This is a genomic window from Clostridium budayi, from assembly GCF_055396605.1.
In genome coordinates, this window is record NZ_AP042456.1 from 1912129 (window position 1) to 2142814 (window position 230686).

A 230686-nucleotide genomic window follows, 5' to 3' on the forward strand; every position below is an offset into this window, starting at 1 on the left:
AGATTACTTTTTCACTTGGAATCTTTAAATTAAGTTTTAGTGATGAATTATCTAACTTTTCTTTTTCTTCTACAATAGTTTGCTTAATTAAAGCCACTACATCAATATTATTTAAATCAAGCTTTATACTTCCACTATTTACTTTACTTACTTCAAATAAATCTTCTATTAACTTCTTAAATTCATATGATTTTTTCTCTAATTTTTCTATATACTTTATTCTTTCTTCATGACTTAAATTATCATCTTTTAATTTTTCTATATAACTTGATATATTATCTACTGGAGTGTTTAGGTCTTTAGATATATTATTTAAAAGTTCACCTTTCATATTTTGATTTTTAATTTCTTCTTCAATAGATTTTATAAAACTTGACTTCATACATAAAACATCCTCTTTTAAAGAATCTAGCCATAAAAAGTCTTCTTCTATCTTATAATCTAAATCTCCTTTAGTAATCATACTTGCGCTATCTAAAATTAATTTATATTCTTTATTGAACTTCTTTATATTACTTCTTATCAAAACATAAAGGAATACTGTATATAATAAAGCTCCAATTATTCCAAAGAACCAAAATATACTTAATAAGGATATTATAATTAAATTTATAATTAATAAAATAATAACTCCTTTTTTATCGAATTTTCTTAAATTTATTTTTTCTATAAATTTATTTATTGCAATTCTTATAAGTGTATCATTATTATTTTCTTCTCTTTTAATACTTTTAACTAAAACTACATTATAAAATAGTGTAATATAAGCTACTAAAAAAATTAATATATTTGAAATAATTGTAATTATTACACTTACTTCATAGTCTCCTACTCTAAGATAGAGTCCACCTGATACAAGTCCACTTATTGTTTCTATTGCAATCCATGCTGAATATATACACATTATTATATTAAAAATTATTAAAACTGCTTTAATATCTAATGGAGCCTTTATTAATCTCTTCATCACAAATAAGTCTTTTTCTTTTCTATATGGAATAACTACTCCAAGTAAACTTACTAATATTATTCCTAATGCTATATATCTATAAACCATCTCTTCATATTTATAATTTAATTTGCTATATAAATAAGTTTGATTAAATCCACTAGTTACAATGTTTTCTATTCCATATATGAATGTCATATTTTTTATCGGTTCATATTTATAACCTAATTCTTCACTTTCTAAATTACCAATTACATCTGTGTCCATATATGATCCACTTGTTTCATTACCACTTTTAAATTCTACATTTGCTTCTCCATTTTCATCATATGTTACTTTAATTAATAAATCATATTCTTTAATTGCTTCACTCTCCATTAAAGCTTCATAAACAATACCTTCATTATTAAATGTATTAATTTCCTTATTGTTTTTTTCATCTAAATTATTAAACGTATTAATTTTTTTATTATTTTTTTCATCTAATACAAAATAATCTGCTCTAGGATCTTGTTTTATATTTAACTCTTCATTATTATTAATTTTTTCATAAAGTCTTTGATTACCTATTCTTATATCATTTAAAATAATGTCATCGTATAATATACTTAAATTATTTTTTAAAGTATTTTTTCTTATATTTTTATAACTTAATATTGTACCAATTGAAATTATAAATATTAAAGAAAATACTATTATTGTTATTTTACTAACTTTAAATGTTTTCAATTTTGTATCCAACACCCCATACCACCTTTAAATATCTTGGATTTTTTGAATCAATTTCTATCTTTTCTCTTATATTTCTTATGTGTACCATTACAGTGTCTGTGTTAATTGCACACTCATTCCAAACCTTTTCGTATATTTCTTCTGCTGAAAATACTCTTCCTTTATTCTTCATTAAAAGATACATAATTTTAAATTCAATTGGAGTTGTCTTTATTACATTGTCGTCTAATATTACTTCTCTTCTATTAACGTCAATTGTTAACCCTCCAACTGAAATAGTGTTTTTATTTTCTTCTTTTTCATCTAAAAATTTTAAGTATTTTGAATATCTTCTTAATTGAGAATTAACTCTAGCTATTAGTTCTAGAGAGTTAAATGGCTTAGTTATATAATCATCTGCTCCAATATTAAGTCCAAGTATTTTATCCATATCTTCTGATTTTGCAGATAACATTATAACTGGAAAGTCGTATTTTTCTCTGATCTTCATTGTAAATTCTATTCCATCCATTTTAGGCATCATTATATCAGCTATAACTAAATGTATTTCTTCTCTATTAATAACTTCTAGTCCATCAATTCCATTAAATGCCCTAAATATTTTATAACCTTGGTTTCGTAAATATATCTCTATAGCATCCCCTATTTCTTTTTCATCTTCAACAATTAAAATATTATATGATTTCATTATTATGTCCCCTCCTAAATTCTTAAAAACCCCTAATTTTCTCCATATTTTTTCATTTTTATAATACCATAGACATTACTATATTTACCAATATATATTTTTTATAGCTCCCCTCCTTTTTGACTTCTTGTAATAATTGTAATTTTACAATCTAAAGATATGTTCTATATAAATCTAAAGAAATTCTAAAGAAATATAAAAATAAAAAAGAGAAAGTAGATTTTATTATCTACTTTCTCTTACCATTAATTATTATCTTTTAAAAACTTATTTAATATATCTTTTTTTACAACTAATTCACTAAGATTAATGTTCTTAGGATTAGTCGTAAGAGTATATTCCTTAAGCCATATGTTGCCACCAATAATTGATGATTCTATAATATCTTCTCCTGGATTTTCTTCATAAACTTCTTCAATATCTTTTTCAGAAGTTAAAATAGCTATACGTCTGCATGGTTCATCTGATTCAGAAAATATATTAAAAAAACTATTATAATTTTCAAAAGAGCTTACAGATGTAACAACCTTTAAGTATAAGCCATACTCTTTTGCAGCTTCTTCTGCATTTACGTAATTTTCATTCATAAGTATATACCTCTTCAATTTCTTTATATAATTATTTATATATCTTTTTCATATGTTAGTCAATTAATGAAATATATTCTTCATATCCTTCTTTTTTCATATCTTCTATTGGAATGAATTTTAAAGAAGCTGAATTTATACAATATCTAAGTCCACCTTTATCTAAAGGCCCATCATTAAAAACATGACCTAAATGCGAATCAGAATTTTTACTTCTAACTTCAATTCTTTCCATATTAAAACTTGTATCTCTTTTTTCTTTTATAACACTTCTATTTATAGGTTTTGAAAAAGCTGGCCATCCACAACCAGATTCAAATTTATCTGTTGATAAAAACAGCGGTTCTCCACTTGTTATATCAACATAAATTCCTCTTTTGAAATTATCATAATACTCATTATCATAAGGTTTTTCTGTTAAAGAATTTTGTGTTACATGATATTGAAGTGATGTTAATTTTTCTTTTAATTCTTCTTCTGTCATCTTTTCATATTTTTTCATCTTAAAGTTCACCTACCTATATTTCTTTATATAGTTTTTGCATTTTTAAATATATATATCCGAAAATTCTATTTTCATTCTATCTAATTGACTATAGTCAATATTTTTACTTCCTACTTTGTTTAATTTGCTTTTATTATCACTTATTATATCAGGTAACTTTATAATAGCTTCAGTTCCGACTCCAAGTTCACTATTTATAATTAAATCACCATTATGCATCTTAGATAAAGCTTTTGCTATATAAAGTCCTATTCCACAACCTTCACTTATTTTGGTCATTCTATTATTAATAAACTTAAATCTATTAAATACATTATTAAGATTATCCTTTGATATACCAATTCCAGTATCATTAACCTTAATCTCTATCATTCCGTCTTTAGATGTAATAAGTACATCTATTTTCCCATTTTCTTTATTAAATTTTATAGAATTTGAAAGTATGTTTAATATTATTCTCTCTAGGTGTTCTGGATCAAAATAAACTAATCTTTCTTCAAATTCTGTATCAAATATTATTTCTATAGATTTTTCATTAGCAAATTTTCCAACTCTAAAACATAATTCTTCAACAAAACTTACTATTTCTAAGTTAATTGGATTATACCTAAATAACTTTTCTTCAATTTTCATACTATCAATTAAGTTATTAGTTAATTTTATCATTCTAAATATATTCTGATTACATGATTCTATATAATTTAGGAATTTATCTTTATTTTCTATTTTTTCATTATAAACACTTAACTCAAGTACTTTAAGAGCTGATAATATTAAGTTAATTGGTGTATTAAACTCATGAGAAATATTTGCAAAAAATTCTCTTCTAAGCTTATCTAATTCCTTTTCTTCATTGATTTTATTAGTTATATCGTTAATTATTATAATTCTTCTTAAAATTTTTCCTTTTACATCTTTAAATGGGTTACTTCTAAACCAAACCCATCTTACCTCATTATCTTTTCTTATAATTCTAGCAATTTTATCTAGGGGTTCATTAAAATCAATATTATCAAATAAACTTCTATCCTCTGGATGTATACACTCTTCAGCAATAAGATAACTCTCTTTTCTATAAAGCTCTTTAGCATTTATTCCATAAATCTTTTCAAAAGCATCATTTGCAAATAAAGTTTTCTTTCCCTCTCTTATTATTACAGCATCATCTAAATGATTTAGTAAATTCAAGAATATATTCTCATTACTTCGTAGTCTGTCTTCTACCGCTCTTTTATATGAGATATCTCTAGTCATTCCGATTACTCCAATAACATTATCATTTTGATCTATGTATGGCATCTTCATAGTTTCTTCTACATAATAACTATTCTCTTTAAGTTTAATTTCATCAACATAAACTAACTTACCATTATTGGATATTACCTCTAAGTCAGTTTTCCTAAATTTTTTAGCAGTTTCTTTTTCATACAGATCTTCATCTTTTTTCCCTATAATATCTTCTCTTTTCATTTTTAAGTTTTCATAAAATTTTTTATTACAATTTAAATAAGTACCCTCTATATCTTTGAAAAATACATAATCTGGCATTGAATCTATAAAGGTATTTAATAATCTTTCTTGATCATTAAGTTCTTTTTTAAGCCGCAAGTTTTCTTTTATAAAGTTATTTTTAAGCCAAATAACAACATAATTATCGCTTGTCCATTTTAATTCTATAGTATCTTCATCTAAACTTTTATTTTTTTCTACTACCTTAACGATTTTATTATAAATATTATTAAATTTACTGACTCCTAATATTACTTCTGAAAATTTTTTATTTGTTACATCTTTATTTCTATAGTTACTTTCTTCGACAATTAAATCTTTAACTATTCCATCACTATATTTATTTACTTTGCAATAAAAATAAGTGTCTGATACTGTATTTAATATCTTACTACTCTTATCCCCCATAAATCTTCTCCTTTTATTAAAAAAATCCCATTTATCCCTTGTTATTCTATATTACAACTAATTATATTATTAAATTAAATCTAATACAACATATTTTTACAGTTTTTTTATTATATGCTAAAAAGCACTACCTTTTAATTCGGTAGTGCTCCATAGTCATTATATTGAAACCATAGATTTCTCAGTTGACTACAAAAGTAGTTTATCCAGTATGTTTTCTTTTATACCTTTTATTTAACTGTTCCTCTTTCTATTAAGTAAGGATTTAATTTTATAACTTCATTTTCAATCTTTTCTTTATTTATAAGTTTTAATAGTAAGTTTATTGATTCTTCCCCTATTTTAGATATTGGTTGTGCAACTGTTGTAAGCTCTGGCTCTATGAATGAACAAATATTTATATTATCAAACCCTAAAATACTTATATCATCTGGAATTTTATATCCATTTCTAAGTAAATATTTCATACCCCCAATTGCCATAATATCACTACCATAAAATATTGCATCAATTTTTATATTTTTATCCATTAGTTTCTTAGTTGCATTAAAACCACCTTCTAATGAATATTCTTCTTCTATCTTTAGCTCTTTATTATATATATTAAGATTATTAACCTTTTCTATATAACTATTTAATCTTATATTTGAAGGTTCAACCCCATTATTTCCACCAACAAAAGCTATTTTCCTTTTATTTTTTTTGTAAAGAAAATCTATTCCAAGATCTATTCCTTCTTTATTATCACAAAAGACACCATTTATTTTGTCCATTCCCTTAATAAACCTATCTACTACTACAAAAGGTACTCCATTACTTTCTAATATTTTAAGTCCTTCATTATTTTCTGATACAGAAGCTATTATAACTCCATCTATAGATTTACTAATTAAAAGATTTATATGATTTATTTCCTTCTTACTACTATTAAATGTATTACAAAGTACCATACTATATCCACTTTTTTCAGCTATTTTTTCTATTACTTTTGCCATCTCACTAAAAAAAGGATTTTGAATATCTGGAACTATAACACCTATACTATATGATTTTTTTGTTATTAAACTTTTAGCTAAAAAATTCGGAACGTAATTTAGCTCTTTTGCCTTTTTTAATATCTTTTCTTTAGTTTCTTTTGATATATTATTATCTTTATTATTTAATACCATAGATACAGTCGTTTTAGAAACATTTACTTCTTTTGCTATATCTAATAAAGTTGTCTTTCTCATATCCCACCTCTTAATAAATACATATAATTTAAATTATACCATATATAAAAATTGGAGCATTTTCCATACTTAATTATCTATTAGAAAATGCTCCTTAAATTTCAATATTTAAAATTAGTTTGTATACACTTTAAGATCTGCAGCTATATTTTTATCTACTTTTTCTCCATTATATATCTTAGCTGCAAGTTCAACTCCAAGAGCTCCTATTTCATCTGGTTGTTGTGCTATTGTAGCTTCCATATCTTTTGAATCTATTGCATTTTTCGCATCATCATTACCATCAAAACCAATTACCATAGTATTAAGTTTAGCAGCTTTTATTGCTTTGGCAGCACCAAGTGCCATTTCATCATTATGTGCAAATACTACTTGTATATTTGGATCTCTTTGAATTATATTTTCCATTACTTGAAGACCTTTTTGTCTATCAAAGTCTGCTGCTTGGATTGATATAAATTTAGCTTTCTTTTCTTTATCTAAAACATTGTGGAAACCTTGTCCTCTATCTCTTGTTGCAGAAGCACCTGGTATTCCTTGTATTTCAACTATATTTATCTTATCTTTATCTTTAAACTTATCAAGTACATACTTTCCTGCCATTTCGCCACCTTTAACATTATCAGATGCAATATGACTTAAAACTTTTCCTCCATTAGCTTGTCTATCTAAAGTTATTACTGGTACATTTGCTTTATTTGCTACTTCTATTGTTTTTACTACAGCATCACTATCCGTTGGATTAATAAGAAGTGCTGTTACACCTAGTTGTATTAAATCCTCAACGTTTGATCTTTCTTTTGCAGGATCATTTGTGGAATCTAATACTATTAATTCAAAGCCTAACTTTTTAGCTTCAGACTCAGCACCCTCTTTCATTGATACAAAGAAAGGATTGTTAAGTGTTGATACAACCATTCCTATCTTTTTAGGATTATCTTTTTTAAAACAACCTGTTAAGGAGCCCATAAAGAAAACACTAATTAATAAGAGTGCAATTAATCTCTTTTTTCTTTTCATTATTTTTTCCTCCTTAATTTATTTATTTCTGCTTTTTTTATCTAATAATACTGCAATTAATATAACTAAACCTTTTACTATTGATTGATAAAATGGTGATACATTCATTAAATTTAGACCATTATTTAATACTCCAATTATTAGAGCACCAACTATTGTTCCTGAAATTTTACCTTCTCCACCAGCTAGTGAAGTTCCACCAATTACAACTGCTGCGATTGCATCAAGTTCAAATCCTGTTCCTGCATTTGGAGAAGCTGATCCTATTCTACTTGTTATTATTACACCAGCTATTGCAGATACAAAACCTGAAACTACATAAGTCATCATCTTTATTTTGTCAGTATTGATACCTGATAATTTTGCTGATTCCTCATTTCCACCTAGCGCATATAAGTATCTTCCGAATTTAGTTTGGGATAAAACAAATATTCCAATGGCTGCTATAATAATTGTTATGATAACTGGTACTGGTATAAACCAAAGCTTAGCATTACCTATTTTAGAAAATGCCTCTGATAATTTTGATATTGGTGTACCATCTGTATATACTAAAGTTACACCTCTAAAAATTGTCATTGTTGCAAGAGTTGCTATAAATGCTTGAAGTTTACCTTTTGCTATTAGAATACCATTTATGAATCCTATAATAATACCACATATTGCTGCACCTATAATTGCTAAAGTAATACTTCCTGTTGATTTTACAATTGATGCTGATAAAGCTCCACTAATTGCAAGAGTTGATCCTACTGATAAATCTATTCCACCTGTTAATATAACAAAAGTCATACCAACTGATATAATTGCATTAACTGAAACTTGGGTAAATACATTAGTTATATTTGCTACACTTAAAAACTTTGGTGTAACAAAACTTATTATTACACATAATAATACTAAACCTATTAAAGATTTATATTTGTCTAAGTATTCTTTATAATTTTCTTTCATCATTAAAACTCCTTCCAAGTTAAAAAATATATGTTTTTATTTTATTCCTACTGCTAATTTCATTATTTTTTCTTGAGTTGCTTCATCTCTACTTAATTCTCCAGTTATTTTCCCTTCACTCATTACAAGGATTCTATCGCTAATTCCAAGTACTTCTGGCATATCTGAAGAAATCATTATTATTGCTTTTCCACTTTCTTTAAGCTCATTTAATAATTCATATATTTCTTTTTTAGCTCCAACATCTATTCCTCTTGTTGGTTCATCAATGATTAGAACTTCTGGTTTTGTTAAAAGCCACTTAGCTAAAATTACTTTTTGTTGATTACCACCACTTAAATTTTTTATATATTGACTTGGACTTGGTGTCTTAATTCTAATTTTATTTATATAATCGTTTACATCAGATGCCTCTTTTTTCTTATCAAGTTTAAATATTTTATTTTCATAACTATTAAGATTTGAAATTGTCATATTATCAGAAACTGATTGTCCAAGTACACAACCTTCTTTTTTTCTGTCCTCTGATAAATAACATATACCGTTTTTAATAGCTTCTCTTATACTTCCTCCATGAAGCTCTTTTCCATTTATAAGTACTGTTCCTGATGTTTTTTTGTATGCTCCAAATATAGTTTTTGCAAGTTCTGATCTTCCAGATCCCATAAGACCTGCAATTCCAAGTATTTCTCCTTCTCTTACCTCAAAATTTGCATTCTTAACTCCTGCTTTAGAACTTAAATCTTTAACATCTAAAATTATGTTTCCTTTTTTCACTTCTCTATATGGGAATTGGTCTTCTATTTTTCTTCCAACCATCATTGTAATTAACTTATCATTATCAATATCAGCTATTTTAGCATTACCTGCATATTTACCATCTCTTAAAACTTCTACTCTATCACATATTGCAAATATTTCTTCCATTCTATGAGATATGTAAATAATAGCTAGTCCCTTTTGTTTTAAGTTTTCTATTACTTTAAAAAGACTTTTTGTTTCTACTTCTGTAAGTGCAGTTGTTGGCTCGTCCATTATAATTACAGCAGCATTTTTTGTAAGTGCTTTTGCAATTTCAACCATTTGTTTTTCACCTACATTTAAATTTCCTGCAAGTTCATTCGGATCAACATCACATCCTATTTGCTCTAAAAACATTTTGCTTCTTTCAATCATAAGCTTTTTATTTATCTTTCCGAATTTGTTAACCTTTTCATTTCCTAGAAAAATATTTTGAGCAACTGTTAGATTATTAATAATACTAAGTTCTTGATGTATTATTATAACTCCAAGTTCCTCAGCTGATTTTATACCATGAATATTCGCCTCTTCTCCTTGAAGATATATCTTCCCTTCATCTTTTGTATAAACTCCACTTAATATTTTCATAAGAGTAGATTTACCTGCTCCATTTTCTCCCATTAAAGCAGTAACTTCTCCTCCATAGGCTGTAATGTTTACATTATCTAGCGCCTTAACACCAGGGAATGATTTACTCACTCCCTCCATTTTAAGCATTGGTTTTTTTAAGTCCATAATTGATTCCTCCTCTTAAAATACAACTCCTGACTTTAAAATAATATTTGCATAAGGAGTTTGTTCTCCAGTTCTTATTACAGCTCTACATTCCTTTAGGTCTTCTTTTAGCTGCTCATGACTTACAAAATTTATTCTTACATCACCAATTTCTTTTTCTATTTCTTCATAAAGCTTTTTACTAACTTCTGCAGTTTCAACTGCAAGTGTAACTTCTTCAATTTCAAGTTCTAATAAAACTGCTTTTAGTGTATCCATAAATGTTGGTAAGTTTTTTACTATTGCAAGATCTATTCTTTTTACATCTTTAGGTATAGGTAACCCGCAATCACCTATAGCTAAAGTATCTGTATGTCCCATTTCTGATATTACTGAACTTATTTGACTGTTTAATAATTTTGTTTTTCTCATATTTTTATTCTTCCTCTCCGTAAATTTCAATAACTTCTTCTAAAGTTGCAATTGAAGGTTGCGCTCCTTTTCTTTGAACTGTTATTGATGAAACTTTATTTCCGAATTTAACTGCTTTCATAATATTTTCAAAGCTTAAATTATTAACATCTAATTTTGAACTTAAGCCTCCAATAAAGCTGTCCCCTGCTGCTGTAGTATCTATTGCATTAACTTTATAAGCATTAACTATTCCTTCATTTTCTTTACTAATAACAGCTGCTCCTTTATGTCCTAAAGTTATAATTACAAATTTAACACCTTTATCAAAGAATTTTGATGCTGCCTTTTTAGCATCTTCTAAACTATTAACTTCAATTCCAGTTAAAAGTTCTGCTTCTGTTTCATTTGGAATTATTATATCTGTATATTTTAGTAATTCATTGCTTATTTCTTTAGCAGGTGCTGGATTTAATATAGTTACTTTATTATTTCCTTTAGCAAATTTAAATGCTTCAATTGTAACATCTTCAGGTGTTTCAAATTGAGATATTATAATATCACTTTGTTTAATTACATCTTCACTCTTTTTAATTTCCTCTTTTGTTAATGTCATATTAGAACCTGATATAACAGTTATTGAATTATTACCTCTTTCATTTACTGTTATCATTGCCATTCCTGTTGGTTCTTTTTCATCAACAAAGATTAATTCTGTATTTATTCCTTCTTTATCTAAAAGCCCTTTTAATATTGCTCCATTATCATCTTTACCTATTTTACCTATCATAGATACTGTGTTTCCACATCTTTTAGCTGCTACCCCTTGGTTTGCACCTTTTCCTCCAGCTATCTTTTCAAAGGATTTTGAAAGTATAGTTTCACCTTCCTTTGGCATCTCTTTAACTTTTATAACTAAGTCCATATTTATACTTCCAAGTACACAAATCTTATTCATATTACCCATCCTTTCTTTACTTTACCGTTTTACTAAACCGATTAACTATATAATAATACATATGTAAACCTTTTACAAGACTTTTTTGATTATATTATAATTTTTTAAACAAATTTGCTTATAATTTATTGTATTTTTTCTATTTTTGTATAATAATTGTATATCACTATATAAAAAATGTTGTCTAAACCTTTCTTAAAAGACTTAGACAACATTTCTTTAAGCTAAATATTTTCTCTTAATTTATATACAAGTGGGGCTAAAACTATAGCTATTATTATTCCAAATACTACTTGCATTAAATCACCTGGTATATGTGCAAGTGAATATATAATACTTCCATTTAATCCTTTTGAAGCCTTAACTATTAGTCCACCCATAATAGCGTTTGCTATAAAATATCCTAAAAGATCAACTATTCCTCCTACTATAAATCCCATTAAATATACCTTTAAGCTTTTTTCTTTTGCTTTATATATAACAAGCGCCGCAGAGTATGCCATTAGCCCCTTAATTATAAAGGTAAAAGGTGCCCACGCTAAATATCCTCCAAGTCCATCAACTAATGCCATACCTATTCCTGATGCTACAAAAGAATATTTCCTTCCTAAAAGTATAGCAGATAAAAACACCATACAATCCCCAATTTGCATAAAGCCATTTAATGTAGGTATTTTAATTATACTTCCTGAAATAAAAGTCAGTGCAATCATAAGCCCAGTTAATGATAGCATTTTCACTTTATCGTCATTTAAAATTTTCTCCTTTTTCATAAGTCATTCCTCCTGTAAGTGTATGTATATATATTACATTGAATCTATGAATTAAGTAATAAATAACTTATAACCTTCTATTAACTAATAAAAAAGTACTTTTCAATTAATAATTTCAAAAATATTTACCCTATATTTAAATAAACATAATAATCAATAAAAGATTTATTAGATTATTATTCATAAATTATGTATAATTTTATATGTAAATTAATGGGTAACTATAATCTTAGAAAATTTAAGGGGGGGGTAAACTAATATGTTTAAATTTGATCATTTTATAATTAATGTGGATAAATATTACCAAAAAGATAAAGATATTATTAATAAAATAATTGCTGCTGGATTCCCATATAAGCCTAGCTGGGGAAAAGGGACTCGAGGATTCAAAGCTTCTAACTTATGGATTGGAAATGAATACTTTGAAATGATAAATATCTTAAAGCCTGATGGTGGAGGTTGGAAAGCTGATTGGGTAAATTTATATAATAAAGGCCATAGAGGATTAATTTGTATTATGTTAGATGTTCCTAATATAGATGAACTTTATAATTCACTAAATAAAAGTAATATTAATATTACAAGACCTGAATATTTAAAATTCAAGTGGTTTTTTAACATATTTACAAGGACCATGCCTTGGAAAAATAGCTACATAAATTTTTTTGAAGGAATTCCATTACAAATTGGATTTCAGCAAATGAAAGATGAAAAGTCTCGTAAATTTATGGAGGAATATATGGTACCTAATAGTAGGAATAATGATATTATAGGCATAAATAAAATTATAGTAAGAGGTCCACTTACTAACAATGATAAAAATCTTATCTGTAATATATTTAATAAGTATATTACACAAACAGAACCTTTAACTATAAATTTAAATAAAGAACAAATTATAATCTTTGAAAATAGTACTGACTATACAGTTGAGATGTTTACTAAGTGTAATAATAAAATTTTTAGTGGTAAAAGTATATCTATAGAAAATATATGTATCAGAAATATACTTTCATAATTTATTATTTTTAGATTAATTATTCATAAAATCATAACCACCCGTCCAACGGGTGGTTTGCTCTGGGGCTATAAGCCCAAGTGTTACCGGCTAGCGTCTAAAGGCGCTAGCTTTCATTTTGTTCAAGCTACTTGCCTTTGCCGCTTTTGCTACCCCTAAAGGGGTGACGTATTACTTTTTTAACCCTTAAAAGGGTCTTCATACTCTCTTACACTTAACTTATCTATCGCTATATCATGTTTTTCTTGCTCTTGAATATATTTCTTTATTGTTGCTTCATTTAATCCAACCGTACTTACATAGTATCCTTCTGCCCAGAAATGTCTATTTCCAAACTTATACTTTAAATTTGCATGCTTATCAAACAACATTAGTGCGCTTTTACCTTTTAAATATCCCATAAAACTTGAAACACTTATCTTTGGAGGGATGCTCACAAGTATATGTACATGTTCCGGCATTAAATGTCCTTCTATTATTTCTACTCCTTTGTATGCACACAGTTATTTTATTATATCTCTAATACTTGCCTTGTATTGATTATATATAACTTTTTTTCTATACTTTGGAGTGAACACAATGTGATATTTACACATCCATTTTGTGTGAGATAAACTATTAGTTTTATTAGCCATTAAAATCACCTTTCCTTTCATTATATCGTAGCCTGAACAACTACATTATATCGGAAAGGTGATTTTTTTGTATAACAAACCGCTTCCGCACCCGCATAGCAGGTGGTTTAATGTTTCGTACGCTATTGCGCACTCAACAGGCTTAAAGCCAATAATTAAAAAGGACAAGTTAATACTTGTCCTTTAATGTATGCTGGATTATAAATCTTTTATATTATATATATTATAAAAGTTTAATTATATTATATACATTAAGTAATGTTATTAATATTACTGCTACATTAAAAATTCTTACTATAATATTTTCAGACAACTTTTTATTAAGTTTATATCCTAATAAACCTCCTAATACTCCCCCTATAAGCATAACTGGTAATGCACTTAAATTATAAATACCAAAACCTGTTGTACATGCTACAGATAAAATTTTAGCTCCTTGAGAAAACATTATAATTATTATAGAATTCCTTGTAGCTTCTTTTGCATTCATTCCAAAAAATATAGTAAGAGCCGCAACGTTTATAGGACCTCCACCAATCCCTAAAAATGCAGATATTGAACCTAATAAAATTCCCATTAAAATTATAAGAAGAATACTATTTAAACTATATTTTTTAAATCTATCTCTATATTCCATGTAAAAGAATGCAAATAATAAAATTGCTATAATCATTGCACTTTGCAAAATATTAATGTTATTAATATTACTACTGTGCTCAACTAATAATCTTAAAATCTTTTGTCCTATAACTCCGCCAATCACTGAACCTATTGCCATTAAAGAAATACTCTTTTTATCTATTTTATCTCTTTTTAGAAGTTGTTTTATTATTGAAACAACAGCCATAACAAATATAGTTGCTGAAGATAATAAATTCACTGTTGGAAGAGAAAAAGTATTCATAGAATCTAATACAGGTTTTATTACAACGCCTCCACCAAGTCCTGCTGTAGCACCAATTGTCGTAGCTATTATTGCTACTAAAAAATATATTATTTCTAACATATTTATATTAACTCCTTAAGGCTTAACATAAGAATATCCTTCATTTTGTTTTTCTATAAGCTCCATTACTCCTGCTGGTACTACAGTTACAAAATCGCACATTTCATTTTTATCCAAATTCATTTTTTTCATTGTATTATTACAAGCTGCAAATTTAACTCCTTTTCTTGATAATTCTTCTAAATCATCATATATACTTAATTCTTTTGAGATTTTCTTCTCTAAGTTTACTATTGCTTCACCATGTACAAGCATTTCAATTACTATCTCTGGATCTAACTTAAGCAGGTTATGTATGTTTCCAATAGCCATATTCCACCTATCCTTTTCATTTACATGTAATATTACTTTCATAATATCTCCTCCTTTTATACATCCATTTTAATTCATTAAGATGTTACTGTTATTTCTAAAATATAAATTTTAATTTAAGTTCTATATTAATTAATTATAGTTACTATAGAAATTTATTATTTGTATCTATTTTGTAATTTCTATTTTTTACAAGCACTATATAATATAACTATAACCCATAATTTTACATATTTTAAAGGAGGGATTTTTATTAAAAGATTAAATAAAATTATATTGCTAATATCATTTTTTATATTTATCTTTATAGGTCTTATTAGTTGTCAAAATAAAGAGACTAAAAGTACAGATTTTACTCTCGATAACTTTATAGATGAAATGAACTCAAAAGGTTATGACTTAAAAGTTAAAGATGTAGAAAAAGACGTTTTATCAGGAACAAGAAAAAGAACTTATAACGATAAGCTAATATTTGATGTTTACTTATACGAAAATAACAAATCTATGGAAAGTGATTCAAAAAATCTATCTAATGATGGCTCTAAATATGAAAATGGTAAAACATCAGTTGTAGTTGATTGGTCTAACACCCCACACTTTTATAAAAAAGGCAATATTATAGTTCAATATATTGGAGAAGATGAAAAAATAATTTCAGACCTTCAAAGTATATTAGGAGAACAATTTGCAGGTCATTAATAAATTATAACTTTATATAAAACAAAAATAAACTTTAGAAATTCTAAAGCTTATTTTTTAAACTTAACTTATATTTTCATTATTTTAAATATGATTGTAGTACATTTTTAACCTTTGGTGTAACTGCATGAGAGCCACCTTTATCTTTTACATCTTCTAAAATCATAGATATTGCAATCTTTGAGTTTCCTGTATCTACAGCTACAAACCATCCATTTTCTGTACCATTTTTGTCATCTTGACTTTGTTTTATTTCAGCAGTTCCTGTTTTACCTGCAATACTTAATCCATTTATTCTAGCATCATTTGCAGTTCCACCACTCTCTTCTATAGGTGCTTTAAAAGCTTTAATAAGATCATTTAAATATTTTTTATCAATAGCTGATTCTTTCCATACTTTTTCTTTATTATTAATGCTAGTAACTAATCTTGGTTGCATTATATTACCATTATTACCTAGAGCACTATATGCTAATGCCATATTTAAAGGTGTCACTAATATTTGACCTTGTCCGTAACCTGAATCTGCAAGGGCAATCTCATCTTTAATTGTTCCATCATTTGAAACTTTAGAATCCTCCATTGGATATTCAAATTCTAATTTCTCAGAAATTCCAAATCTTTTAGCTCCATCTATAAAGTTTTGCGCTCCTATATCTACAGCAGTTTGTGCAAAGTAAATGTTATCTGAATATTTAACAGCATCAATTAAATTTACAGGTCCTTTTGTAGCACTAACTCTAGTAACTTTATAATCTCCCCATGTACTATCTTTTTGCCATGCAGTACCTTTTATGTCTTTAGCATCATTTACTTTTATCTTTCCATCTCTAAGTCCATTTGCAGCTGTTATTAACTTAAATGTAGAACCTGGAGAATATACTTTATTAAATCTATTAATCTCTGATGCATTTTTTGTATCTTCTAAATATTTCTTTTGAGTTTTCGTCATATATGTTGTAAACATATTAGAATCATAAGAAGGTGAACTTACCATTGCAAGAACTTCCCCAGTCTTTGGATTTACAGCAGTTGAAGCTCCTTTTTCACCATTCATTTCATCATATACTTTCTTTTGAAGTTTTGAATCTATAGAAAGCTTTATATCTTGTCCATTTTTAGCTTCTTCTTTTGCTACAGAAATTTTTTCATTTCCTCTTTCTATATATATTTCTCCTCCATTTGTTTTTCTTAAAGTATCTTCATAAACTTGTTCTAACCCACTTTTTCCTATTACACTATTTGAAGTATATCCTTTATCCTTCATATTTTCTAATTCTTCAGCAGTAATATATCCAATATATCCAACTAGTCTGCCAAAAGCTTCTCCGCCACTATATACTCTTGAATTTGTGCTTCTTATTAGTATTCCCTCTTCTTCTCTATTTTCTAATTTTTTAAGCTTACTTTCTGATGGAAGTATTTTTACTATTTCTACAAAATGTTCAGGATTACTATTTGCATCTAATTTCTTATTTATAGTTTCTTCACTTATATCAAGTACATCTGCCATTTCTTTTATTCTTTTTTCTTTATCTTCCTTATTAAATACCGCTGGATGAATTCCAACTATATTAAGCTTCCCATCTTCTGCTAAAACCTTCCCATCTTTATCTAATATTTTTCCACGTTTACCACTAAAAGTTTTAACTCTAACTTTATCTCCTTCAACCATATTAGGTAAAATTAAATTATCATTCCAATTAACCTTGTATTCTTTATCTTCTTTAACCATTTCTGCCTTAAAGTCTTTAAGTTCAACTTTTCCAGCTACTGTGTTCATTGATAATGTAAAAGGAATTACTAAAGCATTATCTCCTTTTTCACTTTCTCCATCCGTTATTTCCATATTACTTGCTCCAATAGCACCATATATATTACTAAATCTATTTACAAATTCCTCTTCTGTTATTTTACCCTTTGATTCTGCACTTAATATTTCATACATTCCTTTGTAATCTTTTTCTATCCACTTTTGTTTGTAGTTATCAAATGCTTCTTTAGCTTTATTAGTTCCAGAACATCCAACTATAAATAAAGAAATTCCAAGAACCATACTCAATGATATAATCATCTTTTTATAATTTTTCAAAACCCCACCCCCAAATTTTAACAATCAAGTAAATTATATCATATTAAGTACTATGTTAATATAAAACATTGTATTTTTTTGCATTTTAGGGGGTTTAATTGTATTAATCGTCACTACATACACACATATTATTCATTATTTCAATTATTTCTTCTTTTGAAAGTGATTTATAATATTTGTCATAATGATCTTCTGAGCAAAAAGTACCTATCTTATTTTCATATCCATCTCCTTTTATTTCTTTTCCACAGTAAAAGCATTTTTTCATTAGTAATCACTCCTTAAAATTATTCTATAACTTTATTATACTACTAAAAAACTAGGAGCATTTTCTAATTTTGAAAATGCTCCTAATAATTTAATTCTATTTATCTTCTAAAATTTTATTTATAATTTCTATTCTTTCTTCTCCTAAGACGTTTGCTATTTTGCTTTCTACTTTTCCATTTTTATAAAATCTTTCTTCATTAGCCTCAACTATTCTAATTACTTTACCCTTTAATTTTTCATACTCCATGATATCATCTAAATATTCATCAATTTGGTCCTTTAAACATTTAGCTAATTCCTTTGGGTTTTTGTAAGTTACTCTCATCTTTATTCTCCTTCGTAAAAAAATCTTCTATAGTTTGTATTATATAATTTAATTAAGTTAACTGCAATAAAATTTACTTCTATTATTTATATAAAATATGTCCTTTATTTTACTTAAATTTTTATAGAAACTTATCATTACTTACTACTAAATTAAATATAATATTCATAATTTACTTCAATCTCATCATTAATAAATAATTCTTCACATTCTTTTGATGTTTCTTTTATTACTTCTTGATAAAACTCAAACTGACTACTACCATCTCTAGTAAGTGTTGCATCTATTTTTCCATCTCTTATCATAAGTAATTCTTTACAATAACTTCCAATGATTGCATCATGAGTTACTATTAGTATAGTTATATTATCTTCTTTATTTAGCTTACTTAAAAGTCTTAAAAGTTCATTAGAGTTTTTTGTATCTAAGGCACCAGTTGGTTCATCCGCAACTATCATTTGTGGATTACTTATTAAAGCTCTACAAACAGCAGCTCTTTGCTTTTGACCACCTGAACATTCTGATGGATATTTATCTAAAATTTCTTCTATATCCATTTTTCTAACTACATCACTAAGTCTTCTGTCGCATTCTTCCTTTTCTAAACCACCTAATATAACAGAAGACAGTATATTATCTCTTATAGTTAAAGTATCTAAAAGATTAAAGTCTTGGAATATAAACCCTATGTTTTCTCTTCTAAATTCACTTAATTCAGTATCATTCATTCCTATAACATTCTTGCCATTAATTAATACTTTACCTCTAGTTGGTACATCTAATGTCGCTAAAATATTAATTAATGTAGATTTACCGGCTCCTGAAGGCCCCATTATACCTATAAAATCGCCCTTGCATACTTTAAGTGAAACTTTATTTAATGCACTAAAAGAATTCTCTCCAACACCATATATTTTCTCTATTTCCTTAGCTACTAATATTTCATTACTCATAATAATTCTCCCCCATTTAGTTAAATACACTATTAATTATTTTTTCTCTATTTTTAATTGATGAAACTACCCCAGCAATAAGTAAAGGTATTAATACTATAAGTAGAATACCTATTGCAAATTTTACTGTATAAGCACCCACACATACATATATTATTAAATTTCCTAAAAGTAAGCTAACTGGTAATGATAGCCCTACTACATAAAATAATATATACTCTTTTTTTAATATATCAATAACTTGATCTTTACTATATCCTAGAACTTTAAGCTGATTATACATGTACATTTTCTCTTCTGTCTCAACAATTAATTTATAAAATAATGATAATGCAATAATTAAAGATGTTCCTAATATACAAAATAGTAAATTCCCTCTCATACCATCATACTCGTGATATTCTACAATTGAGTTTGCATAATAATTTAAACAAATTGTTAGTCCAAGGAAATATATTAATGAATCTTTAATCATCTTTTCAAAGTTACTAATATATATTCTCCTTAAACCTTTATACATAAATTCTTTATTCTTTAATTTCTTAATTAAATTTGGAATAAAATATTTTATTATTCCATATACACCTGTAACTCCTAATACAAACCAAGCATAAGCAGCTCCCTCTGCTCCCTTAAAGCTTGGAAATGTAAGACTATATGCTATAGGTATTAAGTATATTATTAAAAATAATATACCTGGCACTTTAACAGTTCTACTATCATATAATCCTTTAGTTTTTTCTACTTTCATTAAGTCAATAATTTCTTTTCTATATGCATATCCAAAATTTAATGCCACAATTAAACCATATTGTATGGCTACATAAATGGCTACAATAGCAAGTCCTTCACTATCAAAAGTAAATAACGCCCCTTCTACACCTACCATTTTATACATAATTGTATTAAAGATTGGTGTTAAAATTAATCCTGATAAAAGACCAATAGATGCTCCAATTATATATGTTCTACCATTTATATAAAGTAAATATCTTGATACATCTACTAATGATGCTCCATTTGTAATTATAAATGCTAATTCTTTTCCTTTTCTTTTTATATGATTTTTATTACATATTATTGCAAAAAGAGTAGCTACAAAAACTAATATGATTAAGTTTTGTTTTTGTAATAATGGAATAGGATAAACAACCTGGCTTGTAACTCCATAATAATTTTGTGGTGCTCCTACAACCACATCCCCTTTTGTAGAATAAATTACACTGTTGTAAGCAAGATTAATAGCATTGAACATAAAAGCTGTTGTCATAGCAATAGATAATATATAAAATATACTATTTTTAAAATCTGCCCTAAACGTTTTCTTAGCAAAATTGTAAATTCCCATACTTTTCCCCCATTTCATTAAACTTATAATATTGCTTTATGCAATTAAAATAAACTCATCTGTGTTTGATTATAGTTTTCTTTATAATCTGAAATTATATTTTCCATTTTATAAAGTATTCCATATTTTTCGCATTCTCTTTTAAACACTTTATAGAGTTCTTTTGCATTTTTTGAGCTATATTCATAACGGCTCCCAAAAGTATCAATATATTTGCCTACAAGTTTCTCCGTCTTAAAAACTTCTGTTAATTTTTTATAATAATAGTCTCTTTGATTTCCTCTAAGCGTTACCCCAAAGCCAAAGGAATATATGAATTTCGCTCCACATTCATAGGCTTTTTTAACAATATTTATTATATTTTCTTCATTATCATTTATAAAAGGTAATATTGGCATTAATAGTATTCCTGTATATATACCATTATCACTTAATTCCTTTATTGCCTTAAATCTTTCTGAAGACACTGAAACATTCGGTTCAATTTTTCTGCATAATGTATCATCAAATGTTGTTATAGTTATTTTTATTAATACTGGTGAATGTTCACTAATCTTCTTTAGCACATCTATATCTCTTGTTATAAGAGAACTTTTAGTTGCAATTGCAACTCCAAAATTATATAAATTAATTTGCTCTAATGCTTTTCTAGTTAGATATAACTCTTTTTCAAAAGGATTATATGGATCACTCATAGAACCTGTCATTATTACTCCTTTTTTCTTCTTAATCTTTAAATCTTTGGTTATTATATCTATTGCATTTTCTTTTGCACGCACTTTATCAAAGTTATCTATGTTATAACACTCACTTCTAGAATCACAATATATACATCCATGTGGGCATCCTTTATAAATATTCATATTATAATTAACTCCAAACCAAGAGCTATTTTTTACATATCCAGAAACTATTGTTTTAGCTTTAATATATTCCACTAAATCACCCACTTATTTTTTTAATTTTTCATAATTATACTCTAATCTTTATAAACTATAATATAAAAATGGTATTTCTATTTCTTCTTTTGAGGCACCACCGTGAACTCCTTTGCATACAATTTCAAATACATCTTTTTCATACCACCATATATTATTCTTCTCTTTAGGAAGTAATAATAAATTCCCACATCTTTCTTTTAATCTATAACTGTCTTCCTTAAAGAATCCATATTGAATTAATTCTTCATATGTTAAAACTTCTACTTCATCTTTTAACTTATCTTCTATTAAAGCCTTACATTCATTTAATGATTCTTCCTTAACTTTTAAAAATAAATCTCTACAGTATCCACCTGGTAAATTACGTCCCTTAGAATTTTTTACTAGAAAATCATCTATATTAGGAATTATCTTGTTTAAATATCTCTTATTATTTAAATCTGTTTCTATCTGTCCATGATCTGCTGATATTAGAATTGATACTTTTTCACAGTCTTTTACTTCAAAATAAAACTTATCTAAAGCTTTTAAAAATTTTATCATTTGCTCATGAAATTCTTTAGATTCACATCCATTCTTATGAGCAATACTATCTATTTCAGGAAGATATACATAAATATATTCTTTTTTCTTATCTTGTTTTATATTAATAGATAGATTTTTAAATAAGTCTTTATAACTTTCATATCCAATAATGTCCGAAAATCTCCCCATAGTTTTAGTATAAATACTATCATTTATATAGGATGGTTGATATATTTTACTTTCTATTTTATTTTCTTTTAATATTTTAAATATACTATCTTGTGGAAGAAATTCTTTTATATCTATATTGTAATTTTCTAAAGTTCCTATCTCCTTATCTCTTGTCCTATTAAATAAAAACGCTGTAACAATATCATCTACCTGTTTATCATAATAAAACCATTCATATAATCCATGTTCATCTACCCTTTTATCAGAAAGCGCTGTTGTTACATGGGCAGTAGTTGTAGATGGAAATTGCGACGTAATTTTTGATACTACTCCCTTTTCTTCTATTTCCTTTAAGAATTTTGAATGTCCTTTATACTTTTCATAAAAACACCATCCAAAAGCATCAACTAAAAAAAATACAACCTTATTGTTTTCAAAGCTTTTTTTATTTAATACATCTATTGGAAGTTTTCTTTCAGATTTAATATTAAATAATTCTTTTATAGTTCCATTTATGTTTGAAAAGCAATAACTATCATATAAAGGAATAATAAAATCTTTATATTTACTTTTATTAACACAATCTATAGATTTATTATTTATCATAAATTCTCCTTAAACCACTTTTATTTTAAGCAATGCATATACTCTTTAGCATCTTTTCCTTCAACTAAATAAGATTGTCCTTTTGAACAGAATATTGATACGGAAGTATATTCTTTATCAGCATCTTTGTTATATCCTTTGCTTTCTATTACTTCATCTTCATTATGACAAAAATCATATCCTTCAAAGATTAAATTAAGATTTCCTTTACCCTTTGTAAATCCAACGAATTCTAACGGATAATTCATAAATGTCTTAACAGGTCCTCTTCCCGTTATTATTATTTTATCCCCATAATTTTTAGGTTCATTAAATTCTCCGCTCATCTTCTGAATATCTGATACAACTCTTCCTATAAGCTCCATAGGAACTGTAATTTTAAATTTATAATATGGTTCTAATAGTTTACTTTTAGCACTTTCAAGTCCTTGTCTTAATGCCCTTTTAGTAGCTTCTCTAAAATCACCACCACTTGTATGCTTATTATGTGCCCTTCCTGTAAGTAAAGTTATTTTTAAGTCTGTAATTGGACTTCCAGTAAGTATACCTTTATGTTCTTTTTCAAATATATGAGTTTTGATTAAATTTTGATTACCTACAGTTAAATCATCTGCATGACACTTATTATAAAAAGTTATACCACTATTCCTTTCTCCTTCTTCAATTTTTAAATGAACTTCACTATAATGCCCTAAAGGTTCAAAGTGTCCATATCCAACCGTTTCTCCTATTATAGTTTCCTTATAAAGAATTTCTGGTTCACCAAAATCTACTTTTAAAGAAAATCTATCTAATATTACTTCTTTTAAAACTTCAAGCTGAATATTTCCCATTATACTTATCTGTAATTCTGAAAGTTCTTCATTCCAATTAACATTTAAGCTATCATCTTCACTTTCTAATATTTTAAAGTAACCTAAAACCTCTTTAGAATTAATTTTTTCATCATATATTACTTTAGATATAAGGGCAGGTTTTAAGTCATTAATCATATAATCTTCTGTATTTATACCCATCCCCTCTTTAAGAGATGTAATTCCTAATACTCCAAACACTTCTCCAGCTTTTAATGTATTACTAGGTTCAAATTTACTTCCATTATAAATTCTTATTCCATTAACCTTTTCTTTTATTTCCTCTGAATCTTTTATATATATAATTTCATCTTTAGTATTTAAAGTACCACTAAGAGCCTTTATAAAGGTAACTCTATTGCCTTTATCATCATGTCTTACTTTAAATACTCTTCCCTTAAACTCTGAGTTTTCATCATAATCAGTTATAGTAAGCTCACTAAATATTTCTAAAAATTCTTTAATCCCTTCATCTAAAAGTGCGGAGCCTTTACACCCTATAAATATTTTATTTTCTTTTATAAGTTTTTTAAGCGTATTTTTCCATAACTCTTTATTATATCCTTCTTCAAAATATGTATTTAAAAGATCTTCATCCTTTTCTGCTATAGCTTCAATCTCTTCATAACTTAAATTATTTAAATCAGAAACCATTAAAATTTCTGTATTTAAATCATTTTCAATTTCTTTTATAACTTCATCTAAGCTTACTAATAATAAATCTACTTTATTTATAAATATAAATGTTGGAACATTATGTTTCCTTAAAATATTCCAAATTGTTTCTGTATGTCCTTCTACTCCATCTCGACCACTTATAATTAAAATTGCATAGTCTAATATTCCTACTCCTCTTTCCATTTCCTTAGAAAAATCTATATGCCCTGGAGTATCCACTAAAAAATATGTATCTTCTTTATAATCAAATTTAGCTATATCTGAAAATACAGTAATTCCCCTTTTTTTCTCTATATCATGACTATCTAAAAAGGAATCCTTATAGTCAACTCTTCCTCTTTTTCTAATAGTATTTGTGTGGTAAAGTAATTGCTCTGAAAATGTAGTTTTACCCCCATCTACATGAGCAAAAATTCCGATTGTTTTATTCATATAAATTCACCTTTGTCTCTCTGTCCTTTGTATTAATTAATACTATTATATCATTATTTTAAATTTAATCTTTTAGGGATATTTAATGGATTAAAACTAACGTTTACAGGTAACATTTTAGAACCAACTAAAACAGTATATATTTTTCCTTCGTTATTTTCAAAGTGTGATATATATACTTTGTTTTCTTCAGAATATTTTATATCTACGAAATGAAGATTTAAAGAACTGTATTTATTATGTACATAAAATGATGAAACCATTTTTCCTATATTTTTTGGTATAACTCCTGTTATCCAAAATATTAAAATAACTAAACTAAATACAATAACCTTCTTTTTTCTTTTTCCCATAGCCCCAGATACTCCTTCTTATTTATCAATAAAATTTTAACATTATAGTAAATCAATGTAAATATATGTTATAATTTTTTTATTTTTTATAAGAAAGGAGACTTTATATGCAAAATTTAATTATAAAGAAATTTGATGATTTTAAAATACATTATGATGAACCTATTATAGAAAATGTTATAAAGTGTTTAGATATGATTAGATTAAGTTTAATTTTATATTGACACTTTTAGTAATAAATATGATATAATTTAATAATATTTTATAAATTAATATAATTTGGAGTATATATTTATGTGTAAAGGAAATGTATATAAAGTAATTAAATTAGTTCCTTATAATACTAAATGGAATGAAAAATATTTAAAAGAGAAAGAATTGTTATTGAACGTATTAAACAAAGAAGTTATAAATATTTATCATATTGGTAATACTGCTATTCCTAATATATATTCAAAGCCTATAATAGATATCTTAATTGAAGTAAAAGATATTAAAAATATAGATAATTATATTAAGCCATTAGAATATTTAGGTTATATATTAAAAGATGAATTTAATGTACAAAATAAGAGATTCTTTATAAAGGGTTTGAGAGTTAGATCACATCATATTCATATTTTTGAAACTGGAGATATCGAGATAGAAAGACATATTAATTTTAGAGATTATATGATAACTCATCCTGATGAAGCAAAAAAATATGAAGCTTTAAAGAAAACTTTAGCTATTAAATTCAAATACGATATTGAAAGTTATTGTAGTATTAGAGATTCTTATATAGACGAAATAACTGAAAAAGCCACTTTATGGGCTCAGATAACAAATAATAGATCTTTATAAATTTTATAATAATGCTTCTTTAACAATTTACTTTACTTAAAAATAGTGCAGAAAATTAATTTTCTGCACTATTTTTAAGTAAATACATTCTTTATATACATAAAAAGTATTACTATTCTTCAATATCCCAATCTATTTTGCATGTTCCACTATGCTTTCCTTCTATTTGTAGTTTATACTTTCCATCTTCTTTTATTTCTATTGTTTTAGAATCTTTTTCTTTATCATTCTTAATATTGTAAAGTTCATTTCCATTAGCATCTAAAAATTTAATAGACAAATCCCCTTTTTCTGTTGTAATTTCAGTATTTAATGTTATTTTTTGACCTTCTTTTAGTTTTAATTTTCTATACTTATATCCATCAAAACTACCATGTGATAAAGAAATACTATTTGGCATATTAACTTCTGTTGATTTAATAGTTTTAGCACTACCTCTACTACAACTAACTAAAATAAAGCTTAATATAATTACACTAGTTAGTGAAATTATTTTCTTAATTTTCATTCTATCCCCCCTACACAATCAATACCCATCTTATTCCATTATAAATTAACATGAATATTTTTACAATTATAAGTTCTATCACATATCTATAACTTCTTATATTGTTCTCCCTTCTAATTTCTAGCTCTATATCTTTATTTATTATTCTTTATCACACACTAATGTTATTTTATATAAATTCATATATAATAAAAAAAGACTATAAAATAGTATATAATACCGTTTTATAGTCATTTATCAGTTTAATTTAATCACCTTTGCAAACAGTCTTAGATTCAATTGAATCTACCTCTGCATAGTAATCACATCTGTTACAATCGTATGCTGTTATAATTCTTCTTGTATAAATATAGTCCATTCCTTTTCTTCCATGTTTACATACTATAGCTTTTGAATAATTCCACTCTCCAGTATGAGCTACCCTAGCAAATATTTTGCTTCTGCAGTTCAAGTTAATATTTTCGATTCAATTCCTTCTTGCTTTAACTTATTGCTTAAATTCTTATTATGGCTACTATATGAATTTTCACAATCACATATACCAATATCATCACATTGTGTTGCAATATACCATTGTACCCCTTCATTACTATTAACTTCTTCCTTAGCAACTGAATTTGTTAATGGAATTATAATTGTCACTAACAATATAACTACCATAATATTTACTATTTTTTTCAATAAAATCACCCCTACTACATATCAGCATTTATAACCTAATCTGTAAATATAAGTAATTATATTTTAATGTTATGAAATTTTGTTTTTATTTAACTCTACTGAAATAAAGAAACCAAATTTTAAACTAACGAATTTATAATAAATTTTGATTAAAAAATCTACACAATTATAAATTCATCACTTCTCTACAATCACTTTAATGTCTCTTACTATATCATCTATGGACTTATTAGAAGTATCAATTTTTATTGTATTCATTTTATTGTACATATCATATTTATCTAAACTTCTTCTTATATTGTCTTCATCTCTAATTCCTAGCTCCACATCTTTATTTATTCTTTTAATTAGTTCTTCCTTATTGCACATTAATGTTATTTTATACACATCTACATCAATAAGATTAATTTTATTTAATATCTCATTCATTATTTCATCTGTATGTATAACCCAGTTAAATACAACATACTTAGAATTGCTGTTAATTAAAAAATTATTTATTATATATGTTATATTACTCAAAACCATTTTTTTATTTTCTTCATCTACTACAAATGGATTCATCATCCAAACATTATCTCCATCTAACCAAAAACAATTTTCTAAATTTTTATATAAACATTTACTAATAGTTGTTTTTCCAACTCCCATTACACCGTTTATAATTATTAATTTCTTTCTCATATACTCTCCCACTCTTTACTTAATTAAATGAACATTTTTAAAGTCGGGGCTTAAATAATATTTAACCTCGACTTTTTCATATTTTAATATTGATTTTTAATAAAGTTCTTTTAAAAACTATTATATTTTATAATATAATTTATAGTTATTTTTTCCCTTTCCCTTAACATCATATAATATTTTGTCACATCTTTTTACTATTTTGTTCATTTTAGTTCTAATTCTCTCACCTTCTATAATTGTAATTCCGCCAATAGATAATGTTATCTCATGTCCTTTAATTATATGGTTTATTCTAAGCTTTTTTGACTTACAAAATATCTTCCTTAATATATTTTCTCCTTCTTTAAGGCTACTATGATTGTACAATATAAAAAATTCATCACCACCATACCTAAATATTTTCCCATTTATTCCTATAACAAATTTAATCATTGTACTTATCTCTATTAAAGCCCTATCTCCAATTAGATGACCAAATTTATCATTTATTCCTTTAAAATCATCCACATCTATCATTGCTAAAGTAGTATATTTTTTTATTAAACATTTATTTGAATCAAGCACCTCATTTAAGTAACGTCTATTGTATACATTTGTTAATGGATCTAAATTGCTTTTAAGCTGAAACTCTTCTAAAGTGTCCTTTAAACTCTTATTGTTTTTTATTTGCTCTTTAGCCTCTTTTTTTATTTCTATAATTTCTTTTAAATTTCTAAGGTCAATTATAATTTCTTTTTTTATATCCTGCTTATTAGTTTTTATTGCAATTAAAATTAAACTTATGCAAAGTTGTCTTGGTATTTTATCTTCATATCCCCAAGCAACAATCTCTTCTAATACATCTAACGCTGCTCTAAAAAGTTCCAATTTAGCTGCATCCCTACATATATTTAGTAATAGATCTACTGCCCTATCTTCATTTCCTATTTTTTTATATATTAAGGCTTTATCTTTCATCATTTCATAATAAAGTATTTTATTATTTTTTAAATATCCTTCTGTATCTATTATATCTATATACTTTATTGCTTCTTCATAATTTCCAATAGACTCATTCCTATATTTTAATATTCTATATTTTAAATTATTTAAAAAGCACATATTATCATTATTAATATAATTATCATACCTTTTAGAAAACTTTTCTTTATACTTATCTCCATCATTAACATTATGTAATGTATAGTTTAATATTGATAAATGTGCTATAACATCCATATATAATCTTGTATTTTTCATAGAGTCTAAATAATTGAAATTTAATCTAGTAGTTAAAAAAAAGGCCTGTTCGTATATTCTCTCTACTATAAACAACTTTATTAAATAAAGCATTACCTCAATTGTTGCTTCTTCATTTTCATCTATTTCTGCATATTCTAAAGCGCTATAAAAATAATTTTTTGCATCTATAAATTTATTTTTTTTATACTCGCATAATCCTATATCTGCATAAAGACTTGGTATAAACATTCCCTCTTGTTTCATTTCCTCTATTGCTGCAAATGCATAATTCTCACATTTATCTAATTCATTTAAAGTTAAGTAGCATTTACTTTTTATCATATTTTCATATTTTTTCTCTAAATTTATTTTTCTAGAATTTATATCTTCTAAAATATCTGTAGGCGTTTCAAAACATCTATTTAATATCCTTTTTATTTCATCTTCTCGCATTTAAACACCCCCGTAGTACAATATGTAAGCCTCTTTTAACTAATTATACCACTTATGATACATTTTTCTATTAAGTAAAAAAGAAGTCATTGTAACAATTAAGTTAAAATAACTTCTAATTAAACTTTATCCTCTATTTCTTCTGTTTCTACTAACATTATTATTTCCTAAATTATTTGAATTAGGATTCATATTTTGCATTAACATTTCCATAAAGTTATTCATATCATCTTGATTCATATTGTTCATCGCATTCATAACATTATTCATATTGTTCATTTGACCTCCGCCATTTCTAGGCATTTGGTTCATGAACATATTCATTAATGGATTATTTTGTTGCATTCCTCCCATTTGATTCATCATATTCATGGGATTCATTCCCCCCATTTGATTCATCATATTCATAGGATTCATTCCGCCTCCACCCATCATAGGGTTCATACCTCTCATCATAGGATTCATTCCGCCCATGAGCATATTTAATAGAGGATTTCCACCAAAGCCACCACCTTGGCCCCCCATTCCACCTAATAACATATTTAATAGTGGATTCATTCCGTTCATAATATATTTTCCTTTATATATTAATATCACTATAATATATTAAATTATGTGACATTTTGATACAATTTATGATAAACTTATTTTTATTTGTAATCTAAAAAGGAGATGCACTTAAGGCATCTCCTATATTTATAAATATTAATACTATTAAGCTAATTCTAATGCTATTTTCATCATACTTGTAAAAGCAGTTTGTCTTTCTTCTGCTGTTGTTACTTGTCCTGTAAATGGGCAGTCTGATATAGTTAAAATACATAATGCATTAACTCCAGCTCTTGCAGCATTCATATAAAGTCCAGCTGATTCCATTTCAACAGCTAAAACCCCCATCTTTTGCCATTTTCTTAATCCTTCAAGTCCTTCTTCTCCGTAAAAAACATCACTTGATAATATATTTCCAACATGAGTTTCAATGTTTAATTCTTTTGCCGCATTTACAGCTTTATCTAATAATTCATAACTTGCGATTGGTGAATATGTTCCTGGTAAGTTATATTGACTTGCATAATTTGAATCTGTACAAGCTCCCATTCCAATTACAACATCATAAGGTTTTAAATTTTCACTAATTGCTCCTGCTGAACCAATTCTTATAAGATTTTTAACTCCATAGAAATGAATTAATTCATATGAATATATTCCTATTGATGGAATCCCCATTCCACTTCCTTGTACTGATATTTTTTTTCCTTTATATGTTCCTGTATATCCATACATTCCTCTAACTGTGTTATATTGAACAGGGTTTTCTAAAAATGTTTCTGCTATATATTTAGCTCTTAGCGGATCCCCTGGCAAAAGCACTGTTTCTGCTATTTCTCCTAATTTTGCGTTATTATGTGGTGTTGGTACTGAATTTGCCATATATTTATTCCTCCTTAAGTCTTTCTCATAATATTATTATAGCATAACAACATGTCCATGTAAACCTTTGCTATGTTATGTCGAATTATAGAAAAAGCCCCCCCTATAGGGAGCCCTTTAATTTTCTTCTAACTCTAATTTTTCTACTTCTTCAAATGCCTGTTCTTTAGAATTTACTACTTCTAAATCTACATCCTCTAATTTAAGTATCTTTGTTTTCTTTTTAAATTTATATCCAAATAATAATATAAGGAATAATGGAATTCCAATATATGCTGATATTATACTCATCCAATCTATTCCATCACTATTTATATAAGCAAACCCTTGACCTACAATTACAACTGCGCATAATACTAATGCTATAATAGGTCCTAATGGGAACATTTTAGATTTATAAGGTAATTTACTTAAATCTTTACCTTGATGAATATAGGCTTTTCTAAATCTATAGTGACAAACTGCTATTCCAAGCCAAGCTATAAATCCTGCAAGTCCAGATGCTGCTACAAGCCATACATAAACACTACTTTCAGCAAATATACCTGTTAAAAAACAAGCTGATGCTATTACTGTAGTTAAAATTATTGCATTAACTGGAACACCTCTTTTATTTGTTTTTCCAAATATCTTTGGTGCCATTCCTTCCTTTGCCATAGAATATAACATTCTGCTTGATGCATACATACCTGAGTTACCAGCTGATAGTACTGATGTTAATATAACAGCATTCATAAGTGATGCAGCGCCTGCAATACCAGCTCTTTCAAATACCATTGTAAATGGACTAGTATTAACGCCTGCAAGTCCTGAAGGAATTATTAACCCAATAACGATTATAGTTCCAATATAGAAAAGCAATATTCTCCAAAATACTGTATGAACTGCTTTTGGAATTGTTTTTTCAGGATTTTCTGATTCACCAGCTGCAATTCCTATAAGTTCTGTTCCTTGGAATGAGAATCCTGCAATTAAAAATATTGCAAATATTGATTTAGCGCCACCAACAAATGGACCACCATTTGCATAAATATTTTTAAAGCCAATAGCAGCATCTCCACCCATAATTCCTAAAATTATAAGGACACCAACAATCATAAATATAATTACCGTAACAACTTTAATTCCTGCAAACCAAAATTCTGATTCTCCATATGCTTTTGCAGATAAAAGATTTAATCCAACTATTATAACTAAAAATATTACGCTCCATACAAAAGCTGGAACATTTGGAAACCAAAATTTCATAATTAAAGAACCTGCAACCATTTCTGTAGCAATTGTTATTGCCCAGTTATACCAATAGTTCCATCCTAATGCAAATCCTAAAGCTGGATCAATAAATTTTGTTGCATATACTCCAAATGATCCTGATATAGGCATAAATGTTGCCATTTCTCCAAGACTTGTTATTAAAAAATAAACCATTATACCTATTATTCCATAAGCTACTATTGAACCTCCAATACCAGCTTGATGAATACTATCTCCCATTGCAAGGAAAATACCAGTACCAATGGATCCACCCATTGCAATCATATTAAGATGCCTTGCCTTAAGCCCCCTTGAAAGCTCGTTATTTTCTTCTTTTGCCATAACTTTTTCCTCCTTAGTTTAAGAAAAAATAAAACCCTGAGGAAATTATCACTCAGGGAAATATTAAAATGTACTTAAACTAAGGTACATAAAAATTACTTACTTCGAATGATAGCCCTCCACAAAAAAGCTTTGTGACAATCTTACACATATTATATGTAAAACCAGCAATATAACCTTAAAGCATTAGTTATACACTTCGGCAAATTTTCCTTTCATATTAAATCATTGTGCTTACCTCATTAATATTACTCTTAAAATTTGCACCTCTACCTCAAATGTTTTATTTTCTTTTTATTTATTATCTTACGATTTTAAAATATATGCAATACATTTACATATTTATTATTATTTTATTTACATTTTAAGTTCTTTAAAACCCTTAAAAAGACTTTAACAAGACTTGGATCAAACTTCTTTCCAGCCTCTTTTTTAATTGCTTCTATTGCTTCCTCTTCACTAAGTTTCTTACCCTTGCCATTAATCATATAATCATATGCATTTAATAAGTAAACTACTCTTGCACAAAATGGTATATTATTTCCTGCTAGTCCTAATGGATATCCTTTTCCATCCCATCTTTCATGATGTGTTAATACTGCACTTGCAATATGACTTAAATCTTTATCAGATTGCAATATTCTATATCCTTTTTCCGTATGAAGCTTTATAAGTTCAATTTCTTCTTTTGTTAAGTTATTTCCTTTTTCAAGTATATCATATGGTATACCAACTTTTCCTATGTCATGAAGTTTAACTACACGCCTTAAATTATCCATCTCATTTTTGCTAAGATTCATCTCTTCACCAATTTTATTAGCAAGTTTCATCATTCTTTTTATTCTTTTTTTAGTTTCAGAAGTATTATAAATGTTCCGTCTAATAGAATTTATTGTAGCTTTTCTTAAGGTTGCATCATTTAGTAGCTTATTTTTATATACTTCTTTTTCAGCTTCAACTATTAACTCATCAATGCTCTTTCCTTTTCCACTAGAAACTCCAAGAGAAATACTAAGAGGTACTGGTTTATAGTTTGCAAGTAAACATTCATAAGATATATTCTCTGAAATTTCAACAGCGTTATCTTTATCTATACCTTTAAGAATAATAACTATTTCATCTCCACCCCATCTAACTACTTCACCTTTATCTTTTACTACTTTCTTTATTACTTTAGCAATTTCTACTATAAATCTATCACCTTCTAAATGACCTAATGAATCATTAACGATTTTTAGTCCATTAATATCCCCCATTATTATACTAATTATATCTTCTTTATTTTTATTATATTCTTTACTTATCTTATCAAAATATGTTCTATTATATAAACCTGTAAGTTTATCTCTATAACTTAAATAGGTCAATTTATCTTCAAGCTTTTTTCTCTCAGTAATATCTCTTGAAGTACCAACTACTCCTATTATCTCATTTTGTTCCCCAAATATTGGAGCTTTTATATCTTCTAAAAATACTTTACCATTTTTATATTTATGGATACTTTCAACCTTGATACACTTACCTGTTTCCATTACCTCTTTATCTTTAGAGACAAAACTTTCTGCTTCATCTTTTGAAAGTGCTAATACTTCATTGCCCTTTCCAATTATCTCCTCTCTTTTTACATCAAATAATTTTTCAAAAGCTAAGTTACATCCTAAATAATTGCTATTTACATCCTTAAAGAAAATTGCCTCTGGTATAGCATCAATTATTGAATTTAGCATATTTTTTTGTTTAATTATTTCTTTCTTTGCTCCTACCCTCCATGTAACATCAATTAATGTTACTATTTCTGATATTTCACTTCCATAATCATTAACATTTACAACATGCACTTCTACTATCTTATCATAAACACTATATTCCTTAATAATTTTACTTCCTAAATTTATATTTCTATTAAATTTAATATTTTCATTTAAATATATTTTATCTAATAAATGTTCTATATGTTTTTTTAATATATCTTCCTTACTAAGATGCAACATTTCGCAAAATTTTGTATTTACCATTTCTACTTCGCTATATTTATTTGCTATAAGAATTGCAAAAGGTATATTTTCTAAAAGTATATCAATTAAATTCAAAAATACCACTCCATTTATAAAAATCTTAATGCCCAGACTTACTATTAATATGTAACATTTAGAATAATTTTATTTACTATAAAATTAAAGAGACTATAAAAAGCCTCTTTTAAAATAAAAATCTATCTTCTAGCTATTAAAAACTTTGTTTTAATACCTTGTTTTGTAAACATATCTTCGTGCTCTGTTGTTACATTATACTTAAAATCACTTGAATGAAGATCGTATGTTATATACTCTATATTGAATCCACTTTCTTTAAAATACTCAATTGATTCTTCAAAAAGTTCATCATCATCTGTTTTAAACCATATTTCACCGTTATCATTTAAGAATTTCTTATAGTTTTCTAATTGTCTTGTATGAGTAAGTCTTCTCTTCTTATGTCTTTCTTTTGGCCATGGATTACAGAAATTTATATATATTCTATCTATAACATCTTCTTCACTTAGCATCTCATCTATTATTGCTATTTCTTGTGCCATAAGTTTTACATTATCTATAACTTCATTCTTATCTTCAAAAGCTTTTTCTATATTTCTTTTAGCTAAAACTAAAACTTCATCTTTTATATCTATTGCTATATAATTTATGTCTTTGTTTTCTGATGCATGTACTGCCATGAATGTACCTTTTCCACATCCAAGCTCTAAATAAATAGGATTATTTTTTCTTGCAAAAGTTTCTCTCCATTTTCCTTTATAATCACTAGGCTTAATTACAAAAAAATCACAACCTTCTAATTCTGGTCTAGCCCAAGGCTTTTTTCTCATTCTCATATGTTACGTTCACTCCATCTTTATAAGTTTCATTCCTATTATACATATTTTGAATATTATTAACAACAGAAATGATTACTTTCCATTTATAAGTGACTTTAGATCTTTCAAGTGATTGTGATGTTTAGTATGTTTTGCATGTGGGAAAGCTTTTAATATTCTATTGCTTTCTTTTCCTTCTTTCTTAAGATTATTAAGTTTTAATAATAACTTTTCTAATCTATCATTATTTTGTCCTTTTCTCTTTTCAAGCTCTTGCTTTAATTTTCTTACGCCAGTTTCACCAAAGGACTCAACCTTTATATTTAACTCTTTAAGTTCATCTTTTATATTACTTAAACTTTCTAAATGTTCTCTTAAATGTATTAGATGCGCCACTGTAAATATTGTATCTACTATAAATATTGTTGTTATTATAGCTGATAGTGGATATAAAATTTTATGTGGAATAGAAACTACTGTATTTTTACATAAAGGTTCTAACACATAAACTATAACTACTGCAAGTATACCAAACATTGTAGAATTTAAAAGGCACACTCTTCCATTTATATTAAACTTATGTTCCGAATAATCCCACCACTTCATATTAAATAATTTTTCAAGTACATACGAAGTAATATATTCTAATATTGATGCAAGTATCATTCCTCCAAAAAATACTTCTACTATATTTCCTTTCATACCACTTAGACATTCAGTAACAATTATGCCTCCAAATCCATATATGGGACAAACAGGACCATATAAAAATCCTCTATATGTAAATTTTTTATCTATAATATAACAGTATATCGTTTCGCTAACCCATCCTAAAAAGCTGTAAATAGTAAAATATATTATTAATTCTCTCAAAAAAATCACCTCCAAATATATAATTATTATATACCTAGATTGGTGATTTTTTTATAAGAATTTTGTTAATTTTGTTTTCTACTTAAATAATCAGCTATACTTTCTTTAAATTTCTTAAACTGTTCTCCTCCATACATTTTAGATTTCATGTCCGGAAATGCTCTCATAATTCTATTTTGAACAGTTGATACACCTTTCTTTCTTTTAAACATACTAAATGTATCTTCAAATTTAGCTTTAAAACCTTTTAAGTCTCCAGTACTTTTTAATTTATTAAAAACTTTGTTAAATTCTATATCATTAAATTTATCCATAGACATATTGAAATTTTTAAGTTCAATATTGATTTGAGATATCTTTTTTAGCATATCATTCATATCTACTAATGAAATAACGGTTAATATAGAATCTAATATAAATATAGCTACTATTATAGTAGAAGCAATTAATATTTGATTATAAGTTAATAAAGATACTTTTGATACTACAAAAGGATTTAATATGTCTATTAAAAATAATGATAAAAATCCAAATATAACGGAATTCAAAACACAAATTCTGCCTTTATAGTTTAATTTATAATTTGAATAATCCCACCACTTCAAATCAAATGCCTTTTCTAAAATTACAGCAGTTACATATTCAAGCGTTGTAGTTAAAATAACAGCCATTATGAATAATAATATACTATTATCTTTAAATCTATCTAATAACCCTATTACAAAAAGGGCTCCAAATCCATAAACTGGACATACTGGACCATTTAAAAAACCTCTATTAACCCATACCTTATCTATCGCAGCACAGTATATACATTCACATATCCAACCTAGTACGCTATAGATAGTAAAATATAAAATTAAAACTGTCATACTCACTCTCCCTTTAAACTATATTTATAAGATAATCATAGATTAATAATACACGTTTCTTCTAGTAATTTCAAACAAAAGAAAAAGGAGTAACTTAGTTACTCCTTTAATTTTCTTCTTCATATATACACATTCCTAATGCTCCTGGCCCAGTATGTATGCCCATTGCAGCCCCTATCTCCTCTAGGGAAATTTCTGTTATATTATTATAATTCTTAACATTTTTTAAGAATTCTAAAGCCTCTTTATCACAATCAGCACTTAAAATCCACACTCTACATTTTCCTTTTTCTAAATATTCTTCTAATATATCCCTCATTTTACTTAATGCTTTTTTTCTTCCTCTAGTCTTAGCATAAGTATATAAAACACCATCATCATTTGAAGAAACTATTGGTTTTAAGTGTAACATTTCGCCTATAGTTCCAGACACTCTTCCAATTCTTCCTCCTTTTTTTAAGAACTCTAATGTTTCAAAAGTTATAAAGCCATGAGTTCTTTCTCTTATATCTTCAAGAGAATTTAAAATTTCATCTAAATCCTTTTTTTCTTCTATCATTTTTGAAACTTCAAGAACAATGGCACCTTGTGGGAATCCTAAAGTCCTTGTATCAAAAAAATGAATATTTAAATCCTTTTTATAATCCTCACATAATAATCTTAAACTATTATATGTTCCTGATAATTTACTAGAAACAGTTACTACTATTGCATCTGTATATCCTTCTTCTATAACTTTTTCTATAACATCTTTAGTATATTTTAAATCTGGAAGTGATGTTGTAGGAATTTCCTCCCTTATCGTTTTATACAATTCTTTAGGAGTTAATGTTACCTTGTCCAAAAATTCCTTATCTTTATATATAATTCTAAGTGGTAACATTTTAATGTTATGTTCCTTTATTGTTGATAAATTTAAATCACAGCTACTATCAGTTATTAACGCAATTTTTCTCAATTCCCATTCCTCCTCTGTTGTTATTAACAATATTATCACATTGTTCATTTTTTAGCAACATTTTCTGCATAATTTTATTCTTTTTTGTTTAATTTTGTATTATTTTTCTTATAAAAATAGAGTTTGACTTAAGTTTTCTTAAATCAAACTCTGTTTTTATTTCTATTTTATAAATTTTTTTAAGCATTTTTTAAGTGAATCTGATATAGGAAAACTTCCATCTGACTCTAATATATTAGAATTATATATGTATACTCCATTATTAGAAACTATACTTAATTTATTATTATAACTATAGCCTCCATCTATAATTACATTTCCTGTTGAGTATATAAATACATTGCCTAAAAAATCAATGCTCCCACTTATTTTTAAATCCCCATTGCTCAATATTACATAATTATCATCATCTAGTTTTATTATAGCTCCTGGTGAATTTCTAAGCATATTCTTATTTATTTCATCTAACCTTCTAACCTTACTCATTTTGTAATCGAATAAAATTACATTACCTTTATAACTATAATTTCTAAGCATAACAAATTCATATTCTAAATTATTTAAATTTAAATTATTTTTTCCAAATGCTAAATTTAATCCTGTGCTTCTTTTTCCACCTTTATTTTCATTTCTAATATTATAAGTATTAACTTGATAGTCTCTATAGTACCAATCTCTATTATTAATTAATACATCTTCAAATTGTTTATCTGCCGTAATATAGTTTGATTTTAAAACTCCATCTATATTAAAGCTTGAATTGCTTAAATCAACATATGAACTTCTAATTTTTAATTTATTACTGTTTAATATAGTAATACCACTACAAGATTTTAAAAACAAGTCTATATCTTCATACCCACTTAAATTTTTATCATGTTTTAATAAAACTTTTCTTGTTTCTTCTTTTTTATTGTTTTCTCTAGTAGCTATAGAATCAATAGTATAAGTGCCATTATCATTTTTTATATTTATTTTGCATGATATATTTTCTAAATAATTTTCATTTAATACATAATTAGAATTTATAAAATTATTACTTTTAAATTTTTTATCTATATATTCTTTTGGTACTTCTACTTCTTCATTCTTATTTATATTTTCATAATTTTTATCATCTATTAAATAATATTCTCCTATTGAAAGGCCAGATAAAGCAGCTGTTTCTAAAATTTCATTTTCTGTGGTGTTTTTATTTAATTTTGACTTATTTGCTACATATGAATATACTGCTATTCCAGTTATTATAAGAGCAGTTAATGTTAATAAAACTACTACTAAAACAGAACCTTTTTTCTTTTTCACACTCTCACCTACCACATTATCATATATTATTTTATTAAAAATTTAGATATACATTTTTTTGTAGCATTATCAACACTATATTGCCCATTAAGCTCAAGAGGTGAATTAATTTCTATATCCTCTCCACATGCAATGCTTGTATTCATAAGTGATTTTGCTGAACCATTAAAAATAAGATCTTTACTTGAATATATAAACATACTAATACCATTGCTTAACCCACTGTTAATAGTTAGCTCTCCATTTATTAATATTACATACTTATTATTTGGTAATTTAACTACAACACCAATTGAATTACTTATTTCTTCATCTGTTATATACTCATAATTATTATAAAGTTCGAATAGATCATTAGTCTCTAAAAGAAAAGCTGATCCATTTGCTTTTCCTGATAAATATCCAATTATAGCTGATAAATTATGACTAAAGAATATATCTTCATAATAATCTCCTTCTAAAAATGCTAATGGTAACCTTTTAGGATTGCTGTTTCCTTTATTATTATTTTTCCCAATAACATCTATAGAATTGCCATATTTTGAAGTTATAACACTTTTCAATTGACTTTCCGCATCTTGTCCATTATCTACTAACCCATCAACAAAATATGAAGAATTTATTAGCCTAAATGAGGAATTCACTTCAATATTTCCTCCGCCTAATAATGTTAATCCTGAAATACTATTAAAGAAATCATCAAGACTTGGTTCTTTATTATTATCATCTTCATTTTTGTCATCACTATTTATTACTAGATCATCACTTTTTTCACTTAGCAAAAATTCATAGCTTCTTTTAGTATTATTTTTACTAAAGTTTATATCAAAAAGAAAACCACCATTGAATTTTTTAACATCAAAATCACTCACATTAGCTGTGATTTCCTCAAAAGAAGATATTTTATTTAAAGTTATAATATTGTCTTCCTCATCTAAATTTTCTTTATATGTATCTACAAAATATAACTCTTTTTCTTTATTATTTTTATTAGTAAAAGATATTAATAAACTTACCTTCTCACTTTCTTCATTCTCTTTTTTAGGTGTAATTTCTAAGTATGCTTTTTCTGATTTTAAGTCTTTATTTATTGCAAAAGATGAAATTTTAATTTTTTTATCTAAAATAATAGTATTATTATTATTTTTTATTTTATTTTTTATCTTTTCTTTAGAATTACTAAAATCATTTTGTATATCTGTTCTATTTCTTGTAATACTACTTCTCTTAGCATAATTAACATATATACCTAAAATTGCTGTTAAAAGTACAGTCATTATAGCTATAACAGCTATTAATTCAATTAAAGTAAAACCCTTCTTCTTCATTTTGTAGATTCGCCCTTTTCTTCTAAATTTATAGGTCTTATTACCATCTCTTCACTTAAACTATACATACTCTTATTTGCAGGTTCTATATAAAGACCTTCTCCATTTCCTTTAACCTTTCCATTTACATAATAATAGTATTGAGTATTTTTTAAAGTTATAGAAGTTAATACTACAGAATATAATCCTTTATCAATTTTTTTAGAGCTTATGTATATTTTATATTTTATAGGATTTTCTTTATCATTTTCTGATATATACGTATTATCATTTATTGGTTTTATTTTGTTATCTCTAATATCTTCTATAAGCATTTTTTGAAGAGAATCTAGATTTTTCCCTTCTAATATTACAGTTTTATCTTTTAAAAACTTATTAAAAAACTCATTATCCTCTTTAAATAATATATCTCTTATACCTTGTGAAACTGATGTATTTTCCATACTTGTATTTGTATTTATTTCTCCCTTATTAGCGTTAGCTATTAACTGAGTCACTACAACAAATAATATAGAAAATATTGCAAGAGCAGCAACTATTTCTACTAATGTAATACCTTTTTTATTTGAAGTAATTTTCTTTTCCAAATTTACCTTTGTTAAAATCATACTTCTCTTGCTCCTTATAATTTAAATTATAATAACTAGCATTTATAACTGCTCTAAGGTTATCTTTATTATTAGAATCATATAATCCATCATTTATATTTACTTCAGATACACTTATTTTTCTTGGCATATCCTCTATTCTCTTTATAAAATTAACTATTCCTTTAAAATCTCCATTTACTGTAATCGTAATATCATTTTTTAAAATATCATCTTCTCTATCAGCTTTTATATCATTTTTTTCACTATCATCTTGTTTTAATAAATCATCATCTTTAGAGTTATTATTCTCTGAATTATTTTTATCTTCTTTTATAGTTTCAGAATTATTTTGAAAGTCAACATTTGCTAATTTAACTGCGGACAAATTACTAACGTTTATTAAGTCTTTTATTACATCAGCTTGCTTTTCTGTCTTTGGAAATTTTTTTATAGCCTTACTATAGTCATCTGATATAATTTTTAAATCTTCATTTAGCCTAACCATTTGTTCAAGTTTTTTATCAATCTCTTCTTTGTCATTTTTATATTTAGTTATTTGCTTTTGTAAGGATAACTGTTCATTATTTAGAGGTCTAACTATTCCTTCTTGAATTATTATAAAAGTAAAAATTAATATACTAATAAATAATAGTATTTTTTCTTTTTTCTTTAACTTTTTTAAGTATACTAAAGCTTTATTTTCTTTCTTAATTTTTCTCATTTTCCCTTTCTCCCTCTATTTCAATAGTAAATTGGACTGCATTTTTAGTATCTATTTTACTATTATTATTTTTATTATCCTTACTCTTATCATTTTTATCTTTAGAATCTTTTTGATTCTGATTTATATTTTGATTTATATTTAAATTTCCATTTATAATTTTAGTATCTCCCATATTTGACAAACTTGCAGTTTTATATTTACTACTCATTTGTAAATTTGCTAAAAATATTGCTACTTCAGAATTAGTTTTAGAAATTCCTTGTAAAGTTATTTTTCCACTATCAAACTTCATTGAATTTATAGATATTCCACTTGGAACATAGTTTCCAATATCCTTTATGTCTTTCCATACTTCACCCTTTTTATTAATTTCATTTATTTTATTAACAAATGTCTTCTCTCTTTGAAGTTCATTATATGTATCTATATATTCTTGATGATCCATCTTATAGCCCTTAACACTACTACTTAGCTTTGAACTTTCATCTTTAAGCGAAATATTTCCTGCATATATTACCCCTGCATTTAATAATAATAATAAAGCTAAAATACAATAAATAATTGCATATATAATTGTGCCATCCTTCTTTTTTTCCTTCTCTATACTTTTAGGGTTAAGATTTAATCTTTTTCTCATATTAACTTCTCCTTAAAAATAAGCCATAAAGCGGTAAAAACTTTCCGAAATTTTTATTTTTATTTCTTACCTTAAGACCTAGTTCTTTAACATCCTTTAATAAAACACTATTTGTATCAAAATAGTTTTCTATATAATTTGATGCAGTTCTGCTAACACTTAAGTTAGATATTATATACATATTACTAACTTTTTCATTTCCTTTAGTTGTGTTATAAAATTTTATTGTTTTTTCTACAATTGAAAATAGCTTATCTATTGATTCTTTTAATCTTGGATATTGTTTAAATAAATTTTCAATATTAGTTCCTTCTAAATTTAAATCTCTAAGTAGTTTCTCGCGGTTTCTATTTTCCATATACTGACTGTTTTCTTCAAGCTTACTTCTTTCAAACTCTCTAATTATGTTTTGAAATCCAAAAGGAATACTTCTCTCTATATTCATAACTCCATCATAAGATATTGAAATATTACTAAATGTATATCCTAAATAAAATATTGCAATAGCTTTATTTTTATATTGTAAGTTACTTTTTAGTAATACTTTATTTATTGTGTTAGTTAAAACATCTATCACATCTAATTTTTTACCTAATGATTTGCTAAGCTCTACATATGAATCTATTTTCTTTTTCATGCAAGCAACAACTATAACGTTTAATTTCACATTTTTCTTATTTTCCTTATTTTTAGATACAACTTCATAATCTATGTAATACTCTTCTTCGTTTGGTATTATCTCTTTTATTTCAAATTCCATAGCTTCTCTTAAAGCTTCGTCATTCATACTTGGTATTTCTATACATCTAACTACAATATCACTTCCAAATGCTACAAATGATATTTTCTTTTCATCTATATCATTTTCTAAAAAATATTTAAGTAATATTTCTGATAATCTAGGAACATCAAGTATAAGCCCCCCATCACATAATCCTTCTGGAATTGCAATTGTATCACTAAATAATATATTTCTACTGTTACCTACTAAAACATCTATAAAATCGTCTTTTATTTCAAGAACAATGCTATTATCTCTTCCAAAACTAATCACATTTTCCCCTCCTTAAAATAAACCTATATACCAATTAAGTGCCTGACAACCAAAAAACACTGATACTAATGTCCCAAGAGATATAAATGGTACAAAGGGAATATAAGTTTTTCTTTTTCCTAAAATTAATAATATTATCGCAACTATTCCACCTAATATAATTGAGAAGAATATTGAAAGTCCAATAAGCATTGGGTTTATATATAATGAAATCATTAAATATACTTCTAAATCCCCACTTCCAAATCCCTCAAATCTTTTTGCAATTAAATATATAAGACCAATTATTATAAGTGGGATTAATATACTAATTAAAATTGTTTTTAGATCTTTTCCATATACCATCTCTATAGTTAAAAATATTATCCCAACTATAAAACCAGTTAATGATATACTAAAATATACTTCTTGTGTCTTTATATCTATAATTGATGCTATAAGAAGGATTGAAAATAGAACTATATATTTTATAAAATTTAAAGTTAAACCGAATTTCATATAAATCAGTACATATATTATCCCATTTAATATTTCAATTAATGGATACATTATACTTATTTTACTAGAGCAATTTTTACATTTTCCTCTTAAAATAAGATAACTTATTACTGGAATTAGCTCTAATGGTTTTAATTTTTTATTGCAATTTGTACAATGTGAAGGAGGAAATGCTATATTCTCTCCCCTTGGAATTCTATATATACAAACATTAAAAAAACTTCCAAATATAAGTCCAATTATAAAAACTGATAAAATTATCAAACTATTCATCTATAAATCCTCCAAAACTCCCATCTGGATCTACTTTTATTTCTTCTGTTTTCGCATTTATAATATGTTTAAGCCATCCAAGTTCTCCTACTCTATAAAGTAATTTATCTTTTTCTTTTACCTTAATAGTTATAAGATCATTATCATTTAACTTTTTCATTACGTAGCTTAATTTCATAAAATCAAATTCTGGCTTTCCATTTGGATTTTCTGGATTAATATCTGTATTTTCTTTTGTAGGAACTAATATTCCATCATTATAAGCCTGTTCTGCTGTTGTATATATTGTTTTTGCCTCTGTTTTTATTGCAACTTGTCTTGATTTATGTACATAAGATATAACCATTGGAACTGTAATTGATGCTAATATAGCTATTATTGCAACTACTGCAATTAGTTCAATTAAAGTAAATCCTTTCTTACTTTTATTCATTAAATTCACCTACTAATTAAAATACTATTACATAAGGATACTTTTTAAAAGGCTGTCCTAAGACAGCCTTTATTTTTATTATTTAGTAGCTTGTGCTATTCCTGTATAAACACCATTATTATCAACTTGGATATTTGCTTCATTAGCTTTGATTATTTGTTTTAAATCTCCTAATGTTCCAGTTGTACCTACAGTACCTAACTTACTAACATCGGAATTACTTAATAAATCTTCAGTTTCAAGTTTATCTACAGCAGTTTTAACTTGAATTTTATCAAACTTATCTTTTGCAACTGTTTGTCCTGTTGCTGCCTCTAATTTACCATCATTGTATGCAGCTTCTGCAGCATTATATATTGTGCTAGCTTCTGTTTGCACTGCAACTCTCTTAGATTTATCTACGTATTTTATTACTCTTGGAACTGCAACTGCAGCTAATATTGCAAGTATTGCAACTACTGCGATTAGTTCAATTAGAGTAAATCCTTTTTTCTTTTTCTTCATGACTTTATTTTTGTTCATTAAAAAGTCCTCCTTTGTAATATTTTTATATTTAAACCCAAAGCTTGGGTATAATATCGTTTTATTGTACAGCTTGATACATTGAGAACATTGGAAGTACCAATGATAAAACTACAAATCCAACTACAAATGCCAATATAATTATCATTACAGGCTCAATTAAATTTGTAATTTTCTCTAATGCAAAATTTGCTTCAGAATCATAAAAGCTTGATGCTTTTTTTAATGTTTTATCAACACTACCAGACTCTTCACCAACTTTAATAGACTGAACTAACATTTTAGGAAATATATCAAGTGTAGCTAATGCATCACCTATTGTTGAACCATTATCTATTAAATCTCTACATCTTAATAATTTATTTTTAGCGTATTCATTTTCTACTACGTTTGCTGAGATTTCCATACAATCTATAACACTTATACCACCTGCAAATAATATAGAAAACGTTCTTGCAAATCTTGCAGTCATTATTTGTCTTGATACAGTTCCTAATACTTTTACTTTTAACTTTAGCTTGTCCTTAATATATATGTAAGATTTATTTTTATCTAAAATAAATCTTTTTATTAAAAAAATTCCAAGTATAAGTATTAATATTAATAGCATTTCATTTTTTATAAAGTTACTTAAAGCTATTACTATTCTTGTTGGTATAGGAAGCTTTTGATTCGCTGATAATAAATTCTCTACAAATATAGGAACTACATATGCTACAAGTACTGCTACTACTAATATAGAGAAAGTTATTAAAAATTTTGGATATATTAATGCATTTTTTATTTTTCTCTCCTGCTTATATTGTTTATCATAGTAATCGGCTAAATCTTTCATTATTTCATCTAACCTACCTGTTGCTTCTCCTACTTTTATCATATCTATAAAAAGCTTCGGAATATCTTTAAACTTAGAAAATGCGTCTGATAACATTTTTCCTTTTTCAACTTCTTTAAAAACATTTTCTAATATATTTTCAAGTTTTTTGTTTTCAACCTGATTTTTTACAATGCTTATACTTTCTAAAATATTAATTCCTGATGAAAAAGAAAAATATAATTCTCTACATAGTATTGATAAATCTTTTTGTGATACTTTATAAAACATATTTAGATTTAAGTTTATTGAAGATTCATCATTTTCATAAGAAATTAAAAAATATCCTTTACTTTTTAACTTTCTTCTAAGTTCTTCTTCATTATCTATATTTAGTTTTCCTTTTAGCTTCTTTCCATCCATATTTTTAGCTTCATATTTATATAAAGGCATTTATTATGTCTCCTTTATTCATTAATTACTGTTATTCTCATAAGTTCATTTATTGATGTTTTCCCATCTAAAACTAAATTTCTACCTGATTCAAATAAAGTTCTCATACCTTCTTTAATTGCTTGTTTCTTTATTTCTGATATATTTTCTCTCTTATAAATCATCTCTTTTATTTTTTGACTTATAACCATTATTTCAAATATTCCAGTTCTACCTTTATATCCACTTTCTGCACATTTTGAGCAGCCAACTGCTTTATATAGTTTTACTTCTTCTTTATTACTAACTCCAAGCAATTCTTTTTCATAACTACTTGCTATATATTCTTCTTTACAGTTATCACATAATTTTCTTGAAAGTCTTTGTGCAACTACTCCTGTTAAAGAAGAACATATTAAATATGGAGGTATTTCCATATCTAAAAGTCTTATTATAGTGGAAGCTGCATCATTAGTATGAAGAGTACTAAGAACTGTATGTCCTGTAATTGCGGATCTCATAGCCATAGTTGCAGTTTCTTCATCTCTTATTTCTCCAACCATAATAATATCTGGGTCTTGTCTTAATATAGCTCTTAATCCACTTGAAAAATCAAGACCTGCTTTAGTATTTACATTAACTTGTACTATTCCTTCAACACTATATTCAACAGGATCTTCTAATGTAACTATATTATTTTCTTCATTTTTTAAATCTTTCAATAAGGAATATAATGTTGATGTTTTACCACTTCCGGTTGGACCTGTAACTAATAACATTCCATATGGTTTTTTCGTTATATCATCTAATATATTTATATCTCTATCTGTAAGCCCTAAATTTACTTTTGAAAGATCAAATGCTGTCTTATCTAGGATTCTTATTACCAAATTTTCACCATTTATTGAAGGCAATATTGAAACTCTTAAATCGATTTCTTTTCCATCAATTTCAGATAAAATCTTACCATCTTGGGGTATTCTTCTTTCTGAAATATCCATACCACTTAATAGTTTAATTCTCGTAACCATTGAATTTAAAGGTTCTTTAGGAGCTTCAAATTGCTTTTTAAGTCTTCCATCTATTCTATATCTTATTACTATATTATTTTTCTGTGGCTCTATATGTATATCACTAACTTTATTTCTAACTGCATTTTCAATTATTCTATCTATAAGCTTTACTGCTGGAGATGAATTTTCTTCCTTTATTTCATCCTCAGCACTCTTATTTTCATTAATTTTTTCTTCTTCATTAAGTCTTGCCGCAGCTTTTTCCATAAAATCTCTAGAATAATATTTTGCAATAGCATTTCTTATTTCTTCTTCTGATGCTATACCAATTTCAACTTTATAACCTGAAGATAAGGCAACATCCTCTTCTGCAAATACATTTAAAGGATCTGACATTGCTATTACTAAATTTCCATTATTAAATTTTACTGGTATTAGATTATATTTCTTTGCAAGTCCTTCTGATATAGTTGTAACTGCAGCCATATTAACATCTGTAGATTCTAAATCTATTCTAGGTATACCAAGTTGAAGTTCTAAAAGATTTATTAAACTCTCTTCTGTTATAAGCCCTTGTTCTACAAATATTCTTCCAAGCCTTTTTGAAGTAGATTTTTGTATTTTTATAGCTTCATCTACTTGTTTTTGTGTAATATAACCAAGTTCAACTAAAAGATCTCCTAATCTTTTTTTATTTTTCACAAAATCACCTAAATTTTATATATTTCATCATAATTATACAATATTTTTCTTGTTTTTAGTATATCTTTAATTACATTTGATTTTAAATCCATTATTTTTACATTTTATTCATTTTTCTCAATTGTATTAGCCAAATAAAAATCCACCTTCTTAAAGCTTTTGGTGTTTCCTAAGCCCCATAAGGGCACCTCACTTAAAATAAAGTATTAATACTTTATTATCTAAACACAATTTCATAACAAGTGGTTTTCTAAATACAAAAAAATAGTATAAACTTTAAGCTTATACTATTTCTTAAACATTAAACTATTAGTATGCTAAAATTTCAACACCTGTATCAGTTACTAATACAGTGTATTCCCATTGTGCTGAAAGTGAACCATCTTCTGTTAACGCAGTCCAATCATTATCTGCATCAACAAAAACATGATAATCACCTTGGTTTAACATAGGTTCAATAGTAAATACCATACCTGGTACTAAAACCATACCTTCTCCTCTTGTTCCTATATGAGCAACAAATGGATCTTCATGGAATCTAATTCCAACACCATGTCCTCCAAAATCTCTAACAACTGAATATCCGTTCTTTTCAGCATGTTCTTGTACAGCTGCTCCAATATCACCTAAGAATCCCCAAGGTTTTACTGCCTCTAATCCTTTATCTAAACATTCTTTAGCTACTTTAACTAAATTATGTGCTTCTTCTGAAACATTACCTATTTCAAACATTCTTGAGGCATCTGAAAAATAACCCTCTTTTATTGTAGATACATCTACATTTATAATATCACCATTTTTTAATATTATATTTTTATCAGGTATTCCATGACATACTTCATCATTAATTGATGTACATACACTCTTTGGGAATCCTTCATAATTTAACGGTGCAGGAATTGCTCCATGTTCTACAGTATAATTATATACTAATGTATTTATTTCTTCTGTGCTCATACCTTCTTTAATTTTTTCTTTAACTAAATCAAGAACACCATTATTTATTTTAGCACTATTTTTAATACCTTCTATTTGTTCAGCATTTTTAACTAGTGATCTTGGTGGCATCATTAAACCTTTTCTCTTTAACGCTTCATATTTTTCGTCAAACTCAGCGTGACATTTTTTATATTTCTTTCCGCTGCCGCACCAACAAGTATCATTTCTATTTATTTTCATTCTTTCTCCTCTTTCCTATAATAAATAAACTTATATACTATATTATATCCATTAGTATGAACTTTTTCAAAAAAGTAATGAAATTTAATTGATTAATCTATATTTCCTCCTTATAATTACAAATATAGAACAAATTATACAATGTAAGTTTAATTTATTTTTATGACTAGCCTTACTAATTATATACTAGGGGTAATAGCTAAAAACATATTAAATTTTTCACTAAAATAAGGCTTACACACTTTGTAAGCCTTTTCTTTTTTAATATATTAATAAATATTTGTTATTCTAATTCATTACTATATTTTTGATTAAACACCTTCTCTTTATCTATTCCTAATTCGTTGCAAGCATCTTCAAAACTGCATCCATTCTCATCCATATATTTTGCTACATAGTTATCCACATTTGGCATTGAATAATAAGTCATTTTTCTCTCCTCCTTCAAATTAAATAAATAAAATTTTCTCTCATAAAAAGATTATATTCATCGTGTAAACATTTAATTATATTATATAGTAATTTTTTAGAAAATTCACTATATTTTCTATATTTTTAAAATTTAGTAAATGTTTTTTATTTTAACAATTTATTTTATTCAGATAATAAATCATTGATTCTTTTTTTTATTTAGTATATTATTAGTTTATTACTTAGTCGTCAAACTAATTTTGGGAGGTTTATTTTATGAAGAAAAATTCAAAAAAAATATTGACTATAGTGATATGTATTGTATTGGCTGCTGTAGCTTATATAACATATTCAAATATAGAAAGTAAAAATAATAAAAAAGCAAATGAAGATGTTTATGAAACTTCAAAAGTAAAATCAGGTGAAATCAAAGTGACTGTATCTTCTTCTGGTATAGTTGTTCCTAAAAATTTAAGAAATCCTAATTATAATGACTTACAATTCCAATTAACTGTAGATGAAATGGATATTGTTAACCTAAAAAAAGATCAAACTGTTAACATTGAAATTAATGCATTCCCTGATAAAGTATTTAAAGGAACAATTAAAAATATCGCAGAAACTGGTACAACAGTAAATGGTGTTACAACATACCCTGTACTAGTAACTTTTGATAAAAAAATTGAAGGCTTAAAAAGTGGTATGACTGGTACATCTACTATAACTACTGAAAAGAAAAATAATATTTTATATGTACCTATCGATGCAATAAACCAAAAAGAAGATGGTGAAAACTATGTAATTGACCCTTCAAACGGTGAAGAAAAAACTGTTAAGACAGGAATTCATAATGATGACTCAATTCAAATCACAGAAGGTCTTAAAGAAGGTGATGAAGTAAGACTTCCTACTTTAGTTAAAAAGTCACCAAATGGTTTTCCTCCTATGATGGGAAAATAAATTTAATATTTTGGGAGGAAATTTATGATGAGTAATTTTGTTATTGATGTAGAAAATGCTTGTAAAAGCTACGTTATGGGTGATGAAACTCTTAAGGTTTTAAATAATATAACTCTTAAAGTTCCAAAAGGTCAATTTGTTGCAATTATAGGTCCATCTGGTTCTGGTAAATCAACATTTATGAATTTTATTGGATGTTTAGATAAAGTTGATAGTGGAACTTATATTTTAGATGGAATGGATGTTAGAGATTTAAATGATAATGAACTATCTGAAATACGTAACAAAAAAATTGGTTTTATATTTCAGCAGTTTAACCTACTAAGTAAATTATCTGCTCTTGAAAATGTAGAACTACCCCTTATATATAGAGGAATATCTTCTTCTGAAAGAAGAAAACGTGCAATAGAAGCATTAAAAAAAGTTGGACTTGAAAATAGAAAAAATCATCTTCCAACTCAATTATCAGGTGGACAACAACAAAGGGTTGCAATTGCTCGTGCAATAGTAACTGATCCTGAAATTTTACTTTGTGATGAACCAACAGGTGCATTAGATACTAAAACAAGCAAAGAAATAATGGAGCTTATAAAAGATTTAAATAAAGAAGGTAGAACTATTGTTATGATAACTCATGACCTTAACGTCGCTTCTCAAGCTAAAAGACAAATCAGGATAAAAGATGGAACGTTATATGAAGGAGATGATATATAAATGGGTATAATACAAAGCTTTAAATTAGCATTTAAGCAATTACTCTCTAACAAAATGCGTTCAATTTTAACAATGCTTGGAATAATAATTGGGGTGCTTTCAGTTACTTTATTAGTTTCAGTGGCAAACTCTATGACTGAGAGTGTAAATTCTCAAATGACTGACCTTGGTTCTAATATAATTAGTGTAATGGTAACTTCTAAAGACCTAAATAAACAACTATCTTATACTGATGCAAAAAAATTTAAAGATATTGATAATATAGAAAAAATATCTGCTGATGTATCTGGAAATGTGGATTTAAAATATAGTGATAAAGATAAAATATCTCCTATAGTTGGAACAGATAATAATTTTATTGATCTTGAAAATAAAAAATTATCAGAAGGTAGATTTATTTTACCTATAGATATTAAATATAATAATAAAGTAGTTGTACTTGGTAATCAGATTGCAAAAGATATTTTTGGATTTGAAAATCCACTTCATAAATATGTAAAATTAAACGGTGTTAAATATAAAGTTGTTGGTATATTAGATAAGGATACTTCAGCATTAAATTCAACTAACGATAAAATTTATGCACCAATAACTTCTGTTCAAAGATTAATTAAAAATATATCTGTATCAAACCTTTATCTTAAAGTAACTGATACAGATTCTATTGATAATACAATGTCTATTATAGAAAAGAAACTTGATAAAATCTTTGATGAAGACGAAAATTCTTATATGCTAATAAATCAACAACAAATATTAGATACAATATCAAATATGCAAGGAACTATGAAAACAACAGTTGGTGTAATTGCTGGTATTTCTTTACTAGTTGGTGGTATAGGTATTATGAATATAATGCTTGTCTCTGTAACTGAAAGAACTAGAGAAATAGGTATTAGGAAGGCATTAGGTGCAAAGAGACGTGATATACTAATGCAATTTTTAATTGAATCTATAGTTATCAGTTTAATCGGAGGAATAATTGGAGCTATTTTAGGTATAATTGGGTCGCAAGCATTTAATAGTGTTCTTGGAGTTACATCCGGTATTTCTTGGGGCATAGTTATTTTTGGTCTAGTATTTTCAATATTTATTGGAGTTATATTTGGACTTATGCCTGCAAACAAAGCCTCTAAGCTTCTTCCTATTGATGCTTTAAGAACTGAATAATACTGTATTTAATAAAAAGAACAGCCAATAGGCTGCTCTTTTTTTATTACATTTTAATTTTAGATACTTGTTTAAACATATTTATTTCTTTTTCTGATTCAACTTCTTCTAAAGATTCATTCCAATCTTTATCAAATTTAATTTTAAAAAGTTCTATATGTTCTCTTTCTTTAACAGGTGCCATTGCAACATATTCAGAGCCACATATTAAAACTTGGTCTAATACAACATAGTCTACTTTACTTCCATCAGCTTCTCTAAATGATACTACTTTTTCATCTGCCAATTTAATCACTCCTTTACTTATAAATTTATTATGCTTTTAATTACTAAAATTTATCCTAAATTTATATAAGTTATAAGGAATACTTAAATAATTTATTTTTTATATCTTTTTGCGTATCCACATCTTTTACATAAATCTTCTACTGCACATCTTCTTGAAAATCCATCATAAATATTTTTAGCTCTATCACCATCTAATATTTCACCTAAAGAATTTTCAAAAATATTTCCAAGATTAATGTTACCTTCACTATCTAAACAGCAAGGCACAACTGTACCATCTACTAATACTCCAATTTGATCTCTAAGCCCATAACAAAAAATTTCTGTGTCTTCGTTATCTTTATCAATATTTGGCCATTCAAATTTTTCAGCCATATTTAAATAAATATTTTTTCTAATCTTTATACCATTGCTTTCTAATAATTTTTCTTTAAGACTAAATGGAATTTTAAGTCCTTCTTCTAACATAGTAATAATATCTCTATTTAATTCATTACAAGCTTTTAGTTCCTTACTATCCATATTCCAAAGTCTCATTGAACAAATTATATTACTATTTTCATTTGCATCTAATATAAAATCACATATATTAGATACATACTCTTCTAGTTTAACTTCACTATCATTAGCTTCAAAGCTATGAAGTGATATATTAACTTGTCTTAAAGCTTTCGCTTTTATAAGAATATCTCTAACTTTATTTATTAATGTTCCATTTGTAGTTATGTTAACTTTTAAGCCATTTTCATAGGCAATATCTAAAAATTTTTCAAGATTTTTATTTAAAAACGGTTCTCCCATTAAATGTAGATATATATAATCTGTATATGGTTTTATAGATTCTATAACTTTTTTAAAGGATTCCTCATCCATAAATTGTAGCTTTCTCTTAGTCTTTGGACAGAAATTACAACTTAAATTACAAATATTTGTTATTTCTATGTATACTTTTTTGAATCTTTTCATTAATATCCTCCTTTAAAACACTCAAAGTTTATTATATTTTATTTTCATTATTTTTTATAGGTCTTTCTTGAAATTATTATAAAAATATGAAGTAACATTATAATATAAAATCTATTAATAATCCCATACTATAAATGTAATAAACTTTTAGGAGGTATTCTGAATGAAAAGCGAAAATAGAAGAGTCTACTCAAAAGAAAATTATTTAGCTAATGGTCATAAAACTCAAAATCAATGGTCTAGAAACAGATTTACTACTACAACAAAAGAACCTGGAATTAACGAAAGCGGAATTGAAGCTAAAAAGAGAGGTTTCTAATTTAATAATTTAATAATTTAATAAACATTATCACTTTAAAACCCTATGAATATTATAATCATAGGGTTTTATAAATTTTTAAGGGTGATTTAATGACAGCTTTTATTTTATATACTTTAGCCATTTTTTTATTTATTATTTCATTTTTTAAAGATAAAAATAAAACAAAAAAGGCTTTAAAAATTTCGCTTAAATCTTTTGAGAATATAATGCCTCAATTTTTAAGTATAATATTTATTGTTTCATTAATTTTAGCAATTGTAAATCCAGATACAATATCAAATTTAATTGGTGATTCTTCTGGTTTTTTAGGTGTAATATTATCATCAGTAATTGGTTCTATTACTATAATGCCAACATTTGTTGCTTTTTCAACTTGTAATACCCTTCTTCAAAACGGAGCTGGCTTTGCTCAAGTTGGAGCATTAGTTTCAACTCTTACATTAGTTGGAATAATGACATTTTCTTTAGAAAGTAAATATATCGGAAAGCGAGCTGCTTTTCTTAGAAATTTTATTGCTTTCTTATTCTCATTTGTTGTAGCTTTTATTTTTGGGAAGGTGATGCTTTTATGAATATTGTTTTAAAAATAGCTAAACGTTATTATCTATTTCTTATTTGTATTGTACTTACTTCTATTCTATATTTTATTAGTTCTGATCTTGCATCGTACACATTTCTAGGTGCAAAATCTAGCTTTTTAGAAATGCTTAAAGTACTTCCTCCAATTATGCTTTTACTTGGTCTTATGGATGTTTGGATCTCTAGAGAATATTTTATAAAATATATGGGAAAAGATTCTGGTATTTTAGGTATAATTATATCAATAATAATCGGCTCTTTAGGTGCAGGACCTATGTATGCAGCTTTTCCTTTCACATCTGTATTACTAAAAAAAGGAGCATCTATTTTTAATATAATTATTTTTATGAACGCTTGGTGCGTTACCAAAATCTCTACACTACTTTTTGAAATATCATCCCTTGGATTTAAATTTACACTAGTTAGACTCTTAATAGACATTCCTGGAATTATTTTAATGGCTTATTTAGTATCCATTTTTATGAAAAATCATGAAATTTCAAAATAGAAATAATCTCATATATAAAGAGGTATAATAAATTTATTAAGACTACTTAGGAGGTTATATTATGGAATATAAAAATATAATTGATTTTAAAAATTGGGTAGTAATTGGAGATGTTACTAATTCTCTTAAATATGCTAATAAAATTCTAAATAAGTTTAAAAGTAAGAATTATAATGTATGTGGTGTTCATCCAAATGGCGGAGATCATGTATATAAAACTTTAAATGAAGTACCATATAAAATCGACGCGATAGATTTATGTATCAATCCAAAACTAGGATTAGAATTTATAAAAGAAGCTAATACCTTAGGTATAAAAAATATATTAATTCAACCTGGTGCTGAAAGTTACGATATATTAAATTACTGCAAGGAAAATAATATTAATGCAATAGAAGGTTGTGCATTAGTTAAATTAGGATAATTGAAACTATAATAAAAAGTCAGGTAAATTAAAAACATTTACCTGACTTTTTATTGTATTTATAATATGATCTCTCTTTCTTTTTCGCCTTTTTTAAACTTTATCTCTCCGAAAGATATACTTTGAGTTGGGCAAACATTTGCACATAAATGACATCCAACACATTTATCTTTATTTAAAATAGGTTTTCTTTCTTCATTATCCCATTCTATTGCTTGATGTGCTCCATCATAACATGATATATAACATCTACCACAACCTACACAAGTTTCATAATCAAATTTTGGATACACTATATATCCTCTATCTAAATCTTCTGCTGGAATAATATTTTTAACTGCAAGTCCAACCATATCTTCTAACTTATCAAAGCCTCTTTCATCCATAAAATGTGAAAGACCGCTAATCATATCTTCAACTATTCTATATCCATATTGCATTATACCTGTTGTAACTTGAAGATTACTTGCTCCTAGTAATATAAATTCTAAAGCATCTTCCCAAGTTTCTATTCCTCCAATACCGCTTATAGGAATACCTTTTAGCTTTTCATTTTTTGAAAGTTCATATATAAATCTAAGGGCTATTGGCTTAACAGCTTTTCCTGAATACCCAGAAACTGAAGATTTACCATTTATAATAGGTAGTGCTGTCATTGTATCAAAGTCAATATTAGTAATACTCTTAATTGTATTTATAGTAGCTATAGCATCTGCTCCACCTTCAATTGAAGCAATTGCAGGTACTGACATATCACCTATATTTGGTGTCATCTTTGCAAGTATTGGAAGGTGTGTTCCTCTTCTTACTGCCATGCAGTATTTTTTAACTAGTTCAGGATTTTGACCTACATCTGAACCCATATCATGACTTGTCATTTGAGGACATGAAAAATTACATTCAATCATATCTGAACCAGCTTCTGTAACAAGCTTTGCAAGATCTTCCCATTCCTTTTCATTTTGTCCCATTATTGATGCTACTACAACTTTGTTTGGATAATTTTCTTTAAGTCTTCTAAGGTCATTTAAGTTTTCTTCTAAAGAATGCTCTGCAATTTGCTCCATATTTTTAAATCCAACAAATGATGTTCCTTCTTTTCTTAGATTAGTAAACCTAGGTGATACTTCATTTGGTTTAAAGAATCCAATTGTTTTAAATACAACACCACCCCAGCCTACATCAAAGCATTTAGCACACATTTCATAACAATTTCCAACTGGAGATGATGATAAGAAAAATGGATTTTCACATTTTACTCCACAGAATTCTATTGATAAATCTTTCTTCTTCATTATCTAGCACCCTCCATCTTCTCTAAATATTTATCTATTGCAATTGCAGCTTCTTTTCCTGTCTTTAAAGCATAAACTACTGTCTTATCACCTTCCACAATATCTCCTGCTGCAAATATATAATCAATATTTGTTTTATAATTATCTGTAATAATAATTCCTTTTTCATTAACTTTTATATCTGCTATATTATCTACATTCTCAGGATCTTGACCTATTGCAAATATAACATTATCAGCTGGAAGTTCTATTTCAGAATCATCAAACATTCCTACTGCTTTGAACCTTGTAACAAAGCTATTTTCTCCAATTATCTTTAAAGGTTTAAAGCCTGTAAATATAGGTATATTTAACTTTTGAACTTCTTCAATACTTGCTCTATCTGCTGGCATATTTTCTATTTTTCTTCTATAAACAATTTTTACATCTGAAGCACCTAAATTCTTAGCAGTTGTTGCACAATCTATTGCAACATCTCCACCACCAATTACTATTATCTTATCTCCAATCATTGCCTTTTTGTTTGTATTAACTTCTGAAAGGAAATCTACTCCATTTAATACTCCATTAAGGTCTTCTCCTTCAATTTCTACTTTCTTGCTCTTTTGCATTCCAGTTGAAATTAATATTGCCTTAAAACCTTCGTTTTTTAGATCATCTATACTTTTATCTCTAGGCACTTTACAACTAGTTATAAAGTCTACCCCTAACCTTTTTATGTATCCTATTTCATTTTCTACTACGTTTTCTGGTAACCTTTCATCTGGTATACCGTATGTTAACCATCCACCTAATTTAGGAGTTTCTTCAAATACAGTAACTTTATATCCTCTCTTTGCAAGTTCAGTTGCTGCTGAAAGTCCACTTGGACCTGATCCTATAATTGCTACTTTTTCTTTTGTAGCTTCAGGTATTTCTAAAACTTCAAGTCCTAAAACTTTTTCATAATCAGTTAAATATCTTTGTAATTTTGCTATTTCTATAGGTCTGTCTATTCCAGTTCTACTACATGCACCTTCACAATATTTAGATGTCGGACATACTCTAGCACAAACTCCTCCAAGTATGTTATTTTCTCTTATAGTTTCTACTGCTCCTTTTAGATTTCTAAAGCGAAGTGAACGAATAAACTTTGCAGGATCTGTCCCTACAGGACAAGCTTTTGAACATGGGGCATCATGACATAATAGACATCTTGCTGATTCCTCCATAGCAAAAAATGGTGGAAATGCCTCTTCTCTAAATTCTTTTAGTATTTTCTCATCTCTTCCCAAAATAACTCCTCCTATCAAAATTTTTATTGATTACGTTTACATTATAACAATATAACTTGAAATTTGTCCAACCTATCCATCTGCTGTATATTAGCAAATTTCCCTTAATTTATTAATAACTACTAGTTCTGTTAATCTTTTAACAGTTTATTTCCTATTATCTCCTTTTATCTATCTAACTTTAAAATTATATTTAAAAGCAACCTAAAATATACATTATAGGTTGCTTTTAAGAGCTCTATTTTTATTATCATAATTTCTCTTTAAACTTATTATACCATCTCTCTACAGATGCCCTTTCTCCAATATTTATTCTCTTATATATTATATTAAGCGGCAAAACCTTCTTTTCATTCACTTTCAAAAATATCACTTTGCCATCGTTTTCTTCCCAATCTCCACCAATATTTTTACTTATGACTTCCCCAAGATAACCCCCAAAAGTCATTGATAAATCAAGTAATCTATCATCATCCACTTCTTCAGCTTCATTTGCCCTATGAAATACTTCTAAAATTTCATCTACTATGCCTAAACTCTCTTCTGTAAAATCTAGATTTATTCCTAAGTTCTTTTTTGAAAAAATAACAGCTCTAAGGGATGCTTCTTTAAAAATTCTCTCTAACCTATCCATTAGAATCACACCTGCCTTTGTATAAGCTTAAAGGGGATACCTTAAAAGCTCTATATTTCCTTTTAAGATTTCCCCTTTAATATATTGTATTCTATTTACCTTTATAGGTGATTGTTTATTAAATTTTATAACTTATTTAGGTAGTTTTATTATAAATTCACTTCCATTATTAATTTTACTTTTTACTATTATAGTACCACTATGCTTTTCAACTATTGTTTTAGCTATTGTAAGTCCAACACCTATACCACCAGACTTTCTATCTCTTGATTTATCTACTCTATAAAATCTTTCAAAAATATACTTTATATCACCTTTATCAATTCCTATACCAGTATCCCTTATTGATATATAATTATATTCTTTATCATCAAAGGTATTTATATATATTTTGTCACCTTCATTTGAATATTTAATACTATTAGATAAAATATTTATTATAGCCTGACTTATTTTATCCTTGTCGCAATATATTGTTATGGAGTTTAAATTAAGGATAAGTTCTATCTTCTTATCTAATAATTGTTTTTCAAAATTAATTATTAAAGTATTTATAAGCTCTTTAATATTTACACTCTCTTTATTTATTAAGAAATTATCCTCTTCATAGGTTGATAACTTTTCTAAAGATCCAACTAATCTAGTAAGTCTTTCTATTTCATCGTATATACTTTTAAGTCTCTCCTCGGTTGGCTCCCATATACCATCTATTAAAGCTTCAACTTGCACACTTATAGTTGTAAGAGGTGTTCTAAGTTCATGGGATATATCTCGAGTTAATATTTTTCTTAAGTTTTCTTGTTCTTCTAAATTATTAGCTAACTTATTTACAGAATTAATCATATTATTAATTTCTTCTATTTTACTTTTAACATTAACTTTATTAGAATAATCACCATCTGCTATTAAATTTGTTGCATTTACAACATTTAAAACTGGTTTACTAATTGAATGAGATATAGTAATACCAAGTATTGCAGATAAAGCTACTGCAAAAACTCCAACTGCTATTAAAACATTATTTAACGTACTAAAAAATATTAAATCTGAATCATTATAATAAAAAGGACCTATATATTCTATTTCTACACTACCTACATTTTCTCCATTTGATTTTAAATTAAACTTTTCAATAGTAGTATTTGTTCCATTTAAAGTAGGATTTATTTTATTTATATTAGCCTTCATCTTTTTAAGTATTGATTCACAAAGCAAATTATTTTTTTCCCTAGCATTCCATACTACTTTACCATTTTCATCTTTTATATTAAGTATTAATCCTTTTTCTATTGCTTCAGTTCCTATTAAATCTATATTATCTATATCAAACTTTTTATTTTTATAAGTGTTATCTATGCTTTTAACTACATCTTCTTTCCTTTGTTCTATTCCTTCTTCAATATACTTATTAAAATTTTTCTTAATAGATATATTAGCTACGGTACCTATTGATAATACTATAATTAATGAAAATAAAATAAATATAAAGGTTAATCTATGTTTAAGTTTATTCAAAATTTCTATTCACCACCAAATTTATACCCTACACCATGTACTGTAAGTACATACTTTGGATCTTTACTATTATCTTCTATTTTGCTTCTTATATTTTTTATATGAGAATCTATTATTCTATCATATACATAATTATCTTCTTTCATAGTTTTATCCATAAGCTCTTCTCTTGTAAATACAACATTTGGATTTTTAGATAGTTCTAGCAATATTTTAAATTCAGACGGCGTAAGTGTTACTTTTTCATCCTTTTTAAAAACTTCATAACTTGCAGTATCAATTACTAAATCCCCATAATTAAAATACAATCTCTTTTTCTCATTACTACATATTCTCTTTAAGACTGCATTAATTTTTGATACTAAAATTTTAGGACTAAAAGGCTTTGTTACATAATCATCTGCTCCTATATTAAATCCATTTAAGGCATCTTCTTCTTGTATTTTAGCTGTTAACATAATAATTGGAACATTTGATTTTTCCCTTAAAGTTTTACATATATCTTCTCCACTTATATCAGGCAACATTAAATCTAATATAATTAAATCTATATTATTATTTTCATATTCTTTAATTGCATCTTTTCCGTTAAATGCAGTAATTACATTATATCCGCTCTTTTCTAAATATACTTTTATAACTTCTACAATTTTGTATTCATCATCAATAACTAATATATTTTTCTTCAAAGTAAAATCATCTCCTAACCATTTATACATAAAAAAGATTAGCTAAATTATAATTTACTAATCTTTTCTACGTTAAATTTATTTCTCTATAACTCTATTTATGTTATTGTCTAAAATATCTTCTGATATAAGACCAGTGTGGTCATTAATAATATTTCCTTCCTTATCTATAAAAATAGTTCTTGGAAGGGCGTTTACTCCATAAGCATCTGCTGCACTTAAATCTTTATCAAACAATATATTCATATTATAACCTGTTGACTCTATATAATCTAATGCTTTAGCTTCTGTTTCTCTAACTCCATCAGTAATATTAACCATAAGTATCTCTACATCTTTATCTTTATATTTTTTTGTAGCTTCATTAAAATACGGCATTTCAAGTTTGCATGGTGGACACCAGCTAGCCCAAAAGTTAATAACTACGCTTTTCTTACCTTTATAGTCAGAAAGTTTAACTGCTTTTCCTTCTTTATTATAAACTTTAAAATCTCTAAAAGCTATGTTTTCGTTAGGGTTGCTTTTTGAATTATAAATATTATTAAGTTTCGTTTCATTAGATTCATCATTAGTTTCACTATAAACATTTGCTTTTTCAGCATACTTATTACTTAAATATTTATAAGAAATTCCACCTACTACTAACAATACAACGATTGCTACAAGTGAAATTATTAAATTCTTTTTACCGTTCATATATCTTCTCCTCCTAAAAATTAAAATGTTAATATAGATAAAACTAAGTTTAAGTATCCTGTTGCCATCATTATTCCTACAACAATTAAAATTATTCCTGATATTTTATTTATTATATTGTAATTTCTCTTTATGAAATTAAATGCATTTTTTAGAGAATCTATAAGTATTGCAGACATAATAAATGGAATTCCAAGTCCTAAACTATATATTAAAAGCATCATAACTCCTTCTATAGATCCACCTGAATTTGCTGCAATCATTAAAGCTGATCCTAAAAATGGCCCAACACATGGAGTCCATCCAATTCCAAATATCATTCCAAATAAAGTGGCTGATACTATTCCGCTTTTATTTTTAATAGAATCATTATTTATTTTAAAAGTTCTTTGTAATATTCCTATCTTTAAAATTCCAATATAATTAAGTCCAAGTATAATTAAAATAGCTCCTGAAATTATATTAAAAATCTTTATATTTTCTTTAAGCAAGTGTCCAAATGTACCAATTGCACCACCTAACATAGTAAATATGAAGGAAAATCCTATAACAAAAAATATTGAATTTATAAATGCCTTGCTTTTATTATTCCCTTCATCACTTCCCATAAAATACGATATATAAATAGGTATCATTGGTAATATGCAAGGTGAAATAAAAGTTATTATCCCTTCTAAAAACAATATTAAATAATTCATTTTATCCTCTCCTTTCTATAATGCACATTTAAGACGTTCATATATTTCTTCACTTAATGCCTCTTCATCTATATCTTCTTTATTTTCAACTGCTCTTATAATTCCTACTAAATCATTATTAAGTAATATTCCATAATTTATATCTTTAACTATTATATTATTTAAAGTAATCTTTCTATCATTAACATTAATTGTTTCATTACTTTCAGGATTAATTATTTTAAGATCACTTTCTTTTTCTACCCCATCTATTTGCAAAGTAATACTTTTCGTGTCTTCAATTATATTTATCATTGGGTAAAGACGACCTTCTTTATAATTAGCTTTTATAGTTATACTATCTTGCTTTTCATTCTTTTTTTCTAAATTTCCTGTTTTCATATAAGATTTAAAAGCAATTCCACCTATAACTAAAAATATAATAACTAAAATAATTAACACACTTTTTTTCTTTGTACTCAAATTTTATCCTCCATTTAAATATTAAATTTCCTATCTATTAATATACTTAAAATATTTGTTGATTTTATGAAGAACTATATTTAAATTTATATAATAAAAAAGGTAATCACTTTTTTGTGATTACCTTTTTTATTATGTATTAATTTTTATAGTTCTAATTTTTCTATAATTTCTAATCCATTCTCTTTAGCAAAGTTAACTCCCATTTCAAAATCCCCAAGTTCACATGGATTATGAGCATCAACTCCAACTATTCTCTTTACATTATATTCTTTTGATAATTCCCAAAATTCTTTAATTGGATAAGCGAATCTTTCTCCACCATTATACTTAACCTTAGGTTTTCTCATTCCATTTACATTAATTTCTATTGGCATACCTACTTCTTCTGCTGCTTTTAAAATTTTTCTTGATGCCTTTATTGCATTTTCATCAAAATCTTTATATCCAAGCCCAAAAAGATCTGGATGAGCAATATAATTAAATAGACCACTCTTTATAGATTTTACTACATAATCTGAGTATACATCTAACATATCTTCTGTAAGTCCATGTCCTACATAATGCCATTCTCCTTTATATGGGAAAAAATGTACTCCTAATATTAAATAATCAAATTTATACTTTTCTCTAAGCTCTTTATAAAACCATAATAAATCTTCGAAATATTCACATTCAAGGCCTTTTTTTATACTTATTTTTTCTTTATGTCTTTCTATTGCCTCTTCAATTTCTTTAATATAATTTGGAATATCATCTACAGACATTCTGTGGTGATTATCAATATCTTTACCTGGATGAGGTAAATGATCTGATATTCCGATTTCTGAAAAACCGTTTTTTATTGCTTCTTCTACATAATCTAAAGCTGTTCCTGTTGCATGATTGCATCTGTAATTATGGGTATGATAATTCGTCTTCATTTGTTTCCTCCTACTTTGATCTATTTTTATTAGATCATTATAGTAAAACCGCACACTAATTAATCAGTGTGCGGTCTTTTATAACTAAGCTTAATTATATCATAAATTCTATTTTAATTCTAGGTTACGTAATTTTTATAGAGTTTTAATTAAAGTTTATCTATAAATTCTGCATATTGAGGGGTTGCTATTGCAAATCCTCCAGCAACTTCTTGTAATTGTCCTGTAATATATGAAGAATCATCACTTGCAAAAATTGAACAGCTATATTTTGAGTTAATGAATTTATTGCAGCTTTAGATGTACAATAAGCTATTCTTGATAAATCTGGAATAACTGATCCTATACTTGAAATATTAATAATACTTTCGCCTCCATTTTCTATCATATGAGGTATTGCAGCTTTACAAGATAATGGTATTGTCCATATTTCTATATTAAAAACCAACATTCAAATATAATTTTATATAAAACAAAAAGAGGTATTTTTAAAAACACCTCTTTTTTATGTATTATATTATTTAAAGAATTCTTGTGTTGCGTATACTCTATTACCAGACTTGTACACTCCTACTCCAATTGATTTGAAGTTAGAAGATAATATATTTGCTCTATGTCCTGGTGAGTTCATCCAGTTAGTCATGAATTGATCTGCTAATGCATTTGCATCAGAAACTCCACCTATATAAGCTATATTTTCTCCCCAAGCCATGTAATTTACTCCATCAGCTTTCATTTTAGCTGTTATAAGGTTACCTTGTGGATCTTTATGGTCAAAGTAATTTCTAACCCCCATATCTTGTGATTTTATTCTAGCATATTTTTGCATAGTGTTATTGTAAGATAATTGTGGAAGTCCAGCTTTTGATCTTTCTGCATTAACTCTTTCAAAGATTCTTGATTCTACTTGTGCCATAAAATTAGTACTTTCTTTTTCGCTTGTACTAGTTGTATCCTTCTTTGCTTGAGTATTTTCATTTACTGAAGGTTTACTTTGTTCCTTGTTATTTTCTTTACTTTCTACTTTAGCATTGTTCTTATTAGAATCTTTTGCTTGTTCTTTTTGACTAGCTTGTCCCTTATCATTTTGTGTTGGTGTACTGTTATTATTAACTACCTTACCAATACTGTTTTTAGATTGAGTATCTTCTGCTACTTTCTTATCATTAGATACTACTTGTTGCTTATTTTGATTATCTTTAGCTTCATTACCTTTATTCTCTAAATTATTTGTTTGTGATCCTTTAGAGTCCCCTTGATTCATAACTACTTCTGCTTTTTTGTTTTCGCTAACGTTTGCTTTATTAGAAAAACAATTAAAAAGTGTAGTTCCTCCAAGTAATGTAGTTGATAATAACATAGCAATTAGTTTTAATTTCATCTGTACCACTCCTTTTTATTTTTTCGAACTATTTACATAGTCCAATATCTTATTAGTTAAAGTACTTTTTACTCCCTCTAATGCTACCAAGTACATTTATAACATATTTTATACATATAATGTGTAGTAGATAGTTTCTATATATTGATATATAATACTTTGTGACCAAATTAATCTTATTATGGAAACCTAATCTTTAATTATTTTTACGCTATAACTTACTTCAAGGCATGTCCCAACAAATTCCTTAGAATAAATTACTAAGTAAGATTTTTAATATTTTTTCTAAAATAACTATAAATTTTGAACATAATTTTAAAGTTTAATTGAAATTTTTTAGTATTTTGTGGTAAACTATTTTCTAATAGATTTAAGGAGTGATAATTTTTTGAATATTTTTTATGGTTCATACGGATTTGATATATTATCAATATTTTTGCTTATAGTAAGTATGTTTTTAAACTTAAATAAATATACTAATTTAATTGGTACACTATTAATTCTTTTTGTTATATATAGAGCATTCTCTAAAAATATATACAAAAGAAGTTTAGAGTTAAATAAATTTATAAACTTAGCTAATAAACTATTAAGTAAATTCGGAAAAAGACTTCCTGAAAATTTACCTAGGACAAGTTTAGATCATATTCCTTATGTATTTAACAATATAAAGTATAGAATAACTCAAAAATTTAAATATAAAATAGTTAAATGTCCTAAATGTAATCAAAAGTTAAGATTACCTAGGGGTAAGGGGAATATAATTGTAACTTGTAAGCGTTGCTCACATGAGTTTCGTATAAAAACATAATACTTCCTAAAACATTAGTATATAAGATAAATAATAAGGATATCGGTAACCGATATCCTTTATTTTATTGAAAAACTCCAAGAATTTATATACATATTTGTATATTTTTTCAATAAAGAGTATACTATATAGTAAGTAGTAAGTGATAAGTAGTAAGTAATATTTATGGAGGTATATTTATGAAAATAAAAAATATAGAATTATCAACTACAGAACAATTTATTATTTTAGATCTTATAGGAAAGAATTTAATTAAAAATAATAAGGTTAAGGTAGGAAATAGCAAAATTTATTCAATTGCTTCAATTTTTATCGATCTATATTTTAAAGATAAAATTGCATTTAATGAAGATCAACAGGTTATTATTAATAATTCTAAATTAACAGGGATAGAATATAATGATATTGTTTTAAAAACTATTACTTCTAAAAAAACAATGAGTATAAAAGAATGGATGGAGTACTTCTATTCACATTCTAAATTACGTGATAGTATATACAATGCTATAGTCCAAAGCATTATTAAAAAAGATGCTTTAGAAGTTATAAGTAGTCCTTCTTTATTAAATTCTTCTAAGAAAAATTATATTGATTCTAAAAATATTGGTGATTTTCTAGTTCAAAAAATACGAGCTGAATTATTAGAAGATGGAAATATAGATGATAATACTTTATCTCTTATTATTTTATTAGATGAAAATAAAATGCTAATGTCTTATTTTTCAGAATATGAGTATAAGGATATAAAAGCTAAAATAGAAAAAATATATGAAGATAAAGCTACTGATAAATTTAAAATAATAAAAAAAGCTATTACAAATATTGAAGCATTTTCAGCATTAACATTAATTACAGATATAATTGCAGGATTGTTATAAAAATGTCTAGACCTAGAAGTATAGAGAAAATACAAAATTCTGATTTTATAACTATAAGTGAATTAGTTCAATTATCTGGTATGAGATATAGCACATTAAAATATTATACAGAAGAAAATCTATTACCTTTTGAGCAGTTAGAAAGCAGATTAGTAAGAAGATACCCAAGAATAGAAGCTCTTAAACGTATTGATGAAATAAAAAAATTAAAATCTAGTGGCTTAACTATAGAAGAGATTAAAATTAAATTATTAAAAGACTGCTGATATTTTGTCAGCAGTCTTAATTAATTTTTCCCTAAACTTAATAACTTTGCTTTAGTGTAATTATATTTTTCTCTTGATACATCAAATACTACTCCAGTATTTAAAAATGCAGTATTTTCAACAACTAATGTTGGATCCCCTTCATTTAATCCTAAAATTTTTGCCTCATTTTCATTTAACTTTTCACAGTATACAACTTTATCTGCAAAGCCTATATTTAATTTTAATGCTTTTTCAATATATTCGTATATTGAATCATCACATATTTCTTTATTTAAATAGGGAATTATTTCTTTATTATAATAAGACTCTTCATAAGCATATGGCTCAGAATTTAAATATCTTATACGTCTTATATGATACACTTCAGTCCCCTTTTTACATTTCATCTTTTCTGATAATTCTTCATCAGCTTCTATAACAGTTAACTCTAATAATTCACTAGTTAAAACGTCTTTAGCAAATTCCTTAGTTAATCCTTTCATACCATTTAAAGGTATACATCCTTCCTTTGAAAATTCCCTTAAAAATATTCCACTTCCTTGAACTTGATATATATATCCCTTATCAACTAATATTTCTATTGCTTTTCTTATTGTGTTTCTACTTACATCAAATTTTCTCATAAGCTCTTCTTCTGTTGGTAATTTACTACTATAAGGATACTTTCCTTGCAATATTTCTTTTTCTAGTTCATCACAGACTAGTTTATATTTGACCGCCATATTTCTACTCCATCTTTCTTTAATTATTTAATTTTATCTATATAAAATTTGAATCTATGTTTTAATATTTAAGATTTTAAGTATAACTTATATAATATTAAAAGCCTCTTTACATAAGTATATTTTATATAACACTTAGTGTAAAGAAGCTTATTTAAGTTACTTTATTAATCTAATATAAATTATTAATTAGTTGCTTCATTTACTTTGTTCTCTTCATTATAAGATACTCTATCTTGTAACTTAACAAATGGAAGATAAACAAATATTGACATAGCAAGTATTGCTATTTGAAGCACTGCTCCTTGCCATCCTGATAATAAGAAACCTGATATTATAGGTGGTGTTGTCCATGGAACTTGTACCGCTAAGAAAGGCTCTACAAATCCTAAAGTTATTGAGAAATAAGTCATTAATACTGCTAATATTGGAACTATAATAAATGGTACAATCATAAGTGGATTAAATACAATTGGAAGTCCAAATACTACTGGTTCATTTATATTAAATATACCTGGTATAAGAGCCATTTTAGATAACTCTTTAACTTGTCTTGATTTTGCAACTATTAAAGCTGCAATTAATAATCCTAAAGTTATACCTGCTCCTCCAAATTTTCCGTATATGTCTACCATTTGTACTGTAACAACCTTTGCATTTTCACCTACAACTAGAGATTGTCCAGCATCTACAACAGCTTGATTAGATAATGCATTAGCTGTTAATATAGGTGCCATTATTCCCATTACTATATTAGGTCCGTGTAATCCAAACCACCAGAATATTGATATTAAAGCCATAATTACTATTATTCCTACCAATGAATCTGAAAGGTTTTGCATTGGAATTTGTAATATTTGATATATGATCTCAGTTATTGAAACACCCTTAATCTTATCGCATACTATATAAACTATCATTGATAATGTTGCTATTATAAATCCTGGTATAAGTGCTGAGAAAGCATTTGATACACCTGGTGGAACACTCTCTGGCATCTTTATTCTTAAATTCTTTCTTATACATAAAGAATAAATTGCACCAACTGAAAGTCCTACTAATATAGCAGTTATCATACCTTGTCCAGCTGTCCAAACCTTAGGTATAACTCCATTAATAACTTCTCCTGATTCACTTATAACAAATGAATTACTTACTATTAAAAATGAAATAATACCTAATATTCCAGCTGGAACTGCATCTATATCATAAGATTTTGCATAAGAATATGCTATACCAAATACACCAACTAAAGCTATAATGTCAAAAGTTGCTCCTGTTACTTGGTTAAGTGGTTCAGTCCATCCTGCACCAAATATCCCTTCCATAAATCCATTCCAATTTGGAATTGGGAAATTCCCAATTAACATAAATACTGATCCTATAAGTGTTAACGGCATAGTTAACACAAATCCATCTTTAAGTGCACTTACTACTTTAGAATTTGCAAATTTCATAAATGCTGGTATCATTTTATTAAAAAATTTCTCTATTTGCCCCATAACTCTAACTCCCTTACTTTTAAATTTTTATAATTCTTCCCCTCTTGTTTTTATAACATTCTTATACCAATGGAAAGACAGTTTCTTTTTTCTTTCTAAGTTATTTTTGTGGTCAACGTATATAAATCCATATTGCTTTTTATATCCATTAAGCCAACTTAATAAGTCTATTACAGACCAAGCATAATATCCCTTTAAATTTATCCCTTCCTCAATTGCTCTCTTAACTGCTTTTAAATGCTCTTCAATATATTTAATTCTTGGGATATCTACTATTTCATCTTCAATTATTGGATCCTCATCTCCAAGTCCATTTTCAGTAATGTATAACTTAACATCACCATATCTATCTTTTAACATTCTAAGACCTTCTAAAAATCCTTCAGGAGATATTTCCCATCCCCATTTTGTATAAACCTTATCTTCCATCATTACTGTTTTGTATACTCCATCAAATGAAGGATTACCAGGCTTTCCTGTTGATTTATCTCTATCTGCTTCATTAATTTCTACTTTTTCATAATTTTTAGTAACCCTTTGAGGTTGATAATAATTAAGTCCTAAAAAGTCGTTATAATCTGCTACTTCTTTTAATAAATCTAATTCTTCCCTTGTCCAATTTGGTGCTAATCCTTTTTCTTCTAAAATATCTACTACATATTTAGGATACTCTCCCTTTAAAATTGGATCATAATACCAGAATGTTTCATAATAATTTGCATGTTCTGTTGCCTTTAAGTTTTCTATATTATCATCAATACTAAAAGCTGGACTAAATACATGAGTTATACCTATTTCACCATATTGCTTTAATTTCTTATATTCTTTTATAGCTTTTGCATGAGCTACAAATACATTATGAGTAGCTTCAAAGTATTTCTTTTGATCATTTATAATACCTGGTGGATGTGCCCCTGCAATGTATCCTAACTTACAAAATACTATTGTTTCATTAAAAGTAATCCAATGCTTAACTCTATCACCAAAAGCTTCAAAGCAAGTTTTTGCATACTTAACAAAAGCTTCTACTGTCCTCTTGCTTGTCCAACCACCATCTGCTTCTAATGTTTGTGGTAAATCCCAATGGTATAAAGTTACGAAAGGAACTATTCCATATTTTAAACATTCATCTATTAAATTGTTATAAAACTCTAACCCTTTTTTATTTATTTCTCCATCTCCATCTGGAATTATTCTAGCCCAAGATATTGAAAATCTATATGATTCAAGACCCATCTCTGCCATAAGCTTTACATCTTCTTTATATCTATTGTAGTGATCTACTGCAATATCTCCATTTGTACCTTCAAATGTCTTTCCTGGTATCTTTGAAAAAACATCCCAGTTAGTTATTCCCTTACCGTCTTTATCCCATGCACCTTCAACCTGATATGAAGCTGATGCTGCTCCAAACAAAAAATCTTTTGGAAATCTCATACTCATCTCCCCTTCTTATTTTTGATTTATAACTATATATTAAATTCATAGGTACCAATTCATTGGTATGAATTTATTATATATTACCATTTGCTCTTTGTAAATGATTTCTTTTAAAAAAATTTAATATTTTTTAAAATTTCTTTTTTACTATGCATTACTTTCTACAAAATTTTACATAAAAATAAGACAAGCTATTTTAGCTTGTCTTATTTTTTATAAATTGTATTTGTATTTTTTTCTCTTCTCTGTTTCATCAACAAGTAATGCTGCAACAGCTGAACCTGTAACATTAGTTGTTGTTCTCATCATATCAATTATAGAATCTACCGCAATAACCATAGCCATACCTTCTATAGGTAATCCAAGTGTTGCAAGTACAACAGTTGTTGACATTGTAGCTGCACCTGGAACCCCTGCTATCCCTATTGATGAAATAATTGTTGTTAAAATTATTAGTATATATGAATACATAGTAAGTTCTATATTAAATACATTTGCTACAAATATTGCAACTATTGCAGGATAAAGGCCTCCACATCCATTCATTCCAATAGTTGAACCAAGTGGTGCAACAAAGCTTGCAATATTTTCAGAAACTCCAACTCTATTTACTAATGATTCAATAGTAACTGGTAATGTTCCATAGCTACTTTGACTTGTAAAGGCCACTGTTTGAGCTGGGAATATTCCTTTAAAGAATTTAAAAGGATTTTTCTTTGCAACAAAAGTTATAAGTGGTGTATAAACTAATATAAATTGAAGTATTGCTGCAATATATACTGCTACTATAACCCATATTAAAGACTTTATAGTGTCAATTCCATTACTAGCTGCTGCTGTAGTAATTAAAGCAAATACTCCATATGGTATTAATCTTAATACCATTTTTGTAAGTCTTAAAACTATTTCATAAGCTGATAATATAAACTCCTTAAATGGTTTTGCTTTTTCAGGATTTAAGTTATCTTCAATAACTAGTGCTACTGCAATAAATAAAGAGAATATAACAACTGGTATTATTCTATTATCTACTATAGCTCCTATTGGGTTTGATGGTAGCATATCCATTAAAACTTTTGAAAACGTAGGAATTTCTCTTGCCTGAAAGCTTTCTACTCCAACAAAAGCTAGTCCCTGACCTAATTTAAATAAGTTAGCTATAATAATTCCTATAGTTGCAGCTACTCCTGTAGTACCTAGTAATATAGCAAATGTTTTTATTCCAATTGATTTTAAAGTGTCTATATTTTTAAGTCTTACAATACTTGTTATTAATGAAACCATAACAAGTGGAACTACAATCATCTTAATTAAAGACATATAGCCTTTTCCTACTAAATCCATATAAAGAATATCTTCTTTAAATATAACTCCAAGTATTAAACCTAAAGATAATGCAGTTAACGTTGCAAATGAAAATTTATCTGTTTTCTTTCTAACTTTATATATAGCATAAATTGATAATATTGATAAAACTATTGATATTATTAATTTTATATTTATTTCCATGATAATTACTCCTTTTTTTCTAAATTAGTTAATTAATTTATATAATAAGCTGGCCAGCTAAAAATTATATGTATAAATCAAAAAAACCTCCTGCCTCTATGTATTCAATTAATACACAGAGGCAGAAGGTTATACTTCCACGGTTCCACTCTGGTTAGATAATAAATTATCCATCTCTTTTTCAGGTACAAACATACCCTAACTCTATAATGGGAGTTCCCATAAAAACCTACTTTTATTTCGGCCTTTCTGCTCCAAGGGGCACTTCAACAATACTTATTATAGGTTATCTCAGCAAACTAACCTTTCTCTGTAGTAACTTATATTATTTACTTTCCCTTTTCAACGCATTTAAAAAATTCGTATTTAATTGTTTATTATGATATATTATTTTATTTTACTAGTCAAGAAAAAGTTACACATTTTATAAAAATATTTTTATAATTTTTTCACCTTTTCTAAAATTACTACACTATTTATATTATTTCCAAGATGTTAAAATTTAATTAATCGTTTACAATTTTTAAATTTTTCAAAAGGAGATTTATACTATGCGTTCAAAAAAATTAAAGCTTATAATTACTGTAGGTTTAGCCTGTTCTTTAAGTATCGGTTTAATTTCTTGCTCAAATAGTTCTACTACAATAGGTAGAGATTCTAAAGCTACTTACAAAATAACAGAGGAAGCTGGAGAAGCAGTAGAAATTACTATGGCAAATCAACCAACAGCACCTCACTTTTTCCCAAATGAGTTACTAGAATGGGATGCTAAATCTGATAAAGATATAGAATTTAATAAAAGCGTTGTTCCATTAGCTAAAAGAGTTGATAAAGAAAAGTTATCACCTGTAAATGAAACTCAAAATAAAGATGTAAATGTTGTGGCTCTTTCAATTATGAATTCAAGTACAAGTGGAAATCCTTCCCAAGGATCAAATAAATTTGGTGCAAACACATTCTCTTACTGGCAATACATAGACAAGCTTGTTTATTGGGGTGGATCATCTGGAGAAGGTATAATTGTTCCACCAAGTGCCGATGTTACAGATTCTGCTCACAAAAATGGAGTACCTGTTTTAGGAACAGTTTTCTTCCCAACAACTGAACACGGTGGAAAAGCTGAATGGGTTGGTCAATTCCTAACAAAGGATAAGGATGGTAACTTCCCTATGGTAGGTAAACAAAGATCTTAAAACTGGAAAATCATCTACTGCTAAAATGGAATGGCCAGACAATAGCATTCCAAGAGCAAACTTTAAAGTTTCAAAAACATTAATTGCTCCAGGTGAACAAGTCAAATTTACAGATTTAAGTTCACAAGTTACTGAAAGTGTAGAATGGACATTTGAAGGTGCAAAAACTGAAACTAGTACTGAAAAAGAACCTAGTGTAGTTTATGAAAAAGAAGGAACTTATACAGTTACTTTAAAAGCTAAAAGTGCTACTGGAGAAGATGTTAAAACTATGGAAAAATTAATTACTGTAAGCAAAAAAGCTTCAAAAGATCTTACTAATCTTTCAAAAGGTAAAAAGACTGAAGCCTCAAGTTTTGTTAATCCAAATGAAGCACCTGAATTTGCTGTAGATGGTAAAAATGATACTAAATGGTGTGCTGTAGGTACTCCTCCACATAATATTACAATAGATCTTGGAAAAGCTGTTACAGTAAGTGAAGTTCGTATGGCTCATGCTGAAGCTGGTAATGAAAGCCCTGATATGAATACATCTGATTATACAATTGAAGTAAGTGAAGATGGTAAAAACTTTACTGAAGTTGCCTCTGTTAAGAAAAACTCTGCAAAAGAGACAATAGATACTTTTAAAGCAATTAAAGCAAGATATGTTAGAATAAACGTTACAAAACCAACTCAAGGTTCAGATTCTGCTGTAAGAATTTACGGTATAGATGTTTTAGGAATAAATGATACTATGTAATTTTAAAAAAAGGCTAAGATCAAATCTTAGCCTTTTTCTTATTCGTATTTTAATGCATCAATTGGATTTAATTTAGCAGCTCTAGACGATGGATATAATCCAGCTAATATAGTTATTATAATAGCAAATATAATTGTTATTACACTTATTTTTAAAGGTGATGCAAATACATTATTTAAAAATGTTACATCAGTTACTCCTTTAGATTTTAATACATTAATTGCAATTATTTTAATAATTTCTAAGTTAAATAGTGAGAATAATGTTCCAAGTATTCCTCCAATAAACCCTATTGTTCCAGACTCTACTAAGAAAATAAGCTTTATGTCACCTTTTGAAGCACCTACAGCCTTCATAACACCTATTGATCTAGTTCTTTCATATATTGACATAACCATAGTATTTATTACACCTAATGCTGCAACAAATAAAACTATAATTCCAACAATAGCAAGTATAGCTTTAACAACTATAAATACTGATTTTATTTTTTCTGCAACATCAACCATTGAAAATGTTGAATATTTCAAATCATTTTGTATATATTCATTTATAGGCTTTACATCACTAGCATCTTTAACTGTCACATTAACTGTTGATGGTCCTATTTCTTTATATGTATACTTATCATTTCTTTTCATAAATTCATTTATTTTATCTGCTATACTTATTGTTGTTATAATAGCATCTGAATGATTTACCTTATCATTAATTACACCAACTACCTTTGCTTTTATTTTAAGAGGTTTTTCTTTTATTGTTGCAAAACTTCTATCTGCTCTGATTTCTATATCTTTATTTATTATATCCTTTGCATTATTAATTCCTATTTTTTTAGCAAAACTCTCTGTTATCATACATTCATTTGACTCATTATTTTTGATTAATGATCCAGCTACTAAATATTTTATATCTGTATTATTATTTTTCTTTATTGCAGCTTCAACATCTGCATTAGAATATATATTATAATTTGCATCTATTCCCTCTACTGATGTAATTTTAGAATCTTTCTTTCCAAACTTTACGCTAGTTGCATCTGCTCGAAATATTGATACTATATCTGATATATTTCCTTTTTCTTTTATTTTATCTATAACTTGATTTGTTATTTTTTTATATTTAACATCAGAAACTGCATTTTCATTATTATCACTCTTACTATCATTCATATCTTTATTGTATTCAGTAGGTATTATAGATATAGTCTTAACATTACTAAACTCTCCAAGAGAATCTGTTATAAGGTTTTCTATGCCTTTTCCTAAACTAACCATTGTTATTATTAACATAACCCCAATTGCAACAGCAAAAGCAGTTAAAAATGTTCTAAATTTTCTTCTTCCAAGATTAGAAAAAGCCATTTTTATATAATCTTTAATTTTCATTTTTTATTATCTCCTCTATTTTTCCATCTTTTATCTTAACTACAGTTTTAACTTCTTTTGCCTGGTTTTCATTATGAGTAACCATAATTATAGTATAGCCTTTGTTATTTAACTCTTTTAATAAATCCATTATTTGTTTACCTGATTTTGAATCTAAATTACCAGTTGGCTCATCTGCAAATATTATATGAGGGTTATTTACAATTGCTCTTGCAATGGCTACCCTCTGTCTTTGTCCCCCTGACATTTCTGTTGGCTTATTTTTAATCTTTTCTAAAAGTCCAACCTTAGTTAGTGCTTCTATTGCCATCTCTTTTCTTTTTTTTCCTGAAACACCTGCAAATATTAAAGGCATCATTACATTTTCTAGTGCAGTTTTAGTAGATTCTAAATTAAAATTTTGAAATACAAATCCTGTTCTTGTACTTCTATACTTGGCAAGTTCTTTTTCCTTAAAACTACTTATATCCTTACCTTCTATTAAAACTTCACCAAAGGTTGGTTTATCAAGTCCTCCAATAATATGCATAAGAGTTGATTTACCTGATCCTGAAGGTCCTGTTATTGCAAGGAAATCTCCTTCTTCAACCTTTAGATTTATATTGTCTAAAGCTTTAAAATTCTCTTTCCCCATTTTATAATCTTTACTAATATTTTTTAACTCTATCATTATTAGCCCCCTTTTTATTATGAAATTTTTTCTATATATACATAATAAATGATTATTATACTCTTTATGTTATTTTTGAATAAATGTTTTATTATAAATTAATATTTGTTCACATTATTAACTTTTAAGTTAAATTTTTTTTGAAATTTTAATTCATTTAACAATACTCTTATTAATTTAACTATCAATTCACTAATTCATTTTAATATTTATATTTAAATAAACTAATTTTTTTATATAAATATGGATAAGCTAATATAGAAAAATGCTTTATATAACTAGGAGGTATATTTATATGGATAACAATAAGAACAGATTAAAAGATAGACCTAAATCTAATGCTGAACTTAGAAAAATGTATTCTGAATCTGGATCAGAAATAGGAATTGAACATGGGAAAAAAATAGGTTCTCATGCAAACGGTAAAAAATATACTAAAAGATCTAAACTATCTCATAATAAATAATAAAAAAGTCCCAAAGAGAGACTTTAAGTTCTCTTTGGGATTTTTTCTTTATAATTATCTAAAATTTTAAGTTGACTCAATGCTTCTACTGTCAAAATAACCATGCAAGGAATTATAAAATATCTATATCTCGTTTGAACTTCAACGAGTAAATGTACTAAAATATATCCAATAAATATTATTATAAATAAATAATAATTATTAAATGGAACTCTTCTAAATATGGTAAATATTAATGATAAACTCATTAATATTATTATTGCCATAAATTCAATCTTTTCAATTCTTAAAAGTATATTTCTAAATCCACCTGATACATTTTCATAATTTAATGAAAATCCAATACTTCCCCAGTCGTTTCCAGACCACATATACTTAAATTTTTTATCAAAAAGTTCTAACATAGCATCTTTATCTTTAATTCTTTCTAAAATTAATTTCTTTTCATATTCATCTCTTTCATTTCCTAATGGATATCTATTTACTAAATCCCCATCTTCTGAATTCCATAATCCACCGTGTTTTGGATTTAAGCCTACAACAAATTTCCAATAAGGTTCTCTATTACCTATATTATAATCTGTATAACCTTTTGCTTTAAACACTGCTGATACAGATGTCATAGTAAGCAAATATACTAATAATATTAATACTGGTCTTAAAATATTTTTAGTTAAAAATATCTTTGGCTTTTTAATATTGCTGAAATCTTTAAATATAAAAAATAAAAATAATGCAATTATTACAATTATCCCCTCTGGTCTAATTATATTTCCAAGAGCCATTAATACTCCACTAATAACTAACCATAAAATATTATTTTCTCTAGCTATTAATATATACAATCCTATATATATCAATAAGGTAGCTAAGTGCTGATTAGTTAAAACTGAAGTCATTGCTATACTAGTTAAATAAAAAGCATATATTAAAGACGGTATTCTAGAATATTTGTTATTTTTTAATTTGTCACATATTAAATAAATAACAACAGGTATGAAAGCTGAAATAAATGCATTTGTTATTTTTAATACTAATATAGAATCACCAAATATCCTTAAAATAATTGATTGAAATGCTGAAAATCCTAATTGATAAACCCACACTTCAAAATAGCCACTATTCCTTACTAATTCAGTATTTCCTTTTAATATATTTTGTGCACCTTCATACATTTGAGTAAAATCTGAAACTGGTACACTATTAATATTTAATACCCAAATTAGTCTTATAATAAAACTTACAGCAAAAAGTCCTATTATAAAATATTTTTTACTCTTTATTTTATAAAGTAAAAATCCTATTAATATGCATACTATAAAATATACTATTACATATATTTTCTCACTTTGTATAACCTTTGTTTTATGTACATCATTAAAATTTAAATACACCATTAATCCTAAAATTATGGATGTTATAATTAAAACTACTAAACGCGATGTATTTTCAAAAAATTTTCCTATCATCTTTTTACCTTTTACTAATTATTATATTGATCTTTAAATTTTAAATTTAAATTCATTCTATCTTCCCCTATTATAGTATCTCTAAATACATTTGTTGCATTTTCCTTATATTCATTTGGATCCATCATTGCAGGAGTAAAATGTGTTAATAATAATTTTTCTACCTCTCCATTTTTTGCAAGTGTTGCAGCTTCTCTAAAGGTCATATGCTTATTCTTTATAGCTTTTTCTATATCTTCATCATTTCCATATGTACCTTCACAAATAAATAAGCTACTTTTCTTTATAAATTCTATCATACTATCTAATGGTCTTGTATCTGTTATAAGACTTATTTTTATTCCATCTCTCTCTTTGCCAAGAACCATATCTTCTGTATATTCTCTTCCTTCATATTCTACACTTTTATTTTTTTGAAGTTTACTCCATAAAACCTTTGGTACATTATTTTCTGTTGCTTTATCTACTGAAAATTTTCTACCTCTTTTTATATATAAACTATAACCTATACAAGGTGCAGAATGATCACATTCTAAAGTTTCTAATACTAAACTTCCCTCTTCTTCTGTAGCCTTAAAACCTTCTTTTTCTATATTAAATTGTACTTTTCTTATATCTTCTATAATCTTTACTTCATAAGGAAGATATTTTGTTATAACCATAAGACCTTCAACTGCCTCTTTTATTCCTTTAGGACCTATAATAGTTAAACTCTCAGTTCTTCCACTATTCCCAATAGTACCAAGTAGCCCTGGAAGTCCTATTATATGATCCCCATGAATATGTGTTATACATATAATATCTATACTCTTAAATCCAGAAGATATCATTCTCATAGATACTTGAGTTCCTTCACCACAATCTATAAGTATTTTTCTTCCCTTTATATTAATTAAAGTTGCAGAAAGATTTCTAAAAGGCATTGGCATTCCGCCACCACAACCTAGTAAACATACATCTATCATAAAGTCACCGCCAATCTCTTATATTTTAACATTTTATTCTAGAAAAAATTCCTTAATTTTTTCTAAAATAAAAAAATGATATGAATACTACAATAAACATATCATTTTATATAATCTAACTTTAATAACTATCTCTATAAAGTTCAATAGCCCCTGTTGTTTTAAGCTTTTTATCTATAGCCTCATTAAATATTTCTTTTATTACTTCTGTATAAATTAAATCTAACATAAATATTTGTGATAATTTAGATGAAATTGAACCAGTTTCAAATATTGTTTCAGTAGAAACATAAGTAAGTTTAATATCTGCTAATTCTTTTAATTTATTATCTGTATTTTCTGTTAAAGATATAACTTTAACTTTATTTTGTTTTGCTTGCTCTACTGTTTTTAATATTTCTTTAGTTGATCCAGAGTGAGATATTGCTATTAGTAAATCTCCTCTTTCCATAATTGATGACATCATTATCATAGTATGACTATCTGTTAAAGGACAAGTGTTAAGTCCTATTCTCATAAACTTATAATTACTATCAACTGCTGTTATTCCTGAATAACCAATTCCAACAAAATATATTTTTTTTGCATTTAATATAAATTCTTTACATTGCAATATAGAATCTTCGTCTATATTGTTTACAGTACTTGTTAATACGTTAATTGTTGAACTTAAAAGTTTATTTGCTGTTTCTTTTGTTCTTTCATGCCTACTTACATGAGAACTTATTACACTTTTTTGTTTCTTTATAGACAATTCTTTTGCTAATGTAACCTTAAAATCTTGAAATCCATTAAATCCAGCCTTCTTACTAAACCTTGTTATAGTAGCTTCACCAATGCCTGATTCTTTTGCAATTTCAGATATTGATTTATATATAAAATTATCTAAATCTAATTTAATATACTCTATTAATAGCTTATCAGATTTAGTAACTTTAAAACTCGGTTTTTCTAAGTCACTTAATATCCCCATAAATACACCCTCTATAATTTTCTATTTTATACATAGTATATCATTTTAATACTTGATTTCAAAATTCTCTTTCTTTAAGAAATTATATAATGCACCTATCATTCCTGCTGTATTTTTTAGTTTTGCAAATTGTATATTTGTATCTAAATATAATTTATCTATCATATATTTTTTTAAAGACTTTTCCAATAAGGGTCTAAATATATCTTCTCTCTCCATAATTCCTCCACCTAAAACTACTGTTTCAGGATTAAACAAGTAAGATATATTTGTAATTCCTATAGATAAAATATCAGTTAAATTTTCTACTTCTTCTCTGCAAATTTCATCCCCATTTTCGTATCCATTTAATACATATCTTCCATCTATATCTTTAGGTAAAATACCCTTTCTTTCTGCTACTTTCTTTACTAAAGCTGTTGTAGATGCTATATCTTGAAATTTTTCTCCATTTACTATCATATATCCTATTTCCCCAGCTGAATTACTAAATCCATGTACTATATTTTTATCTAATATAATTGCTCCACCAATTCCTGTCCCTATTGTAAGGCATGCCATAGATTTAACTTCTTTTCCACTACCTTCCCATAGTTCCCCTAATGCTGCACAGTTAACATCATTTTCTACTTCACATCTAATATTAAATTCTTCTTCTAATATTTCTTTAATTTTAGTTCCTTTATAATTTGGTATTGCTTTTCCTGAATATATTATTTCTCCTTTTATAGGACATACCATTCCTGCTGTTGAAATACATATTCCGCTTAACTTATATTCATTTAAAAATTCCCTAACAATATTTTTTACTTTCTCTATTATATATGGGCCACCCTTATATGCTTCTGTATCTATTGAATCATTTTTTATAATTAATCCCTCTTCATTTATTAACCCATATTTTATTGATGTTCCACCTATATCTATACATGCAAATATTCTCATTTTACCTCCAAAACCTTTGTAAATATTTTTTCTAATTAAAATACAGACTTAATATATTAATACCCCATAGTAATTTAAGTTTACTATAGGGCATTTTATAAAATTTATATTATCTTAGGTTATTTAAAATATAGTTTCTTGAGTATCTTTATTAAATATATGAATCTTATCTAAATCCATAGTAAATTCTACACTTCCTGTAGTATTTATATTGTCTGCAGTTGCTGTCTTTATAACAATTGCCCTACCATTATCTCCTTTTACATGTAAGAAAGTTTCTGCACCTAAGTTTTCTGAAACTTCTATTTCAGATTTAAATATAGACTTAGAATTTTGCAGGTCAGCTTTCTTGCAACTAATATTTTCTGGTCTTATGCCAACTATTATATCTTTATTTAGTAAATTATATTTTCTTACAATCTTTTCTCTATCTTTAGAAAGTTCTACTTTTCCATTTAGCATTTTTAAATATACTTTTCCTTCATTTTCATAAATAGTTCCATTTAACATATTCATTTGTGGACTTCCAATAAATCCTGCAACAAATAGATTTTTAGGATTATCATAAATTTCTTTAGGAGAATCTATTTGTTGAACTATACCATCTTTCATAACAACAATTCTAGTTCCAAGAGTCATAGCCTCTGTTTGGTCATGGGTTACATATATGAATGTTGTTTTTAATTCATTATATAATTTTGCTATTTCAGTTCTCATTTGAACCCTTAATTTAGCATCTAAGTTTGAAAGAGGCTCATCCATTAAGAATACCTTAGGTTCTCTAACTATAGCTCTTCCCATAGCAACTCTCTGTCTTTGACCTCCTGATAAAGCTTTTGGTTTTCTATCTAGTAAATGTTCTATATCAAGTATTCTAGCTGCTTCATGTACCTTTTTATCTATTTCTTCCTTTGGTGTTTTTCTAAGTTTTAATGCAAAAGACATATTTTCAAAAACTGTCATATGAGGATATAGTGCATAATTTTGAAATACCATAGCTATATCTCTTTCTTTTGGTGCTACATCATTCATAAGTTTATTATCTATATAAAGTTCTCCGTCTGATATTTCTTCAAGCCCTGCAATCATTCTAAGTGTTGTTGATTTACCGCATCCTGATGGTCCAACAAAAACAATAAACTCTCTATCTTTAATTTCTAAGTTAAAATTATCAACTGCTTTAAAGCCATTTTCATATACTTTTTTTATACCTTTTAAAACTAACCCTGACATAAACCTCTCCTCCTAAATTTTCAAATTATATTGTTATCGACCATTTATAAATTCTGTCATACAAACCATATGATATTGACTCATGTCCCCATTCTGGGAATATTATAATATTCTTACTTGAATTTATTTTGTTATATGCCGCAAATTGGGTTGATGGTGGACATATATCATCCATAAGCCCAGTTAGCATAGTTACTTCCGCCTTTATTCTATGAGCTAAATTTTGAATATCTATATATGCTAATGTATTAAATACATAATCTTCCGTTTCATGAGCTGGATCTATAAATTTAAAATATCTTTTTAATTCATCATAAGCATCTCCACCTAAATCCATTTCCCATACTCTTTTGAAATCACATAAAAATGGATAAAAAGCAAATACTTTTTTTATTCTTGGCTCTAGTGCTGCACAAGCAAGAGCTAATGCTCCTCCTTGTGATCCTCCCATAGTTCCAACCCTATTTTCATCTATAAAATCTAAATTCATAATTATTTTTGCTAAAAGGACAGTATCTAAAAATATATCTTTATACAATAATTTATCTCTACCTTCCTGTAATCCTCTTACGATATGTCCCTTAACAGTTATTCCTAAAGTTCCACCTACATCTTGAGATAATCCAGCTTGACCCCTACAATCTAATGCTGCTATACACATTCCATTAGCAGCATAGACTAACTTTGATGCCCAATCAAAACTACCTCCTTGGTATCCATGAAATTCTAATAAAGCTGGTATTTTACCCTTTATTTTATTTGGCTTTATAAATTTAGCATGAATTCTAGCTCCGTTTGTTCCAGTAAAATATAAATGATAACATTTAGCAAATGGACATTTAAATTCTGACTCTATAATCTCTAAATTAAGTTCTATGTCTTCTAAACTTTTTATATTTTCATCCCAAAATTCATCTAAATCTTTTGGCCTTGGACTTATCCCATTATATTCATATAATTTTTCTAAAGGCATATCTATCATTGGCATAATAGTTTCCTCCAATTTTAAACTCTTATTTGTTATTTTATATTTAACCTTTTACAGCTCCTATTGTTATACCTTGAGTAAATGATTTTTGGAATATTATAAATATTATAATCATAGGTATTGATGCTAAAGCGGCACCTGACATCATAAGTCCATAATCAGTAGCAAATTCAAGTTGCATTGTTGCAACTCCTAAAGGAAGAGTTTGCATTTCCTTACTTCTTATTAAAATTAATTGCATAAAATAATCATTCCATGAAGTTATAAATGTGAATATGGCAAGTGCTCCAACTCCTGGTTTAACTATAGGTAAAACTATATTTTTAAATATTCCAATTTCAGAACATCCATCAATTCTTGAAGCTTCTATAAGCTCTGTTGGTATAGTTTCACTAAATTGTTTCATTAAGAATATACCAAAAGGCCATCCTACAGCTGGTAGTATTAATGATTTATAACTGTCTATCCAATCTAAGCTTGTTAATATATTAAATAATGGTACCATTATTACTTGCTTTGGTAGAGCCATTGCAATTATAAGTAGCCAAAATATCAATTTCCTACCTGGAAATCTCTTCTTAGCTAAAACATATCCTGCAAGAGCAGATGTTAAACATACTAACACAGTTGTTGAAATTGCAATAAAGAAGCTATTAAATGTCCATCTAACTAAAGGTTGTTGTGCTAAACTAGTCCAATTTTGCATTGTAGGGTTTTCTGGGAACCATTGAGGAGGCATTGCAATTGCAGCACCTTGATCTTTAAATGCTCCTGTTATAATCCAGTAAAATGGGAAAATAAATATTACAGTAAATAAACATAGTATGAAAAAAGCTGTTATATTTTTAGGTGTCCACCTATCTCTCCAATCATATAATTCTTCTTTTTCTTTCTTCTTTTTTCTAAACATACTCTTTATACCTCCTACTAATACTCTACATCTGAACCAAGGTATTTATATTGAATAATTGATATTGCCATAACTATAACTGCAAGTACTACACCCATTGATGATGCAAGTCCATATTGACCAAGTGTAAATGACTTCTCATAAACTTGATACATTATTGTTGTTGTTGAATAATTAGGGCCTCCTGCTGTTAATAATTGAATTAATGAAAAACATTGGAATGAATTTATAGTTGTTATAATAACGATATATAATGTTGTTGGTTTTAAAAGAGGCCATGTTATATTTTTAAATACTTGGGATTTACTTGCTCCATCAATTTCTGCCGCTTCTAAATAATCTTTAGGTATGTTTCCAAGGGATGCCATATATAAAACTATAGGCTGTCCAACTGATAATGTAACTAAAACCATAAGTATTGCCCATTTTGCAATACCAGGATCTCCAAGCCATACTTGTGGATCTACTCCAAACCAGCCTAAAATATAATTTAATATTCCATAATTAGGATGGAATATCCATCCCCAAACAACTGTTATACTTACTACAGATGCTATTGCTGGTAGATAAAATACACCTCTAAAAAATGATCTTACTTTTGAACACTTTTTATAAATAACTAAAGAAACAAATAAAGAGAATATAACTACTACTGGTACATTTCCTATAACTAGCACCAAAGTATTCCATAGAGATTTTCTAAATATTTCATCTTGAAATATATTTACATAGTTTTGAATTCCTATAAATGTAGCACTTTTAGGATTATAATCAAAAAAGCTCATCACTATACCACCAATCATAGGTAGTATTACAAAGCTTAGAAAAAATATTGCAGCTGGTAATAAGAAAAGATATGATGCTATCCATTCTTTTTTTGCTAATTTACTATGCTTTTTCTTTTCTTTAATAACATTAGTCGCCACTTACAAAACCCTCCTCTTATTTACTTAATCATAAGGGAGTGTTTTTTAAGCACTCCCTATTATGATTTAAAAATATTTTTATTTTTTATTAAGCGTTTCATTTGCCTTTTTATTAAAATCTTTCATTGCATCTTCTACAGATTTTTGTCCTAGTGTGATTTCTTGAAGTGCTGGGAACCAATGAGTTCTCATTTCAGCGAATCCGTTTACAGTATTATAATACTTAGCTGTATAAGCTCCCATAGCTTCAGCAAATTTCATTTCTTCATCATCATATAAATTTTTAACAGAATTTCTAACTGAGAATGTTCCTGTAGCTTTTAAATTCTTTTCTTGCCAATCTTTATCATTACATAAGAAATCAATAAATTTCTTTGAAGCTTCTATTTTATCTTCATTACCGTTATCAAATACACATAATCCACCTATAAGAGATTCTAAAGCAAGTTTTCCTTTTGGTGCTGGTATTGGTAATAAGACATCTTCAAATGCTTCTGATTTCTTTGATTGATTACTCTTAACTAGACCAGTTGAATAAAGTATTGTAATTGCAGCTTTTTGTTGTAAGTATAAATCAATTGAATCATTTGATGCTAAAGCTTCTGAACCTTTAGCTATTAATCCTTCATCAATAGCTTTTTTAACCCATTCCATTGCCTTTATAGCTTCTGGACTATCAAAATTGTATGAGCTTTGATCATCATTCATAACACTACCACCAAAAATATTTGCAACAAATGCTCTAGTTCCTTGGTCTCCTGCTGTACTCTTACTAAAGAATGTTAATGGAATAACATCAGGTTTTGCTTTTTTAATAGCTCTTAATGCTTCTTCAAATTCTTCTATAGTCCATAACCTATCTTTTTTATCAAGAGGAAGTTTATCTAAAACTCCTGCTTCTTCAAGCATATCTTTATTTGCAGCCATCATGAAGTTTGTTGTGTTAAATGGATACATATAATATGTGTCATCTAATTTACATCCTTGTAAAATAGCATCTGATACATCTCCATTTAAATCCTTTATCATATCATCTACTGGTGCTAATGCTCCTATTCTTGCATAATCAATTATTCTTCCTGGAGCATCATATAATACGTCTGGAGCTGATTTTGAAGCAATAGCTGCATTTATTTTTTCACCACCACCATTAAAAGATAACATTTCAACATTAACTTTTATGTCTGGATTTTTTTCCATAAATGCTTTTGCAATTTCCTCCTCATACTTTCCTACAACTCCATCTTTTGTTTCAAAGTTTGGGAAAGCCCACCAAGTTATTTCAGTTTTTTCTCCACTTGCCGAACTCTTTCCACTATCTCCACTACCTCCACATCCTGCAAAAATTGATAAGCTAAGAGTTGTTAATAATACTGTTGATAGCAATTTGAATTTTTTCACACCAAATCCCCCTTATTTACTTTTAATTTAAATATTTATATTTTGTAATTGTTTACTTAGAAAATAAAACTAAACTTAAATAATTTTTATTATAGAATTATATTTTTTATTATAAAAATTATTTTTCATGAGTATTTTAACATCTTATTACTTAATTTACAATATTTTACTTAAAAGATTTAAAAAAATTATAATAGTGTAAATTTTAAAACTTACACTATTATTTAATTTGAAGGAGTTTAAGTTATTTAAAATATTTTTTATTTATCTCTTTTGCCTTTTCTATCATCTCTTTAGTTGGTTCTTTAAGAGGCTTTCTACAATAACCAGCATCAACCCCTTGTTCTTCTAAAACTAATTTAATAGTTTGATATATTCCATTGTTTAATATGTCTGTAATTAAGTCGTTAGTAGTATGCTGAATATCTAAAGCTGTTTTTATATCACCATTTTGTGCAGACTCTAATATTTTTCTTGCTCTTATTCCGTTTATATTAAATGTTGATCCTATAGCACCATCTATTCCAAGCACAGCTGCTGGTAATAGCATTTCATCAAACCCTGCAAAGATTAATTTATCCTTAAATCTTTTTCTAATACGCTCTAATAAATAGAAATCTGCTGCTGTAAATTTAACACCTATAATTTTTTCATTTTTAAATAACTCTGCAAATTGTTCTAATGACATATTTACACCAGTTAAAAATGGTATTGAATATATAATAAGTTTATTATCTACTGAATTTACTATCGTTTCGTAATAATTTTTAATTTCTTCAAAATCAAATTTATAATAAAATGGAGTAACTGCTGATATTGCATTATACCCTAAATCAGTTACATATTTTGCAAGCTCTACAGCTTCTTTTAAATTAACTGATCCAACTTGTGCTATTAATTTCACTTTTCCCTTAGCTTCATCTATAGCTATGTCAAAAATTTTCTTTTTCTCGTCAGTTGAAAGCATAAAGTTTTCACCAGTGCTTCCTCCAACATATAATCCATCAACTTTACATTTATCTATATTGTGTCTTATTATTTCTCTTAGTCCCTTTTCGTTTATATTACCTTCCTTATCAAAAGAAACTAATAATGCTGAATAAATCCCTCTCATATTATCCATAATAAATTCTCCTAATTTTAAATTATTTTATTGCCTTTACAAATCTTTCTGTTATTTGTTGTGGTCTTGTTATAGCACCACCTATAACAACAGAATAAGCTCCAATATCAAATGCTTCTTTAAGTTCTTCTGGAGTATATATTCTTCCTTCACAAATTACTGGTATACTGCAGTCTTTAACTAATTCTTCTAGAAGTTTAAAATCTACCTTATCACTTTGCGTTGAATAGCTTGTATACCCAGAAAGTGTTGTAGATATACAATCAAATCCCATCTCTTGAGCTTTAATTCCTTCTTCATAAGTAGATACATCAGCCATAGCTAAACGTTTACTTTTATGAATTAATTCTAATAAGTCTTTAATTTTTTCATTATTAGGTCTTGTCCTATTAGTTGCATCTAAAGCTATCATTTCGCATCCAGTTTCTATTAATTCTTTAATTTCCTTTTCTGTTGGAGTTATAAAAACTTCTGAATCTTTATAATTGCACTTTATTATTCCAATTACCGGTAGATTAGTTACTCTTTTTATTTCAATAATATCATCTACTCCTTGAGCCCTTATAGCAACTGCACCACCTTCTTTAGCTGCTTTTGCCATTCTACCCATAATAAATGCACTATGAAGAGGCTCATCCTCTAATGCTTGGCAGGATACAATCAAATTATTTTTTATTACATCTAACACAAACACTCACCACCTTGAAAATTATTTTCCTTATATTCCCATCTTAATACAATTTAATTATAAAATCAATAGTTTTTTGAAAATATTTTTCTTAATTTAGGAAAATAATTTTCATTAGGTGTTTATTTACTATCTACCATACATTTAATTTGTGCTTTATATATACTTAAATATTTTTAAATATCTACCTTTTAATTAAAATGTAAAATATAATATTTTATATATTTTTTCTCTAAGCTCTATTTTCTTTGCAAAATATTCTTTTGCATACTCTTTAGCATCAAATTTATCGTTCTTCTCTTCACCATTTCTTATAGCCCAATTACCTACAGTTTCTTTTAATCCATCTTTAACACTTTTTGATAAATAGTATGTGCCAAGCTTTATATTTGTATCGTTATCTGCAATATCCTTATCTTTAAAATTATTATCACCAATTTCTTTAGCTAAATTTTCTCCAGTTTTTGCTGTTAATTTCATAAGTCCACATGCTTTTCCTTCTTTATATTCAACTGGTTCAAATCCAGTTTCAAAATTTATAAAAGCAGATATAAGTTCTGGTTTAACGTCATACTCTTTTGAATACTTTTCTATAATACTTTTATCCTTCATAGGAAATAAGGTTTCTTTAGCTATAAAACCTACTCCAACTAAAATCACTAATCCTACAATTAAAATACTTATTAATTTTCTCATATTGTTTCCTCCTAAGTTTTAATTTAATCTAATTGTAAATTAGTTTTATAAAACTTCATATTTATGTTGCTTACATGTTTCTTACACTTTTGAAAGAAATTTATTTTAATATTATTATTAAATCTAAATTTATTTAAGATTATTTTGTAAATTCTGTTTTCTTTCTTATATTTAATGAATTTTCTTGTATTTTAATAAGGTATTTTGTCACACAATAAATTTAACCTACATAGTATAAAATTGTAGATAAACATCATTGAAAGGATGAAAATTTAAGATGCGTGATTATGATAATTTAGCAGATGACTATAGATGTAATAAAATTAAAAATTTACGTTATGCAGAAGCATTCATTTTACCTCAAGTATATGAAAATTTATTTAGATTAGATACAGCCTTTAAAAAAGGCACTATCTTTAAGGACCTTTATCGTCCTTATCGTGGAAAATAAAATTATATGGAGGTAAATATTGTATGTCTAAAGAAGAATTATTAGAAAAAATTATGCAAAATCAATTTTATGCTGTTGAACTAAACCTTTTTCTTGATAATTTCCCTGAAAACAGAAAAGCTACAGAAGATTTCGAAGCAGTATCTAGCAATTTAAATTGCTTAATGTGTAAGTATGAAAATCTTTATGGACCACTTACTAATTTTGGTTCAGCTTTTGTAACTAACCCTAAAGCTTGGACTGATAGTCCATGGCCTTGGGAAAATCGTTAAAGGAGGAGTTATTAATTTATGTGGTATTATGTAAAAACACTGGAATATCCAATAAATCTAAAATCTAAAGATCTTCAAATGGCTAAATTCCTTATATCTCAATATGGTGGACCAGATGGTGAATTAAGCGCCGCTTTAAGATATTTAAATCAACGTTTCACAATGCCAACAGGTAAAGCAAAGGCATTATTAACTGATATAGGAACTGAAGAAATGGCTCACGTTGAAATGATAGGAACTATGGTATATCAGCTAATGGAAAATGCTTCAGTTGATGAGATTAAAGCAGCTGGTCTTGGAGGTCATTATACTGATCATGGAAAAGCTTTATTCTATACAGATGCAACTGGTAACCCATGGACAGCAACTTACATTCAGGCTAAAGACGATGTCATTGCGGATCTTCATGAAGATATGGCGGCAGAAGAAAAAGCTAGGGCAACTTATGAATGGTTAATAAACTTAACAGATGACCATGAAATTAAAGAAATATTAAAATTCTTAAGACAAAGAGAAGTTGTACATTTCCAAAGATTTGGAGAAGCTTTAGTAAATGTTCAAGAAAATATGGATAAAATTAAAATTGATTAATTTATAGTGAGTTTATTAAAGAACGCTATTAATCTAAAAACTAGATTAATAGCGTTTTTTAGCATTTAAATATAATTCTACTTTTCACATGTAATTATTAACTTATTTGACTTTTCTTTATTAAATTCACTTCCATCATAGTCTCCATAAGTTTTAATTTTTCTAAATCCAATAACTGATAAAAATTCAACTATATCATCACTAAGTATAGGAACTAATAACTCTTCATTTAAAAATTCCTTACCTTCTATAAGTAACTTACTTATACAGTTTATATAATCTCCTTCTCTTTCTAGTTCTGTAGTTAAACTAATCTTTTCTTTTTCTTTAATAATTGCCTCTAATAATTCAACATTTTCATTTATAATTTTATCAAAATTTAATGTTTCAAGTATAAACACACCATCTTCTTTTAATGTTTTATATAAATGCTTAAGTGCAGTTTTTGTATCTCTTCCACTTTGAAGGTATGCTATTTCATCATGTAAGTAATAAATTCCATCATAATTATTTAAATTATCATTCTTACCTAATTCTAATGGAGTTATATCTCTAAACTTTAATTCTAATCCATCTTGATTATTAGCTTTTTCTTTAGCAACTCTTACAAAATTTTTATCTATATCTATTGCTTGGACCTCATGCCCTTCCATAGTTAGATTAATAGCTAATTCTCCTGTCTTGCAAGCTGCATCTAATAATTTTTTCTTAAATTTAAAATTCTTCTTAAGAAAGTCTAAGGCCTTCTTATTCATAGGACGTATATCATCATAATATTTTGAATATTCCTTATAAAACATTTAATCACCTTCTAAAATCTTTCTATATTTATAGTACTAAAATATTCCTTATAAAAATTTGATTTAAATCACATTAAGTTTTAATATAGAAGCTTTTATGTTAACTTTATAAGGCCATTATTACTATTGTTCATATATTCTTATAAGTAATTTTGCCCATCAGGAATTAATCTTAATTTCATTTTAATTCTAAGTTAAAATTTCATATTAATTACAAACTGAATAATATTTAAGCAAATAATTAATAATAAAAATAGAATTGTTTAAGAAAGGATTATATATATGAGAGCGTTTTTATCTGAATTTAAAGCCTTTGCTTTAAAGGGAAATATATTCGATTTAGCAATCGGGGTTATTATTGGAGGAGCTTTTAATAAAATAGTTTCTTCACTAGTAAATGATATTATTATGCCTATAATAGGAGTATTAACAGGTGGAATAAACTTTAGAGATTACAAAATCTTTTTAACTAACCCACTATACGGAACTCAAGCCTTAACATTAAATATAGGAATGTTTTTTCAAAATATAATAGATTTTTTAATTATTGCTCTCTCTATATTTTTAGCTATAAAACTAGTAGCTAAATTAGAAAGAAAAAAAGCTTTAAAAGATAAAATTGAAGAAGAAAAGGAAGATGCAAAAGAGGATTTAACAATTAGTTTATTAACAGAAATTAGAGATTTACTTAAGAATCATTAAATAAAAAAATAACTCAAGAAACTAAATTTATTTCTTGAGTTATTTTTTTATTTGTTTTCTTCCATTATCTTTTTCAATTTATTTTGTACTAGCCATAATTTCTTTTGTTTTCTATTAAATGCAACTAGTCTACTTTTATTTCCTTTATTTTCATCAATAAGTCTTATGTATTCTTCATCTGCAATCTTTAATGCATCTTGAATTACTGAAAGTTCATCTTTACTAAACATGTACTATCTTCCTCCATTTAGGTTATATGTTAATTTACTTTTATAATTATAACATATTTAATTCCTAATATGGATATAAAACATATATGAAAAAAGGAACGTTTTATTCCGTTCCTTTTCATATTATAGTAAGCTTTCTACATGTCCTTTTACTTTAACTTTTCTATATATATCTTTTATTTTTCCTTCTTCATCAATTATAAATGTACTTCTTTCAATCCCAAATACTTTTTTACCAAACATATTCTTTTCTTTAAGTACATCATATAATTTACAAACCTCTTCATTTTCATCTGATAACAATACAAATGGTAAATCATATTTTGTAATGAACTTATCATGTGACTTTAATGAATCTCTGCTTACACCTAATATTATTGTATTATTATCTAAAAACTTTTGATGATAGTTTTTAAAATCTTGTGCTTCAAGTGAGCAGCCTGGAGTATTGTCTTTTGGGTAAAAATATAATATTACCTTTTTTCCTCTATAATCACTTAATTTATGTTCTTTATTATCTGACCCCATTAAAGTAAAGTCTGGAGCTACCATTCCTATTTCTAATTCTCTGTTTTCCACAATATCACCTTCTATAACATTTAATTAATAATAATTATTATATAATAAAAGATTGTAATTTTCAAGTTTTTGTTAATTAGAATTAAGTTTTATTTTAAGCCTCTTTTATAAATTCTTCTGTTGTACGAATTTTACCTATTCTAGAGAATATATATTTTATAGTAGCATCATGAGCTTCTTTACTACCTGTTTTCATAGCATCTTCTATAAATATTTGATTATATCCACGTTCATATGCTTGACGTGCAGTACTTTCAACTCCTATATTAGTAGCAATTCCACATAGTACTATTGTATCTATTCCTCTTCTACGTAATTCTAAATCTAAATCTGTTCCAAAGAATGCTCCCCATTGACGTTTTTTTACAGTATAATCATCATTTTTTACATCTAATTCTTTGCAAAAATTTGCCCAGTTTTTTTCTGGTATAGAAACATTATTATTTTCATTATCTGTGTCTGGATTTAACATATCTTTTCCATCATGAAAATCTACATGTACAAAAGCTATAAATCCATCATTTTCTCTAAATTTATCTACAAGTTTTTTTGCTTTATTAACTACTTCTTCTCCATTATGCATTTTAACTATTCCTTCTTGTAAATCAATAATTACAAGAGCTGTTTTATTAAAATTTATATCTAAACTTTTCATCTTTAGTCCTCCTTTTACTTAAAAGATAAAATCTTAAGTGTTATTATATACTAAAATTCTTTCTTTTAAGATAAACTTTCTATTAATAATTCTTGTCTAAAGACTTTTTAAATTTACTTTTTAACGCAAATATCATCATAGCTGATGCCACAAGTATCCCAGCTGAAATCCCTAATATTAATAGTAGAACTATAGAAATACTATTACGTTTAATTATATAAATTACACTTAATAATAAACAAATTAAAGAAAGTACTGCTATTATTTTTGTACTCTTATAAGTGTCTCTATACTTTTCTGCATCCTCTTTTTTATTTGTATATATTGGTTTAGTTCCTACATCAGCTTTAAAGAAATGAAACATATTTTGATTTGAACAAATATATTCCCAGCCTCCAGCTCTAAATATTTCAATATATTCATCTAAAACTTCTTTATTCTTAGAAAAATTCCTATAATCCATTGAATATATTTGTTCTTTCTTCTCACCCTTAACTAATTCATAACTAAGTATATTTGCCTTTTTAAGAATCCACCCTTCCTTAGATAATTTTCTAAACTTTTCTAAAGCTCTTTTTTCATCAAATGCATATCCTAAATTTGAAACCCTTTTTTTATCTTTACCCATATTAATCTCCTACCCTTTAATAATATTTAATACTTCTTCCCCATACTCAACCATCTTTTTTCTTCTTTCGATATCGTGAATTATGATCTCTTTTCCTCTTTCAGTTAATTTGTAACATTTTCTTCTGTCTGTACTGTCTTCTATTAATTCTATTAGATTATTTTTTTGAAGCTTATTAAGTATTGTATATAAGCTTGCTGGACCTATCTCTACAGTTTCATTAGATTTTTCACTAACTTCTTGCATTATTGCATAGCCATGCTTTGGAACTGCTAGAGCTAATAGAATATAATAAGTTGAATCAGTTAAAATATTTTCATCTAAAGCTTTCTTTCTACCCATACTACCTCCTCAAACTATATCATTTAAAGATATATCGTTTAATGATATAGTATCCCATATTTCATATATTGTCAATATTTAACTGGAATTTTTTATAAAAAAATAATAAGAACCATTCCCTTAAAAGTTTTCTTAAGGTATGGTTCTTAATTATACTTTATTTATTATTTTTAAATCCTATATACTTCCTAAACAAGTGTATATAATTCTTTATTGCTAGGTAAAATCTCGTCTATATTTCTATCTGCTATAATATGAAGTTCATGAAGAGCTCTTGTACATGCTGTATAAAATAAATTATTATAGCTTTCTCCTAAATAATTTTCTCCATCCGCTACTATTACTGCATCAAATTCTAATCCCTTTGATAAATATGAAGGAATTATATTAATACCTTTTTTAAACTCATCTTTATCATCTTCAATTAAATTCACGTCATTATTTAATTCTTTAAGTCTTCTATATAACTCATTAGAAACTTCTCTATTTTTGCATATAATAGCTATTGATTCATATTTCTTATTAGTCATTTCATCAATTAATTCTGAAACCTTTTTTTCTAACCCATTATTTATAATATATACTTTAGGGTTTTCTCCTCTTCTTTCAATAGCCTCAATAGGTTCATGAGTATCTAAAAGTTCTTTTGTAAAATTAGTTATATTAAATGTTGATCTATAGCTTTTTGTTAAAATAGCAGTTTTTACATCATTAAATATATTTGTAATTCCTTCTTTATCTTTTACATTAGAATTTTTATCAATTCTTTGATTTAAGTCTCCCATTATTGTAATGGCAGCATCTTTAAATGATCTTTTTATTATTTCATAAAATAGTGGACTATAATCTTGTGCTTCATCAATTAGTATATGTTTTACATTTGAGTAATTTCTAAAGCCTTCCATAGCAGCTCTTATATAAATTATTGGAGTAATATCTTCATAATTTACTATTCCTAAATTTAAATATTTTATAGTTATATTTTTTATATCTTCTAAATTTTCGTCTGTATAATTACTTATATTTTCCCAAAGCATTTTATATATAGCTACACTGTTTACTGTTTTTATCATATTATCAATTTGAATATTTACTTGTTCCTTGCAATATGTGTAGAACTGATTTTTATCTTCTATATATTCAAAATCATCATTATCTGATAAATATTTAGTTTCAACTTGTGAAAAAATACTTTCTTTTATAACTTTTATTCTATTTAAAAATGGTATATTATTAAATCTTTTTATAATTGTATTTTCTACACTTTTTCTGCTAAGTATTTCATTTCCATCTATTATAATAGGTTTGATATCTGTTAAAAGTTTTGGAATATCCTTAACGAATTTATTTAATATTTCCATAAACTCAGTCGTATTTTTATATTCCATTCCTTTTAATCTTAACTTATATTCTAAATCTTTATCATTCTTATATACATATTCTAAATAGTCATTTTTACTTTCATATGAATAATTTGAAGGTAAAAACGTATTTGAGTAATTTTCAAAAGTTGTTTGAAGTATGTTAGTTTCACCAAGTTCAGGTAAAACATCAGAAATATATTCTGCAAATACTTCATTTGGACTGAATATTAAAATATTTTCTGGACTTAATTCTTTTCTATACTTATATAGTATATAAGCAGCTCTATGAAGTGCTATTGATGTCTTTCCAGACCCAGCAGCCCCTTGTATAAATAAAACTTTACTATCTTCATTTCTTATAATATCATTTTGTTCTTTTTGAATTGTTGCTACTATGTTTTTCATCTTATCAGTAGCATTTCCTCCAAGCATTTTTCCTAAAGTTTCATCACATAATGATTCATTAGAATTATGCATAAATACTATTTCACCATTTTTTATATTAAATTGTCTATTAAATTCAATTGTTCCTTCTACTCTTCTTTTTGGTGCGTCATAAAATGCTCTTCCCATTTCAAAATCATAAAATAGAGTTGAAACTGGTGAACGCCAATCAAAAACCATGAATTCAAAATTTTCTTCATCTTCAACAGTAGATAATCCTATGTAGAAGCTTTCTGCCTCTTCTCCATCTTCCTTAAAATCAATTCTTGCAAAATAAGGTGATCCTAATTGTCTTTCTAATGTCTTAATTCTATTTTTCTTTCTTGAATGCATTTTTTCTTGCATAGCTACTTGGCTACAATTTTCATTTATCTCAATTTCATCTAGTTCATTTCTATTATCCCAAAGAAATCTTCTATGTTTTACAATTTCTTTATCTTGTAATTCACTTAAATCAATATATTTATTTAATAATTCTTTTATTGAATCTTGTGTTTTATTTAAATATTTTTCTTCGTCTAAAAGTTCTTTACCTATAAGCATATCTTATTTCTCCTTACCTAAATATCATTAAATTTTAGAGTGTCTAGTATAATCTGTCAAGTTATATTTATTAATAACTATTTATAAATTAATATAAATTGCTTCAAAATCATTAAAAATTTATCCATCTAATGATTTTGAAGCAATTAAATTTCACTTATTTATACTTAGTTATATTTATTAAGTTCCTTTTTTATATATTCTAAAGTTTTTTCTTCTCCATCTCTAGATAACATATTAAGTAACTTTTCTAATGTTTCCCTTGACTCTTTATGTATAACATATGCTTCTTTTCTAGCTTCATAATATTCTAGTGGACTTTTATCAGTATACTTTTCCTTTTGATAATTCATAGATGCCGACATTCTATCTATAAACATTTCAACGACATATTTAAATGGCATTTTCATACCCATTAAACCTTTTTTATAGTCTTGTCCATAATCTATCCAATATTCAAAATGATGTTTGTTTCTTCCTTTATGATGAAGCCATGCTGTTGATAATCCCTCAACCTTTTTTTGTATTCCATTTGGACTTACTGTACCTTTATAATATTTTATTCCAGCTCTAAACTCTACCCATGAATATTTTGATAAATCATGAAGTAATCCTTGCTTATATAATCCAACCTTAAAGCAATATTTCATTACTAGCAATTTGTGATTAGTAATTGTCTTAAAGTGATTAATTGCATTCATTTTATTTCCCCTCTTTATTCATTTTATCGTATACTTTATATCTTAACATTTTTCTTTAATATATAAAAATTTAATATAACATTAAAACTATATTTTATTATACGAACTTGCTAAATAATTGTTATATGATTACAATGTAGTTTGAGACTAAAGAAAAAAGGGGTGTATTAGATGGAAGAAATATTAAATTACGATTCGTTATTAATCTTGGCTGTAGTTGCTTTCTTCACACCATTCTTAGTGGCTAAATTAAAAAAGATTAAAGTTCCATATCAAGTTGGAGAAATATTTATAGGTATTATACTTGGAAAAAGTTTTTTTAACGTTATAAAACCAGATGTTTGGATTTTATTTTTATCAAATTTAGGTCTTGCCTACTTAATGTTTTTAAGTGGACTTGAAATAAACTTTGAGGATTTAAAGCTTTCAAAAGAAGAAACTTTTCTTAATTCAAAAGTATTTACGAGTTTAAAGGTATTTATATTTTCACTTGTAATATCTAATGTGTTATCTTTCACATTATTAAAGATGGCTGGAATAACTAAAGGATCTCTATTCTTTGCTTTACTGTTTACTTCAGCAGCACCAGGACTTCTTGTTCCTATATTAAAGTCTAAGCATATTCTAAGCAGTGATTTTGGGCAAACATTATTAATATTTTCCTTAATTGCTGAATTTGTATGTTTAATAGGTATAACTTTTATTGCTTCTGTTTCAACTTACGGACTATCAATTAAAAGTTTTACTTTCTTAATAACATTTTTTGTAGCTATTGCAATTTACCTTATATGTAAGCTTGTATTTAAAACTAGAGATTTATCTTTAATAGCTTTTAAAAACCTTCATATAAGTGTTAGAGGTGCTTTTGTACTTGTATTAATATTAGTTGCTGTTGCTCAAAAAACAGGTTCAGAAATAGTACTTGGTTCATTTTTAGCTGGAATTATTTTCGCACTTTTAGTTGGTAAGGCAAAAGAAGAAATCACTCACCAGTTAGATGTTATAGGATACGGCTTTTTAATACCTATTTTCTTCATAATGGTTGGGGTTAATATAGATTTAAGTTCAATAGTAAAAAATCCAAGTGCAATAGCTAAAATACCGCTATTTTTACTTGTATTTTTCATAGTTAAATTTATACCTTGCCTTTTATTCAAAAAGAAATATGGTATTAAAAATTCATTAGCAGCATCAATGATATTAACAGCTCAACTTAGTTTAACAATAGTAGGTGCTCAAATGGCTATGCATCTTAATTACATAACTGAAGCTACATATTCTGCTTTTATAGTTACAACAGTTATATCATGTATTCTTTTCCCAATACTATTTGAGAAATTATTTACTGAAGATGAAAACACTGTTGAAACATCAAAAGAAGAAGATAAAATTATAATACGTGAATTACTTTTAAGTAGTGAATGGTATATAGGAAAGTCTTTAAAAGAATGGAAACTACCAGCTGGCTGTAGAGTTTTCTCTATTATAAGAGACGATAAAGAAATTATGCCAACTGCAGATACAGTATTAAAAGAAGGCGATCTTTTAATTGTTGCAGGTATTAGATCTGCTGTTGAAGATACTATCAATATGCTTACTGTATGTAATCTTTCACTACCTAACTAAAAAAATAACTTAGAGATTATTTCTCTAAGTTATTTTTTATTTTATTTAAAAAGTTTTCTAATATTCTAGCTGTCATTCCCCAAATCACATAATCTTTATATTTATAAAATAATACTCTATAACTACCTTCTCTAAATTTATAATCTTCACCATTTATTATATTTTCAAATGGAAAATCATCACTTGGAATAGTTGTTAGTTTATTATAAACAGATATAGGTTCCATACTAACTAAATAGTCTAATGGGATAGTTAGTATTTCTTTAACTTCACTTTCATTTATTAAAAACTTATAATTCCCTTTAATATAAGCTAAAAACGGATATATTATCATATTTGTATTTGATACAAATGTATCTAGTTCTGTTATTACATCTATGTTATCAAAGCTTAATCCTATTTCTTCATTGCATTCTCTAATAGCTGCTTCTTTTGGACTTTCTCCCTCTTCTATCCTTCCACCTGGAAAACATACTTCTCCTGGATTTAAGGATAATTCATCTGTTCTTACTTCAAATAATATACTATCTACTCCATCTATATTTATAATTGGAAGAATAACAGCACTTTTTTTCATAATATTTTCATCATTTATTCCTACTTTATAATCTTTAAAAACCTTCCTTAAAAACTCTTCCATATTATACCCTCCATAGATTTTAAATTACATATTCTTAGCTCTTCTCATCTTATTAATGTAATTTGCTAATCTCATTTTAAATCTTTCTTTTTCATTTATACTATAAAATCCCGCTAAATCTGATGCTAAAAATATCCCATCTAAAATTAAATATTTTAAATCTTTTATATTGTTTTCATCTTCCTCACTTAAATCTTCTTCATTGATTCTTTCCATTAAATTTCCGAACTTTTCTTTATAAACATTAAGCCTTTCTAAAGTCTCATTATTAAAGTTATCTAAACCTTCTAAAGCCACTTTATTTGTAAAATTTAAGTATTCTTCATTCACTATATTATACTCTTCATATATCTTAACTAAACTCATTATTATCCCTCTTTCTTCTCTTAAGTATATATATTTTATATTAACATTTTCCTTATATATTAAAAAGATAATCTTTAAATATAAAACAAACTATATATTTGAAGATTATTATTACATATTAGTATATGCCTTCGGATAAACTATTTTTAGTATAGTTTTTTTATAAGGCAGGTAATCATATGAAGAAATTTTTAAGTATTTTTTTAATAGCTATTTTACTTATTGTAAATATTAAACTACCAGTACTTTCTCTTGAAAATAAAGATTATGAAACAGAAATGAAGCAAGATTTGCTGACTCTTATGCTTGCCTACCCTGGTTTTATAACTAATATAGAGAAAAAGGGCAATGATGTATTTTGTGTTATGAAGTCTGGTAAGAAAATCATCTATGATGATAAAAAGAATAAAAGTCATGAAGAAATTCTAGTAAATCCTGATCTTCAAGATATGCTTAAAGCCCCTTATCCGCTTACTAAAAACAATGAAGTTATGGAGAAAGATTTTGACCCTGGACGTGGTAGAAATTATGAGCTTTTAAATGAGGTTTATGGAAGTTCTAGAAAAGGAATTGAATCTAATTTAACTAGCTTAAAATATGGCTATCCAAATTATCAATTTAATAAAAGTAATAATGCTAATAAAGCTTTAGAAGCTGTACTTCAAGAACTTATACCACTTTCAAAAAGTAGACCAGATATAGCTAGCATATTATATCCTGCAAGTGGAACATTTAATTATAGGGTTATATCAGGCACAGGAAGACTTAGTCCTCATGCTTATGGTATCGCAATTGATTTACATAGTGATAAGCGTGATTATTGGAAATGGTCTTCTAAAGAAGCTGGCTCTAAAAGAATTTCTGAGTATCCAAAAGAATTAGTTGAAACTTTTGAAAAACATAATTTTGTTTGGGGTGGAAAATGGAATCACTTTGATACTTTGCATTTTGAATATAGACCAGAAATAGTACTAAAAGCTAAATATTTTGGTGATTGGACAAAAGATAAAAAATGGTTTGATGGTGCACCCCTTAATGATGATACTTCAAAATATATAGAGATTATTGAAAAAGCTTTAGATGGCACTTCAGATTCTTTAAACGCAGCTTCTTCAAATGTTCTTACAGAAGAGTGGAAGCAATTTGTTGAAAATATATTTTTAAAGAAAAGTAAGGCTGTGCTAAGTCAAGATTTAGACTCTATAAAATCTTTATATAATACTGATATTAAATTAGGGCAATGGGCATACGAATATGAAGAAAGTAAGGTTAAATATATTAATAATTGGGCTCAAAAACAAGGAGTTAAATTTATAGAAATTAATCCAAAAGTAATAATCCAAAAATCAAATATAAATGATAAATCTTCTTCCTTCTATGTAATGTGTAATACTGAATATAAATACATTTATCCTGATAAACCTGATGAAGTTAATTGCTCTAGGATAGGAACATATCACTCAATTCAGTTATCAAAACAAGATGATGAATGGATTATTAGCAAAGAATGGTATACTGATCCATTTGCTGATTCATTAAAACTTGAGCATATTAAAGCTGATGATATTAATAAATTTATTTCAAGTAAAGAAAAGCGAGATTTTTCAAACCTGCACCCTAAGAGATTAGAAGCAGTTGAATATGCCAAAAAATATTGTGGTTCTGCAACTAATCCTGAAGATGGATTTAAGTATAACAAGAAATATAGAAATTTCAATGTTGAAGGTGGAGACTGTGCAAACTTTGCATCCCAAATCCTTCATGAAGGTGGCGGATTTAAGAAAAATACTGTATGGAACTATGATAAAGGTAGTGCAACTGGTCCTTGGATAAATGCAGATAAATTTACTAGTTACATGATAGGTAGTGGAAGAGCTTATGTAATTGCTAAAGGAAGTTATGAAAAAGTTTATAAAGCTTCTTATAAACTTCTTCCTGGTGACTTTGTTGCTTACGAAAAAAAGGGAGATATAACTCATATCTCAATGGTTACTGGTGCTGATTCAAAAGGTTACTCTTTAGTTACTTGTCATAATACGGACAGAAATGATGTTCCTTGGGACCTAGGATGGAGTAATAAAAATATGACATTCTGGCTTGTTAGAGTTGGATATTATTAAAATTTTTCTATATTAATGAAAGCCTAAGATATACTATAAATTTAGATATCTTAGGCTTTTTGTTTATAATTTCATTATTTCTATTCTTTTTACTCTGTTATGAAGATCTGATGACCTTGGAGCTACTCCTTTAACCTCGTCTTCGCTAATGTTTAATGTTTTAGCAATTAGTTTCCTTACCCTAGGTCCGCAGAATGCTCCTTGGCATGTACCCATTCCAGCTCTTGTACGTCTTTTTATAGCATCAATTGAATCAATCTTAATTTCTCTAGTTAATGCATCTACTATTTCTTCTTCAGTTACAGTCTCACATCTACATATAATATGTTCCTTTGGATTTGTAGCATAAATATTTCCAATAAAGTTTTTATCTTTTTTAACTATTATAGGTTTTCTATAAGCTACAAAGTTTTCTTTCTCTTCAAGTTTTACTCCTGAATCTTTTAAAATTTCTACCATCATTTTAGCAATTGCAGGAGATGATGTAAGTCCTGGTGAGTCCCCAGTTGCATTAAAGAATCCTTTTACTTTACTTTCTTCAACTATAAAATCTTTAGTTGAACTAGTTGGTCTAACACCTGCAAAAGAAGTTAATGCTTTTTTCATATCAAAACCACTTACTGACTTTCTAGCAGCTTTAATTATTTCTATAAGAGATTTTTCATCTGTTGATACATCATCTTTACTAGCTACTTGTTCTGCATCAGGTCCAATTAAAAGATTGCCATGATATGTTGTTGTTACTAATATTCCTTTTCCTTTCTCTGTTGGAACTTGGAATATTACTTTGTTTACTAAATAAGCTTGGTCTTTATTAAACAATATATATTCTCCTTTTCTTGGAATAATATAAAAATCATTTAATCCAACCATATTAGCAATTTTATCACTATAAACACCTGCTGCATTTATAACATATTTACTTTCTATAATCCCTTTATTAGTCTTAACCTTAAATATATCTCCTTCTTTTTCTATTCCTATTACTTCTTCATTTAATCTTAAATCCATACCATTCTTAATTGCGTTTTCTATAAGTGCAATTGTAAATTCATAAGGTGAACATACTCCCGCATCCTTACAATATAATGCCCATTTTACTTCTTTGTTTAAGTGTGGCTCCATTTTAAGGACTTCTTCCCTGTCTATTATTTTAAGTCCACCTACTCCATTTTGTATTCCATAATCATAAAGTTTTTCTAAATACTTTTTTTCCTCATCTGAAAATGCTAAAACGAGTGAACCTGTTTCTCTATATCCAAAATTCAATTCTTCTTCTAACTTTTCAAACATTCTATTTCCTTTAACACAAAGCTTAGCTTTTAATGTTCCTGGAGTATCTGCATACCCTGCATGTACTATACCGCTATTAGCTTTAGAGCATCCACAACTTACATCATCATCTTTCTCTACCATACATATTTTTAAGTTATATTTTGAAAGTTCTCTTCCTATGTTTCCTCCAATTACTCCTCCGCCTATTATTAGAACGTCGTACATATTATCATCTCCAATGTAATTTATATTAGGATATCTTTTCTAATCTTAAATCTTTTAATGCTTCCTTTATCTCTTCTATATTTGATCCAATCCCACTTTGAACAGCAGCTGCTATTGCACCTTCAATTAATGCACAATCAATTATTTGTACCTTATTTGTATCAATATCTTCTTCTAAAAAGTCAATAGCCATTTGTGCATTCATATATGCGCTTCCTAAATCAAATAAAATCATAACTCCATCATCTGAATATACCTTTTTTATTGCATCACTAATTTTATTAATGTCTGTGCCTATCTCATTGTCCTTTGTTCCTCCCGCTGGAATAATTGGTACTTCTGGAGCCATTTGAAGTGCCATTTCAGTTACACCTTCAGCTATTTTATTGCTATGAGATATTATAACTATTCCTACCATATTGTTTATCTCCCATCTATAAGTCTTTTTTTGCTTCTTCATATATAGTTTCTAAAATATAAAAACATGAAGTAGCGCCTGGATCTTGATGTCCTATACTTCTATCGCCTAAATAGCTTGCTCTTCCTTTAGTTGCTTTTATTGCAGGAGATAATGCATCTATCATAGTTTTTTCACCTTCTGTAGATTTACCCCTACTTTTTATTCCTTCTAAAGCTAACTTTAAAGCACTTAAGAAATCGTTTATATCAATTTCATTCTTATCCTTTAATGCCATAGAAGCTTTCATAAAAGCTGTTCCATAAAGTGGTCCTGATGCTCCACCAACATTAGAAACTAAAGTCATTCCTGTATTTTTAAAAATATTACCTATGTTATCATCTTCTTCAGCTTTTAACTTGTCCGAAACTGCTTTAAAACCTTTGCTCATATTTAACCCATGATCTCCATCACCAATTGCAGCATCAAGTTCTGTTAAATATTCTTTGTTTTTATCTATTTTTTCGGATATTTTTATTAGTATTTCTATTACTTTTTTGCTATCCATTAAATTCACTCTCCTAATTTAACTTTTTAGAAAACTTTAAGTGCTGGAGTATCAGCTTTTCTATCTAATAATTCTTTAAGCTCATCATCAAGCTTTAATATTGATACTGAACATCCTGACATTTCTAATGAAGTCATATATTCTCCTACAAATGTTTTATAAACCTTTATTCCTTTATCTTCTAGCATCTCTCTAACTTTTTTATTAACTATATAAAGTTCCATAAGTGGTGTTCCTGAAAGGCCATTTACCATAACTGCAACTTCATCATCACACTCTAAATTCATATCATCCATTATTTTATTAACTAGTTCACTTGCAATATTATTAGCACTTGAAATCTTTTCTCTATGAGTTCCAGGTTCCCCATGAATACCTATACCAATTTCTACTTCGTCATCTTCTAATATAAAGTTAGGTTTCCCAGCTGCTGGAACAATACAAGATGTAAGTGCCATTCCCATACTTCTTACATTTTTGATTACTTTATTAGCTACATCTGCAACTTCATCTAATGAAGCTCCTTCTTCAGCCTTTGCACCTGCAATTTTATGAACAAATATAGTACCTGCAATTCCTCTTCTTCCTGCAGTATAAAGGCTATCTTCTACTGCTACATCATCATTTACTACTACTGATTTAACATTTATTCCTTCCATCTCAGCCATATCCTGAGCCATTTCAAAATTCATTACATCCCCTGTATAATTTTTTATTATAAGAAGTACTCCTTCTCCTGTATTAACTTCTTGTATAGCTTTATATACTTGATCTGGAGTTGGAGAAGTAAAAACAGCACCACATACAGCCGCATCAAGCATACCTTCCCCGATAAATCCAGCATGCGCTGGTTCATGTCCACTTCCACCACCACTTACTAGTGCTACTTTGCCACTAGTTTTAGGATTTTTTCTTACTAATACATCAAAACCTTCTACTCTTTTCAAGTCATTTTCATGTGCATAACACATTCCTTCTATCATATCTTCTAGAACATTATTTGGGTCATTTATTAATTTTTTCATAATTAATCCCTCCTAAAATTACTTAAAAAATTTTATGTATTCGTTTTCTAAGCTAATTCAATTATATCAAAAAAGCACTATTCATTAAAGAATAGTGCTTTTTATTAATATATATTTTACTTCTATTAAATTTTATTCCTAATGCATCTTTTCTTGAACTTCTTTATTTATTGTTTCATCTTTAAGTTCTTTCTTTAGTGCATCTACTGCAATTTCTCTTCTATGATTTTTTTCTATTAATGTTTCTTTAGTCTTTTCATCATCTGTAACTTCAATCATTTCGTTTGCAAGATGAATATTTTCTATGGTATCACTAATATTATTTTGAATTCTGTGGGCATTATTACTTCTATCATCTGGCTTGTTTTTCATAGATTATCACTCCTTTAGCTACTTAAATTACATTTTTATTATGTGTATAAAAGTAGTCTTTATCCTCTGAAATAAATTACAAAAAAGGGACTACATAAATTTAATGTAGTCCCTAAAAAATTATCTAATTGAGTTTAGTACATATTCTTTAAATGTATCAAAACTTGCCTTTTCTATAGTGGCACCTTTGTTTATCTTTCCACTAACAAAATTATATTCTGCTGATCCATAATTAAATCCTGGGTCAGACACTATAAGACTAGTTTCTGATGTTCTATATGGTACTTTTTGTTCTAATATTTCTTTGCAGAAATCTAAGACATCTAAGTAATTATTAATATATCCGCCTTCTACCATCTTAACTATGAAAGAGAATAAATGATACCCACCTATTAAAGCTTGCATCTTTCCATTTTCCATATTAAATACTTTTCCTGTACTATAGAAATATTTTAAATTTTCAAAAGTTAATGTTTTATATTCTCTATCAATTACTAATCTTGAATCTTTTATATTTTCTAATTCTTTCATCATAGTTTCCCATGATGTTCCTTGTATTATTTCATTATCACTTATTACTTGAGTGAATCTTTCAATTGCATTTTCCATATGCTTATTTACACTTATTAATTTATCATTAATAGATACACTATATTCGCCGTTTTCATATATTAAAGTAACTTTATTTCCCATAAAATTCTACCTCATTTCTAACTAATAATAATTATTATATCATAAGTATTATTAATTTAACAATACTCATTTTATACCTAGTTTAAAATATAGTTTTTATTTATTAAATTAACTTATCTTCCTTTAATAAATTATATAATGTTGGACTAAAATTAAATTCATTTATTAATGAATTAACTTCATTTAAAACTTTTTCTTTTTTATCTTTTGATATTTTACTTTTTGATGCTCTAATTAAAATATTTTTAGGAGAATGTGCTATATCAATGAATTCTAAAAGTTGTGTTTTGTATCCTACTGCTTCAAGAAGATTTGCACGAACAGAATCTGTCATAAGTGCTGCAATTCTTTCTTTAACTATTCCATACTTTGTAAGAATAGAGAAATCATCTGTTTTCATTTGATGATTAAATTCATGTTGGCAACATGGAACAGAGAATATCATTTTAGTATTCCATTTTACTGCGTTATATAAAGCATAATCTGTTGCTGTGTCACAAGCATGTAATGTAATAACCATATCTACTTTATTGTTATATTTAAATCCATTTATATCTCCAAGTTCAAAATGAAGATTTTCATAATTATATCTCTTTGCTATATCATTACATTTCTTTATTACGTCTTCTTTAAGGTCTAATCCTATCATCTTAACATTTATCTTTTTAATTTTTACAAAGTAATAATATAATACGAATGTTAAGTAAGACTTTCCACATCCAAAATCTAATATAGTAAGATCTTTATAATCATTCTTTTTAATTTCGTCATCAATTATTTCTACAAATCTATTTATTTGTTTGTATTTATCATATTTTGAATTAACAACCTTTCCTTCCTTTGTAAATACTCCAAGGTCTATAAGAGGTTCTATTATCATCCCCTCTTTTAATATGTAATTTTTTTCTTTATTGTGTTCTTTTTTAACAAGCTTTTTATTATCGCTTTTCTTTTTATTTAATAATATTTTTCCTTTTTTAGATATCTTTAAATCTAAAGTAGCTTCATCTGACCAAGCTGTTAATTGTTTATAATTATTCTCTAAACACTCTAATACTTTTTCTTCTAAAGCTCCCTTTTCTATATTTTCATGAAAAACTTGTTTATCAGTATATTTTTCTATTTGATAGTATTCTTTATTAGCTTTTTCCTTTAAAGCAAACACTATTTTTTTATATTTAACATCTTTATTGATTTTATTGCTAATAACTACTTTTATAATCTCTTCTTTTGTAATTTCACTAATTGCGCTCTTTAAATCTTCCATATCTCCACACCTTATTATTTATTTTAAAATTATATTCTACACAATAATACAATACTCATACTATGTATAGCAAATTAACATACTCCTATTTTATCACAAAGATAAAATTATATTTATTTTTACACATTAAAAAAGCCTTAACATCTCTCTGTTAGGGCTTTTTTATATAAATATTATGTTTAAATATTATATATATGTATTAAGCTATATAAACATTTCTTAAAGCATCACATAATTCTATGAAGCTTGGTTCATTCTTTATAGATTCATAAACTTCTTCTATAGTTTTATCGCCTATTAAGTCTTCTATTAATAATGTTCTTGCTTCACAATCTGCTGTTAATGTTTTAAATATTCTTTCTTGGCTTGCAGTAAAAGTACGGAATAATTTATTCATACATTCAAATACTCTAACTGAATATATTCCTAGTTTCTTACTTACTAATTCAGATATAGTAACATATTCAGCTAGTCTAAACATATCTCTATCTCTTTGGTTATTGATTGATTTTCTTACATTGTCGTAATCTTCTCCAAATTTACTTATCATCTTTACAACGTTAAGCTCTTCCATTAATGTTGTAAGGTCTCTAGCAAATAAATCAGTATTTATTTCATTATTCATATTCGTTCCCTCTTTTCCTTTATCATTATGTTGATATTATTTATTAAATAAGTTCAATTTAATAGTTTTATTTAAATGCTTATAACTTATTTCAATTAATTTTACAACAAATTTTTATTATATAAAAGGTATTTATTAAGTTATATAATAAATATTTAAAAGTTTTTTACAATATAAGTAAAATAGCATTTTATATAATCATTTTTATAATATATGCCTATTTAAACTTATTATAATTAAAACCTTATAAATATAATAAAGCAGTTACCAATTGAAACTTAAATAGCTTTAATTGGTAACTGCTTTTAATTTATCTAAAAAAATTTTATTTAACAGTTATTTCTGCATCTTCAAGCATTATATATTCTCCGTCTTTTACTGTTATCTTTTCAGTATTTTTAAATTCTTTCTTTGATATTAAACTATCTTTAGTGTGTTTACTATCTTTATATATTTCTACTTCACCATCATCTTTAGTTGCTTTTACTTCATAAGTTCCTGCCTTTATATCTCTACCTACCTTATACATACCATCTTTGTATACTTTATCTTTCGGTGTATTAGATGGTGCTTTTTCTATTTCGAATATTTTACCGTTTTCTACATTTAAATATTGTCCTTTTTCTACTGTTACATAAACTGGACCATAAACAGACTCATCATATAATGCATCTTCTTTTTTAGTATCTTTAGTTTGTAATATTGAAGTTTCAACTTCCTTATTTACGTTATCTCCTAATACTAGATATTCTCCAGCTGGTATATCTTTACCCACTTCATATGTTCCACTATTATATTCTGCTACTTCACTTTTATCATTCTTATTATTTTCTTGTGTTTGTGTTTGATTATTTGTAGCTGTTTCATCTTTTTTATTAGCAGCTCCACAACCAACTAATAAAGCCGCACTTATTATACCTATTAGCGCAACAATCATTGCCTTTTTCATAAATATTACCTCCCAAATCAATATTTAAAATTAAATATTCTCTTCTAAAGTATACTCCTCCACTTAATTTAAAAAATTGATTCAAATCACATATTTATTTAAACAATTTTAAACTAATAGTTAACTATAAAATTCTTCCCATATAGTATTCATCTACATATTTACCATCAACTATCATAGCCTTTTCTCTTATTCCCTCAACTTTAAAGCCCATCTTTTTATATAAATTAACTGCATATCTATTATCTTTTACAACTGTAAGTTCTAATCTAACTATTTTATTATTTCTTGCCCATTTAAAAAGTTCTTCAATTAAGGCCACACCTATCCCTTTGCCTCTATAAGGCTCTAACATTCCTATAACTACATAAGCACTATGTTTAATTCTATTAACTAAGCCCCTGTCCCCTGATAAGAAACCTACAATCTCCCCATTATCTTCAACAATAAAAGTTATATGTTTCGTATTATCTTCTCGTTTAGTTAATCTTTCCTTCATATCTTCTATAGTAGAATTTCTTTCACCTTCTTCATAAAGCATATATTTTGTTTCTTTATCTAATTGCTTTAACATATTTAAAAACTTCTCTGCATCTTCTAATTTTATTCTTCTTATTATCATATCAACACCCCCAGAGCTTAATAATTTATAATTTTATTATACAATATTTACCATAGACTTTCAGTATATTAAATTTTATTAAAAAATTGTATTTATTTTTTAATAAAGACTTTTAATTAGAGTAATATTAGAAGTATAATAGTTTAAAACTATACTTTTTTAAGAAAGGAAGAAAATTTATGATTAAAATTGGATCTCACGTTGGAATGAGTGGAAAAGAAATGCTACTTGGATCAGCTAAGGAAGCTGCATCTTATGGAGCAAATACTTTTATGATATATACTGGAGCTCCTCAAAATACTAGACGTAAAGATATAAATGAGCTTAATATTGATGCAGGATGGGAATACATGAAAGAACATAATATTAATGATATTATAATTCATGCTCCTTATATAATTAATCTTGCAAATACTGTGAAACCAGAAACTTTTGAACTTGCAGTAGACTTTTTAAGATTAGAACTTGAAAGAACAGAAGCTTTAAGAAGTAATACAATCGTACTTCATCCAGGTGCTCATGTTGGTGCTGGAACAGACGCTGGTATAAAACAAATAATAACTGGATTAAACGAAGTATTAACTAAAGATACAAAATGTAATATAGCTCTTGAAACTATGGCAGGTAAAGGAACTGAAATTGGAAGAAACTTCGAAGAACTTGCTAGAATTTTTGATGGAGTTACTTATAATGATAAACTTAGAGTATGTTTTGATACTTGTCATACAAATGATAGTGGCTATGATATAGTTAATAACTTTGATGGTGTAATGAATGACTTTGATAAAATTATCGGTAAAGATAAAATATCGGTATTCCATTTAAATGATAGTAAAAACGTACTTGGAGCTAAAAAAGATCGTCATGAAAATATAGGTTTTGGTAACGTTGGTTTTAAAGCTTTAAGATATGTTGTACATCACCCTGATTTTATTGAAGTTCCAAAAATATTAGAAACACCTTATGTTAAATTACCAGACAATGCTAAAAAATCTGTACCACCTTATAAGTATGAAATTGAATTACTTTTAAACAATGAAGATATATCAATTACTAACGAAGAATTTGTTAAAAATGTTATTGAATCAATGAAAAAATAAAAATTAAGGTTACTAAAAGTATTTTAGTAACCTTATTTTTTTTATTTTGCATCTTTATTATACGGTCTATTAAATAAACCTTTTATAAAAATTTTATTTTTTATTCCTTCACTTATCCAACCAAAACTTCCTGCCATAGAATACAAATTTTTATTCATATTTATATTAGTATAAATATTATCTTTAAGTATAACTTTTTTATCTATAGCTTCACATAATATATCTAAATTTTTCTTTACATCTAACTTTATTTTAGCTTGCCATGGAATACTCTGTCTTCCCCCTAAGAATGCGCCTCCTCCAATTCCAAGGCCACCACCATATGTTAAAAAGCTTATATGATTAGTATAATTTTCAAGTACTTTAAGAGCGTATTTATTTTGTTCTCCTTCAAAGAAACCACAATTAACTATTCCATATAAAATAATTTCTCTTTTGATTTTTTTATTATTTAAATAATTTTCAAACTCCTGTAACAAACCTATCACACAAGCTGGAAGACAGTCTACGTATAGTGGAAATGCTATAATTATTACATCAGAATTAACTAGGGTATTAAACTTCTCTTCTTTCTTAATTCTATTATCATTTATTATAAGTTCCGAGATATTATTATCTTTTTTTATATTTTCCTTTATTGTTTCTAATAAATAATTACTGCAACTTTTTTTACACTTCGGACTTCCATTTACTAAAATAATATTTTTCAACTAATTCACCTCACAAAATAATTCTAATTCATTAAAGATCTTCTTTCCTAAATCATCACAACTTTCTAGCAATAAAATTCTATTATTTTTGCTATGAAGGTTAATCATATTCCTTTTAACTATCTCTTCAAATGTTTTCTTTTCATCTATTAATAAATTAGAACTATAACCTATAGTGAGTATTTTAAAATCTTTATTATATCTTTTCCTATGATGCATTTCACCATTTATTATTTTGAAAAAAGGCGAAATATTCGGTATTATTCTATCTAGAGCAACTTTAAAAGATGCTGAATACATACCATAACTTATTTTTGAGACAAATATTGCATACTCTGCTTCTATAAATAACCTATTTTTTATCTCATTATCATCTTTGATTATGCATTCTCCTGGTGTCTTAGTCCAACATTTAAAACACCCTAAACATCCCTTTAAATTCATTTTATCTAAATATATAAAGTCAGTATTATAATCGTTCTTAAAATAGTTCCTTATTTCATTAACTATTTCCTCTTTTAATCTAGCATCATCGTTATCCCCGTCAACTATAATTAAAATATTTCTCATAATATCTCTACTCCATAAATTTATTCTTTATAATAAACACTTCTTTTATTATCCTCTAAACCTATATTATAAATGCTAATTGTTGCATCATCATTTAATAAACAGTTTTCCCCAATCTTACAATTACTATTTAGTAATACTGCAAAGGTTGGTTTATCATATCCACCATTTACTAGGATTGCATCAACACCATATTGAACTGCATCTTGGAAACTATAATAATATAGCTTTTCATCCTTTGTATATATAATTTTTCCTTGATTAAATATTATATTATTATTTTTATTACTCTTATCTATCCATTTGCCTTCTAGTGCTGGAGTAACATTTTGATAACTTATATAATTATCTTTCCTAAAACTTACTATGCTAACTCCAATTCCACCATCATACTTTTTATAAGTTATAATTGCTTGGTCATTATCCCATGTGATTTTATAATTATTTTCCTCAATGAATTTTAAATTATAACTTCCTTCAAATGTTTGGACTTTCTTACCATATATAAGCCATCTTCTTTTAAGTCTAACTGTATTATAATTCATATGCTTATATTCTTTTAAAATAACTTCATATTTATTATTTTCTGATTTACTAACTATTAAATTTACATTACCCATAAAATAAAAAAATACAGTATTAGCTGTAATAAGCGCTATAGCTATTCCATAAAGGATATATCTAATTATTTTACCTTTACTTATAAGCAAGCAAAAAATAATTAAAATAAGATAATTTACAACATAAAATATAAAATCATATATTAAGTAATAATCTTTCAGTGTAAGTATAAGAGTTATTCCTTGAAAAAGTAGTAAAAAGATTTCTAGTATATATAAAATAAATCTAAGCTTCCAATTTTTAATCATATTTAATACACTCCCCTTAAAGCTTAAAGTGATTAATTATAGTTTTATACAATTCATCACCTTCCTCAACCTTGTCCCATGTTGCACCATCATTTACAGTTCTATATAATAGTTTCTTTCCATCTTTATCTATTAATGCTACATAGCCATTTCTTCCATCACCTAAAAAATCTATATACATTTTCTTATATCCATTTTTTAAATCATGATTAGCTGTATTTGATATTGTAGTTATTCCAAATGCTTTGCCTCCATCATCTGAAGTCATAACACTAATATTTTGAGAGCCTCTTCCTCCATATATAATAGAAATTCTATTACCTTTTATATATAAATTACTTTCATCTATATCGTTCTTATATTCACTTATTTTCGCATAATTTAAATAATCATCATCAGGAATCTTTATATAAGTTTCTCTTTTGTTGTTTGTTACATAAAAATTATCTTTATATATTGTATAATTATTTTTATATTTAATTGGTAGTTTAACTTCTCCATTTCCATTTACACTATGAAATATAATTCTATCTACATCATTATTATAATTTTGATTTTTACTATAATTATATTCTGTAGAATTAGTATTATAATTGTTATTATTTTGTCCGCTATTATATATTATATTATTTAAATTAATCTGCTCATTTTTTATTTCTGCATTATAATTTATTTTTTCTACAATAATATAACTTAAAATAGCTGATACTATTATGATTATTATTCCAAGTATACTTACCCCTACAATATCTTCCTTGTCCATATCCTCAATCACCCTTATTTATAAAATTTTATTTAGTTTATGGATTTAAAATTTTGTGCTTTATAAATTTAGTATAATCTCTAGTTATAACTAAAATATCTATAGGACCTCCACATGTTGCAAGTGCTATACCAAATCTTTGAGTTTTTATAGTCATATCAACCATAAACTCTGCAAAATCAATTCCATCTTTTAATTGCATAAACTGCCAATCTATTTTCATTCCATTTTCTGCTCCAATTAAATTCATTAAAATATTGCTCTCTCCATCCCAAGATGCTCCTGCAACGATTTTATTATTATTTAAATTAGGTCTTATTATTTCATCATCTTTTATATTGTAAACATACTGCTCATCTTTATAGTATCCACACACATGGTATATAACGCCTTTTCCATGGCTTTTAATAGTGTATTTAACTAACTTTTCTACTATATCCTTTATAGTATCTTCCTCTTTAACTTCATCTATCTCAAAACTTCTTATAAAATCTCCTACAGACTTACCAGCTATTCTTGCATCACCACAACAAGATATACCAATAGTATTATTCTTTATTAAAAATAATTTTTGAGAACTATCACTTAATATTCTTCTGTCTTTTGTACCATCTTTATGTGTTGTTAATCCAGTTAATCTGCTATCTGCTGCCATTGCGATTCCTTCTGGTAAAAATACTGTTGATATTATAGACATGTTTTCATCTCCCTTAGCAAAATATTCTAAATCAATTATATCATAATAAAATCCTTAATAATTTTTATAAAAAAAAGCTAAATAATAACTTAAGTTATCACTTAGCCTTTTCTTTTAATTAAAACTTATATTAGCCCATTAAGAAATCTAATATATTTAAACCTTCTGAAGTTCTTGCTTTATATAGTTCTGTATATCCGCATCTTGTACAACTTATTGTTACAAACTTCTTATTTTGCACATCAAAGATTTTTGCAAAATTTCCTCCTGTTGCTTGAAACTGGTCTGATTCGTAATGATCATTTCCACACTTTGGACAAATGTATTGTCTTTTTTCCATATTATTTCTCCTCTACAATAAAACTATATTCTCATTATATTATTTAACATTTTATAATAGTTTACCCTTATTGTAAAACATTTTATTATATATACTAATATTTATCTCTTAGAATTCTAATTTAAAGCTAATCCATTCTTTATTTATATTATATGTCAATTTTAAATTATTCTTTTCTCCAATTTTCTTGCACAAATAAAGCCCTAATCCAGTGCCATTAACATGTTTTTTAGAATCTTCTCCTTTAATAAATGGATGTAATAACCTATCTTTTATATCTTCGTTTATAATCCCACATTTATTACATATTACTAAACTCTTTGAAGTTAATTTTATATTTATAACATTATCTTCTGAATATTTTATTGCATTATCTATTAAATTTGACACTATTGTTCTTACATCCTCTTTAATACTAACTATATTAATATCTTCTAAATCTAAATTAATTTTATAATTATTTAATTTAATAACACCATTAAATAGATTTAATATATCTTCTATTAAATGCTTTATATTTATTTCTTCTTTTTCTATATTTAAAGGCATTTCTACTTTTGATAAAGTTAAAATATTTTGTATAAGATCATTCATCTTTCCAGTTTCATTTTCTATATTCTTAAGTAAGAAAGAAAAGCTAATTTATAATATTTTTCAATCTACAATAAATCTTTTAATAAAAATGACAAAAAAGTTAAATTATGTTAAAATATTATTGAATTTTAATATAATTTAGGGGGGATTTTTTATGAGATTTAAAAAGTTTATTAGTATAATGTTAGCAATTTTGTTGATAAATACAACAATTGCATCAGCTAATACAATAAACTAAAAAAACAAAAGTAGAAGTGGAAGTAATGTTTAATACTAAAGGAGATGACTTCTTAGAAAATATAGTTTTTGATGATGGAACAAAATTAGCTGATTATAACTACACTATAAAACAGGTAGCAATGCCAAGAGGCTTTTATCCAATTGCAGATTATTTTAATTATGGTGCTTGGATTACTAGAGACGGGGTTGTATCATTAAGTGTTGACCCTAAATCTGATGTGAGAACAAGTAGAACAGTAAGAGACGAGGCTTGGCGTGTTTTATCTCACACAAGACACGGTTTTGGAAGTAGTCCATACTGGAAAAATACGACTACAATGAGATGGCAATTTGAATGTCATTTTTGGCATGCTGAAAGTAAACAATATTGGAATTTAGAACCTCACAGATATGCAGCTAGCTATGCTTATGTAGTTTTAAAGGGATGTAATCCTTAATATAATTAAAGAGGAATTTTATGAATAGAAAAGTTACATTTAGTATAGTTTCAATACTGATAGTAGTATCCATTTTATTGTTAAATAATAAAGAAGAAGTTAAAAGTAATAATTTAAATAAAGTTAATTTAAATTTAGATACAAATGAAGTTGATAATTTTACTGAAAAAATAGATGATATAGATGAATTATTAAATTTTAAAATAGAGGGTATTATTTATTTTGGTAGAGATACATGTCCGCATTGTCAGAATATTAATAAATTAATTAGTAAAGAATTAGAACTTAGTAATGAGTTAGTAATATATAAATTTGATACTGTTCTCGAACAATACAATATAACTTCAGTACCAACCTTAATTAAATTTAATAATGGTAAGATTCAAAAGTCTATTAGTTTTGATTTTGAAAATAGTGATTTATCTGAAATTCAAGAAGAACTATCAAAATTTTTAATTAAATAATTCAAATCAATCATAGTGAGGATATAACTAAGTATGAAAAAAAAAATTGCAAATATAATAATTTTAATTTTAAGTAGTATTTCATTACTGATATCATATAAAACATTTGTAAATATAGCTATATTTGTTGATGAACACAATCTGTCTCCAGATAAGCTTTTAGGTGGGGATAATGGGGTTTATTTAGAATGGTTAAGACTAATATTTTTGGTAATAATAGCTGTATTATCCTTAGTAAATATATTTATTAAAGAAAAGCAATAGAGCTTATAGTCCCTTTTTAAAAATAAAAAAGGGACTGTAAGTTCTATTGCTTTATACCACTATTTTTTATGAATATCACATAGCTTAAAATTAGTAATAAAATCGATGTTATTGCTAGGTTTGCATATATTAAATAATCAATAAACTTCTTTCTGTTGAAGTAGCTATCAAACATTTTTTTAGACTCTAATTTGATTTCTTATAGATTTTCTATTGTCTTTGTAGTTTGAGTAGCTATCTTCTCTGTGCTAGTCCTATATGTTGTACATATCTTACTATCAAGCTTATTAAAAATGTCATAACTATTTAGCATTGATACTGAATCTTCATCTTCAAGCTCATCTTCTAATAACTGAGTATATCCTCTTATAACTGTTAATGGTGTTTTAAGCTCATGAGTCGCATTATTGAAGAATTCTTTTGATGCATCTTGAAGAGTTAATATATTATCTTTCATGTTATTAAATTCTATTGTAAGTTCACCTATTTCATCATTAGTTTCAGCCTTTAAAGATTCTATTTCCTCATAATTTCCAAACGCTACCATTGCTTTAGTTAACTCTTCTAACGGCTTAATTGTTTTTCTAATAATAAAGTAAATTAAAAGTATTAATATTAATGCAATTAAAATTAGAATAATTGCTACACCAAATATAATAGTTCTATTTAAAATATGTATCTTAGAATAATCTTTCTGCAAAATTAAATCACCATAATATTCACCATCTATATAGATTGGATAATATAAGGTTCCTACCATAGAATTGTATTTTTTATATAAATTTAATTTACTCTTTGTTTTATCATTTTCTGATTTAAAACTTTCAATCTGCTTATTTGATAAAAGCTTTCCACTTGATGCTACTTCATTTTCTAAATTAATAAAAACATACACATCAAATAAATTATTTATTGTATTTGCTAAATTAAATGGATTTTTAATCTCCCTTAGAATCTTTTCTGTATAAATATAGTTTTTAGAGAAATCTGCAACATTACTTATATCCTCGGCTATATAATTCTCTTCATTTTTATTTACAATAGAATATATTCCTATTAATCCTAAGCTACTAGAAATTATAATTATAATTCCAATTGCACGAATTAACTTCTTTTTTATTGACCTTTTCATACATTACCTCATTGTATATCCAACACCAAATATTGTTTCAATTGATGAATTTTCTCTATCTTCTCCAAGCTTTCTCCTTATCCTCCTAATATGTACATCTACAGTTCTATCTTCCCCTTCAAAATCTATTCCCCATACTTTATCTAATAGTTCTGATCTTGAATAAACTCTATTTTTGTTTCTATATAGAAGGTTTAATAAATCAAATTCTTTTCTATTTAAATCTATATTTTTTGAATCTTTAATAACAGATCTACTTTCTTCATCTATAAATATTCATAATTTATCTGTATTTATAACCTTTTCCTTTCTTCTTAGAACTATTTTTACTCTCATCTTAACTTCTCTTATGTCAAAAGGCTTAGTTATATAATCATCTGCTCCTAGTTCCATACAATTAAGCTTGTCTGTAATATCATTTTTAGCCGTTATCATAATAACGTATGCAGTTTCACTTATTACTTTTGCAAGCTCAAATCCAGTAGTATCAGGAAGCATAATATCTAGGAGAACTAAATGTGGTTTAAAACTTTTAATATATTCTAAAGCTTCTTTTCCATTATATGCTGATTTAATTATATATCCTTCTTTACTTAAAGCTCTTTTTAATATATCATTTATACTAATTTCATCCTCAACAATTAAAACCCTTTTATCCATTATGCTCCCATCCTCTTTCTTTAACCTATTTCTATTAAATTAAATTGATATCTGTAATCAACGTATTTATTATCTTTTTCCTTATATATTTTAGTTCTTACTAAAATCTTTTTACCATCCTCACTCATTATTGCTGCTGAAACCTTTGATTTTTCCCCATCTTCTAATTTAATATTTAACTTCTTATATATTTTTATTGATTCACTTTGTAGTTCTCCAACATAAATATCAGAAATTCCATTTTCATTTTGCTTAGCTAATATTACTTTATTACTACCATTCCAATGCTTTGCTATATATAGTGATTCACCTTCGCCTTTATCTATATAACTACTTTTCTTTGTTTCTGGATTATATATTATTGCTAATGTTTTCCCTTGACCATATATATTTAAAATAACAATTTCACCATTACTATTTATGGATATCCCATATGATTCGAATATCATTACATCTTTCTTATCTATTTTACTTTCTTTTTTAAACTTAATTTCATCTCCTGTTAAACTAACGTCATAAAGAACTCCAGTATTATCTAATGCATAAAATTTTTCTGTAATTTTACTATAGACAATATCATCTATCCTTGAAATCTCTTTGCCTTTATAAGTATACTTTTTATTATCTTTAAGATTTATAATGTCTAGCCTTAGTAACTTATCTTCACCTCTAGAATCATCTTCATAAGTTACTTTCTCTTCGCACTCCATAATATAGGCATAGTTTTCATTTCCTTCTATAGTTTGAGCTTGTGGTAAATAATTCCCTTTTACTTTTTCTTCAATTGCTTTATCTAGCTTACCAATCCCTTCTTTCTTACCTGTTTTATTATTATATTTATATATTATGTTGTCTAAAGAATCATACTGTCCTACCCCTTTTATGTCCATATCACTTTTCGTTTCATAAATAGCAGGTTTTCTTTTACTTTCTGATAAATTACCACTTTTATCTAAAGTATAATAATTTTCTTTAAAACTTCCATCTATTAAATATTTGCTTGTCCCATGTCCAACTCCAGTTTTACTACTTAAACTAAATACTCCATATATTTTGTCTCCCTCAATATAATGTGGTGTAAATAATTCATTGTCTTCTAAGTCTAAATTAATAATTTCTTCCTTTATATTTGATCCAACATTATTAATTTCTTTAATATTAGTATCTAGTACTATAGTCTTTTCAGTGCTACATCCACTAAACATAATACTAAATCCCATTATTAAGCTTATTGTAAGTGCTATTTTCTTCCCTTTCATATAAACCCCTCCCAAATATTTCTATAATTCTATTTTAAAGAGGACTTATTACAAAAATATTACCTATTATGTATATAAAATTATTTATTTTTCTATTTTTAATTAATAACTCTCCTCAGGAATCCATTTTCCTTTATAATACTCATTATACAATATATTGGAATATATGGATATTAATGTGCTAAATAAAAAGCTATACCTAAAACGGCATAGCTCTTATTTGTCTATTTTACTTCTTTTAAAATTATTCCTTCCTTAAAACCACCTCTAGCGAGTTTCTTCTCAACTCTCTTGTTTAAAAGATCTTCCTCTGAATATCCTAGGTGGTTTGCAAGTCCAAAAAGGACTTCCATTACATCTGCTAATTCTTCTAAGTTTTTATCTTCTAAGTATTCATTAACCTCTTCTTCTAGCTTTTTCTCTAAGTATTCTTCTTTTAATTTTCCTGAAATAATTTCTGTTGTAGGTATTTTTCCTGCTTCTTTTATTATCTCTGGAATTTTATCTCTAACTAATTTATCGTAAACTTTCATCCTATTTTCCTCCTTGGAATTTATAATTCCTATTTTTATAAAACTCTATAACTCTCATATTTATAGCATCTAATACATTTGCTTTAAAACTTTCATTATTTATAAAATCCTTTAATTTATCTGTAAGTACAAATTCCTCTTCATCCATTTTGAAGAATTCACCACCAGTATTCATAAGTGCTTTAAGTGGCATTTCTTTTGCCTTTTTAATATATTTTGACTTATCCCAATTCTTATAGTCTTTTGTACTTTTTGAAGCTAAAAGGTCTTGCCCATTAGATGGATTTTCATAGAATTCTTTCATCGATTTATAAATATCCTCTCCATTTATTCTAAGCTTAAAATCTCCTTTATTATAAAATGCTAAAAGTATTGGCATCTTATAAGTTTTAGACATCTCTGTAGTTTCTATATAGTTTATAAAGTTATAAGCTACTGTATCTAAAAGTTTTTCTTCTTCATAGCTTATCTCACTAATCTCTTTTAAGTATTTTAAATAATCCTTAAGTGGATTAAACTTCCTATCTTTTTTTCTTATTTCTAAATAGAAGTCATTATCTATATTTTTTATAAACTCTTCTCTACTTGGAATTTGACCTATATCTTCTTTTATGCTTTCAAACTCTTCTTTAAGTCTATCTTTAAAATTAGTTTCTCTCTTATAAATCTCTTTATAAAAATCTACTAATTTAAAATCAAAATCGACTAAACAGTCTTCAGGGTATTCTAAGCTATTAGGATTTTCTCCATTTCTTGTTCCTGAAACTCTAGTTCCTCCAAGTAATTTTGGAATCATACCTGCTTTTTTAAAGTTACCTATAAAGTCTAGTACATTCACATAATCTTTTCCTTTAGCTTTTCTAAGACCCCTACCTAACTGTTGCAAGAAAACTGTAGGTGATTCTGTAGGTCTTAAAAAGATTACCATATCAATAGATTTTATATCAACTCCCTCATTAAACATATCAACAGAAAATACTATATTTAATTCACCTTTTGTAAGTTTTTCTATTGCCTCTTTTCTATCTAATGAATTTTCACTATTTGAATAACTATAAACTGCGCAAGCTTTTACTCCATTATCATTAAAATACTTTGCCATATATTCAGCATGATTTTTTGAAGAACAGAATCCAAGTGCCCTTGTAGAATTAAACTTACTATAGTGCTTTAAAATAAGATTTGCACGTTTATCTAACATAAGTGCTTTTTCTAATTCTTTTTCTTTAAACTTTCCTTTATATTGTGGAATTCTTGTATAATCAACAGTTTCATCAAATACTCCATAATATCTAAAAGGACATAAATCTCCCCTGTTTATTGCTTCAGGAAGTCTTATTTCATATGCAACATTATAATCACAAACTGCAAATACATCTTGATTATCCATTCTCTCTGGAGTTGCAGTAATTCCTAAGAGAAACTTAGGCTTAAAGTAATTTATAATCCTTTGATAATTATTAGAAACTGAATGATGAAACTCATCTATAACTATATAATCAAAATAATCATTTTTAAAATACTCTTCATTTAGATAATCTTCTTTCCCTAAAGTTTGAACTGAAGCAAAAATAATATCTTTATTGCACTCCTTAGATCCACTCATAAAAAAGCCCATAGATTTATCGCCTCTAACATTTTTATAGCTATCATATGCTTGTTTTAATATTTCATCCCTATGTGCAACAAATAAAATTTTATTAAAATCTTTAGAATCAAATGCTGAAAGATACGTCTTTCCAATACCTGTTGCTGCAACTACTATACCTTTTTCATATCCATCTTTTCTTAATTTATTAAGTTCATAAATAGCCTCAATCTGAGCACCTCTAGGACTAAAAATCTCAATAACCTTTTCTTCTTCATCAGAATATATATTATTAATCTTAGGCTTCTTATAATTTTTAGAATACCTTCTAAGTTCCTCATCATTAAGAATAATAGATTCATTCAAAAATAAATCTTCAAAACTATCTGAGAAATAATTAAAATCATCTTCATTTTGTGATTTTTCTAATCTATAGTTCCATTCAATTCCCTTAGTTAAAGCTGAATTAGAAATATTTGAAGAACCTATAAAAATTTCTCCATCATCACCTTCATAGTGAAATATGTAAGCTTTAGGATGAAAAGACCTATTCTTCTCCTTATAAAAAGCCATATTAGCACTGTCACCTAAGATTTCCTTCATAAGATAAAGAGCTTGTGGCTGAGTAATCCCTAAATAGTTACCAGTTAAAATTCTGATTTGGCAATTGTTCTTAACAGCCTCTTCAATATCTTTTTTAAGAAGCTTAACACCTGATTCCATAAGGAAAGCTACAATTATGTCAACCTTCTTAGCCTTTTTAAAAGCTTCTCTTAATTTATAAACTAAAAAATCACCGTCACCACCAAGTATACAGTTTCTATTTCTAACTATGTCTTTACTATTAATATCCGAAATAGCTATCTCTTTTATATCCTCTTTAATAGCCAAAAGCATTCTCCCCCTAATCTATCCTGCATAAAATACAAGTTGTCTTTTGATTCTTCTAATACCTCCTCTAGGATCTTCTATATCACCTTTATATCTCGGAATAATGTGCATATGAAGGTGCATAATAGTTTGACCTCCTTCATGGTTAACATTAACTCCAATATTGTATCCGTCTGGACTGTACTTCTTATCAATAATCTTCTTTACCTCGTGAGATAAATCATACATTGCTGCAATTTCTTCTTTTGTTGCATCAAAATAATTTTGGAAATGTCTCTTAGGAATAATAAGAGCGTGTCCTTCATTAACAGGGAATTTATCAAAAATAGCAAAACATAAATCATTTTCTGCTATGTATTCTTCTTTACTGTACTCACAAAATATACAACTCATGGATTTTCTCCTTTTCTTTTTTATATACATATTTTAGCATATAGAAAAAGGAAGTGCTATTTTATAGCTACTTCCTTTTTCTAGGATATTCATAATTCTTTTGTTAAATCTAAAATTCCTATTTTACTTTTTCATTATCCCAACTAAAACTCCCATAATATTAACATTTCCCTCTTCAACCATTATAGGTTCATAAGCTGAGTTTTCCGCAACTAATAAAATACTACTTCCCATTCTCATGTATTTCTTTAGAGTTGCTTCACCATCAAGTCCTGCTGCTATTATTTCTCCTTGAGTTGCTGTGTTTTGTGATTTTATTACTACATAATCACCATCATTTATATTTGCATCTATCATACTATCCCCTCTAACCTTAAGTATGAAAGAATTATCAGAAACTATACTCCTTGGCATATAGCAATCCTCTTCTATCTGTGAGTTCATTGTTATTGGAACTCCTGCTGCAATTTCATTATATATTGGTATTTTTATAAGGTCATTTGAATCAAATTTTAACTCTTCGTTTCCTTCATAAAGAATTATTTCTTTTCTATCTATTGAATCCCTTACTATTTCATATGTTCTATTATGCTTTTTATCTATATATGTTACACTTTCTATTTCTTCTGGTAACATACTTGATGAAAAGGCAGGAATATCCTTCACTTTTTCAAATTCCTTATTTATTATTTCTATATCATTTCCATCAGTTACAATTCCATATTGCACATCGGAATTTCCACTCATATAGCTCTTAATCTGCCTTAATCCATCCTCTGTTCCTAATCCCCATGACTTTATTTCTCCATATATGTATGGAACTTTAGTTTTGTTTTTATAAATTGAAATTACAACATCTACTAGTCCAACATTTGACCCTATGTTAGTTTTAACTTCAACATCTAAAAGCTCTTCTGGATATCCATAGCTTGATTTCATTTCATTTAAGAACCATTGTCTTATAACCTCTTCATTACCATATTGATCTTGAAGTTTTTCTTTAAATATATATTTATCCATATTAATCCTATGGAACATCTTTATTTTTGAGGCCTTTTTAAGTTTTAAATATTTACAATTAATCTCTTTTACATACTTTGATGGTTTTCCGTCACTTGTCATAAATAATAGTTCAGTTGATCTTGTCATTGCTACGTAAAGAAGCTTTCTATTTAACGTATCTATTACTTCTTCATCTTCTATTTCATTTGAGCTTTTTAATGGCATTATTTTATCATTAAGTCCAAGTATTATTACTACTTTAAACTCCAAACCTTTTATTGAGTGCATTGTTATTAGTTTTACACTCTCTTCTTCAAATTTGAAATCCTTATTATTTGCTTCAAGAACCTTGCAAGGAATATCGTTTTCTTTTAGATACTCATCCATCTCTTTAAGTTGATTTTTTGTTCTTGCAACTATAGCTATATCTTTTAATTGGTAATCTTCTTTAAGATCATCTAAGATATTCTTTATATAAATTTTCTCATCCTCTTTAGTTTTAAAACATTTATATATTGGATAATCGCCTTGTCTATCAATTAATGATGGCTTAACAAAGTTATCATCTTCCATTAAGTTTTTATCATTTTCTATTAAACTATATGCAGCTTGTGCTATTTGAGTAGTTGTCCTATAATTCTTTGATAAAATTCTACTCTTACCTGTCATATCAAATCCTAAGCTAGTAAAACTTCTTCCTTTTACAAGCCATGAATGTGCATATATACTTTGTGCAACATCCAATATAAAAGTAATACTTGAATATTCTTTTTCATTATATAATTCCTTAATAAAATCAAGTTGTATCTTGCTTAAATCCTGACTTTCATCTATTAGAATATGAGTATATTTTTGCGCATTATTTTCCCTTATATATTTAAGTGCATATTCTCCTAAATCCTGAAAATCTACAAGGCCATCTAATTGAAGTCTTTCATTATATCTAACTAAAACTTCATATATAGCCTTTCTTGCATTTGAATTTTTAATTAACCTTTGAGGACCTTCACCTGAATTTTTTGCCATTCTTCCGATTCTATCGGCATTTTGATACTCAACTAATTCTGTATATCCACAAGCCTTTATCCAAGTTATTTCATCCTTAAAGAAACTTAAATTTTGTGACTTTACAAATTTAACTTCAGGATATTTTTTGCTTACTTCTAATATACTTTCAAGTAAAGCATTTTTAGCTTGAAGCTGTGTTGCAACTTTTAATGACAATTTATTTTTCTTGCAATAACTCATAAAGTATTTATATATAATACTATCAATAGTTGCTATATCTAATATGTCATTACTAGGCTTATCAAATATTAAAGTATCTTGTATTTCATTATTATTTTTTTGTATATCTTCAAATATGTATTTAACGTATTTTGTTAAAGCTTTATTGTAAGTAATCATAAGTATCCTATCGTCTTTTTGAAAAGCATATCTATCTATAAGTATAGGTAACCTATTTACTGCAACAGTAGTTTTTCCTGACCCAGCTACACCTTTTATAATCATATGTCCATTTGGCTCTGCTTCTATGATTCTTTTTTGTTCAACATTTAGATTCATATTAATCCCCCTTTTAGTATTTAATTACATTATATCATTTTTATTGCAATTTATAAATTTTAAACTCTTCTATAATATTGACATTAAGCTAAAAACTTTATATAATATCGAAGTAAATTTAATACAGATTCCTTTCTGTCTTAAGTTTGTTTTCTGTTTAAAACAGGGATAGTTAATTCTATCCCTGTTTTTTTATAAAAAAAGCTAGGCCTAACGCCTAGCTTTAAACTAACTTACACAAGGTTCTTCACCTAAACTATTATCTAAAATTCTAATCTCAATCTTACTAATTATATAAATAAGAACCGCTCCTATTAATAAAAATCCTAATCTTAATTGCATTGCTACTGGTGTAGTAAATAAATGCATAGATGCTACTAAAGCATTAATAGTTACAAATATCATCTTCATACCGTATTCTTCAACAAAAGTATAAATATATCCTAATGCCATAGAAGCTAAAGCAATATACTGACTTGGTATTATTATTTTAAATAAAACAATAAATATAGCAAATCCTATAATAGTGCTTAATATTCTTTTCTTCATTCTTTCCTTAGTTTCTTCAAATTGTGGTTGAGTAAGAGACATTACTGCTATACTAATCCACATTCCTTTTTCCGCTCCAATTATTCTTCCAATTAAAATAGCAAGAGAAACTCCTAAAGCCATTTTCACTGAAAATCTAATTCTTTCATTGTTTACATCTATATTTTCTTTAAATATATCTAAAACATTTTTATCAGAAACTGCTTTCTTCTTTCTAGTAACGTATAAAGTTAATCCTATAATAGCTCCCCCAACAAATGAAGCTATTACTCTAGTTAAAAGTGTAGATTGAGAAATTCTGTTACCTTCCATAAATACATACATCAATATAAAAGGTAAATACGCTCTTGTATATATATTTTCTGTTGAAAAATATATAGCAAAAAATATTGATACTAAGTTTATAACAAATCCTAAAAACATATTTATACTATTTAAAGAAGCAACAAATCCTATATAAGTAAATAATCCAACAACTAGTAATATAGATTGCTTTAAGTTATAACCTAAATCCATATCTTTAAACATTAAAACTGCTGTAATAACAGTTACTCCAATTAAGATATTTTCACTCCCAAATATCTTTGAATACATATTAACAAAAACAAGTATTACTGAAATCAAAATAAATTTGTCTAATAATAGTTTCTTATTAATATTCTTAACCAAATTCGTCCACCACCCTTTAATGCATCATTTTATTACATATTTTGCTAAGCAATGAGAAATTATACTATGATTTTCAAAAAATCTCAAGTTGTTTTTATGAAAATTTAAAAAAGCTAGGTTAATACCTAGCTAAATTTATATAAATTATTTATTTTTCTAAAAATTATGTTATATATTATAATTTTTTAACAAATTCTGATTTTAGGCTCATAGCACCAAATCCATCAATTTTACAATCGATATTGTGGTCACCTTCAACTAAACGTATATTTTTTACTTTTGTACCTTTTTTTAATGCTGATGAGCATCCTTTTACTTTAAGGTCTTTTATTATAGTTACTGAGTCACCATCTTTTAATATATTTCCATTTGAATCTTTAACTACTAATTCATCTTCATTTTCATTTGCTGATTCTGCAGTCCATTCGTAAGCACATTCTGGACAAATGAAAAGAACTCCATCCTCGTAAGTATATTCTGAATTACATTTTGGGCAATTTGGTAAATTACTCATTATTTCATTTCCTCCACTCATTATTATTTACAAGTTCTATACTTAGGTGTATAGTTATTAAAATCAAAAAACATATAAGTAATTACTTATATGTTTCTTACGTCTTTCTATATTATCATAATTTTTTTACATTTACAAATACTTATTTTATTAAATTTTAATATGATAAATTTCTCCTTTAAAGAAAGTATTGAGTAAAGGTATTATAATCTTTTTCTGTTATTTCATATATTCCATTATAAGGCTGTTCAATAAAGTATTTCTCATTATCACCTTCATAAACAAATAGTGTTGTAATCTCTTTTTCTTTACTAGCTAAATCTATTTTTATATACTTTGATTCTATAGGTGTATCATTAACACTTTCAATTCTTGTAGCTTTTTTATTATTTGATATAACTTCATAAATTTCTAATATATTTTCATTGTCTTCTATTGTTATATTTTTATTTTTCTCATTTTCTTGTAATTCAATAAATACTATATCACTTAATTTAGGAACATTTAGAGTATACTTATTCCCAAATACAGTTTTAAAACATATAACAGCTAAAAATCCTATGATAAATAAGATTATATTAATAATTATTTTCTTATTCCCTTTCATTAGTAATTCTCCCCCACATTATAAATTTCAATTATTTTTATATTATATAATTATTATACATTGAATTTTACAAATATAATATCCTTTTCAATAATATGTAATAAAGATCAAGAAGAAAAGCAACCTCCTATAAGAAGTTGCTTTTTAACTATCTTAATATATTTAAAATTTCCTCTTCAGCTTTTTCCATTCCTAATCTTTCTACAACTCTTGAAAATCTTTCTTTTTCATTTGCATTATTTTTGTAGAAAGTGAGAACTGCATCAATTACGTCTAATAACTCATCTTCTTTAAATCTTGTTTTCATTGTAGCCCCAAGTCTTGGTTTTCTTCCAATACTTCCACCTAAAAATATTAAGTATTCAGCTTCTTCACTCTTTAAAGTTTTCATAGGCATAATTGATAAATCATTAGTTTGAGCTCTTCCATAACTATTTACACATCCAAATACACCTATTTTAAATTTACCTGGAAGTGGCTGACCAAAAAATTTCTTTTCTATTTTATCACTAATGCTTCTTGTATCTATAAAGCTACGTCTACAAACTGAACCTTTACAAGATAAAACAGCTCTTACTGTTTTCCCTGATCCACCAGTCCTTAAATTATTATTCTTTATTATATCTACTACATTTTGAATATATTCTTCTTTTATGTATGGTATTTCAACAGTTAGTCTACTAGTTAAACTTAATTCTCCATTACCATATTTATTAGCAATATTAGATAAAGTAATCATATCATTAGCTAAGAAATACCCAACATTACTTAAAAATCTAACAACATAATATCCTTCTTGTTTTTGAGGTAATATTCCAAACTTTTTTAATTCAACTTTTTCTTCATTAGTTAATCCCACTAACAATTCCTCCAATAATATTTATATTACTTATTAATTATACACATTTATTATATAGTAATATACTATTTTTATAATTATTATAAAAAGAACTAAGCCCTAAAAAGTCAATCTAACTGAAATAGTATATATCCCTAAAAGAGCTGTTGTTTCGTTTAGTTTTTTATTGAAATAACTAACTATTAAGTTTATTCTACTAATAATTTAATTATCTCTTCTTCACTTAATCTCTTAAGTCCTTTTCCATCCATGGCTTTTCCATCCATTAAACTTTGAATTAATTCCTTTTTATCCTCTTGCATAAGTACAATTTTTTCTTCTATTGTATCTTTCGCTACAAGTTTAATTACTTCAACATTATTTTTTTGTCCAAATCTATGTGCTCTATCTGTTGCTTGATCTTCAATTGCTGGATTCCACCAAGGATCAAAATGTATTACAAGACTTGCTGAAGTTAAATTAAGTCCTACACCTCCAGCTTTTAATGAAATTAAGAATACATTTATATCATTATTTTCATTAAATTCTTTTACCTTTTCAATTCTATCTTTTGCAGATGTTGCACCATCTAAATATAAGTATTTTACTTTTTCTTTATTAAAATCTTTTTCTATTTTCTTTAATACTGATGTAAATTGAGAAAATAATAATACTTTTTTACCGTTTAATATTGCATCACTTACTAATTCTTTAACTACATTAATTTTAGAACTTTTCCCTACATAGTCTCCTACTACAAGAGATGGATCTAAACATAGTTCTCTAAGCTTTGTAAGATATGAAAATAAATTTACATTATCTTTTGAAGTCTCTATTTTATTTTTAATTTCTTTTACATATGACTTATATATTTGCTTCTGCTTTGAATCAAGTTCTACTAAATACTTCTTTTCTATCTTACTTGGTAATTCTTCTAATACATCACTTTTAAGTCTTCTTAATATAAATGGCGTAATTAACTCTTTAAGCTCAGAAATATTATCACTATAAATAAATCTTTCCCTAAATCTTTCTTTTGTAAATAAATATCCCGGCATAACAAAATCAAATATTGACCATAGCTCCATTAAATTATTTTCTATTGGAGTTCCTGTTAATGCAATATTGCATCTTGATTTTATATTTTTAACACATAATGTAGCTTGTGCTGAATGATTTTTTATATTTTGAGCTTCATCTATTATACAGTAATCAAAGTTTAACTTGTTATAATGCTCCTCATCATTTTTTAAAGTTCCATAGGTAGTTAAAATAACATCATATTTTTTATAACTTTCTAATGCCTTCTCTCTTGATTTTTTATCACCATGAACTAATAAAACTTTTAAAGTAGGTGCAAACCTTGAAAATTCATCTTTCCAATTATAAATTAATGATGTTGGAGTAATTACAATACTTTTTGTTTTCTTTTGAGATAAAAGGAATGCTATAACTTGAATAGTTTTTCCAAGTCCCATATCATCTGCAAGTATTCCTCCAAATCCTAATGCTGTTATTTCATTAAGCCATTTAAATCCTGCTATTTGATAATTTCTAAGCTCAGCATTTAATTTTCTTGGAACTAACTTTCTTTTATATTCTTTATTTAGGAGCTTCTTAACAATTCCTTGTAATACTTCTCCACCCCTTATAAATGAAAGATTTCTATTTTTAAGTTTTTCATTAATATAAACCATTTTATTTTTATTAATTTCTATTGAATCTTCATTTATGTTATCTAATCCTAAATCTTCTATAAGGTTTAAAAATTGCACCACTCCTGGATCTTCTAAATCTAAATAAGTAGTTTTACTTTTATAAAATTTTTCTCCATTTTTCATTCTATCTATAGATTCTCTAAGCTCTCTTACAGTAAAATCATCTATATTAAACTTAAGTCTATAATATTTATCTAATTCTTCTAATTCGGAATATATTTTAGAAGAGTCTATTAATTTTAGCTTTCCTAATTCTTTAGATAAACTCACCGTTCCAATTTCTTTAAATCTTTTAAATCCACTATTTAAAAGGGTATACATGTCTTCATCATTTCCTATGAAAATAAAATCTTTACTATCCTTTATAAACTTAAACTTTTCAAGTTCCATATCTATAAATTGCTCTTTTTTATAATCTCTTAAGAAACTTTTATTAGCCTTGTCTTTAATTAAATCAATTATATATCCACAATAATTTAGCTTAACATTACAATATATTTTTCCTTTTTCCTTATAAAAATAAAAATTAGGTTTTGAAAGTTCCACTTGATACCTTTTAGTCCATTCATCTAATACAACATTGTTTGTTATATTTTTTAGTTCTTCAAGTAATGAATTTAAACTATCTAATGATTTTTCATAAGGTATTTCTCCATTTTTAATGAAACTTTTATATAATTTCATATATGAATTTATTTGTTTAAGTCTTGGAATATATATATTTCTATCAAAGAACATTGCATCTCCATTATTACTTAAAAGTATTGGAAATTTGTTATGATGTTTTAAAATAAATTTATCTTTATTAAGTCTTATAGTTAATGCAACCGGAACATTTTCTTTTTTAACTTTTACATCATAGTTAATAGAATTATAATTAAATACTATCTTTTTGCTACTATCTATAAGCTTTAAAAAATCTCTTATTTCATTTTGATATATCTTTAAATTTTTGCCTCTAATTTTATGTTTATTTTCTTTTATAAATGTAATAATCTTTCTATCTTCTTTTAAAAATTCATCTTTATATGGATTATAAGTAAATGCCTGATTAAACCTTAAAGGTGTTTTAAGTTCATCTTTTTCTATAAAATCTTTAAGATCTGTTATTAAATGTGTACCTATATTTCCTATTCTAAATTCACATTGATAAGATGGTATATTATCATTAATTATACATTTAATCATTATATCTAAATTTAAAAATCTTTTACTGTCTATTTTTTCTTCTTTTTTATTAGATTCCTTATTATTAATTCTCTTTTTAGCTAAATTATAAAATGTATATGATGTTGCTATAATATGTTTACATACATAGTTTCTTATCTGTTTTCTATTTTCTTCAAATGTTTCACAAGAACATTTAGTATCAATTATTTTATTTGTTGCTGTATTAATTTTTATATGTGTACTATATGTATTACTTTTGTTATCATTTAAAACTCTTCCATAAATATGATAAGTTCCATCTATACTTTTACTTTTTAAATCTTTTATTGCTGATTCTTTAAATAAATTCTTTCCTTGCTCTTTTGTAAATGATGAACTTAACCTTATTATATTTTTCATTATAACTTCTAAATTCAAAGGCCTCATCCCCTCTTTTTTGCTAAAAATATATTATATCATAACAAAAAATTTTAAACTAATTTTAGTAACTTTAAATTATTAACTAATGTTTGTAACATCTATTAGCTTTAATATATATATTATTTTATAGAAATATTTTCCAGGAAATGTTATGATTAAAAATAATTTAAACAAACTATATTCTTTAATTAAATACAAATCAACTAGTGTTTTTAGTAACTTTAGAAATATTAGTAACTATATAAATGATGCTACAAATTTTGTTAATACTTCTGGTCTTACTAGTACTACTAATTATCTAATTTGGGTTGATACAAAGAATTTCAAAACAAATATTTTTAAAGGTTCAAAAGGAAACTGGACTCTAGTTAATAGCTATTTATGTTCAATAGGTAAAGCTTCAACCCCTACTCCTAAAGGAAATTTCAAAATTGGAATACGTGGATTATACTTTGGTAAAGAAAGAGGATATATTTGTAGATACTACACTCAATTTAAAGGAAATTATTTATTCCATTCTATAATTTATAATCTTGATGGCTCAGTAAGAGATGGACGTTTAGGCAAAGCTATCTCTGATGGCTGTGTAAGATTAGCATTAGAAAATGCAAAATGGATATGGGATAATATACCTCAAGGTTCTACTGTTAAAATAACTTAATCTTATTAAAAAAGTGAAGAGAAATATTAACTTATTCATTTCCCTTCACTTTTATTTTAATTTATTATACTTATTAATTTATTGTATATTCTTTCTTTTTCTCTACTCTCATTAGTCTTTAATCGTAGTATTTCTATTCCATACTTATTTAATATACTATCTTTAATCTTGTCCCTTTCTAATTGTTTTTTATTATTTTCATGATACTTATATCCATCTACTTCTACTACTAATACTGGTGATTTATCAATCTTATTAAATATTACAAAATCTGTATGAGAAAATGGATTCATTAAAAACTTATATTCGATCTTATTTAATAATGATGTATCTCTTACTAACATTCTTAATGGTTGATGCATTACCTTATCAAGTGTATTAAATTTATCGTCTCTTAAAATATCATCAAGTAAATTGTTCATTAGGTTTTCCGAATCATACTCTGATACTTTTTTATTTTTTGACATTAGCTCTAGTAATTTATCTGAGTAATCTTTATATAATAAATCAAAAACAGAATATATTTTACTATCAATAATATCAAAATTATTATATTTTATGTATTTTATCAAATCAGAAATATTACTATTATTATCTAGAGAAATATTATCAGATATAACTACCGCAAGCTCTTTTACAGCACGAGATACTGCTACATTTATAAGATTTTCATCATCTATAAAATCATTTATTTCATTTGCAACAGTTGTTAGTATAATTGAATCCATTTCTCGTCCTTGGTATTTATGTACAGTATCAACCTCTATATTTTTATCTGTAATTACCTCTTTTAACTTTGTAACTTGCTCCCTATATGGTGATACAATTCCAATTGAATTGTTACTTTCTATATTAGGTATAACTTCATTTAAAACTACATCTATTTGCCTTTGATTATACTTTCCTCTTGCATGATTACCCTTAACAGTCCTATATAACTTAAGTGGTTTATCATTTATATTCTCTTTAGTCATTACAATAAGCTCACCATTATAAAACTTTTTGTTACAGAAACCTATAATCTTAGGGTGACACCTATAGTGCTCCTTAAGAAGTGTTCTCGGAACATTTTTATATAGGTCAACTATTGATAATAATAAACTATTCTCATACTTATACTCAGTACTTAAATTAAATTTTTCAAATATAAATTCTGAACGTTTTTTTATATCTTCTGGAACAACATTAGGTAGTTGTTTTAAATCTCCAACAATCACAGCATTCTTAGCACAGGAAAATACTAAGCCTCCAGTAACAATATCAACTTGGGATGCCTCATCTACAATTACGTAATCAAATAGGTAGTTTTCACTAACACAACTCCTCAATGAATGTGTAGTACTTAATATAACTGGATATTCCTTTAAGAAGCTTTCAGGATTCTTCCATAAACAATCTTTAGAAAATTCTTGCCTTGAATCCTTTTTCCCGAATCTTTTAAATAACCTAGCTTTAAATAAATCCATTGAAATTTCACTAAATTCTTTCATAGAATTTTCAAAATCAAATCTTTCCAATTCTTTTTCAAGTATCTCTATTTCCTTAGATACTTCATTAATTTTTAAATTATAATATATATTTTTTAAATAATCTAATATATCTCCACTTGAATTATTATAAAATTTAAAACTTATTATTCCATACTTAAATAGATTTCTTATTTTATTGATTAATTTAAATTTCCCTTTATTCTCTATAATAAATTCATACTCTACTAAAGCTTTCATTACTGAGTCTGAATTATTATTATAAATGGATTTATAATATATATTATCTAACTTCTCGTTATCATAATAATCTTTAAAATATTGAATCTCTGTAAAAACTTCTGATTGTTCTTCTTTTAATTTAGCTAATTTATTTTGTTTATCTAACATAACATCAATATTTTTTCTTAATACTTTTAATTCTTCTATAAGCTTTTCTATTTTTTCATCATTTCTATACCATGATTGAATATTAGGGTATGATAACTCTTGTGAATCAAAGAATTTATCTTTATTATCATTATTTCCTAGATAAGCACATATAAAACTTAATCCATACTTTTCAAGCTTTTCTAAAACATTTGCTGTAGCAGAATTATTATTTGAAACTACAGCTACTGTTTTATTTCTTATCAAAGCATTAGCAATTATATTTAATATAGTTTGAGTCTTCCCAGTCCCTGGAGGTCCTTCAATAACACTAATTTGATTTGTTAATGCTTTTTCTGTTGCTTCTCTTTGACTTAAATTACATCCAAACGGAAATATTACCTCTCTATTATTATTTAATTTCTTTATGCTTTTATTACTTAAATATGATGATAAAACACTATTTGGACTAATAGTTTTAATTCTTTCATATGCTTTTCTCAATATGCTACTATCATTTTCTACTTGAATACTTACTATTTTTGATAATTCCTTTAAATACTCAAATATATTTTTTGAATGCTCATCATTTAAATTGCTTTCTTCTATTTTTATATTATCAGTTTTATATATCTTTTTATAATTATTTTTAAACCATACTTTTATAAAACTTTCAAATTGTATTATTTTTTTTATACCTGTTATTGCATTATTTCCTTCATATAATATTGTTATTTCTGGATTTATTTCTTTAGTTTTCTTAAGCCATAAAACATTTGTAAAATTATAATGATAGGTTTTGTTGTTTTTAAATGTTATATCATATCTTCCAGCATTTCTTTTACACCATATTATTTTTTCCGTCTGATCCTCTTCTTTAATTAATATTAAGTTTTCTTCTGCATTCATTATAGTCACCTGTTTCTTTTAATTATAGTGTATAATTCTAAGTATAATTTTACTATACCTAGAATGTAATGTAAAAGTGATAAATCGTCCAATTTAGATTAATCTATATATTAATTTACATTATATTATTTTAGTTAGAATTCTAACTATTTGACATTTTACTTTTAAAGTGTTATCTTATTTTTATTAATTATTTAAGGAGTTTTGATTTATGAATTCAAAAGATAGAATAACTAATACAACTTTCTCAACTTTATTTCAAATTATAAGTATAAAACTTAAAAGAGAAGCTGATAAACGTATTGGTGAGTTAGGTCTTAATTCACAGCAAGGTAGGGTAATTGGTTACATTTATGATCATCAAGATGAAGGTATAATCCAAAAGGATTTAGCAGATGTTTTTCATAAAAGAGGTGCTACTATAACTAGTATGCTTAAGGGATTAGAAAAGAATGAATACATAGAAAGACGTATTCCATCAGATAATGAAAGACAAAAAAATCTTTATGTTTTACCTAAAGGTGAAAAATTAATAAATGATTTTAATGAAGTATTTTCTGATCTTGAAAATAAAATTACTAGTTGTCTTACTGAAGAAGAGCTTAAAACATTAGAAAAATTATTATCTAAAATAAATCAATCTATTTAAATTTAATTTTAGTAGTTTATAGTTATTTATAATATTTTAGTTAGAATTCTAACTATTAGATTTTTAATATAATTTTTAAGGAGGTATTTTGTTTTGGAAAATACATTAAAACAATCTAATGAATATTATTTAGAAAAAGCCCCTATACATAAGGCTATTAAACATTTATCTATACCAATGATGATAGGTATGTCAATTGGTACAGTATACAATATAATTAATGCTTATTTTATAGGGCAATTACATAATACAGCAGCTTTATCAGCTATAACATTAGGACTACCAATCTTAACTATCCTTATGGCTATTGGAAATATGTTTGGTGTAGGAGGAAGTACTTATATTACCCGTTTAATTGCAAAAAAGCAGTATGAAAAGGCTAAATCAATTGTAGGTTATGTTACAATTTCAAGTATAATTTTTGGAATAATACTTAGTGTTCTTTCATTCTTTTTTATGAATCCATTAATGTACCTATTAGGTGCAAATAGCATTACATTTAATCTAACTTATAATTACTCAATTACACTATTTATTTGTGGGTTTACTATGATATTAAATTTTGCTTTAGAGCAAGTTGTTAGATCTGAAGGGGCTTCAAGAGAATCTATGTATGGAATGGGTATTAGTGCTTTATTAAATTTAATATTTGACCCATTACTAATTTTATATTTCAACTTAGATGTTGTTGGTGCTGCTTTAGCAATGTCATTAGCTAACTTAGGTTCTGCAATTTACTATATATATTTCTTACAATATAAAAGTGAACATCTTAACGGGTTTATTGGTAAATTCAAAGTTTCACTTAAAGATCAAATAGAAATTTATAAAATTGGAGTATCCGAACTTTTACAAATGTCATTTATGATTGTAACAACACTCCTTCTAAATAACTACTCAATGGAGTATGGTGATAATGTAGTTGCTGGTTTTGGAATTGCTTTGCGTATTGTACAAGTCCCTGAGTTTTTATCAATGGGAATTTTCTTAGGAATTATGCCTTTGTTAGCTTATAATTTCTCAAATGGAAATTTTAAAAGATTAAAATCTGGAATAAAACAATCTGCAATTTTTATTGGCGCTATCTCATTAATATTTGTAATTTCAGTATATATTTTTAGAAGTCCAATCATTAATTTATTTTCTAATGATTCTTCAGTTTTAAACATAGGTACATATATTTTAATTGCTATGTTAATATCTGCTCTATTTAATGGATTTACAGGTTTACTTATGGGAGTGTTCCAAGCATCTGGAAAGGCAGTTCCAACTATGATTATGGCAGTGGCTCAAGGAATCCTTTATATTCCTATAATTATTATTTTTCATTATTTCTTTGGACTTCATGGAGTAATTTGGTCATCAACTATAACTGAAGTAATAACTTTCTTAACAGGAGTTATATTATATATTAACTTTAATCATAATCTCAAAACTAATAAATTAAATTCATAACAAAAAGAGTGGATTTTCCCACTCTTTTTGTTTTCTATATATTATAATTCAAAAATTTTATTGTTTTTTTCTAATTGGTATCCAAACTTCAAATTTTGAGTTATTAGGATCTTGATTTAGGTAAACCTCAATATCTGGTGCATCTGCATATTCATAACCTGATGTTGGTAGCCATTCAGTAATTGCTCTTTTTTCAATTTCTTGAATTGCAAATGGCATAACGCCTTCCCCTTGGAAAATAGCCCATGTACATTCTGGTATTATATATTCGTCCATACCACTTGGTACTTCTTTATCTGTTTCAACAGCTATATAATATTCCCACTTTTCTAGATTATCCATACAAGCACTAACACCTAATACGCCTTTAGAATCCATGTTCATAAGAGATACTATGTCATTAATCATTCCACTTTGAGCTACCTCTTGCCATAACTTTGGTACAGTTTTAAAGTTCTCCTCAATATTCTTTTCTAATAATGCTTTCATCCCAACTATTCTAATTTTATCTTTCTTTACTATACTATACTTCATTTCCTCTACCCCTTTTATTGTTATTTTAAAACTAATAGGAGAATATGACTTTAGGAATGTCCCCTCCTTTTGCGCAACTGAAGGAGTTACATGATGTACTTTTTTAAAAGCTCTATTGAAGGCTGTTGGAGATTCATAACCATATCGTAACGCAACATCAATTACCTTATCACCATTTTGTAAATCTAAAGCCGCTTTTGTTAATCTTCTATTTCTTATATACTCAGACACCGGTATTCCTGCTATATATGAAAACATTCTTTGAAAATGATATGTAGTGCAACATGCAATCTTTGCTGCTTTCTCATATTCAATTTCTCCATCTAGATTTTCTTCAATATATTCTAGCGATTTATTTAATTTTTCTAACCATTCCATAAATTCATCCCCCTACAAATAATAGTATAATAAATCATTAGTTTATAAACCTCTCATTTCATGCACAAATATGAGAGATTGATTCTAAATTATTTATAGATATATATACTTCATCCCCATTAAAAAACCTCTTTTTAATATACATTTATATTTCTTAAACTTAATTGTCATTTTCTATAAGCATTTGGATTTGACAGTTGTATGATTCTGTATCAAAAAGATCATTAATTAAATCTAATTCAATAAAACTCTTTATTTTTAAATTATTTTCTTTTATGTAATTAGATATTTTTCTTCTGCACTTATCCACATTTTCCTTACTATAAGATATCGTTAAATACTCTCCTTTTGGTAATACTTTTATATTCTCATCAATCTCCATATTATTGGTTTCTTTAATTTCATAAAAAACATATTTAGGACTAATATCTCCCTCTAAATTAAAATTATATATAATTCCTCTTTCAATAGATGTTTCTACGCCTTTCTCTTTAACTATCTTTTCTAAATCTGAATAATAAATTAACTCCTTCAAATCTCCAACTTCTTTACATGACGCTACAACTATATAACGCTTTTTTAATAACTCAATAGATATTTCATCATTTTTTAAAATATTATTAGAATTCTCCACAACCTCATTTAATGTATCTATATTCTTTATTATTTCTTGCATTTTATTTATATTTTCTTCTGCTTCATACCTTTTAAACTGTAAGAATTTTAATAACTTATCAGTATCACATTCTTTAAAGATTTCTTGAAGTTCAACTATACTAGTCCCTAAAGCCCTACACCCTTTTATAATATCTATATAAATGAATTGATCTATAGAATAATATCTATAGCCTGTTATTTTATCAATATATTTTGGAGTAAGTATACCCATTTTGTGATAATATCTTAAAGCCTTTATTGTAACTTCTTTAATTTTTGAAACTTCACCAATAGAATATAAGTTTTTCATATTAGCACTTCCTTTAATTTTAAAATCATCATTGACTCTCCCCTTAGAGTACACCTTATTATCATTATAAGGTATTTTTAAATTAAAATTCCAATTTAAATATTTTATATATGAAAGGATAGTGGACAAGCATGAGTAAAATAATATATAGGAAGATATCTAAAAAAGATTATAATACTATTAAAGAATTAATTGGTGAAGCATTTGGTTTTAATGAATTTATTAAAGATAGAGTCTTTTTAGATTCCATATTAACCTCCTATCTACAAGACTGTATTTTAGAAAGTTCATTTAGTAAAGTAGCAGAAAAAGATAATAAAGTAATAGGTGTTATTTTAGGAAAGGCAAACAAAGATAATACTAAATTAATTGAGGATATTAATCCTTTAAGTACTAATCCTAATGAACTTGAATTAATTATGGAAATTAAAGAAAACAAAACGATAATTAATGAATTATTACAAATTAAAGATACTTATAACGAAATTATAGAAGGACAAAAGGATGATTTTCAAGGTTGTATACAATTATTTATTGTTTCTAAAGAATCAAGAGGACTTGGAATTGGAAAGACTCTAATTAGTCATTTATTTAATTATATGAAAAGTATGAATGTACAATCTATATATCTATATACAGATACTAGATGTAACTATAAATTTTATGATAGTCAAAATTTTAAACTTCTAAATGAAAAGGAAATCTATTTTGATTCATTAAAAGAAAAACTTAATGTATTTTTATATGGATATGAATTTAACTAAAAAAAGAACTACTTATATAAGTAGTTCTTTTTTAATATTCATATAAAGTAATTGTTTAATTTATATTTTTTATTCTAAATATTGAATATTATGTTTATTACACCATTCTTTTGCTATATTATATTCTGCATTTTCTCTATAATCATACCATTCACTTAGTTTTCCAATGCTTTCAATATATTTTCTTATTGAATCTCCTTCTATATCTTTTTCCTTAATATTATTATCTAAAGACTTTAAAAATTGAATCATCATAGTTTCTTCATTTATCTCATCTTTATTGGGTAATTGAATATACTCTTCTGGATGCTCTTTTAAATAGTGTAGACTTATTATTAATTCTCTTTCCCATTCTTCAAAGTTTTCTATGTTTTTTATATCTTCTGCCTTATATTTTGAAGTACTCTCATCTTCAACGTACATAATTACACCTGTTTCTTTATTATAATAATGCTTTAATAATTCTCCTTCAAACTCTATTGCCTCTATTACATCATTTAAATTTACTTTCATAACTTTTAGCTCCTATTATTTTATCTATTCTCCTCAATAAACTCTATCTCAATCCCATTTGGATCCTTTATAAATGCAAGTTTAGCTCCACCTGGAACTTCGATTGGGCCTCTTATTATATTTATTTCCTTATTTTTTAATTCATCTATTTTTTCATTTATATTTTCAACCTCAAATCCAATTGACACCATTGATTCATTAGATACATCATATACTTTAGATAGTTCCTCATTTTCTATCAACTCAATTGTTCCAGTATTCTTATCTTCTAAAAAAGCTATTTTAGTTCCTTCCATAGGATTTATTCTTCTTACCTCTTTAAGTTCTAAAATCTCTTTATAAAACTTTATTGATTCTTCTAAATTCTTTACTTTTATTGTTATAAATTTAATATTCATTTTTCGTGCTCCTCTTTTCAATCGAATTTTAATTTCATAGTTCTATTATAAACCAAAAAATAAAAGTGAAGCATTTGTCTCACTTAAATAATAACTTCAATAATAATAGAATCCTTCTCCATCTCTATTAATATATTTCCATTAACTTTTTTAATTAATTTTTTAACGTTATATAATCCATATCCTCTATTTTCACCTTTAGTAGTTGTCCCTTTATTAGTTATATTAGATAAATCAATTTTATTAATATCATTTACTGAATTACTAACTCTTATTATATATTCTTTTTTATCTTTATTATTTATCTCTGAAATAACAACATTAATCCATGGATCTTCTGTATCCTCTGCTCCTTCAATAGCATTATTTAATAAATTACTAAGTAGTACAACTAAATCCATATCATCTAAACCAATCTCTTCTAAATTACTTGTAATATCGTATTTTATATCAATACCTTTTTCTTCTGCTAAAGACATCTTACTATATAAAATTGCTTTCAAAATTGTATTATCCACATATAATAGATTATCTAAATGGCTGTTTTCTTTAATATTTCCTATATATTTATTTATATTACTCTTTATTTCTTTCTCATCAGATACTTGAATAATAGAATATATTGCATTTAAATGATTTTTATATTCATGCTCATTAGCTCTAAGCTTATGTATATACTCTTCTAATATTGGTCTAAAATTATTTTCCATCTGCAATTTATGTTTTTCATTTAACTCTTTAGCAGTGCTTATAAATAAATTGAAATTTAATATTATAAATAATATTATATAAAAAGCAATTTCTACAGCTACTTCTCCTGTTAGTTCAAAATTATCGTTTAATATTTTAAATAATAAAGCTACTAACATAATATTAAATAATATATTTAAAGCTAATTTATTATTTTGAATTTTATATATAATCTCTAAATTCTTATTCTTCTTAACTTTTGCTAATAAATATGCAGTTAATATCCAAATTAATAATAATGCAACTAAAGTAATTATTTTAGATTCAATATTCGCAATTCTACCCAATAAGGTTATAAATGATAAATTAATTACTTCTCCTAAAAACATAATTATGCTTGCCCCAATAATTTGTAATACAACATAACTTAATTCAACCTTACTTAATATCCAAATAACAATTATTATTATGCTTGTAATAACTACAATAGCAATATTCGGTATATACCTTAGAATATATTTATTTACAAATATTAGGATTATTGATAATGGTATAATTGTCTCCATGTACTTTTTTGGTTTATCATCAAATAATATATTTCTAAAAATTATAGTGAATAAAACTTCAAATGCTGTAATATAATCCATTATTCATTACACCACTTTTTGTATACTAAATCTTTATAACTATTACTTAACTGTGCTATTTTATCTGTATTAGTAAAATGTATATTATATAGCTTTGAGTAGACTTTTTCTATTTTATCAATATAATTTATATTAACCAAATATGATTTATGAGATTGAACTATATTATTATTAACACAATTGCTTAATATTTTAGTTAAAGTTAAGCTCCTGCATACAAATTCATTTTTCGTAGTATGTATAATAGATTTTCTTGAAGCATATTCAACAAATATTATTTCATCTTCATATACCTTAACAGAAACACCATTTTCAATAGGCACTATTAAATAATTGCCTTTATTAACATTGGTGTTAATACCTAACTTTCTATAAAAAATATCAATAATAGCTTTTATATCTTCATTATTAAAAGGCTTTATTAAAAAATCATAACAATGTGTACTTTTAAAAGCATCTATTATTTGAATAACTTGTGTAGTTATAAAAACTATACCTGTATGTTCATATTTCTCTATCTCCCTAATACTTTTAGCTAATTCTAATCCCGATCCATCTGGTAAATTAATATCTATAAAAAATAAATCTATCTCCTTTGAAGTTAATATCTCTTTTGCTTCTTTTATATTAGCTGCACTATATGCTTTAGTATTTATATATGATCGTTCTACTATCTTAACTAAATTATCTCTTTGAACTTTTTCATCTTCAATGACTAAAACCCTCATTTATTATTCCCCTTTTTTACCTTTTAAACCTAATTTTATTTAATTATACACTACAATTACCTATTTATCCATTTATTTCATTATAGTTCTAGTATTTTTTCTTTTTTTATATAATAATCTAGTAATTTGTTTTAAATTACTAATAATTTTTGCATATAAAAATAAAAGCATCAATTTATAAATTGATACTTTTATTTAATGTCGTTTTTTATTTTTTATTTTTTATGCTTCTTGGTAGTTCTGGTTCACCAAAAATATAATAACAACGAGTATTTAAAGCCATTGTAGTTACAGCTAAGCTCATAAAAGCCATACATTTTGCAACATTAATTGATAATTTTCCTAACATAATTCCTCTCTCCTAACCCTTAAATGATCTATTATAATTGATACTAATGTTATAAATATCAATTTATACAAATTAATAAAAAATATTCTGCTTATCGTTAAAGCAATTACTGTTTTAAAAATTAATTTTATTCTTAATTTTTTATTTTTAATCTCATCATTACCACTTTGATCTATTTTTGTTTTATACTTAACAGTACTTAAAACAAAAATAATACTTGGTATAACAATTAATTCAATTAAAAGTGGTATATAAGGTATTTTATCTGCAATATAATATAATGCTAAAAATAATAGTAAGCTTTTAACTAAACATCCCATAAGACTTTTAGCATGACTTCCACCAATTGCACTTCTTATATTTGAAAATAGTAAAAATACTACAATAAATTCTATTTCCTTATTTATGTATAATGATACAAGAAAAATTACTGTTAATTTAAATACTTCTCCGAGTATTGTCTCTACTCCATATCTTATTTCATCTATCTTATCTTCATCAGTAATTTTTAGTTTATTACTTATAAAATTAACATTCATCTTAACCAAATTTTGAAACATAGCCTGTCCTCTCTTGTTCATTATTTACTTCAGCTTTATTATATTACATTTGTTTGTAAAAACTATTTTTTAGCATCATTTTCCAAATATATACATAAACTTCATTAAGGTATTAATTTTATACACGTATTTGTAATTTCATTCTATTTCAAATTTATAAATTAAATATACTACTTACTTTATTAAAATTCTTCGATTCTAATAAATTAATAAAAATCTGTACGTAAAATATATCCAGTGTAAAATCGTACATATATTTAACATTTCATACAGTATTCTAATAAAATCAAAATATTTATTATATTATTTATTTAATACTTTTCATTATATAGGGAGAGTCTGTATGACTATAAAAAATGTAATAAAAATTGAATCCTCACTTAATATAATACCTTCTAATCCTAAAAGTATTATATTAAACAGCATAGGTTACAATAATACTATTTCTAAAATAGAGTTTATAGAGTCTTATGAAGCTAAAAATTTAAATTATGTTGAAGAAAACTTAAAGTTTATTTTAAATATAAAAAGATTTCCTTTAAATCTTTTCTTTATATTAATTTATAATAAATTTGATTTACATGTATATAAAATACTTTTATCTAATAATATGTAAACTTAATACAATTTTACTCTATTTTACTTTGTTATTAAAAAGGTCAAGAAAATTTATTTTCTTGACCTTTTTAATAACAATATTTTTTATATGTAGTAACTATAAATTTTGTTTTATGTATTTTACTAAATAATATTTATTGGTTTCCAATTAATAATTCTTGTGTAAAATGTCCTTCTTCTATAAAATTATCTTTTTTAAATTTATCATAAGAAAAATCTCTTCTATCATATAGCGTTTTAAATGTATTTATAATACTTAACTTTACATTCTGTTCTGTTCTCTCAAAGTTAATTATAATCTCTGGCTCTTTATATTCTAATGCTATACTTATAGCATTATCTATTAGAGTTCCTATATTTGCAACCATTTTCACTTTATTTTTACATATACACTCAATATTATTATTGCACATAATCTTGATTGACAATTTACTAGACTCTTTCAATAAAAGTTTTGATAATATTAGTGATCTTAATTCAGGTATTTTTATATTATATATTGGTACTAAGTTTGCTACATTTATATTATTTATATTCTCATCATTAATAATGTTATCATAATAAAATTTTTGTAATCCATATAAGTCATTATCTTTCATATTTCTTAAGGTATATAATAATATTTTTTTATAGTTATTTTTAACCTTATTTATTTCCGTATATTCCTCTTCTATATTATTTATAAAATCATCTATATTTTTATTTTCTTGTTTATTTTCGACACGTACTTCTTGAGTTTTATAAATAAATAAAATAAAAGTCATAATAACAATTAAATATCTCATTTCTATTCCTCCTATGATAATTATATATTTAAATCTTATATTTACTTCTTAAAAGGTATGAGTAATAAAAAAGTAAGTATGAAATTATACAATTTATATTTTCATACTTACTTTTTAACTAAAATACTACTAAATTTATAATAATATAGTATGACATTCTCTAATATAAAAAATAACCCCTACAATATAATAGTTAATCTATTATTCTTGCAGGAGTTAAAATTTTATAACCTATATTATTTCTTTCTTTTCACTTACAAGTTTAAACCAATAAGCTGATTCTTTAGGATATCTTTTTTGAGTTTCAAAATCCACATAGAATAATCCATATCTTTTATTGTATCCATTAGACCATGAGAATACATCCATTAATGACCATAAGAAATATCCTTTAACATTAACGCCTTCTTCAATCGCTTTAGCAACTGCTTCTAGATGCTTACGTATATAATCAATTCTTGGTGAATCCATTATTATTCCATCTTCAAAATCATCTTTATATCCCATACCGTTTTCTGTTATATAAATTTTATTATAATTTGGATAATCATTTTTAATTCTTATCATCATATCATAAAGACCTTCTGGGTAGATAAGCCAATCCCAATCAGTTCTAGGAATATCTTTATCAAATCTTCTTTCTCCTATTCCCTTTAACCTAAATACAGATGTTCCTTTATCACCTGTACCATTATGATATATTTCTGATTCTCCTTCATAAGCTCTTATAAAACTACTTTGATAATAATTTATTCCTAAGAAACTATTATATTGACTTGATTCTTTTAATAATTCCATGTCTCCATCTTCAATATTAAGAGTGCCACCATTTTTAGATAATACTTCATCTATCCCTTTTTTAGTTTCTTCAGAATATTCTCCAATAAATGTTGCATCAAGCAAGAATTTATTTGCTACTATATCTTCAAGCTCAGCAGCTCTTTTATCCTCTTCTTTATCACTATCTGGATATTTATATTCAAGGGAATGTATTACTCCTATCTCCCCTTTGTAATTATTCTCTTTAAATATCTTTACAACTTTAGCATGAGCTATCATCATATTATGCATAGATTGTATAGCTTTCTCTAAATCATATTTAATTGCAGGTGGGAATGTCCCTGTAATATATTGACCACAAGCAACTGGCCAAATTTCATTAAAAGTAATCCAATATTTTACCTTATCTCCGTATTCATCAAAACAAACTTTAGCATATTCAGCGAAGAAATCAATTGTTTTCCTATTTAAAAAATCTCCATCTGAATGTAATGTATCTGGAGTATCAAAATGATGTAAAGTAACAAACGGTTCTACATTACGTTTTAAACATTCATCTATAAGATCATGGTAAAACTTAACCCCTTCTTTATTTACTTCTCCATATCCATTTGGGAAAATTCTAGACCACGCTATAGAAATACGTATTCCATTAACTCCAAACTTCTCACATAATTCTAAATCCACTGGATATTTATGATAGAAATCACTTGCTGGATCAGCTGAAAATCTTCCTTGCTTTTCTAAAAAATCGTCCCAAGCAACCTTTCCTTTGTTTCCTTCCTTTGTTGCACCTTCAGCTTGATATGCAGCTGTCGCTCCTCCAAATATAAAATCTTTTGGTAATCTCATTACAGTTCCTCCTTAAATTTTATTAATTATTTAAAATTTCAAGCACAAAATCTAATGCTTTATCTGGATTTCTTGTTAATTCAATATACTTTTTACCTTCTACTGCTACTGCTTTAACTCCTAACTTATCTGCATCTTTCTTCAAATCTTCATAATTAGATGCAACTTGTGGTGCTAATATTACTAAATCAAAATCTTTTAGCATATCCACATGTGCCCCATAAGAATTTGCTGCAGTTAACATGTCCATATTATTTGTTTTAGCTGCTTTTGCTAATGCATTTGCTAAAAGTCCACTAGTTCCTCCACCAGCACATAAAACTAAAACTCTTTTATTATTTCCTACTTCTTTATCTATATTTTTTTCTTTTATTGCCTGAAGATTTTCTTCATCATTAGAAGTTGATTTTAATGATTCTTTTTCCAATTCTTCTTCTACTTTTTGGTTGTCATAAACTTTAAAGAATGGATAGTAAATTACAAAGTCTACTACTAATATAAGTGCAGCGAATACTATAGTTAAAAGACCTAATCCACAACCTAATACTATTCCTATTGGACCTGGAGTTGTCCAAGGTAATACATACATAAAACTATTCATTTTAAAAACATCTACAAAGAATTTAAATAACCAAACATTTATTATTGGTGCTCCAATGAATGGAATAAAGAATATTGGATTTAAAATAAGTGGTGCACCAAAAAGAATTGGTTCATTTACACCAAATAAAACCGGTATTGATGATGCTCTACCTACAGACTTAAGTTCTTTTGATTTAGCTAAAAAAGCAAACATTAATGTTATAACTAAAGTAGCTCCTGTTCCACCAATTGTGGCAACAAATTGTTGTACTCCTGGAGTTAATATGTTATATGCATGTTCTCCATTTTGATAAAGAGATAAATTTGCTGATATATTAACATAATAAATAGCAGATACTGCTGGCTCAACAATTGATGGTCCTTGTATACCAACAAACCAGAATAATGCCATTGCTCCATAAATTATAGCTAATCCAACATATCCATCAGCTGCTGTAAATAGTGGTTGGAAGAACTGAATAACACCTTCTGCAAAGTTTATTTCAAAAAGATTTCTAAATCCTAAATCAAATAGCCAAAATACAATTGCTGAAGCTCCAAATGGGATTATATCTTTAAATGTTTGAGATATATTTGGTGGAACTGCTTCTGGCATTTTTATAGTTACATTATTTTTTACACATAGTTTATAAATATTACCAACTACAAAAGCTGATATAAATGCTGTTATTAAACCTTTTGATCCCATATATCCAGTTGAGAATCCGCCTTCTATAGAATCAACACTTACTGTTAAGAAACATACTATAGCTGCTATCATAGCAGAAATATTGTTTATTTGATTATTTTTAGGCATGTCCCTATTTAATGCATCTACAAAGTTCTTAGCTGTTGTTGCTGCAACTACGATAGCTAATATTCCCATTGAATAATTATATGGTTTAAGAATAATTGCCTCTATTTCTTTACTCCAATAGAATCCAAAAATATTTGGTGCAAATGCTATAAGCATGAATATACTAGAGAAAAGTACTATAGGCATTGCAGATATAAATCCATCTCTTATAGCTCTTAAATATTTATTCCTAGATATTTTTTCAAAAAGTGGTTTTCTTTTTTCGATATGCTTAATTAAAACTTCCATAATTAATAACCTCCCATAAAATACACTTTTACTTACCTTATTTAGTTCCTTTGTATTCAATTTTCATATCATTTATTAGCTACAGTTTATAATACCTCGAATAATTCCGTGAATATATTTTTAATAAATTATTTGTATATGTCTAGCAAAGTATCAATAATATCTTGTAATAATAATGTAGTCATTAAATGATCTTGAGCATGTACAGTTAAAAATCCTACTTCCACTGTTTCACCTTGCGCTTCTGAGCAAATTAAATTTGTTTGTGCTTTGTGAGCATCAGCTAAACATTCTTTTGCTTCTTTTATAAGTTCATTACACTTGTCCATATTTTTATTTTTAGCTTGTTTAACTGCCTCTAATAATTTTGATCTTGCATCCCCTGAATATGCCACTATTTCAAATGCAATCATTCCTAATTCGTCTTTTGATATTGTCATTTTAAATCACTTCTCCTTTACAATTAGTTTTAAAAAGTTTGTTTTAGTTCGATTTAGTTTGTTTTGGTTTGTTTAATAACATATTAGTACCATTTTAATTCTTTGTTAAGGTTTTCATGATAATTTTTTATCTACTTTCTTCTTGACTTTATATTTTATAAATGATACCGTAATATTATAAACATAAACGAAAATTTAAAAACATTTTCTAACAATATTTTTTGTTAGCTTGAAAGGAGCTTTTTAATGCTTAAAGAGGAAAGACATTCTGTGATTCTAAACTTATTAAATGAAAAAGGAATTGTTAAAGTTAGTGAAATAACTGAAATTCTTAATGTAACTGAAATGACTGTAAGAAGAGATCTCCAAGACTTGGAGAATAAAGGATTACTAAAGAGAATTCATGGAGGAGCTCAATTAAATAATCTTATAAAAGAAGAATTAAGTCACTTAGAGAAAAAAAATATAAACATTGAAGAAAAAAAAGAAATCGCAAAAAAAATTGCAAGTAAAATCGAAGATGGAGATTCTGTCTTCTTAGGGCCTGGTACAACAATAGAACTAGTTTATGAGTATATAAATGCAGATTATTTAAAAATAGTAACTAATTCTATTCATGTATTTAATAAATTTATTAATGATAGTCGTTATGAATTAATTTTAATTGGAGGTAGCTATCGTAATAGAACTGGTGCCTTCGTAGGTAGTATAGCTAACGATACTTTATCTAGAATGAATCTAAAGAAAGCTTTTATTGGTGTTAATGGTATTTATAATAATGCCATATCAAACTCTAATGAAGATGAAGGTATGATACAAGCTACTGTTTTAAATAATTCTTTAGAAAAATATATTGTTTCAGACTCATCAAAACTCAATAAACGTGACTTCTATGAATTCTATAAATTAGAAGATGTAACTGCAATTATAACTGATACTAATATAAGTAAAGAAAATATTGATAAGTATTCTAAATATACAGAAATTATATTTTAGATATATAGCAAAAATAAGGAGGAAAATTTTTATGAAAATTTTAATAGGTTCTGATTTTAAAAGTTCTGATTTTAAAAATCAAATTAAAGAGCATTTAATAAATAAAGGATTTGAGGTGATTGATAAAACTGAAGAAAAAAATTTTGACTTTTTTGAAGCTGCAACTTTAGTAGCAGCAGGAATACTAAACAAAGAAAGTGTACGAGCTATAGTTATTGATGAATATGGCACTGGTTCTTTTAATGTTTGCGCTAAACATAAAGAAATAATTTGTGCTCAAGTCTCTGATGAACACTCTGCCAAAATGACAAGAGACCATAACAATACTTCTATAATAACAATTGGTTCTAAAGTTACTAGCCTAGAAATTGCAAAAAAAATATGTGAAAAATTCATTTTATCTGAATACTCTGGTGGAAGACATCAAATCAGAGTAGATATGCTAAATAAAATGGCTTAGGGGGGATTTAGATGATTATATCAGTAGGTTGCGACCATATTGTTACAGATATAAAAAATAAGATAGTTGAATATTTAAAATCAAAAGGACATGAAGTTATAGATAATGGTACATACGACCATGTAAGAACGCATTATCCTATATACGGAAAGTTAACAGCTGAAAAAGTAGTTAATAAAGAGGCAGATTTAGGTATAGTTATTTGTGGAACAGGCGTTGGAATAACAAATTCAGCAGCAAAAATTAAAGGTGCTAGAGTTGCCTTAGTTAGAGATGTTGAAACTGCAAGATATTCTAGGGAACAGTTAGGAATAAATGTTTTAGGTCTTGGTGGAAGAATTACAGGCCTTGGACTTATAGAAAATATAATAGATGTATTCCTTGATACAAAAGTTAATCCAAGTGAAGAAAACAAAAAACTTATAGAAAAAATAGATAATATGATTGAAAAAGATTATGCAAATGGTGATGAACACTATTTTGATGAATTTCTTGAAAAATGGGATAAAGGAGAATATCACGATTAATTATTAGGAGGAATAAAAAATGTGTATACTATCAACAAGAGAAATATTAATTAAAGCTCAAAAAGAAGGTTATGCAGTTCCTGCATTTAATATTCATAATTTAGAAACACTGCAAGTAGTTGTAGAGACAGCAGCTAAATTAAGATCACCACTAATTTTAGCTGGGACTCCTTCTACATTAACTTATGCTGGTGGTGATTATATCGTTTCAATGGCAGAAGCTGCTTCTAAAAGATACAATATACCAATTGCAATACATTTAGATCATTTTGAAGATGTAAAAGAAATCAAACATTATATTGATTTAGGCTTTAGATCAGCAATGATAGATGCTTCTCACTGTTCATATGAAGATAATATAAAAATAGTTAAAGAAGTTGTAGACTATGCTCACAAATTTGATGCAACAGTTGAAGCTGAACTTGGTAGATTAGGTGGACAAGAAGATGATCTTGTTGTAGATGAAAAAGATGCTATGTACACTAACCCACTACAAGCAAAAGAATTCGTAGAAAAAACCGGTATAGATTCATTAGCTATAGCTATTGGTACAGCTCATGGTTTATATAAAGGTACAGCTAAACTTGATTTTGATAGATTAACAGAAATAAGAAAAGCTGTTGATGTTCCTTTAGTATTACACGGTGCATCTGATGTTCCTGATGATCTAGTAAAAAAAGCTATATCTCTTGGAATATGCAAAGTAAATATAGCAACTGACCTAAAAATACCTTTCTCAAAAGCATTAAAAGAATATTTCGTAGAAAATCCTGAAGCTAACGACCCTAGAAAATATATGACTCCCGCTAAAGAAGCTATGGAAAAAATAGTTGAACACAAAATCGAAGTTTGTGGAAGTAAAAATAGATATTAAAAATTGAGGTGTATTATATGATATTAGTGTTAAATCTTAATGCATCAGTGGATAAAAAATATAAAATGAATGAACTTAGTAAAGGTCTTGTAATGAGAGCTAACTCTGTTCATAACACTCCTGGTGGCAAAGGAATCCACGTTGCAAATGTAATCAGTATTTTAAAAGAAGACTGTGTTGCCACAGGTTTCTTAGGTGGTAAAACTGGTGAATTTATAGAAGATAAACTTAAAGAATATAACATAAATCAAGACTTTGTTAAAATTCAAGGTGATACTAGAGAATGTTTAGCTATAATAACTGATGATCTAGTTCAAACTGAAATATTAGAGCCAGGCCCTACTGTAACTAATGAAGAACAAGAAGAATTTTTAAATAAATATAAAGTTCTAATAAAAGATTGTAATATAATTGTTGCTTCAGGAAGTGTTCCTAAAAATATACCAAAAGATTTTTATAAAACATTAATAGAAATAGCTAAAAATGAAAATAAAAAATTCCTTCTAGATACAAGCGGAGAATTACTCGAAAACGGGATTAAAGCAAAGCCATTCTTTATAAAACCTAATAAAGATGAAATAGAAGCTTTAACTGGAAGAAAAATTATAGATGCTAAAGATGCTATAAATGAAATAAAAGAATTCCATAAAAAAGGAATAGAACTTGTTGTTATATCTCTTGGAAAAGATGGATCTATAGCAGGTTTTAACGGAAAATTTTATAAAGTTACTGTTCCTAAAGTTAATGCAGTAAATCCAGTTGGATCTGGAGATTCTTATGTTGCTGGTATTGCTTTAGGACTTCAAAAAGACTTTTCTATAGAAGATGTTTTAAAATATGCTTCAGCTTGTGGTACTGCAAATGCTGTTGAAGAAGAAACTGGTTTTGTAAATAAAGAAGTTGTTGAAGAATTATTTAATAAAATCACTGTAGAAATAATAGAATAATAAAAATAAAGTGTTGCACTTCCCTACTGCAACACTTTATTTTTATAATTTATATAAATAATTTTTATTCATATTTACCTTTTCATTTGTTAATGATTTATATTCTTCCATTTATACTTTTATATTTTTACCAATATATTATTTACTATTATCCAAATTTCTTATTTTACCGTATGTGTGTTCAATTCTTGCAAGCTTATATACACATACAGGAACACTTAAGTATATATAATAAAGGATTGGTGTAAGCATTATCCAAAAACCTGTTACAATTGATAACACAATAATAAGTATGTCTAAAAAGAGATGAATACTAAATAAACATTTTTTTCTTATAATTCTAATTAACATTTTAATATATAAAAAAATATAAATTATAAGCAATGCTATCATAATCCAATATAAATTTGATCCTATTACACCTAATTCGCTAATTTCAAGAACCGAAGCTTCAGTTGGCATTCTAACCATAGTAGTGATAAATATAGATGCAAATACAGCAGTAAAAGGATATCTACATAAAGCTTCTCTTTTCAAACAAAGCCTTAATACAAATATTCTTAAACTTATAAATATACATGCTATTAATACATATAAACTCATCTTCCCTCCCCCAATCAACATAATTATACATATTTATGTGACTATTTTCCAATTTACTTCAATTGATATTATCCTAAGTGGACATCAACACCGTTCATTTATAAATAAAGTAAATGGAGTTATATGTGCTAAACTTCTTCCTAAAGTTCAAAATTATAATTATGATACATATGGTGGATTAACATATGAAATAGTTTAATATTCTATTTATTTTATTGATTTAAAGGAACTTCTTTTACATACTTCCATGTCTTACCTTCGTCTTTTGATTCATATAAGGCTTTACATACTCCATTATAGTCACCATTAGAACCTTGTCCAACTAATACCTTAAGTTCATTTCCTTCCCTGTAAGGCATTCCAGGTAATACAAATGGATTATATGTTTCTTTATCATTTAATTTTACTTTAACCTCTGGAAAACTCACCTCTTTATAGGAAGCTCCACCATCATCTGTTCTATATAATTCTCCATAACTTCCCCCACTATGTGATAAAGCTATAAATCCAAGTTTCTTATCTATAAATGTTATTCCAGTTGCTCCCCCTAGTCTTCCACCAAAAGGATCATTATTTATAATCTCCCATGTTTTACCGCCATCATTAGTTTCATATAACGCATAAGATCTGCTACCTAATGCAGCTCCAACTACTCCTAGAGCATATATATCCTTATCTGATAAATGGAATTCTTGTGCTTCTTTATTTTCTATTTGAGGAGCATTTTCTCCTTCATATTCATCTCTTTCATTAGCATCTTCTTTATATGTTTCTTCTCTGTCTTCTTGAGGATTTTTCACTTCAATATTATTTAAAGCTTTTCTCATTCTTAAATCTTCTAAAAACCATGCTAGTCTTCCATTATAATTTATTGCACTATTATATATTTTTACTCCATAAAATGATGTTATAGAAATTATAATTAATATTGATACCCAAGTCCATTTTATATTATAAAATGGACTATATTTTATATTATCTTTTAAAATATTTTTTATTGATTCTTTTTCTTCAGATGTCTTATTCATAATATTTAGAATAAGTATATCTTTATTTTTAAAACTTATAAAAACATACTTATTATTAATATCAAATGATTTCATATCATGAAATTTTACTTCTAGGTTTTTCTCCTGCACAATCTTTATCCCATCATTACTAAACTCATATATGTTTATAATTCCATAAGGTAAGTATTCTAATTCTCTCATATTTTTATATAATAAAAATATTAAGCACCCTAAAAAGAATAACATGCATAAAAATAATATAGCAATGTTATGATTTCTTCTTCCAAACTTACATAAAGTATACAATTCATAAAATCAAATTCCATATACAATTAAAAATATTGGAGATGTTACAATTAATATAAGTAACCTTTTCATTAAGGCCAGTCTGTATTTTTTCATTAAGCATCAGTACCCCCTTTTTATTTTATACGATCTGTTAAGTTATATGAACATTGATTCTCTCAACCTTAGGAAATACAATAAGTTTGCAAAGACTAAATTACCCCCTAGAAAAGGAGAGAGAAAACAATGAACAAAACAAATATTAGATGCCCTCGTTGTCACTCTAATAAACTATATAAATTTGGTTTTGACAAACAGGCTAATCAAAAATATCAATGTAAAAAATGTAAGCGCCAATTCATCGCTAGCGATGGTGATGGAGTTCCTAAAATGAAGTATCCTAAGTGTCCAAAGTGTGATAAAGGAACTTATTTACATCATTCTTACAAACACTATAATAGATATAAATGTAATAATAAAAAATGTAATCATATTATTGTGCAACATCATAATTTTAATATTGATTCACCATCTAGCGAAGCTATTACCGGGGCCCTTTCTATGAAAGGAATGCGATTCCCATTACAAATTATTATTACAGCACTAACATTATATTACTTGAACAATACATCAACTAGAGCTATATCTCAATTTCTTATGAACACCTTTAATATAAAAGTGTCTCATGTAACTATCGCTAACTGGAGCAATAAATTTGCTCCATACTTTAAACTCAAAGCAGATAACTTTAAACAACAAGTAGATTTGCAATCTGACGATTGGCACGCTGATGAGACTGTTGTTTTTATTAACGGAGTAAAACATTATTTATGGTTAGTTATAGACTCTGAAACGCGATTTATAATATCTTTTCATTTAAGTAGATATAGAAATGAAAGCTCTGCTTTTTCTCTGATCAATGAAGCTAAAAAATATGGTTCACCCTCTAACCTAATTACAGATAGATGGCCAGCTTATAACGAAGCGATAGCTACGCTATTACCGGAAACAAAACATGTACCAGTTAAGCCAATGTCTAGTGATATAAATAATAATCTTATAGAATCTTTTAATAAGACTTTTAAAGCTTGGTATAAGTCCAAAAAAGGATTTAACTCATTTGAAAAAGCTAATAATCTTATTTTTATGTTTATATTTCACTATAATTTTATAAGAATTCATGGGTCGTTAAATAACCTTACTCCCGCTGAAGTCGCTGGCTTCTCTAGTGATAATTTATCTAGGCAATCTTGGTTTATAGCTGCTTAATTTATTAAGAATATCTTTGATTAACCTGCTTGAAAAATTATATTTTGCAGGTTTATTTGCCATGCGCAAATATAGTCAAACTTATATAATTTTCAAAGAACGAGAAAATCTATGATTTATTAAGCTATTTTTTCATAACAACTTAACAGATTCATTTTATATATTTAAATTATACAACAAATTTACAATTATTATCATCTAAATAGCTGAAGTACTGATTGCCTATTTATAAGATCTTAATATTGATCTTTTACTTTAGATAATATCTATTTCTTCCTTTTGTTTTATTTTTATATTCAATAGCTTGTACAGGGCATCCACAAATACACGCCATACAATGAGTGCAATTTGATCCCCACTTTGGTCTTCCATCCACTATATTAATATTATTTAATGGACATAATTTAGCACATTTCCCGCAACTTATACACTTATCAGTAGAATAAAATCCTTTAGCCTTTACAAATGCTGAATAAAATAAAGAGTTTACTAAACCACTTTTTAAGCTACCTCCTAATTTACTCTTCTCTTCTTCTAATTCTTTGCCATCCTTTATACATTTTGCTATATAAGAAATTTTTTCAGTTGCGCCTTCTATGATTTTATTTGCCTTTTCTTCATCTGGCGTATCATACATAACAATATAATTATCTGGCATAATTACACTTGCAAATCCTTTTAAAGTAAAACCTTTTTCAATACAAAGTTTCTTTATATACTTAACTGCTTCTCCCGTTTCCCCACCACAAGTAAGGATAAAGTAAACTTCTTTTGTATTTTTAAAATTAGCTTCTCTAATAAACTCGCTAACTACTCTTGGTATTCTCCATGCATAGGTAGGACATACAAAAACAAATGGCTTTTCAGATTCAATTATACCTTTATTGTTGCTTTTTAAAATTTCATTTATTGATATAACATTATCATTTGTAACTTTGCTAATTTTTTCAGCTACGTAACGGCTATTTCCTGTTCCACTAAAATATAAAATCATAATAAATTCTCTCCCTTTATACATTTTTCATTCTCTTTATCTGAAACATCTTTAATTATCTCAGTAACGTGTTTTAAAAGATCAAAAAGTTTTAAAAACTGCGAATCACTAGTATTCATAAAATAGTAATTCTTAGTTCCTTCTCGCCTCATACTAACAATTTTAGCTTCTTTTAATATTTGTAAATGGTGTGAAACTGCTGGCCTTGATAAGTGAGTTCTTTTTGTAATTTCTCCAACACGAATTCCACTACAATCACTTTCAAGTAAGGCTATAATAATTTGCTGCCTAGTTTCATCTCCAATTGCAGTAAATGCCTTCTGACATTCTTTAAACTCTTTTGTTAATTGAAGCATATGCTCTTTACAGTCCTTCATCCAAACCTTTTCCTCCTCAAGGTAATCGTTCAATTTTTTAAACCATTATATCATAAAATTCCAAGAAAATTTCAATGGTAAAGAAAATCGAGACCATATACTTTTTTCTCTTTTTAAGATCTTATAAATAAAAAAAGAAGAAGATAAATTATTCTTCTCCTTTTAATAACTTCTATTTTTACTTCTAAACTTTTAAATTAATTCAAAATGTTTCATTGCATAATAGAAACCATCATTATCAACATCTTTTGTTACATAATCGCATAATTTTTTAACCTCATCTGGTGCATTCCCCATTGAGATACTTGTATTTGCATATTGAAGCATTTCAATATCATTATAATCATCACCTATTGCATATACGTCTTCTTTATTTACATCAAAATAATCTAAAATAACTTCCATACCTGATTTTTTTGAAATTTCCTTTTCGCATATTTCTCCACCACCGAAAAGTTTACTTAAAGATAACGAAACACATTTATATTTATCTCCTAAATCCTCTACAATTTTACTATATGTACTAGGGCATTTCTTTCCATCATACAAAATATCAGCTTCATAATAATGAAATTTATTAATATCTACTTGCATTGCATCTTCAATTTCCTTTGTTCTTTTAGATATCATCTCTAAAGCTTTAGTGGCTTTATTATATTCCTCATCTGAAACAGTTCCTTTTTCAGGCATTTTAAATAATCTAAGATATTTTTCCTTATCTCCTTTTTTAATATAAATAAAATCATTAGCCTCCATATTATAAATGATATTATGTTTATCAAAATAATCTAATAATTCCTTTTGATGTTCTTTTCTAATAGGCTTTGTATAAACAATTTCATTATTTACTATAACTGTGGCACCAGCTGAACAAATCATATTTTCAAAATTCATCTCTTTTAATATTCCATCTATAGCTGGAATTGCTCTTCCTGTACTTAATACTAAAACATGTCCATTTTCTCTTAGCCTTTTAAATGCTTCTATTGTTAATTTGGAAATTTTATTTCCTTTTATAATTGTTCCATCTGCATCAAAAAATATAATTTTTTTCTTCATACTTCTCTTCTCCCTGTTATACCTTTTATCTAAAAATAATTAACCTACTGCTAATATCTTAACGTAGATCTATACCACATACATCATTAATAATCATTTTAAGATTTTTTATTGTTGTACTCTCATTCTCCAAATTTACTGTATAAACTCTAATCTTTTTTTCTCTATTATTATCTAACATCCATGATTCATGACATTTATTCAAATTATCATCTATATAACTATTGTAAGGATATAATAATATTACAGTTTTCACATCTGTATATCTAGTTAGATATGCATACATTTGATAAAGATCCTCTCTCTTAACTCCATGTCTATTATGTTCACTAGAGATTCTCTTCCACTTTGTATCAATTATTATACTTTCCTTACCATTTACCTCAATAACTATATCTGGCCTTAACTGAAATATACCTTTATTACTATTTTCACTAATTAATAATTTATATTTAGAATGTTGTGAATGTACAACTAAATTTTCTAAGTTTACTTTCAATATCTTAGCAATATACTTTTCAAATAATTCATCCATTCTAAACAATATAGAAAATGATTTATCCTTACCTTTCTCCCCTATAGAAGAATATCCACAAAGTAAAATTTTAGCTAATATAAATACATCTTCAAATCTACTATTTAATCTAGTAAATTTATAATTATATATATCTACATTACTAACTTCTTTTTCTGTAACATCAGTAAAATAAGCTTGTATATGCTTTAATATCTTAATAGTTTCTAGATTTCGTATTTCTCTTAAGAGCTTTTTTATACAGTAAGCTAAAATTTGGTTTAATCTATTATCTATAGAAAACTTCTCATATCTACAAAAGACCTTTGGAGTTGCTGTTGTAATGTTTCTAATATGTTCTTTAACCATAATACTACCCTTTAATATCCCTGTATTTTCTTCAGCATAAACATACTCCTGATATGGACCTTTAATTAATTCATTTTTAAGTTTATTAGCGAAAAGATAAGATAAAATTTCATTTAAATTCATTTTATATAAGTAAAGCTGATTAATTTCTGAATAATTAACTTTAATTAATCCACATCTTACAATCATATTTATAAGTGCTTTTCTGCTCTCTTTAGAACTATTATTATTAATATTAATTTTAGGAAGTATTTCTATTGCAACAGTTGATAACTTAATATATCCTACATAATTTATAAATGTAACTTTATTTCTTTCCCATATTATATTATCCCTATCTAGATTATTATTTTTTATATAGTTATTAAGTTCATCAGCCTCAATTTCACTTATAGATTTATCATCTATAATATTATTTATATTTAAACTTTCAAAACACTCTTGAATAGTTATATGTCTCATATTGCTACCCCTATGTTATTCATTAATACCTTCATAAATATTTAAAAATGCTTGTTTACTTGGATTATCTACTACAGAATATCTATATTGTTCTTGGTAATTATATATTATATTCGTGTTAAACAAACTATTAGCATTAATCTTCTTTTTACTAATAAAATAATCATTATTGTTGCTTCCAGCTCCACCTAATATAAGCTCAATTTTCTCCCAATCACCATAGAAATACTCTTGCAAAAGAGGTATTACTTTATTTTTCATAATTGAAACTAAATCATCAAAACTTAAGTTATCTTTTATAAAATAAGCATGTCCTATTGAATGGTCTCTATCAAATAAATACTCAATTCTTTTGTTTATAATATCTAATAATTTTCTAACATTTATTCCCCCTACATTTTCTTTTAGCTTACTTACATCTGGCATATATTCAATAAATTTAAATCTTCTTCTTAATGCAGTATCTATTAAAGCTATTGATCTATCAGCTGTATTCATTGTTCCTATAATATATAAATTATTTGGCACTCCAAACTTTTCATTAGAATATGGTAATGTTACTTTAAGCTCATTATCTTCACCTAATCTCTTATCATCTTCTATTAAAGTTATTAACTCTCCAAAAATCTTTGATATATTTCCTCTATTTATTTCATCTATTATAAGTACATAATTCTTTATATTTTCTTTTTCAATAGATGGTGAAATTAACTCCCTTATTCTTACTAAATTTAAGTCTTCAGCTCTAAATCTATATATAGAACCTTGTGAAAAATTCTTTGTTTTTAATACATCTGTCTTATCTAAGAAATCTTCCTTGTATAGCCATTCTACTTTTCTAAGTTGCTTATATTCAATTGGTACATCTTCATTAAATTCATAATTACCAATAATCCTGCCTATTGCTCTGGCTTTATATAATCCATATCCTATAATAACTATGTCATCCTTTTTCACATTATTTACAAAATAATTTACAGCTGATACTGAACCTTCACTTGCTCCAATATATTTATTTTTTATGTCGCTATAAGTTTTACAATCAGAAAAATTTATATTTCCTCCCCATCCAAGTGCAACGCAATTATTATCAATACAATAGTTAAAAATGGTATCATCATTATCATTCTTATTGCCTAATGACATTTTATAAAAATTAATTTTATTTTCATCAAAATCATATTTAGGTAAATCACTTTGAATTTTTCTAGATGCTCTTTCACAAATTTGCTTGAAAATACCATCTCTTGGTACAAAACCACTTCCCTCTTCATCACTTCTTAATCCTTCAACAAAATCTTCATAACCGTATGATTGATGGAATGTACAAAAAGCTATTCTTCCTTCTTCTAAAAGTTTATTAAATTCTGAAACAATCTCATTTCGCTTTAAATCATCATTTTCATTAATAAGTTTGCTATACTTCTCTCTATCAATTATTTCTAAAGCTTTATTTATAACATTGTAAGTCTTACCTGTTCCTGGTGGCCCATATAAAATTTGATTTTTACTTTCTAAGCCTATATCTTTTTTATTATTGCTCATTGTTACTTCACCAACCTCATCATTTCCTACTGCTATTTCATAATACCTTATAAGTTCATTAATAGTATTATCGAAGAACGCTTTAATATCTTCTGCACTCATTGAATTTATCTCTTCATAATTTAATGTTCTGCCTATCTGTAGTTTCTTTTCTCTTCTACTCTTAACATCTTCTATCCACTTTTTAATTTCTTCATTACTTAATGTAGCTAACTCTGAATTCTCATTTCTTGGACCAAAATACTCAAAATTAGTATTATTCACATCCAACTTGTCTAAATATCTAAAATGTCTAATATAATCATTTTCATCACTCTTATTGTCTCTAATTTCAAGAGATACTCTAAATCTAAGTCTTTGTTCCATTTCTGCAACAACAGAAATACTGGTAGACAGACCCTTCTTATCTTTTCTTTTTAACTCCATCCATAGATAATGTCTTACCTTTGTATTAGTTCCATCAAGCCAAATAGATGCATTTCCATCATAAAATAATCCATTTTTTTTATAGAAATCTCCAATTGTTTTAAACTTTTTAATACAATTCTGAGCATTCTCTCTTAGTTTTAAACACCTATTCTTTTCTGTTTCATCTTCTATCTTCTCTGGCTTAGTATATTTCTCATAAGCATGCTTATTTAGAAAATCTAATATCTCTATGTAATCTTGTTTATTTAATTCTTTCTCCTTGATATTTGATTTAATTATTTCAGTATACTCATTATCTATAAATTTAAATAACATATCCATAGTTTTTTTACCATAGCTTGTTTCTACAATTGCTTCCTCATTTATATTATTAGGTTTTTCCTTATTACCATTTATTTCACCATTATATACGAGTCTTACAAAGGAATCATCATCCCTTTTGATAAAATAGTTATATGTTGATTTGTCGTTCTGTGCGTTATAATGGTAAGAAACTCTTGCATTTTCTATTTCTTTATTTTTAGCATATAATTTATTTCCTCTTTTTATCACTTCTACTTGCTTAAAATAAAGATCATCCTCATTTACTTTTCTAGACTTACTAATACTCATATACTTTTCATATGTCATCACTGCAGCAGCAACCCATATTGATTCATCAACCTTTTCAAATTTATACATCTTCCCCTCCATAGTTCTAAATAAATTAAATTTTTAAATTTATGATATATTATTATTTAATTTAAATTAATATTTAGAGTTTTATCTACTATACTAACTCTTTAGTTTAATTTTTTATTTTCTAATAAAAAACTCCTTATTCAGTTAATTGATACTTTATATAATAATTTTACCATATACTTCATAGCATATTTTCAATTTTTAATTGGAATAAAAAAAACATAATCTATACATATATGTTTCTCTTTTATATTAATATTTTATTTTAATTTAAAATAAAAAAATAATGAAAGACTAGTAAAAGACTTTCATTATTTCTTTAATTATTTTATTTATTTGACTTTATAGTTATCCATGCTTCATCATATAATCTTTTAACATCTGACGGGAAATCAACATAGATTTCACATCTATCCATTATTTCTTTAGGCATATAGGCATTTGGATTATTTCTAACCTCTTCTGGTTGTTCTAATCTTGCCTCTTTGTTTGGAGTAGTATATCCTATTTCATCAGCTATTCTTAAAGCACTTTCTTTATCGCTTACAAAGTTTATAAACTTTTCAGCCCCTTCAACATTTTCAGCATTTTTAGGTATACATAAGCTATCAATCCAGAAATTTGCTCCTTCTTTAGGTACTACATAAACTAAATTAGGATTTTCTTCTTGAAGATTTAACCCTTCTCCAGACCAAATCATATTTATATCTGACTCTCCTGCTGGTATCATTGTAGTTCCATTATCAACGCCATATATTGGATGTACCATTTCTCTTTGTTTTATTAATAATTCTTTAGCTTCTTCTATCTCTTTTTTATTAGTTGAATTTAAAGAATATCCAAGCTTCTTTAAAGCTGCTCCCATTGTATCTCTATAAGTATCAAACATAAAAATTCTATCTTTGTATTTTTCATTCCATAGTATATCCCAACTATCTACTTTCTCTTTTACAACATCCTTATTATAAATAAGTCCTATTGTTCCAAACATATAAGGAACTGAATACTTATTGCCTGGATCTATTTTTAAATTTAAATAAGCTTCATCCATTTGAGATATATTAGGTATTTTATCTTTATTTAGTTCTTTAAGAAGATCTTTTTCAATCATTCTTGGCATTAAAGCATCAGATACTAAAATAACATCATACTTTATTCCCCCACTGCTAACCTTTTGATACATTGTTTCCATATCGTCAAAAGTTTCAATATTAACTTTTATACCATATTGCTTTTCAAATTCTTTTACAGTCTCTTTATCTATATTTTCTCCATAGTTTAAAAAGTTTATTTCTTCTGAAGACTTTTTACTACACCCTATAGCTAATCCCCCCACAATTGCAATACAAATTGATAAACTCAATAATTTAAATAATTTTTTCATATTAAAATTCCCTCCATATATTATAGAGTTATTCTAATACGACAATCTATAAACGGTCAATCTAAATTTTATAACAGAATAGAAATTACTATAATTTGTTTATTTCTTAGTGATTATTTATGAAATTATGTCCTTTATTGAATATATTTTGTTATTATGTTAATTTACTTATAAACAATTAATTATATTAAGGGAGGAAATATACGTGAGTAATATTTTTGAAAAAGAATACAAAATAAATATTTTCGATGTTGATTCCGAGCACAAATGTAAATTTTCATCTTTAGTAGACTACTTATGGGACGTAGTTATTTCTCAGTCTGATTATTTAGGCGAAACTAAGGAAGGTTTCGTTCATAATCAATGTATTTGGGTGCTTTTAAAGTATGATATAACTATATATGAATATCCTAAATTTAAAGATACAATAACTGTAGATACTAAAGTACTAGGTACAAAAAAGTTTTATGGTTATAGACAAAATACTATAAAAAATTCTGAAGGTAAAATTATAGGTGAAGTTGTTTCAACAGCTATATTAATAGACTTTGAAAAAAGACGTCCTATGAAAATATCACCTGACCAAAGTGAAATATATGGACTTAAGGGAGAATTAGATGAAGTACCTCCTTTAGATAATATCCCTAAAATTGAAAAAGAGGACTATGTAAAAGACTATCCTATTAGATATAGTGATATAGACTCTAATGGCCATGTAAATAATGTAAGGTATATGGAAATGGCTATGGATACTTTGCCAAGATCAATTTTAAATGAATATAAATTGTTTAACATTAAAGTACTATTTAAAAAGGAAACTACCGATGGAGATACATTACATATTTCATCTGATATAATTAATGATGATACTAATGAGATTACTACTGTTCATAGTATTACAAGTGAAAATACTGGAAAGCTTCTTACAAAATTACAATTTGTATGGAAGAAAAAATAAGATAGCCTAATTTTAGTCTATCTTATTTTTTTTATAAGTCTATTTATTTGAAACAGTTACTATAGCATACGCTGGAAAAGTTGAACATCATGATAATAAAGGTAATCATGGAGTAATAGGACCTGGAGATGTACAATGGATGACTGCTGGATCTGGAGTTCTTCATAAAGAATATCATGAAGAAAACTTCTCAAAAAATGGTGGTATCCTTCATATGATTCAACTTTGGGTTAATTTACCTAAGAAAGATAAAATGACTCACCCTAAATATCAATCAATCTCAAAAGATGATATGGGTATTTATAAATTGAATAATGATTATGGAGAAATAAAAATAATAGCTGGAGAAGTTAACGGTGTAAAAGGCCCAGCTAGTACTTTTTCTAAAATAAATTTATATAATGTTGATTTAAAGAATTTTGGAAAAACAGTTCTATCAGAACCAAGTAATTTTAATACTGGTATTTTAGTTATAGGCGGTAAGATAAAAATTAATGATGAAAAGACTTTTGAAGAAAATGATTTTATATTATTTGACAATGTAGAAGGGAAAATAAGTGTAGAATCAATAACTGAAACATCATTATTTATAGTTTTAAGTGGTGAACCTTTAAACGAACCTGTAGCTTCTGATGGTCCATTTGTAATGAACACAAACGAAGAATTACTTCAAGCATATGATGATTTTGAAAGTGGAAAATTTGGAACTTTTAATTTTTAATATAAGATTTTAAATATATTTTTTAGATTTAAAATAAAGGGAAAAAGTCGTAAGGCTTTTTCCCTTTAATACATTATTAGAATAAATATATTTTATATGATTATTAATTCTTAAAATATATTTACTTTTCATTCTTTATATCAACTATTTTTTGTCCTTGCTTTAGTAATTCACTATAATTATTTTCTTCTTCTATCTTTTTCATAACATTATCTGATACATCTTTATCTGAAATGTTAAAGTATTTCTTTAATATTTCATACTGAGTTTCTCCATTTTTATTTGGACTATCTTCTATGTCACCTTTCCAATCAATATTTAATTTATCCATTATTAATCCTAGAGCTGCCCCAGTTTCATACTTTATTGGTCTTTCTAAATATACTGGTGTCTCCCCTATACCATTTGATATGCAATTAAATGCATGAGTGAAGGTAACATGATAAGGCTTTTCTTTATTTGCAAGAACAGTTAATTTTCCACCTGTTAACTTACTATATCTATATTCCATATATCTTGAGGTTCCTTCTATTGCTTCTGTATTAGTTTCTTTAATTAATTGTGGCCATTTCTCATATCTATAAGTACGTACAATAGTCCACTCTTTTAAATACTTCTTAACTTCTTCTGTATTTTTTTCTTCCATACATTTATCTAGAAGCTTAAATTCTAAACCCATTAAAGCATAATTTTCTTTATTTACTGGATAATTTTCTATATATTCTCCGTCATTTTTGTCATATGTCCAATCCTTTTGATTATATGTATGAAATGATTCATGTATTAAAAATGAAGAAAAATCAAAATATAAATCTGGATTTTCTATCATTTTAGGATTGTATTTAAAATAAAAAGTATTCTCCTTATCAATATCTACAGTTCCAAAATTTGAAGGTAACCAAGTAGATATCATATTTATATCAAACTTGCTTAATCTATAAACTGTTGGTAAATTTAAAGAACTCGGTATATCCATTTTCTCTGCAAAAAGACTATTCTCAATTCCTTTTACGTTAATTGCATATGCGTATTTTCTTATAATTCCTTTATCCTTGTTTGTTCTTATTAAGATTAATGGCATTTTGTTTAGTTTATCTTTATCGCCCCATAATTGATCACTATTTTTATCAAACTGTTTGTATATTTGTGATAGCTCTTCAAACATTTCTTTATCTACAGAATCAAAACTTTCATAGCTAGTTTTATAAGTCTTATTTAATATAATATCAATTACTACCATTCCAACTAATAAAACTATAATACTCAAAATTATTATAAATAATTTATTTTTTGTTTTTTTCACTATTACATTCTCCTCTTTTGTTTTTTTTACATATTAGAAAATTATTTTAATTAAACTTATCATAACTTTTTGTTACGTTAATCAAAGCTATTGTAATATTGATACTTTAAAATACCCATAAAAATTTCTTAAGAAATCTTAAATATTAATTATGTCTATAAAGAACTTATACCACGAAGAAAATATAAATTTCAAGTATATATGAAATTATTTATTTTATTAAAGTAAATAACTTTTAGTTAATTTGGTTATTTAATTTTTTTATTAATTACTGGTTAAAATAGAATAAGTATTAAATATTTTAAATAAAGGAGACATCTTATATGGACTTTTTATATGGTCAGGAAATGCTTACTAACATTGACTGGATACTTCGTGCTATTATTGCTTTTTTCTTTTTGCTGACTATTGGAAAATTCTTAGGCCAACGTGCTCTCTCTCAATTAAGACTCCTTGATTTTGTTATTGTTATAGTAATTGGTAATATTATTGCCCATCCCTTATCTGATGAACGACTCGGACTAGAGGGATCTGTTACTACAACACTTGTATTATTCTTTTTATATATTGTAGGAGTATTTAGCACTCTTAAGTTTCCGTTTCTTAGAAGGCTTATTGACAATCCACCAATTACAGTTATTCAAAATGGTGAGATTCTTTATAAAGGATTAAAAAAGTCAAGAATGTCAATCGATGTATTGTTAGAAGAATTACGTACAGAAAAAGTAGATGACATAAAAAAAGTTGCATTAGCAACTTGGGAACCTAATGGTAAAATTTCAGTCTTTTTACAACCTAAGTATGAACCTATTACGCCTTCATCTTTGAATATAGAAACAAAACCATTTAATTTTTCAAAGACAATTATTAAGGAAGGAAAATTTAATTTAAAGGAATTGAAAGCTCTTAATAAAGATAAATACTGGGTTGAGTCTAAATTAAAAAGTGTATATCAAACTAACGTCCAAAACGTATTGTTTGCTACTCTTGACAATGAAGATAATCTTAAAGTTTTTCTATATAAATAGTATATTGATACTTAAACATATAAATATAGCTAGTAAAACTTAATCCTTTTACTAGCTACTTCTTTAATATATTATCTGTCCACTTAGGAATATTTTTATCTTTCCATACTATTTTACCCTGTTTTAAATATATGATTTCTCTTAACATTTCTGTATTATCATATACATTTATTTCATCACATATTTTAATTACATCATTTAAATTATTTAGTGAATCATAATATCTTCTTTCTATATCCTTATCAGGTATTCCATGTCCACCTTTACTTACTCTAATTTTAACCCTATCTTTAGCAACTTCAGGATTTTCTACTCCTATATAATTCATAACTATATAAAAACCTTTTTCTTTTGCAAACTTTATATTCCTGATTATACTTTTACCAGATAATGTTGTTTCTTGGTTAAAAGATGTACCTTCTAAAATATATTGCTTTATTAACTTAACAGCTTCTCTTGCACATTTCATTTGAAGATTATTATCTTTCCAAGACCCAATTCTAGCTACCATTTCATCAGTATTTATCCTTTTCTCATTTTTATTTTCATTATAATAAATGGATTTATAAATTGAAGTTTTACCAGCTCCATTAACACCTGCAAAAATTGTATAAGTTGCCATATTACTTACCTATAATCTTAGCCTGTTCTTTTTGCAATACTAAATTAGATAAAGTCATATAAAAATCTTGTTCTTCTTTTGTTTTAGCCTTTTTAAATAATTCTTTCAATTGACTATATGAGTAATTTATAAAAATATCATATAAATTAATATCTTTATTTTCCATATATAATACCTCCTTCAAGAAAATTATTTATATAAATATTATATACCAAATTCAATAAATCATAAACCTAACACCTTTTTACCTGATGAATTGTATTTATATCCTACAAATTGTTCAATTTGCAAATTTGACATCTATTTTTTCACATGCTAAAATGGCATTGTTTATCGGAGGGTTATAAAAGACCGGATAAGATAGTTATCTTATCCGGTCTTTTTTAGTCTTATACTATATTTAAAATTGGAGGAATAATATGAATAAAGCTTGGATTTATGTTATTATAGGTGGATTTTTAGAAGTTTTCTGGGCTCTTTGTTTAAAGAAATCTAATGGTTTTACAAACTTAGGATATACTGCAATAACAATTGTTTTAGTTCTAATAAGCTTCTATCTATTTTCTAAAGGAATGACTCTATTACCTTCTGGAATAGCCTATACAGTTTTTACTGGTATTGGAGCAATTGGTACAATTGTTTTTGGAATTTTAATTTTAGGTGAGAGTATTAGCTTTCAAAAGATTATTTTTAGCTGTTTACTAATAATCGGGATTATTGGTTTAAAAATAAATTCGAAAGAAGAGGTGTAACAATGGATTGGTTATTTTTAATTTGTTCTGGCTTATGTGAGGTGCTTCTAGTTTATTGCATAAAAAAGTCAGCTGGATTTACACGTAAACTTTGGTCCTTAATTGTTATTTTAGTTGCAGCTAGCAGCTTAACTCTTTTATCAATGGCTATGAGGACAACTGAAGCTGGAACTGCTTATAGTATTTGGGTTGCAATTGGTTCAGTAGGATCACTTTTATTAGGTGCTTTCTTATTTAATGAACATCTATCTAAAAAGCAAATTTTTTATTTAATCTTAATTATAATTTCAGTAATTGGATTAAAGATATTCTAAAATAAACACTAATCAAAAACTAGTAATATAACTTTTAGAATATATACTTACATATTTTTACTGATAAAATATAATCTATCATAACATAACACCAATTATCTAATAAACCTAGATAATTGGTGTTATTTATCTATAAGAATATTCTTATTTTATTATATATAATTCATTTTCTTAAAAGCATATATTAAAAATTTCTCTGCTAAGCTTTCACTTCAGATATGCTTTTTTCCGTAACCATTTTATAATGAGGTTCTTATCTTTATTCTTATATATTTACTACTTTTGAAGCTGCCTATTTAGAAGAAATATATTTTCTATTTCAATTCCATTCTCATCATAATATCTCACTTGTGCTCCTGTTATATATCCTAATCTGTCCCTATCAAGTACACTCCCTTGAATCTTTAATAATGCTTCTTCATTCATGGGTAAATCTACTTCTTTTGTTTCATTATCTCTTTCACATACTATTTTTACTTTCATGTTTATCACTCTCCTTTACAAGTTTAGTATGCCTAAATATATTTAAGGTATGAAAACTAAATCATATCTAATCTTCATACCTTAAAAATTTATAATAAATTATTATTCTATACTATTTATAATGTTAGCTATAATCATAACTATACATACTCTTCTACTTTGAATTCTTCAGGAACATACTTTACTAAAGCACAGTTTTTTGTAACAAGCTCAGTATCTAAAATCTTACCACCTTCAAACTTAGCTATCTTATTTCTCCAAATTTCATTTTGTCTATAATATTTATCTTCAACTTTTGTAAACTTGTGATTCTTTTCAAATACATGATATCCAAAGTCAAGCTCTTCGCTTACCCTAAGCTCTCCTTCTAAACATTTCTCACTCATCCAAAGATTTATTTGAAATGTATGATTTGTATTATTTTTCACTTGAAAATCTCCATAATTATAAAATATAGTAGCACCACTACCAAATGGAAGAACTCTACCATTATCAGGAAATGGATCAAAACCATGATGATGTCTTTCTGTTACAGTAAGAGGACTATGTATTACAAGCCAATTTAAAAGATTTGCAATTTGGCACAAACCTCCTCCAACTCCTGGTCTCGCTTCACCAAAGCAAAGCTCCATACCTTCAAGATATCCTTTTCTTTTTGTTGGAAGTCCAACTAATTTACAAAATGAAAAAACCTCTCCTGGTCTAATTATTATCCCATTTATATTTTTTATAGCAATTTTTAAGTTCTCAACCTTATTAAGCTGTAGCTGCATATCGCTATCCCCTAATTTTCTAATTAAAACTGATTGATGCTTTTTAACTCTATATGGTAGTTTATTAAAGTCTCTAACCTTTGCAAACTTAATAGAACTAAAATACCACTGCTTGTATCTAAGTATACGTCTGTACCATACTGCTAAAAAGTAAAATACAGGCCCCCTTTGACTTAATAACTTCTTTTGCATTTTAATACCCCATTTCATATTATATATTTACCCTAAATAATATTTTATCATTTCATTAAATGAAATGGTGTATTTTTACTTTACATTAATTTTTTTGTAATATTTTTATACTTATCTTAAATTAAATAAATATTTTATTTAATTTATTTTTTGTATATGCTATAATGTAGTGAGTTTAAGAAAGAACGAGGTAGTTTCACCAATGAGAATGTAATTTACACTTTGATTTTTATTAGTATAACAATATAAAAAGATACATTAATAATGAACCACTTTTTTAATAAAAGTATCTTTCTATTCCTATTTATTAGGATTATTTGTTGTACTTAAAATTTGAGGGAGTAAATTCTTTCTATAGACTACTATAGCGTTTTTATAGAATTTTTATAGAATTAGTATATACTCTCTCCTGAAGTTTAGGAGGGATTTTTTTATGACATTAATTAAATTAGATAAAGTAAAAAAATATTATGGAGATAGATTAATTTTAGATATAGATAATTTAGAAATCAATGCAGGAGATAGAATTGGTATAGTTGGAGAAAATGGAGCTGGAAAAACAACTCTTATTAAAGTTATACTAGGCAACACAGAAATCGACGAAGGTAATGTATTTCTTGATTGCAACTACTCCTATATTGGTCAAACAGAAGAATATCATGGTGATTGCACGGACGGAAAAATTAAGAGTTTATTAGAAGCACCAGATAAATATAATGACTTTTTGTCTGGTGGAGAAAAAGTAAAAATCAATATTACCAAAGTACTTAGCTCAAATAGTAATTTGCTTATAGCTGATGAACCAACTTCAAATCTTGATGCAAAAACTATTAAAACTATTGAGAAGCTTATAAGTGAGTATAAAGGTGGCCTGTTACTAGTTTCTCATGATAGAGATTTCTTAAATAACCTCTGCAATACTATCTTAGAAGTAAGTCACGGAAAGGTTAAATTATATAAAGGTAATTACTCAAAATATATTGAATTAAAGAATGAAGAAGAATCTTTTAATAAAAAAGAATACGAAGAATATATAAATGAGAAGAAAAGATTAGAAAAAGCAATAATAGGTAAAGAAACTCAAAGGGATTCTATTAGAAGAACACCTAAGAGAATGGGAAATTCAGAAGCAAGACTCTTTAAAATGGGTGATCAAAAATCTAAAAAACACTTAGATGGAAATATTAAAGCCTTAAAAAGTAGAATAAAACATCTAGATGTTAAAGAAAAGCCAGTTGAAAGCAAGGATATTATAATTAGAATTGTTAAAGGTAGTGAAATGCCATCAAAAACAGTTATAGAAGTTAGGGATTTTAATTTATATGTTGCAAATAAGCTACTAGCTGAAAATATAAATTTAAAGATAAAGAATAGAAAAAAAGCTGCTTTAATTGGTGAGAATGGCTGCGGTAAAACAAGTTTAGTAAGAGAAATTATTAAAAATACTTCTGATAATATTAAATTATCTAATCATATTTCTATTGGTTACTTTGATCAAAATCAAGAGATATTAAATAAAGATAAAACAATCTTAGAAAATATAAAAGAATCCAGTTCTTTAGATGAGTCACTTATTAGAATAAATTTGAGTAACTTTGGCTTTGCTGGAGATGATGTTTTTAAAACAGTATCTGTTTTAAGTAGCGGTGAAAAAGTTAAAGTTGCACTTTGTAAAATCATTTTAAGTGATAATAATACTTTGATTCTAGATGAACCTACTAACTTTTTAGATATAAAATCCATAGTAGCTTTAGAAAACGCACTAAAAAATACAGAAAAAACATTGCTTATAATTTCACATGATAGACATTTCATTTCAAATGTTTGTGATTATATTATAGAAATGAAGGATAATACAATAACTTGTTTTTCTGGAACATATGACGAATTTATTCAATATAAAGAAAACTTTAATTTAAGAAAAAGTTTAAAAAATGATGAGCGTGAAAGAAAAGAAAAACTTTTTATTTTAGAAACTAAACTTTCTAAATTGATATCTGAAATATCATTTGAAACCAATTCAGAAACTAAGGCAAATCTTGATTTACAATATCAAGAGACTCTACAAGAAATAAAAAAATTAAGATCTAATTAATATAAGCATTTGTATTATTAATTAGATTAAAAAGATGATTTCTATTTTTAGAAATCATCTTTTTTACTTAATAATAACTTAAATTTTAATTATATTCTTATAAAGGTAAATCTCTTTTTGAGAAAATATATATTCCTGCCCCATATAAAACTAAAACTAATATTGGTACTATCACACTCTCTCCAGCAATAATATCTGACGTATTAAATAATGTGAAAAGAGTAAAATACTTTAGGTTTTCAAGCTTATCCCCCATATTAGCTAAAGCTTGTAATAAATAAAATAATACTGGCACTCCTGCTCCAATTGTAAAATAAAGCTTAGTGTCATTACTTATGCACGATGCAAAGAAACATATACCACTTACTGCAACCTGAAGAAAATATAAAACTACATTTATAATAATAAAAGTTTTAACATCTAAGTCTCCACCGTGAAGAGTATTGCAGAAAAATATTATTAATGATGATGTATATAAGTAAAGCTGCACTAGCTATCCACATAAATACAGCCTGAGTTAAAGCAATCTTAGCTCTCTTATTTGGTGTAGCTAATAAATATACCATATACCCTCTGTCTACATATGATGCTATTAGCTTATTTCCAAGTATTATAATACAAATTATTGGGAACATAAGAATTATTAGTCCATATAAATAATTTGCTATATATTCAGTAAGATTAGCTCCTACTGAATCCATACCAAAAGCTTTCATAAGCTCTGGCATACTTTTGGCCATCTCTTCAAAAGCATTAGTCGTTTTAGGGTCATACATATAAATAATACTTACAGAATATAAAGTTAATATTGCAAAAAATAAAAGTATAATTTTATAATTCGATTTTATATCCTTCTTAAATAATGTTAAACTAATCATTACTTTCACCTCCATAAAAATGCATAAATAACTCCTCTAAACTTTGAGTTTTTACATCAAGGCTTGTTACTGAATATTTACTTAATGCTTTTATTAAAGGATTTATATCACCTTTTAATGATACAGTTACAACATTACCTATAACTTCTTTTATTTTTAAATTCTCCCTAGAAAATTCCTTGGCCATTTCATCATTTAAGAATGTAATTACATAAGATTTATGTTTTGAATTAGATAGTGTCTTCATATCCTCTACAGCAACAACATGTCCATCTTTAATAATAGCTGTTCTATCACATGTCTTCTCTATTTCATCAAAAATATGTGAAGACATAAATATTGTTTTTCCTTTTTCTTTTTCTGATAAAATAAGATCTACAAATTTATTTTGCATAAGTGGGTCTAATCCACTCGTTGGTTCGTCTAAAATCAATATATCAGGATTACCCATAAAAGCACATACTATTCCTATTTTTTGTTTCATCCCCTTAGACATCTTCTTAACCTTACCCTTTGGATCTAATTCAAATATTTCAATTAACTCTTCAGCTCTATTAAAATCCTTTAACCCCTTCATATCAGCTATAAAATGAATAAATTCAATTCCTGTCATATCATCCATAAAAGCAATCTCTCCTGGAAGATATCCTAATCTCTCCTGAATTTTATTACTTTCCTTATTGCAGTCTATACCATTTATTAAACACTTGCCTTTATTCGGAGAAATGAAATCCATTAAGTGTCTTATAGTCGTAGTTTTTCCTGCACCATTAGGTCCTAAAAATCCAGAAACCTCTCCCTTTTTTTACAGCTAGATTAACATCAAAAATACCTTTATTATTTCCGTAATCCTTTGTAAGATCTTTAATCTCAATTATATTCACCTTAAATACTCCTCCTTATAACTATTTCTTCTAAAGAAATCTAACATCTTAATATATCCCTCTTCAAGATCATTTAAATCTAAAGGTTGATTTTTAACTTTTCCTTGTTTCTTAAAAAAGTTATTATCTCTAAACTACTGGACAGTTAATACAATTGTATTACCATTGACCATTTTTGGGAACACCTATAAATAAAGAATCCTAATATTTAAGGAAAATATATTTTCTATCTAATTGTATTGTTTAAATATCATATTTGATTTAAGTTCACATAATAAAATCTTTAATTAACATAAAAAAAATACTATACTTAATAATGACGATAAATAAATTAATTAATACCTATAAATATAAAATATTAGATTGAGGGGTTTATATATGAGAAAAAAAGATATACTTGAGTTAAAAAAGCGTTTAAAAAAAGATTATTGCACCTTCAGTAAAATGTGTGGTTGCTATGTTAATGGAGAGAAAAATATTATTTTAAAATTTAGAGAAACTTTTCTAAATTTAGAAGAAGATGAATACTTTAAATACTTAGAAATTGCAAAAAAAGTCTTATCAGGAACTATAGGAAACAATATTTTAGAACTTAATTTTCCACTTAACGAAGATCTTATAAATGAAAAACAAATTTCACTTATGCAACTTAAAAACAGTCAACTAAATGACGATACTCTTCTTGATGATTTTTATAAATCTATTATAGATAACTATGATTATACAGGTAACTTTTTAATACTTATTTTTAATGACTCTTATGATGTCCTTACAAAAACTAAAGATAATCAAAATTTAGATGAGTCTGAAGAAGTATACGAATATGTTTTATGTGCAATATGTCCTGTAGAGCTTTCAGAACCTGGACTTAGATATTTTGAAGAAGAAAATAGTATAAAAGCACGTATTAGAGATTGGATAGTTAAACCACCAATTAATGGTTTTGTATTCCCTGCATTTATTGATCGTAGTTCAGACGTCAACTCTGTTATGTATTACACAAAAAATGCAAAAGATACACATTCTGAATTAATGGAAAATGTTTTAGGTTGTTATTCAAAACAGACTGCTACTATACAAAAAGAAGCATTTAAGTCAATTATTAAAGATTCTTTTGGAGCTGATGAAAAGAAAGCTGATAAAGTTTTTATGGACGTGCAAGAAAATTTAAATAATATGATAGAAGAATACAATGAAATGTATGATGATACAGACTCAGAACCAATAACTTTAAAGGATAAAGATATTCAAAGCCTTTTAATAGAAAGTGGAGTTCCAGAAGAGCTTACTACTAAAATTGAAAAATCTTATAAAGAAAACTTTGGTGATGATATTCCTTTAGCGGAAAATTTAATTGACTCAAAGGTTCTTAAGGAAAATGAGCAAAGAAAAAAAGAAGAACACCTTAAGAAACAAGTAGAGATACTTCAAACTAGACTTGAAGAAGTTAAACAAGAAGTTGCTGCAGGTAATAAAACTGAAGATCCAAGTTCTACAGAAGTTAGTGATACTAATGAAGTTTTAGGAGAAACTTCTGAATCTAATGCAGAGGAAACTTTAGAAACTGATTTAGAAGAAAATAAAGATACAAACTCAGAAGACAATAAAGCTAATAATGACTATGATGTTATACTTCAAGTAAAACCTGAAAAAATACCTCAAATAAAATCTGAAGTAATTGATGGGCAAAAATGCATAGTTATTCCTATTAATGAGGATGAGCAAACTAAAGTTAATGGACTAGATGATTTAATTTAGTTTATAAATTAATAAAAATAGCAAACCTAAAAATAAGGTTTGCTATTTTCTTTACTTTTTTCTTAATAAAGTTAATGCTGCTACACTTCTCTTATTTTTCCAATATATTCTTCCCTAGAAAGAGAACATCTCTAATATTTCTACCTTTGATTTTGCATTCAACAAATCATTTCTAAAATCTTCATGTATTAATCTTCTTGAAAGGTTTGCTAATGCTTTTAGGTGTAACATAAGTAGTTGATATTTTAGATTCCACCGAAAATAGTGGATAGTTCATTAACTTTTTCTTTACAAAAAAAGATATTTTAATAATAAATAATTACAAATATTATGATTCATACCACTTTTTAAATTCATCTAATCCAAGTAGTTCCATATTTTTTTCAATTTAGATTAGGATTAATACTTTAACCACTTAGAAATAGATAAAAAAGTAATATATGAAACTATTAGAATAAATCTTATCTCTTTTAAAATAAAGATTAAGCTAGTTATCCCTATTGATATACCAACACCTTGTACTACTACTCTTAGTTAAGGTAATTGTCTAACTATTTGTTATTAAAGCTATATTGAAATTCTTTCCTTTAAATCTATTAACATAATTTATTTTCTGCTCTGCTTCTCCTGAAACTGAAAGAACTATAACTACTAAATCTTTATAACACCCTTTAGGAACTGGATAATATGGATCATTTATATATCTCAAGCTCTAACTAATTTAAACTTTGTATTTCCACATTGTTACTCCACCTACCTAATATTATTTATCACAGAAACTACCTTAAATTCTTTGAATTAATAGATTCAGTTTTTTAAACTTATTTTGATTTTCATCAAATCTAGATATATATAAAATAAAGTAGATAGATTTATATAAAAATAATTCTATCTACTTACAATTAATAATTATCTACAGTTTTATTTTAAACTTCCGCCATTTGTAGCAATAACTTCTTTATACCAATCAAAGCTCTTTTTCTTATATCTTTCTAAAGTCCCAGTTCCATCATCATTTCTATCAACATAAATGAAACCATATCTTTTCTTAAGTTCAGCAGTTGATGCAGATACTAAATCTATACATCCCCATGTAGTATACCCCATAAGCTCAACACCATCTTCAATAGCTTCTGCAACTTGAACTAAATGATTATTTAAATAATTAATTCTATAATCATCAATTACAGTTTTATTACCATTTTCATCAGTAATTAATTCATCTACTGCTCCAAGACCATTTTCAACTATAAATAATGGTTTTTGATATCTATCGTAGTAGAAGTTTAGTATATATCTTAATCCCTCTGGATCTATTTGCCATCCCCATTCAGACGATTTTAAATACGGATTTGGAACTCCTGCTATCAGATTACCTTCTCCATTTTTAGCTTGTTCTGGATCTGCTGTAGCACATGAACTCATGTAATAACTAAATGAAATAAAATCAACTGTATTTTTAAGTATTTCAACATCTCCCTCTTGCATTTTAATTTCTATGTTATTTTCCCTAAAATATCTATTCATATACTTTGGATATTTCCCTCTAACATGAATATCTCCAAAAAATAATGTTTCTCTATCTTGAGCCATAGCTTTCAATACATCACTTGGTCTAGCTGTTAATGGATAGTTCGGTATACCTAGAATCATACACCCTATTTTGAACTCTGGATTTATTTCATGACCAATCTTTACAGCTAACGCACTAGCAACAAGTTCATGGTGCATTGCTTGATATAAATCTTGCTTGCTTAATTGTTCTTTCGGTGTAAGTATACCAGCACTCATAAATGGAGCATGTAATGCTGAATTAATTTCATTAAATGTTAACCAATACTTAACCTTATTCTTATATCTCGTAAATACTGTTCTAACATAATTTTCAAAGAATCCTATAAGTCTTCTATCTACCCATCCATCGTAATTTTTAGCTAATGCTAATGGTGTTTCATAGTGTGATAATGTAACTAAAGGCTCAATTCCGTACTTAGCTAACTCGTCAAATACTTTATCATAAAATTCCAACCCTTTTTCATTTGGCTCTTTATCATCTCCATTAGGAAATATCCTTGACCAAGCAATAGATAATCTAAATGTCTTAAATCCCATTTCTGCAAATAGTTTTATATCTTCTTTATATCTGTGATAAAAATCAATTCCTATAAGCTTCATATTATCTTCTGTCGGCTCTTCTGTTATTGGTCCTCTTATTCCCTTTGGCATTACATCTTGAATTGATAATCCTTTACCATCTTCATTATATGCACCTTCAAATTGATTAGCTGCTGTAGCTCCACCCCATAAAAAATTCTCTGGAAACTTACTCATTTTACATACCTCCACTTACTTTTTCATCTCATAAATCTTACAAAAAACTCAAATAATTATTCTATAACTTCTTGAGCAATACTGTATTTAAATTAAATCTTAATTTCATCTTACATAAATATGACTTTCTAATATTTATTATCTTAAATATATTACTTTCTTACACCTATAACTAGAACATCTTCATCGAAGCTATGCATATTAATCGTAGTTTTTTTATCTTTTACTATGATACTTGATTTAGAAAAACGTCTTTTAGATAAATCTATAGTTTCAAAATCATAGTTATCAAGTTCTAAGTTTATTACCACATTTGTGTTTATCGGAATATATATTATTATTATATCTTCCTCATCAGTAGCAGCCATTCTGATTTCATTAGATTTATCAATATAATTTTCCATAGGCTTTATTCCACATAGATTATATTTTTCAAATAACCATTTAGCAAAAGAATAATCCCAAGCACCCTCAAATTTTAATGCATCTCTCCAATAGAAAGGCTTATCAAAACACTCCCCTATACCTATACCAAATCCCTTTCCATTTTTATGCCAACTCCATATTCCATGCGCACCATAAGTAATACCAGCACTACCTCCTGATAATAAGCTTTGCCATAATGCTTTTCTAACATCAAATTGAGTAAATCTTCCATATAAATTTCTGCTATACCCCATTTGCTCATAACAAGGTTCTGAATTTATTATAGGTTTCTTATTGCTCTTTTTATAAAAATTCTCAGCTAATAAGTAAGGCATATCCATATAACTAGAATTATGTCCAGATTGGTACATATAAAAATCTATATCATCACTATTTTCAAATTCTTCTGGTAGATCCATCAATCTACCTCTTATATGCATTGTTCTTATACATTCAGGTGCAATATCTTTTATTGTGTTTAATGCTATTCTATAATACTCTATTGTTTTCTCAGTTGGAAAATCTGTATCTCCACTTACTATAAATATAGGATTAAATTTTTTAAACTTCTCTCCTACATATTTCACATATTCTTCAATGATTTCTAATGGTAAAATATCTTTGTCTATAATATCAGATGCCCATGTTCCTGGGACATAATTAGACCAAAGTAATACTAATGCAGGAGTAAACCCCTTATTTACTGCTATCTCTAACATTTGCTCTGCCTTATTAAAATATTCATAATTTAGTGAATTAAAATTTCTAGTTCCATCTTCGTTTCTATTAAATGGTTCAATTTTTATGTCCGATTCACTTGCATCCCATTGCGGTAATATATTTATTTGTAGTACATTGAATCCTTGAATTGCTCTATAGTCTAAATACTCTTCCCACTCTCCAAATGAAATATTTGTAAAAGCACTCCAACAAGTATCTGCTAAGTAAAAAAACTTTTTAGAATTTTCATTAAAACAATTCTTCATATTAGAAATAGTAATTTTCCTCATAATTATTATCCTCCATTTGGTTATTTATATATTTTTATTTAGACTAAAGTTAATATATTTTCTCCTACTGTTATTTCACTTTCATTAGTTGCTATAACTCCTCTAAATATATCATGATTCGTAACTAAAACAGGAGTCGTAACATCATATCCTTCATTTTTTATTTTATCAATATCAAACTCTACTAACAATTCGCCTTTTTTTACTGATTGCCCATTTTTAACTTTTGTATCAAAATATTTTCCATTTAGATCTACAGTATTAAATCCTATATGAATTAATAATTCTGCTCCATTAGTTGCTTTTAATCCTATTGCATGTCCAGTTGGAAATACCGCCTCAACAACACCATCTATAGGTGAGTATAACTTTCCTTCTTTAGGAACTATAGCTATCCCTTTTCCAAGAGCTTCACTTGAAAAAGCTTCATCTTTTACATCTGATAACATCATTACTGTACCATTTACAGGACTTGCAACTTCTATTTCTTCTTCTTTTGCTAAAGCAACCTTAGTATTATTCTCTTTAACTAAAAGTTTATCACTATATCCAAATAAATAAGTTCCTATAGCACTTACTAAAAATGCTAATGCACAAGCAACTAAAAATAAACCGAATCCTTGTCCTATATATGCAGGTAAAGTTAATATTGAACATCCTACAAATCCGCTTGCCCCTGTTCCTGCATAGCCTACAATTGCACCTGCAATACCACTTCCAATTGAAGCCATTATGAAAGGCTTTTTAAATTTTAAAGTAACACCATATATAGCTGGTTCTGTAATTCCGAATAATCCTGTTAATGCTGCTGATCCTGATATTGATTTAAGCTTTGAATCTTTAGTTTTTAAGAAAACACCAAATGATGCTCCTGCTTGAGCAAAGTTAACAGGCCCTGTTATTGTAAATAAAGTATCTCTTCCATATATAGCCAGATTATTAGTTACTATTGGTACAAATCCCCAGTGAACACCAAAGATAATAAATATTGGCCATAATGCACCTAATATTCCGCCGGCTATAGTTGGATTTAAGTTATACATAAAGCTATAAGCACTTGCTAAAGCATTTCCTACGGTATTACCTAGTGGTCCAAAAACTAAAAATGTTGCTGGTACTATAACTGCTAAACATAAAGTTGGTGTAATAAAATTTTTACAAACTACTGGTAATTTTTTATTTAAAAATTGTTCAAATTTAGCCAAAACAAATACAGATAGTATAATTGGTACTACAGTAGATGAATAACTCATTAATACTACAGGAATACCTAAAAAGTTAACAGCTTGTCCTTCTGAAAACATAGAAGCTATATCTGGATAAACTAAAGCCCCAGCTATTGCAACTGCTATAAATTGATTTGCTTTGAACTTCTTTGCTGCTGTAAATGCTAATACTAAAGGTAAATAGTAAAATACACTATCACAAGCTGCATAGAGAATTCTATAAGTACCATCTGTTTCTGCTAACCACCCCATTGTTGTAGAAAGCATTAATAACCCTTTTAATATCCCTGATCCACACATAACAGAAAGAATTGGAGTGAATATTGCAGATATCATATCGATTGAAACACTTATAAAGCTTTTCTTTTCTTCCGAAATACCTTCATCAGTTGTTTCTGTTGATAATCCAGTAATATTTATTATCGTTTTATAAACTTCCCCTACCGTATTACCAATTACTACTTGGTATTGCCCTGAACTTTCTACTACTGTGATAACTCCATTAAGTTGTTCTAATTTTTGTTTATTTGCTTTTGTTTTGTCTTTTAATTTAAACCTCAACCTAGTTGCACAATGTACTAAGGAAATTATATTATCTTTTCCTCCAATTTCCTTTATAATCACTTTAGCTAACTCATCATAATTTCTACTCATAATAAGTTCCCTCCCCTTATATTATCTTATTAATGATAATGTTTTCACTAACTAAATTTATTATATCTTATTCCCCCAAAAACTTCAATGCTTTTAGTAAATATTTTAAATATTTTTATTTGAATATTTAGCGTATAATATACTTTATTTAGTTTATTTTTAGTTATATTTAGTTAATTCCTATATTTTAAAACATAAAAAAAAGACACATTCAATGAAAATCAAATGCATCTTTAATATTTTTACACATTATTCTTTGCACTATTTCTTTCTATTAACTCAGTATTAATTTCAATTTTAAGTGTAATTTCTATATCATTTTCTATTTTTTCCATAAGTCTTCTGACCGCGGTTTTTCCCATTGTTTTAGTATGAACCTTAATAGTAGTTATACCTGGATTGCTAAATGAACTAAACGGTATATCGTCAAATCCAACTATAGATACATCTTCTGGAACATTTATCCCTTTTTCATTCATAGCTTTCATTGATCCTAATGCAATTATATCATTTAAAGCAAAAAAGGCACTTGGAAGACTATTTTCATTTTTCTCTAAATAACTTAAAAAATCATTATACGATCCTTCAATAGTAGGATCAATACAAATAATATTATCTTTATTAAATTTTACCCCAAAAGTATTTAATGTTTTTTTATATCCTTCAAATCTATACTCAAAGTTCTTAATTTCGATGTTGCTACCTAATAATCCAATATTCTTATGACCTTTATCAATTAAATATTTAGTTGCACTATATGCGCCTTTAGTATTATTAATCACCACATAATCATAATTTATTTCCTCAAAATAGCTATCGATAACAACTATAGGTGTTTCTATTCCATCAAAATATTTAAAATCATTCTCATCCATTTCTGTTGCTAGCAATAATATTCCATCAATTTTATGGTTCTTAATTATTTTATGAACATCATCCTTAGTATGTTCACCATAAACAACTTGAGATATTAATAACTCATATCCATTTCTCCTACACTCTTTTTCACAAGCTTCTATTAATGATGAAAAAAATGGTGTGTCCGCAATAATATGACCATTTTTCTTATATTTAATTAATCTAATTATTTTCCCCTCATTTTTTTTAGTATTTCTAAAATAGCCCATTTCTTCTGCAATTTTAATGATTTTTGCTTTAGTGTCTTTCCCAACACCTTTTCTATCATTAAGAGCATTAGAAACAGTTCCTGGAGAAACTCCTGCAACTTTAGCTATATCTTGCATTATAGTTTTCATTTCTAAATCCTCTCTTTCCATATACAATTTTTCATATCCCTTATAGTATAGACTACTTCTCTTCTAAATTAAATACTAAATATTTACTTACTATATAACATTTAAGTTCTATGATATTTTATGAAGTTATATATATATTATTATAAAATACAAAAACAAAAGTTGGGCATTTTAATTTTGCACCAACCTTTGTGAAATTTATTCTATTCTCCTCTTATCCAAGCCTTAACATCTTCTTCAATATCATCATAAAAGTCTGGTTTAAGGTCAGGTATATATTTGCACGCTTCATATATTACAGGTAATACATCCTTATGAACCCCTACACAGTGATGTACATATGGTCCTGTTACAAGTTTATCTTCTAATTTAGTTAGGTTTTCAACTTCTATCCAAAGGTAAGTTCCTTGATTGTAAGGACCTTCTATACCTTTAGCTTTTCCTAAAAGCATTGAATATTCGCCATTATCTCCATCAAATCTTAAAATAGATAAATCTCCGCCCCTTATTTCAGCATGAACAGCTCCTGGAGTTCCATTGAACGCAAATGCTCCTGCAAATTTAGCCTTTTGACCTTCCTTAACTAACGATAATGGCCATGGTCCACAATGTTGTAATAACTCTCCATTTTTATTTGTTGGATGTGCTATTGTCCAGTCAGCAAAAAATGGTATTACCTCTCCCATTGTAGCCGCTTGTGCCATTACTGAAGTTATTGCTCCATGAATATCAGTTTCACAAACTACAGGAATACCTTCATCAGTCATAAGTGCATTAGCAACACAAGGCATTACTCCTAAAGAATCTTGCATTGAATTCCAACATTGAACTGCAATTGCATTACACCCTAATCTTGTTGCAAACGCATTCATAGCAACCTTCATTGCTGCCAATCTTGTAACAACCTTATCATCAACACATACTTCCATATTCTCATATATATATTTCTTAACGCGTTGTAACTCTTCTCTATTTTCCTCTTCTAATTTAAACACCTTACTAGTAAAATCAGACATAGTTATTGGTCTTATTTGAACTCCAAATCTTTCAAGAAGTTCTCCTTCATTACACATCATTGTCCAGAATCCGGCTGGTCTTGTTGATATTTGAAGTATTCTTGTTTGTTTTAATTCCTTTACTACATTTGTAACTGCAATAAAGTTCTTAACGCCTCTTTCAAATGCTTCATCATCTAATGAACAATTAGGTATATATGAAAATGGTAATCTAAATCTTCTTAATATCTTTCCGGTTGCAAATAATCCACATTGACTATCTCTAGATCTTGTTCCATCTGCTAATGGCGCTTCGTCTCTTGGTCCCCATAATAATACTGGTAAATTTAATTTTTTAGCAACTTTACATACTAAATCTTCTGTTCCAAAGTTACAATGCGGAAAGAATAAAGCATCAACATTTTCTTTCTTAAATTTCTCTACTATTAAATCAACATGCTCCTCTTTAAATAATAAACCTTCTTCATTTATATCATTAATTCCAACATAATTAATCCCTAATTCATCTAACCTATTTTCAGTTAATTCTCTAAACTTTATAGCATCTTCTCTACTAAATATATTTCTTCTTGTTGAAGCTAATCCTAATTTTATATTATACGTTTTCATTTTTACTTTCTCCCTTCCTTAATACACTCTTATTTAAATATCATTGCATTTAGGTAATATTAGATATATCTAAGTCAAAAGGTAAGATATATCTAATACCCAAACTATATTCTTTTAAATCTCTCTACTACATTTTCTACTGTAAATCCGTACTCTTCTATAACTTTTTCTGCTGGTGCTGATGCTCCAAATGTATCTATTCCAATTACATCATCAGCATATTTATACCATCCAAATGTTGATCCCATTTCAATAGCTAATCTTTTAACTGACTTTGGTAAAATAGCTGCTTTATACTCATTAGATTGCTTTTCAAACAATTCTACTGATGGCATACTTACAACATCAACATCAATCCCTTCACTTGCTAGTGACTTTTGAGCTTCAATTGCTAAATTAACTTCTGAACCTGTAGCAATTAATATTCCTTGACATTCTCCATTAGCCTTGCTTATTACATACCCGCCTTTCCTTAAGCCTTCATAGCTTGAACCTTTCATAACAGTTACATTTTGTCTAGTTAATACAATAGCAGTTGGATGACTTTGTGATTCAACTGCAACTCTCCATGCAGCTGCTGTTTCTACTGCATCAGCTGGTCTAATAGTAACCATATTAGGCATTGTTCTAAACATAGAAAGTTGTTCAATTGGCTCATGTGTTGGCCCATCTTCCCCTACAGCTATTGAATCATGAGTTAAAACATAAGTAACAGGTAATTCCATAATTGCTGCCATTCTTGCTGCTGGTTTTAAGTAATCAGAAAATACAAAGAAAGTCCCACCGTATACCTTGACTCCACCATGAAGAGCCATTCCATTTAATATACTTGCCATTGCAAATTCTCTTACACCAAAGTAAATATTTCTATCACTATTACTATCTACTATGAATTTTCCTTCATCTTTTATTAAGGTCTTATTGGATGCTGCTAAATCTGCTGAACCACCTAAAAAATATGGTATTGCTTTTGCAATTGCATTAATTGCCTCATTATTAGAATTACGAGTAGCATCACTATGTCCAATATCATATGTTGGTAAAACCTCATCTAAATTTATAGTTAGCTCTCCTGCAATCGCTTTTTCTAACTCTCTTGCTAACTCTGGATATACTTCTTTATATTCTTCAAGTAAGTTATTCCACTTATTCTCTAGAACTTCTCCTTTAGCTTTAATATTTTCTGTATAATAGTCATAAACATCACTTGGTATATTAAAAGATTCATACTCCCAACCATATGCGCATTTTGCAAATACTCCATCTTCTTGCCCTAATGGGGCCCCATGGACTGAATTTGTTCCTTCCTTTTTAGATCCAAAACCTATAATAGTTTTTATTTCTATAATAGATGGTTTATTAACTTCATTTTTAGCACACTCTATAGCTTTAGATATTTCTTCAATATCATTTCCATCCTCAACTTTTTGAACATGCCAACCATATGCTTCATAACGTTTTAATACATCTTCAGTAAATGAGTCATTTAAATTTCCATCAAGACATATATTATTTGAATCATAAAGTACAATCAACTTTCCTAAACCTAAATGTCCTGCTAATGAAGAAGCTTCACTAGTTACACCTTCCATTAAATCTCCATCACCACAAATAACAAATTGATAGTGATCTATTAAATTAAAGTTTTCTTTATTATATCTAGCCGCTAAAAATCTCTCTGCCATTGCCATTCCAACAGCCATTGGAATACCTTGTCCTAAAGGACCACTTGTTGCATCAACTCCATCAGTATGCTTATACTCTGGATGTCCTGGAGTTTTACTTCCCCATTGACGAAAATTCTTTAAATCATACATAGTAACGTCATATCCAGTTAAATGTAGTAAAGAATATAAAAGCATTGACCCATGACCTGCAGCTAATACAAACCTATCTCTATTAAACCACTTAGAATTTTTAGGATTTATATTCATATGTCTTGTCCATAGGGTATGTACCATCGGAGCAGCTCCTAGCACAATACCTGGATGTCCTGATTTTGCTTTATTAATTCCATCTATACCTAATGCTCTTATACTACTAATACATAATTGATCTATATTCATCTCTTAATGTCCCCTCTTAATCAACACATATTTTTTTAAAGTTATTAATTTAAATAAATTTATTCTTTGTAAACATTATTCCAGTCTACTATGAACCTTTCTATTCCTTGATTAGTAAGCGGATGCTTAAGCATTTGGTTGAAAACTGAGTATGGTATAGTTGCAATATCTGCCCCTGCTTTTGCACACTCAATAACATGTATTGGATTACGTACACTTGCTGCTATTATTTCAGTTTTTATATCAAACATTCTAAATATTTCTGCTATATCTTTTATTAGAGTTATTCCATCACAACTAATATCATCTAATCTTCCTAAAAACGGAGATACATAAGTTGCCCCAGCTCTTGCTGCTAATAATGCTTGATTAGCAGAGAATATTAATGTAACATTGGTTTTGATTCCCTCCTTAGATAGGACACTTACTGCCTCTAATCCATCTTCATTCATAGGAATCTTAACTACCATATTAGGATTAATCTTAGCTATTTCTCTACCTTCTTCTATCATCTTATCTGCAACAAGGCTTATAACTTCACCACTAATTGGACCATCAACTATTTCATTAATCTCCTTAATAACTTCATTAAAATCACGCTTTTCTTTTGCTATTAAACTAGGGTTTGTTGTAACTCCATAAATAAATCCCATTCTAGCTGCTTTTTTAATTTCTTCTACGTTTGCTGTATCAATAAAAAACTTCATAACTATACCCCTTTACTTTTTATTTAAATCAGTTAAATATAAAACACTTCTAATCGCATTAACCCATCCTTGGTATAACTTATTTCTTTCTTCATCATTAATTTGTGATTTATAGCATTCTTTATCTCTTTGAATTTCTATTAAATCTTCTATATTATTCCATAACCCTAACCCTAAACCACATAAATAAGTTGCTCCCATTGAAGATAATTCAGTATTCATATTCTTCTCTATCTTACAATTTAACAAGTCAGCTAAAAATTGATTATAAATAGGATTTACAGTAACTCCTCCATCAATACTTAAGCTTTCTATTGTTATATTAGATTCATTTTCTATAACACATAATGCATCTTTAACTTGATATGCAATGCTTTCGAGAGCTGCTCTCATAATATTCTTTTTAGTAGTATCCCTTGATATCCCTACAATAGATGCCCTTGCTTCAGGATTCCAATATGGTATTCCTAATCCAACAAAAGCTGGAACTAAGTAAACACCATTATTGTTTCTTTCATCTCTAATTGCTTCATTAAACTCATTAAAATCTTTAAATAATTCAAGTTCATTTTTAATCCAATTTATTGTATCTCCACTTGAATTAACTATTCCTTCTAATCCATAATTAACTCCTGATGCCTTACTTACTGAGGCAATAGTTGTCACTACTCCATTCTTTGAAGGAATATATTTATCACCTATATTAACCATAATTGAGTTTCCTGTACCAAATGTAGACTTAGCCATTCCCTTTTTGAAACAACATTGTCCAAATAAAGCACCTTGTGAATCTCCTATAACTCCACAAATCTTTAGTTTTCTATTTAATATTCCATCTAGGTTTGTTTCTCCAAAAATCTCATCTGATGAATAAATTTTAGGCATCATGGATTCTGGAATAGAAAATATCTCTAATAATAGATTGTCCCATTTCAATTCTTTTATATTAAATAATAAAGTTCTACTTGCATTAGTATAATCAGTAGCATGAACTTTACCGTTAGTTAACTTCCAAATAAGCCAACTATCTATAGTTCCTAATAATAATTCATCATTATTAGCTTTTTCTCTTACACCCTCAACATTATCTAATATCCACTTAACCTTTGTTCCTGAAAAATATGGATCTAATCTTAAACCCGTCCTTTCAGATACAATATTCTCATATTCTTTAAGTTCATTACATATTTCTGTTGTTCTTCTACATTGCCAAACTATGGCATTGTAAATTGGCACTCCTGTTTCCTTGTCCCAAACCACTACTGTTTCTCTTTGGTTTGTTATAGATAGTCCAATAATATTTTCTTCATTTATATCATTTAATGTAAGTAGCTCTTTTACTATATTCTTTACATTTTCATATATTTCTATTGGATCATGCTCAACCCAACCTGACTTTGGATATATTTGCTTATGGCTTTTACTTACTTTATATTTAATGTTTCCTTGTTCATCTACAAGTAAACATTTGCTTCCAGATGTGCTTTGATCTATAGTTAATATATATTTATCACTCATATCTACACCCTATTTTTCAGCAAGAATTTTCTTAGCTTCAAGAACTAAATTTTCAGCTGTTAATCCATAATAATTAAATACTTCTTTTGAATTTCCTGTAACTGGAGCTTCATCCTTAATTCCTACTATTTTCATTTTTGTTGGACTTTCTTGAACTACCACTTCTGAGACTGCTGCCCCTAATCCTCCAAAAATACTGTGCTCTTCAACTGTTATAATCCCTTTAGTTTCTTTTGCAGCTTTAATTATTATTTCATTATCTAAAGGCTTTATTGTGTGCATATTAATAACACGACATCCAATTCCTTCTGCTGATAATAATTTACTAGCATCTATGGCTGGCTTAACTGTTTCTCCAGTTGCAATAATTGTAATATCATTTCCGTTACGCATTGTATTTCCTTTACCTATTTCAAAGTTAAAGTTGCTATTTTCATATACATCATCAACCGGATTACGTCCAATACGTATATAAGCTGGTCCATCAAATTTATTTAAAGCTTCTACCATTTTTTCTGTTTCAAATCTATCAGTTGGTAAAATAATTGTTATATCAGGGATAGCTCTCATTATAGCTATATCTTGTAAAGAGTGATGTGTCATACCTAGAGCACCATAACTTACTCCACCACTAATACCAATTAACTTAACATTTGTTTTTGAATAAGCAACATCAACTTTTACCTGTTCTGCACTACGCATTGATAAAAAACAAGCGGGTGATGCTACATATGGTTTTTTACCACAAGTTGCTAAACCAGCTGCAACTCCCACTGCATTTTGTTCAGCAATTCCTATTTCAACAAATTGTTCTGGATATTCTTTTGCAAAGTTTCCCATAGACGCTGAGCCTCTTGAGTCACAAGCTAAAACCATAATATCTTTATCATTCTTAGCTAATTCCATTAACTTATCACATATTACTTGACGATTAGCAATCTTATTCATATTAACAATCCTCCTCTAACTCTTTCATAGCTTGTAAATATTCTGCTTCAGTTGGAACCCCATGATGCCACTTAGCATTATTCTCCATAAAAGAAATTCCTTTTCCCTTTACAGTTTTTGCAATTACCATAGTTGGTTTATCTTTGACTTCTGGTACATTACTGAATACTTTTAATAATTCTTCTACATTATTTCCATCAACTTCAACAACATTCCAACCAAATTTTGTCCACTTTCCTGCTAAATCATTCAAAGACATGACCTCTTCAGTTGTCCCTGAAATTTGAAGTCCATTTCTATCAACTATTGCCACTAAATTATCTAATTTATAATGAGCCGCTGACATTGCTGCTTCCCATATAGAACCTTCAGCTTGTTCTCCATCACCCATTAATGTAAATACTCTATATTTTTTATTATCTCTTTTTCCAGCTAGCGCAATCCCTACTGATGCTGATAAACCATGACCCAATGAACCTGTATTCAACTCAACTCCAGGATTCTTTACATTTGGATGTCCTATTAATGTAGATTGAAATTTACTATAAGTTTTAAGCTTGTCCTTACTGAAATATCCTTTATCTGCTAGTACACAATAAAGTGATTCAGCAATATGACCTTTACTTAATATAAATCTGTCTCTATTTGGATCTTTTGGTTCACTCGGATTAACATTTAAAACATTATAATATAGAGTTGTTAATATATCTAAACTTGAAAGAGAACCTCCTATATGACCTGCTTTAGATTCATATACTACCTCTAAAACATCCTTTCTTAATTGTTTTGCCTTTAATTCTAATTGTTCAACCACATTATTCATAGCCTATACCTCCTAATTCACAATTCTTTAGAATACGTTTCCTATAATCCGATTATAGCAAACTAAATTTATTTAGTAAATATTTATTTTAATTTATTTAAATATTTATTCTTTGTTTGCATTTTTTCAATTTCTATCAAAACCACCTTACTATTAATATTTATATTTTAAGTTTTTTCTCTGTTATACCAATTATTTTAGTTTAATTAAAATAAACACAGTATTTTTATATTATAATTCACCATAACCTACCCTTATTTTTTACTAAATTTTTAATAAATATTTAGTTTTTAAATCAAGTTACTTATTCACTAGTTAAATTTACCAAAATAAATTCTAAAAAATATAAAAAAGAAATATAAAAATTACTCCTTATATTTCCTTATTATTTTAAAAAGCACCTTAACCTTACTATTAAATCTATATTTATTTATCATCTACTGACTTTATACAATTTCCAACTCTATATTTGAGATGAAATAATATATTTAGAGTTTTTCACTATTATAAATCATTTCTTCCTTATGCCATTAAAAGTTTTTCTTTTCTTTTTTTATGTACACTTTATATGAATTGCGAATTAAAAAAAATATCGCATATTCATTTTTGATAAATTAATTTACTTTTAAATTTATATCCGTAATATTTTAATAATCTATCCCCTAAATCTTTTAAAATTGCTACCCCTACATCATATTACCCTCCACAATTACATCTTTTAGAACCTAAAGCATCTCATATTAAACATTCTAAGTAAACTCTTGCTAAAATTTCTATGCTTTATTTATTTTTCTATTAACTATTGCAACATGATGCTCTCCGTTTAATTTATTTATAAATCCAAACATTTTGAAATCACAATATATTGTTGACATTTTTATCTCAACAACTCTTTCAACTAAAGCTTCCTTTGTCTCTTCTTTTTTCTATACTCATCTAAATCTGCTATAGTGATAATCTTTAACTTATGTACTTTAGCAAACTCTATAAATTCTGGCATTCTTGCCATAGTTCCATCTTAATTCATAAATTCGCATATAATCGCTACCTACTTTGCTTATGCAAGCTTAGCTAAATCCACATCAGCTTTAGTATGACCAATTTCTCTAATACACCTCCATCCTTAGCTATTAATGGATATACATATCCCTATCCTCTAAAATCCTCTGGATTGCTATCTTATAATAATGCCAATATGGTATTTAGTCTATTTTAAGATAAAAAGCTACCTTAATAGGAAGCTTTTTATTATAATAATTTGCGAATTATTTTATAATAATTTATAATCAACATTCTTACTCTCACCAGAGTTCATATTCTTTATTTTAACTTCATTCTTTTCTATCTCTTCTTCACCAATTAATATTACATTACTAACACCTATTTTATTAGCATAATTCATTTTTTTCTTTAATGAATCCTCTTCAAATAGAACCATAACCTTCATTTCCTACTAATATAGTTTCAAAAACCGTTCCTGTATAGTAATCTAAACCTCTTATTATCTTTAAGTTTATTTCAAATTTCTCATCACTTACACCTAATATCTCTAATATACAACATATCTTCTTTAATTCTTCTATTCCTTCAGTAAAGTATTTATTTTCAATATTAAGTTTTAAAAGTTCTTCTATTCTTTCTTTATTACTACCTTTTATATCTAGCACTCTATTAATATAATCACTCTTATTAAAGCCTATAATATTTTCTAACTCTTTAGAAAATATATCTTTACCTATCTTGTCATACTTATCTATTAATATCATAACTTCATTAACTTTATCTATTTCAAGTTCAGATAATACACCTTTTAATATCTTTCTATTACTTATTTGAAACCTATAATTATTCAATCCTATAGCTTTAAAAGCTTTAGAAGCTAAACTTATAACCCATGCATCATTGTCTATACTTAATTTTTCTTTACCTATAACATCAATATCACATTGATAAAATTCTCTATATCTACCTTTTTGATTTCTTTCTCCCCTATATACCTTTCCTATTTGGTATCTTTTAAATGAGAAAACTAAGTCGTTATAATATTGAGCCACATATCTAGCAAATGGTACTGTTAAATCAAACCTTAAAGCTAAGTTGTTTTTTCCCTTTTGAAAACTATATACTTGCTTTTCTGTTTCTCCACCAGTCTTTGCAAGTAATACTTCTGCTTTTTCTATTATGGGCGTGTCTATCCCTAGACATCTGTTATCTTCATATACTTTTGTTATTTTAGATATTATATCATTAAATATTTGTTGTTCCTTTGGTAATAGCTCCATAAATCCTGGTAATATGCTTGGTTTTATAATATTTCTTTTCATTTTAATCACTCCTTAATATTTTTATATACAAAAAAAGCCATGTAGGCATATATCCCACATGGCTCTAAATAAATTATGATTTCACTTAATTTATCATTACCTAGAGATGCAAGCCTAATGCTAATAGACTTGTATCTGCTTTTACAGATCAAGTCTCTAGTAATGATGATGTATTCTGTTTTGTTTAATACTATTAAGTGTTCTCATAACTTTCCTCCTAAATAATGTTATTAATATTATAACATTTTAATTATTTATTATTCAATTATATTATTAAATAGTATTAAGTAAAAAATTACTTAATACTATTTTCTATTCAACTTTTTAAATTATACTATCATATAATATTAGTTTTGTTTTTTCATTTCTAATACCATAATGTGAGAAGTTTCTTTTGCCTTAATTAAAATATCTTCCTCAACTATTTCCATTCCGTCTCTTTCATTTAATTCAACTGTATTAATTAATGAACTACCTTCTATTTGAACTAAGTAAGCTTGTCTTTCTTTATTAACTTTAAAATCAATCTCTTTTCCTTTTTCAAGCTCTAAAACGTAAATATTCATATCTTGATTTATTTTTATTGGTGCATTTCCAGCTTTGCTTGAAACAATATGAAGCCATTTATTTTCTCTATCATTCCAATTAAATTTATAATCTCCATAACTATGTGTATGACCTTGCTTATCAGGTAAAATCCATATTTGTAGAAGTCTTAATGTATCTTTTCCGAAATTATGCTCACTATGATAAACTCCAGTTCCTGCACTCATATATTGCACATCTCCACGACTTAAAGTCTTTTTATTACCCATACTATCTCCATGAGTTATTTCACCATTAACAACATATGATATTATCTCCATATCTTTATGAGGATGAATATCAAATCCAGTATTAGGCTCAATTAGGTCATCATTTATAACTCTTAAAACTCCAAAGTTTATGTTATTAGGATTATAATACTCTGCAAATGAGAAATGGAATTTACTTCTTAACCATCCAAAATTGCTACTTCCCATATTTCTACTATCTATTTTTCTTAACATTTCACAACACTCCTTTTATATAGTTTAATAAAAATAACTTACTATGTTAATTTTATCAAAGTTAAATTTATTTAGTTGATTACTTTTAGTAACTAACTTTAAAATAATTATTACACATTAACTACAATTAGTCAATACTTTTTAATCTAATTAAAAAAATGGATTAATAAGTTTAATGGAGTTGCAACTAAATAAAAAGAACCTCCCAAAAATCAATAGGAGATTCGTTTTATTTTCGCTTTATTTAATTCCATTTTTCTGCCCACTTTTGAATTTCTTCCATAACAACTTCTAGTTCCTTACCTTTTTCTGTAAGCTCATATTCTATACGTACAGGTGTTTCTGGATAAACTTTTCTAATAATAATTCCTTCGCTTTCTAATTCTTTAAACCTTTCTGTTAACATACGAGCACTCATATTTGGAATTGCATCTACTATATCAGAAAAGCGCTTTTGTCCGCTAAGTAATGTTCTTATAATTAGTCCAGTCCATCTCTTTCCTAGTAATTGAAAAGCATTTTCAAACTTTGGACACATATGATATTTTTCCAAATTCAATCACCGCCTGCATACATTCTAGCATACTTACTAAAAAAAAGTAAGTAACTTATATAACTATAATATACTTATATATGCTTTTTATATTAAGTATTTAGTACCTTCAATTCTCACTATAAAATTCAATTCTAAGTAACCTTTAAGTTACACATTTAAGCAATTTTTAGATATAAAAAATAGTCTTAACCAAATAATATAAATGATTAAGACTAATATTTTCTTACTCTGCATCTAGTAAATCAATAGATGCATCTATATTTTCCTTATTAAACCTATTAAGTATTAATGAAACTACAACTGCAATTATAGCTGGCAGTACCCATGCAAAGCCTACACTCGCTAATGGTACAAAATCAAATAATTTGTTAAGTCCTGTTACTCCAAATTGAGTATGTAATACATCTAAAATAGATACTATAAGAGTTGTATATACTGTAACTTTGTAAGTTAATCTGCTATTCACTCCAATTATATTAAATAATATAAGAATTATTTGTATTGGATAGAAAATCATAAGTATTGGTAACGCAAGTTTTATTATACTACCTATACCTGCAATTGAAATTATCGCTGATGAAACACAAATTACTGTAACTATAATTTCATATTTAACTTTTAATAGCTTTGAAAAAAATTCTCCTACCATAGCAGTTAATCCAATTGCTGTTGTAAGACATGCTGCTGCAACTGCAATACCAAGTGCTACTTTACCTAGATTTCCTAAAATTAAATGTGTAATACCTATAGTTAATTCAGTTTGGCTTACTCCTTGTTCAAAATATCCTCCAAGGGCTGCTCCTAAGAATAGAAGTCCTCCATAAACAAATACAAAACCAATACTTGATACTATACTTGCCTTTTTAAGTATAGATTTTTTCTCTGAATCTTTAGTGTATCCTAATGCTACTATAGCATTTATTGCAATTACTGCTGTAAGTGGTGCACCTAAAGCATCCATTGGTTGATATCCATTTATAAATCCGTAACTAAATGCATTTACTGTTCCTTGTGTAAACATATGATCCGTAAAGAATATACCTTTAATTATAATAACAAAAAGTATAACTAAAATAATTGGTGTTAACAACTTTCCTATGTATCCTACTATCTTTGTTGGTTTTAAAGTTAATAAAAGTGTTATTCCAAAGAATATAATCGCAAAAACTCCAGGGCTTACTATATTACCTAAATTAGGCAACACACTCATTTCATACGTACTAGCTCCTGTTCTAGGAATAGCAACAATAGGTCCTAAGCATATAAGTATTAGTGCTGTATAAATATTTGTAAATTTAGATCCTATCTTTTCTCCAAACTTTTCAAGTGTTCCTGCTTTATTAAGTGCTAATATTCCAAGAAGGGGTAGTCCTATTCCTGAAATAAAAAATCCTAATAAAGATATAAACCAATCTTTACCTGAATTTATCCCAATCTCTGGCGGAAATATTAAGTTTCCTGCACCAAAAAATATTGCGAATATTGTAAATCCAACTGCTATGAAATCATGCTTTTTTTTCATGTTCATCCCCCCTATACTACTATACGATCTGTTAAGTTATATGAACATTGATTCTCTCAACCTTAGGAAATACAATAAGTTTGCAAAGACTAAATTACCCCCTAGAAAAGGAGAGAGAAAACAATGAACAAAACAAATATTAGATGCCCTCGTTGTCACTCTAATAAACTATATAAATTTGGTTTTGACAAACAGGCTAATCAAAAATATCAATGTAAAAAATGTAAGCGCCAATTCATCGCTAGCGATGGTGATGGAGTTCCTAAAATGAAGTATCCTAAGTGTCCAAAGTGTGATAAAGGAACTTATTTACATCATTCTTACAAACACTATAATAGATATAAATGTAATAATAAAAAATGTAATCATATTATTGTGCAACATCATAATTTTAATATTGATTCACCATCTAGCGAAGCTATTACCGGGGCCCTTTCTATGAAAGGAATGCGATTCCCATTACAAATTATTATTACAGCACTAACATTATATTACTTGAACAATACATCAACTAGAGCTATATCTCAATTTCTTATGAACACCTTTAATATAAAAGTGTCTCATGTAACTATCGCTAACTGGAGCAATAAATTTGCTCCATACTTTAAACTCAAAGCAGATAACTTTAAACAACAAGTAGATTTGCAATCTGACGATTGGCACGCTGATGAGACTGTTGTTTTTATTAACGGAGTAAAACATTATTTATGGTTAGTTATAGACTCTGAAACGCGATTTATAATATCTTTTCATTTAAGTAGATATAGAAATGAAAGCTCTGCTTTTTCTCTGATCAATGAAGCTAAAAAATATGGTTCACCCTCTAACCTAATTACAGATAGATGGCCAGCTTATAACGAAGCGATAGCTACGCTATTACCGGAAACAAAACATGTACCAGTTAAGCCAATGTCTAGTGATATAAATAATAATCTTATAGAATCTTTTAATAAGACTTTTAAAGCTTGGTATAAGTCCAAAAAAGGATTTAACTCATTTGAAAAAGCTAATAATCTTATTTTTATGTTTATATTTCACTATAATTTTATAAGAATTCATGGGTCGTTAAATAACCTTACTCCCGCTGAAGTCGCTGGCTTCTCTAGTGATAATTTATCTAGGCAATCTTGGTTTATAGCTGCTTAATTTATTAAGAATATCTTTGATTAACCTGCTTGAAAAATTATATTTTGCAGGTTTATTTGCCATGCGCAAATATAGTCAAACTTATATAATTTTCAAAGAACGAGAAAATCTATGATTTATTAAGCTATTTTTTCATAACAACTTAACAGATTCCTACTATAAACTTTCTTCTAAGTATTTATAAAACTTTATAAGTACTTTACATATTCTTCTGTTTCCTGTCCATCCTACTAAGCTACAATATTTTATCCTATTTTATCATGAAAATTAATATTGTGTAAATATAAAATAACATATTTTTATTTGTTATTTTATTAATTTTTCACATTAAACTTTAATATTTCCATAAAAAACATTATTATTTTTTAATAGAAAAGAAGTGAATGTATCAAAATAACTTTTGATACATCCACCTATTTTTATCTCTTTGAAATATTTATATACTTAGCCTAACTTTACAACATACTCCTTAAATTCTTTTTTAATTTCAGAAGTATATAACTCTTTGTTCCACCCCATATAAATACTCTTATGTTCTATATTATCCTTTATCTTAAGTATAGAAAGCTTATTATTATTCATTATAGGTGTATTTAAAACTATTGCAACGCCAGCTCCAGCTGAAACTAATCCAGCAAGAACACTCCCTTCATCTGGTTCAGCAACTATCTTAGGTGTATAGTCTATAAATTCAGAATATGATATTTTTTCATCATCATATTTATCTTTATACACTATAAAATATTCATCTTTTAGATCATTTAAGTATACTTCTTCTTTATTTGCTAAATGATGATTCTTAGGTACTATTAAAACATATTCTTCTTTTTTTACTAATATGGACTCTATTTCCGGATAATTTTCAATCGCTTTTATATTATCAAAAAAGCCAAAATCTACTCTACCATACTTTAAATCTTTTAAAGTTTCTTCTGTAGTTTGATTGTTAATATTAAATTTGACTTGTAATTTGTTATTAAAGAAGTTGCCTATTAAAAATGGTATATAGGTTGCTCCAATACAATGAGTAGTTGCTATAGAAATAACTCTATCATTATTTTTTTTCATATCTTGAAGCTTATCTTTTCCTCTTTCAATTTCTCTTAGTGCTGAATCAGCATATTTTAAAAACACTTCTCCAAATTTAGTAATTTTTATATTTCTACCTTCTCTTTCAAAAAGTGAAACATCTAATTCTTCTTCTAATTTTGATATAGCTTTGCTTAATGCTGGCTGAGTTACAGATAATATATTAGAAGCTGTAGTAAAATTTTTAGTTTCTGCTATTACTTTAAAATATTCTAATTGTTGTAAATTCATTTTATCTCCCACTTTATAATTTTCATATTAAAATTTACATATAATATATAACTTTTAGTTATATATTTATGATTTATTTGAATTAGACACTTATCAATTTAGAATGATATAATCTAGTTATTCCACATAACGATATTATTTAAACAACAAAGAAATTATAGATTTTAGGCATATAAATGTCAAATATATTTACAGGAGGTATTTATTATGAGTAATATATTTAATAAACCAATAAAGGAATTAATAGAAGCTAGACATTCTGTTAGAAACTATAATGACAAACCTATCTCTAAAGATATAATAGAAAAAATAGAAAATTATATTGATACTGTAGAAAACCCTTTTAATAAAAAAATAAAAATTAAGTTGATAAAAAAAGATAATTCTAATAAAGAACTAAAGCTTGGAACATATGGTGTTATAAAGGGTTCAAATTATTTTCTAGTAGCAGTTTGCGAAAACGATGATTTATCTTTAACAACACTAGGATATACATTAGAAAAAGTTATTTTATATTGTACTTCTTTAGGATTAGGTACTGTATGGCTAGGCGGTACTTTTAATAAAGGTGAATTTGCAAAAACTATGAACTTAGGAGAAAATGAAGTATTACCAATAGTTGCTCCTGTTGGATATGAAGGAGGTAAGAAATCTCTTATGGCAACTTTATTTGGTAGTAACACTAATAAACGTAAACCTTATTCAGAAATATTCTTTAATAAAGACTTTGATACTCCACTTGAACCTAATGCTTCTGATGAATATTTTGAACCACTTGAAATGTTAAGACTAGCTCCATCAGCACTTAATAAGCAACCTTGGAGGGTATTAAAAGAAGATAATAATATACATTTTTATCTTACTACTCTTAAAGGGTTAACTAAAATTGATATTGGAATAGCACTTTGTCACTTCCATTTATTAGCTATTGAAAATAATATACATGGTGAATTTGCTTCACTTAATTCTATAAAAGATAAACAATATAAAAACTTTACTTATATTACATCATGGATTAAAAAATAATCAATATTTATATATAATAAAAAACTATATTCAGCAAAAATTTAATCTTCATGCTGAATATAGTTTATCCAGTTAGTTCTTCCTCTCCTTTAATAATAACTACATAAATCCCTAATTATAAAATACGTTACTTATAATTCTTTGCTATTTTCTACACTAGTATAAACTTGCCATCCAGCTATTGGTCAAACTTTAGATAAACATACCTCCCACCTCCAAATCATTGAAATTTATACATAGGAGTATATCGTAATTAGTACATCTGTCAATTTTCAAATATAAAAATAGAGCTATTGAAATATTAATATCAATATTGAATATATTAATATTTCCTATATTATAATATTAATATTATTAATTTTATAATTAATAATATTAAATAAAAGTATTTACATTTTATAGAGAAAAGGTTAATCTATTATTAGAGATTGGAGGTAATTTATGTATAAACTACTAAGTCGTTGTCCGGTATGTTCTAATAAACTAAAAGCAATAAAATTAAGATGTAACAGTTGTAATACTGTTATAGATAATGAATTTGAATTATCTAAATTTGATTATTTAACTAATGAGCAATTATATTTTATAGAAAACTTTATAAAATGTAGAGGAAATATAAAAGAAGTTGAAAGAGAATTGGGCATTTCATATCCAACAGTTAGAGCAAAATTAGATGAAGTTATTGAAAATTTAGGTTATTCATCAAAAGAAACTAAAGTTAAAGAAGATAATAAAGATATTTTAGCTTCCCTAGAAAAGGGAGATATCTCAGTTGATGAAGCAATTAGTAAATTAAAAGAGTAAAATTAGGAGGGATTATTGTGAATGAAGAAGTTATGATAATATTAAAAATGGTTGAAGACGGTAAGATTTCTGCTGATAAAGCAAAGGAATTAATTGATGCTTTAGAAAATACATCAAAAAATACTGAAACTATAACACCTAAAAGATATGAGGATAAATTTTTAAAAGTTAAAGTTTTAAGTCATGATGGTGATAAGGTAAATATACAGTTACCAATTAAAGTGATTAAAGAAGTTTTAAAGATCAGTGGTAAATTACCTATATCTGCATCTATTGAAGGTATGAATGGAATTGATATAGATGAACTAATGAATACTTTAGTATCTTGTTTAGATAATGAAGTTATGGGGGAAATAGTAGATGTCTGCTCCAGTGAAGGAGACACAGTTAAAATAGTTATAGATTAGAGGTCTCTAAATGATAGTTTCAATAAAAAGTAAAGAATTCAATTTAACTTTACCAGTACCATTATCTATTGGAGGTTTAATAATAAGATTCATTCCAAAGAAACAACTTAATAAACAGCAAAAAAAGATAACTTTACAACTTTTTAAAGCAGTGAAAGGTAGCTTAAAAGGTTATAAAGGATTAAAAGTAGTGGAAGTCAAATCACAAAGTGGCGAGCATATTACAATTAAAATATAGTAAAAATAATATATATTAAAAAGGTTGCTCAAAATGAACAACCTTTTTACTTAATTCTCATTTAATAAAAACAAAAATAATCACATTCAGTTATTTATGCTGAATGTGATTATTTTTTTCTATTCTATCACTGCTATAACTTCTATTTCAACTACAGCATCCATAGGTAACTTAGCTACTTGAACACAGCTTCTTGCTGGTGGGTTAGTCCCAAAATACTCACTATAAACTTCATTAAGTTCTGCAAATTGACCTAAATCCTTAACAAATACTGTAGACTTAACTACCTTATCCATAGTAGTACCAGCTTCCTCTAATATGGCCTTAACATTTTCTAAACTTTGCTTAGTAGCCTCTTTTATTTCTGTAACTAACTCCTTAGTTTCTGGATTAATTGGTAGTTGTCCTGATGTATATACTAAATTTCCTATTTTATTTGCATGTGAATATGGTCCTATTGCTGCTGGAGCATTTACTGTATTAATTAATTCTTTTTTCATTTTAATCTCTCCTGTCTATCTTTACTATTATAACTATTATAAAAATCCACTAACCTTAACATTGCTTCTCTTAATATCTCTTTACTTGTGGCTATGTTTATTCTTAAAAAACCTTCATAATTTTCAATAAATCTACTACCTGTTTCTAACAGAACCTTTTTATTATTAGCTAACTCAATAACAAAATCATCAATATTGCTTATATAAGGCAACTTAACCCATAACAAATATCCTGCTTCAGGCTCTATAATTTCTATATTTGTATTATTAATTATATCCATTACTAAATTCATGTTTTCATTAAGATTTATTTTTAAGGCTTTTACCCACTCATATCCATTTTCGTAGCATATAGTTGAAAAATCACATCCTATTCTATTTACATGCATTTTTCTTTTATTAAATTCATTTTCAAGAGACTCTCTTAGCATTTTATTGCTGCATAAAAATATTGATATATTTAATCCAGCAATATTAAATGTTTTGTTTGGTGAAGATATTACAATTATGTCTTTTTGATTATCTAAATACCTAGCTAATGATACAAAGTTATTATCTTTTAAAGTAAGATCCCCATGTACTTCATCAGATATAATTGTAATATTATTCTTATTACAAAGACCTATTAATCTTTCCAATTCATCCTTACTCCAACACCTACCAGACGGATTGTGCGGATTACATAGTATTATTCCTCTAACATCCTTTAATTGACTTTCTAGTTTTTCAAAATCAATATAATATCTATTATTTTTAATAAATAACTTATGACATACTAACGTCATATTATTATTTTTAATTGCATCTTTAAAAGGTCCGTATACTGGAGTAAATATAAGTATCTTATCATTTTTATCAAAAATATTTTCTACAATTAAATTCATAGATGTTAATGCTCCTATTGAAGGAACTATCCACTCTCTTTTAATATCACACTTGTACTGTTCCTTATACCATTTTTCAATACTATTGTAGAAGGAATCTTTCACATCAAAATATCCAAAATCCCCAGACATAATATTATCTAAAACTGGTCTTATTATTTCATCTGGTAATTTAAAGTCCATATCTGCAATAAATAATGGATATATTTCTTCTGTGTCTTCTAGTTTAAATCTTTTTTTAATATATTCTTCACTCCATTTTTTAGACCCATTATTTTTTCTATCTAATATGTCCTCAAAATTATACATATCTATCTCCTATCTATATGCTTCTCAACAAACCTTTTAATTATATAATCCATTGCTATATGAAAGTTTAATCTAGTATCTATATTGCTATCCAAATCATGGGTAAATGCAGTATATACTACGTACTTACATAAACTTTCGAAGGTTGAATTTCTTGTTTCAGTTATTAAAACTACATCCACTCCTCTCATATTAGTTTCTACTAATACTTCAAGTAATTCACCAGTTTCTCCGCTTCTTGATAACATAAATACTAAATCAGTGTCTTTATTTAATATCTTACTTGATAATCTCATAAATCTTGAATCATCGTGTTGCTCTACTGGAATCCCTAAAAGCTGTAATTTTATCTGAAACATTTTTCCTAAATAATTACTCATTCCCATTCCATATATAGTTATCTTTTTACATTCACTCATTTTATCTACTATAGATTCTATATCTGCCTGTTTTACTAGCTTATATGTATCTATCATTGCCTCGATAAAATGTGTATCATTTTGTTCAACACTGACTTCTTCTTTGTCTGACTTCTTAAAATAATCATCCTTAAATTGTATAAAACTCTTATATCCTAATTTCTTCGAAAGGCGATGCACACTAGTACTACTTATCGAGAATTTTTTTGAAATATTTGCTATTGTAAATGTTCCATATGTAAATAGTTGTTTATTTTCCAATAGCAATTTTAATAATTCTTTCTCTAATTTACTTAAATACTTTGTATTTTCTGATATTCTTCTATGTAATTTCATGTGCATTCCCTCCATATATTCTTTATAGATTATACAGTTTCTTCTTCTGCTCTATATTGTTTATCTAATGCTACTATAAATGGATAGTATATTACAACTGCTGCTATTATTGCAACTACTTGAACTACAGCTCCTTGCCATCCACTTACTAAGAATCCACTAAATATCGGTGGCGTTGGCCAAGGTGCTACAACTCCATTAAAAGGTTTCATGAATCCTATTAATATTGAGCCATATGCAATTAATACTGATACAATTGGTGCTAATGTTAATGGAATCAACATTAACGGATTTAAAATTACTGGTAATCCAAATACTATTGGTTCATTTATATTAAATAAAGCTGGAACTGTACTTAACTTACTCATCATCTTCATTCTTTGTGACTTAGCCACTATTATCATAGATATAACTAATCCTATAGTCATTCCTGCTCCACCTATTGTAGCGAATTGGTCAATCATTTGTATTGTTCCTATATTAGCATTGTCTAATGTTAATATACCTTGCTTGTACATTTCTAAGTTTTCAACTGAATTTGCATTTAAAAGTGGGTTAACAATTGAGTTAACAACTGTTGGATGTATACCAAACCACCATAAGAATCCGTTTAATCCAGCAACCACTGTTATAGCTAAAGGTGATGCTGTTAAACCTTGTAGCGGAATTTGTAATATTTCGTATATAAATTCGTGCATTGATTTATCCATTGATAAGAATATACCATTTACTAATAAAGCAAATCCAACTACAACTACACCTGGTATTAATGATGAAAATGATCTTGAAACCATTGGTGGAACATTTTCAGGTAATTTAATAACCATATTTTTTCTTACTATAAATCTATAAATTTCAGTAGATGTAATACTCATTATAAGTGCAGTTATTACCCCTTTTGTACCTAACCAAGCCATTGGAATTACTTTATTTAAAACTTCCCCAGACTCAGCAGTAACAAACTTAGGTGTTACGATTATATATGCTACTATTGCAATTACCATTACTGGTAAAGGATCTTCCATCTCAGAAGCTTCTGCAAGCTTATATGCTACTGTACCAGCTAGCATTAATCCCATAATATCGAATGTTGCTCTATATGCTGGTGAAAGGAAACTATCCCACCCCTCTCCAAATATATTTGCCATGAACTCTGGATACCCTGGTATAGGAAAATCAGTAATTAATAAAAATACTGATGCTATTATTGTTAATGGCATTACTACCATAAATCCAGCTTTTAAAGCTCTCATATATCTCATTGAGGCAAACTTTGAAACTACTGGAACCATTTTTTCTTCAATAAATTTTGATAACGTATTCATTTAATAAACCCCCTCGTTTAACGTTTACAATTATTATTATATGTACTTTTTACCAAAATTCAATTCCCATTACCGGAAAATATTCCAACTAGTTTGTTTAATCTTTCTTTTCGTTAACCTTAATTCCTCCTTAATTTTATTAGTTCTATTACATTTCTAGCTCAGCCTTAAACAAAAAAAAGATAACTTTACAACTTTTTAAAGCAGTAAAAGGTAGCTTAAAAGGTTATAAGAGATTAAAAGTTGTAGAAGTTAAATCACAAAGGGGTGAGCAAATTACCATTAAAATATAATAGAAAGAATATACATTAAAAAGGTTGCTCAAAATGAACAACCTTTTTTTATCTAAGTATTTCTTATTTTTCTATTGTTTTGCAATATTTAGATTTAATTATATCTGGATAGTTTTTGACAATATAAACGTTTTTACTATATTATATTTCATAAGATATATTATTTTATGAACTTTAAGTATTTTAACGAAAGGGTAGATCATATGAATTATTGGGAAAGAGCAAAAGAACTAAAAGATGAGATAATCTCATTTAGACGAAATTTACACTCAAACGCAGAAGTAGGAATGAATCTTCCTTATACTACTGAACTTGTTATGAAAAAACTGAAAAGCTTTGGTTATGAACCAAAACAAATCATAAATAGTGGCGTAGTTGCAACTATTGGAAACGGTCAGGGTCCTTGTATACTACTTAGAGCTGACATGGATGCACTTCCCATGACAGAAGAAAGTGGTCTTAGCTTTTGTAGCAAAAATCCAGGTTCTGCTCATACCTGTGGACATGATTTGCATACTTCTATGCTTCTAGGTGCAGCAAAAATGCTAAAGGAAAATGAAGAAAATATTAATGGTACTATTAAGCTTATGTTTCAACCTGGAGAAGAAACTTTCCAAGGTGCAAAAGCTATGATAGATGCAGGAATTTTAGAAAATCCTCACGTTGACAGAGCATTATCATTTCATGTTGGTGCAGGAAAAGCTCCAGTAGGAATTTGCGCATATAACGACAAAGATGCTGCTATGTTTTCTTCTACAGGATTTAAAATCAATATCAAAGGTAAAGGCTCTCACGGTGCAACTCCTCACGAATCCATTGATTCACTAAACATAGCAGTTCACATTTATTTGGCGCTTCAAGAGTTAATCGCAAGAGAAACTAATCCGTCAACTCCAGCACTTCTTACAATTGGCCATCTTTCAGGTGGCTCTACAAGTAATATAATTCCTGAAACTACTATGATGCAGGGAACTATGAGAACCATATCAAAAGAAACAGATGAGTATTTAAAAAATAGAATTGTAGAAGTAGCAAAAGGTGTCGCTGCTACATTTAGAGGAGAAGCTACCATCTCTTGGCTTCCATCAGTTCCACCACTGATATGCGATCCTGAGTTTACAAGAGAAATGCTTGGTTATATGAAAGAGCTTGATATTCCAGCTTTTATGCCAGTTGGAGATACTACAGCCAGTGCTTCTGAAGACTTTGCTATTGTATTAAGTCATGTACCTGGAACATATATGTTCTTATCAGCCGGATTTACAGACAAAGAAAGCTACACTGCTCATAATCCAAAAGTATTATTTAATGAAGATGTACTTCAAGAGGGATCTGCTTTCTTTGCTCATTGTGCAACTAGATACTTGGAAAATGCAAACTAGATAAATATTAGCTACACAAGATAGCATTAATTTTATAATAAAAATTAGTGTTAATATTACAAAATAAATATAATATGTTTTAAACAATATAGCTATTAAAAAAGCCTTAGTCAATTAAAATTGTTGACTAAGGCTATAAATCTTATTGGTACTACAGTTTTTCGTATCACTTATACGTTAGAATTCTTATATATTCTTAATAAACTTAGATGAAACCCCTGCGTATACAATACTCCTAAAAATTTATTTTCACGTATTATTGTTTATTAGATTTTTAAAATCGTATTTTCTTTTTAATACTAGAAGCTTAACTATGATGAAATTATTTAATACATTTTGCTATATCATCTAATATTAAATCTTCTTTTAAATGATAGCGTTCATATAATTCATCTAATGATATGCTGTCAGTAAACTCCTTATTGCTTCCAAAGTTTAATACTTTCATATCTGATGCTCCATAGAAATGTGTAATTTTTTCACCAAAGCCTCCATCAAGCATTCCATCCTCTAATGTGATAACAAGCTCATGATTATCTTTTAGAGATTCTAATAATTCTTTATCAATTCCAGTAATAAAGCGTGGATTTATTACCGTTGCATCTATTCCCATCTTTTCTTTTAATGCTTTCTTTACATTTCTACCAAGTTCTAAAAAACTTCCTAAGGCTATAATTGAAACTTTATTTCCTTCTTCTTCAACTTTATACTTATTTAAAATTGAATAATCACTTGTATCCTTAATACCTGTAGATATTAACTTTCCACTTGGAACTCTTATTGCAACTGGATGATCATTCTGTTCTACTGACCAGTTAAGCATTGCTAAATATTCCTCTTTACTAGTTGGAGCTAAATATACCATGTTTGGAATATTACTTATTAATGGAATATCAAATGTACCAAGATGTGTAGCATCTCCACCTGAAATTCCTCCTCCAAATACAAGTATAGTTGCTGAATTATTATTTAAACATAAATCCTGTGATAACTGATCATAAGTACGTTGAATGAATGAACTCATAATACCAATTATAGGTTTTCCACCATTAGCTGCAATTCCTGATGCAAATGCCACTGCATGTTCTTCTGCAATTCCCACATCAGTATAATGAATGCCAGCATTTTCCCTAAACTCAGGTGTAAAGCCTGTTACTCCAGGAGTTGCAGGAGAAATAGCAATAACAGTTCTATCTTCTTTATACTTTTCTTCTATATAATCTGCAGTTATTGTTGCATAATTTTCTCCAGACATATTAGAGTTACATGTTCCATCCACTTCTCCAGGAAGAATCCAGTGCCAGTGTTCCTTATTTTCTTCTGCTACCTTAAGTCCTTTTCCTTTTGTTGTATTCATATGAATAACAACTGGATGTTTAACATCTTTAACTTTTCTGAACGTTTCAACAAGACTTTCTATATTATTTCCATCTTCTACGAAATAATAATCAAATCCTATTGCCTTAAAAAAGTTTAGTTCTGCCTTTCCTTTTGTTTCTCTTAATAAAGCAAGATTCCCATAAAGTCCACCATGGTTATCTGCAATTGACATTCCATTATCATTAACAATGATAATAATATTGCTATTTAAAACTGCTGCATTGTTAAGTCCTTCATAAGCTTCACCGCCACTTAATGAACCATCACCAATTACAGCAATAATATTTTCATTATCCCCCTTAAGATCTCTTCCTTTTGCAAGACCTGTTGCTAAACTTACTGAAGTTGATGTATGACCTACAGTAAAGTAATCATGTTCACTTTCTTCAGGATTTGTATATCCTGATATTGTATAATATTTTTCAGGATTCATAAAAGCTTCTTTTCTACCAGTAAGAATTTTATGAGTATAACTTTGGTGAGAAACATCAAACACTATTTTGTCTATTGGTGAATTAAAAACATAATGCATCGCAATTGTCGCTTCTACCATCCCTAAATTTGGTCCCATATGACCACCAGTTGCATTGACTTTCTTAATCAAAAAATTTCTAATCTCTTCTGCTAAAATATTTAATTTATTTAATGAAACTTTCTTTAAATCTGCTGGTGAATTTACTTCATTTAAAATACTTTCCATAATCTTTCTCTCCTTTACCTTACACTTTCAATAATCTAAAAGATTACTGTATATAAATATTTGCTTGCAAAAAAAGTATAACCCTAAAGTTAACTTTAGAGTCAATACTCCTTGACAAAAAATTTTTAAAATATTATTTTATAGAAAAAGAATTATTAAATGAAAATGAGAGGTAAATTATGAAATTCTCTATAAGTGAAGTTGCTAAAAAAATGAATCTTTCTGTTTCTACAATAAGATATTATGATAAGGAAGGACTTCTTCCATTTATCGAAAGAACGGACTCAGGATATCGTATTTTTTCAGAATCTGATGTGAAAATGCTTGAAATTATTGAATGTTTAAAGCATACAGGTATGTCTATAAAAGATATAAAAGCCTTTAGTAACTGGGTTAAAGATGGTGATTATTCATTAGAACAAAGATATGAAATGTTTCTTGAAAGAAAAAAAGTAGTAGAAGCACAAATTCAAGAGCTTCAAAAGTCTCTAGATTTAATAAATCATAAATGTTGGTATTATAAAACTGCTCTTGAAGCTGGTACTGAAAATATTCATAAAAATAAATCATGTCATGATTATTAATTATGATGGATTAAATATTAAAGTTTTTTCCATAATAAAATTCTTTAATATTTGTCCTTTTCTTTCAATAACTTGTTCTTTTACTACTTTGTAGCCTTGTTTTTCAAAGAAAGGTTTTGCAGTTATAGAGGAATGAGTTGTTATGTTTTTGATCCTATTTTCTTGTGCATATTTCTCTATTTCGTTTATAATTCTAGTTGCTACATAAGCTCCTTGATAATCTTTATGAACATATAATCTATCAAAATATCCATTGATATCTAAATCTCCAAATCCAATAATACCACTATTATCTTCAATTACAATAGTATAATGTTCTGAAAGAGACTCATCCCATTTAGAAATATTAATATCTTTAGGAGCCCAAGCATCAAGTTGTGCTTCATTATAATCTTTTGCATTAACTGAATGAACTGTATTATAAAACAATTCAACAATTTCTTTACAATCTTCTGATCGATACATTCTTACATTCATTTTAAATACCTCTAATATTTCTCAATTTATATATTGTCAAACATATTAAAAAGTTAAACGCATATCATACCAAACAGCTCCACCATGTGTTGATTCTGATACTCCTTCATTCTTAAAACCAAATTTCGAGTAATAATGTATAAGTTTTTCTTTACAAGTAAGTACTAGTCCCTTTCTTCCTTGCGCCTTAGCATCAGAAATAACCTTATTAATTATTTTTTCTGCACAACCTTGTCTACGATATTCTGGAATAGTATTTACGCCAAAAATCATTTACCTCTTTTTGAAATCATTTTCTGAAGCAGAGCTTCATCTACAGGAAAACATCTTGATTCAACATCAGTAATTGCTTTTAAATCTTCAATAGTTGCCATTCTTATATCCATATATATTAACTCCTTTTTAAAGTATGATTGTTTTGCTTCCTTTACAAGTAAAGGTACTCCTATAAAATCAAATTTTAACCCCCTAGAAAATAATCCACCAAAAGTAATTGATAATGGAACTGTTGGTGATGTATTTGAAAATATAATTTTCTCATTTAATATATTTTGTTTATGAAGCATAGAAGCTAAATTATTAAAAGCACCTACTTTCTTAGTCTTTAATTTCTTTTAATAATTGTAGTATATGCATTAAATGTTTGAATCAAGCAAATTTTGAATAAATTTCATCCATAATTCTTTATATATAAAGCCAAACTAAAATTTATCAGTTTGTTTGAAATGAAAGAACTTGTTCATCATCTTCCAACTGGTAAACAATAGGTTTAAAAGTTTCTGTTGATTTACGCCAGAAATTAACTGCAGACTTATTCTTCAAACTAAATTTCAGTTCCCATTTACCTGGATATTGTGAATACGCTAAGGCAATTGCCTCTTGTTCAATACCTTTTTTTCTGTACATTGGAAATATGGAAAATTCAGCGATCACATAATCAGGCTTTTGATTAATATAAGAATGATTATTTAACATCATAAAACCAACAATCTTGCTATCATATATTATAAACAATGCTTTTCTTGTTGGCTCAACAAAATAGTTATCAAAATATCTATTTTAATCAAATTAATCCCCCTTAATAGAATGATTTGTTTCTCTCTTTCTGAAGAGTTTTACTACATAATTCATTGTAAGTTGTTTGAATTTATTTGTAAATATGTTAAATTATACTTATAATCTAAAATTTAAGGAGATATCAGTGAAAAATATAGTAAAATATTTTACTGAAGGAACTTGTGAATGGCAAAAAACTGTAAAAACATGCTTATTACTGGGCTTATTTATTGGTTTAATTGTCGGTGCTATTCTATTACATCAAATTTTATCCTTAGAATAATTATTTGCATTTAAGATTATTCTACAATAGAAGATAGACTTATTTTTATATAAACAAGTCTATCTTCTATAAAAATCCTTACTCCTACATCAATTATTCCTATTTTACTATAAAATCAACTCTTTTGTTAATTTCTTATTATCAGTATTATACCTAATATATATAATACGGGAAGAAAGAAAATGGTGGCATAATATAAGGATACTGTAATAATGCTATTGCTGCTAGTCTATTTAATGGCAAAGATCTACGTCTAAATCGTCTAAATCTTCTTCCTGGATGTCCAAAACCAACCGGTTGGCGTTGATAATCAGATTTACTTTCGTCTTCTTGATCCATTACATCTTCACCAACTAACACACTAACATTGTTTGAATCTACGCTCTCAATAATTCCATCCATTGTGCTTCCATCAGTCATGGTTAATATAACATGATAGTCTATGCATGCTTTACAGTCATTATGTAATGACTGTGAATCTCTGTAATAATTATTTTCTTCTAAAGCCATTCTTTAACTACCTCCTTTCCATTCCTATAATATTCATTTATATAAAAATTTGTACCACTCTAATTAATGCTAATTCCTCTAAAATTTCTACTTCAAACTTAATACTTTTGTCCATGATAAAACCCTAAAGTAAAAACTTGATCCTAGTTGTCAAAACATATACTAATATAGAGTTTTTGTAATATAAATAAAAGTTCCTCAATTGTATTAAAATTTACTATTGAGAAACTCTATATTCTGTTCATTATCTCATATATTTAATTATCCAATTCATAAAAACCTCATTTATAAAACCAAGTTCTCCGCCATCTTCTAAAAGACACATCAATTTAAAGTAAAATTAATGTGTCTTATCTCTACTCCATTATATTGAATTTATTTGCTAAATTAGAATTTAAACATATTTTCTATAAACTTTAAGATGAACATTCTATGGATAAATCCTTAATCTAATCTTATAATCATGGAAAATTTACATCCCGACTTTTTAAGCTTTCTTTTGTCCTTTATTATAACCCTATCTAGTACTTCCATCTATAATGATATAACTTATAATCACTAAACCAGCTTACTTTTCCTTTTTTTATACTTGGTCTAGAATTGTGAACCACAAAGGGCACCCCATCACTATCTCTCTCGGAAGTTACCATGCCAACATGTTGGTAAGGCTCAAGAAATAAAATTATGTCTCCAGGCTGCCACTGTTTTAAATTATCAACATTCTCTGGTATTACTTCACTAGTTAATTTCTCACAATATTTATCAAAAAACACCATTAAATTAGGTACTCTTCTAAAGTCAATATGAGGATCTGCCTTGTTCTCTATTCTCCAATAATCATTAATATTATTTTTAATATCCTTATCTATTAAGTCCTTTAAGTTTATATCTATTGATGATAAAGCCCTCCATATAACGTCAGTACAAACTCCCTCATCCTCTGGTGGATATCCTCCTACATAATATGCATCTATATATTTTGTTTTTGAATTTAGTTGTTCCTCTAAATTATTTGAGATATCAATTGGATCTGGAACTCCATTATTATTTCTATCAGCTCTTGAATATTCCTCTGGAACCTCTACCTTCTTTACAGGTGATTCAATCTTCTCTACAACCTCTGGCTTAAACTTTGAAAGAATTAAAACAGTTGCTATAGCTACTACAATTAAGGTTATTATTGTAATTATAACTTTCTTTTTTATATTTCTCATAAATTCACATAAAACTCCTTATATACTCACATTTTTACTATAACTTTTTAAATTCTATAAAACTTATTTATATTCCTTCTTTTCTATAAAGTGAACTTTTTAATTGTTCCAGTATTCTTTATATACTCTGTCATCTTCTCTATCAAAATTTATCGAAAATAAACAATAAAAGGACAACTCAATTGTCCTTTTATTATTACCATAATATCTGTTTTAATAAGCTTCTAATTTAAATTTTCTCTTATTATATTTAAAATATTTTCTTTTAAAAAGATTTGTCCAATTAACTTTTCTTCTACATCTTTAAAATTTATATTTTTTAATGTATCTGAATGTATATTTCCTTTTTTCACTATTCCATTTTCTATATTTAAATTAACTTGAATATTTCCTATAGGTAATTTTTCTTCTAATATAACATCATATTTAGGACTCTCTCCAAAATTCCATAATGGTTTTTTATATTTTTCATAAAACTTAGGAGTTTTAAAATTAGCATTATAAACATCTTTCTCTAATATTTTTCCATATACCTTCTCAAAGGCTTTTTCTAAAGATATCTTTAAACTTTCAATTGTAATATCATTGTTTAATTCATTTAGATTAACTACTCTGCTCTTTACAGATTTTATTCCCTTTGACTTAAGTTTTAATTTAGAAGGGTTAAGAACCTCTCCTAATATACTAACATTTACATTAACCATTAATGTTCCATGATGAAAATAGTTCCCATCTTCATTGTAAAAAGCATGACCTGAAAATTTTCTTCCATTTACTAAAAGGTCATTTCTTCCTGAAAACTCAACATTTAATCCGAAACCTTCTACTGCTAGTTTTAAAACCTTCATTTGCTTTTCTAAATCTAAGTTTTCTTCCTTTGTGATAAATGTAAAGTTTAGATTAGCTAAATCATGAAATACTGCTCCACCACCTGAAATTCTTCTAGCTAAAAATATATTATTTTCATTCATATAATCTATATTACATTCTAAATATGGATTTTGATTTCTACCTATAACTACAGTTTTATCATTTTGCCAAAGATATAATATATTTTCGTCATTTTCTACAGTTCTTAAAAGTTCTTCTTCTAATGCTAAATTATAATATGGATTAGTTTCTTCTGATATAACAAGTCTATTCATGATAATGTAGAGCTCCAATTGAAAGTCCAAGTGCTGCTTCATGGATTACTTCACCAGTTGTTGGATGAGCAAATATTGTATCTGCTATATCCTTATCTTTAATATTATTTTTTATTATCACTGTTAATGTACTTATGAGTGAAGATGCATCAGCACCTATTAGTGAAGCTCCTACTATCTTATCATTGTCAATATCCTTAATTATCTTTATAAAGCCTCTACTTTCTCCCATTGTAAGCGCTTTTCCATTAGCTGAAAATGGGAATTTGCTTACCTTTATGTTAATTTTCTTTTCTATACATTCCCTTTCAGTTAGTCCAACTGAAGCAATTTCTGGTGCTGTGAATATTACATTAGGAACACAATCATATTTCATTTCCTTATCTTCTGACAATATATTATCCACAGCAATAATTCCTTGATGAGATGCAACATGTGCAAGTTGCATTTTGTTATTAACATCGCCTACTGCATAAATACCTGGAACATTAGTTTTTAAGGTATTATCTACCTTTATACCCTTTCCTCTCTCATTTAATTCTATACCAGTTTTTTCAATATTTAGTCCATCCATATTTGGTTCTCTTCCAATTGCAACTAAAACATTTTCAGAAATTAAATACTTTTCTTTTCCTTCATTTTCAAAAAATACAATGGCATCACCATTTTCTGATTGTTCAATTTTAGTAACCTTTGAAGATGTGTATATATTTATTCCATTAAGCCTTGCTATATTTTTAATTTCTTCTGATATATCATCATCAACCATTGTAAGAAGTCTATCCATATATTCAACTACATTTACCTTTACTCCAAAATTTGAGTATATAAAAGCAAACTCCATTCCAATAACTCCTCCACCGATTATTGTAATAGATTCTGGTAAATTTTTATTATCTAATGCAGATTTACTATTTAACACAAATGGTAAATCTATACCTTTAATATTTATTTTAGAAATTTTAGAACCTGTAGCAACAATAATATTTTTAGCTTCTATTTTATATTCATCTTTTCCTCTTTTAGCAACAATTATTTTATCATCTAAAAATGATGCATCGCCTTTAATTACTCTTACATTATTTTTACTTAATAAATAATCAATTCCTGAAACTAGATTTTCCCTAATTTTATCTTTTCTATCTATAACCTTATTCATATTAACTTTTATATTTTCTATTTCAAAACCAAATTCTTCTCCTAAAAGTGTATCTTTGTATACCTCAGAAGATTTTACTAAAGCTTTTGTTGGAATACAACCTACATTTAAGCATGTTCCTCCAAGCTTTTCTCTTTCTACTAATACTGTATTTAAACCTTTTTTTGCTGCATATAGAGCTGCAACATATCCTCCAGGTCCTCCACCAATAACTAAAAGATCAGCTTTTACATCTTCTTTCTTTCCTTTTAGCATATTTCCAAAATAATCAACTTTAGGTTTATTATTTGTTTTAATTTCTCCGCTTACTATAAATAGTACATCTCCAACCTTTGCCTCGTCTCCTTCTGAAACTTTTATTTCCTCTATTTTAAAATTACCTTTTGCCTTAAAAGGACTATTTCCCTTATTAGTTTCAAGTTGAAGTAATATGTCATTAGTTTTAACCTCATCTCCTACCTGTACATTTATTTTACCAATTTTTGATGTTTTACTATGTCCACTTATAGTCTCTAATTTTATCTCCATATTTATTCCCCTATCTTCACTAATTTATATTTTTAATATTTACAATGAAAAAAGGTTACTTTAAAAGTTATTTAAATTTCAATTTTTTAAAACCCCCTAAAAATCTTAAAAAATTCAATTATATATAACAGTTAGAGCAACCTATTAACAAACTAAATAAATTTATTTTTATTTGAAATCCTTTTCAAATTCATCAAGTGAATCCTTTAATAAAGTAACAGAATATGCCATAGTTGGGCCACCACCAAAGGCAACAGATACCATTGCTGATTCTAATATTTCTTCTCTAGTTGCTCCTGCTTCTAATGCTTTATATGTGTGGAATACTATACAATATTCACATCTGTTATAAACAGCTATAGCAACACTTATTAATTCTTTTGTCTTAGTACTTATAGCACCCTCTGCATAGCTTGTACCTAGAAGATTCATAAAAGCATTAACACTTTCACCATTTGTTTCTCCTAAATCATTTAATCCATTCATAAAATCACTTAACATTGCTCTTACATCTTTTTTCATATTAAAGACCTCCTATAAAGAATATTTCAAACTAAATACTTGTAATATTAATTATTGTATAGTTAATAATTAGTATAGCAAGTATTGTTTAATATAAAAATACCACTATTAGGTGGTATTGTCAACTTATTAACAAATATTTTGTATCATTTTTTCTAAGACATTTTTAAAATTATTTAATTCCTCAGCTGAAATTCCTTTTGTAGCATCATCTTGAAATTCCTGACCTAACGGTAATACTTTTTCTCTAAGTTCTTTTCCTTTAGGTGTTAAAAATATACTTGTAATTCTTCTATCATTAGCCTGTTTCTTTCTTATAACTAAATCTTCCTTTTCCATACGATCAATTAATCTAACCATTGATGATTCTTTTACATTCATAAGATCTGAAAGCTCTTTTTGAAAAATACCATCTGATTTTCCTATATAAAATAAGGCTATCCATTGAACTCTTGTCATACCATATTGTTGTGCTCTTTTATTAAATTCATCTGCTAACTTTTTTGCTCCCTTATTTGTTATAAAACCAATGCAATCATCTATATTAAACATAGCCTCATCTCCTTTTAATAATTATTACAATATTAACTATTATATTGCTAAACTTAATTAAATTCAACATTACTTCTATCTACCACTGTATATGTAGCTGCCCGAAAATTTGTACAATATGATGGCTTACCTCTTATACAACTTTCGCATTCTCCGCAACTTGCATAAGAGGTAATTTAACTATTATTATTTTAATTTCATATGCAGTATAGGGAATGGATTGCCTTGTTCATCAAACTCAGATTTTTTAAAGACTTGAAATCCCATATGTTCATAAAATCCTACTGCTTGTGGGTTTTGTTCATTTACATCTACATAATTTACATTTAAAACTTCTATTGCATGCTCTACAAGTTTTTTGCCAATTCCTTTTCCTCTACTCTCATTGCTTACAAATAACATTTCAATTTTAAAATCATGTATTCCCATAAAAGCTTTTATCATATCTTTTTCATCTCTTACGCATAAAAGTTTGCTAACATATTTAACCCCTTCTATAACTTGAGGCTTTATTGATATTATATCATCTTCACTTAAAAAGTTATGTGTTGCTCTTACTGATGATTCCCATGTATCTAATATTTCATTTATATCCTTATTGCTAATGTTATTTAAACTTTCTATTTTTATCATTTAACAAATCCTCCTAAGTACATACATCACTTAATATTATACATTAAATACGATTTAAAAATGAAGCATTATATGATTTAAAAAAAATCTGAAAAAGAAACATAAAAAAAATGCAATACTTAAGTTTAACATTTATATCTCCCTTCTAAACATAAAAAACTCTTACCTATATCCTTAATACAAGTAAGAGCTTTTTTTATTATAATATATATCTAAGATTTCATTTAATCTTTTATTTTTATGAATAATTTTTATAAACTATATTACTACTGTTAATAAATCTTCTTTAAAATCTATTTGTTTTTTATCGATTTCTACAACATCTAAATAATTATCTGAGTTTGTTATGATTACTGGTGTGATTAAAGAATATCCTTCTTTTTCAATTGCTTTAATATCAAACTCTACTAAAGTCTGTCCTTTTTTAATTGTGTCTCCTTGTTTAGCTTTTAATATGAAGTGTTTTCCTTCTAATTTTACAGTATCCATACCAACATGTATTAATATTTCTGCTCCATTATTAGTTGTAATTCCCATAGCGTGTCCTGTTGGGAATAGTGTTGTAAGTATTCCATCTGCTGGAGCTACAACTTTCCCCTCTGTTGGCATTATTGCTATACCTTTACCTAATGCACCACAAGCAAATGCTTCATCTTCAACATTTTTTAGCTCTGTTAAATTTCCTTTTAATGGGCTTGAAATGACTTCTTGTTTAACTAATATATTTTCACTATTTTGTGAACCATCTGTATTAGAATTATCATCTTCCATATCCTTTGGATCTAATTTTACAAATAGCATTGCTAAAAATCCTAAAATTAAACCTGCTGCCATTGCTATAATAACTCCATAAAATCCCTTGTCAAGTCCATTTGATCCTATAAAATTCGGTAAAACAAATATTCCCATACCACCTGGCATATATTTTTTAGATTCACAGAAACCAAGGATACCTCCTGTAACTGCACCTATTATACAGCTTACTATAAATGGTTTTTTTCTTGGTAATGTAATACCATAAATTGCTGGTTCAGTAACACCAAAGACTCCTGAAATGATTGATGGAACACATAATGATTTTAATTTCTTATTTTTTGCTTTTAATGCTATTGCTAAAACTACACCTGTTTGTGCAAAACATATTGCAACTGAAGTAGCTACAATTGGGTCGTATCCTAAAACTGAGAAATTGTTCATTGCTATTGGAACTAATCCCCAATGTAAACCAAACATAACAAATACTTGATAGAATCCACCGATAAATAAACCTGCTATAGTTGAGTTTAAATTATAAATTGTTAATGTTATATTTCCTAATATTTCACTAGCATATGATGCTACTGGTCCTATAACTAAAAAAGTAACAGGAACTACTACTACTAAAGTTAACATTGGAACAATAAAAGTTTTAACAATATCCGGAATAATTTTCTTAAATAATTTTTCAACATAAGATGCAAATAAAATTGAAAGTATAACTGGAATAACAGTTGAAGCATAACCACCTGAAGGCATTATAACTGGAATACCAAAGAATTCAATTGTCTTACCTGCAATGCCTGTTATTGTAGGATGAACAAGACATGCACCTATTGCCATAGCTACAAATTGATTTACATTAAACTTCTTAGCTGCTGTAAGTCCTAAGAATATTGGGAAGAAATAAAATAAGCTGTCTCCAATTGTTTGTAGTATAGTGTAAGCACCACTTTCAGGACTTAACCATCCCAAAGCGACAAACATTGATAAAAACCCTTTAATCATACCAGTTGCAGCTAATACTCCAAGTATTGGTTGAAAAACTCCTGATATAATATCAATTAATTTATCAAAAGTCTTCATCTTTTCTGAAGAATTATTTCCTGAATCTTCAGAAAGTCCTGCAACTGCAACTACATCTGCATAAACATCTGGAACATGATTTCCTATAACTACTTGATACTGTCCACCACTTTGAACAACTGTAACTACACCATCCATATTTTTCAATACATCTGTGTTGGCCTTTTTTTCATCTTTTAACTTAAAACGTAATCTAGTTATACAATGAGTTAAACCGCTAACGTTTTCTTTGCCTCCAACATTTTTAATTATTTCTTTTGCAAGATTTTCGTATTTCATAAGCAATCGCTCCCTTTAAATTAATCATAATCTTATATATAAAAAGGCAAGACCTAAAGTTTAATAATACTTAAATTACTTTTGTATTTTTAAACCTATGGTCTTGCCTGATTTAACAGTAACAATCCTAAATATTTAATTTTTCTATATTATCTATTTACAATACGCTTAATATGAAGTGTCAAATAAAGCTGTTCTTCATAACTTAACTCCACATTTAAATATTTTTCTATCTTAAGCATACATTTATAAGCATCTTTATATTTTTCCTTTACTTGTTGTAAAAGAAATTCTTCATTTTCATTTCTATACTGTGTTTTATTGCTAAGTCTTTTAAAGAAAAATCTTAAATGAGTAATAAACCTTTCATAGTTTAAAGAGTGTTCATCTAATTCAATATCATATGTATATTTCACAATATTTAGTATATCTTGAATCTTTTTAGTCATACTATAAGCAATATCAGTTTTATCGCTTTTCCCATTAATCTGAGCTGTTATCAAGTGAAGTGCAATATTTCCGGCTTCTTCTTCATTAACCTTTTTACCAAGTTCACTTTCAATAAACTCTAAAGCCTTTAATCCAATATTATATTCTTTAGGATAAAACTTTTTTATTTCCCAAATCAATATATTTGGTCTTTCTATTCCTTCATCAAATAATTTTAATGTATAACTTATATGATCAGTTAATGTTACATAAATATAATCATTAAGTTCACAGTTTAACATGTTCTTAGCATATTCCACAATATCATAGCACAATGAAATTTGTTCTGTAGGTATATGTTCTAAAATCATTTTAAACTTTTCTAAAGTATCTTTTTCCTTTAAAATAAAAGTTTTTTCTATTAGTGATTCGTCTACTTCATCGCCAACTTTTTTTCTAAATGCAAGTCCACATCCAATGATAACAGAATCTCGTCCATTGTCTTCTTTAACCATAACTGCATTGTTGTTAAAAATTTTACCTATCTTCAATGCACATCACCTCATACTCCATTCTCTACTTGACTACATTTAAAAATAAAAAAACCTCAATTAAATAAAAGAAATAAATATTATATTTCTTCTACTTAATTAAGGTATAGCCTGATCGAATCAGTAACAATCCTAATTTAATGTAATCGTTTATTTTCGATTTTATTTTACTTTTTTTATGGTAACTTGTCAATACTTTTTTATAACTTTATATGCTTTCATCAAAAAACTTCCAAAGCTCGCTTTTGTTTTGCGTGACTATAGTTTATTCTTAATTTTTGAATCAGCTTTTAAAATATAATAGAATTTAATATTAAGTCAGTTATAGTTCTTCTCCATTAGTTTTTATTACATTTTTGTACCATTCAAATGATTTTTTCTTCTTTCTGTCTAATGTACCTTCTCCAGCATTATCCTTATCTACATAAATAAAACCATATCTCTTTTCCATTTCACCAGTACTTGCACTTACAAGATCAATACATCCCCAAGGAGTATATCCAATTAAGTCTACTCCATCTTTAACGGCTTCCTTCATTTGAATTATATGATCCTTTAAATATTCAATACGATAATCATCATTAATTGAGCCATCTTCTTCAACTTTATCAAAAGCACCAAGACCATTTTCAACTACCATAAGAGGTAAATTATATCTTCCATACAATTTATTTAAAACATATCTTAATCCTTTAGGATCAATCTGCCATCCCCAATCACTTGCTTTAAGATATGGGTTTTTAATTCCACTAACTAAATTTCCTGAAACTTTGTCTTTGCTACCCTCTGCTGATTCACAGTTACTCATATAATAACTGAATGTATAATAATCTACTGTTCCTTCTTTTAAAATCTTCTTATCTTCTTCAGTTATATCTAAAACAATATTATTTTCTTCAAAATATCTCTTAGCAAAGAAAGGATATTCACCTCTAACATGTACATCTCCACAAAGATCATTTGCCAATTGATCCATCTTCTGTGTAAGTAATATATCATCTGGATTACATGTATAAGGATATTTTGTCATATAAGCAATCATACATCCTATTTTAAAATCTTTATTAATACTATGACCAAGCTTTACTGCTTTTGCACTTGCTACAAATTGATGGTGGAGTGCTTGAAAACGAATCTGCTTGTTATCATTTGGGTGTAAAAAGTCTTCTGTGCCTTCATTTAAAATACCAAGACTAAGATATCCTCCTACTGGCTTTGTACCACAATTAATTTCATTAAATGTAAGCCAGTATTTAACTTTATCCTTATATCTGTTAAATATTACGTTGCAGTAGTTAACAAAAAAATCTATTACATCTCTTGAAGCCCATCCATTATATTTTTTAGTTAAATTAAAAGGCATTTCATAATGTGAAATAGTAACTAATGGCTCTATATTATATTTTTTTAATTCATCAAAAACATCATCATAAAACTTTAATCCTGCTTCATTAGGTTCCTTATCATCACCATTAGGGAATATACGTGTCCATGCTATAGACATTCTAAATACCTTAAAGCCCATTTCTGCAAATAGCCTAATATCATCTTTATATCTGTGATAAAAATCAATACCTTCATGACTTGGATAATTTAATCCATCAATAGTTTCTCTAGTAATTTTACGTGGAATAGTGTGAGTTCCTGCTGTCAGCATATCACTTGTACTTATACCTTTTCCATCTAAATTCCATCCACCTTCAAATTGATTAGCAGCTGTAGCACCGCCCCATAAAAAATCTTTACTGAACCCCATAGAATGTTCCTCCTTAATTTAGATAATTTAAATATACCTAGATTTACAAATTAAAATTATTTATTTAAAAATAAAAGACCCATCTGTAGAGATATAAGCAATTGCACAAAATGCAATTCTTATAAACTCATACAAATAGGTCTAGCTTGTCTTTTAACAATAACCATCCAATTGTTATATTCATATAATAAAACATTTCAAACATTCTGTCAACGGTTTCACTTATTTATCTTTTATACTTTTTTCTTATTTTTAAAAGAACTAAATAAGACCTTTTACTACATACACGTTTCATCTACCCACACCCCTAACATAATGTAATATTCATTATAGCTTCTATTATTTTTTGCTATGTTATGTTAAAATTTGTATCAAATACTCCTACTCTAACTAACACTTATTTAATTTATATAAAACTTGGAGGATATATTATGAAATATGAAGTTATATTATTTGATGCAGATGAAACATTATATGATTTTAAAAAATCTGAAAAAGAAGCATTAAAAAACACAATGTTTAAGTTTAACATAAACTATGATGAAAGTTATCATTTGAAAATTTATCAAGAAATAAATACAGTTCTATGGAAAGAGTTTGAACAAGGGCTTATTACACAAGAAAATTTAAAAGTAGAAAGATTTAAAAGATTATCAGATAGATTAGGTGTAAGTTTTGATGAAACTAACTTTGCAAAATTATATATGGAGCATTTATCCGATGCATCATTTTTATATGATGATAGTATGGATCTTATAGAAACTCTAAGCAAGTCTTACAGACTTGCCATAGTAACTAATGGCCTTACTTTAGTTCAAGATAAAAGAATCAGAAAATCTACTATAGCAAAATTTTTTGATACTATAGTAATATCTGAAGAAATATTAATATCAAAACCAAATCCTGAGATTTTTGAACACACTTTAAAAAATCTAAATTTCTTTGATAAAAGCAAAGTTTTAATAGTAGGAGATAGTTTAAGTTCTGATATACAAGGTGGGATAAACTTTGGTATAGATACCTGTTGGTACAACCCTAACAAGATTATAAATAAAACTTCAATAAAACCTACCTATGAGATTTCTAATTTTGATGAACTTAAGTCTTTGCTGCTTAATTTATAAAAATATTTATAGATACTATTAAAAAAGGTATAGAATTAAGTCTAACTCTATACCTTTTTAATATTGGATAAACTGCTTTCCCTTACTTGTGATACGTTTCTCCGTATCAGTACTAAGTTGGGTTTTATAATTATTAATATATATTCCCCTCTACACTATCGATCCTCTAACATTATAATTTCATTTATTTTTTCAAATAATGGTTTAAATCCTGAAAAATCAATTATTTTATACGAATCTTGTCCACATTTCCTTTTTTCACACAACATATATTTTTATCTTGTATATGCACTTCAGTTGTATTAAAAATAATGGTTCTTTTTTACTTTTAAATAAGCCACTTAAAATATATGGGAATTATTCCTTAGCCTAATGATTTATCTAGCACTCTTAAAGTAGTAGCTTTAAAGAATTCAAATATTTAATAATACTCTTATTATCAGTTCTTTATCATCAATAATTTTGCATATTAATTTTTACTTTATATTTTTCACATAAATCAACAACCATTTTTATATAAATTTCTTTTGCTTTTTTATATTCTTTTTCTAATAAATATCTATACCCTACAGAAATATAGTCATCATACATTTTAAAATAAACTTGCTTACTATCCTGTTCCTCATCAATTTTATTAAGTATTTCTGGTGCTATTCTATAGTATTCTCTTATTAATTGTTTTCCATCATTTTCATTTATTAAGTATGTATCTCTATACTTTTTAAATGCAACTAATTCTTCACATTCATCAGGTTTTCCTAATACTAAACATGTAGCTGTTGTTAAAAAACATCCACCACTTGATCCTGTAGGAGTTGATGTTCTTGTTGTTGAATAATCTACACCACTTCTATATACATCTCTCTTTATTTCATTTGACTCTATCCAGCCACATACTTTTTCATATTCAACACTTGCTCTAACATGCCCTTTATTAGCTGCCTTACTAAACAAATTTTTTGTATGCTGTAAATCTTGAGAAAGCTTATCTCCATATTGATAGATTCTACCTGCTAAATATAACCCATCAGCCGTATTAGATTTTTCTAGTAATTCACTTGCTCTAATATAATTTTTTTCATAATATAATATAGTTCCTAGACGTTCATATATAATGCCATCCTTATATCCTTCATTTAAAAGATATTGATATAATATTTTACAAATTTCTGCTGATTCATCACTTAATCTATTTCCATTTCTATTGTACTCTATGTCTGCTAATTCAAAAATAGCATCAGCATTTTTATATATTGCTGCAATTTTTAAGTTTGTCATTCCTTTTGCATATTGATTTTTTTCTATACAAATCATTCCATATTTATAGTTTGCAGATGGTATAAGCCTATTAGCTAATCTTTCTAAAACATTTAATGGAATTTCTTCATCTTCTACTATTTTTTCTCCTGCTTTAACATTTCCCTTTTCCACAGCCTTTTCATAATACCTAAACTCATTTAAGTTATTTCTCTTGCACCAGTCTCCTAACTTTTCCAAGCTATTTCCATCTAACATATCTATATTAATACATTTTAATACTTCTCTAAACTCATTTACAGTTAAATTAATCTCAGTACAATACATAACTTTTAATTTATTGACTATATCAAGTTTTTCTTTTTCAACCATTAACTTCTCAATTGAGCTTATGCTCACTTTTTTTCTATTCTTAGCACAACTATATAATTCAAAAAGATATGTATATTCACAATTTTTCTTTTCTAAAATATCAATATATTTTTTTGCCTTAGCTACTTGTCTACTTTCAATTAAACTCACTATTAAATTAGCCATTCTATTTCTAATATCAAAATTTATATCTCTATAATTTAAATCGCATTCTTCAACTTTAATTTGAGCTTTTTCAAGAATCTCTTTTTCAAATAGTTCAATCTTTAATATTACTTGTTTTTTAGCATTTTCATATAAATTTATCTCTTTATTAACTATCTCTAATTTTTTACAATTATTATTTCTTACTGCATTTAAAATCTCATCCGTCTCTTCATCTTCTATACTTAACATGTCTTTAGCCATTTTCTCAATATTCTTCTTTAAAGACTTCCTACGTTCAGTCATATCTATAGTAATTTCATTTAAAATCAAATAGAATTTATTTAAAACATCAAGATTATTAATTTTAAAATTATTCTCTAAAATAAAATTCATTAACCCACTTTCACTAATAATAGAAACTTCTTTAAGGTTTTCAATTTCTTCTTTTGCAACTACTATATTCTCCTCTTTTGAAAAAACAGTAATTTTTTTTAAACTTCTCTTTAAAAATGTTATGTTGTCTAAATATTTTTTTTTATCATCTCTTATTACTAAAAAGCTATTAACCTTTCCTAATAAATGTTTATAATACTCTTTATATTTTAAAGCATAAGCAGGAAAATAGATAAAAACAGTATCCTTTACATCTAGTTTTGTTGGAGTACTAAAAGCAGATAAAAAAGCTTTTATATCTATTTTCTTTTTATATAATTCCCTATTTACTTTTATAAATTCTTTTTCATCTAATTCTACATAATTTTCTATTAAGTTAACTATCTTTATATTATTTTCATCTTCATCATTATAAATAATATTAGGAATACATGTATTATTCATATATATTTTCTTTGACTCATTTGAAGAAATTGCTCTCATAACTATTTCATTTGCTTCTCCAACTGCACCTACTATTCCTACAATATTTTTTCCTATAAGCTCTGGAAACTGCATTAAGACTTTTGTTTCTTCAATACTATTATCTATTCCCCTTAGAATTTTTGATTTATTAGAGTAATCTATTTCGTTAACTATTCCTATAAGCTTCTTTCTTACCTCTGAAAAGACCTCTTTGTATACCTCTATATATTCACTTTTAATATAGTTCTTTTCTGATAATATATTAGCTAATAATTCTATTGTTTCTTCTGCTGTTTTCATTACTTCCCCCTATTCTATTTTCCTTAGTAACATTTTTATTTCTTTTTCATTTTCCAAAACTTTCTTTTCAAATTTATAAATATTACTTATTCCTATTAAAATGTCTGAATAATATCTAGATAAACTCTCCAATTCCATAATATCTGTAGATCTAAATATAACTCTTCCTATAATGTTTCTATTATTTTGAAGTTCATTACGTTTCCTAGTTAAATTAGATTTTATCTCATTTAATATACTTTCAATTTCTCTATATATACTTTTACTATTTACAACATTACTATTTGCTTCAAGCATAAATTGTTCTAAATAGGTTGTAAAATACTCCTCTTCATCATATGCAGAATATGCAATGACATTACATATATTTAAATTAGATTCACTTAAAATTTCCTTACTTTCTTCAATAATATCTTTTACATCACTTTTTATTTTCTTATCTGCTTTATTAAAAACAATAAGTATCTTTCTATCAAATTCTAAAGATTTTATAAATTCTATATCTCTATTTTTGATAACTCCATTTTCTATATCAACTACCCATATTAAATAGTCGACATTTTTAAGTTGATTATATGCTTTTTTTTCATCTGATATAGACTCATTAACACAATAATCAGCTTTGCTATATCCTGGTGTATCTAATATTGCTATATTTTCATATTTAAACTCGCTATTACTTATCACTAACTCATTTACAAACTGTGAAAATCCTAAATTATATTTAGCATAAAAGGCATGTGTTAGCGCTTTAACAGCTTCCATATCAATAGTAATGCTGTTGTCAGTATAAGTATATGCTCTAATTTCATCTGTATTGCCTTTTACTATATAAGTTGCTATTGATGTGGTTGGTGTCTGGTCTTCTGGCAAAACATCGCTCTTTATTATAGAATTTATAAACTTAGATTTTCCTGCACTAAACTGTCCACCTATTCCTATAACCGTTTTATTATTTAATAATTTCATTTTATTATTTTCATATAATTTATCGCTTAATCTCACTAATCTATTGTAAAGTTTAACTTCATTATCAATATTAATTTTACTTGTAGCTAAGACTTTCTTCTCTAAAATATAATCTAACCTTTTTATACTATTTATTTTTTCAGCGACAGTTTTATTATACCTTTCACCACTTAATAATTTTGCAATTAATTCCACACCTTTTTCTGTATTAGCTAAATATATATTTTCCGTACATTCTTCAACTTCTTCTAAATCTTCATCTTCGTCATCCCAAAGTCCCATATTATTCTCTAACCTCTAAAATTTCTTTTTTATTTTCTCTAATAATTTTTTTCACCACTTCTAAATCTAATATATTCTTTTCTTTATTTTCTAATAATTTATCTAGAAGTTTTACTCTATCTTCAAGATTTTTTTCTACATTATCTATAAAATCTAATCCGTCTTTTCTTAATGTATTAGCTATCTTTTCTTCAATTTCTTCAATTTCATTACAAATATCCTTTGTCATTTCTTGTAATACTCTATCTTGCTTTAAAATAAGACTATTTATTTCTTTACCTTCAGCTACTGAAGAAAATTCACTATAAATTTTTTCATCATATTTTTCTAAATCAATGTTTATTTTAGGTATTGATAATTTCCTTAATGTTGTTTCAATAGGCAATAAAATTTCATTTTTACTGAAATTTTTTCCTGATAAATCAAAAGCCTCTAAAACAACATTCTTAATTTCTCTTTTTAATTCTTCCACATCAAAAGCTCTATCTAACTCATTTATTATAATGCCTCTAACCTTATTACCATATTTTCTTATATTAGTTACAACATCTGCCACATTAGCTATTTTCGTAGTTGTTGTAACATCATAATACTCTTTTCTCAAGCCTAGGAATCCAGTTCTTCTACTTTTACTATGAGTTTCTGTTGATGTTGAAATACCAACTTCTCTATTATTTTCAACTTCTTTTTCAACTTCAACTTTTATTCTACTAATTTGATTACTTGCCTTTACTATACTATGTTCAAATAAATTTCTAACTTCAACTCTAATAGAATCTAACTTATCAACTAAATTCTTTTTCTTTTCATTTAATTCAGTGCTTTCATAAGTGTTAATTTGCTCCAAGTTATTAGTAATATCACTAGATATTTCATCTAAAATAGTGTCAAAATCTAATTTCTTACTATCTACTATTTTAGCAATTCTATCACTTATAGTTTTTTCCTTCTCAGCTTTAACCTCTGTAAAAACTTTATTTCTAATCCTATCTATATTAGCAAACTCTCTTAAAAATTCTGGTGAACTTTCGAAGCCAGTAAATCTTCTTTGCATTCTATTTATAATATTTTTTTCATCAGCCGATAGCTCTCTTCCTTTTTCAAGCTTAATAGCGGCCCCATATAATAATGATGATATATATTCTGCTGGTAAAGCCTTTCTAATTTCTTCTATAGTTTCGTTACTTCTTCCACTTCTT

The 230686-nt window shown here is 26.8% G+C and carries 238 protein-coding genes, 4 pseudogenes, 1 riboswitch and 1 other annotated feature (2 of these 244 running past the window's edge); of the genes and pseudogenes, 54 read left to right on the forward strand and 188 right to left on the reverse strand.

Annotation, left to right across the window (positions count from 1 at the left end; translation table 11 throughout):
* The 12 genes from ACZ5TJ_RS09100 to ACZ5TJ_RS09155 form a co-directional block, all read right to left on the reverse strand.
* On the reverse strand, nt 1-1693 hold the 5' portion of the coding sequence (locus tag ACZ5TJ_RS09100) for a sensor histidine kinase (RefSeq protein ID WP_464199001.1). It extends 290 nt beyond the left edge of the window; 1693 of the gene's 1983 nt are visible here — the first part of the coding sequence; its start codon is at nt 1691-1693; the stop codon falls past the left edge of the window.
* Entirely contained in the window at nt 1665-2369 is a 705-nt protein-coding gene (locus ACZ5TJ_RS09105) for a response regulator transcription factor (RefSeq protein WP_464199003.1), read from the reverse strand. The genes ACZ5TJ_RS09100 and ACZ5TJ_RS09105 overlap by 29 nt, the downstream gene beginning before the upstream one ends.
* 245 nt (nt 2370-2614) lie before the next feature.
* Nucleotides 2615-2956, reverse strand: a complete 342-nt coding sequence (locus ACZ5TJ_RS09110) for a hypothetical protein (protein WP_464199005.1) — start codon at nt 2954-2956, stop codon at nt 2615-2617.
* Nucleotides 2957-3011: 55 nt separating this feature from the next.
* Nucleotides 3012-3440, reverse strand: a complete 429-nt coding sequence (msrB, locus tag ACZ5TJ_RS09115; protein ID WP_464202304.1) for a peptide-methionine (R)-S-oxide reductase MsrB — start codon at nt 3438-3440, stop codon at nt 3012-3014.
* Nucleotides 3441-3503: 63 nt separating this feature from the next.
* Complete coding sequence (locus ACZ5TJ_RS09120) at nt 3504-5378, reverse strand: sensor histidine kinase (RefSeq protein WP_464199007.1); 1875 nt, start codon at nt 5376-5378, stop codon at nt 3504-3506.
* A gap of 230 nt (nt 5379-5608) precedes the next feature.
* Nucleotides 5609-6610, reverse strand: a complete 1002-nt coding sequence (locus tag ACZ5TJ_RS09125; protein ID WP_464199009.1) for a LacI family DNA-binding transcriptional regulator — start codon at nt 6608-6610, stop codon at nt 5609-5611.
* Nucleotides 6611-6724: 114 nt separating this feature from the next.
* The gene (rbsB, locus tag ACZ5TJ_RS09130) at nt 6725-7579 is read right to left on the reverse strand and encodes a ribose ABC transporter substrate-binding protein RbsB (RefSeq protein WP_464202306.1); all 855 of its coding nucleotides are present in this window, start codon (nt 7577-7579) and stop codon (nt 6725-6727) included.
* A gap of 69 nt (nt 7580-7648) precedes the next feature.
* Nucleotides 7649-8584 (reverse strand): ABC transporter permease subunit, encoded by a 936-nt coding sequence (locus ACZ5TJ_RS09135; protein WP_045724431.1) that lies wholly within the window; start codon nt 8582-8584, stop codon nt 7649-7651.
* 36 nt (nt 8585-8620) lie between these two features.
* Nucleotides 8621-10120 carry a sugar ABC transporter ATP-binding protein gene (locus tag ACZ5TJ_RS09140; protein ID WP_464199011.1) on the reverse strand — a complete coding sequence of 500 codons (1500 nt, stop codon included), beginning with the start codon at nt 10118-10120 and terminating at the stop codon, nt 8621-8623.
* A 15-nt stretch (nt 10121-10135) separates the two neighbouring features.
* Nucleotides 10136-10531, reverse strand: a complete 396-nt coding sequence (rbsD, locus tag ACZ5TJ_RS09145) for a D-ribose pyranase (protein ID WP_464199013.1) — start codon at nt 10529-10531, stop codon at nt 10136-10138.
* Nucleotides 10532-10535: 4 nt separating this feature from the next.
* Nucleotides 10536-11468, reverse strand: coding sequence for a ribokinase (gene rbsK / locus ACZ5TJ_RS09150; protein WP_464199015.1), 933 nt, complete (start codon nt 11466-11468; stop codon nt 10536-10538).
* A 224-nt stretch (nt 11469-11692) separates the two neighbouring features.
* Nucleotides 11693-12241, reverse strand: a complete 549-nt coding sequence (locus ACZ5TJ_RS09155; RefSeq protein ID WP_464199017.1) for an ECF transporter S component — start codon at nt 12239-12241, stop codon at nt 11693-11695.
* A 259-nt stretch (nt 12242-12500) separates the two neighbouring features.
* Between ACZ5TJ_RS09155 and ACZ5TJ_RS09160 the strand changes: the two genes are divergently transcribed.
* Nucleotides 12501-13259 carry a hypothetical protein gene (locus ACZ5TJ_RS09160; protein WP_464199019.1) on the forward strand — a complete coding sequence of 253 codons (759 nt, stop codon included), beginning with the start codon at nt 12501-12503 and terminating at the stop codon, nt 13257-13259.
* A gap of 179 nt (nt 13260-13438) precedes the next feature.
* Here the strand turns inward: ACZ5TJ_RS09160 and tnpA are convergent.
* From tnpA to ACZ5TJ_RS09175, 3 genes and pseudogenes are all read right to left on the reverse strand, one after another.
* A pseudogene (gene tnpA / locus ACZ5TJ_RS09165) lies at nt 13439-13894 on the reverse strand (IS200/IS605 family transposase).
* Nucleotides 13895-14117: 223 nt separating this feature from the next.
* Nucleotides 14118-14900: a sulfite exporter TauE/SafE family protein gene (locus tag ACZ5TJ_RS09170; RefSeq protein ID WP_464199021.1), complete on the reverse strand. Its 783-nt coding sequence runs from the start codon at nt 14898-14900 to the stop codon at nt 14118-14120.
* A gap of 15 nt (nt 14901-14915) precedes the next feature.
* A complete protein-coding gene (locus tag ACZ5TJ_RS09175; RefSeq protein WP_464199023.1) occupies nt 14916-15254 on the reverse strand; it encodes a DsrE family protein in 339 nt (112 codons plus the stop codon).
* A 234-nt stretch (nt 15255-15488) separates the two neighbouring features.
* Between ACZ5TJ_RS09175 and ACZ5TJ_RS09180 the strand changes: the two genes are divergently transcribed.
* Nucleotides 15489-15911: a hypothetical protein gene (locus ACZ5TJ_RS09180; protein ID WP_464199025.1), complete on the forward strand. Its 423-nt coding sequence runs from the start codon at nt 15489-15491 to the stop codon at nt 15909-15911.
* 79 nt (nt 15912-15990) lie between these two features.
* Here ACZ5TJ_RS09180 and ACZ5TJ_RS09185 read toward each other — a convergent pair whose 3' ends face one another.
* From ACZ5TJ_RS09185 to ACZ5TJ_RS09225, 9 genes are all read right to left on the reverse strand, one after another.
* Complete coding sequence (locus tag ACZ5TJ_RS09185) at nt 15991-18003, reverse strand: penicillin-binding transpeptidase domain-containing protein (RefSeq protein ID WP_464199027.1); 2013 nt, start codon at nt 18001-18003, stop codon at nt 15991-15993.
* 103 nt (nt 18004-18106) lie between these two features.
* A complete protein-coding gene (locus ACZ5TJ_RS09190) occupies nt 18107-18271 on the reverse strand; it encodes a hypothetical protein (protein WP_464199029.1) in 165 nt (54 codons plus the stop codon).
* 96 nt (nt 18272-18367) lie between these two features.
* Nucleotides 18368-18598 carry a TIGR04540 family protein gene (locus ACZ5TJ_RS09195; protein ID WP_055206920.1) on the reverse strand — a complete coding sequence of 77 codons (231 nt, stop codon included), beginning with the start codon at nt 18596-18598 and terminating at the stop codon, nt 18368-18370.
* A gap of 152 nt (nt 18599-18750) precedes the next feature.
* Nucleotides 18751-19551 (reverse strand): ABC transporter ATP-binding protein, encoded by an 801-nt coding sequence (locus ACZ5TJ_RS09200; RefSeq protein ID WP_464199032.1) that lies wholly within the window; start codon nt 19549-19551, stop codon nt 18751-18753.
* A 16-nt stretch (nt 19552-19567) separates the two neighbouring features.
* Nucleotides 19568-20899 carry a hypothetical protein gene (locus tag ACZ5TJ_RS09205; RefSeq protein ID WP_464199034.1) on the reverse strand — a complete coding sequence of 444 codons (1332 nt, stop codon included), beginning with the start codon at nt 20897-20899 and terminating at the stop codon, nt 19568-19570.
* Between the two features lie 44 nt (nt 20900-20943).
* Complete coding sequence (locus tag ACZ5TJ_RS09210; RefSeq protein WP_464199036.1) at nt 20944-21837, reverse strand: SPL family radical SAM protein; 894 nt, start codon at nt 21835-21837, stop codon at nt 20944-20946.
* Between the two features lie 48 nt (nt 21838-21885).
* Nucleotides 21886-23142, reverse strand: a complete 1257-nt coding sequence (locus ACZ5TJ_RS09215) for an alkaline phosphatase family protein (RefSeq protein ID WP_464199038.1) — start codon at nt 23140-23142, stop codon at nt 21886-21888.
* 20 nt (nt 23143-23162) lie between these two features.
* Nucleotides 23163-25106 (reverse strand): GTP-binding protein, encoded by a 1944-nt coding sequence (locus tag ACZ5TJ_RS09220; RefSeq protein WP_464199040.1) that lies wholly within the window; start codon nt 25104-25106, stop codon nt 23163-23165.
* A 53-nt stretch (nt 25107-25159) separates the two neighbouring features.
* Nucleotides 25160-25459 carry a hypothetical protein gene (locus tag ACZ5TJ_RS09225; RefSeq protein ID WP_464199042.1) on the reverse strand — a complete coding sequence of 100 codons (300 nt, stop codon included), beginning with the start codon at nt 25457-25459 and terminating at the stop codon, nt 25160-25162.
* Nucleotides 25460-25753: 294 nt separating this feature from the next.
* On the opposite strand from ACZ5TJ_RS09225, the gene ACZ5TJ_RS09230 reads away from it, so the two are divergent.
* Nucleotides 25754-26302 (forward strand): GrpB family protein, encoded by a 549-nt coding sequence (locus tag ACZ5TJ_RS09230; protein WP_464199044.1) that lies wholly within the window; start codon nt 25754-25756, stop codon nt 26300-26302.
* 112 nt (nt 26303-26414) lie between these two features.
* Here ACZ5TJ_RS09230 and ACZ5TJ_RS09235 read toward each other — a convergent pair whose 3' ends face one another.
* The 26 genes from ACZ5TJ_RS09235 to ACZ5TJ_RS09360 all read right to left on the reverse strand — a co-directional run bounded on the left by ACZ5TJ_RS09235 (nt 26415) and on the right by ACZ5TJ_RS09360 (nt 50367).
* Nucleotides 26415-26810 carry a p24 family protein gene (locus ACZ5TJ_RS09235; protein WP_464199046.1) on the reverse strand — a complete coding sequence of 132 codons (396 nt, stop codon included), beginning with the start codon at nt 26808-26810 and terminating at the stop codon, nt 26415-26417.
* Between the two features lie 247 nt (nt 26811-27057).
* The gene (locus ACZ5TJ_RS09240; RefSeq protein WP_464199048.1) at nt 27058-27261 is read right to left on the reverse strand and encodes a hypothetical protein; all 204 of its coding nucleotides are present in this window, start codon (nt 27259-27261) and stop codon (nt 27058-27060) included.
* Nucleotides 27258-27491 carry a hypothetical protein gene (locus ACZ5TJ_RS09245; protein WP_464199050.1) on the reverse strand — a complete coding sequence of 78 codons (234 nt, stop codon included), beginning with the start codon at nt 27489-27491 and terminating at the stop codon, nt 27258-27260. The genes ACZ5TJ_RS09240 and ACZ5TJ_RS09245 overlap by 4 nt, the downstream gene beginning before the upstream one ends.
* 177 nt (nt 27492-27668) lie before the next feature.
* Nucleotides 27669-28175, reverse strand: a complete 507-nt coding sequence (locus tag ACZ5TJ_RS09250) for an AAA family ATPase (protein WP_464199052.1) — start codon at nt 28173-28175, stop codon at nt 27669-27671.
* A gap of 120 nt (nt 28176-28295) precedes the next feature.
* Nucleotides 28296-29852, reverse strand: a complete 1557-nt coding sequence (locus tag ACZ5TJ_RS09255) for a GGDEF domain-containing protein (protein WP_464199054.1) — start codon at nt 29850-29852, stop codon at nt 28296-28298.
* Between the two features lie 126 nt (nt 29853-29978).
* The gene (locus ACZ5TJ_RS09260; RefSeq protein WP_464199056.1) at nt 29979-30419 is read right to left on the reverse strand and encodes an RNA-binding protein; all 441 of its coding nucleotides are present in this window, start codon (nt 30417-30419) and stop codon (nt 29979-29981) included.
* Nucleotides 30420-30566: 147 nt separating this feature from the next.
* The gene (gene deoD / locus ACZ5TJ_RS09265; RefSeq protein WP_464199058.1) at nt 30567-31283 is read right to left on the reverse strand and encodes a purine-nucleoside phosphorylase; all 717 of its coding nucleotides are present in this window, start codon (nt 31281-31283) and stop codon (nt 30567-30569) included.
* 117 nt (nt 31284-31400) lie between these two features.
* Entirely contained in the window at nt 31401-32879 is a 1479-nt protein-coding gene (locus ACZ5TJ_RS09270; RefSeq protein ID WP_464199060.1) for an amino acid permease, read from the reverse strand.
* A gap of 104 nt (nt 32880-32983) precedes the next feature.
* Nucleotides 32984-33159, reverse strand: a riboswitch (Lysine riboswitch).
* Nucleotides 33160-33232: 73 nt separating this feature from the next.
* On the reverse strand, nt 33233-34969 hold the full coding sequence (locus tag ACZ5TJ_RS09275) for an HD domain-containing phosphohydrolase (RefSeq protein ID WP_464199062.1): 1737 nt from the start codon (nt 34967-34969) through the stop codon (nt 33233-33235).
* 122 nt (nt 34970-35091) lie between these two features.
* Nucleotides 35092-35748, reverse strand: coding sequence for a tRNA (guanosine(46)-N7)-methyltransferase TrmB (gene trmB, locus ACZ5TJ_RS09280; protein WP_464199064.1), 657 nt, complete (start codon nt 35746-35748; stop codon nt 35092-35094).
* A 75-nt stretch (nt 35749-35823) separates the two neighbouring features.
* Entirely contained in the window at nt 35824-36603 is a 780-nt protein-coding gene (locus tag ACZ5TJ_RS09285; RefSeq protein WP_464199066.1) for a putative ABC transporter permease, read from the reverse strand.
* A 65-nt stretch (nt 36604-36668) separates the two neighbouring features.
* Entirely contained in the window at nt 36669-37475 is an 807-nt protein-coding gene (locus tag ACZ5TJ_RS09290) for a putative ABC transporter permease (protein WP_464199068.1), read from the reverse strand.
* 106 nt (nt 37476-37581) lie between these two features.
* Nucleotides 37582-38433, reverse strand: coding sequence for a DegV family protein (locus tag ACZ5TJ_RS09295; RefSeq protein WP_464199070.1), 852 nt, complete (start codon nt 38431-38433; stop codon nt 37582-37584).
* A 162-nt stretch (nt 38434-38595) separates the two neighbouring features.
* Nucleotides 38596-39738 (reverse strand): hypothetical protein, encoded by a 1143-nt coding sequence (locus tag ACZ5TJ_RS09300; protein WP_464199072.1) that lies wholly within the window; start codon nt 39736-39738, stop codon nt 38596-38598.
* A 26-nt stretch (nt 39739-39764) separates the two neighbouring features.
* Nucleotides 39765-41066 (reverse strand): type II secretion system protein, encoded by a 1302-nt coding sequence (locus tag ACZ5TJ_RS09305; protein ID WP_464199074.1) that lies wholly within the window; start codon nt 41064-41066, stop codon nt 39765-39767.
* A complete protein-coding gene (locus tag ACZ5TJ_RS09310; protein WP_464199076.1) occupies nt 41063-41674 on the reverse strand; it encodes a type II secretion system protein in 612 nt (203 codons plus the stop codon). Before ACZ5TJ_RS09310 ends, ACZ5TJ_RS09305 begins: the two co-directional genes overlap by 4 nt.
* Nucleotides 41628-42377: a type 4a pilus biogenesis protein PilO gene (gene pilO, locus ACZ5TJ_RS09315; RefSeq protein ID WP_464199078.1), complete on the reverse strand. Its 750-nt coding sequence runs from the start codon at nt 42375-42377 to the stop codon at nt 41628-41630. Before pilO ends, ACZ5TJ_RS09310 begins: the two co-directional genes overlap by 47 nt.
* The gene (locus tag ACZ5TJ_RS09320; protein ID WP_464199080.1) at nt 42364-43017 is read right to left on the reverse strand and encodes a PilN domain-containing protein; all 654 of its coding nucleotides are present in this window, start codon (nt 43015-43017) and stop codon (nt 42364-42366) included. The genes pilO and ACZ5TJ_RS09320 overlap by 14 nt, the downstream gene beginning before the upstream one ends.
* Before the next feature lies 1 nt (nt 43018).
* Nucleotides 43019-44071, reverse strand: a complete 1053-nt coding sequence (pilM, locus tag ACZ5TJ_RS09325) for a pilus assembly protein PilM (RefSeq protein WP_464199082.1) — start codon at nt 44069-44071, stop codon at nt 43019-43021.
* 12 nt (nt 44072-44083) lie between these two features.
* Entirely contained in the window at nt 44084-44842 is a 759-nt protein-coding gene (locus ACZ5TJ_RS09330) for a prepilin peptidase (protein WP_464199084.1), read from the reverse strand.
* Nucleotides 44835-45275, reverse strand: a complete 441-nt coding sequence (locus ACZ5TJ_RS09335; RefSeq protein ID WP_464199086.1) for a type IV pilin protein — start codon at nt 45273-45275, stop codon at nt 44835-44837. The genes ACZ5TJ_RS09330 and ACZ5TJ_RS09335 overlap by 8 nt, the downstream gene beginning before the upstream one ends.
* A gap of 78 nt (nt 45276-45353) precedes the next feature.
* Nucleotides 45354-45797, reverse strand: a complete 444-nt coding sequence (locus tag ACZ5TJ_RS09340) for a prepilin-type N-terminal cleavage/methylation domain-containing protein (RefSeq protein WP_464199088.1) — start codon at nt 45795-45797, stop codon at nt 45354-45356.
* 61 nt (nt 45798-45858) lie between these two features.
* Nucleotides 45859-47064, reverse strand: a complete 1206-nt coding sequence (locus tag ACZ5TJ_RS09345) for a type II secretion system F family protein (protein WP_464199090.1) — start codon at nt 47062-47064, stop codon at nt 45859-45861.
* A gap of 14 nt (nt 47065-47078) precedes the next feature.
* Nucleotides 47079-48758 carry a GspE/PulE family protein gene (locus ACZ5TJ_RS09350; RefSeq protein WP_464199092.1) on the reverse strand — a complete coding sequence of 560 codons (1680 nt, stop codon included), beginning with the start codon at nt 48756-48758 and terminating at the stop codon, nt 47079-47081.
* A 309-nt stretch (nt 48759-49067) separates the two neighbouring features.
* A complete protein-coding gene (locus ACZ5TJ_RS09355) occupies nt 49068-49937 on the reverse strand; it encodes a methionyl aminopeptidase (RefSeq protein ID WP_464199094.1) in 870 nt (289 codons plus the stop codon).
* Nucleotides 49938-50220: 283 nt separating this feature from the next.
* Entirely contained in the window at nt 50221-50367 is a 147-nt protein-coding gene (locus ACZ5TJ_RS09360) for a hypothetical protein (protein ID WP_464199096.1), read from the reverse strand.
* A 257-nt stretch (nt 50368-50624) separates the two neighbouring features.
* On the opposite strand from ACZ5TJ_RS09360, the gene ACZ5TJ_RS09365 reads away from it, so the two are divergent.
* From ACZ5TJ_RS09365 to ACZ5TJ_RS09375, 3 genes are read left to right on the forward strand one after another with little or no spacing between them, the layout of a single operon-like run.
* On the forward strand, nt 50625-51308 hold the full coding sequence (locus ACZ5TJ_RS09365) for an efflux RND transporter periplasmic adaptor subunit (RefSeq protein ID WP_464199098.1): 684 nt from the start codon (nt 50625-50627) through the stop codon (nt 51306-51308).
* A gap of 24 nt (nt 51309-51332) precedes the next feature.
* On the forward strand, nt 51333-52022 hold the full coding sequence (locus tag ACZ5TJ_RS09370; protein WP_394883268.1) for an ABC transporter ATP-binding protein: 690 nt from the start codon (nt 51333-51335) through the stop codon (nt 52020-52022).
* Nucleotides 52023-53192, forward strand: a complete 1170-nt coding sequence (locus ACZ5TJ_RS09375) for an ABC transporter permease (protein WP_464199101.1) — start codon at nt 52023-52025, stop codon at nt 53190-53192. It abuts the gene before it with no gap.
* 46 nt (nt 53193-53238) lie between these two features.
* On the opposite strand, the gene ACZ5TJ_RS09380 is transcribed toward ACZ5TJ_RS09375, so the two are convergent.
* Both ACZ5TJ_RS09380 and ACZ5TJ_RS09385 read right to left on the reverse strand, forming a co-directional pair.
* A complete protein-coding gene (locus ACZ5TJ_RS09380; RefSeq protein ID WP_464199103.1) occupies nt 53239-53478 on the reverse strand; it encodes a DUF1292 domain-containing protein in 240 nt (79 codons plus the stop codon).
* Nucleotides 53479-53570: 92 nt separating this feature from the next.
* A complete protein-coding gene (locus ACZ5TJ_RS09385; protein WP_464199105.1) occupies nt 53571-54446 on the reverse strand; it encodes a radical SAM/SPASM domain-containing protein in 876 nt (291 codons plus the stop codon).
* Between the two features lie 163 nt (nt 54447-54609).
* Between ACZ5TJ_RS09385 and ACZ5TJ_RS09390 the strand changes: the two genes are divergently transcribed.
* The 4 genes from ACZ5TJ_RS09390 (at nt 54610) to ACZ5TJ_RS09405 (ending at nt 56279) form a co-directional block, all read left to right on the forward strand.
* Nucleotides 54610-54765 carry a hypothetical protein gene (locus tag ACZ5TJ_RS09390; RefSeq protein ID WP_196296480.1) on the forward strand — a complete coding sequence of 52 codons (156 nt, stop codon included), beginning with the start codon at nt 54610-54612 and terminating at the stop codon, nt 54763-54765.
* 92 nt (nt 54766-54857) lie between these two features.
* A complete protein-coding gene (locus ACZ5TJ_RS09395) occupies nt 54858-55340 on the forward strand; it encodes a permease (protein ID WP_464199109.1) in 483 nt (160 codons plus the stop codon).
* The gene (locus tag ACZ5TJ_RS09400) at nt 55337-55855 is read left to right on the forward strand and encodes a permease (protein WP_464199111.1); all 519 of its coding nucleotides are present in this window, start codon (nt 55337-55339) and stop codon (nt 55853-55855) included. Before ACZ5TJ_RS09395 ends, ACZ5TJ_RS09400 begins: the two co-directional genes overlap by 4 nt.
* 61 nt (nt 55856-55916) lie before the next feature.
* Nucleotides 55917-56279 carry a CoA-binding protein gene (locus tag ACZ5TJ_RS09405; RefSeq protein WP_464199113.1) on the forward strand — a complete coding sequence of 121 codons (363 nt, stop codon included), beginning with the start codon at nt 55917-55919 and terminating at the stop codon, nt 56277-56279.
* Nucleotides 56280-56338: 59 nt separating this feature from the next.
* On the opposite strand, the gene preA is transcribed toward ACZ5TJ_RS09405, so the two are convergent.
* From preA to ACZ5TJ_RS09460, 11 genes are all read right to left on the reverse strand, one after another.
* Entirely contained in the window at nt 56339-57574 is a 1236-nt protein-coding gene (preA, locus tag ACZ5TJ_RS09410) for an NAD-dependent dihydropyrimidine dehydrogenase subunit PreA (RefSeq protein WP_464199115.1), read from the reverse strand.
* Nucleotides 57574-58785 (reverse strand): NAD(P)-dependent oxidoreductase, encoded by a 1212-nt coding sequence (locus ACZ5TJ_RS09415; RefSeq protein ID WP_464202307.1) that lies wholly within the window; start codon nt 58783-58785, stop codon nt 57574-57576. Before ACZ5TJ_RS09415 ends, preA begins: the two co-directional genes overlap by 1 nt.
* 313 nt (nt 58786-59098) lie before the next feature.
* Nucleotides 59099-59482, reverse strand: a complete 384-nt coding sequence (locus ACZ5TJ_RS09420) for a hypothetical protein (protein ID WP_055206960.1) — start codon at nt 59480-59482, stop codon at nt 59099-59101.
* 132 nt (nt 59483-59614) lie between these two features.
* A complete protein-coding gene (locus tag ACZ5TJ_RS09425; protein WP_464199118.1) occupies nt 59615-60997 on the reverse strand; it encodes a sensor histidine kinase in 1383 nt (460 codons plus the stop codon).
* A 5-nt stretch (nt 60998-61002) separates the two neighbouring features.
* Complete coding sequence (locus ACZ5TJ_RS09430; protein WP_464199120.1) at nt 61003-61686, reverse strand: response regulator transcription factor; 684 nt, start codon at nt 61684-61686, stop codon at nt 61003-61005.
* Between the two features lie 78 nt (nt 61687-61764).
* Entirely contained in the window at nt 61765-62382 is a 618-nt protein-coding gene (locus tag ACZ5TJ_RS09435) for a TlpA family protein disulfide reductase (RefSeq protein ID WP_464199122.1), read from the reverse strand.
* Nucleotides 62383-62402: 20 nt separating this feature from the next.
* Nucleotides 62403-63080, reverse strand: a complete 678-nt coding sequence (locus ACZ5TJ_RS09440; protein WP_464199124.1) for a cytochrome c biogenesis CcdA family protein — start codon at nt 63078-63080, stop codon at nt 62403-62405.
* 15 nt (nt 63081-63095) lie between these two features.
* On the reverse strand, nt 63096-63542 hold the full coding sequence (locus tag ACZ5TJ_RS09445; RefSeq protein ID WP_464199126.1) for a hypothetical protein: 447 nt from the start codon (nt 63540-63542) through the stop codon (nt 63096-63098).
* A 146-nt stretch (nt 63543-63688) separates the two neighbouring features.
* The gene (locus tag ACZ5TJ_RS09450) at nt 63689-64465 is read right to left on the reverse strand and encodes a histidinol-phosphatase (RefSeq protein ID WP_464199128.1); all 777 of its coding nucleotides are present in this window, start codon (nt 64463-64465) and stop codon (nt 63689-63691) included.
* A gap of 187 nt (nt 64466-64652) precedes the next feature.
* Complete coding sequence (locus ACZ5TJ_RS09455) at nt 64653-64916, reverse strand: SDR family NAD(P)-dependent oxidoreductase (protein ID WP_464199130.1); 264 nt, start codon at nt 64914-64916, stop codon at nt 64653-64655.
* 66 nt (nt 64917-64982) lie between these two features.
* Nucleotides 64983-65846: a CAP domain-containing protein gene (locus ACZ5TJ_RS09460; RefSeq protein WP_464199132.1), complete on the reverse strand. Its 864-nt coding sequence runs from the start codon at nt 65844-65846 to the stop codon at nt 64983-64985.
* A 388-nt stretch (nt 65847-66234) separates the two neighbouring features.
* Between ACZ5TJ_RS09460 and ACZ5TJ_RS09465 the strand changes: the two genes are divergently transcribed.
* The 3 genes from ACZ5TJ_RS09465 (at nt 66235) to ACZ5TJ_RS09475 (ending at nt 67801) form a co-directional block, all read left to right on the forward strand.
* Complete coding sequence (locus ACZ5TJ_RS09465; RefSeq protein ID WP_464199134.1) at nt 66235-66657, forward strand: zinc ribbon domain-containing protein; 423 nt, start codon at nt 66235-66237, stop codon at nt 66655-66657.
* A gap of 179 nt (nt 66658-66836) precedes the next feature.
* Complete coding sequence (locus ACZ5TJ_RS09470; protein WP_464199136.1) at nt 66837-67535, forward strand: GPP34 family phosphoprotein; 699 nt, start codon at nt 66837-66839, stop codon at nt 67533-67535.
* A gap of 2 nt (nt 67536-67537) precedes the next feature.
* Nucleotides 67538-67801, forward strand: coding sequence for a helix-turn-helix domain-containing protein (locus ACZ5TJ_RS09475; protein WP_464199138.1), 264 nt, complete (start codon nt 67538-67540; stop codon nt 67799-67801).
* Nucleotides 67802-67821: 20 nt separating this feature from the next.
* Here the strand turns inward: ACZ5TJ_RS09475 and ACZ5TJ_RS09480 are convergent, their stop codons facing one another.
* The 4 genes from ACZ5TJ_RS09480 to ACZ5TJ_RS09495 all read right to left on the reverse strand — a co-directional run bounded on the left by ACZ5TJ_RS09480 (nt 67822) and on the right by ACZ5TJ_RS09495 (nt 72977).
* Nucleotides 67822-68526: a GntR family transcriptional regulator gene (locus ACZ5TJ_RS09480; RefSeq protein ID WP_464199140.1), complete on the reverse strand. Its 705-nt coding sequence runs from the start codon at nt 68524-68526 to the stop codon at nt 67822-67824.
* Between the two features lie 185 nt (nt 68527-68711).
* Nucleotides 68712-70028 (reverse strand): PTS sugar transporter subunit IIC, encoded by a 1317-nt coding sequence (locus ACZ5TJ_RS09485; RefSeq protein ID WP_464199142.1) that lies wholly within the window; start codon nt 70026-70028, stop codon nt 68712-68714.
* A 27-nt stretch (nt 70029-70055) separates the two neighbouring features.
* A complete protein-coding gene (locus ACZ5TJ_RS09490; protein ID WP_464199144.1) occupies nt 70056-71465 on the reverse strand; it encodes a GH1 family beta-glucosidase in 1410 nt (469 codons plus the stop codon).
* A gap of 216 nt (nt 71466-71681) precedes the next feature.
* Nucleotides 71682-72977 (reverse strand): dicarboxylate/amino acid:cation symporter, encoded by a 1296-nt coding sequence (locus ACZ5TJ_RS09495; protein WP_464199146.1) that lies wholly within the window; start codon nt 72975-72977, stop codon nt 71682-71684.
* A 114-nt stretch (nt 72978-73091) separates the two neighbouring features.
* Nucleotides 73092-73332, reverse strand: a binding site (T-box leader).
* A 196-nt stretch (nt 73333-73528) separates the two neighbouring features.
* Between ACZ5TJ_RS09495 and ACZ5TJ_RS09500 the strand changes: the two genes are divergently transcribed.
* Both ACZ5TJ_RS09500 and ACZ5TJ_RS09505 read left to right on the forward strand, forming a co-directional pair.
* Nucleotides 73529-74170 carry an endo-beta-N-acetylglucosaminidase gene (locus ACZ5TJ_RS09500; protein ID WP_464199148.1) on the forward strand — a complete coding sequence of 214 codons (642 nt, stop codon included), beginning with the start codon at nt 73529-73531 and terminating at the stop codon, nt 74168-74170.
* A gap of 25 nt (nt 74171-74195) precedes the next feature.
* Nucleotides 74196-74912 carry a discoidin domain-containing protein gene (locus ACZ5TJ_RS09505; RefSeq protein ID WP_464199150.1) on the forward strand — a complete coding sequence of 239 codons (717 nt, stop codon included), beginning with the start codon at nt 74196-74198 and terminating at the stop codon, nt 74910-74912.
* A gap of 38 nt (nt 74913-74950) precedes the next feature.
* Here ACZ5TJ_RS09505 and ACZ5TJ_RS09510 read toward each other — a convergent pair whose 3' ends face one another.
* On the reverse strand, nt 74951-76300 hold the full coding sequence (locus tag ACZ5TJ_RS09510) for an ABC transporter permease (protein ID WP_464199152.1): 1350 nt from the start codon (nt 76298-76300) through the stop codon (nt 74951-74953).
* Nucleotides 76290-76970: an ABC transporter ATP-binding protein gene (locus ACZ5TJ_RS09515; RefSeq protein WP_464199154.1), complete on the reverse strand. Its 681-nt coding sequence runs from the start codon at nt 76968-76970 to the stop codon at nt 76290-76292. The genes ACZ5TJ_RS09510 and ACZ5TJ_RS09515 overlap by 11 nt, the downstream gene beginning before the upstream one ends.
* A gap of 295 nt (nt 76971-77265) precedes the next feature.
* Here ACZ5TJ_RS09515 and ACZ5TJ_RS09520 point away from each other — a divergent pair, with 295 nt between their 5' ends.
* Complete coding sequence (locus tag ACZ5TJ_RS09520; protein ID WP_143329625.1) at nt 77266-77436, forward strand: hypothetical protein; 171 nt, start codon at nt 77266-77268, stop codon at nt 77434-77436.
* Between the two features lie 23 nt (nt 77437-77459).
* On the opposite strand, the gene ACZ5TJ_RS09525 is transcribed toward ACZ5TJ_RS09520, so the two are convergent.
* From ACZ5TJ_RS09525 to ACZ5TJ_RS09580, 12 genes are all read right to left on the reverse strand, one after another.
* A complete protein-coding gene (locus tag ACZ5TJ_RS09525) occupies nt 77460-78905 on the reverse strand; it encodes a glycosyltransferase family 39 protein (RefSeq protein WP_464199158.1) in 1446 nt (481 codons plus the stop codon).
* Nucleotides 78906-78919: 14 nt separating this feature from the next.
* The gene (locus tag ACZ5TJ_RS09530; RefSeq protein ID WP_464199160.1) at nt 78920-79870 is read right to left on the reverse strand and encodes a ribonuclease Z; all 951 of its coding nucleotides are present in this window, start codon (nt 79868-79870) and stop codon (nt 78920-78922) included.
* Between the two features lie 121 nt (nt 79871-79991).
* A complete protein-coding gene (locus tag ACZ5TJ_RS09535; RefSeq protein ID WP_055206977.1) occupies nt 79992-80843 on the reverse strand; it encodes a MurR/RpiR family transcriptional regulator in 852 nt (283 codons plus the stop codon).
* Nucleotides 80844-80888: 45 nt separating this feature from the next.
* Nucleotides 80889-81788 (reverse strand): ROK family protein, encoded by a 900-nt coding sequence (locus ACZ5TJ_RS09540; protein ID WP_464199163.1) that lies wholly within the window; start codon nt 81786-81788, stop codon nt 80889-80891.
* Between the two features lie 123 nt (nt 81789-81911).
* Entirely contained in the window at nt 81912-83021 is a 1110-nt protein-coding gene (locus tag ACZ5TJ_RS09545) for an ABC transporter ATP-binding protein (RefSeq protein ID WP_464199165.1), read from the reverse strand.
* A gap of 25 nt (nt 83022-83046) precedes the next feature.
* Nucleotides 83047-84009, reverse strand: coding sequence for an acetylxylan esterase (locus ACZ5TJ_RS09550; protein WP_464199167.1), 963 nt, complete (start codon nt 84007-84009; stop codon nt 83047-83049).
* A gap of 43 nt (nt 84010-84052) precedes the next feature.
* A complete protein-coding gene (locus ACZ5TJ_RS09555; protein ID WP_079286619.1) occupies nt 84053-84919 on the reverse strand; it encodes a carbohydrate ABC transporter permease in 867 nt (288 codons plus the stop codon).
* A gap of 17 nt (nt 84920-84936) precedes the next feature.
* Nucleotides 84937-85845: a carbohydrate ABC transporter permease gene (locus ACZ5TJ_RS09560; RefSeq protein WP_070205870.1), complete on the reverse strand. Its 909-nt coding sequence runs from the start codon at nt 85843-85845 to the stop codon at nt 84937-84939.
* Between the two features lie 78 nt (nt 85846-85923).
* The gene (locus ACZ5TJ_RS09565; RefSeq protein ID WP_055206981.1) at nt 85924-87246 is read right to left on the reverse strand and encodes an ABC transporter substrate-binding protein; all 1323 of its coding nucleotides are present in this window, start codon (nt 87244-87246) and stop codon (nt 85924-85926) included.
* 244 nt (nt 87247-87490) lie between these two features.
* Complete coding sequence (locus ACZ5TJ_RS09570; protein ID WP_464202308.1) at nt 87491-88360, reverse strand: N-acetylneuraminate lyase; 870 nt, start codon at nt 88358-88360, stop codon at nt 87491-87493.
* Nucleotides 88361-88391: 31 nt separating this feature from the next.
* The gene (locus ACZ5TJ_RS09575; RefSeq protein ID WP_464199173.1) at nt 88392-89057 is read right to left on the reverse strand and encodes an N-acetylmannosamine-6-phosphate 2-epimerase; all 666 of its coding nucleotides are present in this window, start codon (nt 89055-89057) and stop codon (nt 88392-88394) included.
* 195 nt (nt 89058-89252) lie between these two features.
* Nucleotides 89253-89753 carry a transglycosylase SLT domain-containing protein gene (locus tag ACZ5TJ_RS09580; protein ID WP_464199175.1) on the reverse strand — a complete coding sequence of 167 codons (501 nt, stop codon included), beginning with the start codon at nt 89751-89753 and terminating at the stop codon, nt 89253-89255.
* Between the two features lie 277 nt (nt 89754-90030).
* Here ACZ5TJ_RS09580 and ACZ5TJ_RS09585 point away from each other — a divergent pair, with 277 nt between their 5' ends.
* From ACZ5TJ_RS09585 to ACZ5TJ_RS09595, 3 genes are read left to right on the forward strand one after another with little or no spacing between them, the layout of a single operon-like run.
* Complete coding sequence (locus tag ACZ5TJ_RS09585) at nt 90031-90204, forward strand: spore coat associated protein CotJA (protein ID WP_394883375.1); 174 nt, start codon at nt 90031-90033, stop codon at nt 90202-90204.
* 23 nt (nt 90205-90227) lie between these two features.
* Nucleotides 90228-90476, forward strand: coding sequence for a spore coat protein CotJB (locus tag ACZ5TJ_RS09590; protein ID WP_464199178.1), 249 nt, complete (start codon nt 90228-90230; stop codon nt 90474-90476).
* 18 nt (nt 90477-90494) lie between these two features.
* A complete protein-coding gene (locus tag ACZ5TJ_RS09595; protein WP_464199180.1) occupies nt 90495-91067 on the forward strand; it encodes a manganese catalase family protein in 573 nt (190 codons plus the stop codon).
* A 77-nt stretch (nt 91068-91144) separates the two neighbouring features.
* Here the strand turns inward: ACZ5TJ_RS09595 and ACZ5TJ_RS09600 are convergent, their stop codons facing one another.
* Nucleotides 91145-91867 (reverse strand): class I SAM-dependent methyltransferase, encoded by a 723-nt coding sequence (locus ACZ5TJ_RS09600; RefSeq protein ID WP_464199182.1) that lies wholly within the window; start codon nt 91865-91867, stop codon nt 91145-91147.
* 282 nt (nt 91868-92149) lie between these two features.
* Between ACZ5TJ_RS09600 and mscL the strand changes: the two genes are divergently transcribed.
* The gene (gene mscL, locus ACZ5TJ_RS09605; RefSeq protein WP_464199184.1) at nt 92150-92569 is read left to right on the forward strand and encodes a large-conductance mechanosensitive channel protein MscL; all 420 of its coding nucleotides are present in this window, start codon (nt 92150-92152) and stop codon (nt 92567-92569) included.
* A 47-nt stretch (nt 92570-92616) separates the two neighbouring features.
* On the opposite strand, the gene ACZ5TJ_RS09610 is transcribed toward mscL, so the two are convergent.
* From ACZ5TJ_RS09610 to ACZ5TJ_RS09640, 7 genes are all read right to left on the reverse strand, one after another.
* Nucleotides 92617-92799, reverse strand: a complete 183-nt coding sequence (locus ACZ5TJ_RS09610; RefSeq protein WP_045724350.1) for a hypothetical protein — start codon at nt 92797-92799, stop codon at nt 92617-92619.
* 123 nt (nt 92800-92922) lie between these two features.
* Nucleotides 92923-93351 carry a peroxiredoxin gene (locus tag ACZ5TJ_RS09615; RefSeq protein ID WP_464202309.1) on the reverse strand — a complete coding sequence of 143 codons (429 nt, stop codon included), beginning with the start codon at nt 93349-93351 and terminating at the stop codon, nt 92923-92925.
* A gap of 121 nt (nt 93352-93472) precedes the next feature.
* A complete protein-coding gene (locus ACZ5TJ_RS09620) occupies nt 93473-94033 on the reverse strand; it encodes an isochorismatase family protein (RefSeq protein ID WP_464199188.1) in 561 nt (186 codons plus the stop codon).
* 82 nt (nt 94034-94115) lie between these two features.
* Nucleotides 94116-94661, reverse strand: a complete 546-nt coding sequence (locus ACZ5TJ_RS09625) for a DUF2812 domain-containing protein (RefSeq protein WP_464199190.1) — start codon at nt 94659-94661, stop codon at nt 94116-94118.
* Between the two features lie 9 nt (nt 94662-94670).
* The gene (locus tag ACZ5TJ_RS09630; protein ID WP_055206993.1) at nt 94671-95003 is read right to left on the reverse strand and encodes a PadR family transcriptional regulator; all 333 of its coding nucleotides are present in this window, start codon (nt 95001-95003) and stop codon (nt 94671-94673) included.
* A gap of 188 nt (nt 95004-95191) precedes the next feature.
* Nucleotides 95192-97354, reverse strand: coding sequence for a HelD family protein (locus ACZ5TJ_RS09635; protein ID WP_464199193.1), 2163 nt, complete (start codon nt 97352-97354; stop codon nt 95192-95194).
* Between the two features lie 167 nt (nt 97355-97521).
* On the reverse strand, nt 97522-98055 hold the full coding sequence (locus ACZ5TJ_RS09640) for a DUF5662 family protein (protein WP_464199195.1): 534 nt from the start codon (nt 98053-98055) through the stop codon (nt 97522-97524).
* 171 nt (nt 98056-98226) lie between these two features.
* On the opposite strand from ACZ5TJ_RS09640, the gene ACZ5TJ_RS09645 reads away from it, so the two are divergent.
* On the forward strand, nt 98227-99681 hold the full coding sequence (locus ACZ5TJ_RS09645; protein WP_464199197.1) for a cation:proton antiporter: 1455 nt from the start codon (nt 98227-98229) through the stop codon (nt 99679-99681).
* 16 nt (nt 99682-99697) lie between these two features.
* Here the strand turns inward: ACZ5TJ_RS09645 and ACZ5TJ_RS09650 are convergent, their stop codons facing one another.
* Nucleotides 99698-100321, reverse strand: coding sequence for an NUDIX hydrolase (locus tag ACZ5TJ_RS09650; protein WP_464199199.1), 624 nt, complete (start codon nt 100319-100321; stop codon nt 99698-99700).
* A gap of 24 nt (nt 100322-100345) precedes the next feature.
* Nucleotides 100346-100687, reverse strand: a complete 342-nt coding sequence (locus tag ACZ5TJ_RS09655) for a hypothetical protein (RefSeq protein WP_464199201.1) — start codon at nt 100685-100687, stop codon at nt 100346-100348.
* 179 nt (nt 100688-100866) lie between these two features.
* On the opposite strand from ACZ5TJ_RS09655, the pseudogene ACZ5TJ_RS09660 reads away from it, so the two are divergent.
* Together ACZ5TJ_RS09660 and ACZ5TJ_RS09665 are read left to right on the forward strand one after the other, a co-directional pair.
* A pseudogene (locus tag ACZ5TJ_RS09660) lies at nt 100867-101766 on the forward strand (M15 family metallopeptidase); the annotation flags it as partial.
* Entirely contained in the window at nt 101749-102807 is a 1059-nt protein-coding gene (locus tag ACZ5TJ_RS09665) for an amidase domain-containing protein (protein ID WP_464202310.1), read from the forward strand. The pseudogene ACZ5TJ_RS09660 and the gene ACZ5TJ_RS09665, both read left to right, overlap by 18 nt.
* 63 nt (nt 102808-102870) lie before the next feature.
* On the opposite strand, the gene ACZ5TJ_RS09670 is transcribed toward ACZ5TJ_RS09665, so the two are convergent.
* From ACZ5TJ_RS09670 to ACZ5TJ_RS09715, 10 genes are all read right to left on the reverse strand, one after another.
* Nucleotides 102871-104307, reverse strand: a complete 1437-nt coding sequence (locus tag ACZ5TJ_RS09670; RefSeq protein WP_464199203.1) for an FAD-dependent oxidoreductase — start codon at nt 104305-104307, stop codon at nt 102871-102873.
* Between the two features lie 25 nt (nt 104308-104332).
* Nucleotides 104333-104725: a dihydroxyacetone kinase phosphoryl donor subunit DhaM gene (gene dhaM, locus ACZ5TJ_RS09675; protein WP_045724339.1), complete on the reverse strand. Its 393-nt coding sequence runs from the start codon at nt 104723-104725 to the stop codon at nt 104333-104335.
* Nucleotides 104726-104741: 16 nt separating this feature from the next.
* On the reverse strand, nt 104742-105272 hold the full coding sequence (gene dhaL / locus ACZ5TJ_RS09680; protein ID WP_464199206.1) for a dihydroxyacetone kinase subunit DhaL: 531 nt from the start codon (nt 105270-105272) through the stop codon (nt 104742-104744).
* A gap of 26 nt (nt 105273-105298) precedes the next feature.
* Nucleotides 105299-106297, reverse strand: a complete 999-nt coding sequence (gene dhaK / locus ACZ5TJ_RS09685) for a dihydroxyacetone kinase subunit DhaK (protein WP_217077577.1) — start codon at nt 106295-106297, stop codon at nt 105299-105301.
* A gap of 138 nt (nt 106298-106435) precedes the next feature.
* Complete coding sequence (gene tlp, locus ACZ5TJ_RS09690) at nt 106436-106669, reverse strand: small acid-soluble spore protein Tlp (RefSeq protein ID WP_464199208.1); 234 nt, start codon at nt 106667-106669, stop codon at nt 106436-106438.
* A gap of 120 nt (nt 106670-106789) precedes the next feature.
* Nucleotides 106790-107362, reverse strand: a complete 573-nt coding sequence (locus tag ACZ5TJ_RS09695; protein ID WP_224168018.1) for a hypothetical protein — start codon at nt 107360-107362, stop codon at nt 106790-106792.
* Nucleotides 107363-107465: 103 nt separating this feature from the next.
* Complete coding sequence (locus ACZ5TJ_RS09700; RefSeq protein ID WP_224168019.1) at nt 107466-108629, reverse strand: class I SAM-dependent methyltransferase; 1164 nt, start codon at nt 108627-108629, stop codon at nt 107466-107468.
* A gap of 199 nt (nt 108630-108828) precedes the next feature.
* Entirely contained in the window at nt 108829-109254 is a 426-nt protein-coding gene (locus ACZ5TJ_RS09705) for a hypothetical protein (RefSeq protein WP_464199212.1), read from the reverse strand.
* Between the two features lie 325 nt (nt 109255-109579).
* Nucleotides 109580-110203, reverse strand: coding sequence for a hypothetical protein (locus ACZ5TJ_RS09710; protein WP_464199214.1), 624 nt, complete (start codon nt 110201-110203; stop codon nt 109580-109582).
* Nucleotides 110204-110327: 124 nt separating this feature from the next.
* The gene (locus tag ACZ5TJ_RS09715; protein ID WP_464199216.1) at nt 110328-110825 is read right to left on the reverse strand and encodes an N-acetyltransferase family protein; all 498 of its coding nucleotides are present in this window, start codon (nt 110823-110825) and stop codon (nt 110328-110330) included.
* Nucleotides 110826-111004: 179 nt separating this feature from the next.
* Here ACZ5TJ_RS09715 and ACZ5TJ_RS09720 point away from each other — a divergent pair, with 179 nt between their 5' ends.
* Complete coding sequence (locus ACZ5TJ_RS09720) at nt 111005-111925, forward strand: deoxyribonuclease IV (RefSeq protein ID WP_464199218.1); 921 nt, start codon at nt 111005-111007, stop codon at nt 111923-111925.
* Between the two features lie 41 nt (nt 111926-111966).
* Here the strand turns inward: ACZ5TJ_RS09720 and ACZ5TJ_RS09725 are convergent, their stop codons facing one another.
* The 7 genes from ACZ5TJ_RS09725 to ACZ5TJ_RS09755 all read right to left on the reverse strand — a co-directional run bounded on the left by ACZ5TJ_RS09725 (nt 111967) and on the right by ACZ5TJ_RS09755 (nt 116468).
* Complete coding sequence (locus ACZ5TJ_RS09725; RefSeq protein WP_464199220.1) at nt 111967-112635, reverse strand: hypothetical protein; 669 nt, start codon at nt 112633-112635, stop codon at nt 111967-111969.
* The gene (locus ACZ5TJ_RS09730) at nt 112636-113205 is read right to left on the reverse strand and encodes a flavodoxin family protein (RefSeq protein WP_464199222.1); all 570 of its coding nucleotides are present in this window, start codon (nt 113203-113205) and stop codon (nt 112636-112638) included.
* 20 nt (nt 113206-113225) lie between these two features.
* A complete protein-coding gene (locus tag ACZ5TJ_RS09735) occupies nt 113226-114074 on the reverse strand; it encodes a hypothetical protein (RefSeq protein WP_464199224.1) in 849 nt (282 codons plus the stop codon).
* A gap of 16 nt (nt 114075-114090) precedes the next feature.
* Nucleotides 114091-114837 carry a hypothetical protein gene (locus ACZ5TJ_RS09740; protein ID WP_464199226.1) on the reverse strand — a complete coding sequence of 249 codons (747 nt, stop codon included), beginning with the start codon at nt 114835-114837 and terminating at the stop codon, nt 114091-114093.
* Nucleotides 114838-114874: 37 nt separating this feature from the next.
* Complete coding sequence (locus ACZ5TJ_RS09745; RefSeq protein ID WP_464199228.1) at nt 114875-115534, reverse strand: hypothetical protein; 660 nt, start codon at nt 115532-115534, stop codon at nt 114875-114877.
* A gap of 130 nt (nt 115535-115664) precedes the next feature.
* Nucleotides 115665-115874 carry a zinc ribbon domain-containing protein gene (locus ACZ5TJ_RS09750; protein WP_464199230.1) on the reverse strand — a complete coding sequence of 70 codons (210 nt, stop codon included), beginning with the start codon at nt 115872-115874 and terminating at the stop codon, nt 115665-115667.
* 108 nt (nt 115875-115982) lie between these two features.
* Nucleotides 115983-116468 carry a sensor histidine kinase gene (locus tag ACZ5TJ_RS09755; RefSeq protein WP_464199232.1) on the reverse strand — a complete coding sequence of 162 codons (486 nt, stop codon included), beginning with the start codon at nt 116466-116468 and terminating at the stop codon, nt 115983-115985.
* A 263-nt stretch (nt 116469-116731) separates the two neighbouring features.
* On the opposite strand from ACZ5TJ_RS09755, the gene ACZ5TJ_RS09760 reads away from it, so the two are divergent.
* The 3 genes from ACZ5TJ_RS09760 to ACZ5TJ_RS09770 are packed head-to-tail and all read left to right on the forward strand — an operon-like array spanning nt 116732 to nt 117873.
* The gene (locus ACZ5TJ_RS09760; protein ID WP_464199234.1) at nt 116732-117145 is read left to right on the forward strand and encodes a DUF2599 domain-containing protein; all 414 of its coding nucleotides are present in this window, start codon (nt 116732-116734) and stop codon (nt 117143-117145) included.
* Between the two features lie 20 nt (nt 117146-117165).
* On the forward strand, nt 117166-117609 hold the full coding sequence (locus ACZ5TJ_RS09765; protein WP_464199236.1) for a thioredoxin family protein: 444 nt from the start codon (nt 117166-117168) through the stop codon (nt 117607-117609).
* Between the two features lie 33 nt (nt 117610-117642).
* Nucleotides 117643-117873 (forward strand): hypothetical protein, encoded by a 231-nt coding sequence (locus ACZ5TJ_RS09770; RefSeq protein ID WP_464199238.1) that lies wholly within the window; start codon nt 117643-117645, stop codon nt 117871-117873.
* Nucleotides 117874-118072: 199 nt separating this feature from the next.
* Here ACZ5TJ_RS09770 and ACZ5TJ_RS09775 read toward each other — a convergent pair whose 3' ends face one another.
* The 13 genes from ACZ5TJ_RS09775 to ACZ5TJ_RS09835 form a co-directional block, all read right to left on the reverse strand.
* Nucleotides 118073-119005, reverse strand: a complete 933-nt coding sequence (locus ACZ5TJ_RS09775; protein ID WP_464199240.1) for a histidine kinase dimerization/phospho-acceptor domain-containing protein — start codon at nt 119003-119005, stop codon at nt 118073-118075.
* A gap of 3 nt (nt 119006-119008) precedes the next feature.
* Complete coding sequence (locus tag ACZ5TJ_RS09780) at nt 119009-119281, reverse strand: winged helix-turn-helix domain-containing protein (protein ID WP_464202312.1); 273 nt, start codon at nt 119279-119281, stop codon at nt 119009-119011.
* Nucleotides 119282-119665: a response regulator transcription factor gene (locus ACZ5TJ_RS09785; RefSeq protein ID WP_464199241.1), complete on the reverse strand. Its 384-nt coding sequence runs from the start codon at nt 119663-119665 to the stop codon at nt 119282-119284. It abuts the gene before it with no gap.
* A 20-nt stretch (nt 119666-119685) separates the two neighbouring features.
* Nucleotides 119686-120924: a hypothetical protein gene (locus tag ACZ5TJ_RS09790; RefSeq protein ID WP_464199243.1), complete on the reverse strand. Its 1239-nt coding sequence runs from the start codon at nt 120922-120924 to the stop codon at nt 119686-119688.
* 224 nt (nt 120925-121148) lie between these two features.
* A complete protein-coding gene (locus ACZ5TJ_RS09795) occupies nt 121149-121457 on the reverse strand; it encodes a phosphoribosyl-ATP pyrophosphohydrolase (protein WP_464199245.1) in 309 nt (102 codons plus the stop codon).
* Between the two features lies 1 nt (nt 121458).
* On the reverse strand, nt 121459-123936 hold the full coding sequence (locus ACZ5TJ_RS09800; RefSeq protein WP_464199247.1) for a DEAD/DEAH box helicase family protein: 2478 nt from the start codon (nt 123934-123936) through the stop codon (nt 121459-121461).
* 18 nt (nt 123937-123954) lie between these two features.
* A complete protein-coding gene (locus tag ACZ5TJ_RS09805) occupies nt 123955-124329 on the reverse strand; it encodes an HIT family protein (protein WP_464199249.1) in 375 nt (124 codons plus the stop codon).
* A gap of 123 nt (nt 124330-124452) precedes the next feature.
* Complete coding sequence (lexA, locus tag ACZ5TJ_RS09810; protein ID WP_464199251.1) at nt 124453-126897, reverse strand: transcriptional repressor LexA; 2445 nt, start codon at nt 126895-126897, stop codon at nt 124453-124455.
* A 228-nt stretch (nt 126898-127125) separates the two neighbouring features.
* Complete coding sequence (locus tag ACZ5TJ_RS09815; RefSeq protein WP_464199253.1) at nt 127126-128115, reverse strand: FUSC family protein; 990 nt, start codon at nt 128113-128115, stop codon at nt 127126-127128.
* 175 nt (nt 128116-128290) lie between these two features.
* On the reverse strand, nt 128291-128629 hold the full coding sequence (locus tag ACZ5TJ_RS09820; protein WP_039314866.1) for a zinc ribbon domain-containing protein YjdM: 339 nt from the start codon (nt 128627-128629) through the stop codon (nt 128291-128293).
* A 178-nt stretch (nt 128630-128807) separates the two neighbouring features.
* Complete coding sequence (locus ACZ5TJ_RS09825) at nt 128808-129236, reverse strand: DUF5301 domain-containing protein (protein WP_464199257.1); 429 nt, start codon at nt 129234-129236, stop codon at nt 128808-128810.
* Nucleotides 129237-129384: 148 nt separating this feature from the next.
* Nucleotides 129385-130095, reverse strand: coding sequence for a nitrite reductase (locus tag ACZ5TJ_RS09830; RefSeq protein WP_464199259.1), 711 nt, complete (start codon nt 130093-130095; stop codon nt 129385-129387).
* A gap of 188 nt (nt 130096-130283) precedes the next feature.
* Entirely contained in the window at nt 130284-133379 is a 3096-nt protein-coding gene (locus tag ACZ5TJ_RS09835) for a DEAD/DEAH box helicase (protein WP_464199261.1), read from the reverse strand.
* A 154-nt stretch (nt 133380-133533) separates the two neighbouring features.
* Between ACZ5TJ_RS09835 and ACZ5TJ_RS09840 the strand changes: the two genes are divergently transcribed.
* Complete coding sequence (locus ACZ5TJ_RS09840; RefSeq protein WP_464199263.1) at nt 133534-134043, forward strand: L,D-transpeptidase; 510 nt, start codon at nt 133534-133536, stop codon at nt 134041-134043.
* Nucleotides 134044-134099: 56 nt separating this feature from the next.
* Here the strand turns inward: ACZ5TJ_RS09840 and ACZ5TJ_RS09845 are convergent, their stop codons facing one another.
* Nucleotides 134100-136808 carry an AAA domain-containing protein gene (locus ACZ5TJ_RS09845; protein ID WP_464199265.1) on the reverse strand — a complete coding sequence of 903 codons (2709 nt, stop codon included), beginning with the start codon at nt 136806-136808 and terminating at the stop codon, nt 134100-134102.
* A 211-nt stretch (nt 136809-137019) separates the two neighbouring features.
* Here ACZ5TJ_RS09845 and ACZ5TJ_RS09850 point away from each other — a divergent pair, with 211 nt between their 5' ends.
* Together ACZ5TJ_RS09850 and ACZ5TJ_RS09855 are read left to right on the forward strand one after the other, a co-directional pair.
* Nucleotides 137020-137457: a MarR family winged helix-turn-helix transcriptional regulator gene (locus ACZ5TJ_RS09850; protein WP_464199267.1), complete on the forward strand. Its 438-nt coding sequence runs from the start codon at nt 137020-137022 to the stop codon at nt 137455-137457.
* Between the two features lie 93 nt (nt 137458-137550).
* A complete protein-coding gene (locus tag ACZ5TJ_RS09855; RefSeq protein ID WP_464199269.1) occupies nt 137551-138912 on the forward strand; it encodes an MATE family efflux transporter in 1362 nt (453 codons plus the stop codon).
* 57 nt (nt 138913-138969) lie between these two features.
* On the opposite strand, the gene ACZ5TJ_RS09860 is transcribed toward ACZ5TJ_RS09855, so the two are convergent.
* Both ACZ5TJ_RS09860 and ACZ5TJ_RS09865 read right to left on the reverse strand, forming a co-directional pair.
* Complete coding sequence (locus ACZ5TJ_RS09860; protein WP_464199271.1) at nt 138970-139824, reverse strand: AraC family transcriptional regulator; 855 nt, start codon at nt 139822-139824, stop codon at nt 138970-138972.
* A gap of 160 nt (nt 139825-139984) precedes the next feature.
* Complete coding sequence (locus ACZ5TJ_RS09865; RefSeq protein WP_464199273.1) at nt 139985-140791, reverse strand: MerR family transcriptional regulator; 807 nt, start codon at nt 140789-140791, stop codon at nt 139985-139987.
* A gap of 131 nt (nt 140792-140922) precedes the next feature.
* On the opposite strand from ACZ5TJ_RS09865, the gene ACZ5TJ_RS09870 reads away from it, so the two are divergent.
* Nucleotides 140923-141555, forward strand: coding sequence for a GNAT family N-acetyltransferase (locus ACZ5TJ_RS09870; RefSeq protein WP_464199275.1), 633 nt, complete (start codon nt 140923-140925; stop codon nt 141553-141555).
* Nucleotides 141556-141624: 69 nt separating this feature from the next.
* On the opposite strand, the gene ACZ5TJ_RS09875 is transcribed toward ACZ5TJ_RS09870, so the two are convergent.
* The 6 genes from ACZ5TJ_RS09875 to ACZ5TJ_RS09900 all read right to left on the reverse strand — a co-directional run bounded on the left by ACZ5TJ_RS09875 (nt 141625) and on the right by ACZ5TJ_RS09900 (nt 145440).
* On the reverse strand, nt 141625-142068 hold the full coding sequence (locus ACZ5TJ_RS09875) for a hypothetical protein (RefSeq protein WP_464199277.1): 444 nt from the start codon (nt 142066-142068) through the stop codon (nt 141625-141627).
* A gap of 20 nt (nt 142069-142088) precedes the next feature.
* Entirely contained in the window at nt 142089-142466 is a 378-nt protein-coding gene (locus ACZ5TJ_RS09880; protein WP_464199279.1) for a VOC family protein, read from the reverse strand.
* Nucleotides 142467-142549: 83 nt separating this feature from the next.
* Nucleotides 142550-143803, reverse strand: coding sequence for a sensor histidine kinase (locus ACZ5TJ_RS09885; RefSeq protein ID WP_464199281.1), 1254 nt, complete (start codon nt 143801-143803; stop codon nt 142550-142552).
* Nucleotides 143803-144531, reverse strand: a complete 729-nt coding sequence (locus ACZ5TJ_RS09890; RefSeq protein ID WP_464199283.1) for a LytR/AlgR family response regulator transcription factor — start codon at nt 144529-144531, stop codon at nt 143803-143805. Before ACZ5TJ_RS09890 ends, ACZ5TJ_RS09885 begins: the two co-directional genes overlap by 1 nt.
* Nucleotides 144532-144739: 208 nt before the next feature.
* Nucleotides 144740-144880 (reverse strand): cyclic lactone autoinducer peptide, encoded by a 141-nt coding sequence (locus ACZ5TJ_RS09895; protein ID WP_464199285.1) that lies wholly within the window; start codon nt 144878-144880, stop codon nt 144740-144742.
* Entirely contained in the window at nt 144874-145440 is a 567-nt protein-coding gene (locus ACZ5TJ_RS09900; protein ID WP_464199287.1) for an accessory gene regulator B family protein, read from the reverse strand. Before ACZ5TJ_RS09900 ends, ACZ5TJ_RS09895 begins: the two co-directional genes overlap by 7 nt.
* Before the next feature lie 343 nt (nt 145441-145783).
* On the opposite strand from ACZ5TJ_RS09900, the gene ACZ5TJ_RS09905 reads away from it, so the two are divergent.
* Nucleotides 145784-146056: a hypothetical protein gene (locus ACZ5TJ_RS09905; RefSeq protein ID WP_464199289.1), complete on the forward strand. Its 273-nt coding sequence runs from the start codon at nt 145784-145786 to the stop codon at nt 146054-146056.
* A gap of 136 nt (nt 146057-146192) precedes the next feature.
* On the opposite strand, the gene ACZ5TJ_RS09910 is transcribed toward ACZ5TJ_RS09905, so the two are convergent.
* The 4 genes from ACZ5TJ_RS09910 to ACZ5TJ_RS09925 form a co-directional block, all read right to left on the reverse strand.
* Nucleotides 146193-146843, reverse strand: coding sequence for a hypothetical protein (locus ACZ5TJ_RS09910; RefSeq protein ID WP_464199291.1), 651 nt, complete (start codon nt 146841-146843; stop codon nt 146193-146195).
* 231 nt (nt 146844-147074) lie between these two features.
* Entirely contained in the window at nt 147075-148475 is a 1401-nt protein-coding gene (gene lacG, locus ACZ5TJ_RS09915) for a 6-phospho-beta-galactosidase (RefSeq protein ID WP_464199293.1), read from the reverse strand.
* Between the two features lie 22 nt (nt 148476-148497).
* The gene (locus ACZ5TJ_RS09920) at nt 148498-150162 is read right to left on the reverse strand and encodes a lactose-specific PTS transporter subunit EIIC (protein WP_464199295.1); all 1665 of its coding nucleotides are present in this window, start codon (nt 150160-150162) and stop codon (nt 148498-148500) included.
* Nucleotides 150163-150290: 128 nt separating this feature from the next.
* Nucleotides 150291-150602: a PTS lactose/cellobiose transporter subunit IIA gene (locus tag ACZ5TJ_RS09925; RefSeq protein ID WP_464199297.1), complete on the reverse strand. Its 312-nt coding sequence runs from the start codon at nt 150600-150602 to the stop codon at nt 150291-150293.
* A gap of 246 nt (nt 150603-150848) precedes the next feature.
* On the opposite strand from ACZ5TJ_RS09925, the gene ACZ5TJ_RS09930 reads away from it, so the two are divergent.
* Genes ACZ5TJ_RS09930 through pfkB form a run of 5 tightly spaced genes read left to right on the forward strand, consistent with a single transcriptional unit; the run spans nt 150849 to nt 154406 of the window.
* Nucleotides 150849-151598, forward strand: a complete 750-nt coding sequence (locus tag ACZ5TJ_RS09930) for a DeoR/GlpR family DNA-binding transcription regulator (protein WP_464199299.1) — start codon at nt 150849-150851, stop codon at nt 151596-151598.
* Nucleotides 151599-151629: 31 nt separating this feature from the next.
* Nucleotides 151630-152058: a galactose-6-phosphate isomerase subunit LacA gene (gene lacA, locus ACZ5TJ_RS09935; RefSeq protein WP_464199301.1), complete on the forward strand. Its 429-nt coding sequence runs from the start codon at nt 151630-151632 to the stop codon at nt 152056-152058.
* A gap of 11 nt (nt 152059-152069) precedes the next feature.
* Nucleotides 152070-152585 (forward strand): galactose-6-phosphate isomerase subunit LacB, encoded by a 516-nt coding sequence (gene lacB / locus ACZ5TJ_RS09940; protein WP_464199303.1) that lies wholly within the window; start codon nt 152070-152072, stop codon nt 152583-152585.
* 19 nt (nt 152586-152604) lie between these two features.
* Nucleotides 152605-153459, forward strand: a complete 855-nt coding sequence (locus ACZ5TJ_RS09945) for a tagatose bisphosphate family class II aldolase (RefSeq protein WP_464199305.1) — start codon at nt 152605-152607, stop codon at nt 153457-153459.
* 17 nt (nt 153460-153476) lie between these two features.
* A complete protein-coding gene (pfkB, locus tag ACZ5TJ_RS09950) occupies nt 153477-154406 on the forward strand; it encodes a 1-phosphofructokinase (RefSeq protein ID WP_464199307.1) in 930 nt (309 codons plus the stop codon).
* Nucleotides 154407-154544: 138 nt separating this feature from the next.
* Here pfkB and ACZ5TJ_RS09955 read toward each other — a convergent pair whose 3' ends face one another.
* Together ACZ5TJ_RS09955 and ACZ5TJ_RS09960 are read right to left on the reverse strand one after the other, a co-directional pair.
* Nucleotides 154545-155009 (reverse strand): hypothetical protein, encoded by a 465-nt coding sequence (locus tag ACZ5TJ_RS09955; protein WP_464199309.1) that lies wholly within the window; start codon nt 155007-155009, stop codon nt 154545-154547.
* 212 nt (nt 155010-155221) lie between these two features.
* The gene (locus ACZ5TJ_RS09960) at nt 155222-156148 is read right to left on the reverse strand and encodes a WD40/YVTN/BNR-like repeat-containing protein (RefSeq protein WP_464199311.1); all 927 of its coding nucleotides are present in this window, start codon (nt 156146-156148) and stop codon (nt 155222-155224) included.
* Between the two features lie 402 nt (nt 156149-156550).
* Between ACZ5TJ_RS09960 and ACZ5TJ_RS09965 the strand changes: the two genes are divergently transcribed.
* A complete protein-coding gene (locus tag ACZ5TJ_RS09965) occupies nt 156551-157573 on the forward strand; it encodes an IS6 family transposase (RefSeq protein WP_464198879.1) in 1023 nt (340 codons plus the stop codon).
* A gap of 250 nt (nt 157574-157823) precedes the next feature.
* Here the strand turns inward: ACZ5TJ_RS09965 and ACZ5TJ_RS09970 are convergent, their stop codons facing one another.
* From ACZ5TJ_RS09970 to ACZ5TJ_RS09995, 6 genes are all read right to left on the reverse strand, one after another.
* Complete coding sequence (locus ACZ5TJ_RS09970) at nt 157824-158567, reverse strand: EFR1 family ferrodoxin (protein ID WP_464199313.1); 744 nt, start codon at nt 158565-158567, stop codon at nt 157824-157826.
* Nucleotides 158564-158944, reverse strand: a complete 381-nt coding sequence (locus tag ACZ5TJ_RS09975) for an ArsR/SmtB family transcription factor (RefSeq protein WP_464199315.1) — start codon at nt 158942-158944, stop codon at nt 158564-158566. The genes ACZ5TJ_RS09970 and ACZ5TJ_RS09975 overlap by 4 nt, the downstream gene beginning before the upstream one ends.
* A gap of 192 nt (nt 158945-159136) precedes the next feature.
* Nucleotides 159137-160003 (reverse strand): HAD family hydrolase, encoded by an 867-nt coding sequence (locus ACZ5TJ_RS09980; RefSeq protein WP_464199317.1) that lies wholly within the window; start codon nt 160001-160003, stop codon nt 159137-159139.
* Nucleotides 160004-160061: 58 nt separating this feature from the next.
* Nucleotides 160062-161348 carry an McrC family protein gene (locus tag ACZ5TJ_RS09985; RefSeq protein WP_464199320.1) on the reverse strand — a complete coding sequence of 429 codons (1287 nt, stop codon included), beginning with the start codon at nt 161346-161348 and terminating at the stop codon, nt 160062-160064.
* 15 nt (nt 161349-161363) lie between these two features.
* On the reverse strand, nt 161364-164003 hold the full coding sequence (locus tag ACZ5TJ_RS09990) for an AAA family ATPase (RefSeq protein WP_464199322.1): 2640 nt from the start codon (nt 164001-164003) through the stop codon (nt 161364-161366).
* A gap of 328 nt (nt 164004-164331) precedes the next feature.
* Nucleotides 164332-165387, reverse strand: coding sequence for an ABC transporter substrate-binding protein (locus ACZ5TJ_RS09995; RefSeq protein ID WP_464199324.1), 1056 nt, complete (start codon nt 165385-165387; stop codon nt 164332-164334).
* A gap of 205 nt (nt 165388-165592) precedes the next feature.
* Here ACZ5TJ_RS09995 and ACZ5TJ_RS10000 point away from each other — a divergent pair, with 205 nt between their 5' ends.
* Nucleotides 165593-166345 (forward strand): acyl-[acyl-carrier-protein] thioesterase, encoded by a 753-nt coding sequence (locus ACZ5TJ_RS10000; protein WP_464199326.1) that lies wholly within the window; start codon nt 165593-165595, stop codon nt 166343-166345.
* A gap of 61 nt (nt 166346-166406) precedes the next feature.
* Nucleotides 166407-167066: a pirin family protein gene (locus tag ACZ5TJ_RS10005; protein ID WP_464202313.1), complete on the forward strand. Its 660-nt coding sequence runs from the start codon at nt 166407-166409 to the stop codon at nt 167064-167066.
* Between the two features lie 121 nt (nt 167067-167187).
* Here the strand turns inward: ACZ5TJ_RS10005 and ACZ5TJ_RS10010 are convergent, their stop codons facing one another.
* Nucleotides 167188-168369 (reverse strand): hypothetical protein, encoded by a 1182-nt coding sequence (locus tag ACZ5TJ_RS10010; RefSeq protein ID WP_464199328.1) that lies wholly within the window; start codon nt 168367-168369, stop codon nt 167188-167190.
* 323 nt (nt 168370-168692) lie between these two features.
* On the opposite strand from ACZ5TJ_RS10010, the gene ACZ5TJ_RS10015 reads away from it, so the two are divergent.
* Nucleotides 168693-169397 (forward strand): DUF421 domain-containing protein, encoded by a 705-nt coding sequence (locus ACZ5TJ_RS10015; RefSeq protein ID WP_464199330.1) that lies wholly within the window; start codon nt 168693-168695, stop codon nt 169395-169397.
* Nucleotides 169398-169452: 55 nt separating this feature from the next.
* Here ACZ5TJ_RS10015 and ACZ5TJ_RS10020 read toward each other — a convergent pair whose 3' ends face one another.
* Together ACZ5TJ_RS10020 and ACZ5TJ_RS10025 are read right to left on the reverse strand one after the other, a co-directional pair.
* Nucleotides 169453-170019: a zeta toxin family protein gene (locus tag ACZ5TJ_RS10020; protein WP_464199332.1), complete on the reverse strand. Its 567-nt coding sequence runs from the start codon at nt 170017-170019 to the stop codon at nt 169453-169455.
* Nucleotide 170020: 1 nt separating this feature from the next.
* Nucleotides 170021-170185, reverse strand: coding sequence for a hypothetical protein (locus ACZ5TJ_RS10025; RefSeq protein WP_464199334.1), 165 nt, complete (start codon nt 170183-170185; stop codon nt 170021-170023).
* A 253-nt stretch (nt 170186-170438) separates the two neighbouring features.
* Here ACZ5TJ_RS10025 and ACZ5TJ_RS10030 point away from each other — a divergent pair, with 253 nt between their 5' ends.
* Both ACZ5TJ_RS10030 and ACZ5TJ_RS10035 read left to right on the forward strand, forming a co-directional pair.
* Nucleotides 170439-170771, forward strand: a complete 333-nt coding sequence (locus ACZ5TJ_RS10030; RefSeq protein WP_055207061.1) for a DMT family transporter — start codon at nt 170439-170441, stop codon at nt 170769-170771.
* 2 nt (nt 170772-170773) lie between these two features.
* Nucleotides 170774-171085 carry a DMT family transporter gene (locus ACZ5TJ_RS10035; protein WP_055207062.1) on the forward strand — a complete coding sequence of 104 codons (312 nt, stop codon included), beginning with the start codon at nt 170774-170776 and terminating at the stop codon, nt 171083-171085.
* Between the two features lie 276 nt (nt 171086-171361).
* Here the strand turns inward: ACZ5TJ_RS10035 and ACZ5TJ_RS10040 are convergent, their stop codons facing one another.
* Together ACZ5TJ_RS10040 and ACZ5TJ_RS10045 are read right to left on the reverse strand one after the other, a co-directional pair.
* Nucleotides 171362-171568: a hypothetical protein gene (locus ACZ5TJ_RS10040; RefSeq protein WP_464199338.1), complete on the reverse strand. Its 207-nt coding sequence runs from the start codon at nt 171566-171568 to the stop codon at nt 171362-171364.
* Between the two features lie 140 nt (nt 171569-171708).
* On the reverse strand, nt 171709-172533 hold the full coding sequence (locus ACZ5TJ_RS10045) for a VanW family protein (RefSeq protein WP_464199340.1): 825 nt from the start codon (nt 172531-172533) through the stop codon (nt 171709-171711).
* A 433-nt stretch (nt 172534-172966) separates the two neighbouring features.
* On the opposite strand from ACZ5TJ_RS10045, the gene cplR reads away from it, so the two are divergent.
* Complete coding sequence (gene cplR, locus ACZ5TJ_RS10050) at nt 172967-174628, forward strand: ABC-F type ribosomal protection protein CplR (protein ID WP_464199342.1); 1662 nt, start codon at nt 172967-172969, stop codon at nt 174626-174628.
* 97 nt (nt 174629-174725) lie between these two features.
* On the opposite strand, the gene ACZ5TJ_RS10055 is transcribed toward cplR, so the two are convergent.
* Genes ACZ5TJ_RS10055 through ACZ5TJ_RS10065 form a run of 3 tightly spaced genes read right to left on the reverse strand, consistent with a single transcriptional unit; the run spans nt 174726 to nt 176254 of the window.
* Nucleotides 174726-175118, reverse strand: a complete 393-nt coding sequence (locus ACZ5TJ_RS10055; protein WP_464199344.1) for a hypothetical protein — start codon at nt 175116-175118, stop codon at nt 174726-174728.
* Nucleotides 175042-175506, reverse strand: coding sequence for a hypothetical protein (locus tag ACZ5TJ_RS10060; protein ID WP_464199346.1), 465 nt, complete (start codon nt 175504-175506; stop codon nt 175042-175044). The genes ACZ5TJ_RS10055 and ACZ5TJ_RS10060 overlap by 77 nt, the downstream gene beginning before the upstream one ends.
* Entirely contained in the window at nt 175499-176254 is a 756-nt protein-coding gene (locus tag ACZ5TJ_RS10065) for an ABC transporter ATP-binding protein (protein ID WP_448874872.1), read from the reverse strand. The genes ACZ5TJ_RS10060 and ACZ5TJ_RS10065 overlap by 8 nt, the downstream gene beginning before the upstream one ends.
* Before the next feature lie 514 nt (nt 176255-176768).
* On the opposite strand from ACZ5TJ_RS10065, the gene ACZ5TJ_RS10070 reads away from it, so the two are divergent.
* Nucleotides 176769-178148, forward strand: a complete 1380-nt coding sequence (locus ACZ5TJ_RS10070) for a DUF4317 domain-containing protein (RefSeq protein WP_448874672.1) — start codon at nt 176769-176771, stop codon at nt 178146-178148.
* A gap of 547 nt (nt 178149-178695) precedes the next feature.
* Here the strand turns inward: ACZ5TJ_RS10070 and ACZ5TJ_RS10075 are convergent.
* The 15 genes and pseudogenes from ACZ5TJ_RS10075 to brnQ form a co-directional block, all read right to left on the reverse strand.
* The gene (locus ACZ5TJ_RS10075) at nt 178696-178857 is read right to left on the reverse strand and encodes a phosphoheptose isomerase family protein (RefSeq protein ID WP_448874670.1); all 162 of its coding nucleotides are present in this window, start codon (nt 178855-178857) and stop codon (nt 178696-178698) included.
* A 212-nt stretch (nt 178858-179069) separates the two neighbouring features.
* Nucleotides 179070-180479, reverse strand: coding sequence for a glycoside hydrolase family 1 protein (locus tag ACZ5TJ_RS10080; RefSeq protein WP_448874668.1), 1410 nt, complete (start codon nt 180477-180479; stop codon nt 179070-179072).
* Between the two features lie 152 nt (nt 180480-180631).
* Nucleotides 180632-181915, reverse strand: coding sequence for a glycoside hydrolase family 140 protein (locus ACZ5TJ_RS10085; RefSeq protein WP_448874666.1), 1284 nt, complete (start codon nt 181913-181915; stop codon nt 180632-180634).
* 38 nt (nt 181916-181953) lie between these two features.
* Nucleotides 181954-183795, reverse strand: a complete 1842-nt coding sequence (locus ACZ5TJ_RS10090; protein ID WP_448874664.1) for a beta-glucoside-specific PTS transporter subunit IIABC — start codon at nt 183793-183795, stop codon at nt 181954-181956.
* A 242-nt stretch (nt 183796-184037) separates the two neighbouring features.
* On the reverse strand, nt 184038-185051 hold the full coding sequence (locus tag ACZ5TJ_RS10095; RefSeq protein WP_448874662.1) for a LacI family DNA-binding transcriptional regulator: 1014 nt from the start codon (nt 185049-185051) through the stop codon (nt 184038-184040).
* A 203-nt stretch (nt 185052-185254) separates the two neighbouring features.
* Complete coding sequence (locus ACZ5TJ_RS10100) at nt 185255-186676, reverse strand: L-fucose/L-arabinose isomerase family protein (RefSeq protein WP_448874660.1); 1422 nt, start codon at nt 186674-186676, stop codon at nt 185255-185257.
* A gap of 104 nt (nt 186677-186780) precedes the next feature.
* Nucleotides 186781-188742 carry a transketolase gene (gene tkt / locus ACZ5TJ_RS10105; protein WP_448874658.1) on the reverse strand — a complete coding sequence of 654 codons (1962 nt, stop codon included), beginning with the start codon at nt 188740-188742 and terminating at the stop codon, nt 186781-186783.
* A 59-nt stretch (nt 188743-188801) separates the two neighbouring features.
* On the reverse strand, nt 188802-189449 hold the full coding sequence (fsa, locus tag ACZ5TJ_RS10110; protein WP_448874656.1) for a fructose-6-phosphate aldolase: 648 nt from the start codon (nt 189447-189449) through the stop codon (nt 188802-188804).
* Nucleotides 189450-189461: 12 nt separating this feature from the next.
* The gene (locus tag ACZ5TJ_RS10115) at nt 189462-190967 is read right to left on the reverse strand and encodes an FGGY-family carbohydrate kinase (protein WP_448874654.1); all 1506 of its coding nucleotides are present in this window, start codon (nt 190965-190967) and stop codon (nt 189462-189464) included.
* Between the two features lie 9 nt (nt 190968-190976).
* Complete coding sequence (locus ACZ5TJ_RS10120) at nt 190977-191915, reverse strand: transketolase family protein (protein WP_448874652.1); 939 nt, start codon at nt 191913-191915, stop codon at nt 190977-190979.
* Between the two features lies 1 nt (nt 191916).
* The gene (locus ACZ5TJ_RS10125) at nt 191917-192738 is read right to left on the reverse strand and encodes a transketolase (RefSeq protein ID WP_448874650.1); all 822 of its coding nucleotides are present in this window, start codon (nt 192736-192738) and stop codon (nt 191917-191919) included.
* A 1270-nt stretch (nt 192739-194008) separates the two neighbouring features.
* A pseudogene (locus tag ACZ5TJ_RS10130) lies at nt 194009-195062 on the reverse strand (histidine--tRNA ligase).
* A 347-nt stretch (nt 195063-195409) separates the two neighbouring features.
* Nucleotides 195410-196111 carry a pirin family protein gene (locus ACZ5TJ_RS10135; protein ID WP_464199356.1) on the reverse strand — a complete coding sequence of 234 codons (702 nt, stop codon included), beginning with the start codon at nt 196109-196111 and terminating at the stop codon, nt 195410-195412.
* 244 nt (nt 196112-196355) lie between these two features.
* Entirely contained in the window at nt 196356-196664 is a 309-nt protein-coding gene (locus ACZ5TJ_RS10140) for a winged helix-turn-helix transcriptional regulator (protein ID WP_224168085.1), read from the reverse strand.
* 226 nt (nt 196665-196890) lie between these two features.
* The gene (gene brnQ / locus ACZ5TJ_RS10145) at nt 196891-198189 is read right to left on the reverse strand and encodes a branched-chain amino acid transport system II carrier protein (RefSeq protein WP_464199359.1); all 1299 of its coding nucleotides are present in this window, start codon (nt 198187-198189) and stop codon (nt 196891-196893) included.
* 123 nt (nt 198190-198312) lie between these two features.
* Here brnQ and ACZ5TJ_RS10150 point away from each other — a divergent pair, with 123 nt between their 5' ends.
* Nucleotides 198313-199335 (forward strand): IS6 family transposase, encoded by a 1023-nt coding sequence (locus tag ACZ5TJ_RS10150; RefSeq protein ID WP_464198879.1) that lies wholly within the window; start codon nt 198313-198315, stop codon nt 199333-199335.
* A gap of 444 nt (nt 199336-199779) precedes the next feature.
* On the opposite strand, the gene ACZ5TJ_RS10155 is transcribed toward ACZ5TJ_RS10150, so the two are convergent.
* Entirely contained in the window at nt 199780-200655 is an 876-nt protein-coding gene (locus tag ACZ5TJ_RS10155; protein WP_464199361.1) for a LysR family transcriptional regulator, read from the reverse strand.
* A gap of 207 nt (nt 200656-200862) precedes the next feature.
* On the opposite strand from ACZ5TJ_RS10155, the gene ACZ5TJ_RS10160 reads away from it, so the two are divergent.
* The 4 genes from ACZ5TJ_RS10160 (at nt 200863) to ACZ5TJ_RS10175 (ending at nt 203130) form a co-directional block, all read left to right on the forward strand.
* Nucleotides 200863-201681, forward strand: a complete 819-nt coding sequence (locus ACZ5TJ_RS10160) for a nitroreductase family protein (RefSeq protein ID WP_464199363.1) — start codon at nt 200863-200865, stop codon at nt 201679-201681.
* 441 nt (nt 201682-202122) lie between these two features.
* Nucleotides 202123-202485: a DUF2089 family protein gene (locus ACZ5TJ_RS10165; protein WP_464199365.1), complete on the forward strand. Its 363-nt coding sequence runs from the start codon at nt 202123-202125 to the stop codon at nt 202483-202485.
* Nucleotides 202486-202502: 17 nt separating this feature from the next.
* The gene (locus tag ACZ5TJ_RS10170; RefSeq protein ID WP_464199367.1) at nt 202503-202892 is read left to right on the forward strand and encodes an SHOCT-like domain-containing protein; all 390 of its coding nucleotides are present in this window, start codon (nt 202503-202505) and stop codon (nt 202890-202892) included.
* A gap of 10 nt (nt 202893-202902) precedes the next feature.
* Complete coding sequence (locus tag ACZ5TJ_RS10175) at nt 202903-203130, forward strand: hypothetical protein (RefSeq protein WP_464199369.1); 228 nt, start codon at nt 202903-202905, stop codon at nt 203128-203130.
* 119 nt (nt 203131-203249) lie between these two features.
* On the opposite strand, the gene ACZ5TJ_RS10180 is transcribed toward ACZ5TJ_RS10175, so the two are convergent.
* From ACZ5TJ_RS10180 to ACZ5TJ_RS10195, 4 genes are read right to left on the reverse strand one after another with little or no spacing between them, the layout of a single operon-like run.
* Nucleotides 203250-203630 (reverse strand): RidA family protein, encoded by a 381-nt coding sequence (locus ACZ5TJ_RS10180; RefSeq protein WP_338596525.1) that lies wholly within the window; start codon nt 203628-203630, stop codon nt 203250-203252.
* A complete protein-coding gene (locus tag ACZ5TJ_RS10185) occupies nt 203627-204823 on the reverse strand; it encodes a MalY/PatB family protein (RefSeq protein WP_464199372.1) in 1197 nt (398 codons plus the stop codon). Before ACZ5TJ_RS10185 ends, ACZ5TJ_RS10180 begins: the two co-directional genes overlap by 4 nt.
* Nucleotides 204824-204825: 2 nt before the next feature.
* Nucleotides 204826-205578 carry a MurR/RpiR family transcriptional regulator gene (locus ACZ5TJ_RS10190; protein WP_055207092.1) on the reverse strand — a complete coding sequence of 251 codons (753 nt, stop codon included), beginning with the start codon at nt 205576-205578 and terminating at the stop codon, nt 204826-204828.
* Nucleotides 205579-205607: 29 nt separating this feature from the next.
* Nucleotides 205608-206903 carry a PTS sugar transporter subunit IIC gene (locus ACZ5TJ_RS10195; RefSeq protein WP_464199376.1) on the reverse strand — a complete coding sequence of 432 codons (1296 nt, stop codon included), beginning with the start codon at nt 206901-206903 and terminating at the stop codon, nt 205608-205610.
* A gap of 496 nt (nt 206904-207399) precedes the next feature.
* On the opposite strand from ACZ5TJ_RS10195, the gene ACZ5TJ_RS10200 reads away from it, so the two are divergent.
* Nucleotides 207400-208578 (forward strand): M20 metallopeptidase family protein, encoded by a 1179-nt coding sequence (locus tag ACZ5TJ_RS10200; protein WP_464199378.1) that lies wholly within the window; start codon nt 207400-207402, stop codon nt 208576-208578.
* 322 nt (nt 208579-208900) lie between these two features.
* Here the strand turns inward: ACZ5TJ_RS10200 and ACZ5TJ_RS10205 are convergent, their stop codons facing one another.
* On the reverse strand, nt 208901-210658 hold the full coding sequence (locus ACZ5TJ_RS10205; protein ID WP_464199379.1) for a 1-deoxy-D-xylulose-5-phosphate synthase: 1758 nt from the start codon (nt 210656-210658) through the stop codon (nt 208901-208903).
* 179 nt (nt 210659-210837) lie between these two features.
* On the opposite strand from ACZ5TJ_RS10205, the gene ACZ5TJ_RS10210 reads away from it, so the two are divergent.
* Nucleotides 210838-211242 (forward strand): MerR family transcriptional regulator, encoded by a 405-nt coding sequence (locus ACZ5TJ_RS10210; protein ID WP_464199381.1) that lies wholly within the window; start codon nt 210838-210840, stop codon nt 211240-211242.
* Here ACZ5TJ_RS10210 and ACZ5TJ_RS10215 read toward each other — a convergent pair whose 3' ends face one another.
* The 4 genes and pseudogenes from ACZ5TJ_RS10215 to ACZ5TJ_RS10230 all read right to left on the reverse strand — a co-directional run.
* Nucleotides 211243-211719, reverse strand: a complete 477-nt coding sequence (locus ACZ5TJ_RS10215; protein WP_464199383.1) for a GNAT family N-acetyltransferase — start codon at nt 211717-211719, stop codon at nt 211243-211245.
* 45 nt (nt 211720-211764) lie between these two features.
* Nucleotides 211765-211992: a GNAT family N-acetyltransferase gene (locus tag ACZ5TJ_RS10220; RefSeq protein WP_464199385.1), complete on the reverse strand. Its 228-nt coding sequence runs from the start codon at nt 211990-211992 to the stop codon at nt 211765-211767.
* Entirely contained in the window at nt 211989-212285 is a 297-nt protein-coding gene (locus ACZ5TJ_RS10225) for a DUF3189 family protein (protein WP_464199387.1), read from the reverse strand. The genes ACZ5TJ_RS10220 and ACZ5TJ_RS10225 overlap by 4 nt, the downstream gene beginning before the upstream one ends.
* A 145-nt stretch (nt 212286-212430) precedes the next feature.
* Nucleotides 212431-212757, reverse strand: a pseudogene (locus ACZ5TJ_RS10230) (GNAT family N-acetyltransferase); the annotation flags it as partial.
* Between the two features lie 163 nt (nt 212758-212920).
* On the opposite strand from ACZ5TJ_RS10230, the gene ACZ5TJ_RS10235 reads away from it, so the two are divergent.
* The gene (locus ACZ5TJ_RS10235) at nt 212921-213058 is read left to right on the forward strand and encodes a hypothetical protein (RefSeq protein WP_464199389.1); all 138 of its coding nucleotides are present in this window, start codon (nt 212921-212923) and stop codon (nt 213056-213058) included.
* A 153-nt stretch (nt 213059-213211) separates the two neighbouring features.
* Here ACZ5TJ_RS10235 and ACZ5TJ_RS10240 read toward each other — a convergent pair whose 3' ends face one another.
* The 10 genes from ACZ5TJ_RS10240 to ACZ5TJ_RS10285 form a co-directional block, all read right to left on the reverse strand.
* Nucleotides 213212-213568 (reverse strand): hypothetical protein, encoded by a 357-nt coding sequence (locus tag ACZ5TJ_RS10240; RefSeq protein WP_464199391.1) that lies wholly within the window; start codon nt 213566-213568, stop codon nt 213212-213214.
* A 521-nt stretch (nt 213569-214089) separates the two neighbouring features.
* Nucleotides 214090-214782: a DUF1287 domain-containing protein gene (locus ACZ5TJ_RS10245; protein WP_464199393.1), complete on the reverse strand. Its 693-nt coding sequence runs from the start codon at nt 214780-214782 to the stop codon at nt 214090-214092.
* Between the two features lie 224 nt (nt 214783-215006).
* Nucleotides 215007-215927 (reverse strand): lipoate--protein ligase, encoded by a 921-nt coding sequence (locus ACZ5TJ_RS10250; protein WP_464199395.1) that lies wholly within the window; start codon nt 215925-215927, stop codon nt 215007-215009.
* The gene (gene lpdA, locus ACZ5TJ_RS10255; protein WP_464199397.1) at nt 215920-217614 is read right to left on the reverse strand and encodes a dihydrolipoyl dehydrogenase; all 1695 of its coding nucleotides are present in this window, start codon (nt 217612-217614) and stop codon (nt 215920-215922) included. The genes ACZ5TJ_RS10250 and lpdA overlap by 8 nt, the downstream gene beginning before the upstream one ends.
* A gap of 168 nt (nt 217615-217782) precedes the next feature.
* Nucleotides 217783-218136 carry a carboxymuconolactone decarboxylase family protein gene (locus ACZ5TJ_RS10260; protein ID WP_039314663.1) on the reverse strand — a complete coding sequence of 118 codons (354 nt, stop codon included), beginning with the start codon at nt 218134-218136 and terminating at the stop codon, nt 217783-217785.
* Nucleotides 218137-218265: 129 nt separating this feature from the next.
* Entirely contained in the window at nt 218266-218688 is a 423-nt protein-coding gene (locus tag ACZ5TJ_RS10265; protein ID WP_039314660.1) for a MarR family winged helix-turn-helix transcriptional regulator, read from the reverse strand.
* Between the two features lie 186 nt (nt 218689-218874).
* On the reverse strand, nt 218875-219321 hold the full coding sequence (locus ACZ5TJ_RS10270; RefSeq protein WP_464199402.1) for a GNAT family N-acetyltransferase: 447 nt from the start codon (nt 219319-219321) through the stop codon (nt 218875-218877).
* A gap of 258 nt (nt 219322-219579) precedes the next feature.
* Nucleotides 219580-221442: a beta-glucoside-specific PTS transporter subunit IIABC gene (locus ACZ5TJ_RS10275; RefSeq protein WP_464199404.1), complete on the reverse strand. Its 1863-nt coding sequence runs from the start codon at nt 221440-221442 to the stop codon at nt 219580-219582.
* Nucleotides 221443-221591: 149 nt separating this feature from the next.
* Nucleotides 221592-222422, reverse strand: a complete 831-nt coding sequence (gene licT / locus ACZ5TJ_RS10280; protein WP_054200080.1) for a BglG family transcription antiterminator LicT — start codon at nt 222420-222422, stop codon at nt 221592-221594.
* Between the two features lie 322 nt (nt 222423-222744).
* Entirely contained in the window at nt 222745-224178 is a 1434-nt protein-coding gene (locus tag ACZ5TJ_RS10285) for a 6-phospho-beta-glucosidase (RefSeq protein ID WP_079286549.1), read from the reverse strand.
* A gap of 431 nt (nt 224179-224609) precedes the next feature.
* Here ACZ5TJ_RS10285 and ACZ5TJ_RS10290 point away from each other — a divergent pair, with 431 nt between their 5' ends.
* Nucleotides 224610-225302 carry a YjjG family noncanonical pyrimidine nucleotidase gene (locus ACZ5TJ_RS10290; protein WP_464199408.1) on the forward strand — a complete coding sequence of 231 codons (693 nt, stop codon included), beginning with the start codon at nt 224610-224612 and terminating at the stop codon, nt 225300-225302.
* 453 nt (nt 225303-225755) lie between these two features.
* Here the strand turns inward: ACZ5TJ_RS10290 and ACZ5TJ_RS10295 are convergent, their stop codons facing one another.
* The 3 genes in view from ACZ5TJ_RS10295 to ACZ5TJ_RS10305 are tightly spaced (at most 9 nt apart) and all read right to left on the reverse strand, a layout consistent with a single transcriptional unit that may run on beyond the window.
* Nucleotides 225756-228236, reverse strand: a complete 2481-nt coding sequence (locus ACZ5TJ_RS10295; RefSeq protein WP_464199410.1) for a tetratricopeptide repeat protein — start codon at nt 228234-228236, stop codon at nt 225756-225758.
* Between the two features lie 9 nt (nt 228237-228245).
* Entirely contained in the window at nt 228246-229487 is a 1242-nt protein-coding gene (locus ACZ5TJ_RS10300) for a dynamin family protein (RefSeq protein ID WP_464199412.1), read from the reverse strand.
* A gap of 1 nt (nt 229488) precedes the next feature.
* On the reverse strand, nt 229489-230686 hold the 3' portion of the coding sequence (locus ACZ5TJ_RS10305; protein WP_464199414.1) for a dynamin family protein. It continues 1040 nt past the right edge of the window; 1198 of the gene's 2238 nt are visible here — the last part of the coding sequence; its start codon lies off the right edge, out of view — the gene reads right to left on this strand; its stop codon occupies nt 229489-229491.

Coding starts and splice junctions, on each gene's coding strand:
- ACZ5TJ_RS09105 (WP_464199003.1), bottom strand. CDS start 2,369: ATGAAATCATATAATATTTTAATTGTTGAAGATGAAAAAGAAATAGGG.
- ACZ5TJ_RS09110 (WP_464199005.1), bottom strand. CDS start 2,956: ATGAATGAAAATTACGTAAATGCAGAAGAAGCTGCAAAAGAGTATGGC.
- msrB (WP_464202304.1), bottom strand. CDS start 3,440: ATGACAGAAGAAGAATTAAAAGAAAAATTAACATCACTTCAATATCAT.
- ACZ5TJ_RS09120 (WP_464199007.1), bottom strand. CDS start 5,378: ATGGGGGATAAGAGTAGTAAGATATTAAATACAGTATCAGACACTTAT.
- ACZ5TJ_RS09125 (WP_464199009.1), bottom strand. CDS start 6,610: ATGAGAAAGACAACTTTATTAGATATAGCAAAAGAAGTAAATGTTTCT.
- rbsB (WP_464202306.1), bottom strand. CDS start 7,579: ATGGGCTCCTTAACAGGTTGTTTTAAAAAAGATAATCCTAAAAAGATA.
- ACZ5TJ_RS09135 (WP_045724431.1), bottom strand. CDS start 8,584: ATGAAAGAAAATTATAAAGAATACTTAGACAAATATAAATCTTTAATA.
- ACZ5TJ_RS09140 (WP_464199011.1), bottom strand. CDS start 10,120: ATGGACTTAAAAAAACCAATGCTTAAAATGGAGGGAGTGAGTAAATCA.
- rbsD (WP_464199013.1), bottom strand. CDS start 10,531: ATGAGAAAAACAAAATTATTAAACAGTCAAATAAGTTCAGTAATATCA.
- rbsK (WP_464199015.1), bottom strand. CDS start 11,468: ATGAATAAGATTTGTGTACTTGGAAGTATAAATATGGACTTAGTTATA.
- ACZ5TJ_RS09155 (WP_464199017.1), bottom strand. CDS start 12,241: ATGAAAAAGGAGAAAATTTTAAATGACGATAAAGTGAAAATGCTATCA.
- ACZ5TJ_RS09160 (WP_464199019.1), top strand. CDS start 12,501: ATGTTTAAATTTGATCATTTTATAATTAATGTGGATAAATATTACCAA.
- ACZ5TJ_RS09170 (WP_464199021.1), bottom strand. CDS start 14,900: ATGTTAGAAATAATATATTTTTTAGTAGCAATAATAGCTACGACAATT.
- ACZ5TJ_RS09175 (WP_464199023.1), bottom strand. CDS start 15,254: ATGAAAGTAATATTACATGTAAATGAAAAGGATAGGTGGAATATGGCT.
- ACZ5TJ_RS09190 (WP_464199029.1), bottom strand. CDS start 18,271: ATGAAAAAATGCTTTTACTGTGGAAAAGAAATAAAAGGAGATGGATAT.
- ACZ5TJ_RS09195 (WP_055206920.1), bottom strand. CDS start 18,598: ATGAGAGTAACTTACAAAAACCCAAAGGAATTAGCTAAATGTTTAAAG.
- ACZ5TJ_RS09200 (WP_464199032.1), bottom strand. CDS start 19,551: ATGAGTAATGAAATATTAGTAGCTAAGGAAATAGAGAAAATATATGGT.
- ACZ5TJ_RS09205 (WP_464199034.1), bottom strand. CDS start 20,899: ATGGGAATTTACAATTTTGCTAAGAAAACGTTTAGGGCAGATTTTAAA.
- ACZ5TJ_RS09215 (WP_464199038.1), bottom strand. CDS start 23,142: ATGATAAATAATAAATCTATAGATTGTGTTAATAAAAGTAAATATAAA.
- ACZ5TJ_RS09220 (WP_464199040.1), bottom strand. CDS start 25,106: ATGAATAAAACAATCGGAATTTTTGCTCATGTAGATGGGGGTAAAACT.
- ACZ5TJ_RS09225 (WP_464199042.1), bottom strand. CDS start 25,459: ATGGGAAAAAGAAAAAAGAAGGTTATTGTATTTAGTTTAGTTATTTTA.
- ACZ5TJ_RS09230 (WP_464199044.1), top strand. CDS start 25,754: ATGTGTAAAGGAAATGTATATAAAGTAATTAAATTAGTTCCTTATAAT.
- ACZ5TJ_RS09235 (WP_464199046.1), bottom strand. CDS start 26,810: ATGAAAATTAAGAAAATAATTTCACTAACTAGTGTAATTATATTAAGC.
- ACZ5TJ_RS09250 (WP_464199052.1), bottom strand. CDS start 28,175: ATGAGAAAGAAATTAATAATTATAAACGGTGTAATGGGAGTTGGAAAA.
- ACZ5TJ_RS09255 (WP_464199054.1), bottom strand. CDS start 29,852: ATGCGAGAAGATGAAATAAAAAGGATATTAAATAGATGTTTTGAAACG.
- ACZ5TJ_RS09260 (WP_464199056.1), bottom strand. CDS start 30,419: ATGAACGGAATGAATCCACTATTAAATATGTTATTAGGTGGAATGGGG.
- deoD (WP_464199058.1), bottom strand. CDS start 31,283: ATGGCAAATTCAGTACCAACACCACATAATAACGCAAAATTAGGAGAA.
- ACZ5TJ_RS09270 (WP_464199060.1), bottom strand. CDS start 32,879: ATGGCAAAAGAAGAAAATAACGAGCTTTCAAGGGGGCTTAAGGCAAGG.
- trmB (WP_464199064.1), bottom strand. CDS start 35,748: ATGAGAATGAGAAAAAAGCCTTGGGCTAGACCAGAATTAGAAGGTTGT.
- ACZ5TJ_RS09290 (WP_464199068.1), bottom strand. CDS start 37,475: ATGACAGTTTTAATTTTATATTTTACTATCTATAGCGTACTAGGTTGG.
- ACZ5TJ_RS09305 (WP_464199074.1), bottom strand. CDS start 41,066: ATGAAGAAGAAGGGTTTTACTTTAATTGAATTAATAGCTGTTATAGCT.
- ACZ5TJ_RS09310 (WP_464199076.1), bottom strand. CDS start 41,674: ATGATTTTAACAAAGGTAAATTTGGAAAAGAAAATTACTTCAAATAAA.
- pilO (WP_464199078.1), bottom strand. CDS start 42,377: ATGAGAAAAATTAAGAAAGAAAATAAAGCTTTAGTATACTTAAAAAAG.
- ACZ5TJ_RS09320 (WP_464199080.1), bottom strand. CDS start 43,017: ATGAGAAAAAGATTAAATCTTAACCCTAAAAGTATAGAGAAGGAAAAA.
- ACZ5TJ_RS09330 (WP_464199084.1), bottom strand. CDS start 44,842: ATGAATAGTTTGATAATTTTATCAGTTTTTATAATTGGACTTATATTT.
- ACZ5TJ_RS09335 (WP_464199086.1), bottom strand. CDS start 45,275: ATGAATAAAAGTAAGAAAGGATTTACTTTAATTGAACTAATTGCAGTA.
- ACZ5TJ_RS09340 (WP_464199088.1), bottom strand. CDS start 45,797: ATGAACAAAAATAAAGTCATGAAGAAAAAGAAAAAAGGATTTACTCTA.
- ACZ5TJ_RS09345 (WP_464199090.1), bottom strand. CDS start 47,064: ATGCCTTTATATAAATATGAAGCTAAAAATATGGATGGAAAGAAGCTA.
- ACZ5TJ_RS09355 (WP_464199094.1), bottom strand. CDS start 49,937: ATGAAAATAAATAGAAATGATACTTGTTGGTGCGGCAGCGGAAAGAAA.
- ACZ5TJ_RS09360 (WP_464199096.1), bottom strand. CDS start 50,367: ATGACTTATTATTCAATGCCAAATGTGGATAACTATGTAGCAAAATAT.
- ACZ5TJ_RS09365 (WP_464199098.1), top strand. CDS start 50,625: ATGAAGAAAAATTCAAAAAAAATATTGACTATAGTGATATGTATTGTA.
- ACZ5TJ_RS09370 (WP_394883268.1), top strand. CDS start 51,333: ATGATGAGTAATTTTGTTATTGATGTAGAAAATGCTTGTAAAAGCTAC.
- ACZ5TJ_RS09375 (WP_464199101.1), top strand. CDS start 52,023: ATGGGTATAATACAAAGCTTTAAATTAGCATTTAAGCAATTACTCTCT.
- ACZ5TJ_RS09385 (WP_464199105.1), bottom strand. CDS start 54,446: ATGAAAAGATTCAAAAAAGTATACATAGAAATAACAAATATTTGTAAT.
- ACZ5TJ_RS09390 (WP_196296480.1), top strand. CDS start 54,610: ATGAAAAGCGAAAATAGAAGAGTCTACTCAAAAGAAAATTATTTAGCT.
- ACZ5TJ_RS09395 (WP_464199109.1), top strand. CDS start 54,858: ATGACAGCTTTTATTTTATATACTTTAGCCATTTTTTTATTTATTATT.
- ACZ5TJ_RS09400 (WP_464199111.1), top strand. CDS start 55,337: ATGAATATTGTTTTAAAAATAGCTAAACGTTATTATCTATTTCTTATT.
- ACZ5TJ_RS09405 (WP_464199113.1), top strand. CDS start 55,917: ATGGAATATAAAAATATAATTGATTTTAAAAATTGGGTAGTAATTGGA.
- preA (WP_464199115.1), bottom strand. CDS start 57,574: ATGAAGAAGAAAGATTTATCAATAGAATTCTGTGGAGTAAAATGTGAA.
- ACZ5TJ_RS09415 (WP_464202307.1), bottom strand. CDS start 58,785: ATGGAGGAATCAGCAAGATGTCTATTATGTCATGATGCCCCATGTTCA.
- ACZ5TJ_RS09420 (WP_055206960.1), bottom strand. CDS start 59,482: ATGGATAGGTTAGAGAGAATTTTTAAAGAAGCATCCCTTAGAGCTGTT.
- ACZ5TJ_RS09435 (WP_464199122.1), bottom strand. CDS start 62,382: ATGAACGGTAAAAAGAATTTAATAATTTCACTTGTAGCAATCGTTGTA.
- ACZ5TJ_RS09440 (WP_464199124.1), bottom strand. CDS start 63,080: ATGAATTATTTAATATTGTTTTTAGAAGGGATAATAACTTTTATTTCA.
- ACZ5TJ_RS09450 (WP_464199128.1), bottom strand. CDS start 64,465: ATGAAGACGAATTATCATACCCATAATTACAGATGCAATCATGCAACA.
- ACZ5TJ_RS09455 (WP_464199130.1), bottom strand. CDS start 64,916: ATGTTGGTTTTTAATATAGAAATATGGACAATACCATTATCTTGTAAA.
- ACZ5TJ_RS09460 (WP_464199132.1), bottom strand. CDS start 65,846: ATGAAATTAAAACTAATTGCTATGTTATTATCAACTACATTACTTGGA.
- ACZ5TJ_RS09470 (WP_464199136.1), top strand. CDS start 66,837: ATGAAAATAAAAAATATAGAATTATCAACTACAGAACAATTTATTATT.
- ACZ5TJ_RS09475 (WP_464199138.1), top strand. CDS start 67,538: ATGTCTAGACCTAGAAGTATAGAGAAAATACAAAATTCTGATTTTATA.
- ACZ5TJ_RS09480 (WP_464199140.1), bottom strand. CDS start 68,526: ATGGCGGTCAAATATAAACTAGTCTGTGATGAACTAGAAAAAGAAATA.
- ACZ5TJ_RS09485 (WP_464199142.1), bottom strand. CDS start 70,028: ATGGGGCAAATAGAGAAATTTTTTAATAAAATGATACCAGCATTTATG.
- ACZ5TJ_RS09490 (WP_464199144.1), bottom strand. CDS start 71,465: ATGAGATTTCCAAAAGATTTTTTGTTTGGAGCAGCATCAGCTTCATAT.
- ACZ5TJ_RS09495 (WP_464199146.1), bottom strand. CDS start 72,977: ATGGAAATAAATATAAAATTAATAATATCAATAGTTTTATCAATATTA.
- ACZ5TJ_RS09500 (WP_464199148.1), top strand. CDS start 73,529: ATGCGTTCAAAAAAATTAAAGCTTATAATTACTGTAGGTTTAGCCTGT.
- ACZ5TJ_RS09505 (WP_464199150.1), top strand. CDS start 74,196: ATGGAATGGCCAGACAATAGCATTCCAAGAGCAAACTTTAAAGTTTCA.
- ACZ5TJ_RS09510 (WP_464199152.1), bottom strand. CDS start 76,300: ATGAAAATTAAAGATTATATAAAAATGGCTTTTTCTAATCTTGGAAGA.
- ACZ5TJ_RS09515 (WP_464199154.1), bottom strand. CDS start 76,970: ATGATAGAGTTAAAAAATATTAGTAAAGATTATAAAATGGGGAAAGAG.
- ACZ5TJ_RS09520 (WP_143329625.1), top strand. CDS start 77,266: ATGGATAACAATAAGAACAGATTAAAAGATAGACCTAAATCTAATGCT.
- ACZ5TJ_RS09525 (WP_464199158.1), bottom strand. CDS start 78,905: ATGATAGGAAAATTTTTTGAAAATACATCGCGTTTAGTAGTTTTAATT.
- ACZ5TJ_RS09530 (WP_464199160.1), bottom strand. CDS start 79,870: ATGATAGATGTATGTTTACTAGGTTGTGGTGGCGGAATGCCAATGCCT.
- ACZ5TJ_RS09535 (WP_055206977.1), bottom strand. CDS start 80,843: ATGGGGATATTAAGTGACTTAGAAAAACCGAGTTTTAAAGTTACTAAA.
- ACZ5TJ_RS09540 (WP_464199163.1), bottom strand. CDS start 81,788: ATGAGAATATTTGCATGTATAGATATAGGTGGAACATCAATAAAATAT.
- ACZ5TJ_RS09545 (WP_464199165.1), bottom strand. CDS start 83,021: ATGTCAGGGTTAGTTTTAAAAGGTATAAAAAAAGTATATGAAAATGGC.
- ACZ5TJ_RS09550 (WP_464199167.1), bottom strand. CDS start 84,009: ATGCCAATGATAGATATGCCTTTAGAAAAATTATATGAATATAATGGG.
- ACZ5TJ_RS09555 (WP_079286619.1), bottom strand. CDS start 84,919: ATGTTTAGAAAAAAGAAGAAAGAAAAAGAAGAATTATATGATTGGAGA.
- ACZ5TJ_RS09570 (WP_464202308.1), bottom strand. CDS start 88,360: ATGAGAGGGATTTATTCAGCATTATTAGTTTCTTTTGATAAGGAAGGT.
- ACZ5TJ_RS09580 (WP_464199175.1), bottom strand. CDS start 89,753: ATGAGAAAATTAATAAGTATTTTAATTGTAGGATTAGTGATTTTAGTT.
- ACZ5TJ_RS09585 (WP_394883375.1), top strand. CDS start 90,031: ATGCGTGATTATGATAATTTAGCAGATGACTATAGATGTAATAAAATT.
- ACZ5TJ_RS09590 (WP_464199178.1), top strand. CDS start 90,228: ATGTCTAAAGAAGAATTATTAGAAAAAATTATGCAAAATCAATTTTAT.
- ACZ5TJ_RS09595 (WP_464199180.1), top strand. CDS start 90,495: ATGTGGTATTATGTAAAAACACTGGAATATCCAATAAATCTAAAATCT.
- ACZ5TJ_RS09600 (WP_464199182.1), bottom strand. CDS start 91,867: ATGTTTTATAAGGAATATTCAAAATATTATGATGATATACGTCCTATG.
- mscL (WP_464199184.1), top strand. CDS start 92,150: ATGAGAGCGTTTTTATCTGAATTTAAAGCCTTTGCTTTAAAGGGAAAT.
- ACZ5TJ_RS09610 (WP_045724350.1), bottom strand. CDS start 92,799: ATGTTTAGTAAAGATGAACTTTCAGTAATTCAAGATGCATTAAAGATT.
- ACZ5TJ_RS09615 (WP_464202309.1), bottom strand. CDS start 93,351: ATGGTAGCTCCAGACTTTACTTTAATGGGGTCAGATAATAAAGAACAT.
- ACZ5TJ_RS09620 (WP_464199188.1), bottom strand. CDS start 94,033: ATGAAAAGTTTAGATATAAATTTTAATAAAACAGCTCTTGTAATTATT.
- ACZ5TJ_RS09625 (WP_464199190.1), bottom strand. CDS start 94,661: ATGGGTAAAGATAAAAAAAGGGTTTCAAATTTAGGATATGCATTTGAT.
- ACZ5TJ_RS09630 (WP_055206993.1), bottom strand. CDS start 95,003: ATGGGTAGAAAGAAAGCTTTAGATGAAAATATTTTAACTGATTCAACT.
- ACZ5TJ_RS09635 (WP_464199193.1), bottom strand. CDS start 97,354: ATGCTTATAGGTAAAGAACTTTTAGACGAAGAAAAATATTTAAATAAA.
- ACZ5TJ_RS09640 (WP_464199195.1), bottom strand. CDS start 98,055: ATGAATGCAATTAATCACTTTAAGACAATTACTAATCACAAATTGCTA.
- ACZ5TJ_RS09645 (WP_464199197.1), top strand. CDS start 98,227: ATGGAAGAAATATTAAATTACGATTCGTTATTAATCTTGGCTGTAGTT.
- ACZ5TJ_RS09650 (WP_464199199.1), bottom strand. CDS start 100,321: ATGGAAGAGTTTTTAAGGAAGGTTTTTAAAGATTATAAAGTAGGAATA.
- ACZ5TJ_RS09655 (WP_464199201.1), bottom strand. CDS start 100,687: ATGAGTTTAGTTAAGATATATGAAGAGTATAATATAGTGAATGAAGAA.
- ACZ5TJ_RS09670 (WP_464199203.1), bottom strand. CDS start 104,307: ATGTACGACGTTCTAATAATAGGCGGAGGAGTAATTGGAGGAAACATA.
- dhaM (WP_045724339.1), bottom strand. CDS start 104,725: ATGGTAGGAATAGTTATAATATCTCATAGCAATAAAATAGCTGAAGGT.
- dhaL (WP_464199206.1), bottom strand. CDS start 105,272: ATGGATAGCAAAAAAGTAATAGAAATACTAATAAAAATATCCGAAAAA.
- dhaK (WP_217077577.1), bottom strand. CDS start 106,297: ATGAAAAAATTAATAAATGACCCAAATAATGTTCTAGAAGATATGATA.
- tlp (WP_464199208.1), bottom strand. CDS start 106,669: ATGAAAAACAAGCCAGATGATAGAAGTAATAATGCCCACAGAATTCAA.
- ACZ5TJ_RS09695 (WP_224168018.1), bottom strand. CDS start 107,362: ATGGGAAATAAAGTTACTTTAATATATGAAAACGGCGAATATAGTGTA.
- ACZ5TJ_RS09700 (WP_224168019.1), bottom strand. CDS start 108,629: ATGGAAGATTTAAAGAGCGCAATTAGTGAAATTACAAAAGAAGAGATT.
- ACZ5TJ_RS09705 (WP_464199212.1), bottom strand. CDS start 109,254: ATGAATAATGAAATAAATACTGATTTATTTGCTAGAGACCTTACAACA.
- ACZ5TJ_RS09710 (WP_464199214.1), bottom strand. CDS start 110,203: ATGAAAAAGGCAATGATTGTTGCGCTAATAGGTATAATAAGTGCGGCT.
- ACZ5TJ_RS09715 (WP_464199216.1), bottom strand. CDS start 110,825: ATGATAATAAGAAGAATAAAATTAGAAGATGCAGAGAAGTTTTTAAAT.
- ACZ5TJ_RS09720 (WP_464199218.1), top strand. CDS start 111,005: ATGATTAAAATTGGATCTCACGTTGGAATGAGTGGAAAAGAAATGCTA.
- ACZ5TJ_RS09730 (WP_464199222.1), bottom strand. CDS start 113,205: ATGAGAAATATTTTAATTATAGTTGACGGGGATAACGATGATGCTAGA.
- ACZ5TJ_RS09735 (WP_464199224.1), bottom strand. CDS start 114,074: ATGATTAAAAATTGGAAGCTTAGATTTATTTTATATATACTAGAAATC.
- ACZ5TJ_RS09740 (WP_464199226.1), bottom strand. CDS start 114,837: ATGGACAAGGAAGATATTGTAGGGGTAAGTATACTTGGAATAATAATC.
- ACZ5TJ_RS09745 (WP_464199228.1), bottom strand. CDS start 115,534: ATGTCTATAATATCAACAGTATTTTTACCAGAAGGAATCGCAATGGCA.
- ACZ5TJ_RS09750 (WP_464199230.1), bottom strand. CDS start 115,874: ATGGAAAAAAGACAATACATTTGTCCAAAGTGTGGAAATGATCATTAC.
- ACZ5TJ_RS09755 (WP_464199232.1), bottom strand. CDS start 116,468: ATGAATGATCTTATACAAAATATTTTAACTTTATCAAAAGTAGAAATG.
- ACZ5TJ_RS09760 (WP_464199234.1), top strand. CDS start 116,732: ATGTTTAATACTAAAGGAGATGACTTCTTAGAAAATATAGTTTTTGAT.
- ACZ5TJ_RS09765 (WP_464199236.1), top strand. CDS start 117,166: ATGAATAGAAAAGTTACATTTAGTATAGTTTCAATACTGATAGTAGTA.
- ACZ5TJ_RS09770 (WP_464199238.1), top strand. CDS start 117,643: ATGAAAAAAAAAATTGCAAATATAATAATTTTAATTTTAAGTAGTATT.
- ACZ5TJ_RS09775 (WP_464199240.1), bottom strand. CDS start 119,005: ATGAAAAGGTCAATAAAAAAGAAGTTAATTCGTGCAATTGGAATTATA.
- ACZ5TJ_RS09785 (WP_464199241.1), bottom strand. CDS start 119,665: ATGGATAAAAGGGTTTTAATTGTTGAGGATGAAATTAGTATAAATGAT.
- ACZ5TJ_RS09790 (WP_464199243.1), bottom strand. CDS start 120,924: ATGAAAGGGAAGAAAATAGCACTTACAATAAGCTTAATAATGGGATTT.
- ACZ5TJ_RS09795 (WP_464199245.1), bottom strand. CDS start 121,457: ATGAAAGTTTACGATAAATTAGTTAGAGATAAAATTCCAGAGATAATA.
- ACZ5TJ_RS09805 (WP_464199249.1), bottom strand. CDS start 124,329: ATGAGTTGTATATTTTGTGAGTACAGTAAAGAAGAATACATAGCAGAA.
- lexA (WP_464199251.1), bottom strand. CDS start 126,897: ATGAATCTAAATGTTGAACAAAAAAGAATCATAGAAGCAGAGCCAAAT.
- ACZ5TJ_RS09820 (WP_039314866.1), bottom strand. CDS start 128,629: ATGAGTAATTTACCAAATTGCCCAAAATGTAATTCAGAATATACTTAC.
- ACZ5TJ_RS09825 (WP_464199257.1), bottom strand. CDS start 129,236: ATGAAAGGGAATAAGAAAATAATTATTAATATAATCTTATTTATCATA.
- ACZ5TJ_RS09840 (WP_464199263.1), top strand. CDS start 133,534: ATGATTAAAAATAATTTAAACAAACTATATTCTTTAATTAAATACAAA.
- ACZ5TJ_RS09845 (WP_464199265.1), bottom strand. CDS start 136,808: ATGAATGCAGAAGAAAACTTAATATTAATTAAAGAAGAGGATCAGACG.
- ACZ5TJ_RS09850 (WP_464199267.1), top strand. CDS start 137,020: ATGAATTCAAAAGATAGAATAACTAATACAACTTTCTCAACTTTATTT.
- ACZ5TJ_RS09860 (WP_464199271.1), bottom strand. CDS start 139,824: ATGGAATGGTTAGAAAAATTAAATAAATCGCTAGAATATATTGAAGAA.
- ACZ5TJ_RS09865 (WP_464199273.1), bottom strand. CDS start 140,791: ATGAAAAACTTATATTCTATTGGTGAAGTTTCAAAAATTAAAGAAGTT.
- ACZ5TJ_RS09870 (WP_464199275.1), top strand. CDS start 140,923: ATGAGTAAAATAATATATAGGAAGATATCTAAAAAAGATTATAATACT.
- ACZ5TJ_RS09875 (WP_464199277.1), bottom strand. CDS start 142,068: ATGAAAGTAAATTTAAATGATGTAATAGAGGCAATAGAGTTTGAAGGA.
- ACZ5TJ_RS09880 (WP_464199279.1), bottom strand. CDS start 142,466: ATGAATATTAAATTTATAACAATAAAAGTAAAGAATTTAGAAGAATCA.
- ACZ5TJ_RS09885 (WP_464199281.1), bottom strand. CDS start 143,803: ATGGATTATATTACAGCATTTGAAGTTTTATTCACTATAATTTTTAGA.
- ACZ5TJ_RS09890 (WP_464199283.1), bottom strand. CDS start 144,531: ATGAGGGTTTTAGTCATTGAAGATGAAAAAGTTCAAAGAGATAATTTA.
- ACZ5TJ_RS09895 (WP_464199285.1), bottom strand. CDS start 144,880: ATGTTAGGAAAATTATCAATTAATGTTGCAAAATGTATGGCTTTTATG.
- ACZ5TJ_RS09900 (WP_464199287.1), bottom strand. CDS start 145,440: ATGTTTCAAAATTTGGTTAAGATGAATGTTAATTTTATAAGTAATAAA.
- ACZ5TJ_RS09905 (WP_464199289.1), top strand. CDS start 145,784: ATGACTATAAAAAATGTAATAAAAATTGAATCCTCACTTAATATAATA.
- ACZ5TJ_RS09910 (WP_464199291.1), bottom strand. CDS start 146,843: ATGAGATATTTAATTGTTATTATGACTTTTATTTTATTTATTTATAAA.
- lacG (WP_464199293.1), bottom strand. CDS start 148,475: ATGAGATTACCAAAAGATTTTATATTTGGAGGAGCGACAGCTGCATAT.
- ACZ5TJ_RS09920 (WP_464199295.1), bottom strand. CDS start 150,162: ATGGAAGTTTTAATTAAGCATATCGAAAAAAGAAAACCACTTTTTGAA.
- ACZ5TJ_RS09925 (WP_464199297.1), bottom strand. CDS start 150,602: ATGACAATATCAAAAGACGAATTAGGAATGATTGCATTTGAAATAGTG.
- ACZ5TJ_RS09930 (WP_464199299.1), top strand. CDS start 150,849: ATGCTTAAAGAGGAAAGACATTCTGTGATTCTAAACTTATTAAATGAA.
- lacA (WP_464199301.1), top strand. CDS start 151,630: ATGAAAATTTTAATAGGTTCTGATTTTAAAAGTTCTGATTTTAAAAAT.
- lacB (WP_464199303.1), top strand. CDS start 152,070: ATGATTATATCAGTAGGTTGCGACCATATTGTTACAGATATAAAAAAT.
- ACZ5TJ_RS09945 (WP_464199305.1), top strand. CDS start 152,605: ATGTGTATACTATCAACAAGAGAAATATTAATTAAAGCTCAAAAAGAA.
- pfkB (WP_464199307.1), top strand. CDS start 153,477: ATGATATTAGTGTTAAATCTTAATGCATCAGTGGATAAAAAATATAAA.
- ACZ5TJ_RS09955 (WP_464199309.1), bottom strand. CDS start 155,009: ATGAGTTTATATGTATTAATAGCATGTATATTTATAAGTTTAAGAATA.
- ACZ5TJ_RS09965 (WP_464198879.1), top strand. CDS start 156,551: ATGAACAAAACAAATATTAGATGCCCTCGTTGTCACTCTAATAAACTA.
- ACZ5TJ_RS09970 (WP_464199313.1), bottom strand. CDS start 158,567: ATGATTTTATATTTTAGTGGAACAGGAAATAGCCGTTACGTAGCTGAA.
- ACZ5TJ_RS09975 (WP_464199315.1), bottom strand. CDS start 158,944: ATGAAGGACTGTAAAGAGCATATGCTTCAATTAACAAAAGAGTTTAAA.
- ACZ5TJ_RS09980 (WP_464199317.1), bottom strand. CDS start 160,003: ATGAAGAAAAAAATTATATTTTTTGATGCAGATGGAACAATTATAAAA.
- ACZ5TJ_RS09985 (WP_464199320.1), bottom strand. CDS start 161,348: ATGAGACATATAACTATTCAAGAGTGTTTTGAAAGTTTAAATATAAAT.
- ACZ5TJ_RS09990 (WP_464199322.1), bottom strand. CDS start 164,003: ATGTATAAATTTGAAAAGGTTGATGAATCAATATGGGTTGCTGCTGCA.
- ACZ5TJ_RS09995 (WP_464199324.1), bottom strand. CDS start 165,387: ATGAAAAAATTATTTAAATTATTGAGTTTATCAATTTGTATTGCAATT.
- ACZ5TJ_RS10015 (WP_464199330.1), top strand. CDS start 168,693: ATGGACTTTTTATATGGTCAGGAAATGCTTACTAACATTGACTGGATA.
- ACZ5TJ_RS10020 (WP_464199332.1), bottom strand. CDS start 170,019: ATGGCAACTTATACAATTTTTGCAGGTGTTAATGGAGCTGGTAAAACT.
- ACZ5TJ_RS10025 (WP_464199334.1), bottom strand. CDS start 170,185: ATGGAAAATAAAGATATTAATTTATATGATATTTTTATAAATTACTCA.
- ACZ5TJ_RS10030 (WP_055207061.1), top strand. CDS start 170,439: ATGAATAAAGCTTGGATTTATGTTATTATAGGTGGATTTTTAGAAGTT.
- ACZ5TJ_RS10035 (WP_055207062.1), top strand. CDS start 170,774: ATGGATTGGTTATTTTTAATTTGTTCTGGCTTATGTGAGGTGCTTCTA.
- ACZ5TJ_RS10040 (WP_464199338.1), bottom strand. CDS start 171,568: ATGAAAGTAAAAATAGTATGTGAAAGAGATAATGAAACAAAAGAAGTA.
- ACZ5TJ_RS10045 (WP_464199340.1), bottom strand. CDS start 172,533: ATGCAAAAGAAGTTATTAAGTCAAAGGGGGCCTGTATTTTACTTTTTA.
- cplR (WP_464199342.1), top strand. CDS start 172,967: ATGACATTAATTAAATTAGATAAAGTAAAAAAATATTATGGAGATAGA.
- ACZ5TJ_RS10060 (WP_464199346.1), bottom strand. CDS start 175,506: ATGATTAGTTTAACATTATTTAAGAAGGATATAAAATCGAATTATAAA.
- ACZ5TJ_RS10070 (WP_448874672.1), top strand. CDS start 176,769: ATGAGAAAAAAAGATATACTTGAGTTAAAAAAGCGTTTAAAAAAAGAT.
- ACZ5TJ_RS10080 (WP_448874668.1), bottom strand. CDS start 180,479: ATGAGTAAGTTTCCAGAGAATTTTTTATGGGGTGGAGCTACAGCAGCT.
- ACZ5TJ_RS10085 (WP_448874666.1), bottom strand. CDS start 181,915: ATGAGGAAAATTACTATTTCTAATATGAAGAATTGTTTTAATGAAAAT.
- ACZ5TJ_RS10090 (WP_448874664.1), bottom strand. CDS start 183,795: ATGAGTAGAAATTATGATGAGTTAGCTAAAGTGATTATAAAGGAAATT.
- ACZ5TJ_RS10095 (WP_448874662.1), bottom strand. CDS start 185,051: ATGAAAACTATAATGCAAGATATAGCTAAAGTTGCAGGAGTTTCTCCA.
- ACZ5TJ_RS10100 (WP_448874660.1), bottom strand. CDS start 186,676: ATGAAAACGTATAATATAAAATTAGGATTAGCTTCAACAAGAAGAAAT.
- tkt (WP_448874658.1), bottom strand. CDS start 188,742: ATGAATATAGATCAATTATGTATTAGTAGTATAAGAGCATTAGGTATA.
- fsa (WP_448874656.1), bottom strand. CDS start 189,449: ATGAAGTTTTTTATTGATACAGCAAACGTAGAAGAAATTAAAAAAGCA.
- ACZ5TJ_RS10115 (WP_448874654.1), bottom strand. CDS start 190,967: ATGAGTGATAAATATATATTAACTATAGATCAAAGCACATCTGGAAGC.
- ACZ5TJ_RS10120 (WP_448874652.1), bottom strand. CDS start 191,915: ATGAATAAGATTGCTAATCGTCAAGTAATATGTGATAAGTTAATGGAA.
- ACZ5TJ_RS10125 (WP_448874650.1), bottom strand. CDS start 192,738: ATGAATAATGTGGTTGAACAATTAGAATTAAAGGCAAAACAATTAAGA.
- ACZ5TJ_RS10135 (WP_464199356.1), bottom strand. CDS start 196,111: ATGTTAAGAAAAATAGATAGTAGAAATATGGGAAGTAGCAATTTTGGA.
- brnQ (WP_464199359.1), bottom strand. CDS start 198,189: ATGAAAAAAAAGCATGATTTCATAGCAGTTGGATTTACAATATTCGCA.
- ACZ5TJ_RS10150 (WP_464198879.1), top strand. CDS start 198,313: ATGAACAAAACAAATATTAGATGCCCTCGTTGTCACTCTAATAAACTA.
- ACZ5TJ_RS10155 (WP_464199361.1), bottom strand. CDS start 200,655: ATGAATTTACAACAATTAGAATATTTTAAAGTAATAGCAGAAACTAAA.
- ACZ5TJ_RS10160 (WP_464199363.1), top strand. CDS start 200,863: ATGAGTAATATATTTAATAAACCAATAAAGGAATTAATAGAAGCTAGA.
- ACZ5TJ_RS10165 (WP_464199365.1), top strand. CDS start 202,123: ATGTATAAACTACTAAGTCGTTGTCCGGTATGTTCTAATAAACTAAAA.
- ACZ5TJ_RS10175 (WP_464199369.1), top strand. CDS start 202,903: ATGATAGTTTCAATAAAAAGTAAAGAATTCAATTTAACTTTACCAGTA.
- ACZ5TJ_RS10180 (WP_338596525.1), bottom strand. CDS start 203,630: ATGAAAAAAGAATTAATTAATACAGTAAATGCTCCAGCAGCAATAGGA.
- ACZ5TJ_RS10185 (WP_464199372.1), bottom strand. CDS start 204,823: ATGTATAATTTTGAGGACATATTAGATAGAAAAAATAATGGGTCTAAA.
- ACZ5TJ_RS10190 (WP_055207092.1), bottom strand. CDS start 205,578: ATGAAATTACATAGAAGAATATCAGAAAATACAAAGTATTTAAGTAAA.
- ACZ5TJ_RS10195 (WP_464199376.1), bottom strand. CDS start 206,903: ATGAATACGTTATCAAAATTTATTGAAGAAAAAATGGTTCCAGTAGTT.
- ACZ5TJ_RS10200 (WP_464199378.1), top strand. CDS start 207,400: ATGAATTATTGGGAAAGAGCAAAAGAACTAAAAGATGAGATAATCTCA.
- ACZ5TJ_RS10205 (WP_464199379.1), bottom strand. CDS start 210,658: ATGGAAAGTATTTTAAATGAAGTAAATTCACCAGCAGATTTAAAGAAA.
- ACZ5TJ_RS10210 (WP_464199381.1), top strand. CDS start 210,838: ATGAAATTCTCTATAAGTGAAGTTGCTAAAAAAATGAATCTTTCTGTT.
- ACZ5TJ_RS10215 (WP_464199383.1), bottom strand. CDS start 211,719: ATGAATGTAAGAATGTATCGATCAGAAGATTGTAAAGAAATTGTTGAA.
- ACZ5TJ_RS10220 (WP_464199385.1), bottom strand. CDS start 211,992: ATGATTTTTGGCGTAAATACTATTCCAGAATATCGTAGACAAGGTTGT.
- ACZ5TJ_RS10225 (WP_464199387.1), bottom strand. CDS start 212,285: ATGCTTCATAAACAAAATATATTAAATGAGAAAATTATATTTTCAAAT.
- ACZ5TJ_RS10240 (WP_464199391.1), bottom strand. CDS start 213,568: ATGGCTTTAGAAGAAAATAATTATTACAGAGATTCACAGTCATTACAT.
- ACZ5TJ_RS10245 (WP_464199393.1), bottom strand. CDS start 214,782: ATGAGAAATATAAAAAAGAAAGTTATAATTACAATAATAACCTTAATT.
- ACZ5TJ_RS10250 (WP_464199395.1), bottom strand. CDS start 215,927: ATGAATAGACTTGTTATATCAGAAGAAACTAATCCATATTATAATTTA.
- lpdA (WP_464199397.1), bottom strand. CDS start 217,614: ATGGAGATAAAATTAGAGACTATAAGTGGACATAGTAAAACATCAAAA.
- ACZ5TJ_RS10260 (WP_039314663.1), bottom strand. CDS start 218,136: ATGAAAAAAGATGTAAGAGCAATGTTAAGTGATTTTATGAATGGATTA.
- ACZ5TJ_RS10265 (WP_039314660.1), bottom strand. CDS start 218,688: ATGTTTAATATAGATGATTGCATTGGTTTTATAACAAATAAGGGAGCA.
- ACZ5TJ_RS10270 (WP_464199402.1), bottom strand. CDS start 219,321: ATGATAAAAATAGAAAGTTTAAATAACATTAGCAATAAGGATATAAAT.
- ACZ5TJ_RS10275 (WP_464199404.1), bottom strand. CDS start 221,442: ATGAAATACGAAAATCTTGCAAAAGAAATAATTAAAAATGTTGGAGGC.
- ACZ5TJ_RS10285 (WP_079286549.1), bottom strand. CDS start 224,178: ATGGGGTTCAGTAAAGATTTTTTATGGGGCGGTGCTACAGCTGCTAAT.
- ACZ5TJ_RS10290 (WP_464199408.1), top strand. CDS start 224,610: ATGAAATATGAAGTTATATTATTTGATGCAGATGAAACATTATATGAT.
- ACZ5TJ_RS10295 (WP_464199410.1), bottom strand. CDS start 228,236: ATGAAAACAGCAGAAGAAACAATAGAATTATTAGCTAATATATTATCA.
- ACZ5TJ_RS10300 (WP_464199412.1), bottom strand. CDS start 229,487: ATGGGACTTTGGGATGACGAAGATGAAGATTTAGAAGAAGTTGAAGAA.